This window comes from Legionella sp. 27cVA30 (assembly GCF_024160945.1).
Lineage (GTDB): Bacteria > Pseudomonadota > Gammaproteobacteria > Legionellales > Legionellaceae > Legionella_A > Legionella_A septentrionalis.
Genome location: NZ_JAMYXK010000001.1, coordinates 807,400 through 1,038,085 on the forward strand (window position 1 = coordinate 807,400; position 230,686 = coordinate 1,038,085).

Here is a 230,686-nt window from a genome sequence, read left to right on the forward strand (position 1 = left end):
GACTCGCGCATGCCAGCATTAGTCACACGCACAAATTCCACTTTTTCATGCATTTCCTTAATGGTTTTGCACCCGGTATATCCCATACAGGAACGTAATCCTCCAAGCATTTGATGGATGATGGTTTGCACTGGTCCTTTATACGGCACGCGGCCTTCTATGCCTTCCGGCACTAATTTTTCAGCTCCTTGCGCAGCATCTTGAAAATAACGATCGCTTGAACCTTGCGCTTGTGCCATTGCACCGATGGAACCCATACCACGATACCCTTTATAAGTGCGGCCTTGGTACAATTCAATTTCCCCAGGCGACTCTTCCGTACCAGCAAACATCCCCCCTAGCATGACCGTATTTGCACCGACTGCCAATGCTTTACATATATCGCCGGAAAAACGGATGCCGCCATCGGCAATGACTGGAACCTGTCCCTTGAGGCCCGCAGCAACATTTGCAATGGCTGTGATTTGCGGCACCCCAACGCCGGTTACGATGCGGGTGGTGCAAATAGAGCCAGGGCCAATGCCAACTTTTACTGCATCAGCACCTGCAGCGACCAAGTCCATGCCTGCCGTTGCCGTGGCAATGTTTCCACCGATAATTTGCACATCAGGAAAGTTCTTTTTAATCCATTTCACCCTGTCCAATACGCCTTGAGAATGGCCATGTGCCGTATCGACTACGATAACGTCTACGCCAGCATCTACTAATGCCGCCACGCGTTCATCTGTTCCTTCGCCTACGCCTACTGCTGCCCCAACTCGCAATTGCTCCGAGCTGTCCTTACAAGCGAAGGGATTTTCTTTAGCCTTCTGGATATCTTTAACCGTGATCAAACCGCGCAGACAAAATGCATCATTCACCACCAGTAACTTTTCCAGCCGATGTTTGTGCAAGAGGCTGCGGATTTCCTCACGACTTGCCCCTTCTTTTACGGTAACCAGGCGCTCTTTTGGCGTCATCACCGCAGATACCGGCAAAGATAAATTCGTCTCAAAACGAATGTCCCGGCTGGTGACAATACCGACCAATCGTTCTCCTTCAACGACAGGTACACCGGAAAAATTATGTTTTGCCATGACATCCAATAATTCCTGCACAGTAAGCGAGGGCGGCACCGAAATGGGATCTTTTACCATGCCACTTTCAAATTTCTTAACACGCCTTACTTCTTCCGCCTGCGCGTGAATATTCATGTTTTTATGGATGATACCAATCCCCCCTTCTTGCGCCATGGCAATTGCCAACCTGGATTCTGTAACGGTATCCATTGCAGCAGAGATTAAAGGCATGTTTAATTCAATTTCTCTTGTTAGACGTGTTTTTAAAGAAACTTCTTTAGGAAGAATGGTGGAATGAGCAGGAACTAATAAAACGTCATCAAAAGTCAACGCTTGTTGAATAATGGAAAGTGGCATACCACCTCCTGTTAATTAAAATTAACCAGACATTATACAATCTTTGTCGCGGGCAATAAATATAAGACGAGTAAAAAGATAATTATATTTCGTGAGTTTCGCTGATCATACGGCATCCTGCATTGCCGCAAACAGCACGCATAGCCGAGGAATATTTTAAGAAGAATATCCAGTCACAAAAGCTAATCGTCCCTTAGCCAATACAGGAATGAGCTTTGGAATAATTTAATACAATAAACAGTTGAATAAAACAAACAAGTATGTGTAAACTGGAGGCATATTTTTTGTACCATTTTGTCAACTAACAGGAAGGGTTCAGCGTTGGCTAAAATTATCGTTATTACATCAGGCAAAGGCGGCGTAGGTAAAACTACTTCTTCTGCGGCAATTTCATCCGGTCTTGCACTGCGCGGACATAAAACGGTCGTGATTGACTTTGACATTGGGCTGCGCAATCTTGATCTCATCATGGGTTGTGAGCGTCGCGTGGTTTATGATTTCGTAAACGTCATTAACGGTGATGCTACCTTGAAACAAGCGCTCATAAAAGACAAGCGCATTCCTGAACTCTACATTTTACCCGCTTCACAAACACGGGATAAAGACGCCTTGACGCTTGAAGGTGTGGAAAAAGTTTTGACTGAATTAGCCAAGGATTTTGATTATATTGTGTGCGATTCTCCGGCCGGCATTGAAACAGGCGCATTAATGGCAATGTATTATGCCGATCACGCCATTGTGGTCACCAACCCCGAAGTTTCCTCGGTGCGCGACTCCGATCGAATTTTGGGCATTCTTGCCAGCAAAACCAAGCGGGCGAAAGAAGGGCAAGGCGTCCAAGAGCATCTCTTACTCACCCGCTATGACGCCGAGCGGGTTGAAAAAGGCGATATGTTGTCGGTTCAGGACGTAAAGGAAATTTTAGCTATCCCTTTAATTGGTATTATCCCGGAATCCAAAGCCGTATTAAAAGCTTCCAACACAGGTACACCAGTTATTTTGGATGAAAATAGCGATGCCGGGCTTGCTTACAAAGATGCAATTGCCCGATTTCTTGGTGAAGAAAGACCCATGCGCTTTATCAGCAACGAACGTAAAGGATTATTACGGCGCTTGTTTGGCAAACACAAGGAGGATGTTCCAGCATGAGTATTTTTAATTATTTACGTAAACGCACCAGTACGGCAAAAGTTGCGAAAGAACGATTACAAATCATCATTTCTCATGAGCGCTCCCAGCGTAATACGCCCGATTATTTACCCAAACTGCAGGAGGAAATCCTCGCAGTCATTGCGAAATACATTCCAATAAGCCGTGACAAAGTGAGTGTCAATTTGGAGCGCATGGGCGATAGCGCCGTTTTGGAACTTAATGTAACGATGCCGGATGAAGCTTTATCGGAATAATCTTCATTTTGTCTTAATATTGTTCTTTAGGGCTTTTTAGTGACCTCGGCTTATCCTTTTTTATCATAAAAATCACACTCAGTAAAAATATACATCATATTGCCTTAATAATTATTTTTTATAATGGATAGTAAGAAATAATTTGAGGTGAAGCACATGTCCAAAGCCATTTCCATCGAGCGTAAAGTCGAATTATTAAAATCGGCTTGTGATGATTATAAAGCACACTTGGAAGCAAGCATCGAGAAACTTGCCAAGGAATTGCCAGAAGACGTGCTGGCAGCGTATAAACAACCATCTACATCCTTGACTGCTGCATTACTAAAGGGACCATTCAGTAACGGCCATTCCATTTACTGGGCTGATACACCCACTACGAAAAAATACGGCATAACTGGAGAGGATGTTAACGCTGCCGTTGTGCAAGAAAAGCATCCAGCCCTTTATGAAGGTCTGCGAAAATACAGAATAGTAACGGAGATGGAGCAAGCATTAAATTCCAGCAAAGGCGCAGAGGAAAAAATCAATGATATGCTGGCGCTTCGTTCTAAACGATATGGGAGTGGTGAGACTTACGCAGATATTTTGAAAAAACATCGCGGCTTACCAGCTGAAGATCGCTTTTTAGAAACGATACTTAATATTGTCACCCTGGGAATTTATTCAAAAGTCACGAAAGGTACATTTGCTTTCTGGAAGTCTCATGGCCAAGCCATGCTGGAGCAAGTTCAGGAAATTGGCGATAAACCTGTGGAAAAAACAGCCGCCAAAGATGAACTGGTAATTAGAGAATCGTCTCCTACGCCTACCTTAAAACACTAAAAGGATTTTAGCAGTGAGGATATAGGCTCAACGTCTGCTTCAGGTTACCGTTTTACCGGTAACCTGAAACTTATACCGGCTCAAAGGTTAAATCATCTTTATCGCGTATTTTCTTTTTCTTTACCTCTTCCTTTTTCGGTTCATGCCTCAACTCGCTGTTATCGAAATCATCCACGGCAATGATTTGTTGACGCGCCAATTCAGCATTTTTTAATTCTTTGACTTCATCAGGAGAAAGGATGCCCAATGCTTTTGCTTCTTCAATTTGCTCAAGCAATGTTAAAGAATGGAGCTTGCCTTCGCGGATGGCTGAGGAAATTTTCTTTTCCAAGCCCGCGACGGCACCTATTTTGTGGAATGCTTCTTCCAGTCTTCCTAAAGGGCAATTTTCAATCGGTTCGGAAAATACAGTGCGGGTAAGCCGCGTGCGAGCTGGATTAGAGGTGGTTAGTAAATGAGCTAACTGCTTCTCAAGTGCATCAGCAGGCTTGCTACGTCTGCCACCGAAAGGCTGCACCATGCATTTTAAGAAGATACGACTCCAGCGTGCGGGAAAGTTTGCTATGACCCCATTAATGGCTTGCTCGCATTCGTAAAACAAATGCTGACAGCACCAATCCACTAAAACCAAGTCTTCTTTTGGCTCACCATCCAAATAAAAACGCTGTAAAACCCCGGATGCCAAATACAAATAGCTGAGCACATCTCCCAATCGCGCTGAAACTCTTTCCTTGCGCTTGAGCGCTCCCCCCAAAACCAATAAGGAAAAATCAGCCAAAAATGCCAGGTTGCTACTGTAGCGGTGGATTAATTGATAATAGCGTTTTGTTGTACCGGTGGGTGCCCGTGTAAAATGGCCATCGGTAAAATTGAATAATAGGGATTTACTGAAATTCGCAAAAATAAAGCCTGCATGCCCCCAAATGGCATCATCAAATGCACTTAAATCCTTAGTGCGGATGCTTTCCATTTCTTTGAACACATAAGGATGGCAACGTACAGCGCCCTGACCAAATATAATCAAACTGCGCGTTAAAATATTTGCCCCTTCAACAGTAATGCTAATCGGTGCGCCCTGATAACCACGGCCCAAATAGTTATTAGGCCCCAGGCAGATACCCTTGCCACCATGAATATCCATGGCATCGCAGCCAATTTGCCGAGCCCGCTCTGTGGTATGGTATTTTAAAATAGCACCGGCAACCCCTGATTTTGCGCCATGATCAATGGCGGCAACCGTCATACTCAATGCGGCATCAATCAAATAAGTATTGCCGGCAATCCTCGCCAACACTTCTTCTATCCCCTCGAACTTGGAAATAGGTTGATTAAATTGTTTGCGTATTCTCGCATAAGCACCACAAGCCAGAGCTGCTGCTTGCGTAGCGCCGGCAGCGCTTGATGGCAAGGAGATAGCACGTCCTGCACTCAGACATTCCATTAACATCCGCCAGCCTTGCCCTGCCATTTTTGCACCGCCAATTAAATAATCGACCGGGATAAATACATTTTTCCCTTGTGTAGGTCCATTTTGAAAAACGATGTTCAACGGAAAATGCCGTCTGCCTTTCGTAACTCCCGGCGTGTTTTCGGGAATTAAAGCACAGCTGATGCCCACATCATACCCTTTGCCCAACAAGTTATCGGGATCAAACAAACGAAAAGCTAAACCAATCAGGGTAGCAACCGGACATAAAGTTATGTAGCGCTTGTCCCAATTTAAGCGTATTCCCAAAACTTCTTTACCGTTTATTGTTTCCTTGCATACCACGCCTTTATCCGGGATGGAAGCAGCATCCGAGCCAGCATTCGGACCGGTCAATGCAAAACAGGGAATTTCCCGACCATCAGCAAGGCGTGGTAAATAATATTCTTTTTGCTCTTCTGTCCCGTATTTTAGCAACAACTCACCAGGCCCTAATGAATTGGGTACCGCAATAGTGGAAGCAACGGTGATCGAGCGCCCATAAAGCTTGCTCAATACCGCCGTTTGCGCTGTGGCGGAAAAACCCAATCCGCCATAACGTTTGGGAATAATCATCCCTAAAAAGCCTTGTTTTTTAATAAATTCCCACATTTCAGGCGGCAAATCGGCACGGTTATGCGTTATATCCCAATCATCTATCATACGGCACAATGCGTTTACCGGCCCATTCATAAAAACCTGCTCTTCTTCACTAAGAGATACTCCTAATGAAGAGCGTAATTTTTCAAAATCAGGAGAGCCGCTGAATAAGTCACCCTCCCAGCCAACTGTTCCAGCTTCCAGAGCTTCCCGTTCGGTTTTAGACATGGAAGGAATGACTCGGCTTACGGCACGAAATAAGAAACTGGATAATAAGTTTTTACGCAAGGGCTTTATAGAACCGATTAAAAAGAGAGCAAATAACAGACAAATCCCGGTCTTGGCAATAATTCCTAAAGAAGCATACTTAAGAAGTAGAAGGGCAAATACAGTAAAACTTATTGTCCAAACCGCAATGGAAGCCTGCTGGATAAATAAGGTAAAACACAAACTTAAAACAATAAGAACCATCAGAGCAGTCATCACGGTCTTTCTCCTTTTGCAAATATTCCAATTAATACGATGCAGATTTTAACTAACAAAAATTTTAAACGACTTCCTTTTTATTTAACTATAGTATCTATTGCACGCAAGACTAAGTCCGCAGCTTCCTTGGGATGCTCCATGGGAAACATGTGGGTGCCGGAGATCTCAAAATTGATTATGCCATAATGTTTTTTCATATAACGCAAATCAAACTTATCGATAACATTACTTTTACTGCCATAAATTAAAGCTGCAGGTAATTTTAACTTTCCTTCATGTTCATGCAATATATGCGGAATGGTGCGATAAATTTGATATTCGATGTGACGATTAAAACGCAGCGAATAACCATGTTCATCTTTTTGCATGCCATAATCAATATAATCCTGCAGGCATGCATCGTGAAATGTTTTAAAAAGTTTCCGGCTTTTTAAATAATGCAAAGCTTGTTCACGAGTGGGCCAATATTGCCGCCTGCCGCGGGTGCGAAATGCAGGGGTGATATGATCAATAATGCCCAGTTTTTTGGAAAATCTTAAAATATTGGATTTTAATCGCCCGATAATCGGTGAATCGAGTAAAATAACAGCTTTAAATAAGTCAGGTTGCTCAATAGCTGCAAGAAAACTCAGCACGCCGCCTAAAGAATGTCCGATAGCAATAACCGGCGAGGACGCTTGCTGTTTGATGCTCGCAACCACTTCATCAACCAAATAATGCCAGTTTTCTGTGACAGGAAAATCTGGAGAATGGCCAATTCTGTCGATAAAAAAGCAAGTGAATCGCTCCTGTAAGTGGAGGAGAAATTGACGGTAGCAAGGCGAAGGGAACCCGTTGCCATGGGCAAAATGCACTTGTTCTTTCATGAGAGAACCATTTTCGTATGCTCACGTTTTACGGATGCCACTGCATAACTGTAATAAACTGCCACTAATATCATATTAACCAAGCCTGAAGCAGCAAAACTAATTTTAGCGATTAATAACAGAGTGGAAAAAATAACCTGGGGCGTCACGGACACAGCAAATAAACGTGTAGAATCTTTAAAGCGAAGCTTCAATCCGAATAGGGTAGAGGCAAAAACTTGTCCTAAAAAACCCAAAATGAGCATGAGGACTAAGTAAAGTGAAATAAAAAAACCCAGCAACATTGGATAAATTAAAGCATCCGCCAATAACTTCATGTTTAAAATCCCACTTGCTTGCACCCATTTTTTGGCAACGAAAATTTCATTGGTATTGTTGGTTAATGTTTGAGTATATACGGAGTCTTCTTTTAATGTCCCAGGAATTTGCTGGCTAAAAAATAATTGCGGCACGGGCGGGCGGAAGTGAATTTGATTGCTGGTGATGAGCATCGTTAAGTGAGGATACTGTTTATTTTTTATCGAGGTGATGGAGCCTGTAGTATCAACAATGGCTACCACCTCACCCCCCTTATTTTTAATGAAGTATGGCGTAGGTTTATCCAGCGAAATTTTTCCATCCTGCACATAAAGAGGTGGCAATTCTTGTAATGGAAAAAGCACTTGCTCGTTAAAAAAGGTATTAAATTCAACGATCATTCGCAATGCCAAAGGAATCGTCGTCAAGGTAAGCAAAAATAGCAAATATAAAATCCCATAACCACGCCACCGCTTAAATACATCAACATACAGGCGATATGAATAAAAAGATAAATAAACAGCTTGCCAATATCGGTAAACAGGAGCATCCAGCGCGCGCAGCTTTCCCTTTCCCTTAATCATTCCATCCTCCTAACCGAATCCCGGTCTCCTGACAAAAAATATTTGCTTTGGCTAGATCAAGTTGAAAATTTAATTTTTCATATGCTAAATGCGTATCTGCAAATACGCGAACTAAAAACTTTATATTCCCGGTTACACTGAATAAATGCAGAATCTTATCAGAGCCCATATCATCAATAAAATCCACTGTGGCTTCTATGCTATTGGAAGCTGGCTCTACCGCTGGCAAAATATGTTCTGGCCTGATGCCAACTACCACCTTATCCCCTGAAGATCTGGCTTTAAGACAATTCGGCAGCGGTAGCTCAATACCAAGAGCCGTCTTAATCTTATTGCTTGTAAGCTCAATACTACCCGACAAAAAATTCATTGGATAATGGCCGATAAAGCTTGCCACAAATTCAGTTGCCGGGCGCAGATAAAGTTCCATAGGCGTGCCAACTTGTTCGATGCAACCCTTATTTAACATCACAATGCGGTTGGCCAGCGTCATTGCTTCCGTTTGATCATGAGTTACATACAAACAAGTCGTGTTAAGTTTGTTATGGAGTTTTTTTATTTCATGTCGCATTTCCGTGCGTAATTTTGCATCAAGATTTGATAAAGGTTCATCAAATAAAAACACTGCCGGTGAACGCACAATCGCCCGGCCCATGGCCACACGTTGCCGCTGTCCACCCGAAAGCGAAGCAGGTTTACGCTGTAGATAATCATCTAACTGCAGCAAATTACTGACTTCTTCCACGCGTTCTTTGATAACTTGCTTTTTTATGCCGCGCATTTTTAAACCATATGCCATATTATCAAACACAGTCATATGCGGGTAAAGAGCATAATTTTGAAAAACCATGGCCATATTTCGTTGCGCCGGAGGAATTTTATTCACACATTGATCATCAATGAGAATACTACCTTGGCTTACCGAATCAAGGCCGGCCACTAATCTTAACAGAGTCGATTTCCCACTACCCGATGGGCCCACCACTGCTACGAATTCACCTTTTTCTATATTCAAATTAATATTGTTTAAAATTTTGTGACCATCACAAAATTTATTAACCGCTATCATATTTACTGCAGCCATTATTGTCTTAATCCTTTTTCAAACCAACGTTGTAGTATAATGACAACGAGACAGGGAGGTAATAATGCAATTAATGCTACCGTCATAATGTAATGCCATTGAGGCACTTGATCGGCAACTCCAGCTAAATAATGAATCCCCATGACAATGGTGGCCATCTTCGGCTCTGTGGTAATGATAAGAGGCCATAAATACTGGTTCCATCCATACACAAACATGATAATAAACATGGCTGCGATATGAGAGCGTGATAACGGCAATAAAACGTCAATAAAAAAACGCACGGGCCCTGCACCATCTATCTTTGCTGCATCCACTAATTCTTTGGGTACTGTTTTGAAGAATTGTTGAAAAAGAAAGGTAGCAGTTGCAGATGCAATAAGCGGCAAGGTAAGGCCGGCAAACGAATTTAACCACCCCATTGAAGCAACCACTTGAAACGTGGGTACAATTCTTACTTCAACCGGCAACATCATCGTCAATAATATCAAAGAGAAACACATTTTTTTGTAGGGAAAATCAAAATAAACCAGGGCAAAAGCAGAAAACAATGCAAGTGTTATTTTGCCAACGGCAATTAATACAGCCATAAAAAAACTATTCCATAGCATATTGGCTATTGGCTCTCCTCCCGTGGCGGTTATTCCATGCATGCAGACCACTTTCATGTTCTGCCACAGCATTTTCCCGGGGAAACTTGGCAGTGGCGCCTGCATCAGCGCAGATGCATCATGGCTTGCGGCGATGAGAGCCAAATAAAGCGGTAAAAACAAAAATAGGATGAATAGCCAAAGTAAACCATGGGGGATGGCGCGTAAACACCACGTGCGCAACTGCTGAATCATGATGCCTTTTTTGTACGCAGCTTTTTCGTGGAAAACAGCCTTAGCCTCAGAGCTTACGTTTAGCATCTCGTTCATGATGTTTTCCATTGTTTCATTTGCTGAGTAATAATCGTTGTTTGAGTCATTGATAGTAAATTTTTTTTTCAAGATAGCGAAATTGCAGGAGGGTAAGTCCCAAAACAATCAGCATGAGCACTACGGATTGGGCAGAAGAACTGCCGGGATCCATGCCAATAAATCCATCTTCATACACTTTATAAATTAATGTCGTGGTACTGGATTGCGGACCGCCATTCGTAATGACTTGAATCATGCCAAAAGTATCAAAAAAGGCGTATGCCAGGTTCATGACAAATAGGAAAAAAGTCGTAGGTGCCAGTAAAGGGAAAATAATTTGCCAGAATCGCCGCCAGGAAGAGGCGCCATCAATAATTGCAGCTTCTATCAAAGAATTCGGAACAAGCTTTAGGGCTGCAAAAAAAAATAAAAAATTATAACTAAATTGCTGCCAGGAAGCGGCAATAATAATTACAATTAACGCTTGGGATGGATGAATCATGTAATTAAAATCAATACCCCACCGGCCCGCCAGGCCAGGCAGCCAGCCAAGAGCCGGATGAAACAAAAAACGCCATAAAATAGCCGCAACGGCAGGAGCAACCGCGTATGGCCATAGCAACAGGGACTTATAAAGGGATTGGCTCCTGCGTCTGCCATTTACCAACACGGCAAGACCTAATCCAAAGCACATCGTCAAAGCAGTAATGGCGATGGCTAAAACCGCTGTAACCCCTATCGCTTTTCCATAATCTGGATTTAGGAATAAATCAATATAATTTTCCAATCCGGCAAATTGCGTATGCAAATCAAAGGGGTCACTTAAAAACAAGGATTGCACAATAGCGCCGAATGCTGGCCATATAAAAAATAACAAGGTGACCAGTAACTGGGGTGCAATGAATAGAAATGCAATTTTAGAATGGTGAGTAAATTTGGCCATTAAAACGTCAGGATTACTAATCTCTCGTGAGTATAACGAGTATCCACGCGAAATAGAACAAGCGTATCAAAGTCTGATCGTATTTAGCTTCCGCACCGAGTATTTACCTAACTCAACCCGGCTATTTTCGTTTACCAGGCTCGATATTATGTAAATAAGAATTCATGCATGTCATTAGCCGGAAACGCTGGATACAAAAGCAATTCGTTAAGCAGTGGGTTGAAATATGCATGACCTTGCAAAATCAGAGGAAGTCACCCAAGATGAAATTAGGAGCGGTGTGGTCGAATCGACCAAATCCGGATAGCAGTTATTTCGATGGAGTGGAGTCATAAAGGGGACATAATGAAATCCATGCAGCAAACTCCAGAACTGTACCGTTGCAGTATTTCAGCGTAATGGTTGGTATTACAAAGTGGGATAATGATAGCAATTCAAAAAACTTATCATTTATCCACTAACCCTCGCGCTGCAAATGGGAGATGCTAAAGGCAAACGTCCGTCCTGAAACTCCCTGCTTAGCGTGGGAAGCCGCATTTTAAACTGATAAATTAGGTTTAAAAAAATGAAAGCCTGGTTTAGCAAGTTAATTCCCAAAGTTCTTTTAGGAGACAGGGATTTACAAAAAAATTTTTTCCTGTCCTTGATATTAAGCACTTTTCCTGCTGCTTTTTCTCTTGGTGCTACGGTATTTAGTTATTCGGTTTTTCTCTCCACTTATCCTACATCCTGGATTCCTTACTGGATGCTTGGCGAAGCCATCACCATTTTCCTGCTTGGGAATCTTTTTTCTCTATACACTCCAAAAAATCTAAAAAAATACGTGCAAGCCAGTTTCTTGGCCATTGGCTTCATTTTAATTTTAGTCCTATTTTTAAACCAGGCGTCTTGGTATTGGGCGCCATTTACAAGCATCCTACTCTTTAGAGCTTGTGCGAGTATCCTTGCCGCGATCATGTGGAGTTTTATTTCAACGTTATTCTATTACCGGCAGTTTAAAGCCATTTTTAATCGTTTTACGGTCACTGCATCATTATCATCCATTATGACGCCTCTTTTATATGCAGGCATTACTTCTTTTTTGCCAATCTCTTTGCTGCCTCTTGTGTTCATTTTATTTTTAGTCATGGCTTTTTTTATTTCTGACTTTACGGTAAGAATCGTCGCATCAGATGCAAGCGAGCAGGATAAAAATAAGATTAGCTCTCGCTCCCCTTTGCATTACCCATTGTTTAGGACATTAGTCCTCTTGATAGTGCTCTTTACGACGATATTCCAAATAGCTGAGTTTTTATTCAGAACGCAACTGGATCTTAATTTTAATAAAGAGGAAATTGGCACGTTCGTTGCTCTCTTTTTATCCGTATGCAATACCATATCATTAGGCACACAATTACTTGCGTCAATGGTATTTGCAAGGATTAAATTTTCTAACGTTCTGCAATTTATATTGTCATTAATTTTAGTTATGGGCACCATTTATTGGCTTTACCCTTCACTTTGGCTAATTGCAGTATTAAATGGCTTGGGAGTTATTTTTTCCTATGGTTGGCTTACCATGATTTTTAAAAATATAGTCAATGTTTTTCCTCCGGTTATCATCATAAAAGGCGAAATCTTTGTTAAATCTTATTGTGGTCCTATTTCTGTTATTATTGCAGCATTTTTTGCTCTAATCTCAACGCATTCGACCCTTTTTATAAACTATCTTCCGCTTCTTTTTATTGTATTTTCACTCCTTGGAATTTTACTTTCTATTGAACTTTTTAAACGGTACTCAATGACATTAAAAGAAATGGTCATGACCAGCGGTTTTTCAGTTATCACACGTGATGAAAAAGAGCGGGAGTACATCCAAAATTTAGTATTGACAACCTTAGACAAACCTTCAGTAGGTCCCCTTGAAATAGCCTTAATCACTCCTAAATTGTTTGCAACACCCCCTTCTTTGCTCTATCAGATCTTGAGTGATAATAGAAAAAAAGAGATACAAGATGTAGTCATTCATGTGTTAGATCAATATCCATCTGATAGTTTAAATGCCAATAAATTAATCGATCTTTACCGGCATGCTGAACTAAACCTAAAGGCACGGGAATTATTATATAAACTTTTAAGTGACGTTCATTCGGATATTCTTATTAAAGATGCTAAAGCAAGGCTTAAAGAAAATCCCACTGCAAAAAATGCCTTACTGATGTTGTTAAAAAATGGCGATGTCAAAGACTATCTGTTCGCAATTGACTTAATGATAGACTTGGTTAAATCACCGCAAACAAAACATCGGGTGATTGCTGCTAAATTGCTGCATGCATTGGGACCTGGACGACTTTATGATTTAAAGGGAAAATTATTAACGGATAAGGAACCATTGGTACGCCTTACTGCTTTTCATAATTTGCCGGCACAAGACGTATTGGATATGTTGCCTGCTTTAGGGAAATTTCTAAACCGCAATACAATTAAAATTTTACATCAGCGTTTTGAGATGAAAAAATTGCTTCCTCTGGCGAAGCAATTAATGACACTTTATTATAAAAATCCCCATGAATACAGGGAATCGGCACAAGCATTCATTGTTCCCTTACCTCATCAAAGTGTCGAACCCTTCATTATTGAATTCTTAAAAGAAAAAAATATTTATTTAAGAACAATCATTGCCATGCAATTGTTAGAACGAAAATTGAAAGTTACTTTTTCCAAACCACTCGTTAACTCCTTGCTCGATGCTTTACATTTTGAGACGTCTCTCATTCAGCAATACAAATTATTGCTCAGTTTGGATAGTTTGCAATCCGTTAAGCCTTTATTACACAATCGCATTTACTATGCCAAACAACGTTTTTTATACTGGTATGCTTCTTATCATGAAAACACAGTAAACATTTCGGCAAGTATTGCCAAAATAAATCCTTATTATGTCACGCGAGCCAACAAAAATATTCAGGATAAGGCAATTGAATACCTCATTGCCAATGAAAATAAATTAATTCTGCGTAAACTTATAGAAGCTGCTTTTACCGATGCCAGCCATTTAAAGCAAGAACCAAAAACAGAGGATTGGGAAGCGATATTCATCGATGATCCCTGGCTTATGCAGTGCTTGTCGAAATACTTAATTGGAGTAGCGACGGAAATGAATCCTTTACAACGTACTATTGCGTTACAGCAAACAGACTTTTTCGAGTCCTTACCCGACGAAGTATTGTTTGAACTAGGACAATCCTGTGAGCTTTTGGACTGTGCTCCCGAACAAGTCATCATCACAGAAGGTGAAGAAGGAGACAGCCTTTATGTGCTCGTCCAAGGCGAGGTACTGATTTATAAAAATAATGAATTGCTTGCAAGCCTCAAGCCGTTTAAATGTTTTGGCGAAATGGCTTTTTTTGGAGGAAACAAGCGCACCTCTACGGTGATAGCAAAAGATCGTGCTTTATTGCTGGTGCTTGATAAAGAGCATTTTTTTACTATTACCAATGAATTTCCGCAAATTCTCCACAATATTACCCAAATTATTTCCCAACGTTTTCAGGCACAGATTGCCATGCTAGAAAACAAAATAAAAACACTTGATGAAAATGAGTTGCCCAAACTTGATTAATTAACATGTCTTTTTAGACTGCGCTTCAATAATTGTGTATAAATTGGTGGATTCTTTGCCAACTGCACGATGGTAGTGGAAGTCAGGCAACAAACCATTAACGGCAAGATCAGCAGATAATTTTGGGTAAGTTCGACAATCAACACAATGCCTGTGACAGGGGCCCGTACTGCTGCTGAAAATAAAGCTCCCATTCCAGCCACAGCAAACATTCCTGCATGCACCGTGGCATCGCTTATCAGCGATTGAACAATATAAAATACGGCTAATCCTAATAAAGTCCCCAAAGCAAGCATAGGCGCGAAAATTCCGCCAGGTACTCCAGTGCCATAACAAAAGACAGTGAGAATAAAACGTACCGCCAAGAGCAAAAGCAACACCCCAAATGCCGGTTCCATCGTTAAGGAGCGCTCAATGATTTCATACCCTCCCCCGACGATGTCCGGATAAATATAAGCTAAATAGCCCACCAATAAACCGGTGAGAAGAACATAAGCTTCGCGTACGCGCATGCTTAAGCGGTCGATGAGCCCCAAACTTTTCATTAAAATTAGATTGAAAAAAAGCCCTGCGAAACCAACGACAACCCCTAAAATAAAAAAAAGCCATAAGGAACTTAAACTGGGGAGCTGGAAAACGTCCATGGGAATAACAGGGGCAGCACCGATTATCATATGTAAAACAATCGTAGCGCTCACGCAACTGATGGCTACTGTTTTAAAATTGGTAAACGAGAAATTAAATTCATTACGCATTTCTTCTATTACAAATAAAACCCCGGCCAGAGGAGCATTGAACGCGGCGGCTAAACCTGCAGCGGCCCCTGCAGCAATTAAGGTATCGCGTCTGCGGCGAGAAATCTTGAACCATTCGCCTAACATCTCACCAAGATTTCCCCCCATCTGGATCATAGGCCCTTCGCGTCCAAGCACCATTTTGGCAGAAATAGCCAAGACACCACCTATAAATTTTACAGGCAGCAAACGCCGCCAAAAAATGGCGCGCTCATGCAGCAAAGCCCCTTCAATTTCCTGCACACCGCTGCCAGCAGCTTCAGCCGCCACCCATTTCACTAAAAGCCAGGCACCAAACACCATGCACATGGAAATCAATGCGGAAATCAACCCTGCCGGCCACTGCTGTTCATGGGCATAATAAAACCCAAAGGCTAATATTTGATTGACTTTTATAATAGTCAGCTGCAAACACGAACCAAGCAACCCGGTAAATGCTCCCAAGAGAATTGCAACTCCATAAAGGAGAAGAATTTTAGTGCGCATTTTTGCAAATCATCTGCATTAAATTATTGATAATCCGCAATCCCGCTTGCTCATGCATAGACAAAATGGTTTCCGGATGAAATTGCACAGCCTGGATTGGCAACTCACGGTGAGCAATCGCCATCACCACGTCATCTTCACTGACTGCCGTAATTTCCAACTCATCAGGCATATGATCTTTTTGCGCATACAGGGAATGGTATCGCCCAGCTGTAAATTCCTTACCCAGCCCTGCGAACAATCCCTCCTCGTTCAGCACTTTGATAAGGGATGCTTTACCATGCATGGGATAAGCCAATACTCCCAATTTACCACCGAAATATTCAACAATGCCTTGCAAACCTAAACACACGCCAAACAAGGGTATATTTCGCTCAAGGACGGCCTTAATAGTTTGCTGTAAATTGAAATCTTGAGGCTTTCCAGGACCAGGCGACAATAAAACCAAGTCGTATTGGTTGCTGTTAAGATAATTAAGCGCATGCTCAGAACGCACAGTAACGACCAGAGCTCCAGTTTGGCGAATGTAATTGGCCAAAGTGTGTACGAAAGAATCTTGATGATCCACTAAAAGAACTTTTTTACCGGCCGCATGCAACGAAGAGCACCAGTCTTGCGGTCTAGACGCAGCGGTATTTTCCAGCAAATCCATAAAAGCCGATGCTTTAAGCCTTGTTTCCTCTTCTTCCGCCTCCGGTTGAGAATCATACAATAAAGTCGCGCCAACTCTGATTTCAGCAATACCTTCTTCAATGCGCATGGTACGTAATACCAAACCAGTATTCATATCACCATTGAAATTCAACCAGCCCACCGCTCCGCCATACCATCTACGTGGTGATTTTTCATGTTGTTCAATAAAATTCATTGCCCACAATTTGGGAGCGCCCGTCACCGTGACTACCCACATATGGGTTAAAAAAGCGTCTATGGCATCAAAACCTTCACGCAATTTCCCCTCGATATGATCAACCGTATGGATTAGGCGCGAATACATTTCAATTTGTCTGCGCCCGATGACTTTCACACTACCTGCTTCACAAATGCGTGATTTATCATTGCGATCCACGTCCGTACACATGGTTAGTTCAGACGCTTCTTTTTCGGAATCCAGGAGTAACTGAATGTTATATGCATCTTCGATTGCATCCTGACCTCGCTTAATCGTACCGGAAATCGGACAGGTTTCTACTCGTTTGCCCTGTACACGCACGTACATTTCCGGCGACGCACCTACTAAATATTCAGCTTGCCCAAGATTGATAAAAAAACCATACGGTGAAGGATTTTTTACCCGCATGCGTTTAAAAATTTCAGAAGGTTTGGCAGGACAATGCATGTAAAAAGTCTGGCTGGGCACGACTTCGAACAAATCACCGCATGCAAATCTATCTTTAGCCTGATTGACTAAGGCAGCATATTCCCCAGGTTCATGATCACATGGTTTACCAGGTGTCCTATTTGCCTCATAAGCAAAAAAGTCGCCCTCACGTGGCAAGCCTTGCGTCGATTTACCTTGAAACTGAAAATCGTAACGTCTGACGAAAGCTTCTTCTTTCCTATGATTCACAACAAAAATTTCATCTGGCAAATAAAGTATCATGTCGCGTTGTTTCTCAGAGCGGGTTTGCTGCACAAGCACTTCTTCAAACTGGAAAATAAGGTCATAACCAAATGCCCCATACAAACCTAAATATTCTTCGTCATCTTCTTTAAAGAATGCCAGCAATGCTCTCAGCACACTAAAAACCGAAGGTTTATGGCTGCGCTCTTCCTCACTGAAAATTTTTAAACTGGGTGTCACCTCAAACTGATGCAGCTTTTTTTCTCGCGTCGTGATTTTTATATTTTCCATTTTCTCCATGATCTCGGTGAACATGGAAAGCAAAACTTCTCCGCGCTGATTTAATGCCTGGAATTGAATCGCCTGGCCCGTACAAACAATGGCCAGTGGCGGATTATAAAACCCTATATCCCAACAAGTGTAACGGCCAGGATATTCAAAACTTGAAGCAAATAATGCACCGCGTTGTGAATCCAAACGCTCTAAAAGGGGTTCGATGGCCTTTGCATAGATTAATTTTTGCTGTTCATATTCAATATGAACACCACTTGCTGTCTTCACCTGTAGCAACATAGGAATCTCACTTTTTTCGTTTACCCATTGTAAACACTGGGACTTTAAAATTGTACCTTTTATCTGCAACAAAAAGCCCAAGCACCTCGCACTTTTGTTTATCCGGCCTAATTGCTGCAAAAAACTTAAGATTACTGCGTTTTACCCGCAATAGCAGCAGGATACGTTAATTTTCCTGTCGTGCGTTTGGCTTATTCGCGCGGTATAATCTTTGCATTCTTTATTTGTATCTGCACCTTGCACTGGAGTCATCATGCCTTCATCTCAAGATTTAAAAAAAATTGCAGCCTTGGCTTGCATCGACTTAAACACTGCAAGCGCCGCCTCACTTGCGAAGGATGTGGATGCTATCTTAAAGTTTGTAGAACAACTGCATCAGGTGAATACTGAAGGTATATCCCCATTGTTCCATCCTTTAAATTTAAAGCAACGTTTACGTTTAGATGAAGTTAATGAGCCAGATCGAAGCCAAGAATTGGCGAAAATAGCCCCTTTATTTACCGATAACTTATACCTAGTGCCGAAAGTCATTGAACCAGGAAAATAACGCATGCCTTTATCATCACTCCGTGCATTAAGCGAGTCTTTACACACAAGACGCATTTCCAGTAAAGAGCTAACAGAATATTATTTAAAGCGCATGCAAAAAATGCAGGAACTCAACGCCTTTATCAGTCTGGATGAGGAACATGCTTTTAAAGCAGCCACAGCAGCCGATCGCTTGCTTCAGCAAGGGAGAGCACATGCATTAACAGGCATCCCCATGGCGCATAAAGATATTTTTTGTACGCAAATCATGCCAACGACTTGCGGCTCTAGGATGCTTGCCAATTTCCATGCTCCATACAATGCAACTGTGGTTAACCGTATACAAGCACAGGGAGCAGTGCTGCTGGGCAAAACCAATATGGATGAATTTGCCATGGGCTCCACCAGTGAAACCAGTTATTTTGGACCAGTAAAAAACCCTTGGGATAAAACCTGCGTTGCAGGAGGATCTTCTGGCGGATCGGCAGCAGCTGTTGCAGCGGGTTTAGTACCGTATGCCACCGGTTCTGACACAGGCGGCTCAATCAGACAACCAGCCGCTTTTTGTGGTATCTCAGGGTTAAAACCCACGTATGGGCTTGTTTCACGTTTCGGTATGGTTGCTTTTGCCTCAAGTCTTGATCAGGCTGGGCCCATGGCTTATAGCGTCAGCGATATCGCCTTGATTTTACAAGTCATGGCAGGCTTTGATGAACAAGATTCAACTTCAGTCAAGCAAGCCATTCCGAATTATCTTAATCTTCTCGACACACCGCTTAAACCATTAAAAATTGGCTTACCTGCCTGTTTTTTTCAGTCCCAGGTAGATGCAGAAGTTCGGCAAGCTTTGCAAACTGCTATCAGCTTGCTCACTGAGGCCGGGCACGAGGTGATTGAACTTGACCTGCATTTGCAATCCTTATGGGTGCCCTGTTATTACGTCATTGCTTGTGCCGAAGCATCTTCCAATCTATCCCGATATGATGGCATACGGTTTGGCCATCAAGCTACCCAAGTAGAAACTCTCTTTGAGCTGATTACACGTTCGCGCGACGAGGGCTTTGGCCTTGAAGTAAAACGGCGTATTCTGACTGGAACCTACGTGCTCTCTTCAGGATATTTTGATGCCTATTATTTGCAAGCACAAAAAGTACGGCGCATGATTCAAGATGAATTACTGCAAACCCTGGAACACGTAGATGTTATTATTGGCCCGACAACACCTACTGCTGCATTTAAACTCGGTGAAAAAATAAGCGATCCCACTCAGCGTTATTTAGCGGATGTCTTCACAGTTGCCGCAAATCTTGCAGGGCTTCCCGCGCTCTCCATCCCAGTTGGATTCAGCCAAGGATTACCCATCGGCATGCAAATTATCGGCCCTCATTTTAGTGAAGCCCGATTATTGCATTTAGCCCATAACTATCAGCAATGCACCACTTGGCACCGGGCAAGGCCGACTACGGATGAGGACAGTTTATGAATTGGGAAACCGTCATAGGATTAGAAGTACATGTCCAGTTAAAAACAAAGTCAAAATTATTTTCCAATGCTTCGGTAAAATATGGCGCTGCGCCCAACTCACAAGCTAGTTTCATCGATGCCGGCCTGCCTGGCGTCTTGCCTGTATTGAATGAAGAAGCAGTGCGCATGGCCATTAAGTTTGGACTGGCTATTGCAGCGGAAATTAATGATTCATCCTATTTTGAACGCAAAAATTATTTTTATCCGGATTTGCCTAAAGGATATCAAATCAGCCAATTTCAACGCCCTATCATCAGTAACGGCCAGCTGGGGATTAAAACGCCCACCGGCTTAGCTAAATACGTCCACATTGTGCGTGCCCATTTGGAAGAAGATGCTGGAAAATCCTTACATGACATTCACCCGCATTATACCGGGATTGACTTAAATCGCGCCGGTACACCGCTATTGGAAATTGTCACGGCTCCCTGTCTTTTTTCGGCTGAGGAAGCAGTCGCTTATTTAAAAACGTTGCATCAACTCGTGCGTTTCCTGGGAATATGCGATGGCAATATGCAGGAAGGTTCTTTTCGCTGTGACGTAAATATTTCATTACGCCCGAGCGGTGAAAAAAACCTGGGGACAAGAACGGAATTAAAAAATCTCAATTCATTTCGATTTATTGAGAAAGCAATTCGCTATGAACAATGGAGACATCAGGATTTGCTGGAGACGGGACAGTGCATAAAGCAGGAAACCAGGTTATATTCTCCTACTACCGATACTACCCAGCCAATGCGGGAAAAAGAAAGCGAGCATGATTATCGTTATTTTCCAGATCCGGATTTACTGCCCATTCAAATCACTGAGGATGATTTGACCACAGTCAGAAAAAACATGCCGCCCTTGCCGCACGAGATTCGTTTGCAAATGCAGCAGGAGCAACAATTGTCCGACAGCGACATTGAGTTTTTATTATCCTCCCCCGCACTCTATAATTTTTTTTCTGAAGTCAAAAATCAAAGTAAATCCCCCATAAAATCCATTGTGAACTGGTTAAAAGGCCCCTATTCAGCCGCCTTGAATGATGCTGGATTGACTTTCGACAATCCCCCAGTACCGGCCGCCCAACTTGCCTTATTGCTGGATAAATTGCAGCAAGGCCTGTTATCAGCCCAAATTGCAAAAAACGTTTTCTCAAAACTAATCTCAGGTGCTAAAGACGTCGAAGCAATCATTGCTTTGGAAAACCAAGGCATGAATACCAATCAAGCAGCGCTTGCCGAATTAATTGAAACGATCGTTGACAATCATCCTCTGCAAGCTTGCGATTACCGGGCAGGAAAGGAAAAATTATTAGGCTTTTTTGTAGGCTTAGTTATGCGAGAAACGAAAGGCAAAGCCGATCCTGCACAGGTAAGTGATTTACTGAAAACTTATTTATCTAAAAGCAACTGATAAAGCCGCTTTCAGATAAACTGATAAGCATTGGCTTTATCTTCTTCTGCTTCAGCTGCTTGTGATTCCTGTTTTGCATTAAACATGCTGTGTTTAACCAACTCACATTCTTTGTGCTGATTCCTTAGCGCAATTAAATCAATTGTTTTAGTAAATGAAATGCGGATTGTATGAACTGAATTTGGGGCAGCAAGCAAGATTGTCTCCAATTCCAGGGTATCTTTCGTTTCAAATTTGTTATCCATTAAATCGATGTGCTGAATACCTTCCGGCAACGCAGCCATAACTTCTTGCATTTCTTCTGATGTTTTTTGGTAAAATTTATTATTGTTTAAGCTAAGCTCTTGAACCAAGGGCTTAAGCCCTTTTAATCCTGTGATGAGCTCCGGATTGTCCATATAACCCAATTCATTATCGGCAAGATAAACTTTTCTAATCTGCTCCCCGGAGTTGACCAGCGTATGATTGAGTTCTGTTCCCGAAAGTCTCGTCACCAAATCATTACTGCTCAAATCCAGTACATCATCCTGTGCGGGTATCAATTGAATTGTTGTAATAATTTCTTCAATGCTTAATTTATTTAATGCTAAGTGCATATTGACCTCTCTGCCTAGGCTGGAAAGGGATCATACTGCAAAATAAGATATAAAAACAGACAATATGATGAATTATTTTATTTTTTGAACAATTAATTTCTCAAAAAACCAGCGTAAAACACTAAAAAATTTCATCGCTTTTTAGCGCAAATAAAAAACAGTAAAGATAAAATTTGTCTATACTTATTACAAATCAGCCTTTATGAGTTGAGCCATGCCCCGTGAAGAAAACCTGCAGGAATCTCTTCAAAAAGATACAGTCAAACCCATTGAATATATTGGCGGAGTCATGGATGAAGAAACGCGCCCTCTTCTTAAAAGATACATTGAAAATTTAAATCCTGGTGAAGCGGCATTAGTGGTCTTTCGCCTGGAAAAAGGAGCTAACAGCAGCGTCTTACTTGAATCCAATATCCAGCAAATTTCTGGCCATGACTGGAATTATGTGTCCGGTGGGAACCAGGACGGTCCCATGCAAGAATTGGTAGACAATCTTTCTAAAAATGCAGAGGAAAATCGCGTAGCAAACAAGCTCTTTTCTCAAGGTAATGCCAAAATTAAAGCATTTGACAATCATGGGATTTGTTTTGGTCTGGTAACAAAAAACGCAAATGAGGAAATCACCAGTATCAAGGGCATTGTACATCAGCAGTTAAACATGGGTTTAAACGGTGATTTGGTTCTACACGAAAGCGATATCATCATGAATTCCTTAATTGATAATGGGATATTTCATGAACGTGGCAGACCCCGTCCCATTCATATCAAAACCTACGGAGCTGGCGGCTCTTCCCACAAAGATGTCGCACCGGGCACGATGACGACTACCGAAGGTGTTATTGATATCCGTACTCATGTGGATCCACTTTGCCTGATTGACTATCTGGAAAAATACTGCAAAACGCAACATGAGCGCACACGAATGGACACAACCAGTTTAAATAAAGAATTGGCTTACACAAAATTTTACAAATTGGCTGAAGAAATCAAAGCTCAGGCTCAAGATCCCAATTATACCGGCATTAATATGGTGCATGATGTAGCTAATCTTGCCAGATTAGCCGCAGATGCCACTGACCATAGCAGCGTTAAGGTTATGGAAAAAATGCGCCCCGAAGATAAGCGTTATTATGGGGAAATCACTTATGGTACGCCAAATTCCGGCATTTTTACTATTCATAGAATGAGCGATGATAAAGAAGGTCAGCCCTTTGAAGGAAACAGTGGTCAAAATCGGCTACAAAAAGAATTACAACTCTTCTTGCAGCAAATGAGCATTGGCTATAAAAAACATGCGGAAGAGCTGCATAAATTTATGGAAACCAATGATGTCTATTATGAAAATCAGCAAAAATTATCTGAAAAAATCAACCGCTTGTTAACTCACCCACTGAGTCAGGAAGTCCAAGTTTTAACTACAGAAGTACAGGAAGCCTACCAAAAATGTGCAGCTGAATTGAGCGAATGCTATGGAATGATGCAACACTTACTGAAAGTGTATGCACAAAGCCATCATGATGCGAGGATTCAACGTTACTGTCATGACAATATAAATGCTCTCAATACACAAATCCACCAGCTGCAAAGCCAAAGAAATGAGCTTTTGGAAACGCATATTAAAGATTTGGAAAACCATGATGAATTTAAGTTCAAAGCTCAGGCTTTATCCGGACACTTAAGGACTTTTTATACTGATTTAATTGATATTGAAAAAGAAATTGCCCGAAAAAACAAAAGTATCTATCAAAAAATAAATTATAAAGATGCCGACATTGCCCTACAGAACCACATTGTTTCAGATAAAAAAATGTATGAGGCATTCTTTAAAAAAGAAGCGTCTGATTATGAGTTCAGCATCACCGCCTCTGGAAATTTATTCTTTACAGAACATGATAAAAAAGCAGTTGGGCGATATGGTGCTAAAACAGTCGAAATGGAAAACCAGTTATTTTTACAAATTATTCACCATTCTATTGCCAATCACATCTATATAGCCGAAGAACACATCACAAAGATTGCAGCGGATCCTTTGGAAATTGACCCTTTTGTATCCAGGGAATTAAATGCATGGGCTAACGACCATACCATGACCGTTCAGGATTATGTTGATGCATTTATGTGGGCAAACAACGGTCAAAGTTTCGATGATTTTCCAGAAAGTGGACGTTGGACGACGGCTGAAAATTTATGTAAAGACGAACGCTATAGCAAGTTATTTTATAATTTTGGAGGGGAACAGAACCCCAAAGTCATCAACCCATTTTGGAAAGAAATCGGTACAGATTTAATTAAAGAAATTGCAGAAGGTAAAGCTTTTCTGGGAAAAGCTTTTGCACACATGGATTTTACTGGTGCGCTGAAAGAGCAAAAAGAGCAATTGCAACAACAAGCCAAAACGATTTTAAATGCACCCAATCATCCTGATATTGAAAAAGATGTCCGGCTGCTTTTTACTAATTTTTTAAATTTAATGGCACCCATGCACATGCCCACTCAGGGAGATGATGAGCCAAGATTTAAAGTGTATGCACGAACCATCCCTGTCCTTAACACGGGCTACGTTGAGGGAACAATTTCGGACTGGGACCAGCCAATTTACAAATCCACCAATACGGCAGTACTTGATCGGGAAGCCGCAAAATTTGTAACTGCATCCCAAGGTAAAAAAATTGGGGGCGGTGTAGCCATTGTCGCCGCAGAAGATGTCTCTCCATCTGAAACTATCTTCTCGGCTAATGTCGTTTTAGCAAAGATGTTGAAAGCACAAAAAAGTGGGAAAAATGCAGACATGTATGCGCTGGGCCGTGAATATTTGCACTCTTTAAATCATGATCCTCATTTAAACTTGGAACAAGATCCTGAATTAGCTCAACAAATCGCAAGAATCAGGACGATGGTCAAAGCTTATCAAATCAATCATGCATCCTCTCATGCCCATGGTTTTTTTGGCCGTACAGCGCCTCGATTCCCTGAAATTTTATCTTTGTACGATATTGATAAAAATTCGGCTAATTTAGGCCAGGAAGCCATTCCTGCATTAAGCCGGATTCATGAAGAAAAAGGTGCTGTCGTGGCTATTAAAACAACCGAAGAACTTTTGAAATGGGCGACACATAATAATATTACTGGTATGGAGGGCGTTGAGCGCATATCCATGGAATTGAAGGAGCATAAACCGCTTTTCAATAATCCAAATAAAAATTCCACCAATTAATCAAGCTTAGTAGCAAATAAAAAGCCAACTTAAGTTGGCTTTTTATTTTTGTATTTATTAGTGATAAGGCTTCACAATAACCGTAGTCCCGATATCCATAAAATTCTCATTTAACCATTTGGCAGCACTTGGTAAAACCCGAATGCATCCGTGGCTAGCATTGTAAGTGGGCACTTCATAGGCACCATGGATGGAATAACCGCCATTAAAGTGCATGCAATAGGGCATTTTAGCTCCACCATTCGTTTCAATAGGATAGATACTCGAAGTGCATTCTTCCCCTTTTTTCGAATAAACTTTAAACGTACCAGTCACTGTACGACAAGGCCGGCCTACATCCTCGCAGAAATCCTTCCCTCCTGATGCGCTACCTGTTCTAACCCGTTTGCCTTGCGCATCATATACTGCCCAAGCAGCAATCTTAGGATCGAATATAAATACTTTTCTGCCTGTAGCCTGGCGCTCTTCCGGGAAGTAATTGCTGCCGCGGCTATCCATGCTGTAATGCATTGTGTGATGCGCATTACCCGCGTCGTCAACTACAACGGTGGATGGATCAATAGGAGCACAAGCTACAGTTCCTAAACAGAAAGGCAAAATTATTAATTTATTTTTCATGTGTCAATCCTCCCTATTTTTCTATTTTATCGGGCAGACTGACAATTTATTTAGCATTTTTTAATAATTTTTTTAACTATCTGTTTTTTTTATAATCTTTTTGTCTTTAATCAGTAACTTGGCATCTTCCGGTGGAAGCATGGCCAAGACGGCTAAAAGGAGTTGTTCGTCGCTGCATTCAAAACATCCCCCACGCGGCGGCATGGCATTAATGCCTTCATTAGTATGATTTAACAAGGAGGCAATTCCTTGCTTTATACGCGGTTGCCAGTCATGAACATGGCCCATACGCGGGGCTCCCAGGGAAATCAGTGGCTTTTTTGCATGACAATTCGCACAGTAATGCTGCACTATTTGCTCCCCTTCGTCTTTAGCTCCAGCCACTTCTTTCAAAAAATCCTGAGGATGGTGGCTTGCGGCGCATACGGCAAACACTTGAAACAATAACCCCAGCATTAAACCCAATTTCAATTTTTGATACATTCTATTTTCCCATCGGACATCAAGGTGCAAGTTGAAATGAACACGACTTAACATTTATTCGTTAAAGATTATGATTATATAAAAAATATATGGTAAAATAACTACTTTTTGAACTTTAATTACCCATAAAGCCAATTTTATATTTGGAGTGATATTTACCGTGTCATCTGAATTTTATAACTTCTTAGAAGAAACCGATTCTCAGTACCGTCAGCAGCTGGTTAAATTACCATTGTTTGATATAACACACACTGCAACTTGGGAGGATTCTCAAAAAAAAGCTTTTGCAGCTGTGTTTTATCATATACGCGGACATTTTGTGAATTTTATGTGGTATGTAGCCAATTTTGCCGATGACCTGAGAATTAAAAAAATCATTTTTGAAAATATTCAGGAAGAATTGGGCATAGACAACAGAATTTCCCATGAAAAATTATACGTGCGATTTGCTGAGGTTTGCGGCGTTGATGTACAGCATGAAATAGCATATGAATCTAACTACCTGCCTTTTGCAAGAAAATTCAACCAGACTCATCTACAGTGGCTTACGGAACATAGCCTGCAAGAGCAGTTTGCAACTTTTGCCGCCTATGAAAAACTTGATAATACAGATTACCCATATTTAACTGCATTAGCTCAATCCCTGGCCATTCCTAACGATGCTCTGACTTTTTTCAAAGTCCATGAAAGGGTAAATCATTTTGATGTGACAACCGAAATATTAAAAGAAATTTGGATTGCTGATGCAGAAAAAGTTAAAAAAAGCTTCAATTTCATATATTCGCATCAATTAAACATGTGGCAGGAATTATCAAATATGCTCTGTTAATTATAAATATATACGCATTATTTACATATTGAACATAAATAAACGATATGTGATAATATTTGCGCAAATATAAGAGGTTTCTAAATGACCAACTCCATCCACTCTATAGTCCCCATCGTTGACAAAGGATTGAAGTATACCTTCTGGCGACCTTATCGTGGTGTGTTTGATGTTGCCTTTACGCTCATTTCCCCTGTGACTTACCCAGCTTTTTTTGCCGTAACTGCCCTAATAAACGGCATAGGCGCCCTTTTTTATTTGGCAAAGGCAGCTGTAGGTTTTATCGCATCCGGGTATTTATCCCTTGTTGAGCAATCCTGGGCAGCAGAACAATGCTATGAGTCGGCATTAAATTCCCTAAAAAAAGCACCGCCCCATATGGCACTTACACTAGCTTGTGCTGTAATAACCTTGTTGTCCCCGCTTATGACTGTGATCGGGGCAATAAGCCGAATTGGCGCAACAGTTGTAGAAGCTCAGGCTCCAGGAGAAGGTCGTACATTCGGTTGCTTATGAGTCATATTTCTGCCTGGCAACACAAATTACGTTTAAAATAACCAGACTTAATCAATCTTCGGGAACTTTAAAGTAAAATGTGCAAATTCATTGGATTTTCCCTGACAATAAATATCGCCGCCTGCGGCTTTCATCAGTAATTTGCAATAGGCTAAACCAACTCCAGTCCCACCCTTACGATCGGAATAAAATGAGTCAAATATTTTTGCAGCTTGCTTAGGATAGATACCTTTTGCAGTATCTTTAAAGTTTAAGTAATTGAAATCATCGTTTTTATCTCCTTGAGTCAGCCAAATCTCAACGTCGCCTTTTCCGGTTTCATCGATATAATCCATACTATTTTTTAATAAATTCCAGATAAGATTTTTAAATGCAACTTCTTCTATCCAGACGAGAAAATCACTTTGTAAATCGACTCGCAGCAATTTTCTTTGCTCTTTTCTGAAAGGGTATTCTTGCAAAGTTCTAACCATTAGATTGCTGATGGGTTGAATGGTGAAACGCGTCGTATCAAATTTTTCATGTTGAATGTTATTAAGTTGCATGCTGATCAATTGATTTCCCAATTCAATTCCGCGATTTATTTTACTCAAACTTCGCTTAAGATCTTTTTGAATAGCAGGGTTTTTTAATTTATTAATGATCATATCCTGCAACTCAGCCTGCAAATGAATACTGGCTAAGGAAGTACGTAAATCATGCGCCAGACTTCCAGCTAAAAGCCGCATCCCTGAAATCTTGTCGGCATGGCTAATTTCCCTGTCTCTGGCGAAAAGAGCGCCGATAATCACGGCTGCAGCGAAGGTCATGCTTAAACTGAATAAAGATATTTCCCCTGGAATATAAGATAACGTGTGCTCCCCTAAAAAATAACTCGTAAAAGCCAGGCCAAAACCTAGGAACATCAGGATAAGAGCATCCATGACGCGGGTAACTAATAAGAGCAAAAAGATTGCAGACACACAATTCATAAGCCAGATGGTTGAGCAATTGTGTAACAAGGTTAAATAAGAGAAAAAGAACGGCAAACAAAATAATAAAGTGACATACCACAGCAGAGGTAAACATTTTAGTAAGGAAGACGGCCAAAAACGGGTAGAAAAAAGCAAAGCGCATAAGCAAGTGGCAGTTACCCTGAGGATATATTCTTCTTTCAGGAGGATAGCCTCTACTCTCCATACCAAACCAAATACAGGAAAATTTATCAGCATCACGATGGCAAACAAATTAATCTGCTTGCTGGATTCAAGCGTTTGCTTGTTCATGTAGCTGAAAAGAATAGAGATATGGTTCCCAAGTCCCCGCATAATTTTTTCTTAAGCAATAATATAAACTTCAATAATATCATATTTATACACAATGTGAGCAATTACTACCAACGGGTTGTCCTGCGGTATACTAGACTAACTTGCGTGAATTTAGGAAAGATAAGCGTAATTTATCACTAAAAAGAGTAAGTAAAGCCCCACCAAGCACAATAACCACGCCCAGGATGTGGGCAGGCTTTAACGTTTCCCCCAATAAAACCACACCGCAAAGCACGACAAAAACCGGTTCAAGGACCGATAGAATGGACGCTTTTTCTGAACTGACATACCTTAAACTGTACAATAATAATAAAATGGGAAACGCCGTGGATAATATGCCAATGCCCAAAAGATTCAGCCAAACATCGCCTGCAACCGGTATGGAGAAACTCTGATTGAGTAAGCTTAGAAACAAGCAGCTTAGCATACACCCTAGGGAAACCATCAATGCGGATAAATTTGCAGAAATTATATTTTTTTTACTGAAAAAAATATAAAAGGCATAAAAAGCCGCCGAAATAACGGCAAGAATGATACCGATAAAATCAAGTTTCATTTCATGAAGGTCGACAAATAGCAACATACCCATAAAAATCAAAAACATTGCTACATAATAAGCTGGCGAAATTTTCTGTCCGTAAGCAAAAAAATTACATAAAATTACTATGCCAGGATAGGTAAAAAATATGACCATGGCCAAACCAGAGCCAATGTACGTGCAAGACCAAAAATAAAGAACCGTGGAAAAGCTATAAAAAGCAGCACCGTTTAGAAAAGCAAACCCAATGTCGCGCCATGAGTCTTGAATGCGTTTTAAAGAAGGCAATAAAATTAAAAAAATAACCACGCTTGAAATTAAAAATCGCCAAAATAACATGGTGCTGGCAGAAATTCCTGCCTGCATGACGCTTAAGCCAAAATAACCGAGAAACCCATATAAAAATCCGGATAAAATAGCGTAAATATTACCGCGGTGCTGCTGTATGGCCATGATGTTTTAACTTCTGGATGATTATAATTTTATGGCTTTATTCGTATTAGTTTCATCTACGTTAATACTTTAGCAAAAGCATACCTTGCAAAGCAATGTATGAGCAGGCACTCCGGCCTATGCGCCCTTTAAATTTCTGCATTGATCCGCTGTATTTCAAGCCAGGATAGTTACTGTGCCGGCTTACTTTCTAATCTGACCAACAGCATAATCTCTTAATTCACTATCAGCAGTTATGGATGATTATGGCTCTGATTTGCAAATAATATTTTTAAATCCTTATTTTTTGCAATATTTCCTGGGCATACTAGAATCTTTTAAAGGTAATTCATGCAAGATGAATCTTTACAAAAAATGGAGAAACTATGCAATCCTCACTCTGCAAACTAGTTATATTTTTCAGCTGGTTCATTTGGTTTTCCAATAGTTTTTCCGATACTCCTTCCAAAGATATTCCTATTCTTGGCAAAACTCTAACTCAAGCCAAACAACAACAAATGACGCCCAAGCAAGCCTTGCAGCGACTAAAAGAGGGAAATCAACGTTTTTTAACGAATACAACCATAGTTCGTGATTATCATGCGCAGGCAAAGCAGGCAGCTTATGGACAATATCCTTTTGCCGTGGTTCTTAATTGTATGGATTCGCGCAGTGTGCCCGAATTGTTTTTTGACCAAGGATTGGCTGATTTATTTACCCTAAGGGTTGCCGGGAATGTGCTTAATAATGATATTTTAGGAAGTGTTGAATTTGCCACCAAGGTAGTAGGCGCACGTCTTATTGTCGTTCTGGGGCATACTTCTTGTGGGGCGGTAGCAGGAGCTTGTCAGCAGGTCAAAATGGGGCACTTAACCGATGTTTTGAATAAAATTGCACCTACTGTTAAGCCAGTTATGGAAGTGACTGGGTTAAACAATTGTGATGATACAAAGCTGATCGATGAAATAGCTAAAGCCAATGCCCTGCAAGTAGTCCGAGATATGCAAGAAAAAAGTTTAATACTTAAAGAACTGGTTAAAAACAAGCAAGTAGGTATTATTGCAGGCTTACATGATATTAAAACGGGTCAAGTGTATTTTTTTGATGAAGAGCAATCCATACCCAATTAGCTATCCGCTTTTAATAACATGAGCAATTAAGAAAAACGGCATTAATCCCTTGCATAGTAGAATTGCGTTATAAATATTTAACCGGTGGAGATGAACCTTAAGCAAGCCCTCACCTCCACCAAAGCGTCTCTAGTGATTTTCCGGTTTAAACAGCAACCTGTTGGTAAAGGCAATGGTTAACGCAGAAACCAGTAAGGTTAGATGAATGATTACTTGCCACAAAACGGCTTCCGTGCTTTGTTTACTCGGATCGATAAACGTGCGCAAAAGATGAATGGATGAGATTCCAATTAAAGCCAATGCTAATTTTATTTTCATGGCCCCTGCATCCAAATGATCCAACCATTCAGGTTGATCTGGGTGTGCTTCCAAATTTAAGCGGGAAACGAACGTTTCATAACCGCCCAAAATCACCATAATAAGCAAGTTGGCAATCATAACCACATCAATTAAATCTAAAACTCCCAACATGATCTGCGTATTATCCGAAGAATTAACATGTTGCATGAGGTGCCAAAGCTCCATCAGGAAACGGTAGACATAAGCGGCCAAAATAAACAATAAACCTATGTATAAAGGCGCCTGCAGCCAACGGCCTGTAAAAATAACCCGGCTTATAATTTGCATGATGGCGTTTAATCTGGGATTTCTTTGGAAGTTAGCAGGCTCAAGTGGTTTGTTCATAATTATCCGTACTCATCAATCATATACTCTGGTGTAAGTAATATGGGCAAAATAGCAAAATTCAAGTCGTGCAAACAGCTCCACAGCAAAGGTTTTCTATTCTTATGTACAGATATCTTTTGATGTTTTACTTATCCGATTATCAATAAGGACTCTCTGCCTTTTTACTTTCCTTTTATTTTAGCAGTGCTCATTGTTGCAAGTTAACGTCTTAAAAGTTAAAGCTTTCTTCAATTCAGCAAAAACGCCTATAAAAACAAAAAGTAGATTAAGCATTAGAATTTGGAATATACCCAGTGGAACATACCCACCAAAAAAAGCCAAACTGCTAATAAAATCGCCGCCATGACAATACTATCCCAGGGCAAAAAACAGATTGCTGCTGCATTTAATGCAATTGCCAAACAAGGAATAAAAAAAGGTACACGGAAAACAGGAGTCCGGTGTTGTTGTTTTTTCTCCTTGAACTTGGTTTTTATTAACGCCGCGCTGCTGAAAGAAAAAACCGTGAGGACAATGGCACTGGTAGAACCGGCTAATCCTTTCAGTGTGCCGGTTAATCCCAAGCCGAATACAATGGGAAAAATGAATAAAATGGCAACGTACGGAGTATGATAACGCGGGTGCACCGTTTGCAAAAATGCAGGCAACAAACGGGCTTCGGCCATCCCGTAGAGTAGCCGTGAAGCCGTGATGTAATTTAATAACGTCGTATTGGTAACCGCAAAAATAGCGATCACTGAAAATATGAAAACAGGCATGGCAGGATAGGATTTGCTGACTACATCCACCAAGGGCGAATCGGACTGGCTCAGCTCAGCGCCAGGAACAATTGCAGTAGCCACGAAGCTTACTCCCAAATATAAAATGCCCGCGCTTCCAAGTGAATAAAGCATGGCACGCGGCAAATTTTTCTTAGGATCCTTTACTTCTTCTGCGATATTTGCCAAGTCTTCAAAGCCTGTGAATGCAAAGAAAGCTAAAGCAGCCCCCTGCAGCAATTCTTTTATTGAAGGGAAGCTGTCAACGACTACACGCTTATCCGGTTGGGAAGTCAGATACCAAAACCCGCAAATTAACACAATAAGTAAGCCACTGATTTCAATGAAGGTGCTGATAATGTTCGCTATAGAAGATTGCTGAATGCCGCGGATATTAATAAGAAATAAAATAGTTAAAAAAATAAAAATCCCAAGCCAAACAGGGATTGAAAAGCCAATTGCCCGAACATATCCCACGAATGCCTGCGATAAGGTGGACATGGATAAAATGGTTGCAGTAAACAACAATAACCCGACCAACAGGGACAACCACTTATGCGCAAAAGCTTCCTGCACATAAACGGAAACCCCGCCGCTTCTCGGAAAACGACTGACGAGTTCACCATAACTCAGGGCGGTGAATAGGACAATAGCCATCGCTACAGCAAAAGAAAGCCAAGTTAGTGCCCCGGCATGCCCGGCAACTTTTCCTACCAAAGCATAAATGCCAGCGCCAAGGATATCCCCCACTCCGTAAATAACCACTGCACCCAAGCCCAGTGCACGTATAAGTTTACCTTTCGCTTTTGTACTTGGAGTTATGTCCAATATTAAGTTGTTTGTTTGGGAAGAAAAAACCAGTTTAACACAAGTGAATGATAAGAATAGCTAGCCCACAACAAGCCGGACTGCTTCACAAAGAAGCCGTCTGATTTTCGGGCACTCCAGGCATAAATTTCATACTATGTATAAAATTTGTCATTAAAGTCGCGGCCAACTATAATTCCTTTACCTCAATGGTCTTAAATTATCATGGCTCAAAAAACAGGTTTGGCTAATTTACCCTTGCATTATGGCCGAGTGCCTTCATGGCTTGCCGAACGCATGACCAAATTGGGGACGATCATAAGCCGAGCCATAATCTATCATTACGGACGCGACGAATTTCTTCGGCGTTTAGCCAACCCTTTTTGGTTTCAATCCTTCGGTGCAGTAATGGGTATGGACTGGCATTCATCGGGCATCACCACCAGTGTTATCGGCGCCCTTAAACGCGGCTTGACCCCGCTATCGCGAGAACTTGGCATTCACGTGTGTGGGGGCAGAGGGAAATATTCGCGCCAAACCCCGCAGGAACTCGTCGCAATAGGATGCAAAACTGGCTTTGACGGCGCGCAACTTGCACAATACAGTCGCCTTGTGGCTAAAGTTGATAGCGCGGCTGTGCAGGACGGATTTGCTCTTTACTTGCACGGCTTTATTGTTACCGATGAGGGAAAATGGACCGTCATCCAGCAAGGCATGAATGCTGCCAACCAACAAGCACGGCGATATCATTGGTTATCCGAGGGGCTGCAAAGTTTCGTTGATGCACCACATGCTGCCATCGAAGGACATCATCAAGGCAATATTATCAACCTTACGGATCAACGCGCCCAACTGTCAAGAACCGCGCAAATTGAGCTGTTGAAAACCTTTTCTCCTGAACGCATTCTTGCAGAAATAGCGCAAGGTGGACAACCTCACTCCAAGCCAATAACCGTAACAACAGAACAGCTCTCCTTCCCTTGCCTTGCTATGCCAAAGCATCATGAGGTCAGAGCTGAGGATATTTCCTTGCGGCGTTTGCATGGCAACATCGCCGCTGCTATTGATCGTGGCCCGCAAGATTTCTCAGAATTGCTTTTAACGCCTAAAGTAGGTGCGAGGACTGTTCTCGCCCTAGCCATGGTGGCTGAAATCATGCATGGTGCCCCATACAGATTTTCCGATCCTGCTCGCTTTTCGATAGCCCATGGGGGCAAAGACCGCCACCCTTTCCCGGTGCCTACCAAAGTCTATGATGAAACCATCCGCGTCTTAAAGGCAGCGCTTGAAACAGCAAAGCTTGATCAAAGCGAAAAATTAGATGCCATTAAGCGGCTGGATAAACAAGCACGCGCGCTAGAACGTCACATTATTAGCGGCCCCAGCGTGGATGAAATTCTTGCTCATGAAAAAGACGTTTCATCTCAATACGGCGGCAGGAGCATCTTTGGGTTTGAATAATAAAAGTAAATTATGGAGTGTCACAAAATTTGCAGCTCAGTACCCTAGGGATTGGGGGGTCCATCAAAATTATAAATTAACCCAAATCCCACTTGGGCCGTATTCGGGGAAATTTTAGTGGTTTTTGCGACCATGCCAAATGGTTCAAATACGCTGCTTTTAAGACTTGTGTAATTAATTTGACTGTAATCAAGCATGAATGCCAGTTTTGCCGTCAATGCATGCCGAAGGCCCAGTCCATATCTAAACCCATTACGGTTTTTAGCCTGGCTATGTATTGTAGGATCCGCTTCCACAATTTTTATCCGCCCATTGGCATACCCTAAACGTCCATACAGCACGGTATTGGATGCGAGCATGTATCCAGGAAGTATGCTGACGCTTTCGCTACTTTTAACCTTAAAATAGGTTTTAGAAACAGTTTGATGAATGTATTCCTTATTGATTAAATCATATTGAACCGAGCTAAGATTAGCATTCACCTCCCCTGCCACATAGAAATGATTAATAATTAAGCTGTATCCACCAAACACTGAAGCAAACATACCTGTTCCAGCGAAATGATTTGTGTCGATTACGTCAAAGGTGCCAAGCCTGGTGACATGGGAGCGTTGTTTAAAGCTAGCTCCTTCGGGCCCCATGCTCGCCCCTGCATAGAAACCGGCAAAACAGGGCGTGGTGCTCAGAAAAAAAATGGCAGCGGGGCTTATTTTCCCTAACATGGCATATCCTTAAAACCAGGTTTTTGATTAGAACCCAAAATAAATCCGTGCACGAGCTCCTGAGTGGCCATCATCGTTGCAAGTATGGTTCGTAAGCCAATCACGCAGCACTATCAGGCAAAGGCTGGGGCTTCCACTGCTTGCAGACAAGACAAGACCAATTGCAACTTCGTGCGTCCCCCGTATTCGTTAATATCCAGCTTATAAGCCGCATGGATTTTTCGCGCACGATGATTTGGCCAGGTATTTAAATCTACATTGAAGGCAATGGCATCCAGTGGCTCATTGCCTTGTTCGTGCACCAGCGTTAATTTTAAATGATGCTGCCCGACTAAACGTTGTTCCAAGATTTCAAACACATTATCAAACACAGGTTCTGGAAATTGCTGTCCCCACGGCCCTGCTTCTTGTAACATGCAAGCCAGTTTGAGGCTTAAATCCTGCACCTCCAATGGGCCATCGCTTAATATTTCCCCATAGCAATGGGATAAATCAATATGCTTGCTGACTTCTTTAAGTACTGCTTGCTCAAATTTGGAAAAATTATTTGGATTTATGCTTAAACCCGCAGCCATGGCATGGCCGCCAAATTTAATAATAAGATCCGGGTAATCTTTATCCACAGCGGCTAATACGTCGCGTATATTCAAGCCGGGGATAGAGCGCGCGGAGCCTTTCATTTCTTGTTCACTAACGGCTGCAAAAGCAATAGCCGGCCTGTGGTAGCGTTCTTTCAAGCGGCCGGCTAAGATACCTATAACGCCCTGGTGCCAGGTTGGGTCAAACAAACATAAAGCAACGGGGAGTTGCCTTTCATTTCCCGTTACTTGTCCTGACAATTTATCCAAAGCAGCCAGGGCTTGATCTTTCATTTCAGCTTCAATTTTCCGACGCTCGACATTCAATTCGTCAAGATGCAAAGCCAACATGCGAGCTTTTTCAAAATCTTCACATAACAGGCATTCTATTCCCAACGACATGTCATCCAATCTGCCAGCCGCATTCAAGCGGGGAGCAATGGCAAAACCCAAGTCATTTTCACGCAACTGCCGGCACTTTCTTCCAGAAATTTCAATTAACGCTTGCATACCAGGACGGCATAATCCCTGCCGGATGCGCATGAGCCCTTGATTTACCATGATCCGGTTATTTTGATCAAGCGCGACCACATCGGCTACAGTCCCTAAGGCGACCAAATCTAAGAATTGCGCCATATTGGGCTCAGGCAATCCCATGGAGCCAAACCAATTGCTATTACTCAATTGACGCCGAAGTGCTAGCATTACATAAAAAATTACACCAACTCCTGCAATGGTTTTGCTGGGGAATCGATCACCGGCCTGATTAGGATTTACAATAGCGCATGCTTCTGGAAGCGACTCAGCCGGCAAATGATGATCGGTGATGAGCACATTTATACCAGCTGCATTCGCTGCTGCGACGCCATCGATGCTGGCAATACCATTATCTACTGTGATAATTAAGTCTGGGTGCCATTTTTTAGCTACCTCAACAATGGCAGCTGTTAAACCATAGCCAAATTCAAAACGATTGGGAACCAAAAAGTCGACATGTTGCGCCCCCATGGAACGTAGTGCGGATACTGCTAGTGCGCTTGAAGTTGCGCCATCAGCATCAAAATCTCCTATAATTAATATCCGCTGCTGCTGGCGCAAAGCTTGCTCTAAACGTGTCGCAGCCTTATCAATGTCTGTTAAAGTATGGAATGGCAACAATGCGTTTAAACGTTTATCCAAATGCTCCTCATTCATAATGCCGCGGGCAGCATAAACCCGTTGCAGAACAGGGTGGATGTTAACCAAAGATGAAGCATAAGAAGGCAATACGCGGCGCTTAATAAGCATGATTAACTCCACAAACGCGACCACCAGGATTTCGCTTGGGTGGTGTATGCAAGATTATTCCAATACCAATGGACAGTATCCTTTCTTAATTGCGATTGCAATTGTAAAAGTAGATTAGAATCAATGGTATCCAGTAATAGCAAATCATTTTTTCCAAACAGTTGAGAAGATTGATAAGGGGTTGCCTGCGTTGATAAATGCTTGGCTAAATTGCAAGTGAATTCACTGTTGTAATGAATAAAACGAGTTTGGGGGGCATCGAGCATGCCCCCGCCCCAAATCCATAATCCATTTACAGCTGGTCCAGGGTTTTTCTGGTGCAAAGGATGAGCACTGAAAAACATTTGGCTTTCCGTAATAAAACGTTGCCAAAAAAAACTTGCATCCAGATTGCGTAATTGCGGCATTAACGATTGATGCAATAACTGCTGCACGGGCTTAGCTTGTATCGAAGGCTTTCCTGGGGCTTGCAGCAGCCACGTAAATCGATCGCAGTAATAAACCGTCATGCCTTCTGGCGCAACAAAATCGCCTAAAACTGCAAACCATTGCTGTGATTCTGCCTCGGAAAGCTGCATCTCACGGCCGCTTGCCAGAATCATGGCGTCATTGTGGCTAGCTTGCCAATGCACCGGAGAAACCATAAGCCATTCTCCCGCAAGGCCATAAAGTCTTCTTAAAAGATCAGCAATGGGTGGAGAACTTTCTGGATAGCCCAGGCAAGTCAGCACGTGATGATAGAAATTTCCCCGACAGACAAGTTCTAAGCTTTCTCTTGGGATATCTTGAATTTCTGCATTGATCACGACATCCATGTTAAACAGCCTTTAAAAAGCCATCCTGTCTAAATAATAACTTTAAGCTTCGCAGTGCCTGCCGTATCCGTTGGGTATTTTCAATGAGGCCAAAGCGTACGAATTCATCCCCCATTTGGCCAAACCCAATTCCTGGAGAAACTGCTACGCAGGCTTCCTGCAAAAGATACTTGCTGAATTCAAGCGAGCCCATATGCCGATAAAATGGCGGGATTTTTGCCCAGACAAACATGGTGGCTCTGGGGCGCTCGACTTGCCAGCCGATATCTTCCAAGCCATCGCATAACACATTGCGCCGATTCTCATACATGCGCCTAATTTCATGCACGCACTCATCGCTTCCTTCAAGAGCAGTAATGGCCGCAACCTGAATTGGAGTAAATGTTCCATAATCCAAATAAGATTTAATTCTAGCCAAAGCGGATACCAACTCTTCATTCCCGCAGACAAACCCTACGCGCCATCCGGGCATATTATATGTTTTGGATAAAGAGTAAGTTTCCACGGCTACATCAAACGCGCCAGGAACTTGCAAAATGGAAGGTGCTTTATACCCGTCAAAAACGATATCAGCGTAGGCTAAATCATGAATTACCCAAATATGGTGCCGTTTGGCCAAAGCCACCACTTGCTCAAAAAACTCATAGTCGACGCAGTGAGCGCTTGGGTTGGAAGGGAAATTAATGACCAAAACTTTAGGCTTTGGCCAGGTTTGCGCAATGGTTTCCTCGACCGCTTGTAAAAACTGCGCCTCATTAAGCAAAGGGATTTGCTTGACGTTAGCTCCGGCAATGACAAATCCATACGTATGGATTGGATAAGCTGGATCGGGCACTATCACCGTATCACCCGGACCGGAAATAGCCAATGCCAAATGGGCCAACCCTTCTTTTGAACCAATGGTAGTCAGCACTTGCTTTTCACTATCCAGGGCAACGCCATAATTTCTTTGATACCAACCTGCCATTGCGCGGCGCAAACGCGGAATACCCTTGGACATGGAATAACGGTGGGTGTCTGGCCGTTTTGCAGTTTCGATTAATTTATCTACTATGTGCTGTGGTGTAGGTTGGTCAGGATTGCCCATGCCAAAATCAATAATGTCTTCACCCCGCGCCCGCGCCTCGGATTTAAGCTGTGTTAAGGTATTAAACACATAAGGAGGTAAGCGCTTAATTCGGGGGAATTGACTCATGATGATTGACCTCTGTGATATAATGTATACAGTGTTAACGCGGAAGCAGTATAAATTATTGAACGATTAAAAACCATGCAAATTACACGTGAACAAAGAGACAAACACAGTATTCAAGGCTATTCGGAAACAGAAATTAAAATTAATTCTGTGGTTTATACACAAAACCTTTGGGTAAGTCGGGAAACAATAAATGCTGACTGGCGGCCGCAAACCATTCGTGAACTAAATGTTGCCATTCTAGAGCCTTTACTAGTACTCCAGCCCGAAGTCATTGTAATTGGTCATAACACAGGCGGTGCTCAACCGCCTGTCGAAGTTTTGCAACATTTATCCAAATTAAAAATCGGCCTGGAATGCATGAATATTGGAGCAGCAAGCCGTACCTTTAATATTTTATTAAGCGAAGGACGAGCTGTTGCCTTGGGGATTATTTTTTAAACAATATTTTTGACTGGGAAAAATAATCCTCAACCTCGATTTCCAGATTTTGGAGTCCTTTGAAAAACTTTCTGTATTTTTCCAGCGGCAGAGAACCTAAAATTTCTGTAAATTTTTCTTGAATCAACGATTGTTCGCAATCGTCTGCTTCGAAATTGTCCTGAAAATAATCTGGGTAGAATTTTAACAAAACTAAAACTTTCTCGATTTCATGATTTGCCAGTGCGCGAGTCACTAAATCATGGTTGTCTTTATCAACATATTGAAACCAAGTCGTAGCTCCTGTTCTTTTGGCACAAGCGTTTAAAATAAATTCCAAATCCTTGGCTTCCAGGCTTTGTACTGCTCTATGGAAAAATGTTTCTTCATTTTTATCGTAAATGGCTAGATTCGCTTCTTTGCTAATTAACAAATTTAAAATTTTAAGATAATTATCTTTTTGCTTTGCAGTTTTATAGCCTTCTAAAGTAAAAAACAACGGATAATAACCTGAATGATTTTGCTGGGCATTCATATTGGCACCGTGCTCCAGCAACCAATTTACATTGTCTACCTGACCCAGGAAACTGGCCAACATCAGGGGATTTACCATATCTATTTCCCTGGCATCGATGATTTCATGGTTTTGATTTAAAGCAAGGTATGGGAAATTGACTTCATCTTTTGCCAAATTGGATTGAGCAGACAACAGTTTCTGTTGGGAAACGCATTGTCCAATGCGGGTTTCATACACATTTTGTTGTTTTTTAAGGGGCGTGCAGTGATAAGGGAACACACTGAGCGTATAACTTTTTATATGCTTTTGCAGAAATTCAGCAGTCGATAGATGGCCATCTTGCGGGTTAAGAAATTTATGATGCTGGGCAGCCTGTTCGTTATATACATTGTAAGCAACTAAAAGCTGCTCCCCTTTTTTAATGCCTTGACTAGTATAGATAAGCACCCGCTCATCCTTAAAATTTCTAAATTCAACGTTTGGTTGACATTCAGAACAATTGATATAACGGCCAAAGCCCCCGCTAACTTGTGCATCGATAATTTTCTTTCCAATTTCCATGGCATAATTGCTGTCCATTTTTTCGTTTTTATCAAGAAATTGCTGGAATTCTTCTGGAGTAAAAATCTTCCCGGTGTATTCCGCAATGCATTTTTCTGGGGAAAGATCTTCAACCGCAAAAAGTCCAAAGCTATCGATGACGTCCACGCGCTTTACTTTAAACAAATCTGGTTTATCGTAGGGCGAATGGATGTAGTCTTTGGCATCCATGTTGGTTATATCAAGCTGCTTCATCACTTTGTGTTCCGCCGAGATGGCAATCCTTTTTCTTTGCTTTTTAATACCCTCAGGTTGGGTTTCCTTGGCTTTGTCTGCAAACAATGATTGTTGAGCCAATCCTCTTACAGCTGCGGTTACTTTTAGTTCTATAGACTTGGTTTGTTCCTGTTCTGCTATTTTCTTTCCAGTTCTTCTCTGTTTTTTTAAGGTTTCTTGATATTCCTTATATTTCTCTGGAACTTTTTTGTTGCGCTTCGCTGGAAGGGTTTCTTGGCTGGTTTCAATCTTTTGTTTGCTGTGCATAATCAATTCATTAAGACAATAATTTAGATCGGCATCTTAACAAATGATTATATTTTGATCAAATGATTTTTTTATGAAGCAAAATGACCTAAGAGTTTGAATTAAGAATAAAAATGACTCAGACTTGGCGGCGTGCCTCCAAAACATTTGGAACTTGCTCAAGCCGGGTTAATAATCGAGATAAACTGTTTAAACCATCAATTTCTACCGTGAGCGTAATAAATGAAGTATTTTCTTGTTTGTTAATTTGTGTCTGCAAAGAATATACATGTGCTTTTTCATTCGCCAGTAAAGAAGTGATATCCCGCAGTAAACCGGTTCGATCAAACGCTCGTATTAAGATATCAACGACATAATGCTCGCGTGTGGTACTTCCCCAGTTCACTTGTAAAAAACGTTGCCGTTGCCTTTCGCCCGCATGGATGATGTTGGGGCAATCCTGTCTATGTACAGACACGCCTCTGCCCAAAGTAATGTAGCCAATTACCGCATCCCCTGGCACCGGTTGACAGCATCTTGCCATATGAGTTAATAAATTCCCCACGCCTTCTATACGTAAATCACTGCCGGATACCTCGGGTTTGAGCTGGGGTTTTACAATATTTTGGATGGCAACCTCTTGCGGCTCAGCGGGAGTAATGCGGTTTAATATTTGCCCAAGCCTTAGATCGCCACGTCCTAGGGCTGCGTATAAATCATCGAGGCTCTTAAAATTTAAGGAGACTACAACGTCTTGTAAACGCTCTGTTTTGATCCCTAATGCTTTTAATTCCTGATCTAAAATTTCGCGCCCTTCATCGCGGTTGCGATCATAATCCTGCATTTTAAACCAGTGCAACACTTTCGCTTTCGCGCGCGGAGTTTTCAGATAATTTAAATGTGGGTTGATCCAATCTCTGGATGGGCGTGCCTCTTTCCCCGTTAAAATTTCAACCCGGTCTCCTGTTTTCAATTTATAAGTCAAAGGGACAATATGCCCATTTACCTTGGCCCCGCGGCAACGGTGCCCTAACTCACTGTGCACGTGGTAAGCAAAATCAAGCGGGGTGACACCATGCGGTAAATCCAAAACATCGCCATCTGGTGTAAACACATACACCCTATCTTCAAGAAATTCGGTTTCAACGGCCGGTGAAATACCTTGGTTCGTTGCCATTTCCTGATGCCATGCCAAAACGTCGCGCAGCCATTCAATTTTACGTTCATGGCTTTCCTTACGTGCTACACCACCTTCCTTATATTTCCAATGAGCAGCAACTCCCATTTCAGCCTGTTCATGCATTTTAAAGGTACGGATTTGTACTTCGAACACCCGCCCTTCTTTACCCGTTACCGCAGTATGCAGGGATTGATAACCATTTGGCTTAGGATGAATAATATAATCATCAAATTCAGCAACCACCTGTGGCCATTTTGCATGCACCAAACCCAAAACTTCATAACATTGAGCTTCTGTTTCAACTAAGATACGCACGGCTGTTGCATCATAAATTTCTTCAAGCGATACATTTTTCCGTTGCATTTTGCGGTAAATACTGTGAATGTGTTTGGAGCGGCCATATACGGCAAAATGCTGAAAACCTAAATTTTTTATGTGTTGATTTAATTCTTCAATAATTTCATTAACAAAATGGTCGCGTTCCAAGCGCTTGGATTTGAGACCTTTGGCAATGGCCTTATAGTCTTCGGGATGGAGGTGGCGAAATGCCAAATCCTCCATTTCCCATTTAATTGCACCAATCCCCAAACGATTGGCCAGCGGGGCATAAATTTCCATAGCCTCAGTCGCCATTTGTATTCGTATGGCTTCCGACATGGGGGCAAGAGATCGCAAGACACAGAGACGCTCGGCAAGTTTAATCAAAACGACGCGGACATCGTCTACCATGGCCAACAGCATTTTTCGTATGTTATCGATTTGATGTTTGCTCTGCGGATACTTACCCAGCACACGAAGATTGGAAATGGCATTCATTTTTTCAATGCCTTTCACCAATTTTGCGATGTTGCTGCCAAGTTGCTCTTCTACCACATCCATCGACAGTTCGGCGTAATGAACCGTTTCATAAATGATAGCGGCTATTAACGTTTCGTGGTCGACTTCCAAATCAGCCAATACATCTGCCATCGCCAACCCTTGCTGAAAACAAGGCTCCCCCGTCTCCGTCGGGTGATCTTGGCCTGCCAGCTGGCTCAATGTACATGCGGTACGCAATCGTTCCAGATCTTGAAAATATCCTTTGCTGCCTAAATGATGCAGCCATTGCTCCACATCAATGCTGCCATCAGCTAACAAAAGGGTATTTTCTTTCACACGTACCATACGCCATTATCCTTTTTCAAATAATGCAATCGACTCCACATGAGCAGTATGCGGGAACATATCCATCACTCCGGCTGCTGTCATTTGATATCCTTGTTGCTTAACCAAAATACCTGCATCACGAGCCAAAGTTGCTGGATTACAGGATATGTAAACTATACGCTGAGGCGCAATTTTATTGATATTTTGCACAATGGTTAGGGCACCCGTGCGCGGTGGGTCTAACAATACTTTATTAAACTGGTAGGGCCGCAGCAAAGCCAGTGCTTCTTCGTCTTCCAGATTGGCACAAAAAAACTCAGTATTATCAATCGCGTTGCACTTTGCATTCATAGAAGCCCGCTGCACCATAGTCTGGCTTCCCTCCACACCCACAACTCGATGGCATAGTTTAGCCATAGGCAGGGAAAAATTTCCTAAACCACAAAAAAGGTCCAACACTTTGTCATCGCAGCATAAATCCAATAAGGTTAATGCCTGTTTAACCATTATTTGGTTTAACGAACTATTCACTTGGGTAAAATCAGTGGGGTGAAACTTAAAACGAATACCTTGCTCAGGTAACGCATACGTTAAAAATTCCCCCGCTTCTTTTGGATAAAACAAAAATACGCTCTCTGGTCCCCCAGGCTGCAAGAAAATCTTAAATCCTGTGTCCTTGGCAAATTGTTGCAATTTTACTTCATCATCTATGCTTAAAGGGGATAGGTTGCGGAAAATTAAAGCAACATCTTCGTCCCCGGCAGCCACCTCCACTTGAGCAATGGAGTGCGGATCAGAAAAGGCAGCCAATAATGTGCGCAAAACGCTGATATTGGCATCCACCTTGGCATTTAAAACCGGACAATGATGAATTTCTGTAATGAAGCGCGGATTGTTTCTTTCACGAAACCCCACCAGCGTGGCTTGTTTTTTTTCTACGAAGCGCACACTCAAGCGGGCTTTATTACGATAATTCCATGCTTGCGCAGTTAATGGTAGCAGCCAATACTTAGGCTCAACATGCCCCATACGACTCAACAAGTCAGCAAGCTGCATTTGTTTTTCAACAATTTGCTTTTCTTCATGCAAGTGCTGCAAAGAACAGCCGCCACATAAATCGTAGTGCGAGCAAGCAGGTTCGCTGCGATCTTGGGAGCGCTCCATAATGGAGAGTAATTTGCCTTCATCAAAATCTTTTTTTTGCCGCAAATATTCAAAAGTAACTGTTTCTCCTGAAAGCGCACCTTGTACAAAAGTAGTCTTACCTTCAATGCGGGCAATGCCTCTCCCATCGTGACTTAATTTTTCAATAACAGCCTGTACGGGGATTTTGGTTACTTGATTCCGTCTTTTACTCATTTTAAATCTCAAACTGCTTACTACGGCGACAAACTTTATAAGCTTGCCAGAAACGAATCCACCTCACGCGGGGACAATTCGGTAAACTGTCCCCGTGCAAGTGAACGAGGCATGTACAATTTTCCATAGCGTATGCGAATTAAACGGCTCACTTCAACACCTTGCGATTCCCATAGCCGCCTCACTTCACGATTCCTTCCTTCACTTAATACAACATGATACCAAGTGTTGGAACCTTCTCCGCCGCGGAATTCAATTTTTTTGAATTTGGCAAACCCATCCTCCAATTGTACGCCTTTTTGTAAATTCCTAATCGCTTCGGCGCTGACTTCTCCACGGACCCTGACCGCATATTCCCGCTCCAGCTCGTATTTAGGATGCATTAAGCGATTGGCCAATTCACCGTTATTCGTAAAAATTAATAAACCGGATGTATTAATGTCCAAGCGCCCCACTTGCACCCAACGTCCTTGCTTTAACACGGGCAAATTATCAAATACGGTTTTGCTATGTTTCGGATCATGCCTGCTTGAAATTTCACCAACAGGCTTGTGATAAAGCAATATGCGTGTTTTCTGTGCCAATTTCAAGGGATTTGCAATCAAGCGGCCGCGTACGCTGATTTTATCTTCGGCCGAAGCCACATCGCCCAGTTTGGCTGGTACGCCATTAACTTCAATCAACCCTTGTTCAATCCAGCGTTCCATTTCACGTCTGGAACCCAAACCGGCCTGGCTTAAAATTTTTTGTAATCGTTCATTACTCATGATGGATCATTTGCTCTAAAGTTGGTAAGTCATTAAGACTTTGTAAATTAAAATAATCAAGAAATCCCTTGGTTGTTACATAAACAGCCGGCTTGCCAGGAACGTCGCGATGACCTGCTATGCGAATCCACTCCCTCTCCAATAGCGTTTTTAAAATTGAAGTACTTACTGCAACCCCGCGCACATCTTCGATATCCGCACGCGTAACCGGCTGCCGATAAGCAATAATGGCTAAGGTTTCCAATAAAGCACGCGAATATTTAGCCGGCCTTTCCACAAGCAATCTTGCTATCCACGGACTGAAACGCATCCGGGTTTGCAGGCAATACCCCCCTGGCAGATGCTTTAATTCTATGGCCCTGTGTTTATAATCTTCACTAAGCGCATGAATGGCCGCTTGGATTTGCTCAACATTCGGTTTATTTTCCTCTTCAAAAGCTTCTAACATTTTATTCAGTGTAAGCGGGCCATTGCTCATCAATAAAGCTTCGATAATTAATTTTAGTTCAGCTTTATCCATGGTGTGGTGCCTTGAGATAAATAGGCGCAAATGCATCGGCTTGCATGATAATCACCAAGGATTGCCTGGATAATTCCAAGGTAGCCAGTAAAGTAACCACTAAACCGGCACGCCCTTCATCATGGCTTAGGAAAGTGCAAATTTCTACTAAAGCTCTATCCTGCAAACCTGCTAAAATTTTATTCATGCGATCGCGTACTGATAAAGGCTCTTTAATTATTTGATGTTGTAACAAATGCGATTGCTGCTCTAAAAGCTGTGTCATCACTGCAGCCAACTGAGCCAGTTCAATGCTTGGGTAAGCTGTTATCGCTTCGACTTCAGCAGCAAGATGCACCTGAAAGACATCGCGCTCATAACGAGGCAAGGCATCAATATAAGCTGCTGCTTTTTTAAACTGCTCATAAGCTTGCAAACGCCTGACTAACGTCATGCGTGGATCTTCATCGGCTTCTTCATCTTGTGTACCCACAACCGGCGGCAATAGCATCCTTGATTTTATTTCTGCCAACAAGGCGGCCATTACCAAATAATCCGCTGCCAATTCCAGGCGTCTTTCCTTCATGAGCTGTATGTATTGCATGTACTGTTGCGTAATGAGCGTGATGGGAATATTCAATATATCGATGTTTTGCCGCCTGATTAGATACAATAAGAGATCCAAAGGCCCACTGAAAGAATCCAGTAATACTTCCAAAGCATCCGGAGGAATAAACAAATCACCGGGGAGTTCAGTGAGCGGTTTACCCTCCACGATGGCAACAACATGAGTAGAGCTTTCCCTGCATTCACTCATCAGTAATCCAAACCCATCGCTTCCCGAATGTCTTCCATGGTTTTATTCGCTTCATCCCGAGCTTGCTCACTGCCTTCAGCAATAATTCGTTTTACTGAACCCAAATCAGATTCATATTCGCCGATTGCTGCCTGAATAGGTGCAAGCTCCCGATTAATGGCATCGATCACAGGGCGTTTACAATCGATGCAACCAATGCCGGCCGTACGACACCCCGTCTGTGCCCAGTCTTTTACCTCTTCATTTGAATAAACTTTATGAAATTGCCATAAAGGACAGCGTTCCGGCTCGCCTGGATCCGTGCGTTTCACCCGTGCTGGATCAGTAGGCATGGTAAGAATTTTCTTTTCAACCTGTTCGGGCGTATCGCGCAAGGTAATCGTATTGTTATACGATTTTGACATTTTGTTGCCGTCAAGACCTGGCATTTTCGCATGCTCGGTAAGCAGCAGTTGCGGTTCGGGTAAAATAATTTTTCCTGAGCCATCCAGATAACCCAATAAGCGTTCCTTGTCTCCCAAAGATAAATTCAGTTGGTTGGCAAGCAAAGCTTGTGCCGTATTTAATGATTCATGGCAACCTTCTTGCTGGAATTTTTTACGCAATTCAATATAAAGATTACCATTCTTTTTACCCATTTTTTTTATGGCATCATTGACTAAAGCTTCAAAATTGGGCTCACGACCATAAATATAGTTAAAGCGCCTTGCTACTTCTCGAATAAGCTCCACATGCGGCGCTTGATCTTCACCTACGGGTACAAAATTAGCCTTGTACAACAAAACATCCGCGCTTTGCAGCAAAGGATACCCCAAAAACCCATAGGTGGATAAATCCTTATCACGTAATTTTTCCTGTTGTTCCTTATAGCTGGGAACCCGCTCTAACCAACCTAGCGGCGTTATCATGGAAAGCAGTAAATGCAATTCGGCATGTTCTGGGACCCATGACTGGATAAATACGCGAGACAAGCTTGGATTAATGCCGCAAGCTAGCCAGTCCACAATCATATCCCAGATGTATTTCTCCATGCGCCCCGGTTCATCATAATGAGTGGTCAATCCGTGCCAATCGGCGACAAAAAAGAAGCAATCGTATTGGTGCTGTAGTTTTAACCAATTTTCCAGCACACCGTGATAATGACCCAAGTGCAAGGGGCCGCTGGCCCGCATCCCGGAAACAACTCGTTTATTGGCACTGAATAAAGCTGACATCAAAATCCTCGAAATAAAAGCAAAATAAACTTATACACGCCGCAGGCAATATGACGATTTTTAGTAACATGCGCGGCTAGTTTACCACGTCTTCGCAGCAATTATTTAAATGGGGTCGGATCTCCTCTGCCTTCGCGAAGGATTGCCGGGAAATCACCGGTCAAATCGACTACCGTAGTCGGTTGCTGGTCGCAATTTCCCCCATCAATGATTAAATCAATTTGGTTACCCAAGACATCCCGAATAGACTCAGGCTCGCTTAATGGAGCTTTGGCGCCGGGCAATATCAATGTAGTGCTCATCAAAGGCGCATCCAAACTTTCCAGTAACGCTAGGGTAATCGTATTTTCCGGTATGCGCAGGCCCAACGTTTTACGTTTTGGATGCAACATACGTCGCGGCACTTCTCGAGTTGCATTTAAAATAAAGGTATAAGGGCCCGGGGTGAACGCTTTCAACAATCGGAAAATGGGATTGCTTACCCGCGCATAAGTACCAATCTGCGATAAATCCCGGCAAACCAAAGTCATGTTGTGGTTCTTATCCAATTGCCGCAAATCCCGAATGCGATCGAGCGCTGATTTATTACCCAATGCGCAGCCGAGTGCATAGCCTGAATCTGTGGGGTAAACAATCAAGCCCCCCTCTTCAATAACCCCTACTGCTTGGCGGATTAACCTTGATTGTGGATTATCAGGATGTATTGCAAAAAACTGACTCATAATATCCCCTGTTAACCTTAAAGAAACATTAGAAATGAATTCGGTGAAAAGCTTAACAGAAGCTTAAAACATCGGAAATTATCTCTACTGTTTACAAAAAAGTTGTATTCCATTTATGCCAGATAGGCGTACAGTTTAACGGTAATTGTTGCTGTTGGCCAAGATTTGTGTTCGATATGGCATCTCCATGGTAATCCGACCCGGTGGAAGCGTATAATTTAAATCGCTCGCATAATGAAGCCAACTCATTAATTTGCACTGAAGTCATCCCGCCGGATATTACTTCCATCCCCTCACCGCCTGCACTTTTAAAAACACTGATCAAGTCATGCAACTTGGAGCGGGTTAATTTATATTTCAGCGGATGGGCAATCACTGCTTGTCCGCCTGCATGGGTGATCGCTGCTACTGCCGTTTCAACGCTGCACCAAGGCGTGGGCACATAAGCCCCCTTTCCGCGCCCTAAAAATCGCTTAAAGGCAGTTTGGATGTCTTTAACAATTCCCTCATTTACTAAAACCTGCGCAAAATGCGGCCTGCCCACTGCACCATGTCCTGCTATGTCGCAGGCTTTCTGGTAAGCATTTTGTATCCCTAAATGCGACAAACACTCAGAAATCTGCAGAGCACGAACTTGCCGGCTGTCGTGCTGCTTCGCAATTAATGCAGTCAAGACTGTGTCTTTCGGATTAATATTTAACCCCAGGATATGGATGTCATGTTTCTTCCAACGCACACTAAGCTCAATGCCATTGACGATTTGAATATCCTTAGCAAAAGCAGCTTCATTTAATAAATTAAGTCCTGCCACGCTGTCATGGTCAGTAAGAGCCAATAGCCTTACCTTCGCGTGAATTGCTTTCGCAAGCAAGTCTGCAGGGCTTAACAATCCATCGGAAAAACAACTGTGGCAATGCAGGTCAATCATAATTAGTACACATTAGAAAAAAAGAGTATAGCTTTATAATTAACGATTATACTTGATGAAAATAAAAATATCAGATTATTCCTTAAATCAGCAATTCACTTGCGAAACAGCAAATCCATGCACTATCCTATAAGTAGATTCATTAACTTTTAAATAAACATTGAGTAGTACACTTTTTAAGGATTTACTGGAAACACCTGCCTTCAATGCATTGGAACTCGCCAACCTATGCGGTTCATTGCATCAGAATATAACAACACTTGAGCGGATTTTTAAAATCATCATCAAGCCTAAGGGCAATGCGATTGAATTGAGAGGCGACTCGGAAGCAAATATACAATCCGCGAAGAGAACTTTGATCAGGTTGCATGCATTGGCAAAACATCCAATCACCACATCAATCATTATGTCTCAATTGGACCATGAGGAATACAGCACCAAAATGACCAACCAAATTTACTTGAATCGTAAAAGTATTTTGCCACGCAATGCCAAACAAGCTGAGTATCTGGGAGGCATTGATCACTATGATCTGACATTTGCCGTAGGCCCTGCCGGCACAGGCAAAACTTACTTGGCTGTGGCGAAGGCTATTCAAAGCTTTGAAAAAGGCGAAGTTCAACGTTTAGTATTTGTACGGCCAGCCGTTGAGGCTGGCGAAAAATTGGGATTTTTGCCTGGGGATTTGGTTGAAAAAGTTTTACCTTATCTTCGCCCAATTTATGATGCGCTTTATGAAATGCTGGGCTTTAAGGAAGCACAAAAATTAATACAAAGCGATGTAATCGAAGTACTGCCGCTTGCGTTCATGCGCGGCCGCACATTAAATGAAGCGTTCATCATTCTGGATGAGGCACAAAATACAACCATTATGCAAATGAAAATGTTCTTAACCCGTATCGGTTTCGGTTCCAAAGCTGTAGTAACCGGCGATACCACGCAAGTGGATTTGCCAAAAGGTACTGATTCTGGCCTTCCACACGCCATTCAATTGCTGAAAGCAATTGAAGGAATAGGTATCTATCAATTTTCCAGCCGCGAAGTGGTCAGGCATCCTTTGGTTGCAAAAATTATCGACAGTTACGAGGAAGGGAGCAAGGATACTAAGAAATGAATTACCATGTTGATATTCAAGATGCGTGCGCCACTCCTCTTCCTGTTCCCGAACACGTATTATTGCAGTGGGTTGAGTTGGCGCTCTCGGAAAAAACGACTGCGGAATTGACGTTAAGATTCGTGGATATTGATGAAATGACTCATCTTAACCACACTTACCGCAGTAAAAATGCCCCAACCAATGTTCTTGCTTTCCCGGCCACTCTGCCGCAAACTATTGAACTGGAGCTGCCTTTACTTGGCGACGTCATTATTTGTCCTGCTGTTCTTGCACAAGAAAGCCAAACATTAAATAAACCATTAATTGCACATTGGGCACATATTGTAATTCATGGCACATTGCATTTGCTTGGGTATGATCATATACAGGAAGAAGATGCTTGTCTCATGCAGGCTATTGAAACTAAATTACTGGCCCAGCTTGGTTTTGAAGATCCCTATCATGCAGAGGAAAATAAAAATTGAATAAGGATGATGAGACGAGTTGGTTCATGCGCTTAAAACAATTTTTACAGCTTGAGCCTCAAAACAAAGAAGAATTAATAAGCTTGTTGCGCGATGCGCAAATTCGCTCTTTGATCGATGCCGAAACGCTTGCGATGATAGAAGGCGTTATTTTATTTTCCCAAATGAAAGTCCGGGACATTATGCTTCCTAAAAAGCAAATGACTTGCGTACCGCAAGATGCTGAATTAAACGAGGTGATTGATATTGTCACGCAATCAGGACATTCACGCTTTCCGGTAACCGGAGATAGCAAGGATGATGTAGTCGGCATTTTGCATGCTAAAGATTTACTGCGCTTTCATGGGCAAAGTGAAACTTTCGATGTTTTAGATATTGCCCGGCAGGTAACCTTTGTTCCGGAAAGCAAGCGGCTGGATTTATTGCTGGGTGAATTTAAAAATAACCGCAATCATATGGCCATTGTCGTGGATGAATATGGTGCCGTAGCCGGGTTTGTTACACTGGAAGACATCATCGAACAAATCATCGGCGACATCGAAGATGAATTTGACATCGATGAAGAAGCCTATATCAAATCCCATGGCGATGCACACTATATTATTAAAGCCCATACGCCCATTGAGGAATTTAATGAGCAATTGGGTACAAATTTCAGCGATGAATCCTATGACACAATTGGCGGTATCGTCATGGCTAATTTTGGTTATCTGCCCAAACGAGGCGAAATTGTCGCCATTGATGACTTTGAATTTAAAATCCTCAATGCCGATGCCAGACGAATCAAACTGTTGGAATGTCATGATCGTCGCGAAAAAACCGCAGCATCCTCTTTTATTGCTAATAATGAATCTTAATTGTCCATAGGCTAAGAGATAGGAAAAACGCAATGAATAGCAAAATCCTAATAGTCGATGATGATACAGAGTTAACTACGCTATTAACACACTACCTTGAGCCGGAAGGATTCATCACGACCTGTGTGCATGATGGTGAATCCGGCATTAAAAAAGCACTGAATCAGCCTTACGATGCCATTATTTTAGATGTCATGTTGCCTAAACTGAATGGTTTTGAAGTCTTGCGGACGATTCGCGAACATATAGAAACGCCGGTATTAATGCTGACCGCGCGCGGAGATGATATTGACCGTATCGTTGGGCTTGAAATAGGCGCAGATGATTATTTGTCAAAGCCTTGTAACCCGCGTGAGTTAATAGCAAGGTTGCGTGCTATTTTACGAAGGACCCAAAAAGCTCCGGCCAACAGGCCTATTATTGAGCATGGAAATATCATGGTGGATTGTGCGAAAAGGCAGGTTACCATTGGCGGTAATTTACTGGAATTAACCAACGCTGAATTTAATATTTTGGAAATGCTTATAAAATCCCCAGGGCAAGCTTATTCCAAGGAAGAGTTAACGGAGTATGCCTTAGGGCGAAAATACACCGCCTATGACCGCAGTATTGATGTACATATCAGTAATTTGCGAAATAAACTCGGTCATAATCCGCAAGGGGAAGACTGGGTAAAAACCGTGCGTGGATTCGGTTATTTGTTTAACACCTGACATAATTCCTTTCCCCCCAAGAAGTGCTCAAATTATTTTCAAATTAATCAATTGCTTGATTTGGCATTTGAATTTACTAAAATCAAGCAAAAAATCCTTCAGGGGCATCATTTGGAGAAACAGGTAGCATTACTGGATAAATTAAGCGGTTTCTTTTTTCTAAGCGGCCTTCTTATTTCCAAATTGGGTTTCATGACATCCAGATTTAAAACCGCACCCTTCGTCATTTTGAGTTTGGTTCTTAATTTAATTTCATTGACGGCTTATTTAATTGGTTATATAGCCTGGTTTTTAGCAGCCCTTTTTTATCCCGACCATCCCAAAAAACAGGATTCTTGGTATGGTTTTGCTCAATTTAAAGAACAATACCAAGGCGCAGCTTTTCTCGGTGCTGTAGCCACGGTAATTTGTATGGCTTTCCCCACCATCCTGATATTGGCATCTTGGCTTTACACTGCCAGCAATGTGATGTGGCTTATCACTGAATATCATAAATATCAAAATCCGGTTCATGAAAAAAATTCCAGTTATTCAAGCGAAAAACAAGCAACTTATTTGCGTTATGCTGTGTTAACGACTTGTAGCAGCGTCATCACCACCCTGATTGCTACTATAGGATTTTTGTTTCCACAAATTACTTTTTTAACGCTCCTTATCTCGGTCTTTTTAGGCAATTTACTTACTTTACCGGCACTCTATTTTTGGGGGCAATATTCTTTCTTGGACTTTAAGCCTGATGAGGGAATCAACCAAAGTTACACAACCTTATGCGAAAACTTGTTATTAAAAGAAGTACAACATACAGCTCGCCTTCCTGTCATTTCTGAGGAGGAAATCACTTGCCCGCTTAATCTGACGCCAGAATCTTCCCATGCGGAAGTTTTAGATGAAGAGGCTTCTTTAATCAGCCCTCGTACTTGTTTGTAAAAGACAATGTTAGTATAGTTTCCTCCCTCACAAGGAATCCTTATGAATGACATCATTAAAGCCATGATCAAAGCTGCATCACATGCATTGCAACATGCCTATGCGCCATACTCTAAATTTGCAGTGGGCAGCAGTTTGCAAAGCGAAGACGGCAGTATTTTCACCGGGGTAAATGTGGAAAACGGTTCTTATGGGCTCACGGTATGCGCTGAGACATCTGCCATATGTCAAATGATTGCGGCCGGGCAGAGAAAAATCAAGAATATGGTCATTCTGGCTAAGAATAATAAATTATGTCCACCGTGCGGAGCTTGCCGCCAGCGAATTTATGAATTCTGCGAACCTGAAACCCGTGTTTATTTATGTGATCAACAAACGGTCTTGAAAGCTCTGACCGTAAATGAATTATTACCTTTGGCATTTAGCTTAAATCCTCCTGATCGGAAAAAATTATGACGAGCAAAAATGTAACTCACGCCCATTTAGCGGCAGAACAAATTAGAAAGCTTGCCCCCGAATTCAAGCCAACTATTGGCATCGTACTGGGTTCAGGCCTTGGCAGCTTAGTTGAACAATTAGAAAACCCGGTTTATATAAGTTATGAACAACTTCCAGGCTTTCCTAAGGTAACCGTACAAGGACATGGAGGAAATTTGGTATTGGGTTATCTAGGAGGTATAGGGGTCGTTTGCCTGCAAGGAAGAGCCCATACCTATGAAGGCACAGGTTATGAGGCTGTAAAAACTTATGTGCGCACATTAAAATTGCTGGGATGTACTTATTTTCTCGCCACCAATGCCTCTGGCTCCCTGCGTGAAGACGTGGGACCTGGCGAATTAATGTTAATTACCGATCACATCAATTTGCAACCCAGTAACCCTTTGGTAGGCCCCAATGAGGATGAATTTGGCCCCCGCTTTTACCCGTTGGACAATGCTTACGATGCTGATTTTCGGGAAAAGCTGTTGCGGTTGGCGCATAAAGAAAATATTTCGTTACATCAAGGCATATATCTTTCGGTATTAGGACCCAATTATGAAACTGCTGCGGAAATACGTGCTTTTCGTATTTTAGGAGCAGATGCAGTGGGCATGTCAACAGTCCCGGAAGTATTGGTGGCGAATCACTGCGGGATGAAAGTAGCTGTCATTGCTACCATCACCAATTACGCCACAGGCCTTGCCAATACCAGCCACAGCCATGAAGCAGTAGTCTTAATGGCTTCGCAAGCTGCGGAAAAATTAAATATATTGCTCAAGCGTTTAATTAAAGATTTGGCATGAAGCTGGAACAAGAATTAACCCAGTATTTAGAGAAAATACTTAAAAATCCGATGCGCTCCATATCGGCGCGCGAGATCATTTCTGTGCTTGATCTCACTCTGCTCGAAGAAAAAGCACAACCGCACGCCATAGAAAATCTGGCGCAAATTGCAGTAACACATGAGGTTGCTGCAATTTGTGTTTTACCGCAACACTTGCACCATATCCCCGCGACAACGGGAATTACACGTGCAACAGTAGCTAATTTCCCTGCAGGCGATGAAGTGCAAGAAGATGTGTTAAAGACCATTATACAAAGCATTAAGCTTCATGCCGATGAAATTGATTATGTCTTCCCTTACCAAAATTATTTGCATGGTAATCAAAAGCTTGCGCTACAAGCCGTCAAAGAAAATTATGAATTGTGTAAGCGCCATCAAGTCATTTTCAAGGTCATTCTGGAAACCGGAGCTTTTCCGTCCATGGCCCTGATTTATGAAGCTTGTTTAGATATCCTCGCCCAAGGTTGCGATTTTTTAAAAACGTCTACTGGAAAAACCGCACAAGGCGCTACTTTGTCGGCAGCATTTACCATTCTTTCTGCAATTAAGGAAAGTGGAAAACCATGCGGCATCAAGCTTTCCGGTGGGGTAAAAACCAAAGAACAAGCGCTGCAGTATGCAGCTTTGGCAGAATTCATGATCGGTTTGCCTGTAAATAAAACGTGGTTTCGTCTAGGGGCAAGCCGGCTACTGGATGAATTGCTTGCTGCACCTACAAGCAGCTAGCAGCCCGATTATTGCCGTTATCTCGCACTAAATAATTCCTGCCTAAATAATGGCCGCCCACATTCACTGGACAAATAGAGTGTTCTGCATTCTTCATGCGGATTTTAGCCAATATTCTGCCTTGTTGATTTAAGCCCACAAGGCAGAATAAAGGGTAATTACTCTACACGAAAGTTAAACTACATCCCCGCTGTTGGGTTTGCCTGGGATTGCGGTCTGCTTGGAGATTGAGTCGGAGTTGCAAAAAAACTGTATGGGGACAGAGGAACAGGGCTAAAGATAGGCTGAGCACTTGGCTCTACAAAATCCGATGCGCTGCTGCTCGATGCATTGGCTGAGCTACTTAAGGCAAATTGTTCTTTATTTTGCAAACCCATAGGCACTTGCCGAGCTTTATCCTCATTCATCAATCCGGAATTGGAAGAACTGCTGGCTTGAGCTGGAACATGCTCCTCTCTAAGAGCCGAAACACTTGCTCTAGGCTGCCAATTAATAAATTTAATCGGCCCTTTTCTAGTCTTTAACGAACTAAGCTTATACGCATCGACCTGCGATGTTCCCCAACCTTTCTCCTGCATTTCCTCATTTGAAAGCGGCTCTATTTCTTTCTCTGCAACCTTTTTTCCCAGTGTCCTTGCTTCATGCAACAAACGTTGCTCCGCAGATGAATAAAACCGATAGGCTTTTTCATAAGCATCAGCGTACACCTGACCTCCTCTTTGCAAGAGTTGCTCACGGTTACGCATCGGCTTGTATGGTGGATTTAATGCGGCATAGCGTCCGGCATCATGACCTCTTTTACGCTTGCGCCCCTCATCGCTATCATTTCTTTTTTTCCTCTGCACAGGTTCTATTCTGGCAGATTCGAAAGAATGTTCTGTTACATCACTTCCTCCCCCTGCACTTTGCACTGCAAGTGGTGGATTCCTGTCCTGTTGATCCCGTTCCATATTCTTAAGAATTTCATCACATAAACTGGGAGGTAGCCAAGCTTTTCTTTTTTTCCCAACCTTGCCACTCCTCTTTGCAGATGCATTTTCTACCTCATCATCGGAAATTTCAATTACCTCTGCTTCATCATCGGAAATTTCTATGCTTTCATTGGTAACAGTAGTGGTTGCAAGTATTGGCAAACTTACTGGTGCGGCTTGCGGCATGGACAAGGCAGGTGTTGAACAAGTAAATATCCGTTGCTGAGAGGGCATCGGTGCAGGCTGTGCTAAAAACGGAGTGTAATAAAAATTCTGAACAGGTTCCTGGTAAAATGGCCCTAATATTTCTTTTGCATCCGGTTTGGGTACAGGCTTCTCCCATTCCGCCAGAACCAGGGAAGAGATTCCTTGTGGAAAGTAATTACTCAATGGTGTTATTGATTGCGGGTCAAATTGCCCTTCATATCCTGAATTGGTTCTTCGTCTTTTAGAGTTATTATACATACGAATTGGCTAAATAATTAATTGAGTGAGCGATTATACTCCATTTGCAACAAAATAATACAGCAAAATATGAGCTTGGTGGCTTTTTTTTGATCTCATGCAGTTAAGTGATTGTATTTTTTGTATTTTCAAAATTTTAACTGAATAAATGGTTGTTGTTGCCGCAAAGATATGACCCAACTTGCAAACACTCCCTGTACTTCGCTTCAAATTCAAGCTTTACCTTGTATAGGATTACAAGGTAAAGCCAGACAACAACACCTCATTATTCTAGGCAAATATTAGAATTTAACCCTGCTGCATCATCATCCAGCGATATCAGGCTACTTTCAAACTGGGCGGGCAACCTTACAAAAAAACTGTATGGGGACACAGAACCAGGTCTAAAGTCAGGCTGGGGACTTTGCTTTACAAAATCAGATGTCGTACTGTCTGATCTACCTGGAGCAGAACCCTGTAAATTCTTTGATAGTGGGTCAATTTCTTGCAGCGTTCGTTTTGCCAACAACGGAGGTTTTTCGCTGATGGGACGTATCCCTAAATAACCCGCATAGGCATCTGCGTATGCTTTTCCTTGTTCTTGCAAAAGTACTTCATAGTTAACTGGCGTTGAATTCTTTAGCCTATCGGCACGTGCGCGTTTTTTACCTCTTTGAGCCTGTACTTGATCATAGCCCGCCTGATATGCATCTGCATATTCCTGGCCTTTTTGCATTAGCATAGCTCTGGGAAGTGGGGGGATCTTTTTTACCGCATAATGTATTCCGGCTTTTCTTGCTTCATCGGAATCGATTTGCATGAAATTTTGATTTTTTGCAGCTTGCGCTAATGAATAGGCTTGTTCATAGGCATCAGCATACCCTTGGCCTTTGCCCATTAATTGGGCTCTGGGAAGTTTGGGAAGTTCTTTTATGGCATGAAGCGTTCCATCATTCTCCCCTTCTACTCTTAGTGATTGAGTATGTTTTTCTTGATTAATTTGCGAGATATTTTTCAAAGCTCTCTCAGCAATACTGTTGGCTCTCCACACTCTGTTTAGCCAATTATGGTTTGCCTTTGTGGTGGCATTTTTTATCTCATCGGCAATTGCAATATCGTATTCTTCATTGTCAAAGACGTTTATGCCCCCATTCAAAATGAATGCAGGTTCCGGCAAGGAAGCTGCTGCAGAAGCTTCCGAGAATGGGGTGGACGGTGAATAATCCAACGCCCCACCTGTTATCAGCGGTTGCTGCACTGATGATGTAGCAGCAGGGTAAAAAGGCGCCTGGTATAAAGGTCCCAATATCTCTGCAGCATTTAATTCAGCAGCAGGTTTCTGCCATTCAGATGCTAAAACAGATAAAAACCCAGCCGAAAAATATGAATCTAGTGGTGGTGTAGAAAAACTGCCTTGATACCCTGCATCAATTCTTCGTTTCTTATTAGGATTATACATAGGATTATTGGTGAAATAATTGCTTGAGTGGGCAATTCTACAGCAGATGACAGAAAAAAACACAGCAACAAATGATCTTTTTGGATATAGTTTACGCGAATGGTATGATGATTATCATATAACCTTTTGATTAATTATTATTTTCTAATTAAAATATACTTTTTAATAATAGAATTAATTTTCGAGATTAGCATAGAAAGAAACAGTTAGCCTGTACCCTTTAAATATGAGCAGCAATCCCTCTGGAAGTACATTAATATAGTTGTCAGCGTATTTGATTACTGCTCGTCAATGGGCGATTATTCCTAGCCACATGATGAGACCATACCAATTGTTACAAGAAAATGCTTTGAAACAGGCTTTTTCAATACGGCTGTTTACCAGTTGCTGCTGGTAAAGTAAAACCAGTGCAGCCAATCCCCACCCTGCATAAAACAATGAAGAAAGATGCATGAAATAAGCCAGAACAAGCCATGAGGAATGAAATGAAATCTGTAAAAATAAGATGGCCATGCGATCATAATCTGCAAAAAAAATTGCCGTGGATTTAACCCCAATACGCAAATCATCCGCTCTGTCAACCATGGCATACATGGTGTCATACGCTATTATCCAGGCAAAATTAATTGCTAAAAGAAGGACGAACCGGTAATCGAACAAGGCATGCGAAGCAGAGAAAGCCATGGGGATCCCCATGGAAAAGGCAAGCCCTAAGACCAATTGCGGCGCTTGTAAAAAACGCTTGCAAAATGGGTATAACACCGTGATGACCACAGCAAACAAAGCATAATAAAAGCAGGCAGCCGGCAACTGCATGACAATAAGCAAAGCTGCAAAAAGCAGAATTAATAACAAAATTAAAGCTTCTGCTAGATTAACTTCACCGCAAGTCAAAGGTCTTTCTTTAGTCCGTTTCACGTGCTTGTCGATATTCCTATCGGCGATGTCATTAACCACACATCCTGCCGCCCTCATAAACACCGTACCTAACAGGAAATAGGCAATGAGTTGTACGGGTGGATTATTGTTATTGGCAATCCATAAAGCCCATGCTGTCGGAAACCAAAGCAATAAAATACCCACGGGTTTATGAAAACGCATTAATCTGAAATAACTACCTAAGCGCATGTTTTTACTCAAGATATTGATTTAAGCCTGGCAATAAAATTTCCAGCAGATAAAAAGGAAAATGATCGCATACTATAAATTCCGCAAGCCTTCCCCACAAAGCCGGCGCGCCGTGATGCAAGGCTGCGTCCAGCCAATGATACTCAATGACTTTGGGGGTGATTGGATAATAAACTAAAGAAATCCGCTCAATGTTATTTGCCCCAAAAATCAATTGCCCTAATGATTCATTTTGCAAACGTTTGAATAAGGCCGCGTTATGTTGATAAGTCTTTTCGGGGAGGATGGTGCGACCGTACCAGCAAGCTTCCTCCCCAACTTTCATTACAATCTCGCGGTGTAAAACCCGGCCGCTATTTAAATGCAGTATGTAATTATCCCACCAACCACGCCAACCCCATTGCTGCATTAAAACTTGCAGGCGGACCCCTGAAGTTATGGCTTTTAATTTTTCCGTTAAGGATTGCCGGTGCGTAAGCCAAGGTAAAAGTTTTGCAGGCGGTTCAACAGCTGAGGATGGAAATCCGAAAGGCGTGATTAACATGCGTTATTCGTGAAACAAAGTTTGCCTAGATGATAACTAATTACAAGCAGCAGTAGCAACACTTAAACGCCCACTCGTCGCGATACTGATAACACGTGCATTATTCCCTGTGCATCCGCTTGCCCTAAGCGTTAACGACGTGGATCCCGTGGTTAAAAATCCAGTACTATCAAAACTGATGATGCGGGCAGATGTAGAAATTTGCGTGCCACCTGGCAAGGCTTCGGCAACTTTTACTAAATCATTACTGGATTCAATGGCATTATTATTATCTGCATCTATGAAAACAATCCATCCCTGTGACCATTGAGCATTGCTACCGCAAGCACTAAATGCCGCATTGGCAGCAGGACATACCGACACCCGCACACCCCTTTTGACTGCTTCCATGCGGGCCAAGCCAAGACTTGCTGATAATTTATTGGCTACACTAACTACTTTATTGTTTTGAATTAGACCATAGTAACCAGGAACGGCGAGCGCTATGAAAATGGCAGCCATGGCCAAAACAGTAAGAAACTCAACCAAAGTAAATGCTTTTTGCGGAATATTACTTAAACCCGCTTGGCCAAGTTCTATCATAACGTAAGACTCTTGCATCTCATCTTTAAAGTATAGAGTATTAGGAAATTAACGTTCTACGGACACGGCCCAAACGGTTAACAATTAACTTGTACTGCTGTGTTTTATTTTTTATTAAAAAATAGCCATTCATTGCGCTTTCACAAAGGTTATCTGCAAAAATCAGGTAATGTTTTGCATAAAAACCATGCCAGGTTATTTGTAGATCAGAAGCACGCCAGCGCCATTCATGAAAAATTTTGCTATCAGGTTGGTAAGTATGCTTGGCATTGTCAGTGAATAAAATCATGCCTTTTGCCCAATCATTTGCAGCAGGCAGAGGAGTTAAAGCCAGAGGTTGATTTTGTATTAAAGATTGACTTCGGGCAAAGCGCAGGATGGTTTCAATTTCCCCAAGCCTTGTTTCCATATGGTTTCTCTCATAACTTGCCTGCAGGGAAGGTAAGGCAAGCAAAAATCCTGTTGCCATAATGACAAGTGCCATCAGCAATTCTATCCAGGTAAAGCCACCATAAATTATTGGCTTGCGATTAGATGGTTGCGCTAACTCCATGTATGTCCTTACAAAACAATTTTCTTCCTTAATGAAGGTTTATAGCATTATTGCTCTAATAATTGTTTGATCCGCAATAAATCCTGGTAAGCTTTTCCTTTGTCTATTGGTCTTCGCAACAAATATGCAGGGTGGTAACTGACAATAAACGGTTTGCCTTCATATGAATGAAGCGTGTTGCGCATCTTATTTAGGGGCCGGGCTTCATTTAGTAAGAATTGACCGGCAAAACGTCCTACAGCCATGATAAGTTTAGGGTTTACCAATTGGATTTGTTGCGTTAAATGACTAGAACAGGCGGCAATTTCTTCAATTTTCGGATCGCGGTTATCCGGCGGGCGGCATTTAAGCACGTTGGCAATATAAACATCATTTTCTGTTAAACCAATGCTGTTTAGCATCTTGTTTAATAAAATACCGGCTTTACCTACAAAGGGCAGCCCCTGTTTATCCTCAAAGAAACCAGGTGCCTCTCCGACAATCATTAATTGAGCTTGTGGATTGCCGCGGGCAAAAACTGTTTGAGTACGTGTTTGATGTAATACACAACGTTTGCACGCAGAAACTTCTTTTGCAAGCGAAGACAGCGAGCAAGATGAAGTCATAGGGAGTTGTTGGCGCGATTCCCAAACTTCAATGCCCATGGCTTGCAGATAATAGGGATGCAGAGGCTTATCCATGACTATACGTACAAGTTAGCAGCAGCTCATCGATTACCTTCCGAGGGTTCGGTGCACGCGTAACGGGGCGGCCTATTACTAAATAATCACTGCCCAATTGCCAAGCATTTTCCGGTGTGACAATTCGAGTTTGATCATCTTTTGCATGGGATGGTAAGCGGATCCCTGGTGTGACCGTTAAAAATTTATGGCCACAATTTTTTTTGATTGTCGGAACTTCAAGGGCCGAAGAAACTACTCCATCCAGACCTGCTTTTTGAGCCAGCAATGCAAGCTTTTGCACATGCTCCTGAAGAGGTGCAGTCAAACCGGTCTGCGCGGCCTCATTTTCGCTCATGCTGGTCAGTAAGGTAACTGCTATGAGTAATGGCCGACTATCATATGCATGCAAAGCCTCCCGCGCTGCCTGCAACATAGCCAAACCGCCTGCAGCGTGAACATTTGTCATCCAAACGCCTAATTCAGCTGCAGCCTTGCACGCATGCGCCACTGTGTTTGGAATATCGTGAAATTTTAAATCAAGAAAGACTTTAAATTTCTTGGCAACCAAAGCCTTAATCAACTCAGGTCCAAATAAAGTAAACATTTCATTGCCTACTTTAAGAGCACATTCATTGGGGTTTAATTGGTCAACAAGTTTAAAGGCCTCGTGCAGATTATCAAAATCAAGAGCAATGATGAGTTTTACCGACATTTTCTACCACAATTGATTACTTTTCGGACGTGGAAGTACTAATCACCTTCCAAACCATGAATAGGTTTCATTCTACCCCATTGCTTGCAACTGGGACAATGCCAGTGCAACAGCTTGCCTGAGAAACCACACTGGCCGCAACGATAAACCGGTTTATTATCTAAAAATTTACTGGTGATATCGTATAGCATTTGCAATTTTTCGCGTACTTTGCCATTTGCAGATTCCAAATGCCAGCAAATCAGGCGGTTTAATCCACGAATGGAGGGATGTCGGCTTAATTGTGAAGAGACAAAATCAATGGCAAAATCTATATTTTTCTCCTGCCGTAAATATTCGCCAATTACAAAAATTACGGAAGCACGGGGATGTTCAGATAAAGTTTGCTCGAAGTAATCAATGCATTCTTCCATAACATCCAATTCTTTATGAGCATGCACCAAGGGCTCAATAATTTCCGTAAGAAATTCAGGATCTTGTTCCGGAACCCGTTTTAATGCACGAATGGCTTGTCTATAACGGTTATTTTTGATTTCCAAATCAGCTTGCATGAGGCTGGCACGCACAGATTGTTTATCGATGGCAAGCGCTTGTTTAATTGCATAATAAGCTTTATCGTACGTTTTTTCCTTGATGGCTTGATTGGCCATTTCACAATAATAATGCGCCGCCTGCGCATGCATGCTGGTACCCGTTGAATCCTCAATCTTGCGGGTGATTTCCAAAGCTTTTTCCCAAGCTTTTTCTTGCTGATAAATTGCCAGTAAACCGTGCAAGCTGCTAACTTCACGATTTCCACCCAGATCAACGACTTCAGTAAAAATACGCTCGGCTCGATCAAACACACCCGCACTCATATAATCTTGGCCAAGAGCCATGAGCGCTTCTTTACGCTGTAACATGCTTAACTGGGGTCTTGCGATTAAATTTTGGTGAATGCGGATGGCACGATCTACTTCACCGCGCCTGCGGAATAAACTGCCCAATGCAAGATGAGTTTCCACTGTATCGCTATCAACTTCTAACAATTTTATGAATACATCCACCGCTTTATCAGGTTGTTCATTTAATAAATAATTCAATCCCACAACGTATTCATGAGATAAATGATTATCAGTTCGTCTTCCTCTGGTAGTGTAATTGCGTTTAGCAACCCACCAACCTGACCATGCAGCGGCAGGTAATAATAGTGGCCATAAATTAATCATCAAAGATCCCCCATGAAACTTTAACAGCACATCCATTACAAAAGAACATGCGAGATTTAAGTCTAAAACCCTGTATCTTCAATTCGTAATCTATTAGGACAACATTTACGAAACTAGTGTTGATCTTGCAAAGGTATGGCGCGTAAATTTTTAATTTCCCTTTCCGTGAGCTTTAATTGACTTTTAATTTTATGGTTCTCAATCTTGAGCCGCCAATATTTATATAGAAACAAACCATATCCAAAAATCACACCTACCCCAAGCACCAAGATAATGAGCACTGAAATGGGCATGGTTAAGGTATTAAAATAAAAATTGACCTGGACTGAAGCAGCATTCAGAACCGCAAAGCTCACGCCGGCTAAAATCAGTAATAAATAAAAAATTATGATCACTATCCGCATCAAATCATCCTTATTTTAGTTGCAGTTTAGTTTCCACAAGTACTGACAACAAACAAAGAAACCAATTGCGATATTTTAAACTTCAACAAAGCTTAGAGATAGGCGCTGCAATAAAAAAATTATAAAAAAAAAGCGTAGATATCTACGCTTTTTTTAAATTGAAGCAGTTACTCACCTTCTTTCGAAGCCATTTTTTCTTTTAATAAATCACCCAACGTGGTAGTAGCTTCCCCAGTGCGTGAATATTTTTTGATGGCTTCTGCCTGATCCTGAGCATCTTTTGCTTTCACAGAAAGCGTAATTGAGCGATTTTTCCGATCAATATTGGTAATTTTCGCTTCAAGCTCATCACCTTCTTTTACAAGAGTAGAAGCATCATCTACCTTATCATCTGAAAGCTCATTGGCGCGAATGGTGCCAAACACGTCTTCAGCCAATTCGACTACAACTGCTTTGGCATCGACCGAAGTCACTTTGCCTTTGACAATAGTGCCTTTGCTGTGTTCTTCAACATAGCTGGTGAAATTGTCGCTTTCCAGTTGCTTTAAGCCTAAGGAAATCCGCTCACGTTCTGCATCAATGGCCAGAATTACAGCTTCCAGTTCTTGACCTTTCTTATATTGCTTCACCGCTTCTTCTCCTGGGATGTCCCAAGAAATATCAGACAAGTGAACCAAACCGTCGATTTCACCTTCCAGACCGATGAATATGCCAAAATCAGTAATAGAACGGATCTTACCGCGGACTTTTTCGCCTTTGTTATGGGTTTGAGCAAATTTTTGCCATGGGTTACCCACGCATTGCTTCATACCTAATGAAATGCGACGGCGATCTTCATCAATTTCAAGAACCATGACTTCTACTAGATCACCCAAAGAAACGACTTTGCTTGGATGAATATTTTTGTTGGTCCAATCCATTTCAGACATATGCACCAAACCTTCCACACCTTCTTCGATTTCAACGAAGCAGCCATAGTCAGTGATGTTAGTGACTTTACCTTGCATGCGTCTGCCTATCGGGTAACGCTCGACCAAGTCAACCCAAGGATCATTGCCCAATTGCTTCATGCCTAGGGATACGCGGTTGCGTTCGCTGTCAAAACTTAAAACTTTAACTTTAACGTCTTGGCCTACAGTCAGTACTTCGCTTGGATGCTTGACGCGTTTCCAGGAAATGTCAGTGATGTGCAGCAAGCCGTCTATGCCGCCCAAATCAATAAATGCACCATAATCGGTAAGATTTTTAACGATTCCCTGCAGCACTTGTCCTTCATGCAATGAATCCAATAAGGCTTGTCGATCGGCACTGCTTTCTTCTTCCACCACAGCACGGCGAGAAACAACGATGTTATTGCGCTTGAGATCCATTTTAATCACTTTAAACTCAAGCTCTTTGCCTTCCAGGTAGGAAGGATCGCGTACAGGTCTTACATCAACCAAAGAACCCGGCAAAAATGCACGGATTGAACCGATTTCAACAGTGAAACCGCCTTTGACTTTGCCTGAGATCAATCCAGTTACTGTTTCATTGTTCTCATACGATTTAGATAGCTTACGCCAAGCTTCCTGGCGTTTGGCTTTTTCCCTGGACAGGATAGTTTCGCCGTGGCCATCTTCTACGGAGTCTAAAGCTACTTCGACCGTATCGCCGACATTAACTTCTAAATCGCCATTTTTATCTTGAAATTCTTCAATGGCAACAATGCCTTCTGATTTTAATCCCGCATTTAATGTGACGTAATCGTCGTCAATATTAATTACTTTGGCAGAAATAATTGCACCGGGATAAAATTGGGCGCCAGCAATACTTTTCTCGAATAACTCTTTAAAACTTTCGGACATGTTAATAAACTCTTTAGTATAAAAATAGAAGTGAAGATCCTCTCAACTTCCCCCAAAAACAAAAGAATACTGCTCCTGAACCTTCCTGCTTTTATGCAAGAATAGAAAGTTTAGAATAAGTGTTCCAAATTACAACTTTTTAGCGACTGTTAATCGCTCATTAACCAATTGTAATACACAATCAAATACTTGTACAATTGTTAACCTGGTTGTATCTATCTGCACAGCATCAGGTGCTGGCTTTAATGGCGAATGCGTGCGTGCGGTATCCCTTGCATCACGTTTAGCCAATTCATCTACAACCTGCGCGAGGCTAACATCATTTTGCTTTTCTTTCAACTGTAAATATCGCCTGCGTGCCCTTTCTTCCGCTGTCGCGTATAAATAAAATTTTAAATCAGCATGCGGAAAAACCACGGTACCCATGTCCCGGCCATCAGTAACCAAACCTGGAGGTTGTGCGAAAGAACGCTGCCGGGCTAGCAAAGCCTCTCGTATTTCAGGGGCTGCTGCAATTTGAGAAGCGCTTTGACCACATTGTTCGGTTCTGATGTCTCGACTCACATCTGCACCATCCAAAACGACACGGCAATCGTTTTTTTCATGCACCTTAAAGCAAAAATCAAGCTCATGCGCCAACTTGACTAAAACAGCAATATCCGTTAAATCAATATTTTTTTTCATGGCAGCGTAGGCGAGTACCCGGTAAAGTGCACCGCTGTCTAAAAAGTGCCAACCCAAATGTTTGGCCAGCATCAAACTGATTGTGCCCTTTCCGGTGCCGCTTGGGCCATCCAGTGTAATAACAGGCACATGGCTCACTGACATATAAATCCCCTATATAGTCGTTTCTTCTATTTGCATGTTTGTTTTATTGGCAATCGATACGAAAGTTGGGAAAGAAGTAGCTACATTTGCACAATTTAAAATCTTAACCGGGGCATTGGCTATTGCGCCAGCAATGGCAAATGCCATGGCAATACGATGATCATGGCAGCTGTCGACTTCGCCACCTTGTAAATGACCACCTTTAATAAATATGCCATCCTCCAGAGGTTGCGCTTCAATTCCTAGCTGTTGCAAACCATTGGCCATTGCAGCAATGCGATCGCTTTCCTTGCACCGCAACTCACGGGCACCGTGCAACAAAGTCTGCCCTTTTGCACAAGCCGCGGCTATGAAAATAACTGGGAATTCATCAATTGCTATGGGAACCATGGCGGCAGGAATATCAATTCCTTCCAAAGGCGCGTGCCTTACATAAAGATCTGCGACCAATTCTTCACCGCATAAACGTTTATTACTGAGGCTGATGTCAGCGCCCATTAATTGTAAGATTTGCATAATACCTGTCCTGGTCGGGTTAATGCCCACATTGCGGATGAATAATTCAGCCCCAGGAATAAGCGTGGCAGCAACAATGAAAAAAGCAGCCGATGAAATATCTCCAGGCACCATGACGTCAGTGCCCTGGCACTCACTGGCTGAATTAATGATGATTGCATTATCTTGTTTTTGAATAGGATAAGAAAAAGCCGTCAGCATACGCTCCGTATGATCACGGGTTAACCCAGGTTCTATCACTTGCGTTTCGCCCTGTGCATACATTCCTGCTAATAGTAGGCATGATTTAACTTGCGCACTTGCCTCAGGCATTTCATAGTTGATACCTTGCAGGGTTTGTCCCCCCTGAATTGAGATGGGCGGGCGACCACTCGTAGTATTGATGACAGCCCCCATTTTAATCAATGGGCGGGCAATTCGCTCCATCGGGCGTTTTAGTAAACTTTCATCGCCGGTTAATTCGCTGTCAAATGGCTGTGCGGCGAGTATTCCTGCTAAAAGCCGCATCGTCGTCCCTGAATTTCCGCAATCGATCACGGCTGCCGGTTTGCGCAAGCCATACTTTCCTACACCATGGATCACCACGCGTTGGGATACTGGGCCTTCTATCCTCACGCCCATCGCTTGAAACGCGCGGAGCGTTGCCAGGCAATCTCCACTTTCCAGAAAACCACTTATGGTAGTAATGCCTTTGGCAATAGCGCCCAACATGATGGCGCGATGGGAAATGGATTTATCCCCCGGAATCGTGATATCACCTTTCAGGGATGAGACCGGATGACTAATAAAATGATACCCATTCATGAATGATATTCCTCTGCGAAATCTTGCATAAAACCAATCAGCGCCTCCACCCCATCCATCGGCATTGCATTATACAAACTAGCGCGTAAGCCGCCGACCGCCCGATGTCCCCGCAGTGCAAGCAAACCTTGCTCGGCCGCACGCATAATGAATTTTTCTTCCAATTCCTGTGTGGGCAATGAAAAGCAAACATTCATCAGCGAACGGGCTTCCTTGGCCACTGGACAATTATAAAATTCAGAGTGATCGATGTAAGTGTATAGTTTTGCAGCTTTTTGGCAATTTTGTTGATAAAGCGTACTAACCCCACCTTGCTTTTTAACCCACGCAAACATTTTTGCTGCAATATAACAATTAAACACAGGCGGGGTAGCATATAAGGATTTATACTGTGCATGTGTGCGATAATCCAACATGGTGGGAATGGACGCATGACTTATTAAATTCAATAAATCATGGCGCACTATCACTACCGTTAATCCTGCAATGGAGATATTTTTCTGCGCCCCTGCAAAAATTAAGCCAAAATCAGTTACATTAATCGGTTCGCTTAATAAGCAGGAAGTCATATCCGCAATTAGCGGCACCGACACTTGCGGCACTTGCGGATAACGCACACCATTGATGGTTTCATTGGGTGTGTAATATATATAGCGGGTATTGGCATCTACCGGGTAATCCACTGCATTCGGCACCGTTTTATATTCCTGGTCTTTGGAGCTCGCAAGGCAGTAAACATCCGCCAGTTTTTGCGCTTCTTTAAATGCCAATTCAGACCAAATACCGGAAACCAGGTAACCCGCGCGCTCCCCTTTTGCCAAAAAATTCATAGGAATCATGGCAAATTGGGTACGGGCAGCCCCGCTTAAAAATAAAACATGATAATGTTTCGGTATTGCCAGCAACAAGCGCAAGTCCGCTTCCGCCTGCTCCAGCAGTGAGATAAATTCAGGTGTCCGGTGTCCAATCTCCAGAATGGACAAACCCAAATCTTGCCAATTTAAAAGCTCAGCCTGAGCCTCGGCAAGAATGGATTCCGGGAGTGTGGCAGGACCTGCCCCAAAATTATAGGCTCTCGTTTTCATGTCCTTCATCTAGAGCCTCGTCAATTTCTTCTATTTCTTCTATGCGCTGCATGCCTACGACGCGCTCACCTGCGGAGAGATTAATTAAGCGAACGCCCTGAGTATTACGACCGATAATAGAAAGCTCATTCACTTTAAATCGTACCAAAGTACCTTTATCGGTGATTAACATGGCTTCATCATTTTCAGCAACTTGTAGGGCACGCACGACCTTGCCATTTCGCTCATTCACTTGAATGGAAATAACTCCTTGTCCACCGCGGCCGGTTATCCGATATTCCACTATTTCGGTACGTTTACCGTAACCAAATTCCGTTGCCGTTAGAATGGTGCCACCCTCAGGATTTACTACGACCAGGGAAATTAAAGATTGCTCCTCTCCCATGCGGATACCGCGAACGCCACGTGCTGTTCTCCCCATTGGCCGTACCAGATTTTCATCAAAACGGATGACCTTACCTGCATCGCTAAACAACATGATTTCTTTATGACCATCGGTAATATCAACGCCTATCAAACGGTCGTCTTCATCCAAATCAACTGCAATGATTCCATTGGTACGCGGACGGCTAAATGCGTTTAACGGCACTTTTTTCACCGTTCCATTTTTAGTCGCCATGAAGACATAATATTCTTCTTTATATTCACGTACTGGCAGAATGGCGTTAATGGCTTCATTTTCAGCCAAAGGCAAAATGTTAATAATAGGTTTGCCACGCGAAATACGGCTGGCTAAAGGTAGTTCATAAGCTTTTAACCAATACAATTTCCCATGATTGGAAAAACATAATAAGGTGTCATGCGTATTGGCAATGACTAAACGTTCAACAAAATCTTCTTCTTTCACGTTGGTAGCTGATTTGCCTTTGCCGCCGCGCCGTTGCGCTTGATATGCGGAAAGAGGCTGATATTTGACGTATCCCTGGTGAGAAAGAGTCACGACTACATCTTCTTCCGTAATCAAATCTTCTATGGTGATATCTTCCTGAGAAGCAATAATTTCCGTACGCCTTGCATCACCAAATTGAGCTTTCATTTCGAGTAATTCATCGCGAATGACCTGCATCAAGCGTTCCGGCGAAGAAAGGATTTCCAGCAATTCTCTAATGACTTCTAATAATTCTTCAAATTCCTTTAGAATTTTGTCTTGTTCAAGAGCAGTCAGGCGATGTAACCTAAGTTCCAAAATAGCTTGTGCTTGTTGTGGTGATAGGTAATATCCCTCTTGCGTAAGGCCAAAATGCGCCGGTAAATCGTCAGGACGCGAACCAAAGGTTCCTGTTTTTTCAAGCATCGCGGTTACCATGCCAGGCTGCCATGCTCTGCCCAACAAGGCTTCTTTGGCATCTTGCGGGGTGGGTGATTTTTTAATTAAATCAATCATCTCGTCAATATTCGCTAAAGCAATCCCCAATCCTTCCAATAAATGCGCCCGGTTGCGTGCTTTCTTTAATTCAAATAATGAACGGCGCGTGACTACTTCACGGCGATGTTTGATAAAATACTCAAGGATTTGTTTAAGATTAAGCGTCTTAGGTTGTCCATCAACCAGTGCCACCATGTTAATGCCATACACATTCTGCATTTGAGTATGCGCATATAAATTGTTGATCATGACTTCTGCAATTTCGCCGCGCTTGAGCTCAATCACTACCCGCATGCCTTGCTTATCAGACTCATCACGCAGACCTGAAATGCCTTCCAATCGTTTTTCCCGTACCAGTTCGGCAATACGCTCAACCAGCCGTGCCTTATTCACTTGATAAGGCAATTCCGTGATGATGATGGCTTGCCGTCCCGTCTGCGCATCCGTTTCAATTTCGGTACGAGCGCGGATTAAGATGCGGCCCCGCCCTGTACGATAAGCTTGCACAATGCCTGCCCGGCCATTGATGATGGCAGCCGTTGGGAAATCCGGCCCTGGGACGATTGTCATTAATTCATCGATGTCGGTTTCAGGTCTATCCACCAAGGCCACACACGCATCCAAAATTTCAGTGAGGTTATGGGGGGGGATATTGGTCGCCATTCCTACCGCAATCCCGGATGAACCATTTACCAATAAATTAGGGATACGGGCCGGCAATACTACCGGCGCAAATTCAGTTTCGTCATAGTTGGGACTAAAATCAACGGTTTCTTTATCAAGATCAGCCAAAAGAGCATGAGCCAGCTTAGACATCCTGACTTCGGTATATCGCATGGCTGCTGGTGCATCACCATCCACCGAGCCGAAGTTACCCTGACCATCCACTAACATGTAGCGCATGGAAAAAGGCTGCGCCATACGCACGATGGTGTCGTAGACTGCTGTGTCGCCATGCGGGTGGTATTTACCGATCACATCCCCTACTACCCTTGCGGATTTTTTGTAAGGCTTATTCCAATCATTCCCCAATTCGCTCATGGCAAAGAGCACACGCCGATGTACCGGCTTTAACCCATCACGCACATCAGGCAGAGCACGCCCAACAATAACACTCATTGCATAATCAAGATAAGATTGCTTTAATTCATCTTCAATATTGACCGGTGTGACTTCTTTGGCGGAAACCATAATTAAGACTTATCCTCATACAATCAATTTAATTGATATAGCGGAATAGAATATCACGATAGTATACGAGAGGACAGTGAATTGCCTAAAGATGACCCTCACCGGCTACTCCCAAAGTCTTCTTTCTCCTAGTTAACAGTCTTCTTAATTATTTCTTAATATTTCTGTAATATAATAAACAAATGATCAAGATGTCCTTTTTATTGTCATGACAAAGCTATTTATTCCAGTAAATCCTATCGAACAGCATGGCCACACGTGCAAGCCCACAGCCATTGCCACAGTGGACAAATATTATGGCGATTTATTCGGCTATACGCCTGTGCCTGTATTTGGGATAAAAAAATACAACCATTCTGTACGAAAGCTTGCAAAAACTGTGGGCTCAGTACAAGGCGAATTACTGGAAATCAAGCAACTGCAGAAAATTTGTGGCCATTATTTGGGATATGATGCCGAAGTAATTAATTTTAAAAATAATATTAATTTATTCAAGGAACGCATCGCTGCAAACTTAAGCAGCGGCAATCTTGTCATTGCGTTTTTTGACGTGAATCGGTACACCAGTAAACCGGGTCAATTTGGCGGAGAATATGAACATGCAGCGGTGATTAATGGAATTAATCTTGATAAGCAAGAACTTTACTTTATTCACTGGGGAAAACAGCACACTTGCAAGATAGAAGAATTTTATGCCTCCACCATGCAATTGCTACCGGAAAGAGAGCCTGAATACTATGTTTCGGTTAAAAAAAACCCGCAGCTAAAGCAGATAAAATATGAAAAAATTTACACAAATCCCCAAAATGCTTCGGGCCAAATTAAAAAATCCCTGCATCCAGAAGCTGGCAGTGGCTTTCAAGGAAAACTTCTGGTTGTGAAAAAACCATCCCTGGTTCAACAGCAAAATCGAAGGCCCAGAGACATTGAAAAAGAATTCAATGAGTTGTTTTTGCAGTTAAATGAGTATAAAAATCTTTTAATTCAGGATGGGAACCAACATGGTGCGCAAATCGTAGAGAATTTTACGAAGCAGCTATCTACGGCAGCTGATGATTTTTTTAAAAAACGCACTATATCGGTTGTTGAATTCGTGAACCAATGTAAACTAACCGCCCGATCATTTAAAGAAAAGCATAGCGGTTGGTTTGCACTGAATCCAATCCTAAGAGGCATTCTTGGAATTTTAGCGGCCATCCTTGTTCTTCCTGCCATTGTAATCGAGGTAGGCAGCCAACGTGGATTTACTGGTACCTTCTTCAGTACGCCCAAGCTTAAGCTCAATGACTTTAAACAAGACCTTGCGCCTAAAGTGGCTGAATTAGCTCAGCCGCAGTTGGCAAACAACTCCCTCAAAGGCTCCTCTACCAATGGTTAAATTTATAGTACCTCTTGCCGGACGCCTAAAACTTCATTGCGAGATAGACCTTCGAAATGGCTCAAAGCCTTTTCAATAAATTCTTCTACGGTTGCTTTAATGTCACTCGCAAATACACCGGTCACACGATTGGCAATAATTACACTGATGGATAAACAATGATGTCCCAGCAAACGTCCCAAACCTAAAATTCCAGCCGTTTCCATCTCAAAATTAAGTACTTGATAATTAGAATAAGCAAATGCTGCGAGCTTATCTAAAAAAGCCGGGTAAAATAAGGGAATACGCAGCCTTCGCCCTTGTGGCCCATAAAATCCGCCGCAGGTCGCTGTAATGCCTACACTTCCCATATTCTTAAAATGGTGTAGCAAAGACGTGTCTGCTTCAACCAAATAAAAAGGCCCGCTTTCTCCCTCCATATGAAGCTTCAACGCTTTTTCAATTTTGGAATGTTCGCTCAATTCGCCCTGATAATAATTAAGCAACGTATCAAAGCCGATGGCAAACCGGCTTAAAATTACATCACCAGGCTTGCAGGTTTCTTGCAAGCCCCCAGTAGTACCCAAGCGGATGATGGTTAATGATTTTGCTTCCGCGCATGGCATGCGATTTGTTAAATCCACATTGACAAGCGCATCGAGCTCATTCATGACAATGTCGATGTTAGGAATGCCGATTCCTGTAGAAATAACACTCAACCGCTGCGGGCCGATGGTGCCCGTATGCGTGACAAATTCTCGATGAGCGCGCTTCACCTCCACGCGGTCAAAATGGCGGCTGATTTCTTCTACCCGAGCAGGGTCGCCTACAGTAATGATCAAGTCGCCAATTTCTTCCGGCAACAAATCCAAATGGTAAACAGCGCCGCGCTTGTTTAACGGTAATTCAGCAGCTTTAATCATAAAATCCCTATCTATCCGGCAAGAAATGTAAAGGTTGTAGTTTTTTTGAAACCTTAAATTTGACTGAGGCTTGTCATTTTTATATAGTTCTGCGCACAAACGCAAGAGACCGTATACGCTATTATAAAAATGTATTCTTGCCAAGGTGATTTCAAAGCATGCATGCTCATGCTGAACGCTCCGAACTTGCCGTAGAACACATTGAGCCTATAGCACTTGTTAACTACTTTTTGCGTACAGTGGCTACACTTGTTAACAAGCTCTTAACCAACAGGAGTCCATATGACAAAAAAAACTGCCCAATTAACGTTACCAGGGCAAGAACCAATCGAGTTGCCCATTTATAGCCCTACATTAGGCAACGATGTGATTGACATTAACACGCTTGGCTCCCACGGTGTTTTTACTTATGACCAGGGCTTTATGTCCACGGCATCTTGTGAATCAAAAATTACCTACATTGATGGTGACAAGGGTGTTCTTTTATACCGTGGTTATCCGATTGAACAATTAGCCGAGAAAAAAGATTTTCTGGATGTTTGTTATTTATTGTTAAATGGTGAGCTTCCTGGCGCTGAAGAAAAAACAAAATTTAATAATCTGGTGAATAATCACACCATGGTGCATCAGCAAATGTACCAATTTTTAAACGGCTTCCGCCGCGATGCCCACCCCATGGCAATCATGGTAGGTATGGTTGGCGCTTTGTCTGCTTTTTACCATGAATCAATGGATTTGAATAATCAAAACGATCGCTATATCGCCGCTGTACGTTTAATCGCAAAAGTTCCTACGATGGCCGCCATGAGTTACAAATACTCAATTGGCCAGCCTTATATGTACCCGCAGAACAAGATGTCTTATGCAGAGAATTTTTTACATATGATGTTCGGTGTCCCCAGCGAGGAAATTATCCCTAATCCTGTCCTGGTTAAAGCGATGGACACCATTTTCACTTTACATGCTGACCATGAACAAAATGCGTCCACGTCTACCGTGCGCTTGGCCGGCTCTACCGGTGCCAACCCATTTGCCTGTATCTCTGCTGGCATTGGGGCATTGTGGGGGCCTGCGCATGGCGGAGCCAATGAAGCTTGCCTTAACATGCTAAAGGAAATTGGTGATGTAAAACGCATTAATGAATACATTAAGCGCGCCAAAGACAAAGATGATCCATTCCGCTTGATGGGCTTTGGACATCGCGTGTACAAGAGTTATGATCCGCGCGCTAAGGTAATGCGTGAAACCTGCCATAAAGTGTTGGAAGCAGTAGACGCGCATAATGAACCATTATTCAAACTGGCTATGGAATTGGAACGCATCGCTCTTGAAGACGATTATTTTATCGAGAAAAAACTCTACCCCAATGTGGATTTTTATTCAGGCATTACCTTAAGTGCCATCGGCATCCCCACCAATATGTTCACGGTAATTTTTGCATTAGCCCGTACCGTGGGCTGGATGTCTCATTGGATGGAAATGGCTGCAAATAAATCTAAAATTGGCAGACCTCGTCAGCTTTATACCGGGCAGAAAAAACGAGACGTGGCTGAATGAATCTAACGTTTAGAGAGGCACTCACGAATGTGAGCGCCTCTTCCATCAACTACAAATTAGCTCCTGCCGAAATGTCTGCTTTTTAATTTAGTACTGATTAGAGACGTGACCTAAATTGCTACTAAACCCCACATCTTTTGGCTGTTGTTTTTGAGAAAAAAACCCCATGCTGGAGACATTTGCAGCAGCAAATAAATCATCTTCATTCGAAATGTTTTCTTCGTCCGACTCTTCAGGCGCAAAATTTGTAGTTTCGAGGGCTTCTGGCTGATCGTCATTCTCAAAAAATTCATCCGTTTCAAAAATATCAATTATTCCATCTTCCAAGTTTAAGGAAGCAACGCTACTCTCCTCTATTTCCAAAAAGATAGCGCTGTCATTATTCGCGGCTTCGACATTATCCTCCATCAAGGCAGCAATGGGCTCTTTTATTATTTGTCTGTAATATGCCATATCTTCTGCGGGTAAATCTGCTAACTGTTCCAAAGAGATAAATCCTAATTCCTCTTCAAGCACTTGATAATTGTCGATGACAAGCAAAGCCCCTCGCACCCGCATTTGCAACTCATCAGCTTCTTCCTTGAGAATGGTTTTTTCATAAAGTTTTTTTAAATTTTTATGGAGAAACTCTGCCTTTTTGCAGGCAAGTTTTTTTTCCTCACTGTCTTGCTCTAATTGAGAACTATAAAATGAAACGACTACACAATCTTCCACCCGGTAATAAGTAAGAGTTTTATGATCGACAACCCCAAAACGTTTTATTGCCTCATCATAACTTTCTAAATAATGCTTTTGATAATCGGCATCTTTCTTTTGGGCTTTAAAATGAGCTTCATTCGGGCGTTTAAATCCTGCTAATGCGGCGCGTACGCCATTATATTTTGCCAAATTAACAGATTGCTGTCCGGCAAAATTTTGCTCACCCAATTTATATCCCTCTTTGTATCCTTCGCCATACTTAGCATCTCGTTTGGCCAATCGCTTTTCAGAAATTCCACACCCCAGACGGCTTGCAATATAACCTGATTTAAAGCCTCGGTTATATTCCCTGCTTTCACTAGATAAGGGCAACTTTGCCGCATAGCTGGCACGAAAACCATCAAAAAAATCCCGGCCATATTTATCAACCAAATTTTTTTCCGAAAACGCCCATTCATAATTGGCTGCCAAAGCCCCTGATCTTTTGCCCCGGTTGTAGTGGGCCTCTTTAGAAGTCGTCTTGCTACTCGTTTCTTTATAACCTTCAAGATAGCCTTTTAACCAGTACTCCTTATGCTTTTCCAGCAACTTTTCTCTATCAAATTTAGTGTGGACCAAGCCAGCACCTCTACCAGCTTTCTTCCCTCGCCTGTAGTCAGCATCTTTCTTTGCCAATTTTATGCTGTTCCAACCGTCAATATATCCTAAAACCCAGTCCTCACCTTTTGTCTTTTTTAATGTTTCTAACTGTGCTGCAGTCTTCTCCTTTACCCCCCTGTTTTTTCCATCTCTTCCTGAACGATAACCCTTTTGACGAAGGGCACTATTTTTATTAACTTTTTGGGGCACGTCTGCAAAGCTTCCAGTGTGATTAGAAATTAGCTTGCGATAGGAAGCTTCCCACTCTTTTGCAAATAAAGGACTGGTAAGTTGCTTTGTAAAAGCTTCAATTTCTTGTTCAGTGAAAAAATTCCCTTTCCTTCTTCGAAAGATAAGTCTGGCGGAGTGTTTAGCCCTCTTTTTTTCAGCTTCTATTGCCAAAGTCTCATCCATCCGTTGTGGAGGGTGAGGTGTAGTATTGGCAACTAACTGAGGTGGTGTAGAACATGCTGCAGGATAAGTTGCATGTTCCATCTCTAAATCCGTGTCAACAAACAAATCTCTTTCAGCGCGCCCTCTTTTATGGCCACGAGGCTCATGCTCAGAACCAGGAGTTGCGTTTGATGCAGGAACGGATTCGGAATCAAAAATAAAATCTGGTACTTGTGGCGAAGCCCATATCTCTTGTGGAGATACTTGGATTTGAGGCGCCTCTCTGCGTTGTTTTTTTGCAGGCGGCATATGCATAATAAAGACTCACAATTATAATTTTTTAACCTGCATTATAATTGATCGATTGACTATTTAAAGTCTTTTGTGATCTTTATATGATCTTTTTGATCATTTAAATTTTATACCTTGCAAGTATTTAGCTGCTTTTTTATTCAATTTTTCTTTTTTTTAAAAAAATACAAAATAATTCAGTGGCTTAAATATGAGCATAAAATTTTTAAGTTAACAGCAACCGGCTGCTGCAATTTTGTCCGCATTCTTCACAAAAACAGCAAGAAAAAATTGGTCTATGCTAAAAAAGAAGTTAATTTTATTGACTCGCTTATGGAAAAAAATAACCATGCCATCGCCGCTTTGCTTTATGAGCAAGCAGAAAAATTGCGAGCTTATGGTGACAATCCCTACCGCGCTCGTGCCTTTTCCCGTGCGGCGCGTGTAATTGAGAATCTAGATAGGAATATTTATTTGTTACTTGAGGAAAATTTTGATTTAACCACCCTTCCTTCTATTGGCAAAAGTATTGCTGCAGCCATCGAAGAAATTGTAAAAACCAATAAACTTCCTGCTTGGATGCAAACTCCCCAAAGGAAAATCAATGAATTAGCAAACATCCAGGGACTAGGCACGAACAAAATAAAGCTGCTCACCGAAAAATATGGCATTCATACTAGAAAAACATTATTGGAAGCTCTCAAGTCTCATGTCATTACTGAATTTACACCGGCTTTCACAGAACAAATTAAAGAAGCCATTTTGGCATGCAAACCTAAGGGTAAGTTCATTCGCTTATATCATGCACTGCCAATTGTTAAAGAACTCATTAACAAACTGCAACAGGCGGATGGCATACAACGCGTAGAATGCAGCGGAGAATTTCGCCGAAAACGTGAATTAATTGAGCATTTAATTGTTTTGGTACAAACAGAAAACGAAGCTCTGGCAAGCACACTCTGTCATGAATTACCCATGCTTAATTCTGTATTTTCCATGGACGAAAACCATGTGCGGGCAAGCTTGTGGAATGGCGTCCCGGTTGATATTTATTTTATCCATCACTCATGCTTTGCTGCTTCCCTTCTCTGGCATACCGGCACTGAAAAACATCTAAAGCAATTACAAAAAATTGCCTGTGAAAAAAATGAGGAAATTAAGGAGGCGGGATTATATCGGAATGAGGAATTTATCCCCCTATCATCCGAACATGAACTGTATGCCAGGCTCGGGTTGGCATTCATTGAACCAGAGTTACGTGAAGACAGGGGCGAGATTAAAGCGGCGCAACAAAACCGCTTGCCTGAATTAATTGAATTACAGGATATTAAAGGCGATTTACATTCCCATACCACTGAAACAGACGGTCGGAATACCTTGGAAACCATGGTAAATGCCGCTTTAGCGCAGGGATATGAATACCTGGCTATCACTGATCACTCCAAACGATTAGCCATTACCAATGGCATGGATGAAAAACGTTTGCTAGAACAAATAAAGCAAATTGATAAATTAAACGCAAAATTAAATGGTTTTTTGGTTTTAAAATCCATTGAGGTGGATATTCTGGAAGATGGCACCCTGGACTTATCCAATGATATTTTAAAAGAATTGGATATCATTGTCTGTTCCATTCATTCCAAATTCAGAATTGATGAAAAAAAACAAACTGAGCGCATTTTACGAGCTATGGAAAATCCTTATTTTAATATTTTGGGGCATGCAACGGGAAGGCTAATCCGCTCACGCCCGCCTTATGCCATAGATATGGATCGCATATTACAGGCAGCCCTTGATAACCATTGTTTTATCGAGTTAAATGCACAGCCTTTTCGTTTGGATATTCATGATGAATATTGTAAAAAAGCAAAAGAAAAAGGAGTGAAACTAGCTATTTCCAGTGATGCGCACAGTACGCGGGAACTTAATTTTATGCAGCTTGGAATTGATCAAGCACGGCGAGGCTGGTTAGAAAAGGAAAATGTACTCAACACCCGCTCCTGGCCGGAACTCAAGAAACTGTTGAAACAACATCGCTAGGCCATCTAAAGCCCAATGTCTTTAATGCATGCATTCGTCCTGTTTAAATAGGCAAACGCTATGGCAATCATGCAGTAACCGCTGTGCAACTACATCGTATTTATTTGAGAGCAAAATAAAGAAACAAAATGATCTAAAATTAAATAATAGGATTATTTTGTGAGATGATAATGTTTTCATTGCATGACATACAATTAAGATATGCTCAAAAACAACAAGAAATAAAATTAATCAGAAATGAAATCAAAAGCGCAGTAAATGCCATATTAGAGCTGGAGGGGAAAAGTCATTTTCCAGAAACGCTAAATCCGTTAATGAGTCAGGCAGAAAAAGTTTCGCATCATAAAGCGGAAAATGATGACGACATCAGTCAGCTTATGGCAGCCGCAGGGGAAGCACTGGCAATTATCCCCGAAGAAATAGAGAAAATTAACAACGCTATTCCTGAAAATGAAAACAATAAACGTCAGCTAGAACTTAAAAAAAATAAAAAACAACAATCGTTCACGGCAATTGAGAAAGAAATATCATTAGTAAAGAGCGAACTAAAGAACCTGGTGTCTCCTGCTGTACCCACTTCTTTTGAAAAATTTATAGCCGATAAAAATCCAGATTTTCTAAAGTCGCTTGTACTTTTCTTTATTCCGCAAAAATTTATTACTGCCGCACAGGCAAAATGTGTTGCTGAGGAAGTCTATGAGTCAACCAAAATTTCCTTTGAACACTCGATAAAATCACTGCAGGAAAAATTGGTAACCCAAAAAAAACAATTCGACCATCTTTCGCAGGCAATGGGCACTGCTGAAAAGCAGATAAAAGCAGCTCCAGTACAAATCAAAAAATTAAAGCGTCTAGAGGAACAAATAAAGGCCCTTAAAACCGCTTGCGAGAAGCTGCCTCTTCCTGAAAGGAGTTTGGATAATGCGGCAGAAAAAGATAATGAGCTATTTTCAAATTTCCAACCTTTTTAGGGCTGAGTTTTATGCACCTCCTGCCCCTTGGAATTTCCCTGAGCACTGCAACAAATAGATAAACTTACTTTGATTCGCGTAAGTGCCATTGACTGGCACAAATTTGCAATAAATGGAAAGAACTCCAAATAAATCAGGGCGACAGTATTAAACACCTGCGCTACCCTGTGAATTAAAAGCCCTTAGGGATCAATTGGCTGTAGGTAGAAGATTTTTCTTCATCCAAGGAAATTTTGCCTTTTTTTCGATAGCCAAAGAAAAACTTGATATCCGTGTATGAAGAACTTTGTTTAACACCTGCTAATTGGTTTAATTTCTGTTGTTTATCATAAACATATTGCTGAATCATAGTTTCTTTTAAGTCATGAAGTTGTTGGCTCGTAAAGTCTGCAATTTTTCCACGGCATTCAATGGAAAATGGATTGTTTTCCAATTTAATGAAGCAGGCTTGTGGTGAATTCTCAGTTAAAATCAAGGATAGATCCGCCACACAAAAGATAGCAGCCACCGAATTACATATGAGTTTAGGTGAGAGGAATTCTTTCGTTGCACTATTATCAATCTGATGCAAACCATTGTATCCCCAGCCAAAAAGTTCTCCATGACGAGTTAAAGCCAATACATGGGAATCACCGGTCACAATCGCTTTAATATTTTTTAAACCCGCAACCGGCATAAATTTACCCGGTTCTCCTGGGCGTCCTAATTGCCCGGAACTATTATCACCACAGGTATAAACGTTACCTGCGTTGGTGAGTATGACGCTAAAGGAAAGTCCGGCAGCCATGGAAACAATTTCTTCGCCAGCAAAATTTTCTGCTGATATTTTTTTAGGAGTGGTAATTGTTTGTTCATTCCCCAATCCTAATTGGCCACGACTATTGTTGCCCCAAACATATAATTCATTATGAATGGTTAAAGCAAGATTGTGGAAAACTCCTGCTGCAATCAATTTGACGCCTGGATTTTTGCCTGCTAAAAATTTTATTTCCTTAAAAATACCAGTTTTATCAATTCCAGCTATCCCAAGCTGATGAAAATGATTGCTTCCTGCAGCGTATAATTTACCCTTGCAGGATAAAATAATCGTGTGGTGAGCGCCTAGGGCAACATTGCATATTGCAGCAGTTGTTTTGATTTCTTGCAGTCCATTTATCCTACCTTGACTACCTGCTCCCAATTGTCCAAATAAGTTATATCCTGATGCGAAAATTTCTCCCCGAGAAGTTATATGAAACTCAGAATGCTTTTCCTTTCTTATAATCCTGTAAAAAGGTAAAGGCGCTAGTGGAAGGCCCATCGAGGCATCAGGATTTATCTCATCTTTTGTTATTGATTTCATGTAATTTCTAATATGTAAAGCGGCAATAATGCCATAAAATACATAGCCTTAATATTTAGCTTATCTATTAAATTATCATGGATTGGAAAAGCGAAACTTCGCCTGATGATTTTTGATGTCATCGTCTTCCAGTTGATGTTTGTTAAAAAAAAGTGATTTGCATTTTGCAAATTCTTTTTTTCCTGAAGAACCAAAGATACCGGCATCATCCGTGCCAGGAATAATGGGAGCGCTGATGTCATTATAAATCTCGGTTACCGGATGCACTGATTTTTCAAGATGCCAATTTAATTTGCTGTGGCACGTTGGGCAAACCTCTATTGGTGCTTGCAATTCCCTGATTTTCTCTTTCTGTTCTTTTGAAAGAAAAATGCAGTGACCTAAGCGCACTTTGCCATGCAAGGGATTACCTTGTTTAAAGCGCGCTTCGCTTATGGCAAATTGCTCAATGGCAGCCAAAACAATGTCTGTATCCTGACGTTCAATACCGCTATCACACTCCCCCATATGGATTGCAATGGGAAGTTGATTGGCAAAAGCCAATTGAATCACTTTTTCCAAGTCTTTACCGCTTAACGTACGCTTGGCAATTGGGTTACCGGAAATATCGAGGCCGACCAGGACGCCATGCGGGCTTTTCTTTATATAATGAATGTAGCGCCTGGCATCTTCCACCGTGTGTATCGTTCTATCCAAACTTAATAAACCCACGGCTTTTTTATTTTTATGGACTTGGTTCGCCTCAATTAACCCTTGTTCAAATGATTCAATGTACTGCTCAATGGTTCCATTGCCCATTTCCTTAGGAGTCGTGCGAATTTCCAGATACTTAACTGAATGCGAAACCACATCGACGACGCCGTTTTTTATGTCTTCCAAATCCCGCACAATTTTGTGAACCAGGGCAAATTGTTTCCAAATTAAATTAATGGAGTCGAGAGAAAAACCCTCTTGCGGCTGTTGCTTGGTAAGTTGAAAATATTTTTCCTTCACTTCCATTAACTCCGCAAATACTTGCAAACATCCGTTTTTAACCGCTGTTTTCTCTAAGAATTCATCGCTAAAACTTCCATTCAAATGACAATGGAGATCACTTTTATGTTCCTGTTGCATATTTTTCCCTAAATTCATTTGTCGTCAGAGCGCCTGCAGATGCTAACATATCTTTTAAAACAGAAAATAGCTGCCCATTGCTGCATTAGAGCAGCGCTGGTTTTTGCCTGGAAATATGAGTATTCTATGGCGACGTGTAGCTTAAAGGAGATAAGCCTTGACAACAATTGTTGCCCGCTTTGAAATACCCTATACGCAAATTCTCGATGCCAAAGGAGAAATTTGCGGCACCCTGCCCTCTTTTGCGCAAGATAAATCAACCTTGCTTGCTCTCTATCGTCATATGGTTTTAACGCGTACTTTTGATAGGAAAGCCATTGCTTTGCAACGTACCGGCAAGATGGGTACTTATGCCCCGATCAATGGGCAAGAAGCCATTTCCACAGCTATTGGCAACGCCATGCAACCAGAAGATGTATTAGTTCCTTATTATCGTGATTATGCCGCTCAATTTCAGCGTGGCGTAAAAATGTCCGAAATTTTAGCCTATTGGGGAGGAGACGAGCGCGGCAGCCAATTTTCGTGCAATTCTGAAGACTTGCCTATCTGTGTCCCCATCGCATCACAATGCTTGCATGCCTGTGGAATCGCTTTCGCATTTAAATACCGTAAGCAGCCTCGGGTTGCTGTCGTTTGCATTGGCGAGGGCGGGACTTCTGAAGGGGATTTTTACGAAGCCATTAACGTAGCCGGGGTATGGAACTTACCGGTGGTATTTGTAGTCAATAACAATCGTTGGGCCATTTCTGTTCCTATTGAAAAACAAACTCATACGCAGACCATTGCCCAAAAAGCTATTGCCGGAGGATTTGCAGGAAAACAAGTGGATGGCAACGATGTGCTCGCCGTGCGCACTGCCGTGGGCGATGCCATTGAACAAGCACGCCGCGGCGGGGGACCAACCTTAATTGAAGCCATCACGTATCGCCTTTGCGATCACACCACAGCTGATGATGCAACCCGCTATCAACCACAGACCCAGGTCAAAGAAGCTGAGTTGAATGAGCCAATACGCCGCTTTAAACAATTTTTGCTGGCGCAAAATTTATGGGATGAAAAGCAGGAAGAAGAATTATTAAACCAATGCGCTCAAGATGTGCAACAGGCGGTTGAAGAGTATTTGCATCGCCCCCCTCAACCTATAACCAGTATTTTTGATTATCATTATGCCGAATTGCCTGATTATTTGATTGAGCAAAGAGCAATTGCAATGGAGGAATTCGCTCATGGCTGATATTACCTTGGTCGAAGCTGTCACTCAGGCTTTAGCCTATGAACTGGCACATGATGAAAATGTTGTGGTATTTGGTGAAGATGTTGGCAAAAACGGTGGTGTTTTTAGAGCAACCGTTGGTTTGCAAGAACGCTTTGGCGAGAAACGCGTGTTTGACTCCCCTCTGGCAGAATCCATGATTGCGGGTTTGGCAGTTGGCATGTCTGTGCAAGGCTTAAAACCCGTAGCTGAATTTCAATTCATGGGTTTTATTTATCCTGCCATGAATCAAATTATTTCTCATGCGGCGCGGATGCGCAACCGCACGCGCGGCCGCTTGCATTGTCCTATTGTATTCCGTGCACCTTTTGGCGGCGGAATTCGTGCGCCTGAACATCACTCAGAAAGCACAGAAGCTTTGTTTGCCCATATTCCTGGCTTGCAAGTAGTCATCCCTTCCTCGCCCAAGCGCGCTTATGGTTTGCTGCTTGCAGCAATCCGCAATCCTGATCCCGTCATTTTTCTTGAGCCTAAACGTATTTACCGCCTGGTAAAACAACCCGTAGCTGATGATGGGCAAGCTTTACCCTTGGGTAAATGTTTTACTTTACAGGAAGGGGAAGATGTCACTCTCATCAGTTGGGGTGCCAGCATGCATGAAACATTGCAAGCCGCCAAGCAATTGGGCGAAGAAGGGATCTCTTGTGAAGTGATTGATGTGGCTTCTCTCAAACCTTTGGATATTGAAACCATTTTACTTTCCGTAGAAAAAACCGGTCGTTGCGTTATTGTGCATGAAGGGGCAAAAACAGGTGGCGTAGGTGCAGAAATTTCTGCGCAGATTATGGAAAATTGCCTGGCTGATTTACTGGTACCGGTGCAACGGGTTACCGGGTATGATGTCGTCATGCCCTACTTTCAATTGGAAAAACACTATATTCCAAGCGTCAACCGCATCAAGGATAGTGTTTTAAGCATAATGGAGTCATCATGAAAATTTTTAACTTGCCTGATTTGGGTGAAGGTTTACCGGATGCTGAAATTCATGAGTGGTTTGTAAAAGAAGGCGATACTGTAAAAGCTGATCAACCCTTGGTTTCAATGGAAACCGCTAAAGCGGTGGTTGATGTGCCCTGCCCCCAGGATGGAACCATTGTCAAATTTTTTGGTAAACCGGGTGATGTCATTAAAACAGGTGAACCGTTAGTCGCTTTCGCTTCTGCGGAAGATCATGTCGTTAAAGATAAAGGTACTGTCGTCGGTAATCTTGAAGAGAGCCATGAAATCAGTGAAGATCACTTCACCATAGGCACTTCCCAGACTGCCAGGCAACGCATCAAAACCACGCCAGCTGTACGCATGCTGGCCAAGAAACTTGGCATTGATTTAAGCACTTTAACGGCAACGGGTGAACATGGGGTGATCACCAGGGAAGATGTACAACGCGCTGCCGAGCAAAAATCCAAACCCAAGGATGGCTATGAACCATTGCGCGGCGTACGGCGTGCCATGCTCAATAGCATGGTGCAATCCCATCAGGAAGTGGTGCCGGTCAGTATTTTTGATGAAGCTGACATCGAGTGCTGGAAAACGCAAACTGACATTACGGCGCGCTTGATTAAGGCTATTATCGATGCAAGCGAACAAGAGCCTGCTTTAAATGCCTGGTTTGACAAAGAACAGGGTGCGCGCCGTTGTTTTAAAGAAGTGCATTTGGGCTTGGCTATGGATACAGAAGATGGGCTTTTTGTACCCGTTATTCATGACGCCGGTAAACATTCTGCAGAAGAATTACGTCAAATCATTAATGATTTCAAAACATCCGTACGTGAACGCAGTGTACCCGCAGATAAATTAAAGGGTGCAACCATCACCTTGTCAAATTTCGGTAAATTTGCCGGACGTTTTGCAAGTCCTATCATTGTACCGCCAATGGTGGCTATTCTTGCCGTGGGACGATTATATCAGGGCGCCGTATGCGTAGATGGAAAAATTACCGCCCACCGCCTGCTGCCGCTGTCGTTAAGCTTTGATCACCGTGCTGTAACGGGTGGTGAAGCCACACGGTTTTTAGGTGCGGTCATTGAATCATTACAAAAACCCTAATTAATTACACTTAAAACCTGATTAATGCAGCGCAGTTAATCAGGTTTCAACCGCTTGATAGTGAAAATTAAACTGCATAAGCATAGATAAACCAGTGCAGATGATACAAAATTTAAGGTATCTTTTACTCTACCTGATGCAGTCAAAATGGATACAGTGGTTATTGGAGCTGGGATAAGCGGCTTGTACACGTCCATATTATTAGCACAAGAAGGGATTGCAGTGCTTGTCTTTGATCCTCGCGCCGGAATTTATACGCGGCCAGGACTTATTGATCGTAGAATTTTAACCCTCATAAAAGAACGTTTAAATTTGGAAGTTTTACCTAATGCTGAAAAAAATGTTCATTTGAAAGATGTGGAACGGGCATTATATGCTTATGCACTCAAGCTTAATATTCGTTTCGAAAATAAAGAATTTGTGGATTTTGCAACCGGAAATAACAAAGGAATTTGTGTTGTAAACGAGGAAAAAACCCAAGAATTTTTACCTTGTAGCCATGTCTTTGATTGTACAGGCTATAAAAGAATTCTGGCCCATAAAATTAATAGTCTGGTGCACCCCTCCCCTTTCCAAATCACTATCATTACCGATGTAACCATCAAACAACATTTCCTTGCCTATGTAAGAATGAGTGAAGAAGATGCTTTGCGAATCAAGGAATTTGATCCCATGGCAATTGCACCGAAAAAATACGTGCTGGCTATGCAACGCTTGCAGCAGGAAGGCTGGAGAGAATTTATTTACCCGCAACTACGCGTCCATACTTTTGGTAAAAATAAATTTGCAATGTATGTGGAGTGCCCAAATGATTTATTCAGAGAAAAAGCACAAAAATGGCTACAAACTGTTCTTTTCTGCATAGGAGATAAGGATATTTTTTATGAGGAACTACCGCCGCCCCAAAAATATCTAAAAAAACCACGCTTATGCTTATTCAAAGTCGAGCCTGATGAGTTAAACAAATTTGTTTTTCAAGATATGAATTTCCCCACTGTATTGATTGCCGGTACTGGGCAAATGGGAGCGGATTATCGCCATGGCAATGCATTAAAACTGGCATTTAAATCGATTGATTTAATGATCCATAACCTGGAAAAACGACATGGGGAAATTATCAATTTCTATGAAAAAACGTATCTACTGCAGCTTAATCCGTTTCTGGAATCACACCGCTCTTCCCTGATTAATTTTTATAAAAAATTAAATGAACAAGCTTTTCACGGACAATTATATGCAAAAGCAATTTATCAAAAACTATTTGAGCAAGGAAATGACGAGATGGCATGGCAAAGCATGATGCACAAGCTAGACGCTTTAATCACTTATAATCAAACCTTGCGAAAATATAATACGGTTATTGTAAACGGGTGTATTCAGCTAAGCTCCTACAAACCAAAGGGATTGATAGCAGAACTCATAGAAATACAACAAGCTTTTACAATGGCTTACTTGCATCTTTCTGAAGATTTTAAAAAAGAGCGGCAAGACATTAAAATAAAAACTTTTACCCTAGCTGTTGCCTTGAATCGGATTGGTGATTTATTGCAGCAAAACAATAAATTTTACATTGCACACAGAGCGTACATGGGTTCATTATCTTCATACACTTCCTTTCCTATTGCATCGCATTACCCTAAAGATGAAACCGAGCTTTATCTTAAAATCATCATGAGCTGCCGAAAAACCGCACAACAAGATAAAATTTTTTCATTGGCCGATGAGATTCTGGCAAAATATCCGCAGCAAGCAGCACTGCATGAGCTCCTGAAAAAAATTCTGTTTCATACCATTCGAGGTGGTATTGAATATCTAGAAAAAAATACAGTGATTGATAAAGTTTCCTTGGCAAAAAAAATCCGGGGTTATTGCAGTAACTACGCTGCTATTTATGATGACATTAGAAGAAATCTCACCTGTAAGATAGCGACCATTGATGCTATTTTGCAAGATTCTGAACAACAGGAAAACAATTTTGTGATATAGCAATTTAGTCGACTAGCTTCATCACTTTGTCTAAAAAAACTGGCCCCGGATCTTTCTTATCGGTATGGTAATCCGGATCAAGCTCCAGCCAGAAAGGAGTATCCTTAAATTTCAAATAATCCCTATGGCCAATAATGTAGTTGATTCTTGGGTATTTCTTTTTTAAATAACATACCAAAAATGCGTTCGCTCTCACCTGCGCGTCCGTTAAATCATCCTGGTCATTCATCCCCCCTACATTCTCAATACCGATAGCAAAATAATTAAGACCAATGACGTGCCTCGCCATCCAGTTATCCGGCATTAATTGATAGATGGTACCGTCTTGATCCACCAAAAAATGGCTGGATACATTTAAACTGCCAGGAAGTTCTTTAATACGAGGGGAATTTTTCGGAAAGGTAGGTGAATTAAACACGCGAAACGTAGCTGCAGCCGTGGGGATCCCTGTCCAATGCAATACAATGATCCTGGGTTCAATTTCAATGGATTTGGAATCAATCCCATAATGAGTTAATTGATATTGGCGGGTCAATTCAATCCGCTCTTGATCAAATTGTATGGGCTTTTGCTGAATGATCTGCGCATCGTGGCATGAGAATGCATGTATGCAGGAACTGAAAAACCATAGGAGATGGATTAAAATTTTCATGTTATTGTTTCAATATCATAAAATAAGCCGCAACATAATTAGGCAAATGCTGGGTAGCACGATAAAAAGCTTCTTTCCCGGCATAACTGCCTGCCAAAAAATCTACTTGGTATTGATTATTTTGGAAAGCGCCTCCGGTATCCGCCAATACACCAATCCTGGTTATCACTTCCCCAGCTTTGTCTGCATATTGCACCATGAGGAGCTTGCCCAAACCAAATTGCTCAAGATCGGCTGCAAACGTTACTTCGCTGTTGACGGTAATTTTCTCTTTGGCATCTTTACCATAACCTTTAATACCATCTACTTTTTTAAAATACCAGTAACGCTCCTGTGCGAATGGATTTTTAGCGTTATCATAAGCAATATTATTGCTGCGGTTAACATTGAAAATTTTTTCCTGCGCTTTTGTCCCGACAAAATCTGCAACTATAGTGCCTTGCATTAATGCAGCTTCGAGATCATCCCGTTTTAAATAGGCAAGCACGGGAACAGGTTTGTTGCGTAAAGCCCCTTTTAATATAGCTTGTTTACCATATTGAAAACGGAGCAATTCTTTCCTTGCATTGGCTTCATCGATTGTCAACAAGGCTTCATCCTCTGGAAGGGCATACAAAGGGAAAGGATACTGCGGCGTTCGTTTATCAGATGCTTTGGCACGGTGAATATAATACTTGGTCATTAAAATTTTATCGCTTGGTAAATTAGCTACCAGCGTTTTTTTAGATTGCAATGGTTTGCATTGCTCCATATCTGGATACCAACGGATAAATTCAAAATGCTTTTCAATAAAAGCTGGATCATGCAGCTTATTTTGATGCCGGCAAATAAACATTAGCGTTTCTTTTACGCGCTGCAATGGTAATCGCAACACTTTGCCTGCATGGATGACCTTTGGATCATAAGCTTCTCCCCGATTTAAATAGGCTAATGTTTCTTTTGCCGTCGCACATAAATCAGCAGCATTGCTTGCATAATGAGTTTTGAACGAAGGCTTGGCGGGCATGAAATGAGGTGCTGCCACTGCAGAAAAACTGAATAATAAACTGAGGAAAAAAAACTTAATTTTCATTAGCGAAAAAGAATATAAAAAATGTGATGATATCACATTAATCAGCCAGGGTAGTAAATAGGCAAGAATAAAAGGCTTGATATTCACCTGCAGACTTAATCAAATTATCATTATTAAGCCCTTTTGGTTTTATAGCGCTTTGTTTTACGGCTGACTATTGTTTGCTGGCTCAAGTCTTCATCAATTTGATTCAACACGGCTGCTAACCTGCAACCTGCTAAAGCAAGTCTTTGCCGGGTTATTTTTTGCGTTGTCTGTTGATACTCGCTGGAAGGAACTTGCTGATCCATAATGACATAAGCATAATGCGTGGCATCATGGTAGGATTCCTTTGCCCAGTGCTTGGGATTTTTATCGATCGCATCCAAACGGCATGGCCATTCTTTTTCTAATGCTGCTGCCAGTTTCTTTACTTCTGCTTGCGTATAGCGAGGTTTGATTAAAAATCCGCCGCCTTTATCCCAATAAGCGTGGAGATTATCGGCAACTGGATTTTTCCCTAAAAGTGCCAAATTTCCGCCCCGATCGCCTTTGGGAAAACGAGTATTAACGCGCGTGGCTACATGTAAAGGTTGGTGTATATCACCCACTACGTGCAATAAAATACGTAAACTAAGCCCTTTATCAATAGGTCTAGCCTTGGAACTCAATAAAGTACGTTTTGCCTGCCGCACGGCCCATAATGCATTAATCCCTTGATTTCTAAGCGGTTTATTTACTCTTTCTTCGGAGAAAAACCAATTAAGATAATGCAATTTATCATACCAGTGGACTTCATAAAAACGCATCTTATCGAGCCATACCGAAGCTTCAATCAAATCACGTTGAGGATAAATTTTGTTTAGCGCAAGATTATAAGCATTGAACGTTTCTTTAGCGTGCGAAGTGAGGTGTTGATACGCCATTTCAGTGATTAAACGGTGCCCTAAAGCATTCCAGCTATAACTCTGGAACGGGAAAAATATTAAAAGAAAAACTGTTTTATACAACCACTTTCTTGTCATTTCTAAAGCCAAAAGCATTATTTTACTATAGGTTATGGGCAGTAGATATTATCAATCAGGAAAATGTGGAAAATTTGTCTGGGTTAGAGAGTTTTAAGCCAGGGTGCCATCTATGCTGTGCCTTTATTTATTTCCAACAGCCAAATTCCTTGCATGGTCAGTTGAATTAAGATAACGCTTGCAAAAGGCAGCAATTGCTGCCTTTAAAAATTATCTCGCCAAAGCATCCGTAGCAGCGACATATTCATATCCTAAATCGCGCGCAACAGCTTCATAGGTAACCATGCCTTGGTGCACATTTAAACCGTTTAACAAATGGCCATCACTTAATAATGCGAGTTTTATGCCTTTGGTAACTAAACTTAAGACAAAAGGTAATGTCGCATTATTAAGGGCAAACGTGGACGTTTTAGGGACAGCACCTGGCATATTCGCCACACAGTAATGCACCACCCCTTCTTCCATATAAGTAGGTTCATGATGAGTAGTCGGACGGCTTGTTTCAAAACATCCGCCCTGATCGATGGCAACATCCACCACGACTGAACCTGGTTTCATGGCGCGCAGCATCGAACGCGTTACCAACTTCGGCGCAGCAGCGCCAGGAACCAGTACCGCGCCAACCACCAAATCCGCTGCCGTTACATATTGTTCCAAGGATTCCGCGGTCGCATAAATGGTATTTAATTTTGAGCCAAACTGGAAATCCAATTCCCGCAAGCGTGATAAAGACTTATCCAGAACAGTTACGTGCGCTTCCATACCCATAGCCATGCGTACCGCATTCGTGCCAACAACTCCGCCTCCAATTACTACGACATTAGCTGGGGATACACCAGGAACGCCCCCCAACAGCACGCCGCTGCCGCCTTGCGCCATTTCCAAACAATGCGCCCCAGCCTGGATGGACATACGCCCGGCAACCTGGGACATAGGCGTTAGCAAAGGCAAACCACCATCATTTTGAGTCACGGTTTCATAGGCAATAGCCGTGACGCCTGATTCTTTAAGCAAGCGTGTTTGTTGTGGGTCAGGAGCCAAGTGCAGATAAGTAAAAATAGCCTGTCCTTCCCGCAAACGTTTACATTCAATGGGTTGCGGTTCTTTTACTTTTACAATCAGTTCGGCACGAGCAAATACTTCATCGGCAGTTGCAACAATTTCTGCCCCTGCTGCGCGATAATGTTCATCGCTGATACCAATCCCAAGCCCTGCGTTTGTTTCTACTAAAACTTCTCCGCCGGCGCGCACTACTTCGCGCACACTTGCCGGAACAAGGCCGACCCGATTTTCTTGTGATTTAATTTCTTTAGGTACACCCACTAACATGCGTTATTACTCCATTCTTCTTTGTTTTATTGCATCAATAAGCTGTGGTATCAATTCAAACAGATCGCCCACCAAGCCATAATTGGCAATTTGGAATATGGGGGCGTCGGCATCTTTATTGATGGCCACAATTATTTTTGAATCCTTCATCCCTGCCAAGTGTTGCACCGCACCTGAAATCCCAACTGCGATATACAAAGTGGGGGCAACCACCTTGCCTGTCTGGCCAACTTGATAATCATTGGAAACAAAGCCTGCATCTACAGCAGCGCGTGAAGCCCCAACTGCAGCACCCAAAGCATCAGCCAATTCTTCAACCAACTTAAACTTTTCTGCACTCTGTAATCCTCTGCCTCCGGAAACTACAATTTTAGCACTTGCCAAATCAGGGCGGGTCGATTGGCTGAGTTCGCGGCTGATAAACTTTGTATTTTCTTGCGGAAATATTTTTTCAATATGTTCAATACAACATGGAGATTGGGTTGTAACCACTGCATCAAAAGCGGTAGGACGTATGGTTAATACTTTTTTGCTATCCATGACGCGGACTGTTTCGATCGCATTCCCTGCATAAATGGGGTGTTCAAATGTATTTTGATCCAAAATTTTCGTCACGTCCGATACTTGCGCCACATCGAGCAAAGCAGCCACCCGTGGCAATATATTTTTACCAAATGAAGTTGAAGCCGCCAAAATGAAATTAAATGAGGCAGCCACATCAGCAAGCAAAAGACTGACATTTTCAGCCAGTTGGTGTTCGTAATCAGCATGATCCACATACCAAACGGCATGAACGCCCGCCAAGGCTGCTGCCTGTGCGGCTACCGCACTTGCCTGATATCCTGCAACAAGCAGTATTGGTTTATCGTCTAGCTGTAATGCGGCCGTTAATACATTACGTATTGAAGGATGAAGATTGGCATTATCATGTTCAACAAGGATTAAAGCGCTCACTGTTTCTCCCTATCAAAGCACTTTGGCTTCGTGTTGTAATTTATCCATCAACTCTTGTACAGAATCCACTTTTATTCCCGCATTGCGTGTCTGAGGCGCTTTTACACTCAATACTTCGATGTGTTTGTTAAGCGTTAAGCTTAAACTGTCAAGCTCGATCACTTCCAACGGTTTCTGCTTGGCTTTCATGATATTGGGCAAACTGGCATAACGCGGTTCATTCAAGCGAAGATCAGTGCTAACTAATGCCGGCAATCCCAATTCCAAAGTTTCCAGACCGCCATCAATTTCGCGCGTGACATGAAGGCAGCCGTCATTTAAATCAATTTTTGACGCATAGGTAGCTTGCGGCCAATTTAACAAAGCAGACAGCATTTGCGGGGTTTGATTGTTATCGCCATCTATTGATTGCTTGCCCATGATAATCAGGGCAGGTTGGATTTTATCAGCTATTTTTTGCAGAATTTTTGCTGTATTCAAGCTGCAAAACGTTTGGTTTGTACGCACTAATATAGCCTTATCCGCTCCCAATGCTAAACCGTGCCTTAAAGTTTCCTGACAAGCATCGCTGCCTAGGCTGACTATAATAACTTCCGCAGCTTGATTTTTTTCCCGTAATCGAATTGCTTCTTCCACAGCAATTTCGTCAAAAGGGTTCATGGACATTTTAACGTTTAACGTTTCCACACCACTCTGGTCTGCCTTAACCCGAATTTTTACATAAGGATCAATCACGCGCTTCACTGCAACCAAAACTTTCATAGTCCCTCACTGGAGTAATCAAATCAGTTGGATCTTGCCAGAGATCGACCGGTACGCCAAGTACAAATTACCATAAGATCAATCGGATAAAGCACATGCATGCTCCCTATTAAATTCTTGCAAATAAGCAGCAAAGGCGTCTCCAATCTCTGCATGGCGTAAACCAAATTCTACAGTAGCTTGTAAATAGCCTAATTTTGAACCACAGTCATAACGTTTGCCACGGAAAAGGTAAGCATGTACTTTTTTTTGAAGCAATAATCGTTGTATGCCGTCTGTTAGTTGAATTTCGCCGCGGTGATCAACTTGCGTTTGCTTTAAACATGAAAAAATTGCAGGAGTGAAAATATAACGCCCAACCGCCGCTAAATTAGAAGGAGCCTGGGCTTTGCTCGGTTTCTCAATAATCGATTGGATGGCAGAGTAATGGATTGAATGATCGCATAGGCTGACTACCCCATATTGATGAATGTCTTCCCAGGGCACCGGTTGCACCGCGATAACAGAATCACCATCCTGCATAAAATATTCGCCCATAGCAGCAAGGCATGGCGATTGCAAATCATCAATCAAGTCGTCTGCCAGTAAAACAGCAAATGGTTCGTTGCCGACAACATGCTCGGCACAAAGGATAGCATGGCCTAACCCTAAAGGCTGGTTTTGCCTGACGTAGGTAAACTGGATCCCGGGGGGGGAGATATTCTTAACCAAAGCCAGTAATTGTTCCTTGCCTTGCTCTTCTAAACGAGTCTCCAATTCAAAATGATTGTCAAAATGATCTTCGATGGAACGTTTGCTGGAGCTGGTAATAAAAATCATATGCGTCATGCCAGCGCGTACTGCTTCTTCAACAGCATACTGGATAAGAGGCTTATCCACGATGGGAAGCATTTCTTTCGGATTGGCTTTGGTTGCCGGCAGAAAGCGCGAACCTAAACCTGCGACAGGAAAAACAGCTTTTTTAACTTGCATTGTTGATATCCTTGCCTAATAGGTGGGGTCTACCCACAGAATAATAAGAAGATATTCCGGCCATTTGCACTTTTATCGGCTCAAAACAATTACGCCCATCAAATAATGGTGCAGTCTTTAACAATCGAGCAAGAACCGATAAGGGAAATTCCCTGAAAACCGGCCATTCAGTCGCAATCACCAAGGCATCGACGCCACCTTCAAGTACATGCTCGGCAGAATTGCACCAAGCCACTGACGGAGAGTATTCAGCTTGTTTTTGCAATGATCGCATCGCGGCTGGATCATATAAGCGTAATTTAGCACCCGCTGCCAATAAAGATTCAATAATTACCAAACTGCTGGCTTCACGTAAATCATCCGTTCCAGGCTTGAACGCCAGGCCCCAAATACCGATTGTAAGGTTTTGCAATTCATCATGAAAATGGGCTTTCAATTGCTGAACCACCCAGCCTTTCTGTAATTGGTTGATTTCTTCTATGGCTGCCAGCAAACTTCGATTCATCCCAAGCTGGCGGGCGGTTTGGATAAGCGCGCGCGTATCTTTCGGAAAACATGAGCCGCCATACCCTATACCGGCTTGCAAAAAATGAGGGCCAATCCGGTGATCAAGGCTGATACCCTCGCGAATTTCATCAATATCAGCACCTACTGCAGCTGCAATATTGCTTATTTGATTCATAAAACTAATCCGACAGGCGAGCATGGTATTGGCAGTATATTTTGTCAGTTCTGCGGAAACCCGACTCATCTGCACCAGGGGAATCCCTTGGGAAGTGAGCGGTTGATACAATTTTTGTAATTTTTTCAGTGCAGCTTCATTACCACCGACTACGATGCGATCGGCATTTAAAAAATCGTATACGGCACTTCCTTCACGCAAAAACTCAGGATTTGATGCTACATCAATGCGATGTAGTTTTCCGCGGCGAGCCAATTCTTCTTGCACCAGCTTTTCAATGGCAGTGCCAGTACCTACTGGTACTGTAGATTTAGTAACCAGTAAAGCATCCGCTTCCGTTTCACGGGCAACCTGTACTGCCACAGCGAACACTTGCGATAAATCGGCGCTGCCGTCTGGCAAGCTTGGGGTGCCGGTGGCGATAATATGGACATTGGCTTTGGAAATTGCCAGCGCGGGCTCAGAAGTAAAATGTAAGCGCCGGGAAGACAATTGCTCTTTTAATAATTCCGGTAATTGCTCTTCATAGATAGGACACTCACCTGCATTTAATTGCTTGATCCGGTCGCTATTGATATCCGCGCAAATCACTTGATGCCCAAGTTTGGCAAAGCAAACAGCAGACACCAAACCAACATAACCTGCCCCATAAACTGCAATCATCATGTTTTATCTCAGTACAAATGCTTGCATTATCGATAAAATGAATAGAAATGACAAATTCCTCCCAGAAATTGATGCTGACTCTGCAAAAAAAGGCTTGGCTGCAAGCATGTTAACCGTGAGCAAATGGCTCAGTTTTCACTGCATAAAATGAGTATCTCATTCTGCCTGCGAGTATTAACCCGGCATCCATTAGTGTGCTAAGATTCATCTTATACCGTTGGCAAAAACTACCCTGTTGAGTTAATTCATGAACATCAGCTTATTTGATTTATTTTCCATTGGCATTGGGCCATCCAGCTCACACACCGTAGGCCCGATGTTGGCGGCTAATGAATTTTTAAAGCGGCTAGAAAAAAATTCCCTTTTTGACCAAACCAATCGCGTGCGCATTGAATTATATGGTTCTTTAGCATTAACCGGTAAAGGGCATGGCACCGACAAAGCCATCTTAAATGGATTGGAAGCCAAATTACCTGAAACGGTAGTTCCCGAGAGCATGATTCCTCGCATGCAAGAAATTTTAGCAACGCAGACCCTTTATCTCGGTGGCAAGAAGCATATTTTCTTCCGTGAACAGGAAGATTTTATTTTCCTGCAGAAAGAAGTTTTACCAAAACACAGCAATGGCATATGTTTTTTTGCATTGGATGCTGATGGCAAAGTTTTGTTAAGGCAAGTTTATTATTCCATTGGCGGCGGTTTTATAACCACCGAAGAAGATTTTGAGCAAACCAGTACAGCAAGCGTTCGCATACCCTATCCTTTCGATACTGCAGCACAATTACTCTCATTATGTAAGCAACATCAATTATCCATTGCGGAGCTCATGCTGGCTAATGAATTAAGCTGGCGTAATTTAAATGCAATTCAAACGGGCATTCTTGCTATCGCCAAGGTCATGGATAATTGCATCGAAAGCGGCTGCCATCACCCAGGGACACTGCCGGGCGGCTTAAATTTGAAAAGACGCGCCCCTGATTTATATAAAAAATTAAATGAAAAAAAAGGCGTAACCAGTATTTACGAACAATCCGACATCATGAACCGCCTGAATTTATACGCAATGGCTGTTAATGAAGAAAATGCTGCTGGTGGCCGCATCGTTACCGCACCTACAAATGGCGCTGCCGGCATTATTCCTGCGGTCTTAAAATACTGTCAAGAAGCCCATGAGAAAATGAGTAAGGAAGATATTATGATTTATTTCTTGACGGCCGCAGCCATTGGCATTCTTTACAAAAAAGGCGCTTCGATTTCCGGGGCTGAGGTAGGATGCCAGGGAGAAGTTGGTGTTGCCTCCTCCATGGCCGCAGCAGGATTGACTGCTGTTTTGGGTGGCACTGTAGAGCAAATTGAAAATGCTGCCGAGATCGCTATGGAACACCATTTGGGCATGACTTGCGATCCTGTCTTAGGATTAGTGCAAATCCCCTGCATTGAACGAAACGCCATGGGATCAGTCAAAGCGGTTAATGCATCGCGTATGGCTTTAATCGGAGATGGACAGCATCAAATTTCTCTGGATAAAGTCATAAAAACAATGAAACAAACCGGCATGGACATGCAAAGCATTTATAAAGAAACGTCTATGGGCGGTTTAGCCGTCAATTTACCTGAATGTTGATTAAGCCTGCATTATTACTACGCAGAGTTTTTGGGTTTCTAGTCGCGGCGTATTTTTTTTTCTTTGCGGCAAATGATGCTTATCCAATGCCTTACCTCGTTCTGGACAATGATGGCGCACAAGCATTTCCCAAGCGCTTTCGCATATTAAAGAATAATGGATTACGAGCTATTGGCAGCGGCCAGTTTACGCATGCACAACTTTTGCGCATCAAAAATCAAATTAACGCGCCTATTATTGTGGTGGATTTACGAAAAGAATCGCATGGATTTGTGGCTGGCATGCCGATAAGCTGGTTTGGTTTTAGGAATTGGGCTAATAAAAACAAACTCCCAGATGCAGTAGAGGAAGTACAGCGAAAGCTGCTCCTCGATATAAAAAATAAAGCAACCATTAGAGTGCACACAAAACTTCACAAAGAATTCTCAGGTGCAATCAAACCGCTGGAAACCGTATGGCTGCAACCTCGTGAAGTGGCTTCTGAAGAAGAATTGGTGCGTGCATTGGGACTTCGGTATAAGCGATTTTATGTAACGGATCACATGGCACCTGACAAATTACAAGTCCAGGCGTTTGAAGACTTCATAAAAACTGTGCCAGCTGATACCTGGCTTTATTTCCACTGCCGCGGCGGCTCTGGCCGTACCAGCACGTTTATGGTGTTATATGAAATTCTGAGAAATGGGCGCAAGAAAACACTTGAGCAAATACTAAAGCGCCAGATGCAACGGGGCGGTAAAGACTTAAGTCAATTCCCTGCGGCCAATCATTACAAATACGTACCAGCAATAGAGCGTTTTAAGCTAATTAAAGAATTTTATCTGCATCACAGCTAATGCAAAGATTCAAGCTTTGAGTCTTTGCATTAGCGTCTTGTTAATTATGCCCTGCATAAAACCCAATTGTTCGCCTGCTCAATTTCCAAGGCCAAACGTTGGCTGCGAGTTTCTGCAAAAAAACAAGCCTTGTTCAATGAAAAATCGGTTTTATTAAGATGACTCGTAACCGCGTGGGTAATTATTTTGGCAAGGAGTGCTACAAAGCCAATACCAGTTAGTGCAATCAAGACGTTATTAACAATGGGCTTCCATGCTTCTCTATGTTCCCCCATTTCTTTATCTTTGCTTTTTAAACATTGAATAAACTTTGCTTTAAAAAGCTGCTCTTCTTCACCACTCGGTACTGTGTCATTTTTATAATAGGTAAGAATAAATGCATTCAACATGGATTCAAGCTCTTGAGCATGCACTTGCACCATCTCCCCCTTCCTGGAACCAATTGTTTTTCCATGCTGCGACAGCTTATCTATTTGCGCGTATAAATTGTCAAGTTTTTTGTTGGTTTCTCTAAATTCGCTAATTATTTTTTTACGACAATCCTGCAAGCCATCTGCTTCTTCTCCCGTTTCCTCTTCATATTTTTCATAAAGGGAAAGAGCCTCTCTGTAATTCCTGGCGCCTCCCAAACCTTCCTGATGCATAAAAGCGCGTCTAAGTATGGCAGGAACATCCCCATGTTCGATAGCGGCTTCATAAAGACGGATAGCTTCAGCATAATTTATCTCATCACCCAATCCATTCTGGTGCATGTGGGCACGATTACACATGGCAGAAGCATGCCCAAGCTTGATGGCTGCATCAAAATGCTGGATTGCAGCTTTATAATCCCGTACTCCCCCCTTGGCCAATGCATGCATTAAGGCACGGTTATTCATGGCAGCCGCATTGCCGAGCTCGATGGCCATTTCATAAAGACGGATCGCTTCAGCATAGTTTACATCACCACCCAGTCCATTCTCATGCATATTGGCACGGTTATTCATCGCATCAGCATTTCCGCGTTCAATAGCTCTATCATAAAGGCGGAGCGCTTCAGCATAGTTTACATCACCACCCAGTCCATTCTCATGCATATTGGCACGGTTATTCATCGCATCAGCATTTCCGCGTTCAATAGCTCTATCATAAAGGCGGAGCGCTTCAGCATAATTTACATCGCCACCCATCCCTTCCTGGTTCATGTAGGCGCGACGAACCATGGCAGCCGTATTATCAAATTCAATGGCTGCCGCATAAAGGGAAATTGTTTCGCTATAATCCTCATCTTCTAGCAAGCCATTTTCGCACCATAAGCCTTTTAAAAATAAGGCATAGCTTTTTTTGGAATCCGTCGCTGCAACTGCCGCAAATGCTTTAAGCGCCTGGCTTATTTCTTCTTCTGTGAAATCATGAGCGATGGTGTGTGTATTCCATTGATTTAAAGCTTCCTCTTTACCGTTTAAGGCATCATTCAATAAACATTGAAAGTTTAAAATAGTCATAGTCATCTTTTAAAAAACAAAATAGGCAATAATTATACAACAAAACTCGCATTTAATCCATAAAAAACAAGATCTTCGGCTTAAAGTAGGAAATTTTTAAGGATAAAGAGGTAAAGACTTAAGTCGCTTTCCTGCAACGGAGATACAAATACAGCAATAGAGCGTTTAAATTAATTCAAGAATTTTATTTACATCATTTCCTAATCAAGGGTTCAAAGCTTTCGGCCATTTCATTGACGTATTATTTATTTATGCCTTACATAAAGTCCAATTATTCGCCTGCTCGATTTCCAGAGCCAAGCATTGGGTGCGAGTTTCTGCGAAAAAACAAGCCTTGTTTAGTGAAAAATCCGTCTTATTGATATGACTTGTAAGCGCATGGGCAATTATTTTGGCAAGAAGCGCCACAAAACCAATGCCAGTTAATGCGATCAGGATATTGGCAATAATGGGTTTCCACACGGCTCTATGCTCTCCCATGTCTTTGTCTTTGCTATGCAGATATTGAGTAAATTCAGCCTTAAACGCTTGTTCTTTCTCACCGGTTAGACTGTTGCCTTCATAATGCTTAAGGAGAAACGCATCCAGCTTGGCTTCAAGATTTTTGGCATGTGCTTTTACCCTCTCTCCTTTTGCAGAACCAATCGCCTCTCCATGCTGAAACATCTGGTCTATTTTGGCATATAAATTGCCAAGCTCATGGTTTCCCTTTAATTCAGTAATTATTTTTTTATGAAGATCACTTATATCAAGCTTTACATGGGTTTTGCTTTCGTATTCTCTATAAAGTGCAAGGGCTTCTCTATAATTTTTGTCACCGCCCAAACCATGCGCATGCATATAGGCACGATTATAAATTGCCATGGCATTGCCTAATTCGATAGCCGCTTCATAAAGCCGGCATGCCTCAGCAGAATTTATCTCGCCCCCCTCGCCCCGTACATGCATAGCGGCGCGATTATTCATAGCCGCACTCTCGCCTAATTTAATGGCTGCCTCGTAAAGCCGGATCGCCTCAGTATAATTTACCTCGCCACCGATTCCATGTTGATGCATATAGGCGCGATTATTCATAGCCGCACTCTCACCTAATTCGATGGCTGCCTCGTAAAGGCGAATCGCCTCAGCATAATTTACCTCGCCACCGATTCCATGCTGATGCATACAGGCGCGATCATACATGGCATCAGCATCATCCAATTCGATGGCTGTCTCGTAAAGCCGGATCGCCTCAGCATAATTTACCTCGCCACCGATTCCATGCTGATGCATGTAGGCGCGATTATTCATGGCAGCCGCATTACCTAATTTAATAGCCGCCTCATAAAGCCGGATCGCTTCAACATAATTTACCTCGCCACCGCTTCCATGCTGATGCATATAGGCGCGATTATTCATAGCTGTGCTATGACCTAATTTGATAGACGCTTCATAATAAAGGATTGTTTTGCTATGGCCGGAATCGTCTAGCAAACCATAGTGGTACCATACTGCTTCTAGAAAAAGAGCATTGCTTTTTCTGAAAAGACAGGACCCGTCGCACGCTCGGAACACACCCAAAGCTTGTTTTATTTGTTCCGTGGTGAAAAGATGAGCCTCTGCATGTTCTTCCCATTTATTTAAAGCTTCAACCTTCCCATTTAAAGCATCATCTAATAAAATTTTAAAAGCTAATTCTAATATAGGCATAGGAACCACAGATTAAATTACACAATGTAAAATGTATCAATTATACAAAAAATATAATATTTGAGCAAATTTAAACCAATAATTAATGTAACAATACGTATTAAAATTTTGCTCTTCATCAAACATATCTAAACAAATTAAACATGTTTGTATCGAATTAAATTGCCACTGCAAGTTCCATCCTGTTTAACAGGTCCAAAGCTTTTGCAAATTGCTGCAAGTCTTTCGTTCTTTGAATGTTTATCATCATTTCTTTCCAAAATTTAGCACCCGGCAAACCATGAGCAAGATTCAATGCCGGTTTAATTAACATGCTTAAGGGAGCTTCTTTTGCAAAAGCCTCGTATAAATAATCCATGTATTTTTCAAAAATAACGACACGGCTTGGCACTACCACTTGCGGGAAAAGGGTCTGATGAATACTGGAAATTGCATAAGGATGCTGACACGCCAACCGTCCGATCATAACTCCATCGACCTGGTTCAGGTGTGCATGAACGGCCGCTATATCATTAATATGGCCATTAATAACAATTGGAATATCTGGCAATTCTTGTTTAATTCGATACACATAATCGTAATGCAGCGGCGGGATGGTGCGGTTTTGCTTTGGATTTAAACCATGCAACCAAGCTTTACGCGCATGTACAATTAATTTATCACATCCTGCCTGAACTAACCTACGTGCAAAAGTCGCAAAAAACTCATAACTGTCTTGATGATCAATGCCTATGCGGGTTTTAGCAGTCACCGGAATATGAACTGCTTTTTTCATTGCCGCAAGACATTCAGCAACTTGCTCTGGTTCGTTCATAAGACAAGCGCCAAAACGTCCCGCTTGCACCCTATCACTGGGGCATCCCAAATTTAGGTTAACTTCATCGAACCCCTGCTCTTCGGCTATTTGTGCGCATTTCACCAAAGAGTTTTTGTCTGAACCACCTAACTGCAAAGCAATGGGTTTTTCTATTGGGCTAAACCTTAAAGCCCGTGCAGGATTATTAAAGATGGCCCCAGGAGTTTGCATTTCCGTATAAACCAGCGCTTGCGGCGCTAGTAGCCGCATGAGCACGCGAAAATGAGTGTAACTCCAATCAATCATTGGAGCGATTGCAAGCTTGGATAGTAAAGCAGGAAGCGAAGAAGAATGCACCGAACTCTCGACTACAAGAAATATCAAAACTGATTTGTATTATACCATTTTATAGGCGAGAAAAGAGAAAAAGATAACGCAAAAAATGTAAATCCATTCGTTAAAATGCACAAAATTTGGTATATTATTCACACCAAAAATCACCGGTAATATCATCATGAACAGTACAATATCCGCACTCCCTGCTAATGCGATTGATATGGTTGAAGCTTACTTATTGGAACTGCAAAATAATATTTGCTCTGCCCTGGAAACCTTGGATGATAAGCGGTTTACCGAAGACAAGTGGGTGCGTGAGCAAGGTGGAGGCGGTATTACCCGTACTCTTAAAGGTTCAACTTTTGAAAAAGCAGGGGTTAATTTTTCGCACGTAAAAGGTGGTGAACTTCCCGCCGCAGCGAGTGCCCTGCGACCTGAGCTTGCTGGTTGCCGTTTTACCGCATTGGGCGTATCGTTAGTCATTCATCCGGAAAACCCCTATGTCCCCACTTCGCATGCAAACGTGCGTCTTTTTGTAGCGGAACGCGATGATGCTGCTCCTGTGTGGTGGTTTGGCGGCGGTTTCGATTTAACGCCATATTATGGCTTTGAAGAAGATTGCCAGCATTGGCATGACACTGCGAAACAAGCTTGCCAACCATTTGGTGAAGCCATTTATCCGCGTTTTAAGAGCTGGTGTGATCGTTATTTTTATTTAAAACACCGCCAGGAAGCCCGCGGTATTGGCGGCCTTTTCTTTGACGATTATAATGAACACGGTTTTGAACACAGCTTTGGCTTAATGAAAAGCATTGGTGATCATTACATCAAAGCTTATGCACCGATTGTTGCCCGCCGAAAATCTTTACCTTTTGGCCCACGGGAAAAAAACTTTCAATTGTATCGACGCGGTCGCTATGCGGAATTTAATTTAATTTATGATCGCGGCACCCTATTTGGCCTGCAGTCAGGGGGGCGTACGGAATCCATATTGATGTCCCTCCCTCCCACTGTACACTGGGAATATAACTGGCAGCCCGCAGCAAATAGTGCAGAGGCTAAGCTGTATACCGATTTTCTCCCGGCACGTGATTGGGTATAAATAAAATAAAGCTGAGGCTATGCCTTGGCTTTATCTCTTGTTTAAGAAATGAAACAAAATTGCAGCCACAATATTCAATATCCCTATAATTAGAAAAACTTCGGGAATAACAATGTGAAAATAAAGCAGCACCATCACTAAAATGGTCCCTAATACCATGAATAAGGCATTAAAAATGTTGTTCGCTGCAATGGTTCGCGCCCGGAAGGGCCCATCGCAGGCAACTTGTAAATAAGTATACAAGGGCACCACAAATAAACCTCCAGCAAAAGCTAACAAAAATAAATCTACTGTAATTCGCAAATTTGCAATTTGGCTAAAAAATTCATATACGGATTGCAAATGCAAATGCGTGGGTATAGGAGGCGTTGCCCAATATAAATCGCAAGTAAAGACGGAAAGCAATAACATGGCATGCGCCACATAGCGCAACGTTATCTCTCCAGCTAAAAGCCTGTTAATAACTAAAGAACCTATCGCAATACCAATTGAAAACAAGGCAAGAAAAACGGCAAATACAGAAGTTTGAGCCCGCAGTATGTAATTTGTATAATCAGGTAACTTGGTCAAAATTACGGCTCCAATCAACCAAAACCAGGAAATGGCAAAAACAGCCGGTAAAATGCGTTTATTAAGAATTACGCCACGAAGCATGCGATAAGTTACCCGCCAAAGACACCAGTCTACTTTTATTTTTTCAGTGCCGACGGGGGGAGCTGCAGGGATAAAAAAACAGGCAGTTAATCCGCATAGGGCAGCCATAATCGTTAAGAAAATGGCATAATAAGCCCCCATTCGGGCACCCCCGACACTCAATGCGCCGAGTGTGGTACCTAAAAGAATGGCTAAAAATGTACTTCCCTCAATGAGTGCTGTAGCTCCTAATAATTCTTTTTCTGGCAAATGATCCGGTAAAATAGCGTATTTAACCGGACCAAAAAAAGTTGAATGGATACCCATTCCGGTAAGGGTAGTGAGCATTAAAAAAATGTGACCATAGAAAAGGCCAAAGGCGCCGATTATCATGAGGACGAGTTCAAACAATTTGATAAGGCGGGTAATACGCGCTTTGTCAAACTTGTCTGCTATTTGGCCCGCAGTGGCTGAAAAAAGAAAAAATGGAGCAATAAATAATGTACCGGCAATAGCTTGATATTTTTCTGACTGCATTTGTGAAGTGCTTAGAAAATAACTAATAACCGTCAAAGTAGCCAGCTTAAAGGCATTATCATTGAAAGCACCAAAAAACTGGGTCAGGAACAATGGCAGGAAAGTTTTCTTCCTCAATAAATAAAATGCTCCCGAACCCATGAAATACTCCGCAGGAAAAAACCGGCTCAGAGTAATGCAAAAATATAGAAGTTTGCAACAAAAATCATCTTTGTTCAGGAAAATACATAAGTAATTAATTTTAAATAAAAGAAATCAGTAAAAGCCTTAAAAACTCTACCTTGCCTTTGCTTAACACTCATTTTCTACCATGCTTATAGAAACCAATTTGCCAATGCCGTCATGCCAAAATTATACACTATCGGACACTCAACTCATCCGCTTGAAGATTTCATAGAAATATTGCACATCTATCGCATCACGCACTTGGTGGATGTGCGTACTGTCCCTAAATCGCGTCATGTTCCCTGGTTTAACCAATCCGCTTTAACCCGCTCCCTTTGCCAAGAACGGATTGCCTATTCACATATTATTAAACTCGGGGGATTACGCAAAAGCAAACCTGATTCGATTAATACAGGGTGGCGTAACAAGAGCTTCCGCGGTTATGCGGACTACATGCAAACACGCCAATTTTATGAAGGCTTAAAAGAACTTCATAGCATCATAAAACATAGCGAACAAGCAGCCATTATGTGCGCCGAAGCCGTACCTTGGCGCTGTCATCGTTCTCTTATCGGCGATGCAGAAAGCATAAGGCATGTAGAAGTAATCGACATCCTGGGTAAAAATTCAATCCGTAAGCATGAATTAACATCATTCGCGGTCGTGGATAAAAGCACGCGGCCGTATCAAATCCATTATCCTAAATGAATTTAGAGATTAACCCTCATACCGCGAAAAGCATCATTACACTGCTCAAATTCCTGGTGCGGGAAAAAGGAAGCTCGAAGTAACCTGAAAAATCCTGCTTCGATTCAGCCTGGGAAAACTATAAAAAACTTTGAGGACGTTGCCTAACATTTATTTTTTTGTGCACGCTTGCTAAGCGCCACCATAACTTTCTCAAGACTATGCGGATACGGATCTGTTTGTTGTATCACCGCTTGCGCACATTGCTCATAATCATTTTTAATTTCTTTATCAGGTAAGATATAAAAGGTTTTATTTTTAATTTCGCGTAAAATGTGCCGCGCTACATCTTCAGCAGGCCGACTGCGCTCGATAAGAGCCGACATCATTTGATGAAGCGTATTATGTGCAGCTGGGGCTGAATTAGCAAGCAATTGCGTACTGACAAACGAGGGGCAAACTACAGAAACGTCCACATTTTTTTCAAGGCGGCATAAATCAAAATGCAAAGATTCAGTTAATGCTACGACAGCATGTTTCGACATGGAATAAGCAGCCATTTGCGAACCGCTGCATAATCCATAAAAACTGGCCATATTGACTACATGCGAACGATGGTTCTGTTTGAACAGGAGCGGTAAAAAAACTTGCAAGCCATGAATTATGCCGTATAAGTTTACGTCCAAAACACGCTGTATTTGGTGATCACTTAATTCCCAAACAGGAGCAAACTCACCGCATATTCCTGCGTTATTAATTAATAAATCAATACGCGCAAAGTCTGACAAAATTTGCTCGGACAATCGCAAAACATCTTTCGATTGCGTTACGTCGCAAACGACGGCAATAAATTCATTGGCTTCTTGCTCATACAATTTTCTGCAAGCGCAAGCCAGGGCTTTTTCATCGTGATCAGCGAGAACCACTCTCATACCCTCACGCAGGCAATTTTGCGCCAGCGCAAACCCAATACCGCTTGCAGCACCAGTTATTACAGCAACTTGTTTAGCTTTCGTCATGTATATAAAAAGAGAACCTGATCCTAATAACGAGCATTATAGAAGGTTTTAGGATAAACGGAACTCTTGCGGGTAGAAGAATAAGCTTAGGGTTGTTCGCTTATCACAATTACATCCTGTGCTTTTAAACCCTTAGGCCCTTTATCGAGTAAGAAACTCACGGTATCATTTTCATGCAGCGTTTTAAACCCGGCTCCTTGAATGTCTTTATAATGCACAAAAATATCATCGCCTTGTTGGTTAACAATAAAACCAAATCCTTTTTTTTCATTAAACCACTTAACCTGCCCTGTTTCTCTCTGCGACATTTCGCTGTCCCCTTTTTTAGACTATTAGTTCCATTTAAGTTATCCATAACCAACAGGTTGCCATGATTGCAGCACGTCATTGTGCAAATTCTGCCATTACAGATTATTTGATTATTAAGGTTTTTTTTAAAAAGTCAATAATAGACAAAATTAGTATAGAATATTATCGCATTTTCACCCCATAGGAGTTCAAATGAGTGAGCACATGAAAGAATGCTTTATCAAATTGGCAATTGAATGTCAGGTGTTACGCTTCGGGGAATTTACTTTAAAATCGGGTCGCATTAGTCCGTATTTTTTTAATGCGGGTCTTTTTTATGAGGGTAAAGCATTGCAGCAAATCGGGCAATTTTATGCCGATACCTTGATAAATAGCCAACTTAAATTTAAACATCTTTTTGGACCGGCTTATAAAGGGTTGCCGCTTGCTACTACCACAGCAGTGGCTTTGGCAGCAAAAAACATAGACGTAACCGTGACTTTCAATCGGAAGGAAGTCAAGAACCATGGCGAAGGCGGTGCACTTATCGGTGCTCCTTTACAAGGACAAACCATTATCATTGATGATGTCATTACCGCCGGTACCGCCTTTCGCGAAGCACAACAATTAATTACTCAAAACGGTGGGCAATTAGCAGGGGTGATTATCGCGTTGGATCGTTGCGAGCGTGGTATTTCAGATCAATCTGCATTGCAAGAGATAGTCAATCAAGGTATCCCCATTTTCTCCCTAATCACTTTTTTTGATTTATTGAATTACCTGAAAAGACAAGGCCAAACCGAACAAGTTGAGCGACTCCTGGCTTATCATGAGCAATTTGGCTGCAAACCTGCAGAAACCTGATATGAGGTGTGGCAGTTAATGCCCGCCACACCTCATTGTTAATATGCGGCAATGTCGATGGTTTTCATTTTTAAGTTCATTTGCTTGCCGTTGCGTAAAATAGTCACCGTTACTGGCTCACCAATTTGCACCTCGGTAAGCAAATTATATAACACATCATAATTTTCCACGGGATGGCCATTTAAGGAAATAATAATATCTCCCAAGCTGATACGCCCCCAATGATCTCGATAGGTCCCGCGCAACCCGGCTCGTGCCGCAGGAGTATGCGGAAGCACATCGGCGATTAAAATACCTTTTTTCACTCCTAGACGTTGCGCAATATTGGGTTCTACCCGCTGGATGCCAATACCCGCCAAAACGACGCGGCCGTGTTTGATGATTTGTGTGACAATCCGCGAAATTTCATCGGCAGGAACCACAAAACCAACGCCTGCTGAGTTGCCAGATTGCGAATAAATGGCAGTATTTAAGCCAATCAAACGGCCTGCACTATCCAGAAGAGGCCCTCCCGAATTACCAGGATTAATGGAGGCATCGGTTTGAATCATATCGCGTATTGCTACCCCACCCGCTCCAGGCACTTGCCGTCCAAGCGCCGAGATCACCCCAACGGTTAAGCTATGATCCAAACCGAAAGGATTCCCGATAGCCAATGCTTTTTGCCCTACCAACAATTCATTGGTATGGGCGATTTCAAATGGAGTGAATGTTTTCAGCAATTCCAGGGCCTTGGGGGATGTGATAGCCAAAACGGCAATATCTTTCCTGGGTTCTGCACCAATAATTTTTGCAGGAAAAGTCAGCTTTCCAATGCTCACCGCTAAATTATCAGCGCCATTTATGACATGAAAATTGGTAACAATATGCCCTTGTTTGTCCCAAATAATGCCCGATCCGGCCCCTGACGGCACATGTAAACGCTCATACGAATCATTAATAACCGTCGTTAAGCGATGTACATAAATGACTTTGGGGGAAGCTTTTTGAAAGACTTCAATCGTATTTCTTTCATTGGGTAAAAGCTCGTCCAGTTTGGCTGCAAAACCAGAAGCTGAAACCCAACAGGTTAATAAAAAGCAAAAAACACGTAACCCATTGTTTCTCATTTGATTATCTCCAAGTTTATTTTATCCAGCGAGCAGAGGTTGGACTTTTGCTAAAAAAATTATAATTATGCCCTAATAATATCCAGGATGACAATAAAATTTGAATTAAAAATATACAGCATTGCTTATGCATGCATAACACAGCATGAAAATGATGCAACATACCATCTGCTGCAAACTGTTAATATTATTTCCAGGGTGTTATGAATGCCTTGCTCAAGAAGTTACTGCATATACGGCATATAGGGACGGCTAACGTAATTTCAAGGTAACAAATTGATGGTTGTAGACTGCCAACCCTAAAGGCCGGCAGTCTTTGTTTTTCATTGCTATACAAGCTCAGGCATTCTAAAGTTTCCTTCTGCCCGATGTTCATAATCTATCTCGTTAATCTCTCGCTCGACCTCAGATACTTTCTTTCTGGCTGCAATTTCTTCTTGTGCTTGCTCAGAAAAAATACCATCCGATAATTTGAATAACTTAAGTAAAAAATGAAACGGGGCTAACAGAATTTTTAATGCTTCGGTACCGGCATCGATGCTTTTCTTAGTTACAGCTTCCAAATGCTCGTCATGACGAAGATAGACTTTCTCCAGAACACCTGAATGGTGCGTATAAAGCCCATCCAATCTTTCATTACGTGCCTTTTCTTGTGCCAGCAAGCTTGTCTGCAATTCATTATGTGCATCCCACAGACTGGCGCGACGTTTTTGTAATTGCTGTAACTCACTTTCATAGTACTTAATTTCTTCATCGATTTCAGCTCTCAGCAAATCACAGGTAGCCTTTCGCTCCGCTAAGGACGATCCTTCCAAAACCGCCTTGCCTGCAACGATTGCCTCAGATTCTTTTAACGTCATTTGCGCATAACGCTGCACCAGAATTAATTTTTTATTAAGTATTTCTTCTATCTTCTGATCCAGATAGCGGATTGCATCTTTATTGGCACCTAATACTTGATAGTGAGAATCAAATCGTCTACTCGTTTCCATTTGCACGCGTATTTTTTCAAGCTCTTTTGTTTCTTGCGCTAAAGCTCTTTGTTGTGCCTCTTCGTTTAACTGCTTGTCACGGCTTAATAAAAGCTCACGGACAAACACAGCAAAAGCCGAAGCAACGCCAAATACAACTGCGCCAATGATAGCTACAGTAATAGGGTCCATAGCCATGCCTCCTAATGCAAATGGATCAATTGAGTGTGGATTTCAACCGAGAAATAACGACTGAATGCTTCAAATGAATCCACATAAGGCCATTGTTCAGCACGGTCGCACATACGTAACATTTCCGCCTTGAAAATTGGGCGGTAATAATGCTTAATAAAAGGCTTTACCTCGGCTAAATCTTTAAAATTCTTCACAATAACCGTAGCATTTTCTGCTAAATGCGAAAGATTTACTTTCTCCAAAACCATCGTCAAATCGCTTTGATCCTCAGCAGAAGACTTCATCCATTTCAGCAGCACAGAGCGCGGTTTAACACAAAGCAATTGCTGCCCTGCATGGATTGAGGGTTCCATCAAAACGATTTGCGAATGGAGTTCAAATTTAAAGCAACAAAGAAAATCTAAAAAACTCCCCTCAATTTCATTGCGCGCATCCTTCCCTAACCAGCGACATATTTCATGGCGAAACATGGTCGTAAAATGACGCTCAATTTCATCAAGGGTATCTTCTTCGTTATCATGCCGCGGTATTGTATAAGCCGTGGTATCAGTTTGTAACAAATTTAAATCAGGTAAATCTACCTCTGGAAGCTGTGAAGCCAGAAACGAAAGAAATACAGACGTGGGTTTTAATATAACTATTTCCCATTGACTTTGGTGCATGATTCTCTCCTTAGTTATAAAACTCATCCTGAGTACAACTAAAAGCTTTAAATCAATGTTACTTCTTACATCAAAACTTTAAATCCGGTACCTCTCTTTTTTGTAGGGAAGGCTATCAGATTAACATTAGAAAAATATAAATTGCAATATCATCCGCAAATTGATTTATAAGATTTAGATCGATATGCTAGGAACGTTTATTTATGCATATAACCGGTTGTTTACTTTCTGCGAACTGCACTCACCACTTAATCAATAGCTGTGAAAATGAAACTTATAAAAAAAACCCTTATTTCATTGTTTTTCCTGACTACCATAACCGCTTGCGCCTTATGGGCCTTAACGTACACCATCACCCCTGAGGAATTTAAAGACTTATTAAACCAGAAACTTGCTGAATTCACAGAACAGCCTAGCCACATAGAAGGTAATATAAGTTGGCAATTATTTCCTCGCCCTGGCCTTAAAATCAGCACGGTTAAAATTGGCGGCAAGCAGATAGAAAACAATTATTCACTAGCCATCGATAACATGCTTTTTAATTTGCAAATTACACCCTTGTTGCGGGGGAAGTTGGTTTTTAATGAACTGCTCATGGATGGTGTAACGCTTAACATCAATCCAGAAACCAAACACACCCGCGTGCTTAATCGCGCGGCTACAAGCAAGGCGCCAAATAAAACACTTCCCGCTAGCTTTTCCATTGAAAACTTCTTGCTGACCCGCGGCCAAGTGGTTGTCTCGCACCCGCAAAACAATCTGGCCGTAACGGATCTTCAAATTGGTGCTAATCAATTGAATTTCCAAAACAAGCAATTTCCTGTGCAGCTTAAAGGCAATCTTTTACTTCTCTCAAACACCAAGGAATCTCTTAAAGCAAATATTAATTTCAAGGGCAGAACGCAACTCACCCCAGCCTTTTTTATCGAGCCTTTAAACACAATACAAAATACGGCAACCCATGGCCAAATACTTATTCAAGATGCGCAATATAAGCGGTTGAAAATTGCCAAAATTAATGCCAATGCCATTTTAAAAACCGGAACATTACGGCTAAATCCGCTAAATCTCACGCTATACAATGGCGAATCAGTGGGCGATTTAAGTTTTCACATAGCCTCTAAAAAATTTGCCGTTAACCAAACAGCGACTGGCATTAAATCCACCCCGCTGTCTAAAGCCCTTTGGGGAGAGCAGTTAATAAAAGGAACGATGGACTTCTCCATCCATGCCACAGGCACGTTGCCAGTGCAAAATATTTTGGATCATGTACAAGCCAGTGGCCATATTATGATTCGAGATGGCGCATTATGCTTTGTCGATATCCATCAAATGGTTAAAGATATTCCTAATACAATCCATTCAATGCTGACCGCACCCAAATCGAATGAAACTCTCCAAAAAACTTATGAAGGACGCACGAAGTTTAAATTACTCAGTATGCATTACGACGTGAAAAATAATCCCCTGTTTAATGATTCTTTTCTGTTGCAGACTGAGGAAATGCAAATCAATGGCAAAGGCAGGATGAACCTTAAAGACCGCTCCATTGATAATGAGTTATCGGCAAAATTAATCCAGCCAGAGCCAATGATGGATAAAATTCAGCAAATTTTAAATGGCAACTTGCCGCTAAAACTTACAGGCCCAATCATGCAACCATTAATTGTGCCGAATATGCAAAAAATTAGTCCATTATTAACACAATTTTTTTTAAAGCAATCCATCGACAAACCATTGAAGCAATTAAAGGCAGAAATTATGAGCCTGTTTACATAATTAATATCCATTTGCCTGGATTATGCAGTGAATTCATCAAATAAAAAGTACTCTATTTTTTTAGTGGTTGTCTCTACTTTAATAATTGGTATTGCTTCAGGCTTGTGCGGAGCTTTTTTAGCTCTATTACTACGTTTTATACAACATACATCCTATGGTTATGCTCCATGGCAGTTACTAAGCAATGAAAGTTTCTTGCAAGGCGTACGTTCCTCCTCACCATTACGGCGTATCGCAGTACTTTGCCTATGCGGGGTTATTGCAGGAATAGGGTGGTGGCTTTTATACCGTTATGGCCGCCCTTTATATAGCATCAAGGAAAGATTACAAAAAAGCATCCATTTCCCTGCTCTTGAAACCATTATCCATGCATTGTTACAAATTATTACCGTTGCCCTGGGTTCCCCACTCGGACGAGAAACAGCGCCGAGAGAACTGGCTGCTGTGTTTGCCGATTGGTATACCAGCAAAACAAAGCTCACTGCAGAAGAAACAAAAATCATGATAGCATGCAGCGCGGGAGCCGGGTTAGCAGCTGTTTACAATGTTCCTTTGGGAGGAGCTTTATTCGTCCTGGAAGCTTTATTATTCACCTTCCGCTGGCCTGTTTTGCTACCTGCTTTTGCAAGCTCAGGAATCGCAGTACTCATTTCACGCTTAATCATTGGGGATCAGCCGCAATACAATCTTGCTAATTATGAAGTCAATACGGCATTAATTGCCTGGTCAATTTTTATTGGTCCCATCATCGGGGCCGCCGCTTATTGGTTTATGCGCATGACGCGCAAAGCTCAACAACAGGCAAAACGTAACTGGCAGCTTCCTGTTTTGTGTTTTTTTAATTTTTTAATCATAGGGATCTTGGCGGGATACTTTCCTGCCATTTTAGGAAATGGCAAAAGTCCGGCACAGCTGGAATTCGGCAATCAGATCGGTATCGGCATAAGCCTTGTGCTATTAATTTTGCGAGTCGCTATCATATGGTCCAGTTTGCGAGCCGGAGCCCGCGGGGGAATGCTAACGCCGGCTCTGGCCAATGGCGCTTTATTAGGAGTAATGCTCGGGGGGATTTGGAATTTATTTCTACCGGATGTCCCTTCCTTAAATGCTTACGCTGTTGTTGGCGCCGCCGCTTTTCTCGCTGCAGCTCAAAAAATGCCTTTAACAGCCATTATACTGATTTTTGAATTTACTAATTTTAAATTTAGTTTTCTTATTCCGATTTTATTTGCCATCACCGGTGCATTAAGCTTATGGAGTTTCTGTGAAACGAGATTTACCAAATCATGAATGCTGATATCGATTGCATTCAGCAACAATTTACCTGGCCTCTTTTACAATGGTATGAGGTTTACGGCAGGAAAAATTTACCCTGGCAAATACCGCGGGAAGCATACAGAGTATGGATCTCTGAAATCATGCTGCAACAAACACAGGTAAAAACTGTGATACCCTTTTTCTTACGGTTTATGGACAGCTTTCCAAATATTGAAACCCTGGCTCAAGCCGCAGAAGATGAAGTGCTGGCGCATTGGTCTGGTCTTGGCTACTATAGCCGCGCCCGCAATTTGCATAAAACAGCGCAAATTATTTGCCAAGAATTGCAGGGAAAATTCCCGCAAACCCTGGAGGAACTCATCAAATTACCAGGGATTGGCGCCTCCACCGCTGCAGCCATCGCCTCATTGGCTTTTAACCATCCTACGGCAATTTTGGATGGAAATGTAAAACGAGTCCTTAGTCGCTATTTCTTGGTGGAAGGAGCAGCGGAGCAAGCTGCGGTAAAAAACAAGCTATGGCAACTTGCGAACCTTTGCATGCCATCCCGACATTGTGCTAAGTACACGCAAGCCATTATGGATTTGGGAGCAACCTGTTGTACCGTAAAAAATCCTGATTGCAGCCACTGTCCTTTAGCTGCCACCTGTGCAGCATATGCACATGATGTGGTAGCGGATTACCCCACGAAAAAAGTAAAAAAAATAAAGCCTGTTAAACATCAACAATTCTTGCTGCTGCATACAAAAACCGGCTTAATTTATTTGGAAAAGTTACCGCCTGTAGGGATTTGGGGTGGATTATGGAGTACGCTTGGCATCGATACCACTCATTGCCCAATGGATTATGTGCGCAAAAACTACCCGTGGGAACTTAAAAATGTACAGGAAATTACGCAGATTAAACATTCGTTTAGCCATTTCCATTTACATATTAGTGCGCTAGCCGTACAGGTAGAATTGCATAATAAAACTATTCTTGCCGAAACCTCCGGCGCATGGTTTACCGCCGCTCAACTTACGCAAATAGGACTGCCAAAACCGGTGAGCAAAATTATCGAGCAATTTTTTCTCTTGCCTGAATCATTTAAGTAGCCAGTTATCCTTAGTATTAACTGGCTACTGCAAAGCTTCCGACACAACTATTGGTTTTGGCAAAAAACCATTGCGTTAATCTCAAGGCCAATGGCCACTACACACCAGTGATTATTGGATCGTGTATCGCTTCAAGCCAGCAATTCCTCAGTACTCATCATTGCTATTAAATACCGCCGGGAAGCCTGTGACGTAAAGCAGAATGAATAAATCAGAAATTGATGTTGTAGATGGTTATTTTTGCCACCCGTGTCCTTTCTGCCACTATAAATCTGCGTGGTCTTTGCAATCACACCAGTGATTTTTAATGTTTTGCTTAATCTAGTGGGGAAATCTCTTGGGCAAAATCATGCCATTAAAGGCGGGCTATTTCAATTCTTTCACTGAAATCATCCCTTAATACAGCAGCAGTAAATATCATAAGTTTTAAAACTTAAAAACTCTATTGAGAAATTAAATACATAGTGATATTTTTCGCTCATATTTTATGGACAATAAGGATTTTTTCTATGCCCTTACCCCTTCTCCTAGCGCCTGTCGCAGTGATCGGTGCAAAAGCCACCGTGTCTGTGGGCACTCTAATCGCGAGTGTCGTGGTAAGCGGACTTGCCGGTGGCAGTATTGTTGGAATAAGTGGACTGGCTCTCTGGTATTTAAAGCTGGATTCAAAAACGCTAACAAGCCTTGAGCACATGAAAGCCCTCGATGAGCAACACCAAATCACCCAAACCCGCATCCGTACAGCGTCTGAAGGTATTCAAAAAATTGATGCCGAGCTTACTTCTCTAAGCGATGAAATTGACGAAGTAATTGACATCATATCATTGGAACAGCTGCAATTATTATCTGAAAAAATCGCTGAAACCAGCAATTACCTGCAATCCACAGTAACGCTTACGCAAAAAACCGGCGAAGAGTTAAATAAATCATTATTGGGATTAAAAGAGATCGGAGCCCAAATCAAGGAAGCAGGTATCAAATCAACCCGAAGAATTTCCATGCTGAATCAATTGCTCGATGAGAAAGAAGAAAAACTCACCCAAGCAACCAAAGAAATTGCAGCCTTAAATAAAACCGCCACCGAGCAAACCTCGACTCTTGAAGAACTCCAAAAAATCTCTCCAAGGCGCACCCGTCCTGATTATCCAACAAACTGCCTCAATAAATAATCGATCATTTTCCCCATGGCGACCTTTAGGAGATGGCAGTAATTGTTCTAATTTGTTCCACATTTTGTCATCAATAACAAATCTTGACATCCATTTGCTCCATTTTCACTATGGAGGCTTTTTATCAGATTTTTAATAGTTTGAAAAACTTTAAAAACACGCCCTAGTTTAACCTGCTTTGAATGAGCTTGATTTTTATCTGATAAAGTCCAGGCAATTAGCGCAAGAAGTGCGTATAAGAAAGTCCAAACAATCGAAAAAACAAATCCAGGTGGAGTTAATGCAGATTTATTGAGTTGTTCATACCAGGGGTAAATATTGGCTTGAGTGAGCATCCCCATTAAAAATCCGATGCTTTGAAAGAGCACAATCCATAAAAGTAGTTTCAAGTACTTATTTATCAGCAAAATCAGTTCTCCATATTTGGTTTAATCCTTCTTTATAGGTTGGGTAGCTTAAAACCACACCCAACTCTTTCTTAATTTTTAAATTAGAAACGCGCCGGCTATTGGCGTAGAACTCTTGTTCCATTGGAGATAAATGAGCCTCTGAGAAAGCGATTAAAGGTAAGGGCTTTCGATTAAGGAGCTTGCAGGCGTATTGGTCAACCACATGAGTAGGTGTTGGTTCATCGTCAGAGACATTATAAATCGATAAAGGCTTTGGCGATTGAATTGAGGCAAGTAGAGTGGTCACAATGTCGTCTACATGAACGCGACAAAAGAACTGATTTTCTTTAAAAACACTTTGTTTTTTGCCGTGCATCAAGCGTTCAAGCACGTTTCGTCCAGGCCCATAGATACCTGATAATCTAAAAAAATGCAGTGGTAATTGCTGTTGTTGGGCAAAGGAACGCCAAGCTTGCTCCGCTTTTAAGCGCGCGATTCCGGTGGGTGTATGGGGAGTACATTCACTATGTTCATCGACCCAATTGCCCTCATGATTTCCATAAACCCCGGTCGAGGAAAGATAGCCAATCCATTTTAAGTAGGGCGCCTGTTTTTTGATTAATTCGCCGTATTTAATCAATACACTATCACCCATCGTACTGGTAGGAGGAATACATATTAATAAGTGTGTGGCTAAGCTTAAGTAATTCTCCATATCAGTGGAATCAAACTCAATTAACTTGATATCTAAATTATCTTGCTCTTGCTTATTGGTTGTGCGAGACGTACCCATCACCGTAAAGCCTTGTGCTATCAGTTTGGGAGTAAGTGCTTTGGCGGTATAACCGAAGCCAAAAATAAAAAAACAAGGATTCATGGATGAGCCCTTTTCTTTAATTGACTGTAATAGGCTAAGGCTTTAGCTCTTGATTCGCTGTGGTTGATGATGGGCTTAGGGTAATTGATAGTGCTGTAAATGGATAGTGCATTAGCCGATTCCCAGGGCGCGTGAATTTCATCGTTATTGAGATACGAAAGCTCAGGAACCCAATGACGTATATAAACGCCATTGGGGTCAAATTTCTGACTTTGAAGTACTGGATTAAAAATACGAAAATAGGGAGCAGCATCAGCCCCGCAACCAGCAACCCATTGCCAACTGGCACTATTATTCGCTAAATCCGCATCAACTAAGGTATCTAAAAACCAATCTGCTCCCCGTCGCCAATCAATAAATAAACCTTTAGTAAGAAAGGAGGCAACTATCATTCTCACTCGATTATGCATGTATCCGGTAGCCCATAATTCCCTCATGCCTGCATCCACGATCGGATAACCCGTCATTCCTTTTTGCCAACTTTTTAATAATGATTCATCGTTATGCCAGGGAAAGGCATCAAACTCATTTTTAAAGTTTTGATGAGGTAAGGATGGCACATGATAGAGCAGGTAATAAGAAAACTCTCGCCATCCCAGCTCTGATAAAAAGTGCTCGGCACCTCTTAAATCACAGTGTGGTTCGAGTTTGGCGTATTCAACGGCTCTTAAAATAGTCCAAGGACTGATTTCACCAAAGTGTAAATGAGGGGATAGGTGTGATGTGGCATTTTGTTCGGGGATGTTTCGATTTATTTTATAACCATGAAGATAGTCTTGAATGAATTCTTGCAGCCGCTGCCTTGCCCCTTCTTCTCCTGGTGTCCAAAAATGAGGAAATTGTGAGGCCCAGTCGAGAGATGGTACTAACGCCCAGTCATTAATTTCATCACTTTTTAAAGCTACAGAACCGGGATGGTGCGTTATTAATTGTTCTGATGGAGCCCTAATCACTTGTCGGCAGGTTTTCCAATAAGGAGTAAAGACCTTAAAAAAATCACCGCTTTTATTGCTGATAGTCCAGGGTTCATTGAATAAATTGCCATTAAAACTAAAGACATCGACTCCAGACTCCTGCAGCGTTGCTTTGATTTTTTTATCGCGCTCGATACTTTTTGGCTCATAGCACCTATTCCAATAAATCGCATCAACTCCTGCTGTTTTCACCAGGTCTAAAATAACGTTTAATGAGGCTCCCTTGCGCAGAGTCAGCGTTAATTTGAGTTGTGTGGTTAGTGAGTGATTTAGTGCATTAAGGCTGTGATGAAGCCACCAGGCTTGCGCTTCGCCAAGTACACTTTGTTCATCCAAGATATAGATTGGAATCACGGTGTCGTGATTTGTGCATGCCTCAAAAAATGCAGGGTTATCAGCTAATCGCAAATCCTGTCTAAACCAAACTAATGCGCTACTCATGCCGTCCTTATTTATTGTGTTGTGAAGAGCCTTTTGCTCTCTGGGTTGATGCGAAATAGCGAGCTCTAGCCTTTAATTCCTCTAATTGGACTTGAGCATGCAAGGTGTTGAGTTGTACTTGGGTGGTCATTTGCTCCCGTTGATTCACTAGAAATAAAGTGCTGTCACCCTGATAAAATTTTTTTGTTTCCCCTTGTTGCACCTTTTGTGCCAAAGTTAATTCTTTTTTTAGAAGTCTGACTTGTTGTCTGCTTCTGTTGATGCCAATGAGCATGTTGGTAAATTCATTGTTCAGTTGCTCGTAGAGAAATCTCTTTTCAACGCAAACTTGGTGTAACTCGCTTTCTGCTTGGATTAGGTTCCCTTTAGCTTGCCTTTGTAACAAAGGAAATTTAAACGATACACCAATCATTGCTGCTTGTGGAATTAATAAGGGGTAGCCACCTGTTCCATTTTGTTTAAAAGTGTAGGCGGTTGCATCTAACTGAGGCAATAGCTCGTTTCGCGCCTGATTGCGTTTGAGCTTCATTATAGTAGCGTAATGGTTTAGTTTTTTTATTCCTGGGTGTTCTGTTAGTGAAGCCTGTATGGGGTATGAAGTGCTGGTTAATGCAGGTAAGGTTCGTGCTTCAGGAACTCGCGGATGTCCCTTTGCGTCACGAAAATAAAGAGATAAGTTAATCCCTGCTTGTTCAAATATCATTTGACCTTGATTAAGTAGTTGTTCTCGTTGAATGATTTGCTGTAAATTTTCACTGATCGCAAGTTTTGGCAAATCTCCAAGTCTGGCCTGTTGTTCAATGGCGTGTTGCCGTTTTTTGGCTAGATGCAACAGCTCTTTAAATGTTTTTAATTGAAGGCCTGCTTCTACCCATTGCCAGTATGCTTTAATCGCTTCTTGATAAATTTTTATTTTGATTGCCTCTGCATCTTGTTCCTTCATGAGCATCAATTGAGCAGAAGACAATAATCCGGTTCGCTCTTTATCAATTAAGCGGTCGCGAAGCAGGGGAAGCGATAATCCTGCTCTATATTCTCCACCGGAGTTCGTTAAATAGTTTTGATAGTAAATGGGCCAGTTTCCTTCGCCATTACGATAGCCTGCAAAAAGCTTCACACCATTATAAAGCGTTGGAATGGTAAGTTGCGTATCGCCGTAATTATTAATATAACCACCGGCCGGTTGTGAGCGAGTGCTGGCTTCCAATGAGGGGTCAAATTGTCCCTTTGCATTAACAAAAGCGCCACTGGCTTTAATTACTTCAATGCGTGCTATTTTTACTTGAGGGTAATGAGTATCGATGCTTTGTAGTACATTCAATAAGCTCAGTTTTTGTGTTTCCCGATGGGCATAAGATTCTGAATGCTCGAACAAAGCGCTCAGTCCCATAAGCATAATGATCAGTTTAGGTAACTTAGAAGCCATCATGCTGCCGCCTTTTCTGCTGAACTTTCAGGTGGAAAGCCATTAAACTGACGCCATAACTCATACCATAAGGGTACTTCTCCTAATTGCACCCAACCATGTACACGCACGCCTTGCCTCAAAAAAGCAGGCTCTGGCCAGGGTTCATCAGGCACGATCACCGCGCGAAATAACCCCATGCCATTGTCAGTAGGATCGATGAAAGCCACTTTCCCACCAAAGGTACCCACAGCGATTTGCGGCCACCCTCTAAATTGAATAGCGGGCCACCCTTCAAATTGAAGGCGTGCTTTTTGATTTAGATGAACGAATGGAATGTCATTGCCATCAATCCAGAGTGCTACGGCTCTAGATTCGGTTTCGGGTATAATCTCTGCTACTATTTCCCCTTCTTTTACGACAACGCTTTCTTGTCCGGCCAGGCGCTTAAAGATGACTCCAGGGACATGCGCTTTGATGAGTTGGGTTTGTTGCCGTGCGATACGAACATCAATACCAACTTTATCAATATTGGCCTGTGCTAATTCATTTTGGTATTTGGCGTATTCAATTTGAGCTAGTTCGTATTGGCGTTTTGAGTTAATGCCTTGTTGGTATAAGTTCTTTTGGCGAACCACATTGGCTTTTCCCGCGACCAATGATTGTTGAGCCGCTTCGATGCGAAGCAAAATGGCCTTTTTTTCCAGCTCCAATCGTTTGAGTAATTCGGGATCATTGTCAGTAATCTCTACTATAGGATCGCCTGCTTTGACAATTACCCCTTCGTCAACATACCACTTTTTAATTCTGCCATAAATGGGCGAATTGACGGTATGCAATCGCTCAGAGGGTGAAAACGCAATCACTTTTCCACTGCCTAAGGCAAATTGTTGCCAAGGGGTAAAACACAAAAATAAAATTAACATCAAAAGTACTAAAAAAATAATCTTAGCTATTTTGCGAGGATTGGGTAATTTGCCAATCATTTGATAGGCGTGTAGCTTCATGAGAGCACCAAGCGGTTAGACAATGGAATAAGATTTGGATATTGAGTAATTATAATCAAAAGAGTTTCGTTGAGTGTTGCTAAATAGCCGTTGAACAACTCAATGTCTTTTGTAGTCAGCCTATCAAAGAGGCCATCAATGATGATCAGCTGGGGTTTAGCAACCAAGGCACGAATCACCATGAGTTGAATAAGTTCGCGTTCAGTAAAAGCAAGTTCCCAATCATAAATGATACTTTTTAAGCCACGAGGTTGGCTCATGATTTTATCCATCAACCCAAAGGATTTTAAAAGTTCTTTTAATTGCTGTATCGAAAAAGACGGTTGATTAAGCCGTAGATTGTCATAAATGCTGCCCGCAAACCATTCTTTATCTCTAAGTAATAGGGTGTGGTCACGTAGACAGCGCCTGTATTCTTGATGACAGAGGATTTCATTTATATATACTGTGAGGTCAGTATTATTTTTAAAACCCAAAATAAAATCGGTAAATGATTCTTGTTTATGTGTTTGATTCACGCAAATAACAAGGGGATTGTCAGGAGTGCTGGAGGCTTTTTCTTGGTTTTCAGTGACTAGCGTGATACTTTTTATGGGAATAATAAGTTCGCTTAACTCGCTGTTAATCGCTTCAGTTGGGAGATTTAATACCACGTCAATTTTACGCTCGGAAGCCACTAAATCGTAATAATTTTCCAAAAGAACACCAAAACGTTTAAAAGCATAGATTAACGCACCAAGCACAATCTCTGCTGCAACGAGCTGGCCTAAACTTAATTGGTTGTTAATCACAAGATAACCGCCTAAGCCGAGTAAAAGACTGCTGGCAATTGCTGAGAGGAGATAAAAACCAATCTGATGTTTGATCAGTTGTTTAAAATGCATGTTGCGTGCTTTTAAAAAAGAAACCAAGCGCTTATCCGTTTGCTGAGTTGCATAGTGATGATAACGATTAAAGCGAAATAAAAAGCGATTGATCAGTAACTCTTCTAGCCATGCACCTATTTGGTGTTTTTCAGCGCATTCTTTTTCGGCACTCGCCAATCCCTTTTGGTAAGGCAGAAAAACAATCAAAAGTATACTTAGTACAATAAATCCATCAAATACCAGAAAGAGTGGATGATAAAAAAGAAGCAAGAGTAAACCAAAAAAGAGCTGCAAACTTAAGTTGACGCCATAAAGTAGAAGACTTGATAGCGCTTTATTGATGGTCACCACTTCAAAAAAACGATTAACGAGCTCTGGGCCATGGTGGGAGGAGAAATTATCGAGTGACAAATGAGTAAATTGACGGGTTAGGTTAAGACTTATTTTAACCATGAGTTTTTGTTGAATGACTTCGATGATAATAGCTTGCCAGACATTTAAAGCGCCTAGGGCAATCATTAATACAAGCACCATCACGCTTAGTGTAAGAACGGGTTGAAGCAATTTACCAAAGGCAATCAGATTGACTAGTGTTTGAGCTGCAATAGGAATGCTTAAGGTAAGTAGACTCACAATAACGCTTATCATGATTATTGATGCGATGGTCGCTTTATCTAAGGCCTCAACAATTGAATTCATTTCTTGTTTCATTAAACGCCCCATATCTTTTGCTTACTGTTTTAATTTATCCATGATAAAAAACTCCAGGGACTCAATTGCTTTATTTGCACCTTCCTTTTTAATCAAGGACACATGGATGTCCTTTAAGGAGGGGAGGAAATAATGATCCAGCCTATCTAGATAATTAGGGATCATACTACGCTGTATGGCGGTAATTCCAAGGCCTGCCCGAACGGCAGCCATTTTACCCGCGTAGCTTGGGCTACTAAATGCCAAGCGCCATTTTAAGTGATGCTGATTGAGTGACTCAATGACGTCGCCGCGATAGACACACGGAGTCGGTGAAAGAATCAATGGAATAATTGCTTTTTCATTAAGGGTTGGTAGTAATTCCTTTTTACCTACCCATTCTACAGGCTCATTCCATACATTCACCCCTTCGGAAATTTGATTTTTCTCATTCGTTTTTATCAAAATTAAATCAAATTCATTGTGATGAAAGCGCTCGATTAAATTTAGGGTTAAATCACACTCCACATTCAGCATGACTCTGGGATGGAGTCTTGAAAATTCAACTAAGACATCAGAGAGCATCATCGCTGCAAAATCTTCGGGAAGCCCAAAACGAAGTTCTCCTTGGAGCTCCGGTGTTTTAAATCGATCAAGCGATTCGCGATGCAATTCATAAATTCGCTTGGCGTAGCTTAAAAAAAGCTCTCCATCTGGCGTTAAGGCTAAATCCCGCCCACGAGTAATTAATTGTTTTTCAACTAAATTCTCCAGTTTAGCAATTTGCTGACTGATGGCCGATTGAGTTCGACCGACACGAGAGGCGGCTTTAGTGAAGCTTTGCGTTTCAGCGACTGCTAAAAAGCATTGTAACGTTACTGTGTCTAGTGACATTAGAATTCCTAATGGAAAATATAAATATTTTTAATTTCACTTATATCAGTATATCTAATATATTTTCATTGTAGCAAAACAATTTCTAATGGGGAATGATGTGAATACAATAGTTCTGATTTTTTTATGTCTCATGTTGGCCTGTCCAATAAGCGCGCTTGTCTTTAACTGCGTTTTAATTTCGCGACCAATTGTTGCGGCGAGATTGGCAGGTTACTGTATTGGGGTAGGATTTTTGACTGGGGTAGGGCTACTTTCTTATTTATCCTTATCACAAAACTCAACGGTTTACTGGTTCATTAACTTTAATACACTGAGCCTGTTGTTAAGCAGCTTGGTATTATTGGTGAGTTTTATCGTGCACCGTTTTTCATTAAGGTACATGCATGGAGACAGGCTCTACAGACGCTTTTTTCTTCTTTTATCAACCCTAACACAAACAGCCATGCTAATGGTTCTTGCCGATAATTTATTTTTATTCTGGGGCGCTTGGTCGTTTTCTAATTTATTGCTCGTGCTGTTGATGATGCATAAGAAAGAATGGGTGGCTTCCAAAAACTCTGGTCTTTTGGCCTTGTATACGTTGTCGATAGGAAGTCTGTGTTTACTAATCGCTTTTATTATTTTAACTGTCACCTACTCAACACATTCTATTTCGACTCTGACTCAGCTAGCCAATCCTGGCCACTTATCATTACTTGCATTTTCAATGGGCCTTATTTTGGTCGGCGCACTTGCCCAGTCTGGTTTATTTCCTTTTCATCGATGGCTCATCAGCTCTTTAAATTCGCCGACCCCAGTCTCTGCCTTTATGCACGCAGGCCTAGTTAATGGAGGAGGAATTCTAATCGTTAAATTTGCACCACTGATGATGTTTTGTCCAGAATTGTTAACTGTACTGTTCGTAGTCGGATCTATATCCGCATTACTGGGTACCGCCTGGAAGTTGATTCAGCATGATGTAAAAAAAATGCTAGCTTGCTCCACTATGGCGCAAATGGGCTTCATGATGATGCAATGTGGGGTGGGCTTATTTGCTGCGGCCATCGCTCATCTGTGTTGGCATGGGTTATTTAAAGCCTACCTGTTTTTAAGTTCAGGCTCTGCGGTGAAACAAAAAAAACCAGAGTCTCCTTCTTCTAAAATATCTCCCATGATGGTGCTCATTTCTCTTATCGGTGGTGTGGTTGCAATGACTTCGTTTGCTGTCGTAACGAATAAATCCATCTCAGTTCATGAGGCAAGTAGCTTTGTTTTGTTCTTTGCCTTCATTGCTGGTGCACAGCTCATGCTCACTTGGATTCGCGCACACCAAACGGTGTTAAGTCTAGTTTCAGGCCTTGTTCTTGCTCTGCTTTCAGGGCTTATGTATGGCGCGAGTATCCAGCTGATTCAGTGGTTGATTCCAAGTATATCAATAATGCAAGCCCCCGAGTTATCGATAATTCATTGGACCATCATGGCTTTATTTGGCGCCTTGTGGGCTGTATTTAATCTTGGAGTACATAAAACAATGGGGCAATCAAAACTGGGCTGTTGGCTTTATATGAGCTTGTTTAACTCAAGTCAGCCCTCTAAAAAAACCGTGACTGCGTTACGAAGCGATTACAACTACTAAAGGTATTAAGGAGTATTTATGACAACTGCAAAAGTATTATCGAAACAAGATGTTGTAATGAAAGAAACTAAAAAAGCAGGCATGACCTTCCATCCTGGAAAAAAGAAAGGTCTTGAGTTACATGCTTTGGTGCACAATGCCGCAAAATGTATCGCGCCTGTCTGGCCACTTGAAACTTTTATTGCGTGTAATCCATTGCAAGGGTTTGAGGCGCAAACCTTTGAAGAGGCATTGACCAAAGGTGGTTTTAGGCGTCAAAGAGCTGAACGCAACTTACCATTGGAAGAGGTGAATCTGCAAATGATTAAATGGTGTGGTGGCTTTTTTGATGCAGGGCAAGGAAGTATTGATATGCCTTATCGTGAGCAGGGATTTTATTATGGGTTCTTGAAATTGGCTATTTTTGACAAGCAAGTGCACCATAATAAAAAAGAATCAAAAGAATTTCTGCAGCAATTGCCTGAATCGGCAGAAAAGGCAATTAAAATCTGCATGCAAAGACTTCATGTTTCAGAAGGAGGAGAGGAAGCGTTTCTTTCAAAGACACTTTCCTATCTACCAGGTTGGGCAGGGTTTGTGAAATGGAAGACGGATTGGCAGAACTCAAAGAAACCAAAAGAAACGCGAGTTACTCTCATTGATTTTCTCGCAGTGCGCCTAGTGCTGACTTGTTTGCTCTGGCCTGATGCGGTGAAAGAAAAAAAAAGCGTCGACGATGGTTCTTTGGTTAAGAAAGTGCTGGAACAATTAACACACAATGAGGATTCCTATCAGCAAAAGCTATTGAGTCTGCTTTTGCCAGAGGTAAAAAAGGAAGCCGCAGAGCTTCCTCGAAGAAATGCGCAATTAGTTTTTTGCATAGATGTTCGTTCAGAACCTTTTCGACGTGCTATAGAGTCTTTAGGACAGTATGAAACCTATGGTTTTGCTGGGTTTTTTGGACTTCCTGTGCGTATCGATGAGTTTGATAGCAATAAAAATAAAGAGTGCTGTCCTGTCTTGTTAAAACCCAAATATGTTATTAAAGAAATGCCGGCTGCTGCCAATAAAGGCGATTTTGAGCGTTATCAGCGAGGAAAAACACTCATTAACGGTTGTAAAAGCCTTTATACGCAACTGAAACACAATGTCTCCACACCCTTTGCCCTAGTCGAATCCTTAGGGCTTTGGTGTGGTCTGAGTATGACCTTAAAATCATTGTCCCCTGAATTAAGTAGCCATTTAGTATCTACTATCAAGGGTTGGTTAAAACCTGTGCTTCCGACCAAAGTGGTTTATGAGTTGAGTGAAACCGATGCACAACTTGGCTTGTCCTTGCAAGAGCAGATTAGTTATGCTGAAACGGTATTGCGACTTATGGGACTCACTTCCGGTTTTGCTAAACTCATTATTCTTTGTGGGCATGGTAGTACTACTGAAAATAATCCTTATGCATCGGCTTTGGATTGTGGTGCCTGCGGTGGGAATCATGGGGGTATCAATGCGCGCTTATTAGCATCCATTCTTAATAAACGTGAAGTTCGTCAAGGCTTAGAAAATTGCGGCATGCACATCCCGTTAGATACGGTATTTTACGGAGCATTGCATAATACCACGACCGACTGCGTCGAACTGTATACACAGGAGGTAGCAAAATCTATTTATCCTGAGCTTTTAAATCAACTTCAAAACGATTTAAAAGAGGCACGGCTTAAAACCAATCAAGAGCGGGGAGTCAAATTACAGAGTGGCACGCCTCATAAAGACATCATGCGACGAAGCCTAGATTGGTCTGAAACACGACCTGAATGGGGCTTGGCTCGAAATGCTGCCTTTATTGTGGCACCTAGGCATCTAACAAAAAATATTCCTCTTGATGGTCGTTGTTTCTTACATTCATATCGCTTTGAGCAAGACCATGACGGGGCACTGCTCGAGACGATTTTGACAGCACCCATGGTGGTGGCTGAATGGATAAATACCCAATATTTATTTTCTACCTTAGATAATGTTGCCTTTGGAAGTGGGAGCAAAGTCACTCACAATGTGGTTGGAACCATTGGGGTGATGCAGGGCAATGGAAGCGATTTAATGCATGGACTTCCCCTGCAGTCGGTCATGAGTTCTGATGAGCATGTTTATCATCAGCCACAGCGTTTATTAACGGTTGTTTATGCACCCAAAGAGAGGGTCTCTCAAGTAATTGAAAAACATTCTATTTTAAAAACCTTATTTTTTAATCAATGGGTTCACTTGGTCGTTATCGATCCCATCAATCAGCGCCCTTATCAGTTAAGCCAATCTGGTGAGTGGAATTTTGTAGAATAATATCGAGGAGACAAAAATGAATGTGGTTAAAGTTCAAGAGCGAAAAGATGTTGGAATTAATTTACATCCAATGAAAAAAATTGAGCTTATTGTTGCAGGAGAACATGAGCACCTGATTACGTCCATGATGGACGAAGCATCAGTGACAGGATATACCCTGATACGAAACGTTTCTGGAAAAGGACATCATGGCTTTCATGAAGGGAAAATGATGTTTAATGATAAATCCTCATTAGTCTTATTTATCGCAGTGGCACCTGAGGAGGTGATTGTAACCTTAGCATTAGGCATGAAAACTCTGTTTCAAAACGAGTCTGGGGTCATGTTTGTTTCTGATGTTTCGGTGGCACGGCTTGATTATTTTCACATTATGAATACTTAATCATGTACTATAAAAATCAAAATGTTTTATTAGCCTCAAAACATGAAAAGGAGCAAGTGATTGCTCTGCCTTTTATGACTAAGTTATCGTGCACCTTGCGGGTGCACGAATTTGATACCGATCAGTTTGGTACGTTTACTGGGGAGATTGCCAGAACACTTACCCCTTATGAAACTTGTGTTTTAAAGGCCAAAACCGCAGCAAAACGCTATAACTATGCACTTGCTGTTGCCTCTGAGGGAAGTTTTGGGCCTCATCCTGCCTTTCCTTTTGTACCCAGTGCGCATGAGCTGATGGTTTTTATTGATAGAACGCGAGATTGGATTATTGCAGAGCAATTAGTAAGCCAAAAAACAAATTACTCGATGATAACGATTAACAAAAATACAGATCTGGACGCTTTTCTTAAACGAGTTCAATTCCCATCTCATGCACTCATTGTGCAAGTGGCCTCCAATAACCATGTGTTGGCGAAGGGCGTTAATGATTTAGAATCCTTGACTTATCACCTGGACATTGGTTTTAAAACCGAAAAAGAGCTTCTTTTAGCAACCGACATGCGGGCTATGATGAATCCTACTCGAATGGCGGTGATTGGTGAGTTGGCGGATAAATTAACGCTACGAATTGCTAGTCCTTGTACTCAATGTGAGCGACCAGGATTTGGATTCAAAACCACTAAAGGCGCATTACCTTGTGAGCTTTGTGGTGCGCCAACATCGTTTTATGAGAAAGAAGTTTGGGGATGTATTGGATGTGAATATCAAGAATATAAAGATCGACGAGATGGACGGCTTAATGCCGACCCTACCTATTGTGATTACTGTAACCCTTAATAGAACTATTTTCACATCGCTCGGCCTAAAAGCATTAGATCTTTTTTTTAATAATTCACAAAATGAATTTGATAACAGCTAGTTACTGAAAGAATTGGCTTGAAAATCTGGATTGATTTTGCATTGGAGATAAAATGAACCGAATAACAAGCAACATTAATTTAATTGTAAATGAGCTTCGAAATGGCAATGTTGTTGGATTACCAACAGAAACTGTCTATGGACTAGCCGCTGATGCAACTAACAATCTTGGTGTGGAAAAAATTTTCAAAATTAAAAATCGCCCCTTCAATCACCCACTTATCATACATGTTTTATCAGATTGGGACTTGACTCGCTGGGTAGAGCGAACTCCCGCATATGTTAAAAAACTTATCAAAATATTTTGGCCTGGCCCATTGACATTGGTTTTAAAGTCAAACGAAGTCAGTAATATTAGTCCTTTAGCGACAGCTACCCAAGCCACTATCGCGGTTCGTTCTCCTGATCATCCTTTGGCGATAGACGTATTAGATAGATTAAATAGACCCGTAGTAGCACCTTCAGCGAACCCTTTTGGAAAAATAAGCCCTACGGAAGCACAGCATGTTATGCAAGATTTCTCTGAGTACTCATTTCCAATTTTGGAAGGTGGAAACTGTAATATTGGTATAGAGTCAACGATTCTTTACTGCATAGAAGAAAATGAGTGTAGTATTTTAAGGCATGGCAGCATTACTCAATCTGAAATACAAAAGTATTGTAATGTCTCGGAACCCGAAAAGATTAGCTCCATTAGAGTATCAGGTAATTTAAAATCCCATTATCAGCCTCAAAAAAAACTATTTTATTTTTATCCCAAAGATGTGCCACTGATTAAGTCAATAATACATAATTTTGAAAAATACTATGTACTCTGCTTTTCGTTATTATTTGAAAAAAAGAATATCAACTATCTTTTTTCTTCTGATCCTAAAAAAGCAACTACGGATTTTTATGGTCAATTAAGAAAAGCTGATCAATCTGACAAAAATATAATTTTGATTGAACTACCACCAGAAACACCAGAATGGAATGGCTTATCTGATAAAATCATAAAGGCTGGCATCAGCCTTTATCCTCAATCAAGGTAAAGATGCAATTTTTCAGTTACAAAAATTATCTAAACAGGTGTGCGTTTAATTAACCCCATCTGCCGGGTGCATAAGACGGCGAATATTCTAAATAAATTACCAAAGTCTGTGCAGCCCATGGTGAAAGCAGCGCCGCATGAGAATGGGTGGCGTCAACACGTAAAGAAGCTCATAAATTTTTTGATAATTTCAAAAATCTATGCAAAGATCTAAGTCAAAAGGCTATTCAATATTACTCAGTAATTTCTTTCCATTTTCACGCAGATCACCTTTGGGCGATACGTGTCGATATAATGTTTGCTTTGTAATTCCAAGCTCTTCACACAAGCTGCCAATTTTAGTTTCAGCGTTTCCCATGGCAGCCATGGCCAGGCGGAGTTTTGCAGCAGTCATTTTATAGGGACGCCCGCCTTTTCGTCCACGTGCTCTTGCAGCTTGTATGCCTGCGATCGTTCGCTCTTTAATCATTTCTCGTTCAAATTCGGCAAGGGCTGCAAAAATACCGAATACCAATTTTCCAGCAGGTGTTGTTGTATCAATAGCAGCACCATGACCAGTCAGTACCTTGAGGCCAATGCTTCTTGAGGTGAGATCATGGACAATATTAATAAGATGGCGCAGATCTCGTCCAAGTCGATCGAGTTTCCAGACAATAAGGGTATCGCCTTCGCGAAGCGCTTTAAGACAATTTTGTAATCCAGGCCTATCGTCCCGTTTTCCTGATGCATAATCTTGATAAATATATTCTTGTTTAACACCAGCAGTTAACAAAGCATCAGTTTGTAAATCAGTTGTTTGTGAGCCATCTGATTTTGAGACGCGCGCGTATCCAATGAGCATTTTTTGTTCCGTAGTATATTAGTCACATAAACGTTCGATTATGTGACTAATAGGGTTAATGACTAATAACATCCTAAAATAGTAACTTAACTCGTAACTTAAATAAAGTTAATTAAAATCTATAAAAATTAGATTATGTTACTGTTGATTTGAGTCATAGGCTAAATTGCACCTATTTAAAGTTGAGGTGTAAACCTCCCCTTATTAGTGCCAACCTAAACTAGAGTTTTCCGACTTATTGATCCTCTCCCAAAAATTGATCCAGCCTTACCTAGAAAAACTGGCGCTTAACACCTTCTGTTTGAACTGATTTGGAGTCAAATTGTTCAATGAAGAATGAGGGCGGAAATCATTGTAATCCTGGCGCCATAAAGCTGTTGCGGTCATACCGCCAAAATCTCATCGAAAGGTGCTCAGGGAGTATGACAAAGATATTTATAAAGAACGCAACCTTATCGAACGCATGTTTAATAAACTCAAACATTTTAGAAGAGTGGCAACACGATATGATAAACTTGCTCAATCTTTTTTATCGTTCATTTATATTGCTGCAACCGCCCTTTGGTTAAGATAAATGTCGACAGAACCTAGACTGTTTCCCAAAGAATTTTTAAAAAAACCCTGTTTAAAAATATCGACAAAAGATAAAAATATTATACAATTCGCTACTTTCATTTAAGGAACTAAACAGCTAGTGGCTAATAGCAAAGTAATGACTCCCCGTCCCATTGATGACGGTGAATTTAGGCGCGCCTTAAAAACCCGACACGTGCAATTGATTGCTTTGGGAGGAATTATTGGCTCTGGTTATTTTTTAGGTACAGGAGCCGTAGTCAATCAGGTTGGCCCTGCTGTGTTTTTAGCTTATATTTTAGGCGGATTGATTATTTATTTAACCATGCTGTGCATGGGCGAACTGGCTGTAGCCATCCCTATTTCTGGTTCTTTCATCACTTACACAGCTGATTTCATTTCTCCTTCTTTGGCTTGCGGTGTGGGATGGTCCTACTGGATAAGCTGGGTGGCTTATATTCCCGCGGAATGCGTTGCCGGCGGCATTATCATGGAGCATTTCACCGGCGTCAATGGGTATGTGTGGGCTGTCTGCTTCGGTTTATTGATTACCTATATCAACATTGCCAAAGTTGGTACTTTCGGCGAAATTGAGTTCTGGCTGGCTATTATTAAAATTTTGGCGCTTTTCGGTTTTGTAGCGCTTTCCATCTTGATTTTCTTCGGGTTAATCCATGGCCCGCAACCTCCAGGGATTATTGGCAGCAAATACCTCTTGGGGCAAGGAGGGCTTTTCCCTAATGGAGGCATGGCTTTGCTAACAGCCATGGTACTATTGCTGGTGAATTACCAGGGCTCAGAAATCATCGGGCTGGCAGCAGGTGAATCAATCGATCCGGCACGCATGATTCCAAGTGCCATTCGCAATGTTACCTTTCGCATCTTATTTATCTACATCATCCCCGTATTTTGTCTGGTCTTGATTTTCCCCTGGCAAAAAGCCAATATCAATAATTCGGTTTTTGCTGAAGCCTTGAACTTTTACGGCTTAAAATGGGCTGGAGCCGTAACCAGCTTTGTTACATTAACCGCCACTTTATCTTGTTCCAATTCGGGTGTGTACGGGATCGTGCGTTCATTACATGCTTTGGCACGCAATGGCATGGCCCCGCGTCCTCTTGCCAAATTAAACCGTAATGCGGTCCCACAAAATGCCGGCATTGTAACACTTTTTGCCATCTGGGTACTTCTTCTGACTGGCTATTTTTTTGGTCAATCCATGTTATACATTGCTTTATTACTGGTATCTGGCTTTACAGGCGCAATCGCCTGGATTTCTTTATGCTGGGCACAAATCAATTTTCGTCGTCGCCTGTACAAAGCAGGTTATACTGCAGATGACTTACGTTATAAAACCCCTGGCTCTCCTTATACCGGCATTCTGGCCATTATCTTAATGGTGGCTTGCTTAATTTTCCTGGTAATGAATGAAGATCCAAGCTACAAAATCGCATTTGTCATCGGATTTATCAGTTTGATTGCCCCCATTATTATTTATAAAATGTTCGGCTTACATAAACATTGGGAAGCAGGTTATTTAGGCCAGGATAAAGTGCAGTTTAAGGATATTTTTCCTCCACGCACTCATGCTTCTGAAAACTCCTAGGAATAATCTTGGATAACGGGTTTATACAAAACGCATTTGTCTAAACCCGAAGTCAAAACCCAGCATCCTATTCGCTAATAGCAACGTGAGAGCAGCTTAAACTTCTATACTCAACGCATAAGAATTGCTTTCATAAGAGAATTCAGGCACCAGACTTTTTAGCAGGATTAACAATTCTTCATCTTGATACTTAGCACACGCCTGACTCAACAGCCGCATGCTTTTTGTTAATTCATCCCAATTGATAGGACGGAATTGAGCTTTAAAAAGTTTTTCATGCTCCGTCTTGTCCAATTGTTCGGATTCATGAAATAATTCCTCGAATAGTTTTTCACCCGGGCGCAACCCTGTGTAGCGAATTTGAATGTCTTTACCTGGCTCTTTACCTGCGAGGCGAATCATTTGTTCCGCCAAGTAGCTGATTTTAATAGGCTCCCCCATATCCAGCACAAAAATTTCACCACCATGCCCGTTCACCATGGCTTGTAAAATCAATTGGCAGGCTTCAGAAATCGTCATAAAGTAACGCTGAATGTCGGGGTGAGTAACAGTAAGAGGGCCGCCATTTTGCAATTGTTTTTGGAACAATGGGACAACACTGCCTACCGAACCTAACACATTCCCGAAACGCACCGTAATAAATTGAGTTTTTGCCCGAGCATTCAAATTCTGGCAATAAATCTCAGCGACCCGTTTGGTAGTCCCCATCACATTGGTTGGATTTACTGCTTTATCGGTAGAAATAAGAACGAATTTTTCAACATTATGAATTACGCTGGCTTCGGCAATAATTTGTGTACCCAGTACATTATTGCGTACCGCCACTCGAATTTGATCTTCCAGCATGGGCACGTGTTTATAAGAAGCGGCATGAAAAACGAGCTCGGGTTGAAATTGCTTGAAAACATGCTCAACACCGATTTTATCGGTAACACTTACCAAAGCCAGTGATAAAGGAATATGTGGGTAGCGCTCCTTTAATTCCAATTCAATTTTATACAGATTAAATTCACTGTTATCGACTATCAGCAATTGTTTTGGCGCTAACGACATGATTTGCCGCGACAATTCTGAGCCGATTGAGCCACCACCCCCAGTGACTAAAACCCGCTTACCTTGGATGCTAAGAGCAATTTTTTCCCAGTCCAGCTCCACCTGATCACGGCCTAATAAATCGTCAATATTCACTTCCCGCAACGCATTGACTTCAACGCGCCCGGAAGCTAAGGCATGCAAGCTTGGCAATGTGCGAAAAGGAATGCCGCACCCCTCGCAATGGCTGACTATTCTACGCATAGCTGCTGAACGGGCCGAAGGTATGGCAATAAAAATTAAATTAACCCGATGCTCTATAACCAAATCTCTTAATTCGCGTAAAGGCCCTAAAACTCGCACCCCGTGTACCTCAAGACCACGTTTACTCAAATTATCGTCTATCAATCCAATGGGCAAATAAGAGCGCGTGCGCTTCAAATCCCTAATTAAACCCTCCCCTGCCTGTCCTGCCCCGATGATTAATACCCGCTTACAGTCGTAAGCTTCCTCTTGCTGACTGTGTTGGTCTGAATAGTGCCTCAACAGCAAACGTGCCCCGCACAGCAAGGTCACCAAGATGATACTGTATAAAGGCAAAACAGAGCGAGGAATGTGCTGTAAAATAGAAGTCAAATATAGCGCAGGGATGACTAAGACCGTTGCGGCAATTACAGCCTTAAGGATGCGCATCACATCGTTTAATGAAGAAAAACGCCATAAACCTCGATAAACTTTGAAATGGTAATAACAGCCAATTTGTATAGAGGCAAGAATGAGCAACGCCTCCAGGGAATAAGTGGTCGTTAAGCGGCTTGGAAAAGGTTGCATGTTGTAGCGTAACCAAAAAGCTACGTACCAAGCCACCGGGATAGAGATAATATCAAACGCTAATACTGGTAATTTAGCATAAATTTTTTGCCAATATGCGGCTATTTTTTTCATAAATCTGTCCTTGTGTGTACAAAGCGGCTTTCCTTTCGAATAGCAAAAAATACATTTAAGGGAGGGTGAGTATACGATAGTTTCACTTTTGTATCCATTCAGCGCAATCAGCTGAATGTTTATCACTCACTTAACAATCCTGCCACAGTTAACATGAAAAAGAATAATAAATTCAAACGGGACAGCGTATCGTGAAAAAAAATGAAAACCGGATCATCCACATTTTTTTCCACAGTTATCAGCATCAAAAAACGCCATAAACCAAAAGCTGCGAAAGGAATCGTCAGCAAGAAATAAAAAGAATGATGATGGGTATACAAGACATACGACAAGTACGCCAGGAACGTGCCCATAGCAGTTATGTTAATTAAAAAGTCCAGTAAAGGGGGATGATATCGGGCGAGTACGGCTCTGCTCACCTCAGCCAATCCCAGCTGCATTTCAAGACGTCTTTTACACAAGGCAATTAAAAAGCTTAAAAGCGTTGCTGTAATGGCCAGCCACCAGGTGATGGGCAAACCAATACCAACAGTTCCTGCCAAAATACGCAGAATAAAACCCAAAGTTATACAAATTACATCAATGATGGGAATATTGCGGAACCAATGGTTATAAAGCAAATTAATGAGCAGATAAATGCCCAGCAAAGCCGTCAACGTGGTTGAGACAGTAAATGCAAGAATCAAACCGGTCAGCAACAAGACAACAAGTACGGTAATGGCAAATCCAGCAGAAACTTCCATACTGGCCAGAGGACGGTTTTGCTTGTGCGGATGCAATCGATCTTCTTCAATATCTTGCAAGTCATTATAGATGTAGACTGCGCTGGCAATTAGACAAAAACAAAATGCTGCAAGCAATGCTTCTAGCCAATAGCCAGGCGTATCAGCATACAATACGCCAAGCAATACAAAAATTGACTTGCTCCAATGATTTACACGCAACAAAGAAAATAATTTTTTTAACCAAGCCATTGCCTGCATCCAGAGGCTATAACCCTAATTTTGCACATTAATCATGATGCGCATTTACCATTAGGATCAAACTAAATAGAGCCAATCATTGATAAATAAGAATAAATAATAGCATTTGTTTTGCATAAAACATACGCTAATCCATCTCACTGACGTTCTTATACCGGATTCTCGCTATCAATAAAAGAATGGCGCAAATCAAAATGAGCAGCAAGATGTTGTCCCAGCGCCTGTATGCCAAAACGCTCGCTTGCATGATGGCCACAGGCAAAATAATGAATCCCGAATTCCTGGGCTTGATAATAAGTCCTTTCTGCAATTTCCCCACTCAAATAAGCATCGACCTGCAAACGCTGGGCATCTTCGATAAAATCTTGCGCAGCACCCGTGCACCAGGCAATGCGTTGGATGGGCTTATCGTTTGGTGAAATCCGTTGAGGTTCTCGTTTTAATTTATCATGTAAAAAATCAGCTAGCGTTGCCGCAGGGGTTGGCTTGTTTAATGTACCGGACCATAACAAATTTGGAGTTTTTGCTACCGTGTGCATTTTAACATCCTTGATTTCCAAAAGCTCAGCTAAACAAGCGTTATTTCCCAAATCTGGGTGGCAATCTAGAGGTAAATGATAGGCAAACAAATTGATATTATGAGTGAGCAGCTGGCCTAAACGGCGGCGCTTTAGCCCGGTTATCACCGGTGCCTCGCCTTTCCAGAAAAAACCATGATGCACGAGCAAAGCATCGGCTTGCATCGCTACTGCTTTTTTTATACTGTCTTCTGAAGCCGAAACTGCCGTGCAAATTTGACTGATGGTGTCCTTGCCTTCTACTTGCATCCCATTGGGTGCATAATCATTAAAATTTTTGCACCCCAGGTATTCATCCAAGTAATTGAGCAATTCTTCTCGTGCAATCACTGCGAACACCGTTTGATGTCTGCGCCGAGCGCGGATAATTTTTCTTCAATACGCTCATAGCCCCTATCCACATGGTACACACGCTCCACTGTGGTTTCGCCTTCAGCCACAAGCCCCGCCAAAATGAGGCTCGCTGAAGCACGGAGATCGGTTGCCATCACCGGTGCGCCGGTTAATTTTTCACTCCCTGCAATCATGGCCGTATTCCCATGTAAGCGAATATGTGCCCCCATTCTTTGTAATTCTTGAACATGCATGAAGCGGTTTTCAAAAATATTTTCAACTACAGTAGATGAACCTTCTGCAATACAATTTAAAACCATAAACTGAGCTTGCATATCCGTTGGGAAAGCAGGATAAGGTGCCGTAGTGATATTTACAGCTTGTGGACGAGCACCATGCATATCCAGGTTTACCCAATCTTCACCTATTGTAATTGCTGCACCGGCTTCTTCAAATTTGCACAACAAGGATAACAGATTATCAGGCTTTACTTTTCTTATAGTGACTTGACCACGCGTGATCGCACCCGCTGCAAGATAAGTCCCTGCTTCGATGCGATCAGGCATTACCGAATAAATTCCACCACCCAATGAATCCACACCCTCAACTTCAATTGTTGAAGTGCCTGCACCGTGAATTTTTGCACCCAATTGCATAAGGAAATTGGCCAAATCAACTACTTCAGGTTCACGCGCAGCATTTTTAATAATCGTCGTACCTTCAGCAAGCACTGCGGCCATTAATAAATTTTCAGTGCCACCTACAGTTACTGTATCAAAGACCAGACTTCTGCCCTGCAAACGGCCGTGTTTACAACGTGCTTTAATAAATCCGTTTTTAACGGTAATTTCCGCCCCCATGGATTTCAATGCTTTTAGATGCAAATCCACAGGTCTGCTGCCGATAGCACAACCACCGGGCAAAGAAACATCAGCCTGACCAAAACGGGCAAGTAAAGGCCCAAGTACCAGAATAGAGGCACGCATGGTTTTTACTAATTCATAGGGGGCTACCAACTCGTTAATATGGCTGGCATCAATTTGTACATTCATTTTTTCATCAATGACAAGCTGTGCGCCCAGCTGGCCTAACAACTCCATCATTGTCGTTACATCTTTTAGGTGCGGAACATTGGCAATGGTTACATTATCACTGGCCAAAATCGTGGCCGCCATAATTGGTAAGGCCGCATTTTTAGCCCCTGAAATAATGACATCACCGCGTAATGGTTTACTCCCATTGATGATTAACTTATCCATGCTGTTTCTCCCACTCTTCCTTAGTCCAGGTTTTCATACTGAGGGCATGTAAACGGCCGCTGGCAATATGTTCTTTAAGTTGTGCATACACCCATTGTTGTCTGGCCACCTTGGACTTATTCAGGAAGGCATCCGAAACAATGGTCAAGTGATAATGGTAGCCATCTCCGCTGACCTGGACATAATCCACGTCGGGAATACCTCTAAGCTGTTGTTCAAGTTGTTCATTACTTATCATGATTAAATCCACATATATCGGAGTATCACATCAATGCACCACAAGGTTTAAGCTAAAATAGCCTCCACCCCGCAAAATTCTGCCAGGGCATAAATTTCCTTTGGCACATGTTCTATCTTTAATTTTTTATTGCATTGCCTGGCCAAACGGGTGGCTTCGATTAATAAAGCCAATCCTGCGCTATCACAGTGGGTAACATGATGTAAATCCAGACATAAATCCATGGTTTTATCATCATGCAAGGCTTTAACAAGCCGTTTGTAATCCAGCGACACCGTATTAAATGTAAGCTCATTAGAGAGCTTCAATGACTTTTGTACCATTAAGCCGCCTTTTGCTGGCGCATTTGCGCGATTAAATCTTTCATATTCGAGTTTTGCAGTACTTGGCCGAACTGAGAACGGAAGCTTTGCAATAAACTCACTCCTTCAACACTTAAATCATAAATTTTCCATTGGCCATTTTTTGAAATCAAACTGTAGCTTAATGGAATATTTTGCCCGCTGGAACGAATGATAACGCTGTTCACACGCACGAATCGGCCATCCAAGCTACCCCGGATAGGCAGAAATTTGACATGTTCATCAGAATACTCAGCCAGAGGGCTTGCATAAGTACGAATAACCAATTGGGTAAATTCTTTGGCAAATTGTTTCTTTTCAGCGGGAGTTGCCTTATTCCATGCTTGGCGGCCCAGCACAGAACGTGCCATACCCCTCACATCCACAATAGGCAATAAATGCCGCTCTACCGCCTGATAAATTATCTGATGGTTATTTTTCAAGTTGGATTTGTTTTGCTGCAAAGTAGCGATAATTTGAGTTGCAGCATTCTCCAACATGGGAATAGGAGAAGACTGGGCTGCCCAGAGCATGGGAGCCAGCACCAAAGAAACCATAACTAAAAGAATTTTTGTTATTTTCATAGTTCACCTTGCTATCCATTAATCTTATGGAAAAAAATCAGCCTTTAAGCCGGCATCCTTTGAGCTTTATTTTTTAATATTAAACAAAAGTTGCCCAATCAAATTTTCAAGTATAATGGCCTCCTGTGTTTTTGCAATGACATCGCCATCACGCAAATAAGCATGATCGCGCGCATCATCGTCCTCAAACCCCGGCACAATACTGATATAATTTGAACCCAGCAAACCCTCCGTTAAAATACGGGCCGATGTGTCCTCATAAGGGATAGGCTTATCGCGGCGCAACATCATCGTTACCTTGGCATTAAGCTGTTCAGGTTGCAGCTCGATGCCAGTCACTTCCCCAATTTTAACGCCCGCCACCGTCACAGGTGCACGCACTTTCAAGCCCCCAATATCTGTAAATTCTGCAGTTACACGATATACCTTTGAAGATGAAAAATCGGAAATGCCGCTTACTTTCATTACCATAAGCAATAAGGCTGACAAGCCTAGCAGCATAAAAATTCCAACACTTATATCAACATAACGCTGCTTGTTCATTACCAATCTCCAATCATCATTGCAGTCAATAAAAAGTCAAAGCCCAATACGGCCAAAGAGGAAAAGACTACAGTACGGGTAGTTGCCTGGCTTATGCCTTCTGCTGTGGGTACACAGGTAAATCCCTGGAATACAGCTATCCAGATAACGACTACAGCAAAAACAATGCTTTTAATAATTCCACTCAACACATCGGCATGAAAATTTACAGAAGCTTGCATGTTAGACCAAAAACTGCCTGAATCTACTCCCAACCACTCTACGCCTATGAAATAACCGCCATAAATGGCAACCGCCGAAAAAATTAAAGTTAACAGAGGTAACGCAATAATCCCTGCCAAAAACCTGGGATAGACAATACGGCTTAAGGGGTCTATCCCCATCATATCCATGCTGGCCAGTTGCTCGGTTGCTTTCATTAATCCAATTTCCGCCGTCAATGCAGACCCCGCCCTTCCTGCAAAAAGCAAAGCACCAATCACAGGCCCCAATTCCCGAACCACGCTTAATGCCAACAGTTGTCCAAGCTGGGAACTTGCACCAAATTTTTCCAGCGTATTATAGCCCTGCAATCCAACCACCATGCCAATGAACAAAGCTGAAACTACAATGATCAAACAGGACAAAACCCCTACAAAATAAAGCTGGGTACGCAAGTCTGGCCAAAGGCGGGCAAAATCAGGCTTTCTATATAACACTCTTAACAAAAAAAGACCAGAATTACCCATTTTTTGCATGGTGTTTAAACCGCTTTGTCCAAAACGGGCAATGAAATCAAGCATCAAACAATTCCTCCGCGTAAGCTTTCGCAGGATAATGAAACGGTACGACACCGTCTGCTTCTCCATGCATGAATTGGCGTACCAGGGGATTTACAGACTCTTGCAATGCTTGCGGCGTGCCTTCGCCAATGACTCGTCCACCTGCGATTAAATAAACATAATCGGCAATCGAGCAGGTTTCTCCCACATCGTGCGAAACAATAACAGTAGTGGTATTAAGGAGTTGATTCAGGCGCTTAATCAAGCGCACCAAAACCCCCATGGAAATAGGATCCTGCCCTGTGAACGGCTCATCGTACATCATAAGTTCAGGATCAAGTGCAATGGTTCTTGCCAGAGCCACGCGGCGCGCCATACCGCCTGAAAGTTCGGCTGGCATTAACTGCGCTGCACCGCGCAAACCGACCGCCTCAAGCTTCATGAGCACAATATCACGCAGCATGCGCTCATTAAGATCAGTATGCTCGCGTAACGGAAAAGCAACGTTTTCAAAAACTGAAAGATGAGTAAACAAAGCGCTGCTTTGAAACAATAAACCCATTTTCCGACGTGCTACATACAATCCCTTGCGGGGCAAGCGATGGATATTTCTGCCATTTACGAGGATCTCTCCAGAAGCAGGCGTAAGCAGGGCACCAATTAAACGAAGCAATGTAGTTTTTCCACTACCGCTAGGCCCCATAATCGCGGTGATTTTACCGCGCTGCACGGCAATATCGATGCCATTGAAAATTATTTTCTTGTCGTGGGAAAACTTAACTTTTTGAATTTCTACCAAGTTCTCTTGCATTTATTCTTTGTTCCCATTTTTCTTAGCGCACATTATACCTAGTATGAGGGATATTGCGAGATTTCTTGCAGACAGTCTCCGAAATAATATGTTAAAATTTTCCCCTGTTTATACAGGCTAGATGGACAAATGAATTTTTGCAAACTGGGCCTTGCGGTCATTGAAGCAGAAGCACAAGCCGTATCTGAATTAACGCAGCGCATCGACGAACGTTTCGAACAGGCATGCCGGCTTTTACTGGCATGCAAAGGCCGGATCGTAGTAACCGGTATGGGGAAATCAGGGCATATAGGCAATAAAATTGCCGCCACTTTTGCAAGCACCGGCAGCCCTGCATTTTTTATGCATCCCGGCGAAGCAAGCCACGGTGATTTGGGCATGATCACTACCCAAGATACCGTCGTAGCCATTTCCAACTCAGGTTATACCAATGAACTTTTGGTATTGCTGCCCATATTGAAGCGCCTGGCAGTTCCATTGATTACATTAACCGGCAATCCGGATTCAGCCCTGGCTAGAGCGGCTGATGTTAATCTGGATCTGAGCATCAAGCAAGAAGCCTGTCCGCTTGGCCTTGCTCCCACCACAAGTACTACAGTCGCTTTGGTCATGGGGGATGCTTTAGCCATTGCCTTATTGCAAGCCCGCGGGTTTAGCGCTGAGGATTTTGCTTTATCCCACCCTGGCGGTATCTTGGGCCGGCGGCTATTATTACGCATTGATGATATATGTCACCAGGGCGCAGAACTTCCAATTGTTCCTGAACATGCCACCATCAGTGAAGCGTTAATTGAAGTCACTGAAAAAAAATTGGGTATGACTTGCGTAGTAGATAAGCATGGCCAATTAGTGGGTATTTATACCGATGGCGACATACGCCGCACATTAACCAGGCAATGCGATATCAATCATACCCCACTTTCCGAGGTTATGACGCGCAATTGCCGGACTATTGGGCGGGGGGCATTGGCAGCCGAAGCATTAGCATTAATGCAGCAACACCGTATTACATCCTTAGTCATTGTAGATGCGACGAATAAGCCTTCTGCTGTTGTGCATCTACATGATTTATTACGTGCAGGCGTTTTTTAAGCTGCCGCAAAATTACATGGAAAGAACTTACTGAGATAAAATATGAAAGAATTATTAGAAAAAGCAAAAAAAATAAAATGCCTGATTTGCGACGTGGATGGCGTGTTAACCGATGGCTCGCTTTATCTTGACAATTTTGGCAATGAATTAAAGGCATTCAATGTACAAGACGGCATGGGATTAAAATTGTTAATGTCAGCCGGCATCGAGGTGGCGGTCATCACCACTTCGCAAAATGCAGTCATTGAGCATCGCATGCAGCAGCTTGGTATTCACTACTATTTTAAAGGCCAGGTGGAAAAACAAACGGCCTATGTTCAACTGAAGAACAAATTAGGCTTAGAAGATGAAAATTTTGCCTACGTTGGCGATGATTTGCCTGATCTGCCCATCATCCAACGAGTGGGTCTCGGCGTCGCTGTTGCCAATGCCGTCAGTCAAGTCAAGGAATTTGCGGTTTTCCACACCCAAGCCAGCGGTGGACGGGGTGCAGTGCGTGAAGTTTGTGATTTTATCTTAAACGCCCAAAAGAAATTTGAGGTGGCTTTAACTGGATATTTTGCCGTATGAATGCAGCGAAACAAGCAGCTTGGTTGTTTATGGTGCTAATAGCCCTGGCATGTTCCGGCTGGTATTTCGCAAGCTCCAAGCCTGCTTTGCGACTGGATGATAACACACTGTCCACCACTCCAGATGCCATCATCCAACGATTGACCGTGCGCCAATTTGATGCTCAGGGTAAGTTAATTAATTATCTAAAAACACCATTGGTGCACCATATACCCGCAGAAGATACCCACTGGTTTAAAAATCCATACATCATCATCACCCAGGAAGATCAATCCGCATGGGAAATTCATTCGCGACAAGCCACTTCAATCCATGGCGGAGAGGAAGTCACTTTCAAACAACAAGTGGTTATCCACCAAGGCCAAAGCGAGCGTCCGGATAGTACGTTAAAAACCGAAGAAGTTACTTATTTCCCCAAACGAAAATACGCCACCACCCAACATGAAGTACTGTTCCAACAAGCAGGCAATGTGGTGCAATCAACGGGGATGAATGCTTATCTTGATGAGAAACGAGTGCAATTATTAAGCAAAGCACGAGGTACTTATGATCCGAAACAGGGTTAAAACACTTGCACTTTTGTTTACTTTCCTATTTCCAGCCTTATGTTTCAGCTTGCCTGAAGATCGGGAGCAAATAATTAAGCTGCACGCGGATACAGCCGATCTCAATCAAAGCACGCATCGCGGTGTATATAAAGGTAATGTATGCCTTGATCAAGGCACAACGCATGTACGCGCAGCCGAAGCGATTACAGAAGGCAATGCGGAAAACAAATTAGTTATGGCCCTTGCCAAGGGAGATAAAAAAAATCAAGCGCATTATTGGGCGACTCCTGAGAAAGATAAACCTGAGCTACATGCTTTTGCCGATGAAATTTATTATTATCCCGAACGCCATGTCATTGAGCTCGTGGGAAACGCTCGTATCCAGCAAGGAGAGAATTCATTCTCTGCTGCCAAAATTATTTATGATACAGAACGCCAACATGTTTTAACCGAGAATAATGGCAAAGGCAGAACGACCATCATCATTCACCCAGAGAAAAAATCATGAGTGAATTGACTGCCCTGCATTTAAAAAAATCATTCAAGGGACGGACCGTTGTCAATGATGTCAGCATGAACATCAGGCGTGGAGAGTGCGTTGGCTTGTTAGGCCCTAATGGTGCTGGAAAAACTACGTGTTTTTACATGATCGTTGGCTTACAAACCTGCGATGAAGGGCAAATTCTTTTAGATGGAAAAGATATTACCAAAACTGCCATGCATCAGCGTGCCCGCTTAGGCATTGGCTATCTACCACAAGAAGCATCCATTTTTCGTAAAATGACGGTAGCGGAAAACATTTACTCCATTTTACAGCTGCGTGCGGATCTGAATGAAGAACAGCGTCAGGCAAAACTTGCGCAATTGATGAGCGAATTTCACATTACCCATATAGAAAAAAGTTTAGGCATGAGTCTTTCCGGCGGCGAGCGCCGGCGTGTGGAAATCGCCAGAGCTCTAGCTATTGAGCCATCCTTTATTTTGCTCGATGAGCCTTTTGCCGGAGTGGATCCGATTTCAGTACTGGACATCAAAAAAATTATTTTACACCTTTGTGATAAAAACATTGGCGTATTAATCACTGATCATAATGTACGTGAAACCCTGGATATTTGCGGGCGAGCTTACATTGTTAACCAAGGCAATATCTTGTGTGAAGGTACCCCACAGGATATTCTTGCTAATCAACAGGTGCGCTCTGTTTATCTCGGAGAAGATTTTTCACTCTGATGGCAGTATTTTATGTTGCTGATTATTGATAACTACGATTCATTCACTTACAACCTGGTGCAATATTTTCAAACTTTAGGCCAGGAAGTTTTAGTGTATACAAATGATCAAATCACCATTCCTGCAATTGCAGCACTCACTCCACAATATTTGGTTATTTCCCCTGGACCCAATGCTCCCGAACAAGCTGGCATATCCTTGGCTGCAATTGAATATTTTTATTCACGCATTCCAATTTTAGGCGTTTGCCTGGGACATCAATGTTTGGCACATGCTTTTGGGGCGAAAATTACATCAGCTCCACAAATTTTCCATGGTAAAACATCGAGAATTACCCACAACAAACGTGGCCTTTTCAACAATATTCCCGGTAATTTTTCAGCAACCCGCTATCACTCTCTCACCATCGCACCTGAAACCTTACCTCCTTGTTTCGCTATCGATGCATGGGCTGAGGATACCATAATGGCAATTTCTCATCGTCAATATCCACTTTATGGGCTACAATTTCACCCGGAAGCCATTTTGACCGAGCATGGTCATCAACTTTTAGCCAATTTTTTGCAATATGATCAGTGAAATATTTGAACAACTCATTGCGCGTCAAGATTTATCCAGCGCACAAATCAAACGCATCATCGCTTGTTGCATGGATGGTAAGCTAAACGATACGCAAATTGGTACCTTTCTGGCCTTGATGCGTGCAAAAGGCGAAACAATCCACGAATTAACGGCAGCGGCAGAAGTCATGCAAGGATTTGCTCATTTCATAGACTTAGGAGCAGACTTGATAGACATTGTAGGAACCGGAGGGGATGGAAAAAACACGTTCAATGTCTCAACCGTTTGCAGTTTTGTCGTCGCTGCCGCCGGGGCGCAAGTGGCAAAGCATGGCAATCGCTCTGTTTCCGGCCGCAGCGGCAGCGCTGATTTGCTTATTGAAGCTGGATTTGAACTGAACTTGCCGGACATACAATTACAAAATTGCCTGCATGAATGTGGGATGGTATTTTTATTTGCACCTCACTTTCATCAAGCCATGCAATACGTACGCCAGGCGAGACAATATTTAGGGATCCGCACCCTGTTTAATTTGTTAGGGCCTTTACTGAATCCTGCCAAGGCAAAAAAGCAAGTAGTCGGCGTGTGCACTGCACAATTAGTTGAACCCATCGCTAACGTTCTGGTTAACTTAGGAGGCGAACGCATCCTTGTTTTGCATTCGCAAGATGGTTTGGATGAAATCAGCATTGCCGCCCCGACGCAAGTCATGGAATATAAACAGGGGAAATTTATATCTTGGTCTATTAACCCGAAAGATTACGATTGCTATCATGAAAACCTGAACGCGATTGTGGTTTCTGCTCCGCAACAAAGCCTGCAACTAGCACGCTCTGTGTTTTCGGGGATAAAAGGGCCAGCACGGGATATCGTACTGTTGAATAGCGCTGCTGCAATTTATTGTGCCGATCTCTGTCCTTCATTTGACGAAGCGCTAGCTAAAGCTTCAGCAGTAATCGATAGCGGGCAAGCTTTAGAAAAATTTATGAAATTAAAAGATTTAATGCAAGGCGATAGAAAATAATGAGTATTTTGAGCAAAATTTATGAATATAAAAAAGAAGAAGTAGCCCAGGCTAAAAAACTTCGCCCGTTAAATGCGCTTGCCACTGTTCCCCCATTCCCTATTCGTGATTTTGTAAAAGCAATTGCTGATAATCGACCTGCCATTATTGCAGAAATTAAAAAAGCTTCACCCAGCAAGGGAGTGATCTGCCCTGACTTTAATGTGGAAGCTATTGCAAAAACCTATACGCAACATGGTGCGGCTTGTCTCTCTGTGCTGACTGATGTTCATTTTTTTCAAGGCAATCCAAGTTTTTTACACGTTGCGAAAACGCATAGTTCATTGCCAATATTGCGCAAAGATTTTATCATTGATTCTTACCAAATACATGAAAGTCTGGCATTGGGGGCCGATTGCATTTTATTGATTGCAGCCATGCTTGATGATCGACAAATGCTAGATTATTGTCGGCTCGCACAGGAATTGGGCATGTCGGTCCTGGTAGAAAGCCATGATCGTACTGAGCTGGAACGGGCGTTGCAATTACCCACTCCCTTAATAGGCATTAACAATCGCAGCCTGCATACTTTCCAAACCACCTTGCAACAAAGTATTGACTTAAAAAAACACATCCCCTCCAATAAACTTATCGTCAGTGAAAGTGGCATTCACTCTGCCGTAGATATAAAAAAATTAGAAGCAAGCGGCATTCATGCATTTTTAATTGGGGAAAGCCTTATGAAAGCTACAGATGCAGGGGCTTTATTACAATCTTTCCTTCACTAAACTACACTTTCATTATCTCCCCCTACAGGCACGTTTTTATTTGTTTTGCTATGATAAATTATGCATAATGTTTCTTTTTTTATCATCGAGAGCTTATGACCAACAAACTCACCATAAACTTGATTAAAAAAATTGTCAGCCATGCTGCAAAAAATCAAGAGGGAGACGTAGCTAACTATATTCCTGAATTGGCCAATGTAAATAAAGACATTGCCGCCATGGCCGTTACTCTTCTCAGTGGGGAAACTTTTTCTTACAGTAATGAACCCTTATCTGCGGTTACCCTGCAAAGTACTGCCAAACTTATTCCTTTAATTGGATTACTCGAAGAAGCTGGCTTGGAACAAGTATTCCAGTGGGTGAAGGTGGAACCTTCGGGAGATGATTTTGCCTCCATCACCCGTTTGGAACAATTTGGGCCTATGCCCTCTAATCCCATGCTGAATGCTGGTGCCATCACGTTATGTTCACATATCCCAGGAACGGGGGAGTTACAATTTGCCTGGATGGAGAATTGGGTAAAGAAATTGTTCAATACACCATTGCGCATTAATCCGTTGGTATTCGCATCAGAGAAGCGCACAGGCGATCGCAACCGCTCCCTGGCGTATCTATTGCATAGCCGAAATAACTTGGGGAGCAATGTCAGCGATACTCTGGATTTGTATTTTTCCTTATGTTCCTACGAAGCTACTATCGAGCAAATGCTTTATTTACCCGTTTTGCTTGCGAACTTGGGCAAAGATCCAACCACTGGCCAACAAATCCTTTCCGTTGACACTTGTAAAATCACACTTGCTATTATGGCTACTTGCGGTTTATACGATGAAACCGGAACCCATATGGTGCGTACAGGAATGCCTGCAAAAAGTGGTGTCTCCGGCTACACAGTCGCTGTGGTAGCTGGGAAAGCAGGGATCGTGGTACTTGGTCCACGCGTTAATAAAAAAGGAAACAGCATCCGCGGCGAAATTATGCTGGAAGAATTGTCAAAAACCATGAATTGGCATTTCGCAATACCCTAGCATTATTGCTTCCCATTGAGAAATGGCTGGCAGCAATAAAATATTATACCCTATTCTATCTCTTGGGAAGCAATGCCCATTATGAATTTATATCGTATTTGCGGGAGAGGGAGATAAATACTCCGTCTGTAGGGGTGCAAGCTCTATCATCTCGTCTCTCGCAGAGCTGGGTGATGGTTCCGGCGTATTTTGTTCACGTAAAGACGCTTCAAAATCCCAGAGCTCTTCCAGATTGTTAAAACGTTTTATGGCAATTCTGCTTTTATTTTTTTCAGCCATTATTTTATTGTCTATCTCTCGGATTAAGGTATCTAGATTATGGTTTTCTGCCTCATAATCTTTGTTAATTGCCTGGATAGCTTCTATCAATTCGTGCTTTTTCTTGTTAATTTCTTGCTTGAGCGCACTCTGAGCTTTTTGATTTAATTTTTGCTTTACTTCTATTTTTAATTCTTCAAATTGTTGCAAGCGGTTCTTATTAAACCACTGTTTTAGCCGGTTCAGTCCATGTTCTTTCTCTTTTTTCTGCTCTTTTAAAGAAGTTAATGATTCACTGAAAGCCGACTGTAATTTTTCCCCTATCTGTGCAAAAGCCCCTTGCACTTTTTTGAACACGTTTGACGTTACCCGTGTAGCAGGAGTGTGGTTTACAGTTGCAATGGATTGGTTTTTTTTGCTTTCTTTTAGTTTAATTTTTTTCTCCAGTACCTCTATTTCATCTTTTAGCTTTTCTTTGGTTTTAATAAGTTCTTCATAAGCATTGAACCGTTTATCAAACCCGCTTAACATACTGAGAGTATGTGTATTAATATCTGCAAAATCACACTGCAAAATATTATGTTGTTGCAACAAGGATCTCAAATATTCAGATAAGGAATCCATCTGTTTGCCAAGTGAGTCCAAAGTATTTTTATGCTCAGAATAATCGATCAAACTATTAATGCTGTTTACTGTGGATTGTAAATTTGCGGGCCATAAATTTTCTAGTAAAAGCTTGTTGCCATCCGACGCTTGCGTATGCTCAATAGATGTTTGCAGTCCCGTTTGTATATTTAAATTAATTAATTTCTTGGCGCGTAATCCGCTTTGTTTCTGTTCTAATTCTTCTGTTTGTTGCCCATACTGTTCAAAACCTTTTATCGGCTCCTGAGATTGCTTTTTTATCGTTAAATCCAAATATTCACAAAACCCGGTATGGCCTTTTCTTAAGGTTAATTCTTGTACATTGTTTCCTGCAATAACGGGAATTTTCTCAAGAAGCTGTTTTTCTTTAATTTCTAAATAAGAGCTGCTTGCAAATAAATCACTGTAATTGTTTTCAGCCTGGATAGCTTCTTTTCGAATGCCATTTAATATTTTTTGTATGGGTTCGCGCAGTTTTGAAGCCTGCAACTGTTCATTATTTTTTTCATTAAATCTGGTTATAAAATTTCTTATTTCCCTAAAAACGTAAATGCTGGGATTATTTTCTTTAACCAAACGAATTTCCCGAACAAGTTCATGCCACAAATCCAGAGATTCTGCATGCTTAGCGAAATTCTTTTCCACTTCTTGATTGCAATAACCCAATAATTTCTCAAAATTTTCCAGACCTAACGCGCGCATCGCATGTTCACGGTTATCTTTTTTAAAAGAAGCGTCTATGTCATCAGAAACTTTCGTTAAAATGTCTAAGGATTTTAAGGTCGTATTTATTAAATAGCGTGTACTTTTATGACCAAAGGAAAAAAGCCATAAATCTTTAAGCTTATGTTCATGAATATACAGTATTTTGTGCAATTCTTTAATTTGCAAAAGCCGCTTTTCCCTATCTTGGGAGTCGATTTGTTTGTATGCTGCAACGATGGCAAGTAGGTCTTGGGCCGCTTGTTTAACCGCACTTCTTTCCAACCGGTAACCAATACCCCGCTCCTCGGGCTTAGCCCAAGATAGTGTTTTATCCAAATCCTCGATGATTTGATCAGCTACCGAATCGATAAATGATTCCTTCAACTCCTCCACTTCGGGAAGTTCTCGCACGCCTAACCAGTTTTTTGCCTGATTGAAGAGTTCTATAAAATCAAGCACTACAGGCTGCATCTGGAATTTTATCAGTAAGCTGCCTGCTCTTTTTTCGTAAGATTGAAACGCTGTTGCAAACCCTTTAAAAATTTCGTTAATGGATGCGACAGTACCCTCTGTACTAAAAATACCCATAAAAGCTGGCAAGGTATCTTTTTTCTTATTGTAGGCATTGAATTTAAAAGCCAACTCCGGCAACTGCTTTAGTAAATCATGAATTTTTGGAGCTTTAAACGGTAATTTTTGCGCAACTCTTTCAAAATCCTGTTTTAGTAACTTAAATTGCGTATGGAGGGATTTTATCTGCCTGGCTTCTTTGTCCTCGATAGCTGGCTCAAATCGCAGCACGGCTGCATCTACATCCATTGCATAATGCGCTCGCCTTGCCGAATTTAATTGTTCTGATTTTGCTTCTTTTCTTTCTTTCCGAGCGGTATGCTTATTCAATTTATATTGTTCAGCTATATCTACCTGCGACATGTAGAGTGCACGTATTTCATCCACGGAATTTTCTTTAAGATTTTTCTGAGCCTTACCTTTTAATTCCAGAACTGTTTTTTTCCAAAATTCACTCGCCTTACCTAACAGTTGTTGCAACGCTTCTTCCAAAACATTCTTCTCAAGATTGCCAGCATCATTTCTACGGACAAAAGGATTAACGTATTTTTTTTCTTTGTCTGTTTCTTCAAGACAAGTTTCCCAGAAATCATCAATATTGGTAATAATTTCTTCTCTGTACGGCAAAAGATCCTTAGCCAAAGACTTAAATTCATTTTCAGGGGTTATTTTTTTAAAAAAGCCGACCCAATCGTCAAACTGCTCCAATAGGAGCTGTTGAATGGCATCTACTTCCTGTGTGTAATGCCGTTCAACGGCAATTTCCTCATTAATCTGCTTTTGGATAAAACGCAAAGCCTTTTTTCTTTCAGGCAAGGATAATTCTAACAATTTCTTGCTGTCATAGCGGTGTGCAATTCCCTCGACATTGATAATGGATAAAAATTTTCCTTTTTTACTGTTACGGGCTGAACGACCTTTTACCTGCCTGGTAGTTCTCTCTGTATCCAAATAACACTGTATGGTGTATAAGCCCTCTTCATGCTCAACTTCAATATCCGTACCGCGGCCTTTAGCTGAAGTTGCCACCGTGATGCGATTTGCTTGAGCCGCTTCCGCAATAAGGCTTTGGCCGTTGTCTAAGGTTTCCTTTCCTGTAATTAAATTAACAACAAAACCACGCCCGGTTAGCGAAGTAATTAATTTTAATTGGCGGGCAGCAGCATCTTTCGGATTATCCTGAAATTCTTCTTTTAATGCTGTAAATTCACGTTTTTTATCATCTGAAATATAGACATGTTCAATGCATTGGCTTTCATGATCAACAAAATACAATTCTTCGCCAAATAAAATCACTGCGGGTTTATTACCTAACCCCAAAAAATTTACCACGTCCTCAAATGAGTGGGTGAGAGGATTGCTTGACATTTTTGCCAGAACGCAAGACTCTAATGCAAAATATGAATGCAACTCTTTATGCAATAACTCCGCGTGATTCATGTCTTTGCAAACCAGTAAAATAGGCTGGGTATTCTTTTCCTTGCGGTTTGGAATCACCTGATTGATTGCTTCTTTAATTTGGGTAATCTGATCGGTAAAATCCTTTGCCAATTGCACATTTAGAGTTTCTCTTTTATTTGTTTGGTGCGGCGGTATGCTAAAAGCATCCATACCAAATTTGGATTTTTGAAAAAGCAATTCAGCTTCAGTGCCAAGAGTTGCCGATATTCCCAGAACCACCGAACCAGGCACTTTTTGGTGACGCTTTACAAAACCGCTGCTGGATTCCGAGGCGACAATACGCATTTCAGGATCAATCACCCATACTCTGTCCTCAGTATCATGCTGGCGCAGCCTGGCATGTAAAAACTGGTGTACACTGCCCTTAAACATGCCTTTTTGCGGTTCATTGTTAATAAGAGGCACGGCAGCAGCCAATTTTTTCTGGATATTTTCCGCTACAATTTGCTCATCTTTGATAAGAAATGGAACTTTAATTTCATCATTCTTTATCCCTGGTGTCGCTGTATGCTCTTGAGTTTTTTCCCACTTCATATAAATGGACTTGGCCTTGCAGGCAGCATTGATCCACCGGTTCAATTTTTTTTCTGATATATGTTCCAATTGTTCAGCTTGCGATCTCGTGAGATTTTTGGATAAAAGATGAATGTTTAATTTCACGAGGTCAAAATTGTTGTCCCAAACATCACCATTTGAGAAATCCACATTTAAAAATTCATCTGCATCGATAAAATCATTAATTAATGGATAAATCCACGCATAAGCATTGCCTAAGCCTTCATCCTGGCCTTCTGCATCAATGGCATAATTAAATAAAGTGCGATTATCCAAAATCAGATCCGATTCATCCAAATGTAAATGTGCAGGTACGCTCGTCCCATCCTCGAGCTCGAATAACTTTTCCCCTTCCTGATGTGCCCGGGCTTCGTATAATGAAGCATCGGCAATGGTGGTGTAATTGATACCGCCAACTATGAACGTATTTTTGGGCGAATCAGCATAAACAACTGTCGAAGGAATTCCCAAAGCCTGGTAGAAATTTTTGATGCCCTTTTCATAATAATCCTGTTGTATCAATCCATGGTTGGCCGTACATACTATAACGCTTCCACCGCGAACCCAACGCAAGACATTTAGCATGGCCATAATAAGTGCTTTTCCTTCTCCTGTTTCCAGCTGCATAAGCAAATGCCCGGGATTTTCAATGGATAAAAGTAAAGCCAATAATTGCGTATCCGTATAGGGAAATTTCCCGGTAGTTCGGAAAAAGGTTTCCCGCATGACGGCAATTAATTGCAGCATGGATTTCCTCATTTCCTGAGGGTTTAAATGCTGAGATTTGATATTACCAATCAAACGTTCTGATAATGTTTTTAATTCTGCGCGTGAAGCTTTTGTTAAGTTTTTGCAAGACAAACCGTCTATGGTTAAAGGAACGTCACAGCCAATCGCGTTAATATAATTAATCTGCTGCTCTAAATCGTACTGTTCATCGTTCGCAAGATTCGTACCATTTAACAAACGCTTGACTTCGCTTACGACCTGATGCACTCGCTGCGTTGAAAATTGTTCTTTTAATGCATTTTTAGTAACGCGGCCCTGCTTGGGATCCCAATCAAAAAGACGAATATTGTCTTTAAGTTGTTGAGCATCGAGTTCAAGTTGCCTTAAAAACCATGAGAGATTGGGATATGGAAGGGAGGCAAATAAAGTTTTTATTATATCCAAACTTTCTTCATGACGTCTTAAGCCATCCTGTACTGCAAGCAAATCTTGCAGGCGGATTGCGTGATGATTGGTTTCAATAATACCACGAAAAATTTGCAGCCAAATGTTAAATTGTTCGGCATTATTCCCAGGAAAATTATGCAATAACTTTAAGTAAATATTTAATTGCGAAAGCGTGCCGTCACATTGCTTTAGGAGTAATGCAATGACAGAAACCAGTTCTGGATTAGAAGCGTTGCATTCTTTGATTAAGGCAATGGTATTTTTAATGAAAGAAATAATAAGTTCTTCAGTACCCTCTTCGGTGCTTCCCAAAACTTCAACCAGACTTGCAAATACTAATTCCGCTTCAGTTTTTTCAATTTCTTTAGAAGAATGAAGCTCAAGTAATTCAGCTAGCGGAAAGAAATTTTCTTTTGTTAAGTTGTGCACAAAAGAAACCCCTAACAAGCGTAGATAAGTCTCACTGGATAAATTGGGATATTTGGCTAGAATACCAATCTGACTTATTGCCGACGTCCAATTTTTATTGCTGTAATTAGGGTGTTTTTTTAGCACATTTAAAATAATGGCCAATTGTACCGATACTGAAGTGTTGGTTTTAACTGACTGCTCCGTTAATTGCTCCAGCAACTGAGCCATATCATTTAAATCGAAATTTTCAAGATTAATTTCTGAAATTAGTTTTACTACAGCGGCATAATCCGGCCCGGAACATTGATTATTAATCCGTACCAAGGTATTTATGAACTTAACGATTACTTTGAAACGATCATCATAATTTTTTAAGGCGTCGACAAAACCCAAATTTAAGTCGATGTCCCCTAAAATTTTTACAAGAATATTTTGTAATGTATCATTTCCTGTTTGTAGCCTGGCGACGGAACTCGTTAATTCTGCAACAAAGGATTCCTTAATAGGGTATTTCAGGAACGTTAATAAAGACGGCCTTTCTTCAACAAACTCGTTAAACATACGATCCAGTTTTTGTTTAGAAGCTTGTTCATTAAAACCAATATCAGTTCGCTCACTCTCCAGTACAGATTCCTTTATTTTGGGGATGAAGCCTTTAAACACATCGATAGGTGTTGTAAAGGGTAGCTTAATACGCAGGATTTCGGCAAAACCTTCGTCAATAGCCTTAAATTTAGCGGCCATCCCCTCCATAGTCGGGGCTTCATCCCCATTATTATTCAAATACTCCTGTAACTCTTTGAGTGGTGTCAAAATCTTATTGATTTGTGGGTTAATTAACTTTAACAATAATTGGGGTGTTTTGTTTAAATATTTATCAATTTGATCAGTTAAATTTACTTTTTCAAAAAAATGTTTAATAACACCAACTAGATCAAGAGTAGATTCGAGCAACGGCCCCGCACCAAAACTTACATTGGGCAAGCTTTTAGTGATAAACTCAACCATCTCTTCCTTACAATTCATTTCACTTTTCTGCAAGAAAATGGCTTGCTGGGATTTAATTTGCACAAGGACGTTGTTCAATTCCCCGAATGTAGGCAAGGAAGTGGATTTCTTAACATTAATATCTTTCACAAAATCTAAAAAAATATTTTGTAAACTTTCCGGAAGAAGCAGCAGATTTTTTTTAAATTGTTGTATACTTTCAATATTTGATTCATTATCGACTGGATCAATATCTTTTATACAAGAAACCAGGATAACAAATGATGAAAAATCCTTAATTTCTTTGGCTATATCATTGAGGGAAAGAAACAAGCTGCCTAGTTTTTTATATGAAATGACCTGATTTTCTTCCTTAACCACTCGTTCTTTATAGTTATTAATTAAAATGTGATTAAATTCATTAAATTTTATAAAACATTGTTGAAAAACTTCAAAGCTTTCCAGCTTTTCTCCGGAATGAGCCGTAGAGTGGATAAATTCGAACACCTTGCCCCACTCATAGGGGGTAAGCATTTTTTCAGTGGGTAAAACCACAGAAAACTTCAATGCGGAATATAAAAGAGCATCCAATTCTTGCGCGTTAAACTGAAAAGAATTTACTAAATGAAGCAGCTCTTGCATCTCACGTATGGGATTATTAATTTCTCTATAAGCTCTCTCCCCGGTAGTTATTCTCGCTGCAAAAGCCTGGAGCTTAATTTTAGCTTGCGCTGGAAATTCCGTACTCTCAATTAATTTAAAAATGGACTCATAATTTACGAATGAAAAAGCATAATCTGCGGCGCCTACATAACGATAAAATATTTTTTTACGCTTGGCCGCATCACCACTTTGTGTACTTTGCAGTAAATCTTGAGACGTGGGTGCTGCATAATTTAAATTTTCTTCGGAAGAGAGGAACTGCATTTCCTCTGAAACACATTTATAATGCGCAAAACAACTTGCCAAATGTGCACCATTCACACTGAAATCCAGATTATTTAAAAGCCGCAATTGTTCACGTTTATCTTCAATACCATCCCCAGCATTGTGTATAATATCCAGGACACGGATTAGTGTGGTCTTTAAATGTTTTACCTTCTGCAAAGGACATACTATAGGTAAAGAAAGACCCATTAATTTCAATTGAGCACGGAAATAATCAAAAGCGGTGATTAATTCATTAAAATCAAGGCGCGCCCCAGATTTAGCATGCTGCGTGGTTAATGTTTCCCACCAAGATTGTGCAGCAGGATCAAAATTTATCAGTTTATCCAAATTGGAAAGACTTTCTTCCGATAGAAACGCCTCAAAATTGGCACCATTATCAAGGAATATTTCATGGAAGTGTTTGTACAAACCTTTTTTGTTTAAAAGAGTCAACTTTCCAAGAAAACAAAAAACACCATTCTCGCCATTATGAAGAAGCATTTTGGCAAGACCATGGTACTGCTCTGCCGTAAAATTAAATGCATCAAGTTTTTGGCTGATGTCTTTAAAACCGGCAGGCGTTGCTAACTCTTTTAAGAAAAAAAGAAAAGCGTTTTTGATGCCATCAATCTCATTACCATTTGTTAATTGCTCGAAATATTTTTGATATTCCTCGCTATGTGGAAATTCTTTTTTAAACGCTTCACCTTCTCCATTTAATGCTGCTTTGACAAAAGTCCCTTGCGCTTTTTCTTCAAAAGTGGACCGCGATAATAAGGTTAATATAAATTGCTTGGCCGTCCCATTTGCATAAGTCGGTTTATTACTGAGTGACAAGGACAAAGGATCAGTGTTTTCTAACTCAGAATTCTTATAGCAAAGGACATGCTCCCCGTCGGAAGTTTTTTGCATATAAAAACCCAATGGCGGCTTTTGCAGCACAATGCCATCCACAAATTCAGAATGATGGAGAATAATTTTCTCCATAGCGCCGCGTTGTACACTGGTGATTTTCTGCGAGAAATCGCCAATTTTATCGGCGCCCTCCCCGACCAAGTCTTTCCATATTTTTTTTAAATCAATATTGGGATATAAATTGTTTGCATATTCAGCAAGTTTTTCTGCAATATTGTTTAAATCAATGCATTCGCCTAATTCGGATGAATGAATTGAAATCTGCGGCGAACTTTGTATTTCCTCATTACGCTTTACCTGGCGCTTGGCCGCTTTTTTGTGTTGCTCGTTTTTTAAATGTTGCTGCTGTTGCTGTTGGATTTGCAGGGCAATTCCGTGCGCTTGTCGCGACAAATCCATTTTGGTTTTGCGAATTTTTTCTTCGGGTATGGTGTTACCTTCCGCAAGGATTATCATGGGGTGATTTGTGGCAAATTGCCGTCTTTTCGCCGCGAGATAAGCATCAAACAATAACTCATTATATTCGGCGTACTGTCCATCGAATGAAATAAGATAAGCTGTTTTAATTTCAGGTTGGTTTAAACATGCAAGTAAATTATAAAACTCTTCTGGATTAACATTTGCATCTTCAATTTTTAAACAAAGCTCGGCAGAAAAATCTTTTGTCTCATTTTCCTGTATAAAATTGATTAATTGGCTAATTGAATCCATCTCAAGTCTTTGTCGATCCAAAATTATTCTCATATACACAACCTGAACAAGATATGGTCGCTAAGGTTTTTTATTGGTACGGTACTATACCATGAAAACCTTAAAGGAAAATTAAAACAGTCCAAAAACTGTATAATTTTTTTTAAAAAACAATGGGGATATATTTAATCTATAACTTTTCTGGAGTATGAACAGGCTCAGGTTCAGGTATATGAGTGGGGCCAGGTTCCGGAATATGGACAGGATCAGGTTCGGGAGAATCTGCTGGTTCTGGTTCAGGCGTATTGGGAGGCGCAATAGGCTCAGGTGTTTCAGGATAAGGGGGAGATTCCAAGGGAACATCAGGTAGCCCTTGTATTACAGAAATAGCTGCCATGCTTGCTTTCGTAAAAGGCATTTCCACTCCTTTGTCCACCTGGTTGATCAAATTTTAGCACATTTTAAAATATAATTCTTATTGCAATGAAAAAGCCACATGTTGTGGCTTTTTCATTGGTGTATTAGCTGACTACACGCCAGGCTCCATCAGCTTGACGGCAAGCTTTGCCATAAATTTGCTGTCTTTTTCCACCAATAATGGCATCGGTCACATACTCACGGCAAGGCTGTTGTCTGTTGTAATACGTGCGTGTTGTTTTAACCGTGTACTGATTGCCTGAATCAGGATTCTTCCATGTAACCGCACGACCTGTTGGCGCTGTTTCTAAAGCACGTTGCATTTCCATCCGATCCTGCCGATCCATGTATTGACCAATTTTACCGCCTAAAAATGCTCCGATTAATGCACCACCAGCTGCAGCAGCAACTTTTCCAGAACCGCCACCGAATTGGCTACCCAGCAACCCTCCAATTACACCACCGGATACAGTGCCTACACCTTCATTCGTTACTTGCGAACAACCAGCTAGAAAAACCGATAGAGACAATGAGGCTGCCATGAGTTTTTTCATTTTTATTCACCTGTGTAATTGTTTACAAAATCGACGGACATTTTAGCATCAAGGAATAGAGATGATCCATCGCCAAAGACAAAAGATATTATAGCCTTTAACCTCGTACTCGTGGTGAAATTTGGCAAAGCAATTCATAAGCGAACGTGCCTGCTAAATTTGCAATGGCTTCAACCGGTATGTTTTTTCCCCACAATTCAACTAAATCTCCTTCTTTGACGCCTGGGCAAGCGGTTAAATCAATGGTCAACATATCCATGGAAATTCGGCCTACTACCGGCGCAATAAAACCATTTACCCAAGTTGGTGCTGAGACCATATGGCGAGGATAGCCATCACCATATCCTATAGGAACGATGCCAATGATACTCGGTTTATCGCTTTTCCACCTGCCGCCATAACCGATAGGCGAAGCGGATGGGTAATGGTGGATAACACTGATTCTTGAGACGAGGTTCATCACAGGAATTAGTCCCAGCTCAACACCCGTTTGCCCTAAAAAAGGAGAAACGCCATAAAGCATAATGCCTGGGCGCACGACATCAGCATGGGTTTCCGGCAAAGCTAATATGGCTGCCGAATTGGCAATGCTGCGCACTATTTTTCCTGGAGGTAACGCAAGCGCTTGAAAATGTGCTAATTGTTGCTGATTTCTTAAATTTTCAGGCTCATCGGCACAAGCCAAATGCGTCATTACACCTATTTCTTCATCTATCCAGGCAGAGTTTCTTAGTGCAGTGATTATTTCCCCTACCCGCTCAGGCGGGAAACCAAGGCGGTGCATGCCCGTATTCACTTTCACCCAAACCTTTATTTTTGCGGCTAATGGAGTATTAAGAATCCAGTTTAATTGCTGGCTGCTATGAATCACGCACTGAAAACCCTGTTCTACCACTACAGATAATTCATCTGGAGAAAAAATCCCTTGAAATAAAATGCACTCGCTGCGGCTGCCCAATGTACGCAAGGTCATCGCTTCTTCCAGCGACGCTACGCCAAATGCATGAACCTCCCCCTCCAAAACAGGTATTACGGAAGCCAAGCCACACCCATAAGCATTGGCTTTGACCATGGCAATAATTTTTTTGCCGGGAGCACATTGTCTGATGCGTTTTATGTTATGCAACAGTGCAGTTGCATCAATGTAAAGACGAGTAGGTCTGGTCATGATTATTCTACGCTCTGATAGCCTTGGAAAGCTAAATCCTCGAAACGGGTATATTGACCCAAAAATGCCACTCGCACTTTGCCAATCGGACCATTACGTTGTTTTGCAATGATGATTTCTGCTGTGCCCTTGTCAGGACTATCCTCGTTATACACTTCATCACGATAAATAAAACAAATTAAGTCTGCATCCTGCTCAATTGCTCCGGATTCGCGCAAGTCAGACATGATTGGACGCTTGTCATGACGCTGCTCAAGACTGCGGTTAAGCTGGGATAGGGCTATAACCGGCACATCCAATTCTTTTGCCAATGATTTTAAGCTGCGGGAAATTTCCGAAATTTCTGCCGTCCGGTTATCTGCTTTAAACCCCGGAACTTTCATAAGCTGCAAATAATCCACTACAATAAGACCTAATTGACCGTGCTCTTTAAATAATCGCCTTGCGCGCGCGCGCATCTCCGACGGGTTTAAAGCAGGCGTGTCATCAATATATAAAGGTGCTTCCGATAACATATGCACGGCAGAAGTAACGCGCGGCCAATCATCATCATGCAGTTTGCCCGTACGAATTCGGTGCTGATCAATACGGCCTAGCGAAGACATCATACGCATTGCCAAGGAATCAGCCGGCATTTCCATGGAGAAAACCAGTACGGGCTTGCCCGATTTAATGGCAACATGCTCAGCCATATTCATCACTAAAGTCGTTTTACCCATAGAAGGACGGCCTGCCACAATGATTAAATCAGACTGCTGCAATCCGGAAGTCATTTTATCCAAATCCGTCAAGCCAGTAGCCAGGCCTGTAATTGCATCGCCGCTATGATAAAGCTCGTCGATTTTCTCAACAGCCCGCACCAGAATGGATTTAATAGTTTCTGGGCCTCCATCACTTGCAGTTTGTTCTGCTATGGCAAAAACTTTGGTTTCTGCAAAATCCAGCAATTCAGCTACTTCTCTACCCAACGGATTATAAGCCGAATCTGCAATTTCACCGGCAACCGAAATCAACTGCCGCTGCACCGATTTTTCCCGAACAATATCTGCATAGGCAGAAACATTGGCGACACTTGGGGTATTATTCGCTAATTCAAACAAGTACGCTTCACCGCCCGCGTCATCCAGACTATTTCTGGATTTCAATGCGTCTAAAAGCGTGACCACATCAAACGGCTGGCTTTTGTTGGAAAGTTCGAGGATCGCTCGAAATAAGACGCGATGTTCAGTACGGTAAAAATCCGTCTCACATAATTTCGTACTTACTTTATCCCAGGCTTGATTGTCCAACATGAGGCCGCCAAGGATGGATTGCTCAGCCTCCAATGAATGAGGAGGCCGCTTTAAAGGATCAGTTGCTTTTTTTCGTGATTGTACTTCTAACATAAAATTAATCAGTAATGGGCTTTAAGCCATTAGTCACTATGCGCGCACCCAAATTTGTGTTCTTCCCAACATGGAGAGCCCGACGTATCCACGTACGTACAATTTTTTACCCTTGACCGTTAATTTGGCTCGATAAATTTTTCCGGATTTCGGGTCAAGGATGTAACCGTCAGACCATACGCCTTTGCCTTGCTCTTTCAATCCCCATAAGAAACGCAAGCCTTCAATTGGCTTATCTTTAAATTTACCGGAACACTTGGAGCAAATTCCTGTATCGCCAGGCTGCGGGTAAACACGGACGATCGTACCGCTTAAACTACCTTGGTTTATTTCCAGATTGACAACGGCCCTTTTCTTACCGGTTTTATCATCGGTAGTCGTCCAAGTTCCCACCGGGGACTGAGATGCCATCACCATAGGCAGATATAATGAGGCAAACACTGAAAGAACAAATAATTTCCACCGTTTCATCATTAATCCTCCAAAGTTTAATGTTCCACAGGATAGGCGATGGCCTAAGGATTTGCAACTTGTTTAACAGAGCAAATATGGATTAAGCGCAAGAAAATCTTAATTTGGCAACGGCTTAAAAAATCGTTCCAGATCTGACTCTGTAAAAACAGTTTTTCCAGGTGAATGCGAGACTAAGACGTCTTCAATTAAAGCTCTTTTTTTCGCTTGCATTTGCTGGATCACCTCTTCAACAGTCCCGGCGGTCAATAACTTATAAACAAATACAGGGTTTTCCTGCCCGATGCGATGACTTCTGCCGGTCGCCTGATCTTCAATAGCAGGGTTCCACCATGGATCATAATGAATCACGGTATCAGCCTGCGTTAAATTTAATCCTACTCCTCCTGCTTTTAGACTAATGAGAAAAATCGGCACGCTACCTTGTTGGAAATTATCTATCAAAGCCTGCCGATTTTGTGTTTTTCCAGTAAGCTTTAAATAAGGATAATTTCTGTTTATTAATTGCTCTTCAATTAATTGCAGCATGGAAGTAAATTGGGAAAATACCAAAACTTTACGCTTTTCCTCCATTAAGCTATCCAATAATTGCAGCAAGGAATCCAATTTGGCTGATTCCCCATGTGCCATTGCAGCTTCTGGCAAAGACACCAAGCGCGGATCGCAACATACTTGCCGTAATTTCAACAAGGCATCCAACAAAACAATATGACTTTTCCCTAATCCTTGCCTTGCTATTGCATCACGTACTTTTTTCTCCATGCTCAAACGGATCGCTTCATATAAATCACGTTGCTGGCCGCTCAACTCAATGAGCTGTATTGTTTCTGTTTTAGCGGGTAATTCTTTTAATACTTCATCCTTGGTCCTGCGCAATATAAAAGGCTGAACCCGTCGTGCCAATAATTCCTTTTTCTCACTGTCCGCATGCTTCTCGATTGGTATTTTAAAATATTTACGAAATTGTCTACCCTGGCCTAAAAATCCGGGCATTAAAAAATGAAATAGCGACCATAATTCACCCAAATGGTTTTCAAGTGGTGTGCCGGTTAAACAAAGACGATGCGCTGCTTGCAGCTGATACACAACCTGGGTGGTTTTGGTACGCACGTTCTTGATAAATTGCGCTTCATCAAGGATTAGATAATAAAACGAATAATCTAAAAAGCGTTTCTTATCGCGCTGAATTAAACCATACGTCGAAATGATTAAATCATATTCATCGAAATGATTGCGGTGGCGCTCCTGACCATGAAAAACCAATACGTTTAATTCGGGTGTAAATCGCTTCGCTTCTTCAAACCAATTCCATACCAAACTGGTGGGAGTCAGGATTAAGCTGGATTTTTTAAGCCGCCCCTGCTCTTTTTCATATTGCAAGTGAGCCAGCGTTTGCACTGTTTTACCCAAGCCCATATCGTCTGCGAGTATGCCGCCAAATTGATTGGTGCGCATAAATTGCAGCCAATTCACCCCTACGTGCTGATAATCGCGTAACCGTGTTTTTAAACCTTGCGCCACAGGTATGTAAGGAAGAGCAGTAAAGCTCAATAACTGTTCTAATTTTTTCCTTATTTTTTCTGTCCCTTGCCAGCGGGCGGCAGCAGCCGACAATGCTTCTTCCGCTTCAACCATTAACAGCAATTGATAGCGCTTTACACGTAGACTTTGCTCTGCATGTTTTTGCTGAAAGCTATACTGCAGCAGTAAACGCAGCAAAGGCTTAATGCGGCCTAATTCAATTTTTAAAACTTTGCCCTCTCCAATAGGCAATTTCAAGAGTAGATTATCGGGCAATGTCTCTAACGCACCTTCATCCCAGCGCTGAATCAATTCTGTAACTAACGGCACAATGCTGACAGGCTCGCCATGCACAAGAATACCTAATTGATAAGAAAAAAAATCATGTGCCGCACTTTCCTGGAATTCGGAATACCAATGCAGTTCATCTGCGCTTAATTCCTGCTGTGGTGAATAACTGGGGAAATTAGTACTCGGCGCTGGCAGCGGTTGGTTACCCTGGGCTTTAAAAGCATATAAACAAGCTACGGCATGTTCGCAATTTTTACCCAAGGCGCAACTGCATTGTGCCGGGGTAGAAGGCCAGTGCTTTAAGTCCAGATGAACGTTATAAATTCTGCCCGATTCATCTTTAACACGCGCTTTCACAAGTCCGTCGCTGAAACGTATCGTTAAAACATGGCCTGCTTCTTGGTATGCTTGGCCGCGTCTTAGCAAAGTCGGAGAAAATACTTCGCTCATGCGCGACAGCGCTGTTTGCCACATGGAAGCCTTAGATTTTTAGTGAAACCAATTATTTTAACAAAAATTTTGAACCCAGTATTTAAGTTAAGATAAAATAAACTATTCATATCTGGTTTTAATCAAACACCATGCCGCAAGCCTTAACTTTACTCATGGCGCAAATCAATCCCACCGTCGGGGCAATTGAAGCAAATGCCGACAAAATAATGAAAATCATCCAAATACATCAGGAGCAGCATGATGTCATTATCTTCCCGGAACTAGCCTTGACCGGTTATCCCCCTGAAGACCTTTTGTTCCGTACCGAGTTATTCACGCACGTTAATAAAGCCTTGCAGAAAATCCAGGCAATTACGGCTGATTGCCATGTCATCGTAGGCCATCCCAGTCTTGAAGAAGCAGGCTGTTACAATTCGGCAAGTGTATTCTACAAAGGTCGACGCCTTGAACTTTACCATAAACAGTTATTACCAAATTATGGCGTGTTTGATGAAAAACGGTATTTTACCCCCGGAAAACCTGCCACAACCTTATTCTCTATTAAAGGCACTGTGTTTGGCCTTTGTATCTGTGAAGATTTATGGGGCTTAGGGCCAGTGGATGATCTAATTGCCGCAGGCGTTGAAATTTTACTTTGTATCAATGCTTCTCCTTTTGATAAAAACAAATATGCTAAACGCGAGGAAATATTACGCCAGTATGCCCAGCGTGGTTTGGCCACCATTTATGTAAATCAAGTGGGGGCTCAGGATGAATTGGTCTTCGATGGGCAATCCATGGCGATGGATGCGCAAAGTGAAATATGTGCACGTGCCCCCGCTTTTCAAGAGCATTACCAAACCGTCACCATAAAAAATAAAAAACTTCAGAGCGTTGTTGCCCCTTTATTAGCAAAGGAAGCCTTGCTATATCAGGCATTGATGTGCGGCTTGCGCGATTATGTGGAAAAAAATCACTTTCCCGGCATCATTCTTGGATTATCCGGCGGCATCGATTCTGCATTGACATTGGCAATTGCCGTCGATGCTCTAGGGCCTCAAAGAGTAAAAGCCGTTATGATGCCCTCTCGTTACACGGCTGCCATGAGCAACGAAGATGCCTTGCAACAATTGCAAACCATGCAAGTGCTTCATCATTACACTTTGCCCATAGAACCTGCTTTCCATGCATTACTTAACACGCTGGAGCCGGCATTTACGGGTTATGCACCTGACATCACCGAAGAAAATCTCCAGGCACGCATACGCGGCTTATTATTAATGGCTCTTTCCAATAAGACAGGTTTTATGGTTCTCACGACCAGCAACAAAAGCGAAACTGCCGTTGGCTATGCCACATTATACGGCGACATGGCAGGCGGTTTCTCGGTATTAAAAGATGTGTTAAAAACCGAAGTATATGCTCTAGCCCGTTATCGAAATACGCTCTCCCGCGTAATCCCAGAGCGGGTAATTCAACGGGCGCCTTCCGCAGAATTAGCGTTGAATCAAACTGATCAAGATTCACTGCCTGACTATGCCATTCTGGATGCTATTATTGCTTTATATATGGAGCAAAACCTCGACGCCGAGCAAATCATACAACAGGGATACAGCAAAGATATCGTGCATAAAGTAATAAAACTTATTGTCCGTAATGAGTATAAACGCCGTCAAGCGCCACCTGGCATAAAAATTAGTGCTTGCGCATTTGGACCTGACTGGCGCTATCCAATCACATCCGGCTTTTTAACTAGGCAACGTCCCTAAAGTTTTTTAGCCAAGATTTCATCTTAAATTGAGCACAAATTTTTCTATTTCACTTCGATCTACCCCCTCTCCCACGATAGGAGCTTTGATAGTATGATGATGCCCTTCGCGGGAGAGGGTTGGGGAGAGGGAATGTCACGGATGGTCATTGATGACGAGATGTGGTCTCGTTTAGAAAAATTACTTCCAAAGCCTAAAGGCCGACAGAATTTAAATCCGAGTCTGCCTGCTCGAAGATGATACCAAAGATATCTTTCAGCATCGGTGCTGTTTTTTCGTAAACTACGGGCTCGTTGTCTTAGCGCAGATTTGTCCATTTCCCTCTCCCCAACCCTCCCCGCGAAGGGCATCATCATACTACCAAAGCTCCTATCGCGGGAGAGGGGGTAGATCGAAGTGAAATAGAAAAATTTGTGCTCAATTTAAGATGAAATCTTGTCTAAAAAACTTTAGGGACGTTGCCTAACTGATTATTTTATTGTTTTATTGGAAATCCTATACTCTAAGAAGCATCGGCAGGCTGGCTCATACACGAAAAATACTGTCTTCTTTTTTTGAAAAATTATTGTAAACATGAGCTATGCTAAGTGCTCATGGCGTGCTTCTAATACTAACCGCTGATGAATAGAATCACCCACTATTTGGTTGCAATATAATCAGTCGCTCTGTATATTATTTTCCCTTTCATATGAATAAGCTAGGGAATTGCAATGAACGAGCATCGCAAACAAAATGAGTCGGAAGATAAACCAGGTGAATTCTCCAACTCAAACACCGTTCAAATCCTGCACGCAGCAACAAGAACCCATACTCACTATCCACAGACGCCCTTTTCCGCAAAAAAATGCCTAACCTTGGCGGAGGAAGCATTTAGCCGCAAGAATTTTAGCGTTGCCGTGCGATGGTATGCGCTTGTGCTCTTTACCGAGCCACTTAATAAGTTTGTTCTTTCCCGCTCAACAGAATGTTTCCTACACCTTAATCAAGCTCATTTGGCGGTAACATCTTATTTAACACTTATCCGGCTGGCTTTTCTTCAAAATGAGTTCGAGCAAGTCAAACAATACATGCTGCAAATTTTGACCATCGACCCGAACTATCAATTCCACGCGGAAATATCTGAACCGCTCATCGAGCATTTTCTTGAATTGGCCAGCGAAAAATTTACAGCACAAGATTATGATCAAGCGATTCATTATTATGATTTCATTCTTAAACTGGACTCGATTCATTTTGACGCTTTGCTGGGAAGGGCTTATTGCAATTATGAAAAACAGAATTTCGCTGCAATTATAGATTCCTGTTTAATCCTCCTTAAATTGATCAGTGAAGGAATGATTTTAACCGAGGAGGAAAATATAGATGAAGATGAAGATCAGCTTTCTAATGTTTTAGAACTTCTCTCGGATTCTTATTTGAAATTAAAACAATTCACAAATGCGCTAACCTATTGCAAAAAAGCCATCGAATCCGATCCGCAAGAAATAGAATATAAAGAACGCTTAGCAGAATGTTATTTTGAGTTAAAAGAATACCAAAATTGCATTGCGCAATGTAATTTAATATTGCAAGAGCAAAATACAAATCGAAGAGCCTTGATGTATCGAACCTTTTCTTTCCTTAAAACTTATGAAGAAATATTAAAAAAAGCTGAGCCGAAAAAAAGTAAAGCGCAAACTGCCGAAATATTTGAAAAAGCTCGGGAGGATTTTACCCACTTACTGTCGCTTTCCATCAGCAAAGATGTATTAATGATATCTTCCCGCTTTTTCCTGCAAGAAAAATATTTTGATTGGGCCCACAAAATGGCAGAAAAGCTGCTCCAGGTGGATTTTCAAAATTCTGTGGGCCAAGTCGTTTCTTCTATTACCACGAGCCATCTTAAAAAAATAAATACAATTAAAACCTTGGAAGCCATAGCAGCAAACCCTGCCACCAATTTGCGGGAAATCTTATCCATTTTGACTTTTTTCATTGACCAAGGCTGCCGTATTGAAGCTAAAGCCATTATCAATAACTTGGAAATAAATGCGCGCGAATTGCAGATCTTCAATACACCAGAAGGCAGGCTCGAGCTTGACTGCTTTTTGCGAGCGAAAAAAGAATACCAGAGCTTACAAACCAAGCAATTGGCTTTTTTTGCAAGCAAAGCATTATCGCAAACGGATGTTGTGGTCATGACAGAAAATAATAACGCTGGTAAATCTCTAACATGATTTCCAGCTGCTATCATTAATGCATTTAAAAGAAATTGCCATGCCAGAAAAAAATAAAAATATTACAATGGTTTCACCTGCAAAAAAACTGGAAGAATACTTAGAAAAAGGAAATACTGCATATGATGAGGGAGAGTATACAAGCGCCGAAACCTATTATAGGGAAATCGTGAGTCTGGATCCCAATCATGCTGAAGCTTACTACAAATTATGCTTATCCTTTTTTTGGCAAAGAAAAGAACACGATGCATTTACTACCTGCTTAACCCTACAGGAACTGGCTCCTAAAATGGCAGCAGAATTGCAACAGATATTTCTAGCTGCTAAACATGCTACAGCTGCTTTTAAAAATAAAAACTTACAAACCGCACAAGAAAAATTAAAACTTATTACCCAGTTCGATCCTAAAAATATCGCCGTGTTGCACAACCTGGCTTTGTGTTGCTTGCAGCTTAACGATTTAAAAAGCTTTCAAGAAACAACTGAAACGCTATTAACTCATAAGCCTCATACAACCCCATACATCCAAGCGTTAAAATCCTTACAAAGCCATTGTTATAGTAATGGATTATATGAAACGGCCATAAAAATCAGTACCCACATCATTTCGATTCAACCCAATAACGTCGAAGAAATGGTTTATCGAGCCAAGTGCTATTGGAAGAAAAAAAACCATATACAAAGCCTTCGAGACTGCGAAACAGTGCTGCAAAAAGACCCGGTAAATATTGCTGCTTGTTTCATTCTTTCTATATGGATTTGGCAACCACAACACCCACAAGCATCTGTAAATTTTCATGGCACGCTTCTTCCGATTTGCGGCCAAGATAAGAGTAAACTTTTATTTATTATTAATGCTTGCCTAGAAGAATGTATTTTGTCTTGGGCGGAAATAGCTCTGGCAAAGCTTTTTGAGGTGGATCCAGAAAATTTACAAGGGATGAAGTTTAAAATTTTACTGGATGCCAAGCAAAATAAAATTACAAAAACTGAGATAGTCAGCTCACTCTATGCCGTTGCAAATCGGCAAGGTCTTCCCGAAGCCGATGTATTAGAAATTATTAATTTTTTTATAGACAACAATTATTTCCAGGAAGCAGGCGATACGTTAAAAACCATTGCACTTTCGTGTGCAAAAAAAAGCCAAGAAGCGCTGAGTCTTTTTATGGGGCTTAGAAACATTTATAACCAGCATGTGTTTAAGCATACACTGTTCAAACAGACAAATTATCAGGATTGCACAATCTTTACAGATGCCCCTCAACCCTCATTTACCAAGAGATAACCCTAATGTTCAAGCGCTCACGTCCATGGGACAATGATAAAAACGATGGGAAAAAGCAAAAAACAGTTTCCTGTGTACAACCACCTGAAAAAGATATTGCTGCCTTTTTAAAAGCCGGCATCGATGCATTAAATGGAAAAGATTACCAAGGTGCGATCCGGAATTTAACTTATGTTCTGAATGATAAATTAGATAACCAAACGGCTTTATTAAAACGAGCTGAAGCATATCTTTTCTTAAAGAATTATAAACAAGCGGAAAACGACATTACTGCTTTGTTAAAATTGGCATCTTTTCCGGACAGCAATCATCTTAGAGGACTTGCAATTCTAAATTTATGTATTGATGCCAAACAAAACATCGATGAGTTAACCCAAAAAGCATATGAATATTACCAACAAAAAAATTATCAAGCGACTATTGAGCAATGCACTCGCGTAATGGAACTTGATCCGCAAAATAAAAAAATCATCGTGGTTAGGGCAGATTGTTATTACCATCTAAAAAACTACGAAGCGGCTGAACAAGATTGCGATAACATATCTCCCATTGTTCTGACTGCATTATCACCCCTGACGGTTATGATTAAAATGGCAAATACCGGCCCTACCGCCCATAACTTTTCACTGGACTTACAGGAAGTATTTCGCATTAAGAAACAGTGCTTACAAGCCAAACAGCTCATAGAGCAAAATTTATCAGCAGCAAGTGCCTTATTAGCTAGGGCACAATATAAAGAAGCAGCGGAAAAATACGCTGTCGTTCTGGATTTGGATCCGGTGCATAAGAAAGCCCTGTTAGAGCAAGCGATATGCTGCTTTGAATTACGCGATTTAAAAACAGCCGAAGAAAACTGTAAACAGGCATTAACTCTTTCCCTTACTCCTAAACAAAATGAGGATGCCTTAATCCTGCTGGGATTTATCTATCAAAAACAGGGAGATTACAAGCAGGCGGAAGAATGCTGGAATATGCTGTTTTCGCACATACCTACCCCTTCCTTTCGAGCTTTTTATGGGCGTGGCATTTCTTATTTTTATGCCCAGAAATACCAAGAGAGTATCGCTGATTTTGATGCGGCCTTACAAATAGTCCCCACAGAAAAAATCATTCATTTCAAACGCAGTAAAAGCTTGGTTAGACTTGCCGAACAAAAGAATAAGCAAATCCAAACTTTGCAAAATGAGTGCCAACGTATGGATTATTATCTGCAAAACTTTCTTGTATCGGGTAAAAAACAACAAATTAAAGAACTGCAGGCGCAAGTGCGTGCCTTACGGCAAGAAGCCAAACAAATCCGCTTTCACTTCATGAATGCAGCCATGGCGGGTAATACAAGCCAGCAAGAGAAAGAAGATCAACTTTATGAAATCATTGATTTATTTAATGACGAAGGCAATTATAAAGATTCAGAAACCGTCATTTTAAATTTAAAACAAGTGAATGAATTAAGGGGGGCGCTCTGTTTAAACACAGTGCATTTCAAACAAAATAAACACCCGGAGACTGCTGTTAAAAATTTGCTGCAATGCTTGGAAAATAAAAATATGAATGCCGAAGAATATTTATTCACTCTCAAATTCTTCTTTGAACATCAGCTGCTTAAGGAAGCCAAATCGGCTTGCCTCGTTATTGATAGTAAAAAAGATACTTTATTCGAAAACACTTCGCCTAATTTGCTCAAAATGTACCATGGGTATAAGCAACGGATTTTAACGACTCTTCTTAGCTCGCCTTTATATCATAGTGCGGTAAAGCAACGTTTGGTTGATGTGGAAATAATAACCGAAGCACCTGTACGTGCCAATGTGGGTTTTAGTTCAGTTTAGATAATTAAATCAAAGCATTACACCTTGCAAACTAATTCCAATACGCTAACATGGAGGAACTTTTTATGGACAAGGAGTGTTATGAGAATTATCACTGCTTCTGCTGCCTTGTTTGCGGCTACCCTTGCAACGGCGGCAACTCCCATTGATGGCTGGTATAGTTCAGTATTTGCCGGTTACGCTTATTTACCAGATAACGTCAGTAATTCATTTTCGGGCCTGGTACGCAATAATACCATTTACCAGTCGGGATATGATGTGGGGGGCAGCTTTGGTTATAAAGGCAGCCCGTTGCGTTACGAAGGCGAGCTTACCTACGTTAATGCCGAGCTTAAAAAATTTAATGTGAATGGTGTGCGGCAAGTCGGTGTCCGCGGCTACAATAATGTAATTTTGGGCATGGCAAACGTATTTTATGACTTTCCAGGCATTGTCTATGATGTACAACCTTTTCTAGGAATTGGTATCGGCTATGCGTGGATCAATGCCCAATTAAACAGTTCCGGGCCTACTTCCCCGACACGCTTCACCGCCTCAAATAGTGCGTTTGCCTATCAGGCGGCAGGAGGTTTAACTTACAACTTTGCGGAAAACTACGCGCTTAATATCGGTTATCGTTATGTGGCGACAGAGCGCGTGGATGATTTAGGCAAAATCTTTCAAGCTCATTTAGCCAATGTGGGTGTGATTTACCGCTTCGATGAAGCCCGTTATAAGTAAGGATGTAAGTCATGAAGCCGTCATTGAAAATATGCGCCGCCAGCTTGTTGCTGTTTAATACTTCCCTGTTCGCCGCCAACCCTATACCCGGAATTTATTTAGGCATTTTTATTGGCGGCAGCTACGCACCAAGCACAGATATTACGTTTTTGGCCCCTACTAACTTGACTTCTTCCTGTTTGCCGCCAACAAGCACATCCAGCGGTTGCGGCACAACCACAACGGGAGAGTTAACCTATTCTGGCTTTGGCGCGATAGGTGGGCAAATCGGTTATCGAATCGATCAATTCCGCATTGAAGTTGAACCGATGGTGAATTATAACCCGTATCAAAAAATAACCGTAGGTACGACCCGCTACAACAGCCCCAAGAGCAGTACTGGCTTGCGCTTAAAGGGCAGTACCACCACTGGGGCTATCATGCTGAATGGCTATTATGACTTTTATACGCCAGGCAGTTCATCCGATTTCGCCCCTTATCTGGGAGCTGGCATCGGATATGCCCGCGTAAACAACAGCATGCGTTTTTATTATAATAATGAAACACTGCAATACACAAAAATCGTTGAAAATAACAGTTCGCCTGCCGCGCAAGGGATAATCGGGGCTGCTTATTTCCTGGATGATTATACGTGGTTTGGGCTTGACTACCGCTATCTGACTACGAAAACAATCGATATTTTAAATTCACGTGTACAAATACACTCAATTAATTTATCGTTTAATGGTTCAATATGTCTTTAATTGAGATCATTTGATGCCGCACCAAATTTTACCTTCATTACTCTCGGCCAACATGATGCGTCTCGGCGAGGAAATTGCAGCCGTCCTAGCAGGCGGTGCAGATTTTTTGCATTTGGATATCATGGATAACCATTATGTACCGAACTTAACCTTTGGGCCATCTCTTTGCGAACAAATCCATCAATCTTTTCCCCAAGCTTTGCTCGATGTGCATCTAATGACTATTCCTGTTGACGAGCTAATCGTGCAATTCGCAAAAGCCGGCGCTAGACGAATCAGCATCCACCCTGATGCCACCCTTCATTTGGACCGCAGTCTGCAGTTGACTCAAGATTCAGGGTGCGAGGCAGGACTTGTATTAAATCCGGCCACTTCGATTGATTGCCTGCGCTGGTGTGCGCATCGTCTGGATTTTGTGTTGGTTATGACGGTAAATCCTGGGTTTGGGGGACAAACCCTTATTCCTGAAATAATCGAAAAAATAAAACACCTTCATGCAGAATATCCACACTTGCCTATTTGTGTGGACGGAGGAGTCTCAGTGCACAATATCGCCCAACTTGCAGCAGCAGGGGCGCAACAGTTTGTTGCCGGCTCTGCTATATTCAAAAGTACTGATTATGCAAAAACCATTGCTGCCATGAAACAACCTCCTTCGCAATCATGAATAAAATTGGTTTATTTTTATCCGGTTTTTTTTTAATCGCCACAGCTTGTGCTTCCTCTGGCGATGAGTATATGAAAAAATTTCAAGCTTACCAGCAATGGAGCCAAAACCTGCCAACCTATCCTGATCAAGAATTTATTGCTTTTATTGAGAGCAACACGCCTCTTGCGCAAAAATTGCGGGAAAAATGGTTATACCAATTGGCACGTGATAAAAATTGGGGCGCTTATGCACTTTATTATCGGCCTTCCAAAGATGTAAGTTTGCAATGCTACTCTCTCATTGCTCTTTATCAGGCAAACAAGATACAAGAGGTTTTGCATGCCGTTCAGCCTGTATGGTTAACAGGTGATTCCCAACCTCCGGCCTGTGATGCTTTGTTTACCCTTTTATTAAAAGATAACTTGCTTGCTGAGAATCTAATCACGCAACGAATTGTTCTTGCCCTGGAAAATAGGAATGTTTCCCTAGCCCGTTATTTGATTAAACAATACAAAAGCGTAAACCCGCAAACATTGCAGCTTCTGGATGAAGTTCAACGGAATCCGGCAAATATTAAGCGATTGGAAGCAGGCAAGTTACACGATGATTTCTATTTATACGGACTTAAGCGTTTAGTATCCAGCAATATGGATTTGGCAATTTCATATTGGCACGAGGAAAAAACACAACGGTTGCTTAGCGAGCAGAAAAAGCAAAGTTTTTTAACCCATATAGCTATTTATAAAGCGATGCGCAACCATGAAGATGCTCCACAATGGTTTGCCATGATAAAGCCTCAGTATTATTCCGATGCGTTGCTTGATTGGCAAATTCGCTTTGCTTTAAAGCAACAAAAATGGCAAGAGGTAGAACGGCTTATTTATCTTTCTCCCAACAAAACCAATCCAGCCTGGCAATATTGGCTGGCCCGCTCCCTGGAAGCACAGGGTGAACAAGAGTATGCTCATCCTATTTACAACGAAGTAGCCAAAACCAGAAATTATTATGGCTTTCTGGCAAGTTTGCGGCTTAGAAAAAACTTTACCTTCTTAAATGAACCTGCGAGCATGGATACCCGCGTTTTAGTGCCGTACCAACCCTTCCTTGAACAAATCAAGGCTCTTTACGCAGCCAATCAAACCGCACAAGCATCTAGACTCTTAAACGATTTTGTCAGTGAGTTACCACGGGCAGACAAAAGTGCTCTGATATATTGGTTATCCAATGAGTTACGTTGGCATGCCAAAGCGTTATATTTAAGTAACAACGAAGAATTAAATAATCAGTTATCCTTAAGATTTCCCCTGGCATATCAACATACGATTTCATACCACGCAAAAAGTTACCGCATTCCACCTGAATTTATTTATGCCATTATTCGTCAGGAAAGCACCTTTCATGAAGACGTCATTTCTCCGGCTGGTGCTTATGGGTTAATGCAAATCCTGCCTTCTACTGCCAAAATGATGGCGAAAGATCGAAAAATTGCCTATCAAGATAAACAGCAATTATTTTCTCCCCAGCAAAATATCAATATCGGTACTGCTTATCTAAAACACTTGGCAGAACGATTTAAACATCCTTTGCTGATGGCCGCAGCTTATAATGCCGGCCCGAGGCAAGTAGTACACTGGTTAAATACTCATCCCCCTAAACAAATTGATATTTGGATAGAAACACTTCCCTGGCAAGAAACACGTAACTATTTAAAAAACGTCATTTCTTTTTATGCTGTTTACCAATATCGTATGAATGCGAAACCAAATATAAACGAATTTTTCAAGCCATTTAATTAATAATAAGAAACGTCTGTGAACCTGATGATCCATGCGGGCAAACTTTAAGCTTCAGGAATAGTGCACAATAAAAATTGAAAGCCTGCAGCGTCTTTTTTGCTATTATCATAAGCCTCCATTCACAAACTGGATGCCTTTTCCGAATAAAAATTTTAAAAAATCGAACAGGTATTGGTAAACAACTGATGTATTCATTTAAATTCTTGCTTATCCTTTTGGAAAATTCCCTTGAGAATTTATATAGGAACTTTTGAATTTTCTCGCCCAATTCATGTTTGGATTAACGATGGATTAGCCAGTGGCAGTATTTTAACCGGGAGCAGAATTTACAATGGCTATTTTTATCGCTAACTTAGCCTTCGATCATCACTTCATTAACACTGCTCGTTTGGAAATCTTCTCAGCAAGTATTTTTTGCGCCCTAGCAGGAATTCTTATGCTGGCACTATATAAAAGGTATTTTCAAATTTTTTAGTTATGTAATCGTCAGTCGATGTCTTAATATGCCTATGACACATCTTTTCCCCGATTAATGCATACCACAATAACCGGGGAGGTAACTTAGTTCATATCTATATAATCAAAATGTACAGCGCTCCTGCACCTCTGAGCACCTGGACTAAAAGCTGCTTATTTTTCTGTTGAGCGATTTTTTGCAAATCGCGGGTCGTCACGGTAGGTTGCTTGTTCGCTGCGACGATGATGTCACCCGGGCGCAAGCCTGCTCGCCAACCTGCACTATTTTCAGAAGCACCGACTACTTGCACCCCTTGTACATGACCATGCATTGGAGAATCTTGCTCGAAATCCCTGAGAGCCAAACCATAGAGGAAAGGATTCTTAGATTGCAACTGCTGCTCATGTTTTTTGACGTCCGTTACCATGACATCAAACGTCATATCCTTACCACCGCGTTTGATTTTAATTTTAGCCTGGCTACCAACGCGTAAAAGGCTAATTGTGGTTTTAACCTGCGTGGCTTGGGTAATGTGGGTATCATTGATTTGCACAATGATGTCCCCCGGCTGCAAACCGGCTATTTCTGCAGGTGAATTTTCATTGACTTGAGAAATCAATGCTCCTTGAAAATCTTCCGGATAATCCAATGCTTGTGCCAATTCCGGGGTAAGGTGCTGCACAAAAATTCCCATCAAACCACGATGCACTGAACCATACTTAATGATTTGTTGTGCTACGTCTTTTGCCATATTGATAGGAATGGCAAAGCCTATACCAACGTTGCCGCCGTACAGTGAAATAATGGCCGTGTTAATACCGATTAATTCTCCTTTTGCATTCACTAATGCACCGCCTGAGTTGCCAGGATTTATTGCTGCATCCGTTTGAATAAAATTCTCAATTCCCTCGATGTTTAAATCACTGCGCTTCATGGCACTTACGATACCGAAAGTAGCAGATTGACTGTTACCGAAACTGTTAAGACCAAATGGATTGCCGATAGCAACCACAAAATCACCTACTTCAATTTTGTCTGAATCGCCGATTGGCAAACTTTTTAAATTTTTTGCATCAATTTTTAATACGGCCACGTCGGTTTCACTGTCCCCGCCAATCAGTTTTGCCTTTAATCTGCGACCATCATTGAGCGTCACAGTAATAAGGGTTGCATTACGTATCACATGATCATTGGTGATGATGATTCCATTAGTCGGATCAATGATAACTCCCGAGCCGATGCTTTGAAATTTCCGCGGTTTTTCAGGCCCGGCTTGCCTCTCTTGGTTATTATCATCTTCATCGTCTTGATCTTGCGGCTGTAAATTTCCTGGAATAATACCTTGTACAGCCACGTTCACGATGGCCGGCATAGCATTCTTAAGAACAGGAGCCAGGGTGGGCAATTGATTTACTTCTACTGCAGCTTGCGCCCATGAATTGGCAAGCATACATGCCAAAGCAATGGCATAACGAAATTTTTGTAACATATTAAGTATCCTGTTTAAACCAAATTAAAGTTGCCATTCTACCAGTTTGTGTTTGCCGTCGGTAAGAATAGAAATGTCGTTCAAGCTCAAACGTACAGGCATTGGATGAATAAACCGCTTTGACGCCTTGAGCATTTAGAATTAATTCCGCCATTTTAGCTAAATTGGCCAACCATTTTTCACCCTTTTGCACAAACGTATTTTGAGTATAGGGGTAACGATCGGCATAAACTTCCAACACCTCCCGTCCCACTTCAAAGCATTGGCAGCAAATCGCAGGGCCAAGCCACGCCAGTATATCTTCAGCGCGGCTGTGCATTTTTCCAAGGGTATTTTCGAGAATTCCCCCAACCAAACCACGCCAGCCACAATGAACCGCAGCAATTTCCGTTCCCTCACGATTGCATAAAATAACGGGCAAACAATCGGCTGTCATGATTGCCAGCGGATAATTTTTGTTGCGCGTGACTGCTGCATCTGCATTTCGTGTGGCCTCATCCTCAACAACCACACAACGCGTACTATGCGTCTGCTCAAGCCACACAGGAGTAGCAGGAAGCCGTAATCTCTGCTGCAATGCCTGGCGATTGCACTGCACGTGCATAGAATTGTCTCCTACATGCAAGGCAATATTATTACCGGCGTACGGTAATTGGCTCTCACCTTCATGTCGCGTCGTTGTCACAGCACCAATATGATGCGGCGCTGGCCAATCAGCAATTAAATAAAACAATTCACCCACCTAAAAAAACAAGAACTTGACATATTAACAATGAGAGAAACTCTGTCAATAGCATTATCGTTGAGACTTATCACCTGCGTTTTTATATTAAAAGAAACATAGATTGTATATTTATTTACGCAACTGCGTATAATATGGTTAATTAATAAAATAATCTACGACTTCAGGAAACTTTAAGGTCAATATAGTAATATATGCATCAATACATGCAATTTTTTTTCTTAATGACAACAAATATATCATTATTGTGAGGGCACGATGAAGGGAGTAATGCGTTTTTTATTGCTGTTTCCTGTAACAAGCCTGGTTGGGCTAGCTATAGGGGCAATTGCTTTTTTAGTATTTACCCTCCTTTACATTCCTTTGGTTTTAGTAGCCACTTTAAGCCTGGCATCCAAAATAACTGAAAAAATAATGCATCATTATTTTCCTGAACGCGTTGAATATTACAACGTGCCAAGAGAACAAATCCAAAGAGACGAAAGAAAACAAACTGCAATAAGATTTACCTTGCTACCGATAATCAGCTTACTGATTGCTCCTCCCATAGCCTTTCTAATGCCCATACTCATCGTGGCGCTCCCTGTTTTCCTCGCGGGAGCAGTCGCTATTACTTTGGCTTACAAACCTTTCAAGCAAGAAAGTCCTGCAGAGCTACAGCACATTCCACGTCCTCGCAACGAAACCAATCTGGGCGCATCCTATCATGCGATGAATAATAGCTTTGGCAGCAGCACTTCGTCTTCTTTAATAATGGATGAGGAAGATACTCCCCATTTTTCTTCACCATTACAAAGGCGAGTGTCATCTAATAACGACACTCAACAAGATGAATTAAATTCATATAACAATAACAACAGCATTTAGGCAGTAGAAATTAACCATAATAATGCTCTAAAGTCTGCAGCAATTTTTGAAAATCTTCTGGTAAGGAAGCTTCAAAGTTCATATATTCCTGCGTCTTGGGATGCAGCAAAGACAAAGAATAAGCATGCAAAGCTTGCCTTTTAAAGGTCTGTAAAAGCTGGCGCATCTCATCTGTAGCATCCGCTGGGAAACGCACCCGCCCGCCATATAGCTGATCGCCAACCACCGGATGATTCATATAAGCCATATGGACGCGGATCTGATGCGTCCTGCCCGTCAACAAACTTACTTCAAGCAAGGTAAATTGATGGTAATGTTTTTTAACGGTATATTCCGTGATGGCTTCCTTCCCCTGATTACACACCGCCATTTTTAAACGGTTGCGTGGGTGTCTTCCGTAAAAGGTTTCTAATACTCCACCGCTGATGACATGACCATACACCAAGGTCAAATAGCGTCTTTGGATTTCCCTGGCTTGCATTTGCCTAATCAGCGATGTATGGGCAGGCAAGTTTTTTGCTACCATTAATAATCCAGTAGTGTCTTTATCCAGCCTATGAATAATTCCAGCCCTTGGCAGCTGCTGCAAAATGGGATCATGATGCAATAAGGCATTAACCAAAGTATGCAAAGGATTGCCGGCTCCAGGATGAACCACTAGCCCGGCGGGTTTATTAATGATTAAAATATCGTCATCTTCGAATACAATTTCTAATGGTATGGCTTCTGCGGCGTCTTCTTCGTAATGATTAACCACAGCGTTTAGCTGTAAAAGCACCTTTTCCCCGCCATAGATTTTTTCTTTTGGTTTGTACAAACGCCCATTAATGGTGATTTTACCTGCCTTCAACCACAAGGTAAGCTGCGAACGGGAAAATTCGGTAAATAGTTTGGCTAAGGCTGCATCGACACGCTCACCGTAGCATGCTACGGGAATAATAGCTTCTTTGCTCAATGATTCATTCATAATGGGAAGACTCGATATTGAACATACAATAAGAGGGCAGCCCCGCTAATCTTAAAGCGGGGCGCAAAGACTTAATCTTGCATCAGGCGGCCACGCAATGAATTAGGTTGGGCTTCTGTTATACATACATCTACAAACTGTCCAACTGCAGTCACTGGGCCATCAAAATTCACCACACGATTGCATTCAGTACGCCCGGCCAACTGATTTTCCCGCTTTTTGGAAATACCGGTTACCAGGATACGCTGCGTGCTGCCCACCATGGATTGACTGTAGCGGGAAGCTTGCAGAACGAGGCGATCTTGCAGGATTTTAAGACGTTGTTTTTTAATTTCCATAGGAATATCATCTGGCAAATTCGCTGCAGGAGTTCCTGGCCTTGCACTGTAAATAAAGCTGAAGGACGTATCAAAACCAATCTCATGCACCAAATCCATAGTGTCCTGAAAGTCCTGATCTGTTTCGCCGGGAAAACCCACAATAATGTCGGTAGACAAGCGGATATCCGGGCGGACTTTACGCAACTTGCGGATTTTTGATTTATATTCCAAAGCAGTGTAGCCACGCTTCATCAAAGAAAGGATTCGATCCGAACCGCTTTGTACCGGCAAATGCAAATGATTCGCCAATTCGGGGACTTCGGCATACGCATTGATTAAATTATCGGAAAATGCCAACGGATGTGACGTTGTAAAACGGATTCTGTCAACGCCATCAATGGCAGCAATATAGTGAATCAGCAATGCCAGGTCAGCTATTTCCCCATTATGCATGGAGCCACGGTAGTCGTTGACGTTCTGCCCTAGCAAATTGATTTCACGTACTCCCTGAGTAGCCAATTGGTAACACTCGGCCAACACGTCATCAAAAGGCCTGCTAATTTCTTCGCCGCGGGTATAAGGCACCACGCAATAGCTGCAATACTTGCTACAGCCTTCCATAATTGAAACAAAAGCCATTGGTCCTTCTGCACGCGGGGCAGGCAGATGATCAAATTTTTCGATTTCTGGAAAACTGATATCTACCACGGGCTTACGGCTTTCAAGCCTTTCATTTAAAAGCTGAGGAAGACGATGCAGCGTTTGCGGACCAAACACCAAATCCACAAATGGCGCACGTTTAAGAATAGCAGCGCCTTCCTGACTTGCGACGCACCCACCGACACCAATAACCACGTGTGGATGCATTTCTTTATGCTTACGCCACTCACCTAATTGCGAAAATACTTTTTCCTGAGCTTTTTCGCGAATAGAACAAGTATTTAATAAAATAACATCGGCTTCTTCAACGTGATCTGTTTTTTGTAATCCGTGTGACTGCAGCAATACTTCAGCCATTTTAGATGAATCGTATTCATTCATCTGACAACCGTTGGTTTTAATGTAAAGCTTTTTAAACATAATAATCCACTTACTTACAGCATTTAATTAATCACTCATGCACGCTTTTGCAATAAGTTTCCCGCAAAAGCGGCATAATCAGCAAAGCAATGAACATACCTGCAGGCAACAAGGCCAAAGCAATATGGTACGCCTCTAATGGATAAATGCGAACAGCATTTACTGTCTCCCCTTGCCATAATTTATCCAGAATATAGCCAATGATTGGCTGCGCCAGCGCTATGCCAATCATATTCATCATATTCATGAAACTTAAGCCGGTAGCGACATAACGCTTGCTGCATAATTCTTTCGCTACGGCGAATGCAGGTAAAAAACCAGCAGAAAAAATACCGAACAGGAATAATGATAATTCCATCAGCCAACCGCTTTGTATAGGGACATAAATAAAACATAAGCTGGTAAGCAAAGCCCCTATACAACCTATGTACATGGGTGGCTTGCGACGCCCGATGCGGGTGGAAAAAATTCCCCACAAAGGACTGGCAATCGCCCAACCTACAAATACCAGGGATATATAATTAGCGGCAGTGGCTTTGGCAATTTGCATTTTCAGCATTAAAAAAGGCACACCCCATAAACCACAAAATACCGGGGTAGCCATATACATCAAACCGCCATAAGTAGCCACTAACCATAATTGTTTGTTTTTTAACAATGCCAAAAGGCTTTTTAATAAACCTTCCTCATCCGTCGCATGATGAACCAATTTGGCTTGGCTGGGCGTGTCTTTGGCCACCAGAAAAATCAGAAAAGCAAGAACAATACCCACACTCCCCATGATGATCATGCTTTCGCGCCAGCCATATCGATCAATGAGCAGAGCTAAAGGAGCTTCACCCCCGATTGCTCCCAACATCCCAATGGTAACCATAACACCCGTCAACAAGGCAAAGCGTTCGGAAGGAAACCAATTGGCTGCCAATTTCATGGCACCCACAGCGGCAAAGGCAGAGCCAAAACCAATCATCAAGCGTGCCAAACAAGCCATATAAAAGCTGCTGGTCAACCCAAAAGCAATTGTGCTTACCGCACAAATTGCCGTGGCGATAGTCAACAATCGGCGCGGGCCGAAATAATCCATCAGAACGCCGCCGGGAAGCTGCATGGACGCATAGGAATAAAAATAAATGCCAGATAAAATACCAAGAGTTTGTCCTGTCACCGCGAAATCGCGCATAAGCTCAGAACTCATTACACTGGGCGAAACTTGCAATAAGCATTCGTAAAAATAAAACAGGCAACCTAATCCCCATACGATCCAAGGCATCAGCAATTTAAAAGACCAACTATGAGAAGCAGCCGCGCGCGGGTTACTAAAAGCCATTTATGTCCATCTCCCGTCCGGTACGAAATCGAACTATTTTTTCAAAAGCACACTGCAAAGGTTTTACTTTTTTAAGGCACGAAAGTAAAATATTATCAGCTTGACCACTAATTGTCTATTCTGTATTGAATGACCAATACTGATGTTATCAGGTCTTCAATCAGCCAAGCAATGCCATTTTAATTAAAAGCTCAATAACTTAACCGTGTTATTCAAAATGCCTGTACCGCACGTTTTACTCACACTATTGGTAGTCTTTATTTGGGGCTTAAATTTTCTTTTTGTTAAGATTTGCCTTGAGGAAATTTCACCACTGCTTCTTTGCGCCCTACGCTTTTTCCTGGCAAGCGTGCCTGCGATTTTTTTCATTAAACCACCCAAAATGCCATTTAGAACGGTGGCTCTTTATGGATTAATCATGTTTGCCCTGCAATTCGCATTATTGTTTCTGGGCATTTATGCGGGTATGACGGCGGGCATGGCGGCATTAATCATGCAGGTACAAATTTTTTTCAGCATGTTTTTTGCGGCTATTTTTCTTGATGAACAACCTACTTTCCTGCAAGTAGCCGGCGCTTTTACTTCCTTCATTGGAATTGGCGTTGTAGCCTGGCATTTCGACAATCATCTCTCTTTATTAGGATTTATCTTAATATTGGCAGCAGCTGCCACTTGGGGTTTTGGCAATTTGATAACTAAAAAAAGTCCGAGCGTGAATGCCATCGCATTGATTGTCTGGGGAAGTTTTATTGCCTTCCCACCTTTGTTTTTATGTTCCTTGCTTTATGAAGGTTTTGCCAGTGCAGTTCTAAGCTATCAACACATTAGCTTAAAAGGAATTGGGACTTTATTGTATATTGTGTATGCCTCCACATGGATAGGTTATGGTGCATGGAACTGGTTGCTGGCCCGTTATCCCATCGGGATGATTGTCCCTTTTACTTTATTAATACCCATCATTGGAGTATTGGGTTCTGTCGCTTTTTTGGGAGAACCTTTGCAGACTTGGAAAATTATTGCTGGGTTATTTGTTGTTACCGGGCTTTGCATTAATCTGCTAAACTCTTATGCTCCCATTAAGTTCAATAAAAAAGCGGTAAACGCATAACAGGCAAGGTTATTAAAATTGCAAATTTGGATCGATGGCGACGCTTGTCCCAACAAAATTAAAACCATTCTTTTTCGGGCGGCGATAAGAACGAAAACTCCATTGGTTATTGTGGCTAACCATTTTGTCTCAATACCCCCCTCCCCTTATATTAAACGCCTGCAAGTAGAAACAGGCTTTGACTCGGCAGACAAGAAAATAGCAGCCAGTATCAAAGCGCATGATCTCGTTATTACTGCAGATATTCCTCTGGCAAATATCGTCATAGAACAAAAAGGCATCGCATTAAACCCAAGAGGCGAGCTATATTCTGCCAATAACATTAAACAAGTATTGGCCATGCGCAATCTTAACGAATCACTGCGCAACACTGGTATGATATCAGGCGGCCCCGCTTCGCTTAGCTCCAGTGATGTACAACGCTTTTCCAATCATTTGGATAAAATTCTTGCTGCAAAACCTCATTAGAATAAAGTTTCAGCGAAGCCCAATACCACTATTAAGCCCATCTAAACACCCAAATACCAATTTAAAAAAATTAATACAATAGCAAGCGCGGCTATAAGAATGCTATCAAGTCCAGCAAAAGTTCATCACGCCAGTAATTTTGGCGATGGTTTAGAAATACTTCTGCGCCACATTCATTATGCTCATGCTCCAAAACACTATTGACTATTTCAAACAACCGCATGCACTTTGTATGGGCAGCAAAAAATATCCTACACTTTATGATAATTAATACCAGAATTAATGCTCCAACCCCGAACTGGAGGGGCAATCCGATGGATGCAACCTTGGATTTACTACGGCAAATCATACTAAACGTCCCCAACTATATTTTCTGGAAAGATAGAAATTTAATTTATCGTGGCTGCAATAAAAATTTTGCACGCAGCCTCGGATTTAACAATATTCAAGAGATAATCGGCAAATCCGATTACCAAATGCCCTGGGCTGTTTCCTCCACTTTGAATTATATTGATGAAGACAATCAAATTTTGGCAACGGGCCACCCCATCCTTGATAAAGAAATCCCCATGGTCTTTCCGAATGGCAAAGAGCGCATTTTATCTACAAGCAAGGTACCTTTATATGACAATCAAGGCATGATCAATGGAATTCTCGGGATTTATGTAGACATCACTCATCTTAAAGAAGACGAAAAAATCCTTTCACTTGCTAAAGAAGCGGCTGAAAGTGCAAATCAAGCTAAAACTCAATTCATAGCCAACATGAGCCATGATTTACGCACGCCATTAAGCGGCGTAGTCGGCATGTCGGAACTTCTGCGGGATAAAGCGGATAATCCAGAACAGCGCCAATATGCTGAGTGGATCCATGATTGCAGCCAACAATTGCTGCAGCTGCTCAATGGCATTTTGGATATTGTTTCTCTGGGGAAGGTTAAGGAAGACGAGCTTAAAATAACCACATTTGATATACGGGAATGTATCGCAGAATTAGTGGCGCTTGAAATTCCAACCATAAAAATTCGCGGTTTGAATTTATTGGTTAATATTGATAATGATGTGCCTAAATACATCGACTCCGATCGCATCAAACTGCATCGCATCATGCTTAATCTTTTAGGTAATGCCATCAAATTTACAGACAAGGGGCATGTGGCCATTGATGTTAAATTAAAAAATTTGCAAGAAAATGAAGCCTTGATTTATTTTGCTGTAGCGGATACCGGCATCGGTATCCCAGAAGAGCAATTAGCCCAAATTTTTGATCGCTTTCACCGCATTAATCCTTCCTATAAAGGTATCTATGAAGGACATGGCGTCGGCTTACACATCGCCCAATCGTATATTGCCTTGTTAGGAGGCGATATTGAAGTCAAAAGCAAACCGGGGGCAGGTACAACTTTTTCTTTCGAACTTCCTTTAAAAATAGGGCGTGCGGAAGACGCGGTGGATGAATCTTCTTTGCAATTACTGGAGAAAGCTGTACATGCAACCAAGCATCATAAGCCAAAAAAAATAGTATCAGCTATTCCCCACTTACTGCTCGTTGAAGATAATTTAGTGGCCCGCCATCTTATTGAGAATCTGGCGGCGCAATGTGGTTGTCAATTTATGTCTGCAGAAAGCGGTGAAGCCGCACTTGAATTAATAAATAATAATGAATTTGATTTAATCATTACCGATATTGGTTTGCCTGGCATGTCCGGGCATGAATTGACGCAACATGTCCGGGAAAAAGAAGCCAATCATAAAAACCATGTTCCTATCGTGGGCTTAACAGCCTTGGCTCGCAATCAAATCAGAGATGAATCGCTCAAATTGGGCATGGATGATGTGTTTAATAAACCTATAAGCCTTGCCCTCATGGAAACCATTATTAATCAATTTTTAGACTTATCACCCAAAGCTAAAGCTTCGCAAAAGAAAAAAGAGCAGATTAAGGCCGGGCTTGGAGCCGACTTGCCTGAAACCGAATCTGAACTTTTTAATTTAAACGATTATAAAATTTTTGACTTGGACGAGGCGAAAAAAAACCTTGGGGATGAAAATGCCGTAAAAGATTTGCTGCGCCTTATGCTTTCACAAGAAATGCAAACGGATTTGGATGCCATCAAGCAAGCCCACCGGAAACATGATTGGGAAAAAGTAGAGAAATTAGCGCATAAAATGAAAGGCGGCGCGCTTTATCTTGGCACTATAAAAATGAAATACGCCTGCCAATATCTGGAACGCTACCAAAAGGCAGGACATACCAAGCTGCTCGAACCACTTTACCAGCAACTTATAAAAATTGTGATGGAAACGCAAAACTACATTACCAAGTGGTTACAGCAGGAGACATAAATTTTTTTGCACCCAATTTTATTTTTTAAGCTTCCTATCTTGACATCCATCTTCGAAAAAGACAAAATCACGGCCTCTGTGGCTATGTAGCTCAGCCGGTTAGAGCGCGGCACTCATAATGCTGAGGTCGGTGGTTCGAGTCCACCCATAGCCACCATCCTCTCATCCTGTCTCATTTATAACTTTTGCTTAGCAAGATTTTCTTTAATAATTTCTAACATAACCAACAGGTTTCTGATTTTGTTAAATTCCGTGGTGATAACAAGTGGTAAAAAAAATAGAATGTTGGTTAATATCAAAACGAAGAAAATTAACAATTCATCATTAACAGGTGCGAGTTTGGCTATGAAAAACGCAACCACAAAAGAAATTGCTGCCCTCATGGGTACAGCATCCAACAAAGTGGAATGCTCCCCACTAAAACCGGACCAGCTAGTTGTTAACTAACGACTAGTAATAGGACTAGTATTATGACTATATCTAAAGAAGCGGAAGTAATAGAAGTAATTCATTCAAGTAGCTCAAGACGTCGCTGGGTTTTATATGAGAAGCAACAGATAGTACAAGAGACTTATCAACCTGGGATGACTTTTATGACCCAATGAATGCTATTGCTTTGATGGACAATTTGGATAGTTGGTTTGAGGACTATAATAATATTGCCCCTCACAAGGGATTAAAAATGATGGCTCCCAGAGAATATCGAAGAGCTATTATAGGTAACTAGATGGTTCGGTTTAACGGGGGCAACTCCACAAAGGATGCCCTTTGCTATTTTCTAATTCCAGGTAAATTCGGCATTGTTTTATTGTTTTATTTAAAAAATCGTGTGTAAGTCGATTATCTTTTTTTAAACTTTCCCGAATTTCATAAAGAGTGTGCGCAAAGTATTTTTTTTGAAATAAAGGTTTGTCATAACCTAGCTCTTGCAACGGTTTTTTGTAATCAGCATTTATTAATTTGATTGGAATATAAGAAAAGAGAAAAAAGGGAGGAACCAACACAGATACACAAATTAAATAATCAAATTCTGCATGAAAACAAAACGCAATACACAATCCTATAATTATTAATTGACAAACCAAGTATATTTTTCGTGCATAATTTTTACATAACGCCTGTTTATTAAAATAAAACCAGTTGTATTTTTTCCATAAACCAAACAAATAGTTTAAGTTTTCCATATATTTCCCCTGAATTAATTATTTCATTCATAAAGCCAAGCCTTGGCTTTGATCGGCTAAATTTTTATTTCCTAAAGACGCCATCTGTCAAGCATTGCCGGAGTAGATATATCCTATATGCGTTCCCCGTTAACCTAAGGATAATTCCAAAAAGTCTATTACATCCTTTTAAATTTAGTTATTATGCTATGACTATGATTTAATGGTTGTTTGATGCGAGCCTCGTTTTATTTTTTAATTCTGTTTTGGGCCTCGATAGTCCATGCGGATGTAGATATTAAAACAACGATTAAAAACGACAAGACAGTTTATCTTCTTCAGGTCGGCGCTTTCCCACATCAAAAAAATGCCGAAGAATTGCAAAAAAATTTAACCGAATCCTTAAAACAGCCGGTTTTGATTTATCGTCCCGATATCAAAAGCCCTTACATTGTCCAGGTAGGTCCCATCGAAGAGCTTGCACTGGCAAGAGAATTGAAAACTAAAATAGAACAAATGACGGCAAACCCTGCGCCGGACACACCTGCCTCTTTTAACCCACCTGATGCGCCCTTGCTCGTGGATAAACCTGCCGAAAAAATCTGGAATTTAAGAAATGCGGATATTCGTGCAGTCATTGCAGAAGTCTCCCGCGTAACCGGCAAAAATTTTCTTATCGATCCGCGGGTGCAAGGTAAAATTTCCATTGTTTCCAGCACGCCCATGTCGGATAAAGAATTGTATCAAGTTTTTCTTTCCATGCTGCAAATTTCAGGTTATGCCGCCATCCCCAGCGGCGAAGTAATTAAAATTATTCCGAATATCGATGCAAAAACATTATCTCCCGATCTACTCAGCTCCTTGAAATCACCGCCACACGGCGATGATATGATGGTAGAAGTTATTCCGGTGCATTATGTTCCGGCAGAACAACTCGTTCCAGTGTTACGCCCGCTTATGCCGCAATGGAGTAGCGTGTCTGCTTATGCGCCCTCAAATATGCTGATTTTGTCTGGACGTGCCGGCAACATCCGCCAAATGGCTAGTATCATCAAACAAGTGGATAGTTCCTCCTCAAGCGGAATTGACATGGTGCCGCTGCGGCATGCGTTAGCAATGGACATCGCCAACACGTTAAAGGATTTGGTGAAAGCACAGCCTTCCTCGCCTCTGCATGGCCAGACTACACTGGCTGCAGATGATCGCAATAACGCCATCCTTATCAGTGGCAGTAAAACCGATCGCATACGCCTTAGGTTGTTAATTTCTCAGTTGGATCGTTCCGGCCCTTATGGAAGCAACAGTAATACCCAAGTGGTGTATCTGAATTATTTACGCGCGGAAGATTTGGTGCCCATTTTGGCCGGCATTGCCCAGGCAAGCTTTAGCGGTACCGTAGGAACTACTATTGGCACCATTACTCGCCCAGCCTTGGATAGCACCAACCCTGCTGCCAGTTTAGCTACAGGCAGTTCAAGCGGCGGCCAAACCATGCCACCCGCCAGCGTAAGCGCTACCACCGTTAACCCGGCTGCCACACCCAATACTACGGGTGCTGCCACGCAAGTGGAGGGCAGCACTAAACCTACGGTACAAATTATCGCAGAGCCAAACACCAATTCTGTCATTATCAATGCCCCGGTTACCTTGATTCGTACTTTAAAATCCGTGATAAGCCAACTGGATATTAAACCCGCACAAATATTGATTGAAGCTTTAGTTGCTGAAATTAACGAGAGCGATGTGAATGATTTAGGTATTGAATGGGGAAGCATCGATCAAGACACATTATCCAGCACCACATTCAGACCTGGTTTTGCTATTATTAATTCCCGGACATCTTTGGATCAGTTTCAGGCACAAATTTACGCCCTGGCAAGACAACGAAAAGCCAATATTTTATCCACCCCGTCTGTAGTAGTATTGGATAATCGGCAAGCAAAAATTCTTATCGGTAAACAAGTTTCTGTCGCTTCGACTACTTATCCTAATAATGCAGGTGGCACCACCACTGCAAGCCCTTTTACCACCTTTGATCGTGTGAACGTGGCCTTACATTTGTATGTGCGACCACAAATCACCCGCGGCAAAGGAATTCAGATGCAAATTGATCAGGGTAACGATACCCTCGATCCTGCCAGCACTTTGGACCCCACCACAAATCCTGTTTTCAATATCAGCGCCATTGTTACCTCGGTGCATGTAGAAAGCGGCGACATCATTGTATTAGGAGGTTTGAAACAAGACAGCCTCGGTAATGATGACAATCGCCTGCCCATTGTCGGTGATCTGCCAGGCTTCGGCCGTTTATTTCAGCGAAATATTACCAATCGTGAGAAAAAAGTCCTCATGGTATTCATAAGACCCCTTATCCTTAAGACCGAACTGGATGCCTTGCGTGTAACCGGCGGTAAATACACAGACGTGCGTCAATATCAACTGCAATCTTTACGTGAAGAAGATTATGATCCGCGTAATGATGAAATTGTCTTACCTCCTTTAACACAAGCGCCTCTCCCCAAACCTTTCTGCCGGCCTGCAGCGCCCATGCTGCCGCCTAAGGCTCCGCCGCCATCTATTCCATCGTTCACGGTAACGAAATAATGCAACCGAAACAGCAAGTCCAACTCCCTTATTTATTTGCCAAAAAACATGGGGTGGTGGCTGCAGGCATGGAACAGGATGGTCGCATGCTCGTTTATCATCTTCCCAATACGCCTTTGCAGGTATTTGCCGAAATACGCCGGACTCTGCAGGCTGAATTACTGTTAAAGGAAGTCGATGCAGCTGAATTCCAACAACACTTGGCTGCCTCCTACCAATCGCAATCGTCGGTGCTGGATGCAGCGGAAGGCATGGAAGAAGAACTCGATCTCGATTTATTGGCAGGTCAACTGCCTGTTAGCGAAGATTTGTTGGACAATCAAGATGATGCGCCTATCATTCGTTTATTAAATGCTTTGTTTACGCAAGCCATTAAACAAAAAGCTTCCGATATTCACATTGAAACTTATGAAGATCGAGTACTGGTACGTAACCGTATTGATGGCGTATTGCAGGAAGTACTGGAAATACAACGTGGCATTGCACCCTTTGTCATTTCCCGCGTTAAGGTAATGGCAAAACTTGATATTGCCGAGAAAAGGATCCCGCAAGATGGGCGGATTGCTTTACGCATCGGTGGACATAACATTGATGTGCGTGTCTCCACTCTCCCTTCTAACCATGGAGAAAGAGTCGTCATGCGGATTTTGGATAAACAGGCAGCGCAATTGAACTTAAGTTTATTGGGCATGGCAGACAGTACGCTTGCTATTATTCGCCATATGATTGCTGAACCGCATGGAATTCTGCTTGTAACAGGACCCACTGGCTCTGGAAAAACCACATCTTTGTATGCCATGCTGACTGAGTTGAATCAGGTGAGTCGCAATATCCTAACTATTGAGGATCCCATCGAATACGATCTTCCTGGCATTGGACAAACTCAGGTTAATCCTAAAGTACAAATGACGTTTGCAAAGGGCTTGCGTGCCATTTTACGGCAAGATCCAGATGTAGTGATGATAGGTGAGATTCGCGATCTGGAAACAGCGGAAATTGCCGTACAAGCAAGTCTCACTGGCCATTTGGTTTTATCCACCTTACATACTAATAGTGCGCTTGGAGCCCTCACGCGCCTGCATGATATGGGTGTCGAATCGTTTTTACTATCCTCCAGCATCATCGGCTTAATTGCTCAGCGCCTGGTTAGAAAACTTTGCCCACACTGCAAGAGTCCCCACCATTTACGCGAAGATGAACGTGAATTAATGGGGGTGACCGAATCTACCGATATTTCCAGAGTATCTGAACCTAAGGGTTGCGATGAATGCAGTCAAACAGGCTACCGCGGCCGTACTGGTATTTATGAACTGCTCAGCATTGATGAAACTTTGCGTGGCATGATTCATAGGAACGAAAGCATTCATACCATTGAGCAGTATATACGCCCTTCTATGCCCAGCATTCGGGAAGATGGTTTTAAACGCGTGCTCGCCGGAGATACTTCTTTGGCTGAAATTCTTCGAGTTACGAGTACTTAATACTACATGCCGGAAAATGGAAGAAAAATATTCCCCTCGTCAAGACTGTTTTTTTAATTTTTATTTAGCTACCATATATTGCTGTTGAACGATCTTATCTCCTCTGTGGATATCTTTTTTAATTCCTCCTCAACATGATTAATTCCTCCTTGCGGTAAAACTTGTTGTTCCAGTAACTATAAGGCGTTTAGCTTTGCTGCAAAATTTTTTACGAGCAGAGTTATCCCCAAAAACTGTGTATAACTCTGTGAATAGACGCTTAAAAACCTTTAAAAATGAGCCACATCATCGCTGCTGATAATTTAACCTAAGCCATCATTCACTATGGCATAGGGTTTTCTTTTTTCACGGGCTCGACGATTTTTTCCCCTGTTGTGGTGGGCCTTGAGGCTGAGAAGAAGCGGCTGTAGAGGAGGATACCTGGGACGATGCCAAGGACGAGTCCGACGAAGACTAAGAGGCCTTTGCCGATATCTTTGGGGATGCTGCTGTGTGGTTTGACCAGTTCTTTCTGATTGGTTTTGATGTGGGTATAAAAATTGTCCAGTTTCTCTTGGGCCGTGCCAAACTCGGCCTCGAGTAAATTCTTGCCTTCTTCAAGCAAGCTGATTTTTCTATCGACAATGTCATGGCCTGCATAAGTCTTCAAGCGTTTAATTTGTTCCTCACATTCACTCAGGTAATGCGCTAATTTTTTATTTATCTCTGCTTCTTCTTTTTCCCGAGATTCTTTTTCCTGGCTTAGCGGGTCATGCACTGCTTGCCCAGGGTTTATATTTTCTTCCACAGGGGGTGTTTTGAGCGCTTCGAACGGCAGGTTTTCCTCGGCGGCTGCAGAAGACGCCGAGGGCTTTTGTTCTTCTTTTTCCCGGGATTCTTTTTCCTGGCTTGCAGGGTCATGCCCAGCTTGCCCAGGGTTTATATTTTCTTCCACAGGGGGTGTTTTGAGCGCTTCGGACGGCAGGTTTTCCTCGGCGGCGGCAGAAGAAGGCGCGGGTTTCTGTTCTTCTTTAGGCGGCAATGGAGTTTCTCCCATTGCTTCGGCTGCTCTTACTCCCTGTTGTTGTGTGGGTGTTTGAGCTTTGCTGTGGGCATTGATTTCCTCCTCGGCGACGCGGATTAAATCCCTGAATGTTGGGGGTGGCTCGAGGCGTTTCTCGCGGGCTTCGTTGAGCTTGGCAAGATAAGCATCGACCATGAGGGTGGCGTTTGCCGGATTGATTTGTTTATGCTGCAAGACGTCAATCATTTCCTCGCGGCTGTACTCCACCTGTCTTTTGCGCATAAATCGCCTGCGCATACTCCTCGCCACGCAACTTGCCAACACCCGACTTAAACTCTAACCCCTTCCTGCCAAAACCCTGGAATTCCTGCACCAACTCCTTAATCTCTCGCGGCAAAACCGCTTCTTTTTGCAGAACTTCAACCACATAATGAAGCGCCAACGCCTTCCCAGAACGATGCCTCGCATAATACTGGTTATCGCGCTTTGAATACTGAAACTCAACCTCCGCATCCGCCTGGTAATGCGCCAAAACCTCGCGTGCACTCAACGACGCCAAGGCCTGCCAGTCACCACCCGATGCCAGCATCTGCGTCCCACGGTAATGCTTGTAACTACGACGTTTAGCATGCAACGCCTTACCCGACGACTCGGCGTCTGCAACACGCTGCACAACACAAGGCGCCCATTGCAAAGACCCGCCATTCTCTAAAGAAAAAGCAGCAGATGCCTCACAAGGCTCAGGGTTTAATCGAAGCTCATGATACATGGACAAACGGTACCCACTCACCTCAGGAGGCGACTCAGGCAACTCCGATAAAGGATAAAATACCCGCGTCACAGAAAATTGCTTCCCTTCGTTATACACCGTATTCGCATCAACCAACGCCTTGCCTTGACCAAGCGATGCCTGCAGCCCAGATGAGGAAGCAAGAAAATCCAGAAGATTCCCAGGCATTTCTCCACCCATCTGAGCCAGTGATGATTGCGAAACAACAGGAGATTTTAATTTGGGCGCCTTAATTTCGGGGGAAAAGTAAGGAATACGTCTAAGACGCTCTTGTACCCGCGGATCCTTCACCAGGTGCTCCACATCCTCTCTGGCTTTACAAAAATCCAATCGTTGCAAATTAGGGGCGCTATTTAGCAAAGTTAGAAAATCGTTAACACTCAGCCGCGAAGCATTAAGTTCCAGCTCGGTGAGAGAACTTAAGTCAATCGGCTTAAGATTAGGTAAGTGCAGAAATGACTCCAATTTAAGGGAGGCAAGTTTTGGGGCTTTTTCACGTAATTGAGCAAGACTAGCTGCGGTGACAGAATAGGCATCGATTGTCAAAGCAGTTAAATTCTTGCAAGGAATAGCATCGAGTAATTCTCCCAATGGTTCCATGAGAGAAGGGAGCTCCAGGCGTTTAAGCTTATGGGAAGCATGCAGCACATGGCGCAGCGTTTGTGTAGAGAAGTTGGCGTTATCATTAGAAAATTCCACCAGATGGGGAAGATGAATCGGTTCCTCAAGCTCAAAATTGGCATTAATATCTATGCTTACCAGGCTATGTGCTTTCAATAAAAAAGATTGTAAATGCTTTAATTTTGCAGAAGGAATTTTAGATAACTGCAGTCGTTTTAAATGCTGCGGGTGGCTTAACAAAGATAGCAGTGCCGCATCATCGCTTTCAAAATTTTCAAGGCAGGGTAAATTAAAACCCTGAGTTAAGTTAAATTTCGGCAACCTGTAGAGAATTAAAGATTTTAAATTGGGCGCTGCAGCAAGCAAGTTTTCAAAAACACTGCCAGATAAGATGCTCTGCTTAACACTAAGAACGGTAACATGAGGCAGTGCCATCTGTACTGCTAATTCTCCATCCAGCTTCAACTTATCTAGATAATACGCAGTGCATTGCGGAAGTTTTGCAAATAATTTCTCCAGTAACGATGCCTGCATGGATATATTAAAGCATTCAAACGATTCAAGACTCTCGGGAAGGTAATCTACTTTACTAATTGGTATTGTTTGCAAATTTAGATGTTTTACATTAGTGGAACGCTGCAAGATGGATCCCAGGTTGCTCTCGCTAATATCAACAAAATCAAATGCTTCTATCCCAGTTAAATCGCCAAGCTGCTTTATGTACTCTTCGAATGTCTTCTTAACAGCCCCCTCGTACGACACCAGAGCAGATTTGTATTTTTCCAATCCCGGTACAGAAAAAAAGTTACTTTCTGCTGCCAGCCGGCGAGTATGGTCCCTACATAATATGAATTGATCATCAATTACACGCGTCAATGCGGGTTTGGCGACTTTTAGAATTTTGATGAGTCGAGTTTTTAATTCTTTTGAAAGGTATTTTACAGAACCTACAGAGATTTCACGTTCGTTTGGATTAAAACGCCTCGGGTCTATCAGTTCAGTGAGCGTATGATCATCGAGTATATGCACTTGTTCTGGCAAAACCCCCAAATGCTTATAAGCGCTTTTTTTTATATCCTGCGGAAATTGCGGAATAATCTTAGGCTGATCTTCCTGGAAGATAAATTCTTCCAGAGGCAGCATTTCGTTTTCAACAGAAATATAGACATTAAACCCATCCGCGGCCAACTGGGCAAGCTTTTGCTGCACCTGCCATTGCTTCCATATCGACGCTGTGTTAAAGCTCCAATCGGCTAAAATGATGGTTTTCTTTTCCAAACTGCCAGCATTTGCCATTTGCCAGTAAGCTTTCTGCTGCAACAGACGCTCGACATTTAATTCTCCCTGCGGCGTATGGCTATAGCTTAAGCCGCCTGTTTGCAGGTAATAAAAGCTTGCAGGGTACATAGATAATCTTTTTAATATAAATATCTTAAATTATATTAAATGTTGCAATTTTAAGCAAAATAGATTATTTAAATTCATCCGCCAAGCAGCATATGAATTAGCGATGAGGCATTTGCAGATTGCCTGAATAAGCTTTGGCTAATTCAGGCCTTAATAGGAGTAATAAGAGTAAACAAGAATTAATCCGTTAAGCGTCGCCACGTGGTTCCCTGCGGGTTATCCTCCAACTCAACGCCCAATTCGAGAAGTTCTTTTCTGATTGCGTCCGCTCTTGCCCATTCTTTTTGGATCCGGGCCCTGCCGCGCTCGGCAACTAATTTTTCTATGGTTTCTCTGGCAGCTCCTATCGCCCCTCCTCCCTGTAAAAATACAGCGGGTGTTTCCTGCAAGAGTCCAAGTATGGCAGCCAATTTTTTGAGAGTGCATGCCAACTTCGGAGCTTTGCTTTTATTCAACTCATGACTGAGTTGAAATAAAATGGACAGAGCAACAGGTGTATTAAAATCATCATTCATGGCTTGATTGAATTGCTGCAGCCATGTTTCATCCAATTCGCCATCTTGCGTTACAGGCATATCTTTTAAAGATTGATACAGCCTAATTAACCCTTTGTTTGCATTCAGTAAATTTTCTTCAGAATAATTCAATGGACTGCGGTAATGGCTGCTTAACAAGAAATAACGGATCACTTCCGGATGATGCTTTTTTAATACATCGGCTATAGTGAAAAAATTACCAGTGGATTTAGCCATTTTTTCGTTATTCACTTGCAGCATACCCACATGCAGCCAATAATTTGCAAATGGCTTGCCGCTGGCACCCTCGCTTTGAGCTATTTCATTTTCATGATGAGGAAATTGCAAATCCACACCACCGCCATGAATATCAAACTGCTCGCCCAACTCCCCCATGGCCATCGCCGAACATTCAATATGCCAACCAGGACGGCCCTCTCCCCATGGAGAACTCCAGCTGGGCTCGCCGGGCTTTGCCATTTTCCATAAAACAAAATCCAGTGGCGAACGTTTTTCCCGTACCACGTCCACCCTTGCTCCCACCATGAGGCCTTGCAAATCCTTGTGCGACAACTTCCCATACCCGGCAAAACGTTCTACCTGATAACAAACATCACCATTTTCGCTAACATAAGCATGCCCTGTGGCTAGCAAGCGCTCAATAAGCGCAATAATTTCAGCCATATGTCCTGTGGCGTACGGCTCAACATCGGGAGGTAAAATTTTCAATGCTTGCGTATCCGCATGCATGGCCTCGATGTATTGGGCAGTTAACTCATTGATTGCCATGCCGCGCTCGCTCGCACGCGCAATGATTTTGTCATCAATATCGGTAATATTGCGCACGTAAGTTACATCATAATTTTGGGAGCGAAGAAAACGCACGATGACGTCGAAGCACACCATGGAGCGCGCATGCCCGAGGTGGCATAAGTCATACACGGTGACGCCGCACACATACATGCCGACTTTTCCAGGGCGTAATGGTTTAAATGGTTCTTTTGTACGTGTTAAGGAATTATAAATCTGCAGCATGCTTCTCTTTTCCCCAAGTATCTTTTAAATCAACCACTCTATGAAAGGCGCTTACCTGGTTATATTCAATTTTATTCACTGCATAATAACCAAGCCGCTCAAATTGAAACACTTCATGTTCTGGTTGAAGCCGCAATGAAGGTTCGCACCAACCTTGCAATGTTTGCAAGGAATCAGGATTAATAAATTGCAGAAAATTTTCTTCTCGCGCCGGATTTTCATCCAGAAATAAACGATCGTATTGATAAATTGCCACAGGATGAGCATGCGCCGCTGCCACCCAGTGAATGACTCCCTTTACTTTACGTCCCTCAGGATTTTTACCCAAGGTTGCAGGATCGTAGGAACAACGCAATTCAATGACTTCACCTTTGGCGTTACGGATTACTTCATTGCACTGTATTACATAGGCATGACGCAAGCGCACTTCTGCTCCTGGCGATAAACGAAAATATTTTTTCGGCGGATTTTCCATAAAATCGCTATTTTCAATATACAGCTCACGTGCAAAAGGCAATTTACGGCTACCATATCCAGGATCTTGTGGATGATAAGGCGCCTGCAATTCTTCCACCTGGTCTTCCGGATAGTTTTCAATCACAATTTTTAATGGATTAAACACACACATTGCACGTTTGGCAGTTTGGTTTAGCTCACTGCGTACGCATTCCTCTAAAAGCGACATGTCAATGATTGAATCGCTTCTGGAAATTCCGACCATTTCACAAAATTGCCGTAAGGCTTGCGGCGGATAGCCACGTTTACGCATGCCACGAATCGTTGGCAAACGCGGATCATCCCAGCCGCTGACAATTTTTTCCTCAACCAGCTGCCGCAGCTTGCGCTTGCTGGTGACCGTATGGGAAAGATTTAAACGCGCAAATTCTGTTTGCACTGGACGCGCCGGCACAGGCAAGTTTTCAATCAGCCAATCGTATAAAGGGCGATGGTCCTGAAATTCCAATGTACAAAGGGAATGGGTAATCTTTTCCAAAGCATCCGAAATGGGATGGGCATAATCATACATAGGGTAAATGCACCATTCATTACCTGTACGTTGGTGTAATGCATGGCGAATACGATATAAAACCGGATCGCGCATGTTGATATTACCCGAAGCCATATCAATACGTGCGCGCAAAACATGAGTTCCATCTTGAAATTCACCTGCTTTCATGCGTGTAAATAAATCCAGATTTTCTTCAACTGAACGATTGCGGTAGGGGCTTTCTTTTCCTGGCTCTTGCAGGGTGCCGCGATATCGGCGGATTTCTTCCATACTTAAACTATCGACATAAGCCAAGCCTTTTTTAATCAGCAGCACGGCATAATCATATAATTCATGATAATAATCAGATGAATGCGTCATGGCATACCACTCAAACCCAAGCCAGCGTACATCATCGATGATGGCATGCACGTATTCTTCTTCTTCCTTGATGGGGTTGGTATCATCAAATCTTAAATAACAGCGTCCCTTAAATTCTTCAGCCAAACCAAAATTTAGACAAATCGATTTAGCATGGCCAATATGCAGATAACCATTGGGTTCCGGCGGAAAACGGGTCACTACTTCTGTATGTTTACCACTGGCCAAATCATCTGTAATCAATTGCCTGATAAAATGAGGGCGTTTTTCACTATCGTTCATCATGTATCCATTGCTTCACGTAATTTATTTATAAAAGCAGCTGCGGCGCCGGTGGGATTTTTGCCTGCCGTATGCGCTGCCAACACTTGTGAAATCAAGGCAGCCCCTACAATCACGCCATCAGCAAATTGGGCGACTTGCGCTGCTATTTCTGGCGTTTTTATACCAAAACCAACCATCACCGGCAATTCAGTCTGCGTTTTACGTTCTTTATAATTCTTTTTGACTGAATTTAAATCAAATGTATCCGCTCCTGTTACGCCTTTTAAAGAAACATAATATAAATAACCTCGTCCCAAATGATTGATCAAGCGCATGCGCTCATCGCTGGTAGTCGGAGAGCAAAGATAAATATTGTATAATCCCGCATTAGGCCAAAAAGGAGTAAGTATACCGCTTTCTTCAGGAGGAAGATCAACAATAATAGTTGCATCAATGCCGGATAGCTGTGCTTGTTTTGCAAATCGCTCATATCCATATTGCTCAATGGGATTCACATATCCCATGAGAACAATAGGAGTTTTATTATCTTTTTTGCGAAACTGTTGCACCATGGCAAAAACATCATCGCAAGTAACATGGTGCGCCAGAGCACGCTCCATGGCAGCTTGAATCACCGGACCTTCGGCCATAGGATCGGAAAAGGGCAAGCCAATTTCCAGTATATCAGCCCCGGCTGCAACCAATGCATGCATTAAATCAACCGTTACAGACGGTTCCGGATCGCCTGCGGTGATGTAGGGGCTTAATATTTTTTTATTTGCTGTCTTTAATTGCTCGACAACGTGGTCAATTCGGTTCATAAATAACCTTCTTTAGCCAATTTATTATAGAGTGATACCTTCCAGCTGAGCTACCGTATGAATATCTTTATCACCGCGACCCGATAAATTCACGATAATTTGCTGCTCGCTATCCATTTCTTTTGCCAATTTAATTGCATAAGCAACCGCATGGCTGGATTCCAGTGCCGGGATAATTCCCTCTATGCGAGCCAAGGTATGGAATGCGGCTAATGCTTCCTCATCATTGATGGCAACATAGTGGACGCGCCCCGTATCTTTTAGATAGGCATGTTCTGGTCCTACTCCCGGATAATCAAGCCCTGCGGAAATGGAATAAGTATCTTTAATCTGGCCATATTCATCACAAAGCAGATAAGTACGGTTCCCATGCAAAACTCCGGGTTTTCCCCCGAGCAAAGAAGCTGCATGAGCTCCTGTTTCAAGGCCTTTGCCGCCTGCTTCTACGCCATAAATTTTAACTTGCTCATCTTGTAAAAAGGGGAAGAATAATCCGATTGCATTCGACCCTCCCCCGACGCAAGCAACTAAGGCATCAGGCAGCCTGCCTGTTTTTTCAAATAATTGCTTACGTGCTTCTTGGCCGATTACCGCCTGGAAATCCCGTACCATTTGCGGATAAGGGTGCGGGCCCGCTGCCGTACCAATAATATAAAAGGTATCATCTACATGACTTACCCAATCGCGCATGGCTTCATTTAACGCATCTTTTAAGGTTTTGGACCCGGCGGTAACTGGCACCACCGTTGCCCCCAATAATTTCATACGAAATACATTCGCAGACTGACGTGCTATGTCTTCAGATCCCATGTACACAACGCATTCAAGGCCGAATTTCGCAGCAACCGTCGCGGATGCTACGCCGTGTTGGCCTGCACCTGTTTCGGCAATAATCCGTTTTTTCCCCATGCGTTTAGCTAGCAGTGCTTGCCCGATGGCATTATTAATCTTATGGGCGCCGGTGTGATTCAAATCTTCGCGTTTTAAATAAATTTGCGCGCCACCTGCATATGCGCTCAATTGTTTGGCATGGTAAAGGGGCGATGCCCGGCCAACATAATCATGTAATTCTTTGGTGAATTCGGCTAAAAAAAACGGATCAGTACGAGCTTCCCGGTAAGCTTGCTGTAATTGTTGCAAAGCATGCATTAACGTGTCTGCTACGAACACACCCCCATAAGGACCAAAGTGACCGTGCTCATCTGGAAGCTCATGTTGGCTCATTTCTTACCCCATAATGCGTTAACAAATTCTCTCATTTTATTATGATCTTTGATCCCGGGCTTTAGCTCAATCCCGCTGCATACATCCACGCCATACAAAGGATATTGGGCGGCGGCAGCATGCACGTTCGTTGCATTCAACCCTCCGGCTAATATGACGGGTTTGCCCAATGCCTTGGGAATAATTTGCCAATCAAATACCTGGCCACTACCGCCACGGCATGTCGCAGGGGTATCCAATAAAATGGCAGAAGCCTGACTGTGTTGCCTGACCTGCTGCACAATTTCTGCGGAAGATGTAGCCGCAATCGCTTTCAGGTAAGGCTTGTTAAACTGCGTGCAAAAGTCAGCAGATTCCTCACCATGAAATTGTAAATGCGTAACCGGAGTTTCTTGCAATACTTGTCTTACCTGTGCTGCCGCAGGGTTAACAAAAACACCTACCACGCTGACGAAAGCCGGTACCTTTCCAAGAGCTTTCACCTGGGCGAAATCAATTGCGCGGCTGCTTTTTTCATAAAAAATAAAACCAACGGCATCCACCCCTAGCGAAACTGCATACGCAACATCTTCTTCCCGCATCATGCCACACATTTTAATGCGTATGCGTGTACTCAAACTAAGACTCCATTAAAAATAACGGCCCTGGGGCACCGCGGATAATGCCATAATGTTCAGGGTATAAAACTTCTACAAGGTAAAGGCCATAAGGGGGGGCGGTTTCAGCACCTAATTTTCTATCCTTAGCTTGTAAGACTTCTTTTACCCACGCTACCGGTCTGCGGCCGGATCCTACTGCAATCAAAACACCTGCGATGTTCCTCACCATATGATGTAGGAAAGCATTGGCAGAAATATCAATGACCACGATATCACCCTTGCGCAAAACCTGGATATTATGCACATTGCGCATTGGTGTTTTGGATTGGCATTCGATGGAACGAAACGAGGTAAAATCTTGTTCGCCTAATAAATGCTGGCTGGCTTCATGCATTAAGCGATGATCCAATTGACGGTACTGCCAGGTGACATTGGAGCGCATTAAAGCCGGACGAATTGCAGAATTGTAAATGACGTAACGATAACGCCTGGACAAAGCAGAATAACGGGCATGGAAATCTTCCGGCATTTCTTTTCCCCAGCGCACACATACATCTTTGGGTAAAAAAGAATTGGCGCCGTGGATCCAGGAACGAATGGAGCGCTCTTTTTGCGAATCAAAATGAATAATCTGGTGTGTTGCATGCACGCCGGTGTCAGTTCGGCCGGCACAGGCTACCGCGATCTCTTGATCAGCTACATTGCTAAGCGCATACTCCAATGCTTGCTGCACGGTCCGCAGGCCCGCCTGCGCTTGCCAGCCATGATACTGGCTCCCGTCGTATTCAACCATCAAGGCAATACGCATATACGCAAATTTCCGCTAAAAACGGCCAATTTATAATACTGGGGTGTGTTTGTCTAGGGTATACCTCTCAAATAGAGATCTTATTTTCTTGGGGTTAAAGTGCCGCTATTGGGTGCATTCCAAAAATCATCATCAAATGCAGACTCTTTGGCCACCTTCTCGGCTCTCGTCATTTGGACCTCGTTTTTAATTCCCTCGACTTTGCTTTTTATGCTTTCAACTTTTGTTTCTTTTTGACTTCCGCCATTATTTAATGTCGAGCTTTGCCAAGGTTCTTGCTTCCGCCATGCCGAATCTTTAGATTTTACCGGTGGCTTCGTGTTAAATTCCTCAACTTGTGGCTCTTTTTTGATCTCCTCAACTTTGCTTTGAATGCTTTGAACGTTTGTTTCTCTCAGGCTTACGCCATTATTTAATGGCGAGCTTTGCCAAGGCTCTTGCTTTGGCCATGCTGAATCATTAGATTTTACCGGTGGTTTATCAATTTTTTTGCTTACTTTTCCTTCAATAGCTAAATTCTCCTGGGCTTCAACCGGTAGTTTATTCTCTTTTACTCTATCTTCTATCCCTGCTTCTTTAAACCAACCATCAAATGATTTCGTGCTGTTATGAGAGAATTTGCCATTATCGTGAACGCTATCGATTAATTGGTCAAAGCTTTGTTTTTCATTCTCTTGGTGTTCCTGTGATGTAATTTTCTGTTCTATTGATGTAGCATGAGCATCTTCCAACACCAGATCCTTGGATTCCTTCAATAATTGCTCATTGGCATTTTTTGTTTCACTGGCTTTGCTTGCATTTAAAATAGGTGTAGCAATAGCAAAGATGAGCAAAGGCACCACAGTAAGAATCCCCAGGATCATGCCCACTTTTCCCAGAGTGTTTTTCATCCTATCCAAAGTGGATGAAGGGTTACCTTCCCAGGCTTTTTGCATATAGTCAGTAAGCCCTTTATGCGCCTGCATTTTACTGGCCTTGGATTGGTACAAATTCGTCATCGTTTCTGCATTTTCCTCTGCAGAATTTCTGGATTGAAACTCTTTAAAAACCCCAGGCACATTGGATTTGGCTTCCACTTTCGCAGGCCCGCCCTGGTCAATCAGACTGACCACGGACATCCCTCCTTGCAAACCTTCCCTGTTATAAATACTATCTAAGGAAGATTTAAATTCATTCGCTTTTTGTCTTATTTCTCCACTGTTTGCCTGAGCTATTGCCTGAATTGGTGTTGATAATTCGTCAAATTTTGCATCAAGCATGGCTACACGACCATTAATAGCCTGGGCGCGCTCATTACCGCTTTTGCAACCACCAATCGATGCCGCCTCTAAAAATACACTCAACGCTTGCATGGTTTTGGAATAATCATGTTCAAAATGCAAGTCATTCGCCATCATGCGTTTTAAGCATTCCTGCGCATCCGCAGTCTGCGTGGGTTGTTTCCATTGCTCCTTGATGGCTTGAATTGCAATGATGGCTTGCTTACCTTCTTCCGATTGTGAAAAATAAGGTTTCCTAGGTTCGGAGTGTAAATATTGTTCATAAAGTGCCATGACCTTTCGAATGGATTCCTCATTTTTATACAAGGTATGCAACATGGCCATTTCAGCCATCAACGTGGCTTCTTCCTGTAATGCATTGCCGCTGCCATAACCAAGCGAGCTGCCAAAACCGTTGACCGGAATATTTTGTACAAAACAAAAAACGGAAGGTTCCTTTTGCAATTGTTCTAAATTGTAGTGGTGGGCACCTTTTAAAATGATTTCAGCCCCTTGGCTTTGCAAGTTGCCGCGCACATCTCCTAACGTATCATTTAATGAAGTATACAAATTATATACAAATGCTTTGGGTTTATCGTTATCTCCACCACCCGACAAATTTTCAAAATGGTATTTTTTGGCAAGCGTGCCTAATTTAGTTTGGATATCTTTTTCTGCCCTTTCTACAAAATCCTGGTAGGATTCTTTCTGGCCCTTGTCATCCACATTTCTTTTTTTGATATCCAAAGAAGGCGTGCGTATCTGGATGCGCTCATTACTGACCTCTACTCGACCCTGTAAATATTTTTGCGTAATGAGTTGCCTGTCTGCATATTTTTCCGCGCCGCGCTCATGCGCCGTGCCTTCAGAAGCCCCAATCCATGTGACGATGCCAAGTCGAGCATCCACATGCAAGACATCATTTGCCGTAGCGGCAGTTTTTTCTGCCAAATGTTTAGCGCCTGCAAAATCTTCTTTGTTCAGCACAACACCTGTGTTCTTTATGATTTCCTGCATCAATATCTGATGGGCTTGTGGGGCAATTTCTTTACGGGCTTTATCAAGCTCTTGATTCACCTTGCCAAGGTCCACTACGCCATCTTTTGTACCTTTTTCCAAAGCCCTGGCGTAAGCTTGCAAAACTAACTCATTAACGCGCAGCAAGGCAGCTTCCTTGGCTTTACTTATATTATTCCCAAGATGTTCAAAAGCTTCTTCCCCGCTCTTTTTTTGAATCACATCTTGATAGACACGAGCAGCTAAACTTAAATGGAAATGAAATTCCTGCTGCAGGGGAATCATGCTGCCTTTTGCTCCTTCGGGTTGTTTTTCAATGCCTGCTGCCTGCAAGCGTGCGTTAAATTTCTTTTGCAGCTCCTTATCGCCGCTGAAATCCAAACTGACTGTAACCGGGTGCGTGATTTTTCTACCTAAAGCTTCTTCTAACTCCTTTTGAACTGGTCGCAACCGCATCCCAGTCGCATCATTAATGCTCTTTACAACAGGCTGAAAATCTGCAAATTTTTGCAAAGGTACATCAATTAAAACACGCCCCTGCGGATCAAAAGCTAACTCTTCAGGCTTTTTATTGGCAATTTGCGCCTTTGCCTTCTCCAGTAAATATTGCATGAATATGGCTTGAGGTTGGGCATATTGAGTTGATTTATCGTTATTAGGCATTTTATCACCGGAATGAATAAATATTTATCTCTTTTGAGTATAGACAATTTATCCAAAGACGAGCTCTTGGCAGCGTAAATTTCCGGTAAATATCAATGGATAAAGCATGTCGCTGAATAGGCAGATTGAAATCACTATGAATTAGCCGGATACGAATGTATTTTTGATAAAAAACTGAACGTTATTTGGAATTTAATTCAGCAAGCAACTTCTTTGCTGCCGTTTTTTGCGCGGGATCCCCATACTCTAGAACTTCTTGCAGAGATTGTCTGGCGGCTGCAAAATCTTCCATACTGATGTATGTCCTGGCAAGATCCAGCAGGGTTTGCAGTGCACGAGCGCTTTTCATCGGCTTAGCCGCCTCAACCTCAGATGTGCTTTCCGATTGAGGGGCCAAAACCGCAGCTGGTGTAGGCTTGCTGTTGTTTTTTTCCTCAACTTCTATTTCCAAGGTAGGCACTGCACTCTCTTCCTTTGCCTCTATCTCAGGTTCTTCCAGAGGCATCAGTTCCAACTCGGTCATTGGAATTTCTTTAAATTTTTCTTGGTCATTTTTTATCGAAGTTATTTCCTCTGGTAAAGGAGTCTCTGCCATTGGCCGAAGACCTGCTTCAAACTCTACTAGAAGACCTGCTTCAAACTCTACTATATGATCATCCTCAACCTGATGATCATCCTCAACTTGCTCACCTGCAGATTCGAATAAAGATTTGGCAGCAGAAAACCCTGTTGCACCAGCAGTACCTGCTGTCTCTTCCTGTACATCAACTTCTTTCTCTACGGCAGGCTCTGGCTCTATTGCCAGCCTAGCAACACTTACAGATTCCTCCGCAGTAGTTTTTTCCGCAGCAACAGGTTCTTCTGGTATTACGGATTCTTCTGTAAATGAAGTCGCTAAAGTTTCGTCCTTGGGATGAGTTTCAGCCTTTGTGGTCGTTGTGGCTGCAGATTTTTCCATCACCGGCGGGGGCGGCATAATGGGGGCAGGATGGTGCATGGCTTCTCCTTCATCCGCTTCAGGGTTTTCCTTTATCCTCAGCCAATACCACCAATAGGCGCCCCCGCCTCCCATCACGACTAAGCATGCTAACAAGATCCAAGGCCATAAAGGATTATCTGATTCATATTCATCTATTCGGGTACTGGCTTGCCCAGCAATACCCTGACGGGTTTTAATGACTTGCACTTGTGCCTGCAATTGCTTAATCAATTTTTCCTTCTGTGCCAATTGCTGCTGTAAACGTTGATTATCCGCTTGTGCTAAGCGTAATTGCTCACTCAACAAGGCATTGGTTTCGCGCACGGATTCGATTGCTGTTAAAGCTACATCCATTTGCGCCTTGAGTTTTACCTGCTGAGGATCAATTTTATCATCACTACGCGGCCTTACTGCGTCAGTTTGCGCGGCTAAAAATGATTGGGCTTTTGGCAAAACAGAATGTTGTTTTTTATTGTGGTCAGGATCTGATTTAACTGTGGGTGAGGAGAAGAGCTGCGGTATAGAAGGCAACTGAACGATTGCATTCCTTTCTCCCCCACTTATTTTTTCAGGGGCACGCCTGGCATCAACATACGGGGGCAATAACACATGATTAATAGATTGCTTGTTTTGCCAGGCGCTGTCATGCTCATATACTTCTAGTTTTGCTAAAGAGTCCGGGATTTTCTTTGCTGTTTCATTCGAAGGTATGCTTAATTTCATACCGGCCTGCAAACCATTTAAATTACCCTCGGTAAATGCTTCCGGATTTGTGCCAACAATTGCCAGGATCATTTGCTGGAGGATGATATCTGGGGTTTTATAGCGTTGCGCAATTTGCCAAATGGATTCATTAGCTAAAGTAGGTCCATAAGTCTCGGTACCGCGATTGGAGCTCATCGATGCAGAGGCATGATCGACGTGGCTTATCACTGGTTTTTGAATGACTCCACGTTCATCAGCAAGATTGGGTTTTAAACCTGATTTTACCGGCATGCCAGTTTGCCTGACTGTGATCAGTTCGTATTGTGGTGGATCCAGCAACACGGTATAGGCACGATAAACTTGCCCTTGTGCCCATGCGAGATCAACCAGGATCTCCATGTAAGGTTCAGATATGCGTTCTACTGAACGTATCTTTAGAACCGGCTTGCCAGCTGTATTTTTTCCTACCTGAAAAGCCAGTAAATCCAGCACGTAAGCCCGCTCCAAGCCAACGCGCTCAAAATCTTCAACGGATGCAATGCTGGCTTGAATGCCTGTCAAAGGGATACTGTCTATATCAATTAATTCAATTTCAGCGTTAAAGGGTTGATTTAAAGAAGAATGTACAGTCATTTCACCCAAACCTAATGCATGAGCGAAAAATGGGGCAATCAGGGAGACAAGAGCCAGATGTAGATTGAATTTTTTCAAGCAGCGCTCCCTGCATGCAAATAACTTGCTAATTATTAATAAAAATATCATTACAATGATTAGAATTCAATCACACTTACCGGAAATCCATATCCAGCCGCCATGCTAAACCAGCAAAAAAAAGATTATTTTTAAAAAGCCGCTAACCTTTTGCTTTTTAAAGCAATAACTGAAAAAAGAATAGTACAGGGTTTTATATTTCTCCAGGGATGGTATAAAAATTGCTTTATTAAATTTCCATAATTGCATAGTGTCGCTGGATATTTCATAATCCAGCTCTTATTTCTTTTGTGAAACCCCTATGACTGCCTTTTTACTGGACGGTAAACAAGTCGCACTAACGATTAGAAACGAGTTAAAAGAAAACGTTAGCGCGCGTATCCGAAAAGGCTATCGACCTCCGGGTTTGGCCGTAATTTTGATAGGAGATGATCCGGCTTCCATCATTTACGTCAATAACAAGCGCAAAGCATGTGCCGAGGCAGGATTATCTTCTTTTGCCTATGATCTGCCTGCCAGCACAAAAGAAGACGATTTACTCTCTTTAATTGATGAGTTAAATCATACACAGGAAATCGACGGCATTTTAGTGCAATTGCCCCTGCCCGAACACATCAATACAGTCAAAGTCATCGAGCGTATTGATCCTGCTAAAGATGTCGATGGATTCCACCCTTATAATCTTGGCCGCCTGGCGCAAGGCAACCCGTTATTAAGGCCATGCACTCCTTATGGAATTATGCAATTATTAAAACATTATCAACTGAATCCTGCAGGTAAACATAGCGTAGTGATTGGCGCATCCAATATTGTAGGACGCCCAATGGCATTGGAATTACTTTTGGCCAAAGCCACAGTCACCGTATGCCATCGTTTTACCAGCCACCTCGAATCCCACGTGCGGCACGCAGACTTGGTGGTTGTGGCAACTGGGCGTGCTGATGTCATTAATACGGAATGGCTGCATGATCAACAAATCTTAATTGATGTAGGAATTCACCGCCTGGCGGATGGCACATTGCGCGGTGACGTCGATTTTAACAAGGCTAAGGAAAAAACCGCCTGGATCACCCCTGTTCCGGGCGGAGTTGGCCCCATGACTATCAGCACGCTGTTAACGAATACTTTATACGCACAGAAACTAGGAGAAAATTAACGCTCCCACTCAGTCCAATCAAACTCATCATCAAACTCATCTTGCAACTCTTTCTGCAAACGTTTGCGCTCAAGTCGTTCCTCTATCATGCGGCGGATGCGCTTTTTCTTGTCTGATTCATCGAGTGGTTCCAAATCCTCTATATTTTCTTCTTCATAGCCAAATTCAGAGAAGGAGTGACCATCGTCATAATTTTTATGCAAGCCCATCACGACCCCCCATTTTTATTGATTCACAATCAAAGTATAGTGCAATAAATTATGGATGCGCACCGAGTGCAAGTATGTCTGAAAAAGGGTAAATGTAATATTCTACAACTGAGAAAAAAATAAGGAATGATCATGACGATTGCAGCACTGCCGGCCCGCAAAGACAATTACATTTGGGCTATTGTCAATGAGGCAAAACATACTTTGACCTGCATTGATCCGGGAGAGTCTGCGCCAGTCATTCGTTATGCGCACACCAATCAACTCATCCTGACTAACATTTTAGTCACTCATCATCATGCTGATCACACGGATGGTATAGCTGAATTATTGCAAAGTTTCCCTGAAGCTAAAGTTTATGGGCCTGCCGATGAACGCATTCCCCTCGTTAACTATGTGGTAAGAGGCGAGGATATCATCCATATTGATCATTATGCCTTTCGCGTCCTTAATACCCCCGGACATACCTCTACCCATGTGTGTTATCAGGAACCCATGAAAAGTTGGTTATTTTGCGGTGATACTTTATTTTCCGCAGGCTGCGGCCGGGTTTTTGATGGAACGTTTGCACAACTTCACCATTCGCTTTTGCTGCTGCAACAACTTCCCGACGATACGCAACTATTTTGCGGGCATGAATACACACGGCAAAACTTGCGCTTTGCAGCGTCAATAGAACCAGCAAATGAAACCATTAAAAATTACGCTGCTTATTTGCAAGAAAGATCCGAATTATGTTCATTGCCTTCAAGCATAGCCCTTGAGAAAAAAATTAATCCTTTTTTCAGAATTGAGACACCTAATTTAAAACAATTTGCAGAAAAAGAAGGCATTGATCCCTCTAATCCCTTGGCTATTTTTTCTCATTTACGGCGAAAAAAAGATAGTTTTATTTAAAAAAACAAACCATAAGGAATAAATTTAGTTCTATATGAGTTAATTAAATACACAAAAGGTTTATCCTGCGAGAATTTTTTAGTAGACTGCAAGACCCATAATTTAGACTAGGTCGTTATTTTGAAGTTTAAGCCTCTAATAATAAGCTACTTATGTCTTGTTCTTGCCTTTTTTTCCCCAGTCAGTACTGCTGTGGCAGACTCATCGCCGAGTGTCTGGGATGTATTACGCAGACAATTTACTTTAAACCACGAGGTAACCCGACCTGAGGTGCAAAATCAATTGCGCTGGTTAATTTCTCATCCGAGCTATCTGCAAAAATTAGCGCAATCGGAACCCTACATTTATCACATTATTACTGAAATTAAGAAACGCAATCTTCCCGGAGAAATTGCTTTAATTCCCATGATTGAAAGCGCCTACGATCCTTTTGCTTATTCCGGCGCAGGTGCTGCCGGATTATGGCAGCTTATGCCCGGTACAGGCACGGATTTGGGATTAAAGCGGGATTGGTGGTTTGATGCGCGCCGAAGCATTGGCCATTCCACTGATGCTGCCTTGAACTATTTGTCGCGATTAAACAAGTTTTTTAATGGCAATTGGCTGTTGGCTTTTGCAGCTTATGATTCGGGGGAGGGTACCGTTGCCCGTTGCATAAAAAAGAGCAACCAAAGCCGCAGGATTGATTTCTGGGCCCTTCCCGTGCCACAGGAAACCCGTGCCTACATTCCACGCTTGCTGGCCCTGGCGGAAGTCATCCAAAACCCGCAACGTTATCACGTACAGTTGCCGGATATTCCACACGTGCCATACTTCGAAGAAGTCAATATTGGCAGCCAAATTGATTTGGATCATGCAGCCAAACTGGCCGGCATTTCCTATCATGATCTTATTAAATTAAACCCGGGGTATAACCGCTGGGCTACTGCACCTTATCGCCCCTATAAGTTATTGATTCCGGCTGATAAAGTAGAAGATTTCAGCCGAAATCTTGCCAATTTGCCTGAAAGCAAACGGGTCAGCTGGGCGCGCCATCAAGTGAGTGCTGGGGATAATTTGGTTTTGATAGCTAAAAAATACCATACCTCGGTAAACCTGATTAAGGAACTCAACCAGCTTAAATCCAATGCCGTAAAAAAAGGACAGGTGGTCTTGGTACCCAATAGCAAGCAAACGCCGCCAGCCGCAATTAACCCCCCTGTTCCCGCTAAGGCGCCTGTTCAGCATTTCACTGCGGCCAAGCAATTGAAAGTCATTCACATTGTGCAAGCACGGGATAGCTTACAACAAATAGGGAATCGGTACGGCGTCGCACCAAGCCAAATTCGGCAATGGAACCGGTTAAACCTTAAGTCAGGTTTGCGTCGCGGACAACAATTGGTCATTTGGAAACCAAGCAGGCCTACAGGAGTTTATATGATTAAAAAAGGAGATAATTTAAGTACTATTGCCAAATCGCAACACACTACTGTACGGACTTTATTGCAATTAAACCCGCACTTACAAAAGAATGTATTACGCCCGGGACAAAAGATTCGCTTAGGCTAGCCGTCTGGCATGATGGGGCGTGTCCATTAGAATAATGGGCATATGAATATTATGCTTGCAATAACGATGCACAAAGATGATGGATGTTGACTTGCAAGAAGACATCGTGTGTTATACTTACTATACCTTTAAGTATGCTTAACATCATGAAACTACTATTTGATTTTTTCCCGATTCTCGTTTTTTTTCTTTGCTATAAACTCTTCGATATTTACACCGCAACCGCAGTAGCGATGGCGGCATCTTTGCTTCAAGTCATCTTTCATCGAATCAAGCATCAATCTTACGAACGCATGCATCTTATCAGCTTAGGCTTGATCATGGTGTTGGGCGGCGCCACCCTCTTTTTTCATAACCCCTGGTTTATTAAATGGAAACCCACCGGCATATACTGGTTATCTTCGCTAGTATTTCTCGGCTCATCTTTCATTGGCAAAAAACCGCTTATTCAAAAAATGATGGATGGAAACATAAGCTTGCCTGCAAAAATATGGCAGCATTTGAATTGGGCCTGGGCCATATTTTTCTTAATCATGGGCAGCTTAAATTTATATGTTGCCTATTATTTTGATACAAACGTTTGGGTGAATTTTAAATTGTTCGGCGGCGCCGGTTTGACTTTACTTTTTATCTTTATCCAAGCCGTATACCTAACCAGACACGTGTCGGATAAAGAAGCAGAGCAACAACCTGCTGATACCTCAGGTCAGGGTTCCGGGACCCGTTAATACTACTGAGAGCTTTCAATAGCTCTAAAGGAGCAAGAATGAGATTACTGCTGATTGAGGACGATGAGTTGCTCGGTGATGCCGTTAAGACCGGATTGACTCAGTTTGGCTACATCGTCGATTGGTTAAAAGACGGAGAGGCCGCGCGTGCTGCCTTAAAGTCTGAATCTTTTGAACTCATCATTCTTGATCTGGGACTGCCTAAACTTTCCGGGATAAGCCTGCTGCAAACCATTCGCCATGAGGGCAATACGACACCGGTGATAATCCTGACTGCACGTGAATCCATTGAAAGCCGGGTTAAGGGTTTGGACAGTGGTGCAGATGATTACATCATCAAGCCTTTTGATTTAAATGAATTAAGCGCTCGGGTCAGGGCTTTAATCCGCCGCTCGCAAGGTCGTGCCGATACCGTTTTACAATATCGTAATGTGACATTAGATCCGGCGGCGCATTCCGTCATGGTCGATGATGTCGTAGTAAACGTGCCCAGGCGCGAATTTGCCTTGTTGCAAAAATTGCTTGAAAACAGCGGGCATGTTTTATCGAGAGAACAATTGATGCAAAGTATTTATGGCTGGGATGAGGATGTGGATAGTAATGCGCTTGAAGTGCACATCCATAATTTGCGCAAGAAATTAAATGCCAATTACATTCGTACTATACGCGGTGTGGGATACATGGCGGAGAAAAATGAAAATAATTAAACATCCGCATCGTTTAACGGTAAAAATGCGTGCATGAATAAGGCCGATTGTGAAATCCTCCATCCGAAAATTTTTGTTAATTAACCTTTTATTGGCAATAACCATCACCACCACCCTAACAGCCATTGGTAACTATTATCTGGATCAAAAAGACATCCAAGAGCATCTGGATACCCTAATGGCTATTTCCGCCCTCTCCTACCAAGCGCTTTTGGGGGACGACGTTCATGACCGCCCACTGGCAAAAATACAAAATACGTTAAATTTAATCCCACATAAAGTGGAAACTTATTATCAACATCCCTTGATGCGCGATCATGCACCCGAACATTATCTGGATAAATTTAATTTCCAGGTTTGGACTGATGGCGGGAAATTAATCCTGCATTCCTCAAGCGCACCCAAAATCCCCTTAACTTCCGATAATGATGGTTTTAACGATAAAATCATCGACAAACAAAGGTGGCGGGTATTCACTACTTACAATGAAAAAGCCGGCATCCGCACCGTATTGGCAGAACGGTATGATACGCGCAATGAATTGGGCCAACGCATTGCACAAGATGATTTATACATTATGCTGCTGACCTTCCCCCTCTCCGGCCTGTTAATCTGGATTATTATCGGGCGGGGATTGGACAGTCTTGATCGCGTTGCTCAAGAAGTGGCAAACCGCGCCCCAACGCATTTGGAGCCGGTGAACATTAAGGAAATGCCAGAAGAAATAAAACCGGTTATTGATGAATTGAACAAGCTTTTTTATCGTTTGAAAGAAGGTTTTGAACGTGAAAAAAGATTTGCCGCCGATGCGGCACACGAATTACGCACCCCCTTGGCTGCTCTCAAAGCTCAAGCACAAGTTGCATTAAATACAAATAATATAGAAGAAAAGAATATTGCCCTGCAAAAACTAATCGCCAGCGTAAACCGCAGTACTCACATCGTGCAGCAGCTGCTTACCATGAGCAAATTAGTGCCAGAAGCAGTAGGCATTAACGATCTGGATGAAGTGAACCTTGGCAAAATCACTCGCGAAATTTTGGCCATGCTAGCCCCAACGGCTGTGGAAAAACAAATTGAACTGGAATTTGAAGACAATGAAAAAACTCCCATTTTTGCTGGCAACCCGACCGCTATTAGCATTTTAATCCGTAATTTGGTGGATAATGCCATACGCTACTGCAAAGAAGGCGGCCGTGTCGTGGTGCGCGTGTACCCACAAGAAAATGAGGCAGTACTCGAAGTGTGCGATAATGGTCCCGGCATTCCTGCTGAATTACAATCGCGGGTATTCGAACGATTTTTCAGAGTCTTAGGCAATAAAAGCCCGGGCAGTGGTTTGGGCCTTGCCATAGTGCAGCAGATCAGCGCCTTGCATAATGGGCGCGTTAAATTGGAATCGCCCCGTGAAGGCACCGGGTTGATTGTAAAAGTGTATTTTCCGGTAATGAAAACTAATGAATAGGATGATGAAAAGTTTCTGCACAAGCCATGCATGAAATCTTTTCAGCTGTTATTCAATTCAATATTTGTGTGCAATTAATGGCCAGACAATACTTGCAAAGCTTGGCGGATCATTTGCTCGCAACTCATTTTTCCATCATTTACTTTATGTACAGCTTTTGTTGCTTCCTGTTCCTTATACCCTAAAGCTTCCAAGGCTTTGATGGCTTCTCCTTGCTCAAGCCGGATGCCGGGGCTTTGTTCTAATTTAACCGAGGTAGGAAATAAATGCGGCAAGTTATCCTTCATTTCTATCAATAAACGCTCTGCCGTTTTTTTGCCTATGCCGGGCAAACGGGTTAAGCATAATGCATCTTGCTGGCGGATGCATTGGATGAATTCAGCAGGTGAAATGCTGGAGAGGATGTTAATCGCCAATTTTGGGCCTATGCCATTTACCTTGATCAAGGCTCGAAATAAGGCGCGCTCCTCTTTATCCAAAAAACCATACAGTAATAATGCATCCTCACGCACTATGGTATGAATATGCAAGCCTATCGTTCCCTGATGTGTTTCCAGCTGCAAAGCAGTCTGCAGGGAAGTTTCAACATCGTAACCCACCCCATTTACATCAACCACCAACTTACCCGGTTGATGTTTGTCAATAATACGGCCGCTTAACCATCCTATCATCGTCTTCGCCTCCCACGGGCTGTTACTATATTCATATTTAATAATCCATGGCGCATGTGGCTATGGCAAATTGCAATCGCCAGTGCATCTGCCGCATCACTTTGCGGCGGACGGTTTAATTTCAGTAAATTAACCACCATATGCTTAACTTGCTCTTTTTGTGCGGCGCCATACCCAACAAGAGATTGTTTAACTGCACGGGCCGAATATTCATTTACCTTAATGCGGTGGGAAGCGCAAGCCACCATAGCGACACCGCGTGCATGCCCTAATTTTAAGGCAGCATCGGCGTTTTGATGTAAGAATACTTGCTCAATTGCCACTTCATCAGGGTTGAAATTTTCCATGAGGTGGCAAATGCCATTAAAAATGCTCAATAGCTTTTCACTGAGTTCTCCTTGGGGAGTACGGATGCAGCCACTGTCCAGATAGTGAAGCTGCTTGCCCTGTTCTTTAATGATTCCATATCCCGTGACCCGCGAGCCTGGATCAATCCCCAAAATAATGGTCATGACGCAATGGTTTCAAGGTACTCAGCATTACTATGGACTGTTTGCACATCATCCAGATCTTCGAGCATATCAATCAGTTTTTCCAAGCTCTCAGCAGTTTCCTTGTCCACAGCAACAGAAGTTTGCGCCCGCATGGTAATTTCTGAATGTTCTATTTCAAAATTTCTAGCCTGCAGCTCGGACAGTAAAGCATGATAAGTTTCCGGGGTAGTGATGATTTCAATTTGCCCTTCTTCGTGAATCACATCTTCAGCACCCGCTTCAATTGCAATTTCCATTGCCTCTTCCTCACGCGGGGTGGGTGCTAAAAGAATTTCGCCTTGTTTCGTGAATAAATAAGATACGGAACCATCCGTCCCCAAATTACCACCATGTTTGCTAAATGCATGGCGAACTTCGGAAACTGTGCGATTTTTATTGTCAGACAAACAGTCGACCAGGATGGCAACACCACCAGGCCCGTATCCTTCATAACGCATTTCCATCATATTGTCGCCTTCCAAGCCACCAACACCGCGCTTGATGGCATTGTCAATGGTATCGCGTTTCATATTGGCTTTCAGTGCCTTGGTGATAACATCGCGAAGGCGGGCATTGGCTGCTTCATCACCTCCTCCCATCCGTGCTGCTACGGTAATTTCCCGTATTAATTTCGTAAAAATCTTACCGCGCTTGGCATCTTGCAGCCCTTTGCGAAAACGAATGTTTGCCCATTTACTATGACCCGCCATTTGCACCCCTCTAAAGCAAAATTAAATTGGTATGGATTATACAATGCCCGGGATGCAAAAAAAAATCTGCCGGCAATATATGCAATGCTTTATCTTAAAGTTCAATCTGATTTATGATTTCAAGCTATGCTCTAAGCATTTACCCAGGGAGAATATTGTGTATTTAGAAGGATTTGGGAATTATCACAGCAGTGAAGCCATACGCGGTGCACTGCCAAAACGTCAAAATTCACCGCAGCAATGCAATTTGGGGTTGTATGCTGAACAATTAAGTGGCAGCGCATTTACCAGACCCCGCCACACCAATTTATACAGTTGGCTGTATCGGATTCTGCCATCTGTAGTACAACACGAATATCGACCGTACGGACAACCCCTGCAAGATAAATTTGTTGCATTGCTTCCACCTAATCCCCTGCGCTGGTCGCCGTTACCTACACCCGCCACTGCACAAGATTTTGTAGATGGTTTATTCCATCTGGCAGGAAATCATTTATTGAATGCTTATCTATACCAGTGTAATCAATCCATGAACAGGCGTTATGTCAGCGACAGCGATGGGGAATTATTAATCGTGCCCTACATGGGGGATATTACCCTGCATACGGAATTTGGCACACTTAAACTTACCCCTGGCATGATTGCTGTAGTACCGAGAGGAGTAAAATTTAAAGTTTCCCTTAAAAGCGAGTTAGCATGTGGTTATGTGTGTGAAAATGGGGCAAAACCGCTGTCATTGCCCCAGCTTGGCGTAATTGGTGCTAACGGACTTGCTCATCCACGTCATTTTCTTTATCCGCAAGCAGCTTTTGAGGATTCCAATGAAGAAGCGGAATTAATTTGCAAATACCAGCAACATTGGTGGGTAGCGACTTGCCCGCATTCGCCTTTAAATGTTGTAGCTTGGCATGGTAATTATGCTCCCTACTGTTATGATTTATCCTTATTTAATACGATTAATACGGTCAGTTTTGATCATCCAGACCCATCTATCTTCACCGTATTGACTTCTGAAAGCGATACGCCGGGAGTAGCCAATTTAGATTTCGTTATATTTCCTGAGCGCTGGATGGTCGCAGAAAATACCTTCCGCCCCCCTTATTATCATCGCAACATCATGAGCGAGCTCATGGGGCTTATTATGGGTGAATACGATGCCAAACAAGAAGGCTTTGCAATAGGCGGGGTCAGTATTCACAACTGCATGACAGCGCACGGGCCAGATGCGGCCAGTTACCAAAAAGCAAGTACGCAAGAATTAACTCCGGAATACTATGCCAATACCTTGGCATTCATGTTTGAATCCTGTTTATCTTGGCAGGTTACGGAAAAAGCCATGGCAAGCAGCATCAGACAAAAAGATTACATGGCATGCTGGCAAGGGATTACGCAAAATTTTAACGGGAATTAATTGGGAGGGTGTAGAACATCCTCCCAATTAATCTAAAATAAATCTTCTTGAGTCAGTCCGACTTGCTCTAAAAGACCGCGCAAGGTTTTCAGAGCTTCCACTTGAATTTGTCGCACCCGCTCTCGCGTCAAATTAATTTCCTTGCCAACCTCTTCCAGGGTGGCTTTCTCAAAACCGCGCAAACCAAAACGCCTGGCAATCACTTGTTGCTGATTTTCAGTCAATTCATCCAACAGCGACTCAATGTGAGCACGTAAATTTTCATTGGTAAGTAATTCCGCCGGATTCACGCTATTTTCATCCGGAATAGTATCCAATAAGGATTTATTTTCTTCATGACCAATTGGCGTATCAACTGAAGTCACCTTGTCGTTTAAACCTAAAAGTTTTTCAACGTCTTCCAAAGGCTTATCCACCATTTCGGCTATTTCTTCAGGCGATGGTTCGTGATCCAGCTTTTGCGTTAATTGCCGCGCCGCTCGTAGATAAACATTCAATTCTTTTACCACATGAATGGGTAACCGGATGGTGCGGGTTTGATTCATGATTGCTCTTTCGATGGTTTGCCGAATCCACCAAGTTGCATAAGTTGAAAAACGAAAACCGCGATCAGGATCAAATTTTTCCACTGCTTTCATCAATCCCAAATTACCTTCTTCAATCAAATCCAGCAAGGGAAGCCCGCGGTTTAAATAACGACGCGCTATTTTAACTACCAACCGTAAATTGGATTCAATCATCTTCTTGCGTGCAGCTACATCACCTTTCAACGCCAGCCTGGAATAATGCACTTCTTCTTCGGCACTTAGTAAAGGGGAAAATCCGATCTCGCTTAAGTAAATTTGCGTGGCATCCATAGCTTTGGCTACATTTTTGCCGCGCTGATAACTTGGGAAAGCCAGCTCATCGCTAAAATCCGGTTCGCTATCGTCTTCATCCTCAAGCAGGCTATCCTCTTCTTCTAAAAGCAAACTTTCTTCATCAGGAAGTAAAGTATCCTCATCAGGACTTAGCGCTTCTTCTTGTGGCACTACTTTTTTTTCTGAAGGCTCATCATTTGGGCACATTGTCTCACCTATCTAGTTAACCAGCGGCTTTTTTGATTTTAACTTCTAAAGGTTTATAGTATAGCTTTTTCAAAGACCTGCAACATTAAATTCGATTGTTTCTTAATTAAATTTCGATAAATCTTACTTATACGCTTTCGGCTGAAAATTAATTTTCTTAACCTAAAGTTTTGCAATTGAAGACGTTCGGACATGGATTCATTTCAGCAATGACAGCAGTAACAGGAACTTGTTGCAATGGCAGAATTAATTTACCCACACTGCAAGTTTCAGTAAGAATACTCAATGCATAGCCAATGATTGCCGGGGCTGCTACTTCACTTAGCCGCTTTAATAGGGTCTAGAAGCCAATTTTACACTACAGGGCAGAATTTCTTCATTTCTCAGGGTAAGTACTTCAAATCCCGATGCGGTAACGAGAACGGTATGCTCCCATTGTGCGGATAACTTCCTATCCTTGGTTATAACCGTCCAACCGTCTTTTTTTTGTTTTACTTTATAAGTTCCTTGATTAATCATTGGTTCAACAGTGAATACCATCCCTTCTTTTAAGGTAATGCCGGTTGCAGGTTTGCCAAAATGGGGTATTGGGGGCTCTTCATGCATTGCACGGCCAATTCCATGGCCGCAATAATCACGAACTACACTAAAACCGTTTTTTTCTGCATAATGCTGGATGGCATAACCAATGTCTCCTGTTGTAGAACCTGGTTTAACGTGACAGATGCCTTCCCACATTGCTTCGTAACTGACAGCCATTATTTTCTTGGCAATTGGTAAAATTTTTCCGATTGAATACATTTTACTGCTGTCTGCTATAAAACCATCTTTTTCCAAAGTAATATCCATGTTGACAATATCGCCCTCCCTTAATTTTTTGCCTTTCGATGGTACGCCATGGCAAACAACTTCGTTAATTGAGGAGTTTAAGACATATTGATATCCATATTGCCCTTTGCTAGCAGGCCTTGCTCTTAACGTGTGCACGATATAGTCTTCAACAAAGTCATTGATTTCTAAAGTTGAAATTCCTATTTTGATAAAATCATCCAGTGCAGCAAAAACTTTTGCAAGAAGTCTCCCAGCATTGCGCATCAATACAATTTCATCTTGAGACTTGATGTGGATCTTATTCATTGACAAGTCTCACCGAGGCTACGTTTTGCAGGCGCATTTCACGCTTAAGAATTTCCTCATAGGTTAATGTAGGGTTCTGTTCAGCTAACCGGCCAATTTTTAACCAAAATTCAGCCTGAGAGTTTATAGAACGCTCCATCACCGTACTCGTTTTTCTCACTTCTTCGTGAAGCTCATCTGAAATTTTTACAATACCCACCATTATCTCCATTATACAAAATACTACATTATATAGCATATCATATATTGTTCAATTGCGAATTTTTGCCACTCGTGCCATATCGATCGTTTGGATAATAGGTAGAAATTACTTCAATGCGCTTTTTGCGGAGAGTATTGACGGCATACACTTTATTTATTAATTCAGTCAACCAGTTCTAACAGACGGTTTATTGCTATGAGATAACGCTAGCAAACCAGCATCTACTGATCAGGGTAGTTTGAAAAAGTTTTTCACTCACCCCAAAAGATCACACGCATAAATATCGCAACGATCTAGGTTCTGTCGACATTTATCTTAACCAAAGGGCGGTTGCAGCAATATAAATGAACGATAAAAAAGATTGAGCAAGTTTATCATATCGTGTTGCCACTCTTCTAAAATGTTTGAGTTTATTAAACATGCGTTCGATAAGGTTGCGTTCTTTATAAATATCTTTGTCATTCCGAGCCATCCACATTATACCTTCTACAAAAAGCCGGTTGTCTGATCCCCTCCGACCAGGATCCCCCGACTTACCTGGTAAGCAATCTTTAATCCTGTTCCATTCATCATCTGTAAGCATAAAACCACCATGTCATTTCTATCGCAGATTATACACAATCATCAATGTCGACAGAACCTAAAGCGTCACCGAGTAAAGAGCAATTTTATTTACATCTATGACCTTAATGTATTGCTAAAGTATTAATATTGGCATTAAACACTTGAATTTAAAAATGGCAGCTTTGCGGTGAAGCCCCCAGCAAGGTTGGGGGAAGATTAGGTAAAATGAAGTATTGAAAGAAGTCCCATCCCACGATTTAACCGTGGAATGGAAAGGCGTCACCGCTTATTTTTTCAAATATTGCAATGGGTTAACTGGCTGTCCAGCTTTGCGGATTTCGAAATGCAAGCCCCAGAAGCGGTTGTCTATTAATCCCATTTCTGCAATCACTTGCCCTGCCTTTACTTGTTGCCCTTCACGTACCAAATTACGCCAGTTGTTGCCGTAGGCAGTGAGGAATTGGTTGTTGTGTTTGATGATAATCAAATTACCGTATCCAGCGAGCCCACTACCAGCATAGGCAACTACCCCGCTTGCAGCAGCATGAATTTTTTCTCCTTTCTTGCCAGCGATATCTATCCCTTTTTTACCTTGCTGTGGAACAAATCCAGTCATTATTTTTCCATAAACAGGCCATTGCCACTGACTGTTAGAAGCGACATTTTGATGCGTAGCAGCAGGTTCCTGTTTTTTTATCACCGCTTTTGGCTGAGGCATTGGCAAATATTTTATCGGCGCACTTCTTGCTGGCAGCGGCCTTCTTGCCACTGGGGGAGGCGCAGGAATAAAGCGTTGCGTTTCCTGGAGCGGTCTTATGGGTTGGTTTATCGATGGTTGTACACGCAGCACTTGACCTACACGCAGAGTATAAGGACTGGATAAATTATTGATGGCAGCCAGCTGCCGGTAGTCTTGATCATAGCGAAAAGCGATGGCATAAAGCGTCTCGCCGCGAACAACCACATGCCTTAGAGGATGGCTGCTATTTCTGTTCCTGGCAGTTTCCCAATTTAACTCTACAACGGGCGCCAATCCAACTCTCTGCTCACATGCGGAAAGGAAAAGCGGGAGGAATAAAAAAATGATTCCCTTTCTTACTGTGCACATCTCAATATATCCATTTCATAAAAAAATAAACGATAACAAAGATTACAAGCAGCGACCAGCCGATTACATCAACATAATGCCGCAAACGCGCTTCGATACGGTTACCGGTAAAAAATAAAATTGCGGATACCAAGAAAAAACGCATCCCCCGCCCGATTACAGAGCCTATTACAAATGGCAAAAAAGCTAATTGCATAGCCCCGGCTGCAATAGTAAATACTTTATAGGGGAAAGGGGTGAAGGCTCCTAAAATTACTACCCATATCCCATAGCTTTTAAGCCATTGGCTCACATGTTGAAAATTGGCGAGCGTCGATGCACTCAGGTGCGGCTGGATCAATTCCATGCCAAACACCCCAATCAAATAACCTAAAATACCACCTAAAACGGAAAACAGCGTTGCAATAAAAGCGAAACGCCATGAACGATGGGGGGCCGCCAATCCCATGCTAATCAGCATGACATCGGGGGGTATTGGGAAAAATGAGGATTCAGCAAAGGATATGCCTGCCAGGTAATAGGGCGCATGGCGGTGTCCCGACCAAAAAATGGTTTTATCATATAAGTAGGAAAAAAGTTTCAAGATTCCCATGTTACCCCATCCATCCAAGTTGATACTTGACTAAAAATTTTGTAATTGGTCATATCCAAATGCAAAGGAGTAATGGAAACATACCCATTGCTAACCGCATAAAAATCAGTTCCTGGACCTGCTTCTGCTTCTAAACCGGGCGGACCTATCCAATAAATTGGCCGTCCACGCGGATCATACTCCTTTACGGTAGGCTCAGCACCATGACGCGTTCCCAGCCGGGTAACTTGCATGCCTTTAATTTGGTCTATAGGTAAATCCGGTACATTGATGTTAAAGATAGTTTGCGAGGGCAAGCGATGATGGTGCAGCTTTAAGATTAATTGTCGAATGATGATCGCTGCACTATCATAGTGTTGAATGTTGTCACCCACCATAGAAACAGCAATCGCCGGAAACCCCAAATGGCGCCCTTCCATGGCAGCAGCCACCGTTCCCGAATATAAAATATCATCTCCCAGATTAGCGCCTTCATTAATTCCGGAAACTACCATTTCTGCTACCGGGTCAAAAAAACCGGTTAAAGCCAGATGCACGCAGTCGGTAGGTGTTCCCTCGACGCTGTAGTAGCCATTATCCAATTCTTTTACCCGCAAAGGCCGCGATAAGGTAAGGGAGTTGCTCGCCCCGCTGCGATTTCTGTCCGGAGCCATAACTTTTAATTCAGCTATAGTCGATAATTCATGGGCTAACGCGCGCAAACCCGGGGCATATACTCCGTCATCGTTACTGACTAATATTCGCATTTCAGCCCTCTGGCGACTCTAACCATTTAACCACAGCCAAACGTTCTTTCAGTTGATACTTATTACTTTCAAGTTCCTTTTGCAATTGGGGCTGATTTTTATTTTGTTGCAAAGCCATTTCCTGTTCGGCTATGGTTTCTTGCAAACTTAAAATTTGTTTCCCATACCCTTGCGGATCACTTCTTAATTGCAAAGCCAGATTGTTCGTGCGCAAGGCGATTTTTTGTAAATGCTTGCAACTTAATTGACCGGAAGCTTGTTCAGGACATTTTTTAATTGCTTCCTGGAGTGCTTTTGGATGCATGGTATAATAGTGTTCATCTCGTGCTGCACAAGCAGCCATCCAAAATGACATCATCATGAGAATAATCCATCTAGCCATTGTCTAACTTCACCTATCATCACATTTGCAGGAAGGCTATGTTAACATTCAGAGGCTTATAAGGCTATGCAGTAGACAGGTGATTACATATTGGCTATGGTAACTGCAATTTTTACAATGGTAAGAATAAAACATGTTAGATTTTAAAACCTTGCGCAATGAAGAAACTGGAGAATGGTATATTGAAACATCCATTTGTGGAAAACATTTGCTTACCACTCCGCAATTAAACAAGGGAACAGCTTTTACACAAGAAGAGCGCCGTGCCTTTGGCTTGCTTGGAAAATTACCCAACCAGGTGGAAACTCTGGATGAGCAAGTAAAGCGCGCTTACCTGCAATTTTCCAGTTATACATCGCGATTACAGCAAAATATTTATCTCAATAATTTACATGATAAAAACCATATTCTTTTCTATAAGCTATTAAGCCGCCATACAGGCGAAATGCTTCCGGTTATTTATACGCCCATCGTGGGCACAGCCGTTAAATATTTCAGTCGTGAATACCGTCAGCCCCGCGGTTTGTACATTACCCATTCTGATCAGAACCAAATTGATGAGATTATTAATAATCGCTCCAATCCTGAAATTGATCTCATCGTAGTGACGGATGGGGAAGGTGTATTAGGAATTGGCGATCAAGGCATTGGCGGCATGGATATACCAGTCGCAAAATTAATGGTGTATAGCTTATGCGGAGGAATAGATCCCAATCGTACCTTACCGGTTTTTTTGGATGTGGGGACGAATAATCAGGAATTATTGGCCGATCCCATGTACCTGGGCTGTCGTCACCCACGCATTAGTTCAGAAAAATACGATGCTTTTGTCCGCGCGTTTGTGGAAAGTATCCATAAACAGTTTCCAAATGCTTTCCTTCACTGGGAAGACTTAGGGCGAGGCAATGCAAGGCGTATCCTTGATCAATTTCAAGACGAATTATGTACGTTTAATGATGATATTCAGGGCACAGGCGCGGTAACTTTGGCTGCCTTGCTTGCTGCGTGTGATATCACGGGAATCAGTTTGAATAATCACCGCATTGTGGTATTTGGCGCAGGATCTGCCGGCACAGGAATCAGCGATCAAATCATCGATGCATTGATGCGCGGCGGGTTAAGTGCTGAGGAAGCTCATCAACGTTTCTGGCTCGTTGACCGCCAAGGCTTGCTGATTGAGGGAGATATCGATCTCACTGAAGCACAAAAACCTTATGCCAGAAGACAAGAAGAAATCTTAAGCTGGCCGATTAATGATAAAAAATATGCATCGCTTACGGACACTATCCGTCAAGTGAAGCCCACAATATTGATTGGCTGCTCCGCGCAGCCGGGTGCATTTTCTCAAGATATTATCGAATTAATGGCACAACATTGTGAGCGGCCAATTATATTTCCCCTGTCCAATCCGGACGAAAAATGCGAGGCCCATCCCAGCAATGTATTACACTGGAGTAAAGGTACCGCCTTGATTGCGACGGGTACGGCATTTCCAGCCATCGAATATCAAAATCGTCTCTTGCATATTGCTCAGTGCAATAATGCTTTGGTTTTCCCTGGAATAGGATTAGGCATACTTTCAGTCCGTGCTTCGCGCCTTACTAAAGAAATGATTTTAGCGGCAGCGCTGGCGTTGAGTGAACTGTCACCAAGCAAGAAAGACAGCTTCCTACCTTTACTGCCTTCTTTGGATGATGCACAAACGGTGGCAAAACACATAGCCGTTGCAGTAGCACGTACAGCCATAGAATCAGGCGTAGCCCAGTGCAACCAAGATAAAAATTTGGATAAATTAATCCAGGATAGCTTCTGGGAGCCCCGCTACTTACCCTTCAGGCGAATAATACAGCCCGAAGACTAGGTTTCGTTTTGGCAGGAAAGTTGTAATTAACTTTTAAAATTAATTACAACTTTTTTCAGGATAGCGGACTTTGGCTCCCAAGGACGGGCATATTTAAAAAGCATATGGGTTTTTTCAGGATAGGATTTGCCTGCTTTTAATTTAAAAACATACACCATTTCGCCTCCAGCCCCAATCAGTTGAGTCTTCGGGGAAACGTATTGACTGCTGGTTAATTGAAAGAAATTCTTATTGTATTTCTTTATTGTCCACTGATAGCCAGTAGTAGGGTTAGCCGGCAGTTTTACCACAAATTCCCGGCTGCTGGCGCTTAAGTTAAGTGTCAATGTCTCCGCTCCTATAGCATACAAGGCTAGTGAACAGATCCACAAAAGACTACCAATGACTGTGCGCATCTTTTATATCCCGTATAACCAGACAATCATTATAACTTATGTAGTGTCGATTAAAAATCGTCATCGCCCGCCTCACATTTTGGGAGTACGCCGCACGGTGGGCTCTTTTTTTATCGTTTTGTCAATTGGAGGCGTCAGGCTATCTTCTGACAGCACTTCCACATCATCGTGCAAATTATTTTCCGGGTGGCATACCGCACAGGAATGACAGAAAAAATACCGATGCCCGCATAATACCATGCCCACCAAAAACATGGCTGCGATACCAAAACTGTTAAAGGTGATGATAGTGAGAATGGTTGCAATAAAGATTAGAACCAAGCCTAACAACTCGTGACGGTGAGACCACCAGCATCCATATGGATTATTTGTATCGTTCATAACTCCTCCCTGATTATTTTCCATAAATTACATGTATATATTAGACCATGCCTCTTAAATAAGGCAAAAATGTGGGTATGCAACATTCATTTATCTAACCTTTTTCACGAAGTTATGCAATTTGCATAATCCTTGCTAAGCTTTTTATAAAAACAACAATAATTCAGATGGATAAGACCATGATTAAAAAAATATATTCCAGCGTTCTCTTGGTTTTATTTTTGAATTTCTTAAGTTTTTCTTCTTTGGCACAGGAGCAGGTGCGTGAAATTGCCATAACAATTGACGACTTGCCTTTTGTCGGAACCACTCACAACAAACCAGGCAACTTGCAGCGCGAGCATGACCGCTTCATAAAAATAATGCAAAGCTTGATTGATCATCAAGTCCCTGCAACTGGTTTCGTGATTGCCGGCAGTATTGAACAAAACCAGTGGGCATTATTACAACAGTTCCAGGAAGCCGGGTTCACCATCGGCAACCATACTTACTCTCATGCCAACTTAAATCGCAGTGATGCTGAAAAATACATGCAGGATATTGCCAAAGCCGATGAGATTTTAACCCCTTTATTTTCCCAAGAGAAATTTTTCCGTTACCCTTATTTGGCTGAAGGCAGGGGTGATACAAAACAAAAAGTTCACGATTTTTTAAGTTCCAATCAATACAAAGTTGCGCCCGTGACTATTGATAGTAAAGATTTTCAATTTAATGAGCAATTAATGTCAATCCATTGGCGCAGCCGTGAAAAAAATCTGGAACCGATTAAGCGTCGTTATCTTAGTTATATTTGGAATCAAACGCTACGCGCTGAAAAAAAAGCCAATGGCAAACCGGTTAAACAAATACTATTGATCCATGCCAATCTGTTAAATAGCTTTTGCATGAGCGACATCATTCAAATGTATAAGGATAACGGTTATAAATTCATCACCTTAAGCGAAGCGCTTACCCCCTCCCCATCTGAGTTTAAATCCACAATTCCTTCCATCTCGGCAGCAAATAAACAGCCAATACAAAAAGAAGAGATTGCTCAAAAAGCACCCCTCAAACCATAACTTAAAAGTTGGGAGTTGCTCGTGCTGTTGTCTTGCTTCATAATCGAGCAATTCCATTTTTAAATGAGGTATGCTGATGTCCAGGCAAATATTTTGTATTAAGTTAGGTAGAGAAGCAGAGGGAATGACAGCCACACCTTTCCCCGGTCCTTTAGGGGAAAAAATCTATAATCAAATTTCCAAACAAGCTTGGAAAATGTGGCTTGATCATCAAACTATGCTGATTAATGAGTACCGTTTAAGCCTCCTTGATCCCAAAGCCCGTGAATTCCTGCGTGAAGAGATGCAAAAATATTTTTTCGGCGAAGGCTCAGAAAAACCTGCCGGGTATTCTCCTGATGGTTTGGAAGGTAAAAAGTAAAAAAATATAAAAAAAATAAAAACTCCGCTTGACTCAAAAGCATTCTCGGAGTTTAATAGCAACCTCTTGGGGCCAGATAGCTCAGTCGGTAGAGCAGAGGACTGAAAATCCTCGTGTCGGCAGTTCGATTCTGCCTCTGGCCACCATGAAAATCAAAGACTTACGTTAAATCCCACAAAATTTCCAAAATTCCATGTAGACGCAATGTAGACGACTAAATAAGGGTCTTCCCCAAATCCGGGGGCACTTCACTTATCCGCACAGCACTCTAACTCTCAACCTATAATTTTCAAAATTTCTAAATCCGTAAGCTCTTCTCTGAATCAATTTCATCTTCCGATGAAACCCTTCAGTTATTCCATTGTTCTTCGTAAAGCGAAGCATTCTAACGACTTCTTCTCTCCATTTAAATAATTTCCCATGGCGACCTTTAGGAGATGGCAGTAATTGTTCTAATTTGTTCCACATTTTGTCATCAATAACAAATCTTGACATCCATTTGCTCCATTTTCACTATGGAGGCTTTTTATCAGATTTTTAATAGTTTGAAAAACTTTAAAAACACGCCCTAATATAAATCTGTCTATTATTTGCTGTGCGTATCGGCATAATAGGCTCCTTGATTTTTGGAGTAAACCCGCATCTTGCTGCGGGTTATGGTGGAATTAATTTTGCATTGATGCAAAGAATTCTTCTGCGTTTTTTTTAATTTCTTCCTGGGATAAGTCTTTAATATGAGTCGCAATCATCCATGCATAACCGAACGGGTCGCGAACTTGTCCTGCCCGATCACCCCAGAATGTGTCTGATAGCGGCATGGTAACTTGAGCGCCGGCAGAAACAGCCTGCTCGAATACTTTGTCGGCGTCGGCTACATAAATGTATAAACTAATAGGTGATGCTCCAAGGGTTTCCGCGCTCTGCGAGCAATTACTGTTTCCTGGCATTTCATCGCCCAGCATAAGAATTGAATTTCCAATTTTTATACTGGCATGCATGATACCGTTACCATTGGGGTTGTGGAATGCATCCAATAATTCAGCGTCAAAAGCTTTTGCATAAAATTCAATGGCTTTTTGTGTATTTTTATACATGATAGTTGGGGTGATGGTGTGATATCCAGCAGGTATGCCATGCGTCATAATTTTCCTCGTGTTAGTTATTGAGTGAAAATTATAGCTTAGGTTCCAGTGATTATTGCAAATTCAAAGGAATTCTTGCCTATATGGATAAAGTCACGGAGTTTGGTGCATCGACACGCGCCTGCACATCTTCCTTGGAATAATGTCTTTTTTCATTGCATGCCAATCCAAACCAGCAACTGTTTTCAAACTGCGTTAACTCATCTAGAAGAAAGGAAGCAAAAGAGTGCACGTGATAACGTGTTTTGTCATCCGTCAGAAAATCATTCACCAGTTTTACGGCAGCGGGTAAGGAGGTTTGTTCCAGTACTTGATTTAACAAAGCAGTGGCACGTTGTTGGCCATAAGCGCCGTGACGTACCCGGGTAAAAAAACCATTAGAACCGCGGTGTGTTGCATGGCCACTATACCATTCTGCATATTTTTCCTGGGCGCTGATGATGGCGTCCTGGAATGAAATCAAAGTTAAAAATTTTGCAGAAGGGCTTTCGGCATTGGGTGCTGGTTCAAATTGCCTTTGGATAAAATGAAAAATTGCCTTTAACACGTCCAAAAAAAATTGTTTTTTTAATTGCCAGTTAGTTTTTAGCTCAGTATTTTCCAGAGTCGAATAATCTATTGTTCTTGCAGCTTGCTCTGTTAAACTGCGATGATGGATATGATTTTCGTTGCGGATAATGTTACGAAGCGCGAGCAAGTATTCTTCATAAGTGGCAAATTCCTTTATATTAAAATTAACTAAAGCAGCTGGTAAAGAACTTGCCAAATCATACTGTTGATTCTCAGCAAATACGGTGTTTTGGTTAAAGTAATGCTGTAAATATAAATTTTCTGATTGCAGCTTTTTCCATCTCTCGGCTTGTTCTTCCGGGGTTAATGGCAGCGGTAGTTCCGGTTCTTTTGTGGAAAAAGCATAAGTTGCAAAGGGAGTCTCAGCTGTGCGTTGGAACGAACCATTGTGGAGTCTGGCCGTTTCAGCGCGTTGCGTCAACTTGCTCATTTGTGCCTTGTATAAAGTTTGACTGTTTAGGTAAAAATATTGGTGAATTTTGCTTTCTGGATCATATACATGCCAAAAACTTTCAGGCGCTGGTTTCCAGGCTGTAGTTAAAAAAGAATTATTGGGATCTATATTGGCCATTTCAGCAACAGTTTGGTTGTTTTGTATGTTAAAACGTAACCACGTATTTGCTTCAACACACCAATAAGGGCCTTCAATGCATACGGTATTTGGGCTTAGATTATCCTTTAAATTTTCCGTTTGCTGGTTTTTCCCTATGTCCGCTTGTTCTTCCGGAGTTAATGGCAGCGGTAGGGGAGGTTTTTCCATAGAAAAAACATAATTTGCAAATGGAGTTTCGGCTGTACGTTGGAAGGAGTTGTTGTGAAATTTTGCCGTTTCAGTACGTTGCGACAATTTATTCGTTTGTGCTCGGTATAAGGTT

201 protein-coding genes, 2 tRNA genes and 7 pseudogenes (2 of these 210 running past the window's edge) are annotated in these 230,686 nt (G+C 42.1%); 82 read left to right on the forward strand and 128 right to left on the reverse strand.

Translation table 11 applies throughout. The features are described from left to right. Positions 1-1,415, reverse strand: partial view of an IMP dehydrogenase gene (gene guaB / locus NKV53_RS03635; protein ID WP_126953564.1) — the 5' portion only. The gene continues 58 nt to the left of window position 1, outside the view; 1,415 of the gene's 1,473 nt are visible here — the first part of the coding sequence; it begins with the start codon at positions 1,413-1,415; the stop codon falls past the left edge of the window. Positions 1,416-1,736: 321 nt separating this feature from the next. On the opposite strand from guaB, the gene minD reads away from it, so the two are divergent. From minD to NKV53_RS11935, 3 genes are all read left to right on the forward strand, one after another. Next, positions 1,737-2,564, forward strand: coding sequence for a septum site-determining protein MinD (gene minD, locus NKV53_RS03640; RefSeq protein ID WP_126953563.1), 828 nt, complete (start codon positions 1,737-1,739; stop codon positions 2,562-2,564). Further along, on the forward strand, positions 2,561-2,821 hold the full coding sequence (minE, locus tag NKV53_RS03645) for a cell division topological specificity factor MinE (protein WP_126953562.1): 261 nt from the start codon (positions 2,561-2,563) through the stop codon (positions 2,819-2,821). The genes minD and minE overlap by 4 nt, the downstream gene beginning before the upstream one ends. 156 nt (positions 2,822-2,977) lie before the next feature. Continuing rightward, on the forward strand, positions 2,978-3,643 hold the full coding sequence (locus tag NKV53_RS11935; protein WP_305884781.1) for a hypothetical protein: 666 nt from the start codon (positions 2,978-2,980) through the stop codon (positions 3,641-3,643). A gap of 70 nt (positions 3,644-3,713) precedes the next feature. Here the strand turns inward: NKV53_RS11935 and NKV53_RS03655 are convergent, their stop codons facing one another. The 6 genes from NKV53_RS03655 to NKV53_RS03680 all read right to left on the reverse strand — a co-directional run bounded on the left by NKV53_RS03655 (position 3,714) and on the right by NKV53_RS03680 (position 10,870). Then, complete coding sequence (locus NKV53_RS03655) at positions 3,714-6,194, reverse strand: acyl-CoA dehydrogenase (RefSeq protein WP_371923156.1); 2,481 nt, start codon at positions 6,192-6,194, stop codon at positions 3,714-3,716. Positions 6,195-6,271: 77 nt separating this feature from the next. Continuing rightward, entirely contained in the window at positions 6,272-7,060 is a 789-nt protein-coding gene (locus tag NKV53_RS03660; protein WP_126953559.1) for an alpha/beta fold hydrolase, read from the reverse strand. Beyond that, positions 7,057-7,941 carry a DUF1189 family protein gene (locus tag NKV53_RS03665; RefSeq protein WP_126953558.1) on the reverse strand — a complete coding sequence of 295 codons (885 nt, stop codon included), beginning with the start codon at positions 7,939-7,941 and terminating at the stop codon, positions 7,057-7,059. Before NKV53_RS03665 ends, NKV53_RS03660 begins: the two co-directional genes overlap by 4 nt. Further along, positions 7,934-9,025 (reverse strand): ABC transporter ATP-binding protein, encoded by a 1,092-nt coding sequence (locus NKV53_RS03670; protein ID WP_126953557.1) that lies wholly within the window; start codon positions 9,023-9,025, stop codon positions 7,934-7,936. Before NKV53_RS03670 ends, NKV53_RS03665 begins: the two co-directional genes overlap by 8 nt. Beyond that, positions 9,025-9,870 carry a sn-glycerol-3-phosphate ABC transporter permease UgpE gene (gene ugpE / locus NKV53_RS03675; RefSeq protein WP_126953575.1) on the reverse strand — a complete coding sequence of 282 codons (846 nt, stop codon included), beginning with the start codon at positions 9,868-9,870 and terminating at the stop codon, positions 9,025-9,027. Before ugpE ends, NKV53_RS03670 begins: the two co-directional genes overlap by 1 nt. 121 nt (positions 9,871-9,991) lie before the next feature. Continuing rightward, positions 9,992-10,870: an ABC transporter permease subunit gene (locus NKV53_RS03680; protein ID WP_126953556.1), complete on the reverse strand. Its 879-nt coding sequence runs from the start codon at positions 10,868-10,870 to the stop codon at positions 9,992-9,994. Positions 10,871-11,435: 565 nt separating this feature from the next. Here NKV53_RS03680 and NKV53_RS03685 point away from each other — a divergent pair. Further along, a complete protein-coding gene (locus tag NKV53_RS03685; protein WP_253350702.1) occupies positions 11,436-14,471 on the forward strand; it encodes a cyclic nucleotide-binding domain-containing protein in 3,036 nt (1,011 codons plus the stop codon). Here NKV53_RS03685 and clcA read toward each other — a convergent pair. Beyond that, complete coding sequence (gene clcA / locus NKV53_RS03690) at positions 14,468-15,751, reverse strand: H(+)/Cl(-) exchange transporter ClcA (RefSeq protein ID WP_126953554.1); 1,284 nt, start codon at positions 15,749-15,751, stop codon at positions 14,468-14,470. The genes NKV53_RS03685 and clcA overlap by 4 nt on opposite strands. Next, positions 15,741-17,888: an anthranilate synthase component I gene (locus tag NKV53_RS03695; RefSeq protein WP_253350703.1), complete on the reverse strand. Its 2,148-nt coding sequence runs from the start codon at positions 17,886-17,888 to the stop codon at positions 15,741-15,743. The genes clcA and NKV53_RS03695 overlap by 11 nt, the downstream gene beginning before the upstream one ends. Positions 17,889-18,141: 253 nt before the next feature. Here NKV53_RS03695 and gatC point away from each other — a divergent pair, with 253 nt between their 5' ends. From gatC to gatB, 3 genes are read left to right on the forward strand one after another with little or no spacing between them, the layout of a single operon-like run. After that, positions 18,142-18,435, forward strand: coding sequence for an Asp-tRNA(Asn)/Glu-tRNA(Gln) amidotransferase subunit GatC (gene gatC / locus NKV53_RS03700; protein ID WP_256478742.1), 294 nt, complete (start codon positions 18,142-18,144; stop codon positions 18,433-18,435). Between the two features lie 3 nt (positions 18,436-18,438). Next, positions 18,439-19,899 carry an Asp-tRNA(Asn)/Glu-tRNA(Gln) amidotransferase subunit GatA gene (gatA, locus tag NKV53_RS03705; protein ID WP_126953552.1) on the forward strand — a complete coding sequence of 487 codons (1,461 nt, stop codon included), beginning with the start codon at positions 18,439-18,441 and terminating at the stop codon, positions 19,897-19,899. Beyond that, positions 19,896-21,338, forward strand: a complete 1,443-nt coding sequence (gatB, locus tag NKV53_RS03710) for an Asp-tRNA(Asn)/Glu-tRNA(Gln) amidotransferase subunit GatB (protein WP_127111106.1) — start codon at positions 19,896-19,898, stop codon at positions 21,336-21,338. Before gatA ends, gatB begins: the two co-directional genes overlap by 4 nt. An 11-nt stretch (positions 21,339-21,349) precedes the next feature. Here the strand turns inward: gatB and NKV53_RS03715 are convergent, their stop codons facing one another. Next, positions 21,350-21,934: a hypothetical protein gene (locus NKV53_RS03715; protein WP_126953550.1), complete on the reverse strand. Its 585-nt coding sequence runs from the start codon at positions 21,932-21,934 to the stop codon at positions 21,350-21,352. Between the two features lie 214 nt (positions 21,935-22,148). Between NKV53_RS03715 and NKV53_RS03720 the strand changes: the two genes are divergently transcribed. Continuing rightward, positions 22,149-25,148 carry a hypothetical protein gene (locus NKV53_RS03720; protein ID WP_127111105.1) on the forward strand — a complete coding sequence of 1,000 codons (3,000 nt, stop codon included), beginning with the start codon at positions 22,149-22,151 and terminating at the stop codon, positions 25,146-25,148. Between the two features lie 57 nt (positions 25,149-25,205). Here NKV53_RS03720 and NKV53_RS03725 read toward each other — a convergent pair whose 3' ends face one another. Together NKV53_RS03725 and NKV53_RS03730 are read right to left on the reverse strand one after the other, a co-directional pair. Beyond that, a complete protein-coding gene (locus NKV53_RS03725) occupies positions 25,206-25,766 on the reverse strand; it encodes a L,D-transpeptidase (protein ID WP_126953548.1) in 561 nt (186 codons plus the stop codon). 72 nt (positions 25,767-25,838) lie between these two features. Continuing rightward, positions 25,839-26,249 (reverse strand): cytochrome c5 family protein, encoded by a 411-nt coding sequence (locus NKV53_RS03730; protein ID WP_126953547.1) that lies wholly within the window; start codon positions 26,247-26,249, stop codon positions 25,839-25,841. Between the two features lie 160 nt (positions 26,250-26,409). On the opposite strand from NKV53_RS03730, the gene NKV53_RS03735 reads away from it, so the two are divergent. Then, complete coding sequence (locus tag NKV53_RS03735) at positions 26,410-27,078, forward strand: iron-containing redox enzyme family protein (RefSeq protein WP_233579642.1); 669 nt, start codon at positions 26,410-26,412, stop codon at positions 27,076-27,078. Positions 27,079-27,162: 84 nt separating this feature from the next. Beyond that, positions 27,163-27,594: a hypothetical protein gene (locus NKV53_RS03740; RefSeq protein ID WP_126953545.1), complete on the forward strand. Its 432-nt coding sequence runs from the start codon at positions 27,163-27,165 to the stop codon at positions 27,592-27,594. A gap of 47 nt (positions 27,595-27,641) precedes the next feature. Here NKV53_RS03740 and NKV53_RS03745 read toward each other — a convergent pair whose 3' ends face one another. Further along, on the reverse strand, positions 27,642-28,901 hold the full coding sequence (locus NKV53_RS03745) for a HAMP domain-containing sensor histidine kinase (protein WP_126953544.1): 1,260 nt from the start codon (positions 28,899-28,901) through the stop codon (positions 27,642-27,644). 91 nt (positions 28,902-28,992) lie between these two features. Then, entirely contained in the window at positions 28,993-29,892 is a 900-nt protein-coding gene (locus NKV53_RS03750; protein ID WP_126953543.1) for a DMT family transporter, read from the reverse strand. Positions 29,893-30,257: 365 nt separating this feature from the next. Between NKV53_RS03750 and NKV53_RS03755 the strand changes: the two genes are divergently transcribed. Continuing rightward, entirely contained in the window at positions 30,258-31,001 is a 744-nt protein-coding gene (locus NKV53_RS03755) for a carbonic anhydrase (RefSeq protein WP_126953542.1), read from the forward strand. Positions 31,002-31,130: 129 nt separating this feature from the next. Here NKV53_RS03755 and NKV53_RS03760 read toward each other — a convergent pair whose 3' ends face one another. After that, positions 31,131-31,628, reverse strand: a complete 498-nt coding sequence (locus NKV53_RS03760; protein ID WP_126953573.1) for a TIGR00645 family protein — start codon at positions 31,626-31,628, stop codon at positions 31,131-31,133. Between the two features lie 332 nt (positions 31,629-31,960). After that, a complete protein-coding gene (locus NKV53_RS03765; protein ID WP_158616414.1) occupies positions 31,961-33,274 on the reverse strand; it encodes an APC family permease in 1,314 nt (437 codons plus the stop codon). A 204-nt stretch (positions 33,275-33,478) separates the two neighbouring features. Here NKV53_RS03765 and NKV53_RS03770 point away from each other — a divergent pair, with 204 nt between their 5' ends. After that, positions 33,479-34,714: a DUF763 domain-containing protein gene (locus NKV53_RS03770; RefSeq protein ID WP_253350705.1), complete on the forward strand. Its 1,236-nt coding sequence runs from the start codon at positions 33,479-33,481 to the stop codon at positions 34,712-34,714. Between the two features lie 44 nt (positions 34,715-34,758). Here NKV53_RS03770 and NKV53_RS03775 read toward each other — a convergent pair whose 3' ends face one another. The 4 genes from NKV53_RS03775 to alaC all read right to left on the reverse strand — a co-directional run bounded on the left by NKV53_RS03775 (position 34,759) and on the right by alaC (position 39,311). After that, the gene (locus NKV53_RS03775) at positions 34,759-35,436 is read right to left on the reverse strand and encodes an outer membrane protein (RefSeq protein ID WP_127032561.1); all 678 of its coding nucleotides are present in this window, start codon (positions 35,434-35,436) and stop codon (positions 34,759-34,761) included. A gap of 113 nt (positions 35,437-35,549) precedes the next feature. Then, positions 35,550-37,301 (reverse strand): single-stranded-DNA-specific exonuclease RecJ, encoded by a 1,752-nt coding sequence (gene recJ / locus NKV53_RS03780; RefSeq protein WP_126953538.1) that lies wholly within the window; start codon positions 37,299-37,301, stop codon positions 35,550-35,552. A gap of 2 nt (positions 37,302-37,303) precedes the next feature. After that, complete coding sequence (locus NKV53_RS03785; RefSeq protein WP_126953537.1) at positions 37,304-38,116, reverse strand: hypothetical protein; 813 nt, start codon at positions 38,114-38,116, stop codon at positions 37,304-37,306. 1 nt (position 38,117) lies between these two features. After that, a complete protein-coding gene (gene alaC / locus NKV53_RS03790; RefSeq protein ID WP_126953536.1) occupies positions 38,118-39,311 on the reverse strand; it encodes an alanine transaminase in 1,194 nt (397 codons plus the stop codon). A gap of 75 nt (positions 39,312-39,386) precedes the next feature. On the opposite strand from alaC, the gene NKV53_RS03795 reads away from it, so the two are divergent. Continuing rightward, positions 39,387-39,752, forward strand: a complete 366-nt coding sequence (locus NKV53_RS03795; RefSeq protein WP_126953535.1) for an Mth938-like domain-containing protein — start codon at positions 39,387-39,389, stop codon at positions 39,750-39,752. On the opposite strand, the gene NKV53_RS03800 is transcribed toward NKV53_RS03795, so the two are convergent. From NKV53_RS03800 to NKV53_RS03840, 9 genes are all read right to left on the reverse strand, one after another. Then, entirely contained in the window at positions 39,742-41,331 is a 1,590-nt protein-coding gene (locus NKV53_RS03800) for an SET domain-containing protein-lysine N-methyltransferase (protein ID WP_126953534.1), read from the reverse strand. The two genes, NKV53_RS03795 and NKV53_RS03800, sit on opposite strands and share 11 nt — an antisense overlap. 118 nt (positions 41,332-41,449) lie before the next feature. Next, positions 41,450-43,654 (reverse strand): GTP diphosphokinase, encoded by a 2,205-nt coding sequence (gene relA, locus NKV53_RS03805; protein WP_126953533.1) that lies wholly within the window; start codon positions 43,652-43,654, stop codon positions 41,450-41,452. Positions 43,655-43,660: 6 nt separating this feature from the next. Then, positions 43,661-44,995 carry a 23S rRNA (uracil(1939)-C(5))-methyltransferase RlmD gene (gene rlmD / locus NKV53_RS03810; RefSeq protein WP_127032563.1) on the reverse strand — a complete coding sequence of 445 codons (1,335 nt, stop codon included), beginning with the start codon at positions 44,993-44,995 and terminating at the stop codon, positions 43,661-43,663. Between the two features lie 35 nt (positions 44,996-45,030). After that, positions 45,031-45,762, reverse strand: a complete 732-nt coding sequence (gene rluB / locus NKV53_RS03815) for a 23S rRNA pseudouridine(2605) synthase RluB (RefSeq protein WP_126953531.1) — start codon at positions 45,760-45,762, stop codon at positions 45,031-45,033. Next, entirely contained in the window at positions 45,755-46,282 is a 528-nt protein-coding gene (scpB, locus tag NKV53_RS03820) for an SMC-Scp complex subunit ScpB (RefSeq protein ID WP_126953530.1), read from the reverse strand. Before scpB ends, rluB begins: the two co-directional genes overlap by 8 nt. Further along, positions 46,275-47,078 (reverse strand): ScpA family protein, encoded by an 804-nt coding sequence (locus NKV53_RS03825; protein ID WP_126953529.1) that lies wholly within the window; start codon positions 47,076-47,078, stop codon positions 46,275-46,277. Before NKV53_RS03825 ends, scpB begins: the two co-directional genes overlap by 8 nt. Continuing rightward, the gene (locus tag NKV53_RS03830; RefSeq protein WP_126953528.1) at positions 47,078-48,292 is read right to left on the reverse strand and encodes a tryptophan--tRNA ligase; all 1,215 of its coding nucleotides are present in this window, start codon (positions 48,290-48,292) and stop codon (positions 47,078-47,080) included. Before NKV53_RS03830 ends, NKV53_RS03825 begins: the two co-directional genes overlap by 1 nt. A 101-nt stretch (positions 48,293-48,393) precedes the next feature. After that, positions 48,394-49,014 carry an L-threonylcarbamoyladenylate synthase gene (locus NKV53_RS03835; protein ID WP_126953527.1) on the reverse strand — a complete coding sequence of 207 codons (621 nt, stop codon included), beginning with the start codon at positions 49,012-49,014 and terminating at the stop codon, positions 48,394-48,396. Between the two features lie 91 nt (positions 49,015-49,105). Next, on the reverse strand, positions 49,106-49,942 hold the full coding sequence (locus tag NKV53_RS03840) for a PHP domain-containing protein (protein ID WP_127032564.1): 837 nt from the start codon (positions 49,940-49,942) through the stop codon (positions 49,106-49,108). A 160-nt stretch (positions 49,943-50,102) separates the two neighbouring features. On the opposite strand from NKV53_RS03840, the gene NKV53_RS03845 reads away from it, so the two are divergent. The 8 genes from NKV53_RS03845 to deoC all read left to right on the forward strand — a co-directional run bounded on the left by NKV53_RS03845 (position 50,103) and on the right by deoC (position 56,070). Then, complete coding sequence (locus NKV53_RS03845) at positions 50,103-51,056, forward strand: PhoH family protein (protein ID WP_199737744.1); 954 nt, start codon at positions 50,103-50,105, stop codon at positions 51,054-51,056. Beyond that, entirely contained in the window at positions 51,053-51,523 is a 471-nt protein-coding gene (ybeY, locus tag NKV53_RS03850) for an rRNA maturation RNase YbeY (protein ID WP_126953525.1), read from the forward strand. Before NKV53_RS03845 ends, ybeY begins: the two co-directional genes overlap by 4 nt. Further along, positions 51,520-52,380 (forward strand): HlyC/CorC family transporter, encoded by an 861-nt coding sequence (locus NKV53_RS03855; RefSeq protein ID WP_199737742.1) that lies wholly within the window; start codon positions 51,520-51,522, stop codon positions 52,378-52,380. The genes ybeY and NKV53_RS03855 overlap by 4 nt, the downstream gene beginning before the upstream one ends. A gap of 32 nt (positions 52,381-52,412) precedes the next feature. Next, positions 52,413-53,093: a two-component system response regulator CpxR gene (cpxR, locus tag NKV53_RS03860; protein ID WP_126953523.1), complete on the forward strand. Its 681-nt coding sequence runs from the start codon at positions 52,413-52,415 to the stop codon at positions 53,091-53,093. Positions 53,094-53,204: 111 nt separating this feature from the next. Further along, on the forward strand, positions 53,205-54,020 hold the full coding sequence (locus tag NKV53_RS03865) for a hypothetical protein (protein ID WP_127111101.1): 816 nt from the start codon (positions 53,205-53,207) through the stop codon (positions 54,018-54,020). A 42-nt stretch (positions 54,021-54,062) separates the two neighbouring features. Then, on the forward strand, positions 54,063-54,476 hold the full coding sequence (gene cdd / locus NKV53_RS03870; RefSeq protein ID WP_126953521.1) for a cytidine deaminase: 414 nt from the start codon (positions 54,063-54,065) through the stop codon (positions 54,474-54,476). Next, positions 54,473-55,303, forward strand: coding sequence for a purine-nucleoside phosphorylase (locus tag NKV53_RS03875; RefSeq protein ID WP_126953520.1), 831 nt, complete (start codon positions 54,473-54,475; stop codon positions 55,301-55,303). Before cdd ends, NKV53_RS03875 begins: the two co-directional genes overlap by 4 nt. Beyond that, positions 55,300-56,070 (forward strand): deoxyribose-phosphate aldolase, encoded by a 771-nt coding sequence (gene deoC, locus NKV53_RS03880; RefSeq protein ID WP_233579628.1) that lies wholly within the window; start codon positions 55,300-55,302, stop codon positions 56,068-56,070. The genes NKV53_RS03875 and deoC overlap by 4 nt, the downstream gene beginning before the upstream one ends. A 179-nt stretch (positions 56,071-56,249) precedes the next feature. Here the strand turns inward: deoC and NKV53_RS03885 are convergent, their stop codons facing one another. The 15 genes from NKV53_RS03885 to gyrA form a co-directional block, all read right to left on the reverse strand. Then, the gene (locus NKV53_RS03885; RefSeq protein ID WP_126953519.1) at positions 56,250-57,506 is read right to left on the reverse strand and encodes a hypothetical protein; all 1,257 of its coding nucleotides are present in this window, start codon (positions 57,504-57,506) and stop codon (positions 56,250-56,252) included. 265 nt (positions 57,507-57,771) lie between these two features. Continuing rightward, on the reverse strand, positions 57,772-58,944 hold the full coding sequence (locus NKV53_RS03890) for a hypothetical protein (protein ID WP_126953518.1): 1,173 nt from the start codon (positions 58,942-58,944) through the stop codon (positions 57,772-57,774). Between the two features lie 288 nt (positions 58,945-59,232). Further along, positions 59,233-60,072 (reverse strand): 4-hydroxybenzoate octaprenyltransferase, encoded by an 840-nt coding sequence (ubiA, locus tag NKV53_RS03895; RefSeq protein ID WP_126953517.1) that lies wholly within the window; start codon positions 60,070-60,072, stop codon positions 59,233-59,235. A 4-nt stretch (positions 60,073-60,076) separates the two neighbouring features. After that, positions 60,077-60,616: a chorismate lyase gene (locus NKV53_RS03900; protein WP_126953516.1), complete on the reverse strand. Its 540-nt coding sequence runs from the start codon at positions 60,614-60,616 to the stop codon at positions 60,077-60,079. Positions 60,617-60,652: 36 nt separating this feature from the next. Next, positions 60,653-61,216 (reverse strand): GspH/FimT family pseudopilin, encoded by a 564-nt coding sequence (locus tag NKV53_RS03905; protein WP_126953515.1) that lies wholly within the window; start codon positions 61,214-61,216, stop codon positions 60,653-60,655. 22 nt (positions 61,217-61,238) lie between these two features. Next, positions 61,239-61,751 carry a GspH/FimT family pseudopilin gene (locus NKV53_RS03910; RefSeq protein WP_126953514.1) on the reverse strand — a complete coding sequence of 171 codons (513 nt, stop codon included), beginning with the start codon at positions 61,749-61,751 and terminating at the stop codon, positions 61,239-61,241. Between the two features lie 47 nt (positions 61,752-61,798). Further along, positions 61,799-62,431 (reverse strand): uracil-DNA glycosylase family protein, encoded by a 633-nt coding sequence (locus NKV53_RS03915; RefSeq protein WP_126953513.1) that lies wholly within the window; start codon positions 62,429-62,431, stop codon positions 61,799-61,801. Further along, entirely contained in the window at positions 62,424-63,125 is a 702-nt protein-coding gene (pyrF, locus tag NKV53_RS03920) for an orotidine-5'-phosphate decarboxylase (RefSeq protein WP_127032566.1), read from the reverse strand. Before pyrF ends, NKV53_RS03915 begins: the two co-directional genes overlap by 8 nt. Positions 63,126-63,163: 38 nt before the next feature. Then, positions 63,164-64,333, reverse strand: coding sequence for a lipopolysaccharide assembly protein LapB (lapB, locus tag NKV53_RS03925; RefSeq protein WP_126953511.1), 1,170 nt, complete (start codon positions 64,331-64,333; stop codon positions 63,164-63,166). Between the two features lie 113 nt (positions 64,334-64,446). Then, positions 64,447-64,737, reverse strand: a complete 291-nt coding sequence (locus NKV53_RS03930; RefSeq protein ID WP_126953510.1) for a lipopolysaccharide assembly LapA domain-containing protein — start codon at positions 64,735-64,737, stop codon at positions 64,447-64,449. Positions 64,738-64,904: 167 nt separating this feature from the next. Beyond that, complete coding sequence (gene rpsA / locus NKV53_RS03935) at positions 64,905-66,581, reverse strand: 30S ribosomal protein S1 (RefSeq protein WP_126953509.1); 1,677 nt, start codon at positions 66,579-66,581, stop codon at positions 64,905-64,907. 129 nt (positions 66,582-66,710) lie between these two features. Beyond that, a complete protein-coding gene (gene cmk / locus NKV53_RS03940) occupies positions 66,711-67,409 on the reverse strand; it encodes a (d)CMP kinase (protein ID WP_199737729.1) in 699 nt (232 codons plus the stop codon). 9 nt (positions 67,410-67,418) lie between these two features. Then, positions 67,419-68,729 (reverse strand): 3-phosphoshikimate 1-carboxyvinyltransferase, encoded by a 1,311-nt coding sequence (gene aroA, locus NKV53_RS03945; RefSeq protein WP_126953507.1) that lies wholly within the window; start codon positions 68,727-68,729, stop codon positions 67,419-67,421. Further along, positions 68,726-69,814: a 3-phosphoserine/phosphohydroxythreonine transaminase gene (gene serC / locus NKV53_RS03950; protein ID WP_126953506.1), complete on the reverse strand. Its 1,089-nt coding sequence runs from the start codon at positions 69,812-69,814 to the stop codon at positions 68,726-68,728. Before serC ends, aroA begins: the two co-directional genes overlap by 4 nt. Then, positions 69,795-72,374, reverse strand: coding sequence for a DNA gyrase subunit A (gyrA, locus tag NKV53_RS03955; RefSeq protein ID WP_199737747.1), 2,580 nt, complete (start codon positions 72,372-72,374; stop codon positions 69,795-69,797). Before gyrA ends, serC begins: the two co-directional genes overlap by 20 nt. Positions 72,375-72,579: 205 nt before the next feature. Between gyrA and NKV53_RS03960 the strand changes: the two genes are divergently transcribed. Next, positions 72,580-73,749 carry a hypothetical protein gene (locus NKV53_RS03960; protein ID WP_127057307.1) on the forward strand — a complete coding sequence of 390 codons (1,170 nt, stop codon included), beginning with the start codon at positions 72,580-72,582 and terminating at the stop codon, positions 73,747-73,749. A 2-nt stretch (positions 73,750-73,751) separates the two neighbouring features. On the opposite strand, the gene NKV53_RS03965 is transcribed toward NKV53_RS03960, so the two are convergent. Then, positions 73,752-74,651: a nucleoside phosphorylase gene (locus NKV53_RS03965; protein ID WP_126953503.1), complete on the reverse strand. Its 900-nt coding sequence runs from the start codon at positions 74,649-74,651 to the stop codon at positions 73,752-73,754. Between the two features lie 282 nt (positions 74,652-74,933). Between NKV53_RS03965 and gltA the strand changes: the two genes are divergently transcribed. After that, positions 74,934-76,208 (forward strand): citrate synthase, encoded by a 1,275-nt coding sequence (gltA, locus tag NKV53_RS03970; protein WP_126953502.1) that lies wholly within the window; start codon positions 74,934-74,936, stop codon positions 76,206-76,208. Between the two features lie 87 nt (positions 76,209-76,295). Here gltA and NKV53_RS03975 read toward each other — a convergent pair whose 3' ends face one another. Beyond that, positions 76,296-78,248, reverse strand: coding sequence for a hypothetical protein (locus tag NKV53_RS03975; RefSeq protein ID WP_233588846.1), 1,953 nt, complete (start codon positions 78,246-78,248; stop codon positions 76,296-76,298). 315 nt (positions 78,249-78,563) lie between these two features. Here NKV53_RS03975 and polX point away from each other — a divergent pair, with 315 nt between their 5' ends. Both polX and NKV53_RS03985 read left to right on the forward strand, forming a co-directional pair. Further along, entirely contained in the window at positions 78,564-80,270 is a 1,707-nt protein-coding gene (gene polX / locus NKV53_RS03980; protein ID WP_127032569.1) for a DNA polymerase/3'-5' exonuclease PolX, read from the forward strand. A 170-nt stretch (positions 80,271-80,440) separates the two neighbouring features. Beyond that, the gene (locus NKV53_RS03985; protein WP_253350707.1) at positions 80,441-81,241 is read left to right on the forward strand and encodes a hypothetical protein; all 801 of its coding nucleotides are present in this window, start codon (positions 80,441-80,443) and stop codon (positions 81,239-81,241) included. Between the two features lie 172 nt (positions 81,242-81,413). Here the strand turns inward: NKV53_RS03985 and NKV53_RS03990 are convergent, their stop codons facing one another. Both NKV53_RS03990 and NKV53_RS03995 read right to left on the reverse strand, forming a co-directional pair. Then, the gene (locus NKV53_RS03990; protein WP_127057304.1) at positions 81,414-82,583 is read right to left on the reverse strand and encodes a hypothetical protein; all 1,170 of its coding nucleotides are present in this window, start codon (positions 82,581-82,583) and stop codon (positions 81,414-81,416) included. A gap of 75 nt (positions 82,584-82,658) precedes the next feature. After that, complete coding sequence (locus NKV53_RS03995; protein ID WP_158615169.1) at positions 82,659-83,696, reverse strand: hypothetical protein; 1,038 nt, start codon at positions 83,694-83,696, stop codon at positions 82,659-82,661. 157 nt (positions 83,697-83,853) lie between these two features. Here NKV53_RS03995 and pdhA point away from each other — a divergent pair, with 157 nt between their 5' ends. From pdhA to NKV53_RS04015, 4 genes are all read left to right on the forward strand, one after another. Continuing rightward, positions 83,854-84,930, forward strand: a complete 1,077-nt coding sequence (gene pdhA, locus NKV53_RS04000; protein ID WP_126953496.1) for a pyruvate dehydrogenase (acetyl-transferring) E1 component subunit alpha — start codon at positions 83,854-83,856, stop codon at positions 84,928-84,930. Next, complete coding sequence (locus NKV53_RS04005; protein WP_126953495.1) at positions 84,923-85,903, forward strand: alpha-ketoacid dehydrogenase subunit beta; 981 nt, start codon at positions 84,923-84,925, stop codon at positions 85,901-85,903. The genes pdhA and NKV53_RS04005 overlap by 8 nt, the downstream gene beginning before the upstream one ends. Further along, entirely contained in the window at positions 85,900-87,015 is a 1,116-nt protein-coding gene (locus NKV53_RS04010) for a dihydrolipoamide acetyltransferase family protein (RefSeq protein ID WP_253350709.1), read from the forward strand. Before NKV53_RS04005 ends, NKV53_RS04010 begins: the two co-directional genes overlap by 4 nt. A gap of 147 nt (positions 87,016-87,162) precedes the next feature. Continuing rightward, complete coding sequence (locus tag NKV53_RS04015) at positions 87,163-89,001, forward strand: NAD(P)/FAD-dependent oxidoreductase (protein WP_253350711.1); 1,839 nt, start codon at positions 87,163-87,165, stop codon at positions 88,999-89,001. A 4-nt stretch (positions 89,002-89,005) separates the two neighbouring features. On the opposite strand, the gene NKV53_RS04020 is transcribed toward NKV53_RS04015, so the two are convergent. The 8 genes from NKV53_RS04020 to NKV53_RS04055 all read right to left on the reverse strand — a co-directional run bounded on the left by NKV53_RS04020 (position 89,006) and on the right by NKV53_RS04055 (position 97,094). Next, a complete protein-coding gene (locus NKV53_RS04020) occupies positions 89,006-89,653 on the reverse strand; it encodes a peptidoglycan recognition family protein (RefSeq protein WP_126953492.1) in 648 nt (215 codons plus the stop codon). Position 89,654: 1 nt separating this feature from the next. Further along, positions 89,655-90,725, reverse strand: a complete 1,071-nt coding sequence (locus NKV53_RS04025) for an MltA domain-containing protein (RefSeq protein WP_126953491.1) — start codon at positions 90,723-90,725, stop codon at positions 89,655-89,657. Positions 90,726-90,838: 113 nt separating this feature from the next. Then, positions 90,839-91,729, reverse strand: coding sequence for a S1/P1 nuclease (locus NKV53_RS04030; RefSeq protein ID WP_158614965.1), 891 nt, complete (start codon positions 91,727-91,729; stop codon positions 90,839-90,841). Positions 91,730-91,939: 210 nt separating this feature from the next. After that, positions 91,940-93,058, reverse strand: a complete 1,119-nt coding sequence (gene ald, locus NKV53_RS04035; RefSeq protein ID WP_126953489.1) for an alanine dehydrogenase — start codon at positions 93,056-93,058, stop codon at positions 91,940-91,942. 6 nt (positions 93,059-93,064) lie between these two features. Continuing rightward, a complete protein-coding gene (locus NKV53_RS04040; protein ID WP_127057301.1) occupies positions 93,065-94,012 on the reverse strand; it encodes an electron transfer flavoprotein subunit alpha/FixB family protein in 948 nt (315 codons plus the stop codon). 12 nt (positions 94,013-94,024) lie between these two features. Beyond that, positions 94,025-94,774: an electron transfer flavoprotein subunit beta/FixA family protein gene (locus NKV53_RS04045; protein WP_126953487.1), complete on the reverse strand. Its 750-nt coding sequence runs from the start codon at positions 94,772-94,774 to the stop codon at positions 94,025-94,027. 78 nt (positions 94,775-94,852) lie between these two features. Next, positions 94,853-95,746, reverse strand: a complete 894-nt coding sequence (gene galU / locus NKV53_RS04050; RefSeq protein ID WP_126953486.1) for a UTP--glucose-1-phosphate uridylyltransferase GalU — start codon at positions 95,744-95,746, stop codon at positions 94,853-94,855. Further along, positions 95,736-97,094, reverse strand: coding sequence for a UDP-glucose/GDP-mannose dehydrogenase family protein (locus NKV53_RS04055; RefSeq protein WP_126953485.1), 1,359 nt, complete (start codon positions 97,092-97,094; stop codon positions 95,736-95,738). Before NKV53_RS04055 ends, galU begins: the two co-directional genes overlap by 11 nt. A gap of 247 nt (positions 97,095-97,341) precedes the next feature. Between NKV53_RS04055 and NKV53_RS04060 the strand changes: the two genes are divergently transcribed. Both NKV53_RS04060 and NKV53_RS04065 read left to right on the forward strand, forming a co-directional pair. Continuing rightward, the gene (locus tag NKV53_RS04060) at positions 97,342-98,718 is read left to right on the forward strand and encodes an L-serine ammonia-lyase (protein WP_127057300.1); all 1,377 of its coding nucleotides are present in this window, start codon (positions 97,342-97,344) and stop codon (positions 98,716-98,718) included. Positions 98,719-98,804: 86 nt separating this feature from the next. Further along, a complete protein-coding gene (locus NKV53_RS04065) occupies positions 98,805-99,554 on the forward strand; it encodes a hypothetical protein (protein WP_253350714.1) in 750 nt (249 codons plus the stop codon). Between the two features lie 44 nt (positions 99,555-99,598). Here NKV53_RS04065 and NKV53_RS04070 read toward each other — a convergent pair whose 3' ends face one another. The 3 genes from NKV53_RS04070 to dusA form a co-directional block, all read right to left on the reverse strand. Next, positions 99,599-101,038 (reverse strand): tetratricopeptide repeat protein, encoded by a 1,440-nt coding sequence (locus NKV53_RS04070; protein WP_253350716.1) that lies wholly within the window; start codon positions 101,036-101,038, stop codon positions 99,599-99,601. 249 nt (positions 101,039-101,287) lie between these two features. Beyond that, positions 101,288-102,727 carry a tetratricopeptide repeat protein gene (locus NKV53_RS04075; protein ID WP_253350718.1) on the reverse strand — a complete coding sequence of 480 codons (1,440 nt, stop codon included), beginning with the start codon at positions 102,725-102,727 and terminating at the stop codon, positions 101,288-101,290. Positions 102,728-102,884: 157 nt separating this feature from the next. Continuing rightward, complete coding sequence (gene dusA / locus NKV53_RS04080) at positions 102,885-103,880, reverse strand: tRNA dihydrouridine(20/20a) synthase DusA (protein ID WP_267899674.1); 996 nt, start codon at positions 103,878-103,880, stop codon at positions 102,885-102,887. A 157-nt stretch (positions 103,881-104,037) separates the two neighbouring features. Between dusA and hemF the strand changes: the two genes are divergently transcribed. After that, positions 104,038-104,961: an oxygen-dependent coproporphyrinogen oxidase gene (gene hemF, locus NKV53_RS04085; RefSeq protein WP_127057613.1), complete on the forward strand. Its 924-nt coding sequence runs from the start codon at positions 104,038-104,040 to the stop codon at positions 104,959-104,961. A gap of 30 nt (positions 104,962-104,991) precedes the next feature. Here the strand turns inward: hemF and NKV53_RS04090 are convergent, their stop codons facing one another. Further along, on the reverse strand, positions 104,992-106,272 hold the full coding sequence (locus tag NKV53_RS04090) for an MFS transporter (protein ID WP_127057612.1): 1,281 nt from the start codon (positions 106,270-106,272) through the stop codon (positions 104,992-104,994). A gap of 201 nt (positions 106,273-106,473) precedes the next feature. On the opposite strand from NKV53_RS04090, the gene NKV53_RS04095 reads away from it, so the two are divergent. Further along, positions 106,474-107,004, forward strand: coding sequence for a DUF488 family protein (locus NKV53_RS04095; protein WP_126953478.1), 531 nt, complete (start codon positions 106,474-106,476; stop codon positions 107,002-107,004). Positions 107,005-107,147: 143 nt separating this feature from the next. Here NKV53_RS04095 and NKV53_RS04100 read toward each other — a convergent pair whose 3' ends face one another. Both NKV53_RS04100 and NKV53_RS04105 read right to left on the reverse strand, forming a co-directional pair. Continuing rightward, positions 107,148-108,002 (reverse strand): SDR family NAD(P)-dependent oxidoreductase, encoded by an 855-nt coding sequence (locus tag NKV53_RS04100; RefSeq protein ID WP_126953477.1) that lies wholly within the window; start codon positions 108,000-108,002, stop codon positions 107,148-107,150. 86 nt (positions 108,003-108,088) lie between these two features. Beyond that, positions 108,089-108,310: a cold-shock protein gene (locus tag NKV53_RS04105; protein ID WP_126953476.1), complete on the reverse strand. Its 222-nt coding sequence runs from the start codon at positions 108,308-108,310 to the stop codon at positions 108,089-108,091. Between the two features lie 193 nt (positions 108,311-108,503). On the opposite strand from NKV53_RS04105, the gene pyrE reads away from it, so the two are divergent. Next, positions 108,504-109,154 carry an orotate phosphoribosyltransferase gene (pyrE, locus tag NKV53_RS04110; protein ID WP_126953475.1) on the forward strand — a complete coding sequence of 217 codons (651 nt, stop codon included), beginning with the start codon at positions 108,504-108,506 and terminating at the stop codon, positions 109,152-109,154. A 38-nt stretch (positions 109,155-109,192) separates the two neighbouring features. On the opposite strand, the gene NKV53_RS04115 is transcribed toward pyrE, so the two are convergent. From NKV53_RS04115 to NKV53_RS04125, 3 genes are all read right to left on the reverse strand, one after another. After that, positions 109,193-110,263 (reverse strand): S1C family serine protease, encoded by a 1,071-nt coding sequence (locus NKV53_RS04115; RefSeq protein ID WP_253350720.1) that lies wholly within the window; start codon positions 110,261-110,263, stop codon positions 109,193-109,195. Between the two features lie 329 nt (positions 110,264-110,592). Then, positions 110,593-111,426: a hypothetical protein gene (locus tag NKV53_RS04120; RefSeq protein ID WP_127032578.1), complete on the reverse strand. Its 834-nt coding sequence runs from the start codon at positions 111,424-111,426 to the stop codon at positions 110,593-110,595. Between the two features lie 11 nt (positions 111,427-111,437). Then, a complete protein-coding gene (locus tag NKV53_RS04125) occupies positions 111,438-112,091 on the reverse strand; it encodes a hypothetical protein (RefSeq protein WP_126953472.1) in 654 nt (217 codons plus the stop codon). 267 nt (positions 112,092-112,358) lie between these two features. Between NKV53_RS04125 and NKV53_RS04130 the strand changes: the two genes are divergently transcribed. The 3 genes from NKV53_RS04130 to mutY are packed head-to-tail and all read left to right on the forward strand — an operon-like array spanning position 112,359 to position 116,242. Beyond that, the gene (locus NKV53_RS04130) at positions 112,359-113,870 is read left to right on the forward strand and encodes an AsmA family protein (protein WP_253350722.1); all 1,512 of its coding nucleotides are present in this window, start codon (positions 112,359-112,361) and stop codon (positions 113,868-113,870) included. A 27-nt stretch (positions 113,871-113,897) separates the two neighbouring features. Continuing rightward, positions 113,898-115,160, forward strand: coding sequence for a chloride channel protein (locus tag NKV53_RS04135; RefSeq protein ID WP_233579633.1), 1,263 nt, complete (start codon positions 113,898-113,900; stop codon positions 115,158-115,160). Further along, the gene (gene mutY, locus NKV53_RS04140; RefSeq protein ID WP_126953470.1) at positions 115,157-116,242 is read left to right on the forward strand and encodes an A/G-specific adenine glycosylase; all 1,086 of its coding nucleotides are present in this window, start codon (positions 115,157-115,159) and stop codon (positions 116,240-116,242) included. Before NKV53_RS04135 ends, mutY begins: the two co-directional genes overlap by 4 nt. Positions 116,243-117,306: 1,064 nt before the next feature. On the opposite strand, the gene NKV53_RS12005 is transcribed toward mutY, so the two are convergent. Genes NKV53_RS12005 through NKV53_RS04180 form a run of 8 tightly spaced genes read right to left on the reverse strand, consistent with a single transcriptional unit; the run spans position 117,307 to position 124,954 of the window. Then, positions 117,307-117,501 (reverse strand): transposase, encoded by a 195-nt coding sequence (locus NKV53_RS12005; RefSeq protein WP_371923159.1) that lies wholly within the window; start codon positions 117,499-117,501, stop codon positions 117,307-117,309. Next, positions 117,459-117,779, reverse strand: a complete 321-nt coding sequence (locus tag NKV53_RS04150) for a TspO/MBR family protein (protein WP_371923170.1) — start codon at positions 117,777-117,779, stop codon at positions 117,459-117,461. Before NKV53_RS04150 ends, NKV53_RS12005 begins: the two co-directional genes overlap by 43 nt. A 25-nt stretch (positions 117,780-117,804) precedes the next feature. Then, positions 117,805-118,677: an SDR family oxidoreductase gene (locus tag NKV53_RS04155; protein WP_253350726.1), complete on the reverse strand. Its 873-nt coding sequence runs from the start codon at positions 118,675-118,677 to the stop codon at positions 117,805-117,807. Beyond that, on the reverse strand, positions 118,674-120,092 hold the full coding sequence (locus tag NKV53_RS04160; RefSeq protein ID WP_253350727.1) for a deoxyribodipyrimidine photo-lyase: 1,419 nt from the start codon (positions 120,090-120,092) through the stop codon (positions 118,674-118,676). The genes NKV53_RS04155 and NKV53_RS04160 overlap by 4 nt, the downstream gene beginning before the upstream one ends. 7 nt (positions 120,093-120,099) lie before the next feature. Further along, the gene (locus NKV53_RS04165; RefSeq protein ID WP_253350728.1) at positions 120,100-121,521 is read right to left on the reverse strand and encodes a TolC family protein; all 1,422 of its coding nucleotides are present in this window, start codon (positions 121,519-121,521) and stop codon (positions 120,100-120,102) included. Continuing rightward, on the reverse strand, positions 121,518-122,504 hold the full coding sequence (locus NKV53_RS04170) for an HlyD family secretion protein (RefSeq protein WP_253350729.1): 987 nt from the start codon (positions 122,502-122,504) through the stop codon (positions 121,518-121,520). The genes NKV53_RS04165 and NKV53_RS04170 overlap by 4 nt, the downstream gene beginning before the upstream one ends. Beyond that, complete coding sequence (locus NKV53_RS04175; RefSeq protein ID WP_253350730.1) at positions 122,501-124,093, reverse strand: ABC transporter transmembrane domain-containing protein; 1,593 nt, start codon at positions 124,091-124,093, stop codon at positions 122,501-122,503. Before NKV53_RS04175 ends, NKV53_RS04170 begins: the two co-directional genes overlap by 4 nt. Positions 124,094-124,102: 9 nt before the next feature. Then, positions 124,103-124,954, reverse strand: coding sequence for a LysR substrate-binding domain-containing protein (locus NKV53_RS04180; RefSeq protein WP_253350732.1), 852 nt, complete (start codon positions 124,952-124,954; stop codon positions 124,103-124,105). A gap of 88 nt (positions 124,955-125,042) precedes the next feature. Here NKV53_RS04180 and NKV53_RS04185 point away from each other — a divergent pair, with 88 nt between their 5' ends. The 6 genes and pseudogenes from NKV53_RS04185 to NKV53_RS04210 all read left to right on the forward strand — a co-directional run. After that, the gene (locus tag NKV53_RS04185; protein WP_253350734.1) at positions 125,043-126,572 is read left to right on the forward strand and encodes a proton-conducting transporter membrane subunit; all 1,530 of its coding nucleotides are present in this window, start codon (positions 125,043-125,045) and stop codon (positions 126,570-126,572) included. 18 nt (positions 126,573-126,590) lie between these two features. Beyond that, the gene (locus NKV53_RS04190; protein WP_253350736.1) at positions 126,591-128,879 is read left to right on the forward strand and encodes a DUF2309 domain-containing protein; all 2,289 of its coding nucleotides are present in this window, start codon (positions 126,591-126,593) and stop codon (positions 128,877-128,879) included. 16 nt (positions 128,880-128,895) lie between these two features. Further along, on the forward strand, positions 128,896-129,261 hold the full coding sequence (locus NKV53_RS04195; RefSeq protein ID WP_253350738.1) for a P-II family nitrogen regulator: 366 nt from the start codon (positions 128,896-128,898) through the stop codon (positions 129,259-129,261). A gap of 2 nt (positions 129,262-129,263) precedes the next feature. Beyond that, positions 129,264-130,097, forward strand: coding sequence for a DUF6671 family protein (locus NKV53_RS04200; protein WP_253350740.1), 834 nt, complete (start codon positions 129,264-129,266; stop codon positions 130,095-130,097). A 134-nt stretch (positions 130,098-130,231) separates the two neighbouring features. Further along, the gene (locus tag NKV53_RS04205) at positions 130,232-131,209 is read left to right on the forward strand and encodes an L-threonylcarbamoyladenylate synthase (protein ID WP_253350742.1); all 978 of its coding nucleotides are present in this window, start codon (positions 130,232-130,234) and stop codon (positions 131,207-131,209) included. Positions 131,210-131,269: 60 nt separating this feature from the next. Next, positions 131,270-131,394 (forward strand): annotated as a pseudogene (locus NKV53_RS04210) (IS256 family transposase); the annotation flags it as partial. Positions 131,395-131,431: 37 nt separating this feature from the next. On the opposite strand, the gene NKV53_RS04215 reads toward NKV53_RS04210, so the two are convergent. After that, on the reverse strand, positions 131,432-132,049 hold the full coding sequence (locus tag NKV53_RS04215) for a recombinase family protein (protein WP_253350743.1): 618 nt from the start codon (positions 132,047-132,049) through the stop codon (positions 131,432-131,434). A 267-nt stretch (positions 132,050-132,316) separates the two neighbouring features. After that, positions 132,317-132,436: an integrase core domain-containing protein gene (locus tag NKV53_RS12010; RefSeq protein WP_371923160.1), complete on the reverse strand. Its 120-nt coding sequence runs from the start codon at positions 132,434-132,436 to the stop codon at positions 132,317-132,319. Here NKV53_RS12010 and NKV53_RS04220 point away from each other — a divergent pair. Next, a pseudogene (locus NKV53_RS04220) lies at positions 132,423-132,623 on the forward strand (transposase); the annotation flags it as partial. The gene NKV53_RS12010 and the pseudogene NKV53_RS04220 sit on opposite strands and share 14 nt — an antisense overlap. A 138-nt stretch (positions 132,624-132,761) precedes the next feature. Continuing rightward, positions 132,762-134,228 carry an amino acid permease gene (locus NKV53_RS04225; RefSeq protein WP_126954401.1) on the forward strand — a complete coding sequence of 489 codons (1,467 nt, stop codon included), beginning with the start codon at positions 132,762-132,764 and terminating at the stop codon, positions 134,226-134,228. 96 nt (positions 134,229-134,324) lie between these two features. Here NKV53_RS04225 and NKV53_RS04230 read toward each other — a convergent pair whose 3' ends face one another. From NKV53_RS04230 to NKV53_RS04275, 10 genes are all read right to left on the reverse strand, one after another. Continuing rightward, positions 134,325-136,205, reverse strand: a complete 1,881-nt coding sequence (locus NKV53_RS04230; RefSeq protein WP_126954381.1) for a nucleoside-diphosphate sugar epimerase/dehydratase — start codon at positions 136,203-136,205, stop codon at positions 134,325-134,327. A 122-nt stretch (positions 136,206-136,327) separates the two neighbouring features. Next, on the reverse strand, positions 136,328-137,179 hold the full coding sequence (locus NKV53_RS04235) for a decaprenyl-phosphate phosphoribosyltransferase (protein ID WP_126954380.1): 852 nt from the start codon (positions 137,177-137,179) through the stop codon (positions 136,328-136,330). A gap of 158 nt (positions 137,180-137,337) precedes the next feature. Next, entirely contained in the window at positions 137,338-138,096 is a 759-nt protein-coding gene (locus NKV53_RS04240; RefSeq protein WP_126954379.1) for a Nif3-like dinuclear metal center hexameric protein, read from the reverse strand. Beyond that, entirely contained in the window at positions 138,093-139,358 is a 1,266-nt protein-coding gene (gene murA, locus NKV53_RS04245) for a UDP-N-acetylglucosamine 1-carboxyvinyltransferase (protein ID WP_126954378.1), read from the reverse strand. Before murA ends, NKV53_RS04240 begins: the two co-directional genes overlap by 4 nt. Then, positions 139,351-139,596 (reverse strand): BolA family protein, encoded by a 246-nt coding sequence (locus NKV53_RS04250; RefSeq protein ID WP_126954377.1) that lies wholly within the window; start codon positions 139,594-139,596, stop codon positions 139,351-139,353. Before NKV53_RS04250 ends, murA begins: the two co-directional genes overlap by 8 nt. A 47-nt stretch (positions 139,597-139,643) precedes the next feature. Next, positions 139,644-139,919 carry a lipid asymmetry maintenance protein MlaB gene (locus NKV53_RS04255; RefSeq protein ID WP_126954376.1) on the reverse strand — a complete coding sequence of 92 codons (276 nt, stop codon included), beginning with the start codon at positions 139,917-139,919 and terminating at the stop codon, positions 139,644-139,646. After that, entirely contained in the window at positions 139,919-140,494 is a 576-nt protein-coding gene (locus NKV53_RS04260; protein ID WP_371923171.1) for a phospholipid-binding protein MlaC, read from the reverse strand. The genes NKV53_RS04255 and NKV53_RS04260 overlap by 1 nt, the downstream gene beginning before the upstream one ends. A 93-nt stretch (positions 140,495-140,587) precedes the next feature. Then, complete coding sequence (mlaD, locus tag NKV53_RS04265) at positions 140,588-141,064, reverse strand: outer membrane lipid asymmetry maintenance protein MlaD (RefSeq protein ID WP_126954374.1); 477 nt, start codon at positions 141,062-141,064, stop codon at positions 140,588-140,590. Further along, positions 141,064-141,846, reverse strand: coding sequence for a lipid asymmetry maintenance ABC transporter permease subunit MlaE (gene mlaE, locus NKV53_RS04270; protein ID WP_126954373.1), 783 nt, complete (start codon positions 141,844-141,846; stop codon positions 141,064-141,066). Before mlaE ends, mlaD begins: the two co-directional genes overlap by 1 nt. After that, positions 141,839-142,636: an ABC transporter ATP-binding protein gene (locus NKV53_RS04275; RefSeq protein ID WP_126954372.1), complete on the reverse strand. Its 798-nt coding sequence runs from the start codon at positions 142,634-142,636 to the stop codon at positions 141,839-141,841. Before NKV53_RS04275 ends, mlaE begins: the two co-directional genes overlap by 8 nt. Before the next feature lie 129 nt (positions 142,637-142,765). Between NKV53_RS04275 and NKV53_RS04280 the strand changes: the two genes are divergently transcribed. The 9 genes from NKV53_RS04280 (at position 142,766) to glsA (ending at position 149,453) form a co-directional block, all read left to right on the forward strand. Next, positions 142,766-143,728 (forward strand): KpsF/GutQ family sugar-phosphate isomerase, encoded by a 963-nt coding sequence (locus NKV53_RS04280; RefSeq protein WP_126954371.1) that lies wholly within the window; start codon positions 142,766-142,768, stop codon positions 143,726-143,728. A 42-nt stretch (positions 143,729-143,770) separates the two neighbouring features. After that, positions 143,771-144,298: an HAD family hydrolase gene (locus NKV53_RS04285; protein ID WP_126954370.1), complete on the forward strand. Its 528-nt coding sequence runs from the start codon at positions 143,771-143,773 to the stop codon at positions 144,296-144,298. Beyond that, positions 144,295-144,864, forward strand: coding sequence for an LPS export ABC transporter periplasmic protein LptC (lptC, locus tag NKV53_RS04290; RefSeq protein ID WP_126954369.1), 570 nt, complete (start codon positions 144,295-144,297; stop codon positions 144,862-144,864). Before NKV53_RS04285 ends, lptC begins: the two co-directional genes overlap by 4 nt. Beyond that, the gene (gene lptA / locus NKV53_RS04295) at positions 144,845-145,354 is read left to right on the forward strand and encodes a lipopolysaccharide transport periplasmic protein LptA (protein WP_126954368.1); all 510 of its coding nucleotides are present in this window, start codon (positions 144,845-144,847) and stop codon (positions 145,352-145,354) included. Before lptC ends, lptA begins: the two co-directional genes overlap by 20 nt. Then, on the forward strand, positions 145,351-146,076 hold the full coding sequence (gene lptB / locus NKV53_RS04300) for an LPS export ABC transporter ATP-binding protein (RefSeq protein WP_126954367.1): 726 nt from the start codon (positions 145,351-145,353) through the stop codon (positions 146,074-146,076). The genes lptA and lptB overlap by 4 nt, the downstream gene beginning before the upstream one ends. A gap of 12 nt (positions 146,077-146,088) precedes the next feature. Beyond that, the gene (locus NKV53_RS04305) at positions 146,089-146,655 is read left to right on the forward strand and encodes an aminodeoxychorismate/anthranilate synthase component II (protein WP_126954366.1); all 567 of its coding nucleotides are present in this window, start codon (positions 146,089-146,091) and stop codon (positions 146,653-146,655) included. After that, positions 146,645-147,661: an anthranilate phosphoribosyltransferase gene (gene trpD / locus NKV53_RS04310; RefSeq protein WP_126954365.1), complete on the forward strand. Its 1,017-nt coding sequence runs from the start codon at positions 146,645-146,647 to the stop codon at positions 147,659-147,661. The genes NKV53_RS04305 and trpD overlap by 11 nt, the downstream gene beginning before the upstream one ends. Next, a complete protein-coding gene (trpC, locus tag NKV53_RS04315; protein WP_126954364.1) occupies positions 147,658-148,428 on the forward strand; it encodes an indole-3-glycerol phosphate synthase TrpC in 771 nt (256 codons plus the stop codon). The genes trpD and trpC overlap by 4 nt, the downstream gene beginning before the upstream one ends. A 95-nt stretch (positions 148,429-148,523) precedes the next feature. Further along, entirely contained in the window at positions 148,524-149,453 is a 930-nt protein-coding gene (glsA, locus tag NKV53_RS04320) for a glutaminase A (protein ID WP_126954363.1), read from the forward strand. A gap of 87 nt (positions 149,454-149,540) precedes the next feature. On the opposite strand, the gene NKV53_RS04325 is transcribed toward glsA, so the two are convergent. The 7 genes and pseudogenes from NKV53_RS04325 to NKV53_RS04355 all read right to left on the reverse strand — a co-directional run. Then, complete coding sequence (locus NKV53_RS04325; protein WP_253350744.1) at positions 149,541-158,810, reverse strand: hypothetical protein; 9,270 nt, start codon at positions 158,808-158,810, stop codon at positions 149,541-149,543. Between the two features lie 136 nt (positions 158,811-158,946). Then, a complete protein-coding gene (locus NKV53_RS04330; RefSeq protein ID WP_126954361.1) occupies positions 158,947-159,174 on the reverse strand; it encodes a hypothetical protein in 228 nt (75 codons plus the stop codon). A 103-nt stretch (positions 159,175-159,277) separates the two neighbouring features. After that, the gene (locus tag NKV53_RS04335; RefSeq protein ID WP_126954360.1) at positions 159,278-159,727 is read right to left on the reverse strand and encodes an RT0821/Lpp0805 family surface protein; all 450 of its coding nucleotides are present in this window, start codon (positions 159,725-159,727) and stop codon (positions 159,278-159,280) included. A 97-nt stretch (positions 159,728-159,824) separates the two neighbouring features. Next, positions 159,825-160,895, reverse strand: a complete 1,071-nt coding sequence (alr, locus tag NKV53_RS04340) for an alanine racemase (protein WP_126954359.1) — start codon at positions 160,893-160,895, stop codon at positions 159,825-159,827. Between the two features lie 2 nt (positions 160,896-160,897). Next, the gene (gene dnaB / locus NKV53_RS04345) at positions 160,898-162,280 is read right to left on the reverse strand and encodes a replicative DNA helicase (RefSeq protein ID WP_126954358.1); all 1,383 of its coding nucleotides are present in this window, start codon (positions 162,278-162,280) and stop codon (positions 160,898-160,900) included. Between the two features lie 36 nt (positions 162,281-162,316). Continuing rightward, positions 162,317-162,751: a DUF2147 domain-containing protein gene (locus NKV53_RS04350; protein WP_126954400.1), complete on the reverse strand. Its 435-nt coding sequence runs from the start codon at positions 162,749-162,751 to the stop codon at positions 162,317-162,319. Positions 162,752-162,850: 99 nt separating this feature from the next. Beyond that, positions 162,851-164,737, reverse strand: a pseudogene (locus tag NKV53_RS04355) (DEAD/DEAH box helicase); the annotation flags it as partial. Between the two features lie 407 nt (positions 164,738-165,144). Here NKV53_RS04355 and NKV53_RS04360 point away from each other — a divergent pair. Together NKV53_RS04360 and NKV53_RS04365 are read left to right on the forward strand one after the other, a co-directional pair. After that, positions 165,145-166,764: an NAD+ synthase gene (locus NKV53_RS04360; RefSeq protein WP_126954356.1), complete on the forward strand. Its 1,620-nt coding sequence runs from the start codon at positions 165,145-165,147 to the stop codon at positions 166,762-166,764. A gap of 93 nt (positions 166,765-166,857) precedes the next feature. Beyond that, on the forward strand, positions 166,858-167,004 hold the full coding sequence (locus NKV53_RS04365; protein ID WP_253350818.1) for a hypothetical protein: 147 nt from the start codon (positions 166,858-166,860) through the stop codon (positions 167,002-167,004). A gap of 5 nt (positions 167,005-167,009) precedes the next feature. Here NKV53_RS04365 and NKV53_RS12015 read toward each other — a convergent pair. Next, a pseudogene (locus NKV53_RS12015) lies at positions 167,010-167,120 on the reverse strand (ATP-dependent helicase HrpA); the annotation flags it as partial. A gap of 354 nt (positions 167,121-167,474) precedes the next feature. On the opposite strand from NKV53_RS12015, the gene NKV53_RS04375 reads away from it, so the two are divergent. The 8 genes from NKV53_RS04375 to NKV53_RS12020 all read left to right on the forward strand — a co-directional run bounded on the left by NKV53_RS04375 (position 167,475) and on the right by NKV53_RS12020 (position 176,477). After that, positions 167,475-168,980, forward strand: coding sequence for a lipopolysaccharide assembly protein LapB (locus NKV53_RS04375; protein ID WP_253350745.1), 1,506 nt, complete (start codon positions 167,475-167,477; stop codon positions 168,978-168,980). A gap of 40 nt (positions 168,981-169,020) precedes the next feature. Beyond that, positions 169,021-170,265, forward strand: coding sequence for a lipopolysaccharide assembly protein LapB (locus tag NKV53_RS04380; RefSeq protein WP_158616463.1), 1,245 nt, complete (start codon positions 169,021-169,023; stop codon positions 170,263-170,265). 5 nt (positions 170,266-170,270) lie between these two features. Further along, complete coding sequence (locus NKV53_RS04385; protein WP_127057209.1) at positions 170,271-172,094, forward strand: tetratricopeptide repeat protein; 1,824 nt, start codon at positions 170,271-170,273, stop codon at positions 172,092-172,094. A gap of 81 nt (positions 172,095-172,175) precedes the next feature. Continuing rightward, the gene (locus NKV53_RS04390) at positions 172,176-172,814 is read left to right on the forward strand and encodes an outer membrane protein (RefSeq protein WP_126954950.1); all 639 of its coding nucleotides are present in this window, start codon (positions 172,176-172,178) and stop codon (positions 172,812-172,814) included. An 11-nt stretch (positions 172,815-172,825) separates the two neighbouring features. Continuing rightward, positions 172,826-173,557: an outer membrane protein gene (locus NKV53_RS04395; RefSeq protein ID WP_126954949.1), complete on the forward strand. Its 732-nt coding sequence runs from the start codon at positions 172,826-172,828 to the stop codon at positions 173,555-173,557. A gap of 13 nt (positions 173,558-173,570) precedes the next feature. Beyond that, the gene (rpe, locus tag NKV53_RS04400) at positions 173,571-174,224 is read left to right on the forward strand and encodes a ribulose-phosphate 3-epimerase (protein ID WP_371923161.1); all 654 of its coding nucleotides are present in this window, start codon (positions 173,571-173,573) and stop codon (positions 174,222-174,224) included. Next, positions 174,221-176,002, forward strand: coding sequence for a transglycosylase SLT domain-containing protein (locus NKV53_RS04405; protein ID WP_127033374.1), 1,782 nt, complete (start codon positions 174,221-174,223; stop codon positions 176,000-176,002). The genes rpe and NKV53_RS04405 overlap by 4 nt, the downstream gene beginning before the upstream one ends. 331 nt (positions 176,003-176,333) lie before the next feature. Next, positions 176,334-176,477 (forward strand): Na+/H+ antiporter NhaA, encoded by a 144-nt coding sequence (locus NKV53_RS12020; RefSeq protein WP_126954946.1) that lies wholly within the window; start codon positions 176,334-176,336, stop codon positions 176,475-176,477. A 97-nt stretch (positions 176,478-176,574) separates the two neighbouring features. Here NKV53_RS12020 and NKV53_RS04410 read toward each other — a convergent pair whose 3' ends face one another. After that, positions 176,575-177,909: a Do family serine endopeptidase gene (locus NKV53_RS04410; protein WP_371923172.1), complete on the reverse strand. Its 1,335-nt coding sequence runs from the start codon at positions 177,907-177,909 to the stop codon at positions 176,575-176,577. 40 nt (positions 177,910-177,949) lie between these two features. Beyond that, complete coding sequence (gene pgeF, locus NKV53_RS04415; RefSeq protein WP_126954944.1) at positions 177,950-178,681, reverse strand: peptidoglycan editing factor PgeF; 732 nt, start codon at positions 178,679-178,681, stop codon at positions 177,950-177,952. A gap of 267 nt (positions 178,682-178,948) precedes the next feature. On the opposite strand from pgeF, the gene NKV53_RS04420 reads away from it, so the two are divergent. Then, complete coding sequence (locus NKV53_RS04420; protein ID WP_126954943.1) at positions 178,949-179,557, forward strand: hypothetical protein; 609 nt, start codon at positions 178,949-178,951, stop codon at positions 179,555-179,557. Positions 179,558-179,567: 10 nt separating this feature from the next. On the opposite strand, the gene rluD is transcribed toward NKV53_RS04420, so the two are convergent. The 3 genes from rluD to NKV53_RS04435 form a co-directional block, all read right to left on the reverse strand. Next, entirely contained in the window at positions 179,568-180,524 is a 957-nt protein-coding gene (rluD, locus tag NKV53_RS04425) for a 23S rRNA pseudouridine(1911/1915/1917) synthase RluD (RefSeq protein ID WP_253350747.1), read from the reverse strand. 71 nt (positions 180,525-180,595) lie between these two features. Then, positions 180,596-181,924: a tRNA (N6-isopentenyl adenosine(37)-C2)-methylthiotransferase MiaB gene (gene miaB, locus NKV53_RS04430; RefSeq protein ID WP_253350748.1), complete on the reverse strand. Its 1,329-nt coding sequence runs from the start codon at positions 181,922-181,924 to the stop codon at positions 180,596-180,598. A 31-nt stretch (positions 181,925-181,955) separates the two neighbouring features. Then, on the reverse strand, positions 181,956-183,251 hold the full coding sequence (locus NKV53_RS04435; protein ID WP_253350750.1) for an MFS transporter: 1,296 nt from the start codon (positions 183,249-183,251) through the stop codon (positions 181,956-181,958). A gap of 217 nt (positions 183,252-183,468) precedes the next feature. Between NKV53_RS04435 and NKV53_RS04440 the strand changes: the two genes are divergently transcribed. Together NKV53_RS04440 and NKV53_RS04445 are read left to right on the forward strand one after the other, a co-directional pair. Continuing rightward, positions 183,469-184,359, forward strand: coding sequence for an EamA family transporter (locus tag NKV53_RS04440; protein ID WP_126954939.1), 891 nt, complete (start codon positions 183,469-183,471; stop codon positions 184,357-184,359). Between the two features lie 18 nt (positions 184,360-184,377). Then, positions 184,378-184,827, forward strand: coding sequence for a YaiI/YqxD family protein (locus NKV53_RS04445; RefSeq protein WP_126954938.1), 450 nt, complete (start codon positions 184,378-184,380; stop codon positions 184,825-184,827). Between the two features lie 91 nt (positions 184,828-184,918). Here the strand turns inward: NKV53_RS04445 and NKV53_RS11895 are convergent, their stop codons facing one another. After that, positions 184,919-185,050 carry a hypothetical protein gene (locus tag NKV53_RS11895; RefSeq protein WP_256478755.1) on the reverse strand — a complete coding sequence of 44 codons (132 nt, stop codon included), beginning with the start codon at positions 185,048-185,050 and terminating at the stop codon, positions 184,919-184,921. Between the two features lie 91 nt (positions 185,051-185,141). Between NKV53_RS11895 and NKV53_RS04450 the strand changes: the two genes are divergently transcribed. Beyond that, on the forward strand, positions 185,142-187,172 hold the full coding sequence (locus NKV53_RS04450) for an ATP-binding protein (RefSeq protein ID WP_158615196.1): 2,031 nt from the start codon (positions 185,142-185,144) through the stop codon (positions 187,170-187,172). 80 nt (positions 187,173-187,252) lie between these two features. Continuing rightward, positions 187,253-187,329 (forward strand) — tRNA-Met (locus NKV53_RS04455). A gap of 580 nt (positions 187,330-187,909) precedes the next feature. Here the strand turns inward: NKV53_RS04455 and NKV53_RS04460 are convergent. Further along, complete coding sequence (locus NKV53_RS04460) at positions 187,910-188,356, reverse strand: hypothetical protein (protein WP_127057606.1); 447 nt, start codon at positions 188,354-188,356, stop codon at positions 187,910-187,912. Between the two features lie 213 nt (positions 188,357-188,569). Here NKV53_RS04460 and lspD point away from each other — a divergent pair, with 213 nt between their 5' ends. After that, on the forward strand, positions 188,570-190,939 hold the full coding sequence (gene lspD, locus NKV53_RS04465; RefSeq protein WP_127057605.1) for a GspD family T2SS secretin variant LspD: 2,370 nt from the start codon (positions 188,570-188,572) through the stop codon (positions 190,937-190,939). Continuing rightward, on the forward strand, positions 190,939-192,420 hold the full coding sequence (gene lspE, locus NKV53_RS04470) for a GspE family T2SS ATPase variant LspE (protein WP_256478756.1): 1,482 nt from the start codon (positions 190,939-190,941) through the stop codon (positions 192,418-192,420). The genes lspD and lspE overlap by 1 nt, the downstream gene beginning before the upstream one ends. Positions 192,421-192,742: 322 nt before the next feature. Here lspE and NKV53_RS04475 read toward each other — a convergent pair whose 3' ends face one another. The 10 genes from NKV53_RS04475 to NKV53_RS04520 form a co-directional block, all read right to left on the reverse strand. Then, the gene (locus tag NKV53_RS04475) at positions 192,743-193,705 is read right to left on the reverse strand and encodes a hypothetical protein (RefSeq protein ID WP_253350752.1); all 963 of its coding nucleotides are present in this window, start codon (positions 193,703-193,705) and stop codon (positions 192,743-192,745) included. After that, a complete protein-coding gene (locus NKV53_RS04480) occupies positions 193,662-196,241 on the reverse strand; it encodes a hypothetical protein (protein ID WP_253350754.1) in 2,580 nt (859 codons plus the stop codon). Before NKV53_RS04480 ends, NKV53_RS04475 begins: the two co-directional genes overlap by 44 nt. A 179-nt stretch (positions 196,242-196,420) precedes the next feature. Continuing rightward, a complete protein-coding gene (gene cysS / locus NKV53_RS04485) occupies positions 196,421-197,791 on the reverse strand; it encodes a cysteine--tRNA ligase (protein ID WP_253350756.1) in 1,371 nt (456 codons plus the stop codon). Next, entirely contained in the window at positions 197,775-199,445 is a 1,671-nt protein-coding gene (locus NKV53_RS04490; protein WP_127033032.1) for a glutamine--tRNA ligase/YqeY domain fusion protein, read from the reverse strand. Before NKV53_RS04490 ends, cysS begins: the two co-directional genes overlap by 17 nt. Then, positions 199,442-200,245 (reverse strand): tryptophan synthase subunit alpha, encoded by an 804-nt coding sequence (trpA, locus tag NKV53_RS04495; RefSeq protein WP_126954780.1) that lies wholly within the window; start codon positions 200,243-200,245, stop codon positions 199,442-199,444. Before trpA ends, NKV53_RS04490 begins: the two co-directional genes overlap by 4 nt. A gap of 24 nt (positions 200,246-200,269) precedes the next feature. Then, positions 200,270-201,469, reverse strand: a complete 1,200-nt coding sequence (gene trpB, locus NKV53_RS04500) for a tryptophan synthase subunit beta (protein WP_127033030.1) — start codon at positions 201,467-201,469, stop codon at positions 200,270-200,272. Next, the gene (locus tag NKV53_RS04505; protein WP_256478758.1) at positions 201,466-202,086 is read right to left on the reverse strand and encodes a phosphoribosylanthranilate isomerase; all 621 of its coding nucleotides are present in this window, start codon (positions 202,084-202,086) and stop codon (positions 201,466-201,468) included. Before NKV53_RS04505 ends, trpB begins: the two co-directional genes overlap by 4 nt. Position 202,087: 1 nt before the next feature. Next, the gene (gene truA, locus NKV53_RS04510; RefSeq protein ID WP_126954782.1) at positions 202,088-202,876 is read right to left on the reverse strand and encodes a tRNA pseudouridine(38-40) synthase TruA; all 789 of its coding nucleotides are present in this window, start codon (positions 202,874-202,876) and stop codon (positions 202,088-202,090) included. A gap of 80 nt (positions 202,877-202,956) precedes the next feature. Further along, positions 202,957-205,815: a hypothetical protein gene (locus NKV53_RS04515; protein ID WP_253350759.1), complete on the reverse strand. Its 2,859-nt coding sequence runs from the start codon at positions 205,813-205,815 to the stop codon at positions 202,957-202,959. A gap of 181 nt (positions 205,816-205,996) precedes the next feature. Then, complete coding sequence (locus tag NKV53_RS04520; protein WP_253350761.1) at positions 205,997-208,210, reverse strand: FimV/HubP family polar landmark protein; 2,214 nt, start codon at positions 208,208-208,210, stop codon at positions 205,997-205,999. A gap of 301 nt (positions 208,211-208,511) precedes the next feature. On the opposite strand from NKV53_RS04520, the gene folD reads away from it, so the two are divergent. After that, entirely contained in the window at positions 208,512-209,366 is an 855-nt protein-coding gene (gene folD / locus NKV53_RS04525; protein WP_126954785.1) for a bifunctional methylenetetrahydrofolate dehydrogenase/methenyltetrahydrofolate cyclohydrolase FolD, read from the forward strand. Here the strand turns inward: folD and NKV53_RS04530 are convergent. Continuing rightward, positions 209,363-209,575: a PA3496 family putative envelope integrity protein gene (locus NKV53_RS04530; RefSeq protein ID WP_126954786.1), complete on the reverse strand. Its 213-nt coding sequence runs from the start codon at positions 209,573-209,575 to the stop codon at positions 209,363-209,365. The genes folD and NKV53_RS04530 overlap by 4 nt on opposite strands. Positions 209,576-209,707: 132 nt before the next feature. Here NKV53_RS04530 and gloB point away from each other — a divergent pair, with 132 nt between their 5' ends. From gloB to NKV53_RS04555, 5 genes are all read left to right on the forward strand, one after another. Continuing rightward, positions 209,708-210,472 carry a hydroxyacylglutathione hydrolase gene (gloB, locus tag NKV53_RS04535; protein WP_126954787.1) on the forward strand — a complete coding sequence of 255 codons (765 nt, stop codon included), beginning with the start codon at positions 209,708-209,710 and terminating at the stop codon, positions 210,470-210,472. A gap of 120 nt (positions 210,473-210,592) precedes the next feature. After that, complete coding sequence (locus NKV53_RS04540; protein WP_126954788.1) at positions 210,593-212,020, forward strand: LysM peptidoglycan-binding domain-containing protein; 1,428 nt, start codon at positions 210,593-210,595, stop codon at positions 212,018-212,020. Positions 212,021-212,166: 146 nt separating this feature from the next. Continuing rightward, positions 212,167-212,748 (forward strand): septation protein A, encoded by a 582-nt coding sequence (locus tag NKV53_RS04545; RefSeq protein ID WP_126954789.1) that lies wholly within the window; start codon positions 212,167-212,169, stop codon positions 212,746-212,748. A 38-nt stretch (positions 212,749-212,786) separates the two neighbouring features. Beyond that, the gene (locus tag NKV53_RS04550) at positions 212,787-213,455 is read left to right on the forward strand and encodes a response regulator (protein WP_126954790.1); all 669 of its coding nucleotides are present in this window, start codon (positions 212,787-212,789) and stop codon (positions 213,453-213,455) included. 49 nt (positions 213,456-213,504) lie between these two features. Beyond that, complete coding sequence (locus NKV53_RS04555) at positions 213,505-214,920, forward strand: ATP-binding protein (protein ID WP_126954791.1); 1,416 nt, start codon at positions 213,505-213,507, stop codon at positions 214,918-214,920. Positions 214,921-214,994: 74 nt separating this feature from the next. Here NKV53_RS04555 and ruvA read toward each other — a convergent pair whose 3' ends face one another. Genes ruvA through NKV53_RS04570 form a run of 3 tightly spaced genes read right to left on the reverse strand, consistent with a single transcriptional unit; the run spans position 214,995 to position 216,834 of the window. After that, positions 214,995-215,591 carry a Holliday junction branch migration protein RuvA gene (gene ruvA, locus NKV53_RS04560; protein WP_126954792.1) on the reverse strand — a complete coding sequence of 199 codons (597 nt, stop codon included), beginning with the start codon at positions 215,589-215,591 and terminating at the stop codon, positions 214,995-214,997. Continuing rightward, positions 215,588-216,103 carry a crossover junction endodeoxyribonuclease RuvC gene (gene ruvC / locus NKV53_RS04565; RefSeq protein ID WP_126954793.1) on the reverse strand — a complete coding sequence of 172 codons (516 nt, stop codon included), beginning with the start codon at positions 216,101-216,103 and terminating at the stop codon, positions 215,588-215,590. The genes ruvA and ruvC overlap by 4 nt, the downstream gene beginning before the upstream one ends. Continuing rightward, entirely contained in the window at positions 216,100-216,834 is a 735-nt protein-coding gene (locus NKV53_RS04570; RefSeq protein WP_126954794.1) for a YebC/PmpR family DNA-binding transcriptional regulator, read from the reverse strand. The genes ruvC and NKV53_RS04570 overlap by 4 nt, the downstream gene beginning before the upstream one ends. Positions 216,835-216,991: 157 nt before the next feature. Here NKV53_RS04570 and hmgA point away from each other — a divergent pair, with 157 nt between their 5' ends. After that, the gene (hmgA, locus tag NKV53_RS04575; protein WP_253350764.1) at positions 216,992-218,245 is read left to right on the forward strand and encodes a homogentisate 1,2-dioxygenase; all 1,254 of its coding nucleotides are present in this window, start codon (positions 216,992-216,994) and stop codon (positions 218,243-218,245) included. Between the two features lie 32 nt (positions 218,246-218,277). Here the strand turns inward: hmgA and rpoS are convergent, their stop codons facing one another. The 9 genes and pseudogenes from rpoS to NKV53_RS04620 all read right to left on the reverse strand — a co-directional run bounded on the left by rpoS (position 218,278) and on the right by NKV53_RS04620 (position 224,043). After that, positions 218,278-219,312 (reverse strand): RNA polymerase sigma factor RpoS, encoded by a 1,035-nt coding sequence (rpoS, locus tag NKV53_RS04580; RefSeq protein ID WP_126954796.1) that lies wholly within the window; start codon positions 219,310-219,312, stop codon positions 218,278-218,280. Between the two features lie 330 nt (positions 219,313-219,642). After that, entirely contained in the window at positions 219,643-220,449 is an 807-nt protein-coding gene (gene map / locus NKV53_RS04585) for a type I methionyl aminopeptidase (protein ID WP_126954797.1), read from the reverse strand. Further along, on the reverse strand, positions 220,442-220,651 hold the full coding sequence (locus tag NKV53_RS04590; protein WP_256478761.1) for a ParD-like family protein: 210 nt from the start codon (positions 220,649-220,651) through the stop codon (positions 220,442-220,444). Before NKV53_RS04590 ends, map begins: the two co-directional genes overlap by 8 nt. 310 nt (positions 220,652-220,961) lie before the next feature. Beyond that, positions 220,962-221,111 (reverse strand): annotated as a pseudogene (locus NKV53_RS04595) (transposase); the annotation flags it as partial. Positions 221,112-221,114: 3 nt separating this feature from the next. After that, positions 221,115-221,234, reverse strand: a pseudogene (locus NKV53_RS04600) (transposase); the annotation flags it as partial. Between the two features lie 267 nt (positions 221,235-221,501). Next, positions 221,502-222,323, reverse strand: a complete 822-nt coding sequence (locus NKV53_RS04605) for a peptidoglycan DD-metalloendopeptidase family protein (protein WP_126954798.1) — start codon at positions 222,321-222,323, stop codon at positions 221,502-221,504. Position 222,324: 1 nt separating this feature from the next. Beyond that, positions 222,325-222,915, reverse strand: a complete 591-nt coding sequence (locus tag NKV53_RS04610) for a YqaA family protein (protein ID WP_199737832.1) — start codon at positions 222,913-222,915, stop codon at positions 222,325-222,327. Beyond that, positions 222,903-223,661, reverse strand: a complete 759-nt coding sequence (surE, locus tag NKV53_RS04615) for a 5'/3'-nucleotidase SurE (protein ID WP_126954799.1) — start codon at positions 223,659-223,661, stop codon at positions 222,903-222,905. The genes NKV53_RS04610 and surE overlap by 13 nt, the downstream gene beginning before the upstream one ends. Before the next feature lies 1 nt (position 223,662). Next, the gene (locus tag NKV53_RS04620) at positions 223,663-224,043 is read right to left on the reverse strand and encodes a hypothetical protein (RefSeq protein WP_127033014.1); all 381 of its coding nucleotides are present in this window, start codon (positions 224,041-224,043) and stop codon (positions 223,663-223,665) included. A gap of 133 nt (positions 224,044-224,176) precedes the next feature. Between NKV53_RS04620 and NKV53_RS04625 the strand changes: the two genes are divergently transcribed. Then, complete coding sequence (locus tag NKV53_RS04625) at positions 224,177-225,904, forward strand: NAD-dependent malic enzyme (protein ID WP_127033012.1); 1,728 nt, start codon at positions 224,177-224,179, stop codon at positions 225,902-225,904. Positions 225,905-225,930: 26 nt separating this feature from the next. Here NKV53_RS04625 and NKV53_RS04630 read toward each other — a convergent pair whose 3' ends face one another. After that, positions 225,931-226,299 (reverse strand): protease inhibitor I42 family protein, encoded by a 369-nt coding sequence (locus tag NKV53_RS04630; RefSeq protein WP_126954802.1) that lies wholly within the window; start codon positions 226,297-226,299, stop codon positions 225,931-225,933. Positions 226,300-226,371: 72 nt separating this feature from the next. Continuing rightward, positions 226,372-226,680: a hypothetical protein gene (locus NKV53_RS04635; protein WP_127033010.1), complete on the reverse strand. Its 309-nt coding sequence runs from the start codon at positions 226,678-226,680 to the stop codon at positions 226,372-226,374. A 179-nt stretch (positions 226,681-226,859) separates the two neighbouring features. Here NKV53_RS04635 and NKV53_RS04640 point away from each other — a divergent pair, with 179 nt between their 5' ends. The 3 genes from NKV53_RS04640 (at position 226,860) to NKV53_RS04650 (ending at position 228,245) form a co-directional block, all read left to right on the forward strand. Continuing rightward, positions 226,860-227,738, forward strand: a complete 879-nt coding sequence (locus NKV53_RS04640) for a polysaccharide deacetylase family protein (protein WP_126954804.1) — start codon at positions 226,860-226,862, stop codon at positions 227,736-227,738. A 76-nt stretch (positions 227,739-227,814) separates the two neighbouring features. Then, positions 227,815-228,099 (forward strand): oxidative damage protection protein, encoded by a 285-nt coding sequence (locus NKV53_RS04645; protein WP_126954805.1) that lies wholly within the window; start codon positions 227,815-227,817, stop codon positions 228,097-228,099. Positions 228,100-228,169: 70 nt separating this feature from the next. After that, a tRNA-Phe gene (locus NKV53_RS04650) sits at positions 228,170-228,245 on the forward strand. 106 nt (positions 228,246-228,351) lie between these two features. Here the strand turns inward: NKV53_RS04650 and NKV53_RS04655 are convergent. The 3 genes and pseudogenes from NKV53_RS04655 to NKV53_RS04665 form a co-directional block, all read right to left on the reverse strand. Next, positions 228,352-228,513 (reverse strand): annotated as a pseudogene (locus NKV53_RS04655) (transposase); the annotation flags it as partial. 251 nt (positions 228,514-228,764) lie between these two features. Further along, positions 228,765-229,241, reverse strand: coding sequence for a glyoxalase/bleomycin resistance/extradiol dioxygenase family protein (locus NKV53_RS04660; RefSeq protein WP_253350766.1), 477 nt, complete (start codon positions 229,239-229,241; stop codon positions 228,765-228,767). Between the two features lie 79 nt (positions 229,242-229,320). After that, positions 229,321-230,686: the 3' portion of a hypothetical protein gene (locus tag NKV53_RS04665; protein ID WP_126954682.1), read on the reverse strand. It continues 203 nt past the right edge of the window; the window shows 1,366 of its 1,569 coding nt (coding positions 204-1,569); the start codon falls outside the window, past its right edge; its stop codon occupies positions 229,321-229,323.

What these genes read in the sequence shown, in the direction of transcription:
- minE (WP_126953562.1), top strand. Translation starts at nt 2,561, where the DNA reads ATGAGTATTTTTAATTATTTACGTAAACGCACCAGTACGGCAAAAGTT.
- NKV53_RS11935 (WP_305884781.1), top strand. Translation starts at nt 2,978, where the DNA reads ATGTCCAAAGCCATTTCCATCGAGCGTAAAGTCGAATTATTAAAATCG.
- NKV53_RS03660 (WP_126953559.1), bottom strand. Translation starts at nt 7,060, where the DNA reads ATGAAAGAACAAGTGCATTTTGCCCATGGCAACGGGTTCCCTTCGCCT.
- NKV53_RS03665 (WP_126953558.1), bottom strand. Translation starts at nt 7,941, where the DNA reads ATGATTAAGGGAAAGGGAAAGCTGCGCGCGCTGGATGCTCCTGTTTAC.
- NKV53_RS03670 (WP_126953557.1), bottom strand. Translation starts at nt 9,025, where the DNA reads ATGGCTGCAGTAAATATGATAGCGGTTAATAAATTTTGTGATGGTCAC.
- ugpE (WP_126953575.1), bottom strand. Translation starts at nt 9,870, where the DNA reads ATGATTCAGCAGTTGCGCACGTGGTGTTTACGCGCCATCCCCCATGGT.
- NKV53_RS03680 (WP_126953556.1), bottom strand. Translation starts at nt 10,870, where the DNA reads ATGGCCAAATTTACTCACCATTCTAAAATTGCATTTCTATTCATTGCA.
- NKV53_RS03685 (WP_253350702.1), top strand. Translation starts at nt 11,436, where the DNA reads ATGAAAGCCTGGTTTAGCAAGTTAATTCCCAAAGTTCTTTTAGGAGAC.
- clcA (WP_126953554.1), bottom strand. Translation starts at nt 15,751, where the DNA reads ATGCGCACTAAAATTCTTCTCCTTTATGGAGTTGCAATTCTCTTGGGA.
- NKV53_RS03695 (WP_253350703.1), bottom strand. Translation starts at nt 17,888, where the DNA reads ATGTTGCTACAGGTGAAGACAGCAAGTGGTGTTCATATTGAATATGAA.
- gatC (WP_256478742.1), top strand. Translation starts at nt 18,142, where the DNA reads ATGCCTTCATCTCAAGATTTAAAAAAAATTGCAGCCTTGGCTTGCATC.
- gatA (WP_126953552.1), top strand. Translation starts at nt 18,439, where the DNA reads ATGCCTTTATCATCACTCCGTGCATTAAGCGAGTCTTTACACACAAGA.
- gatB (WP_127111106.1), top strand. Translation starts at nt 19,896, where the DNA reads ATGAATTGGGAAACCGTCATAGGATTAGAAGTACATGTCCAGTTAAAA.
- NKV53_RS03715 (WP_126953550.1), bottom strand. Translation starts at nt 21,934, where the DNA reads ATGCACTTAGCATTAAATAAATTAAGCATTGAAGAAATTATTACAACA.
- NKV53_RS03720 (WP_127111105.1), top strand. Translation starts at nt 22,149, where the DNA reads ATGCCCCGTGAAGAAAACCTGCAGGAATCTCTTCAAAAAGATACAGTC.
- NKV53_RS03725 (WP_126953548.1), bottom strand. Translation starts at nt 25,766, where the DNA reads ATGAAAAATAAATTAATAATTTTGCCTTTCTGTTTAGGAACTGTAGCT.
- NKV53_RS03730 (WP_126953547.1), bottom strand. Translation starts at nt 26,249, where the DNA reads ATGTATCAAAAATTGAAATTGGGTTTAATGCTGGGGTTATTGTTTCAA.
- NKV53_RS03740 (WP_126953545.1), top strand. Translation starts at nt 27,163, where the DNA reads ATGACCAACTCCATCCACTCTATAGTCCCCATCGTTGACAAAGGATTG.
- NKV53_RS03745 (WP_126953544.1), bottom strand. Translation starts at nt 28,901, where the DNA reads ATGCGGGGACTTGGGAACCATATCTCTATTCTTTTCAGCTACATGAAC.
- NKV53_RS03750 (WP_126953543.1), bottom strand. Translation starts at nt 29,892, where the DNA reads ATGGCCATACAGCAGCACCGCGGTAATATTTACGCTATTTTATCCGGA.
- NKV53_RS03755 (WP_126953542.1), top strand. Translation starts at nt 30,258, where the DNA reads ATGCAATCCTCACTCTGCAAACTAGTTATATTTTTCAGCTGGTTCATT.
- NKV53_RS03760 (WP_126953573.1), bottom strand. Translation starts at nt 31,628, where the DNA reads ATGCAAATTATAAGCCGGGTTATTTTTACAGGCCGTTGGCTGCAGGCG.
- NKV53_RS03770 (WP_253350705.1), top strand. Translation starts at nt 33,479, where the DNA reads ATGGCTCAAAAAACAGGTTTGGCTAATTTACCCTTGCATTATGGCCGA.
- NKV53_RS03775 (WP_127032561.1), bottom strand. Translation starts at nt 35,436, where the DNA reads ATGTTAGGGAAAATAAGCCCCGCTGCCATTTTTTTTCTGAGCACCACG.
- recJ (WP_126953538.1), bottom strand. Translation starts at nt 37,301, where the DNA reads ATGCTTATTAAGCGCCGCGTATTGCCTTCTTATGCTTCATCTTTGGTT.
- NKV53_RS03785 (WP_126953537.1), bottom strand. Translation starts at nt 38,116, where the DNA reads ATGGATGTCGTGATCAATGCAGAAATTCAAGATATCCCAAGAGAAAGC.
- alaC (WP_126953536.1), bottom strand. Translation starts at nt 39,311, where the DNA reads ATGAGTCAATTCCCCCGAATTAAGCGCTTACCTCCTTATGTGTTTAAT.
- NKV53_RS03795 (WP_126953535.1), top strand. Translation starts at nt 39,387, where the DNA reads ATGCAAATTACACGTGAACAAAGAGACAAACACAGTATTCAAGGCTAT.
- NKV53_RS03800 (WP_126953534.1), bottom strand. Translation starts at nt 41,331, where the DNA reads ATGCACAGCAAACAAAAGATTGAAACCAGCCAAGAAACCCTTCCAGCG.
- relA (WP_126953533.1), bottom strand. Translation starts at nt 43,654, where the DNA reads ATGGTACGTGTGAAAGAAAATACCCTTTTGTTAGCTGATGGCAGCATT.
- rlmD (WP_127032563.1), bottom strand. Translation starts at nt 44,995, where the DNA reads ATGAGTAAAAGACGGAATCAAGTAACCAAAATCCCCGTACAGGCTGTT.
- rluB (WP_126953531.1), bottom strand. Translation starts at nt 45,762, where the DNA reads ATGAGTAATGAACGATTACAAAAAATTTTAAGCCAGGCCGGTTTGGGT.
- scpB (WP_126953530.1), bottom strand. Translation starts at nt 46,282, where the DNA reads ATGGATAAAGCTGAACTAAAATTAATTATCGAAGCTTTATTGATGAGC.
- NKV53_RS03825 (WP_126953529.1), bottom strand. Translation starts at nt 47,078, where the DNA reads ATGAGTGAATGCAGGGAAAGCTCTACTCATGTTGTTGCCATCGTGGAG.
- NKV53_RS03830 (WP_126953528.1), bottom strand. Translation starts at nt 48,292, where the DNA reads ATGTCAGCTTTATTCAGTGCCAATAAACGAGTTGTTTCCGGGATGCGG.
- NKV53_RS03835 (WP_126953527.1), bottom strand. Translation starts at nt 49,014, where the DNA reads ATGAGTCAGTTTTTTGCAATACATCCTGATAATCCACAATCAAGGTTA.
- NKV53_RS03840 (WP_127032564.1), bottom strand. Translation starts at nt 49,942, where the DNA reads ATGATTGACCTGCATTGCCACAGTTGTTTTTCCGATGGATTGTTAAGC.
- ybeY (WP_126953525.1), top strand. Translation starts at nt 51,053, where the DNA reads ATGAATTACCATGTTGATATTCAAGATGCGTGCGCCACTCCTCTTCCT.
- cpxR (WP_126953523.1), top strand. Translation starts at nt 52,413, where the DNA reads ATGAATAGCAAAATCCTAATAGTCGATGATGATACAGAGTTAACTACG.
- cdd (WP_126953521.1), top strand. Translation starts at nt 54,063, where the DNA reads ATGAATGACATCATTAAAGCCATGATCAAAGCTGCATCACATGCATTG.
- NKV53_RS03875 (WP_126953520.1), top strand. Translation starts at nt 54,473, where the DNA reads ATGACGAGCAAAAATGTAACTCACGCCCATTTAGCGGCAGAACAAATT.
- deoC (WP_233579628.1), top strand. Translation starts at nt 55,300, where the DNA reads ATGAAGCTGGAACAAGAATTAACCCAGTATTTAGAGAAAATACTTAAA.
- NKV53_RS03885 (WP_126953519.1), bottom strand. Translation starts at nt 57,506, where the DNA reads ATGTATAATAACTCTAAAAGACGAAGAACCAATTCAGGATATGAAGGG.
- NKV53_RS03890 (WP_126953518.1), bottom strand. Translation starts at nt 58,944, where the DNA reads ATGTATAATCCTAATAAGAAACGAAGAATTGATGCAGGGTATCAAGGC.
- ubiA (WP_126953517.1), bottom strand. Translation starts at nt 60,072, where the DNA reads ATGCGCTTAGGTAGTTATTTCAGATTAATGCGTTTTCATAAACCCGTG.
- NKV53_RS03900 (WP_126953516.1), bottom strand. Translation starts at nt 60,616, where the DNA reads ATGTTAATCACGCCTTTCGGATTTCCATCCTCAGCTGTTGAACCGCCT.
- NKV53_RS03905 (WP_126953515.1), bottom strand. Translation starts at nt 61,216, where the DNA reads ATGCAAGAGTCTTACGTTATGATAGAACTTGGCCAAGCGGGTTTAAGT.
- NKV53_RS03910 (WP_126953514.1), bottom strand. Translation starts at nt 61,751, where the DNA reads ATGGAGTTAGCGCAACCATCTAATCGCAAGCCAATAATTTATGGTGGC.
- NKV53_RS03915 (WP_126953513.1), bottom strand. Translation starts at nt 62,431, where the DNA reads ATGGATAAGCCTCTGCATCCCTATTATCTGCAAGCCATGGGCATTGAA.
- pyrF (WP_127032566.1), bottom strand. Translation starts at nt 63,125, where the DNA reads ATGTCGGTAAAACTCATCATTGCTCTTGATTTTGATAATCTGCACGAG.
- lapB (WP_126953511.1), bottom strand. Translation starts at nt 64,333, where the DNA reads ATGATTAATTTATGGCCACTATTATTACCTGCCGCTGCATGGTCAGGT.
- NKV53_RS03930 (WP_126953510.1), bottom strand. Translation starts at nt 64,737, where the DNA reads ATGCGGATAGTGATCATAATTTTTTATTTATTACTGATTTTAGCCGGC.
- rpsA (WP_126953509.1), bottom strand. Translation starts at nt 66,581, where the DNA reads ATGTCCGAAAGTTTTAAAGAGTTATTCGAGAAAAGTATTGCTGGCGCC.
- cmk (WP_199737729.1), bottom strand. Translation starts at nt 67,409, where the DNA reads ATGTCAGTGAGCCATGTGCCTGTTATTACACTGGATGGCCCAAGCGGC.
- aroA (WP_126953507.1), bottom strand. Translation starts at nt 68,729, where the DNA reads ATGAATGGGTATCATTTTATTAGTCATCCGGTCTCATCCCTGAAAGGT.
- serC (WP_126953506.1), bottom strand. Translation starts at nt 69,814, where the DNA reads ATGAAAACGAGAGCCTATAATTTTGGGGCAGGTCCTGCCACACTCCCG.
- NKV53_RS03960 (WP_127057307.1), top strand. Translation starts at nt 72,580, where the DNA reads ATGACAAAGCTATTTATTCCAGTAAATCCTATCGAACAGCATGGCCAC.
- NKV53_RS03965 (WP_126953503.1), bottom strand. Translation starts at nt 74,651, where the DNA reads ATGATTAAAGCTGCTGAATTACCGTTAAACAAGCGCGGCGCTGTTTAC.
- gltA (WP_126953502.1), top strand. Translation starts at nt 74,934, where the DNA reads ATGACAAAAAAAACTGCCCAATTAACGTTACCAGGGCAAGAACCAATC.
- NKV53_RS03975 (WP_233588846.1), bottom strand. Translation starts at nt 78,248, where the DNA reads ATGCCGCCTGCAAAAAAACAACGCAGAGAGGCGCCTCAAATCCAAGTA.
- polX (WP_127032569.1), top strand. Translation starts at nt 78,564, where the DNA reads ATGGAAAAAAATAACCATGCCATCGCCGCTTTGCTTTATGAGCAAGCA.
- NKV53_RS03985 (WP_253350707.1), top strand. Translation starts at nt 80,441, where the DNA reads ATGTTTTCATTGCATGACATACAATTAAGATATGCTCAAAAACAACAA.
- NKV53_RS03990 (WP_127057304.1), bottom strand. Translation starts at nt 82,583, where the DNA reads ATGAAATCAATAACAAAAGATGAGATAAATCCTGATGCCTCGATGGGC.
- NKV53_RS03995 (WP_158615169.1), bottom strand. Translation starts at nt 83,696, where the DNA reads ATGCAACAGGAACATAAAAGTGATCTCCATTGTCATTTGAATGGAAGT.
- NKV53_RS04005 (WP_126953495.1), top strand. Translation starts at nt 84,923, where the DNA reads ATGGCTGATATTACCTTGGTCGAAGCTGTCACTCAGGCTTTAGCCTAT.
- NKV53_RS04010 (WP_253350709.1), top strand. Translation starts at nt 85,900, where the DNA reads ATGAAAATTTTTAACTTGCCTGATTTGGGTGAAGGTTTACCGGATGCT.
- NKV53_RS04015 (WP_253350711.1), top strand. Translation starts at nt 87,163, where the DNA reads ATGGATACAGTGGTTATTGGAGCTGGGATAAGCGGCTTGTACACGTCC.
- NKV53_RS04020 (WP_126953492.1), bottom strand. Translation starts at nt 89,653, where the DNA reads ATGAAAATTTTAATCCATCTCCTATGGTTTTTCAGTTCCTGCATACAT.
- NKV53_RS04025 (WP_126953491.1), bottom strand. Translation starts at nt 90,725, where the DNA reads ATGAAAATTAAGTTTTTTTTCCTCAGTTTATTATTCAGTTTTTCTGCA.
- NKV53_RS04030 (WP_158614965.1), bottom strand. Translation starts at nt 91,729, where the DNA reads ATGACAAGAAAGTGGTTGTATAAAACAGTTTTTCTTTTAATATTTTTC.
- ald (WP_126953489.1), bottom strand. Translation starts at nt 93,058, where the DNA reads ATGTTAGTGGGTGTACCTAAAGAAATTAAATCACAAGAAAATCGGGTC.
- NKV53_RS04045 (WP_126953487.1), bottom strand. Translation starts at nt 94,774, where the DNA reads ATGAAAGTTTTGGTTGCAGTGAAGCGCGTGATTGATCCTTATGTAAAA.
- galU (WP_126953486.1), bottom strand. Translation starts at nt 95,746, where the DNA reads ATGCAAGTTAAAAAAGCTGTTTTTCCTGTCGCAGGTTTAGGTTCGCGC.
- NKV53_RS04055 (WP_126953485.1), bottom strand. Translation starts at nt 97,094, where the DNA reads ATGATGATTGCAGTTTATGGGGCAGGTTATGTTGGTTTGGTGTCTGCT.
- NKV53_RS04060 (WP_127057300.1), top strand. Translation starts at nt 97,342, where the DNA reads ATGAACATCAGCTTATTTGATTTATTTTCCATTGGCATTGGGCCATCC.
- NKV53_RS04065 (WP_253350714.1), top strand. Translation starts at nt 98,805, where the DNA reads ATGCCTTACCTCGTTCTGGACAATGATGGCGCACAAGCATTTCCCAAG.
- NKV53_RS04070 (WP_253350716.1), bottom strand. Translation starts at nt 101,038, where the DNA reads ATGACTATTTTAAACTTTCAATGTTTATTGAATGATGCCTTAAACGGT.
- NKV53_RS04075 (WP_253350718.1), bottom strand. Translation starts at nt 102,727, where the DNA reads ATGCCTATATTAGAATTAGCTTTTAAAATTTTATTAGATGATGCTTTA.
- hemF (WP_127057613.1), top strand. Translation starts at nt 104,038, where the DNA reads ATGAACAGTACAATATCCGCACTCCCTGCTAATGCGATTGATATGGTT.
- NKV53_RS04090 (WP_127057612.1), bottom strand. Translation starts at nt 106,272, where the DNA reads ATGGGTTCGGGAGCATTTTATTTATTGAGGAAGAAAACTTTCCTGCCA.
- NKV53_RS04095 (WP_126953478.1), top strand. Translation starts at nt 106,474, where the DNA reads ATGCCAAAATTATACACTATCGGACACTCAACTCATCCGCTTGAAGAT.
- NKV53_RS04100 (WP_126953477.1), bottom strand. Translation starts at nt 108,002, where the DNA reads ATGACGAAAGCTAAACAAGTTGCTGTAATAACTGGTGCTGCAAGCGGT.
- NKV53_RS04105 (WP_126953476.1), bottom strand. Translation starts at nt 108,310, where the DNA reads ATGTCGCAGAGAGAAACAGGGCAGGTTAAGTGGTTTAATGAAAAAAAA.
- pyrE (WP_126953475.1), top strand. Translation starts at nt 108,504, where the DNA reads ATGAGTGAGCACATGAAAGAATGCTTTATCAAATTGGCAATTGAATGT.
- NKV53_RS04115 (WP_253350720.1), bottom strand. Translation starts at nt 110,263, where the DNA reads ATGAGAAACAATGGGTTACGTGTTTTTTGCTTTTTATTAACCTGTTGG.
- NKV53_RS04120 (WP_127032578.1), bottom strand. Translation starts at nt 111,426, where the DNA reads ATGGACCCTATTACTGTAGCTATCATTGGCGCAGTTGTATTTGGCGTT.
- NKV53_RS04125 (WP_126953472.1), bottom strand. Translation starts at nt 112,091, where the DNA reads ATGCACCAAAGTCAATGGGAAATAGTTATATTAAAACCCACGTCTGTA.
- NKV53_RS04130 (WP_253350722.1), top strand. Translation starts at nt 112,359, where the DNA reads ATGAAACTTATAAAAAAAACCCTTATTTCATTGTTTTTCCTGACTACC.
- mutY (WP_126953470.1), top strand. Translation starts at nt 115,157, where the DNA reads ATGAATGCTGATATCGATTGCATTCAGCAACAATTTACCTGGCCTCTT.
- NKV53_RS12005 (WP_371923159.1), bottom strand. Translation starts at nt 117,501, where the DNA reads ATGTCAAGATTTGTTATTGATGACAAAATGTGGAACAAATTAGAACAA.
- NKV53_RS04155 (WP_253350726.1), bottom strand. Translation starts at nt 118,677, where the DNA reads ATGAATCCTTGTTTTTTTATTTTTGGCTTCGGTTATACCGCCAAAGCA.
- NKV53_RS04160 (WP_253350727.1), bottom strand. Translation starts at nt 120,092, where the DNA reads ATGAGTAGCGCATTAGTTTGGTTTAGACAGGATTTGCGATTAGCTGAT.
- NKV53_RS04165 (WP_253350728.1), bottom strand. Translation starts at nt 121,521, where the DNA reads ATGATGGCTTCTAAGTTACCTAAACTGATCATTATGCTTATGGGACTG.
- NKV53_RS04170 (WP_253350729.1), bottom strand. Translation starts at nt 122,504, where the DNA reads ATGAAGCTACACGCCTATCAAATGATTGGCAAATTACCCAATCCTCGC.
- NKV53_RS04175 (WP_253350730.1), bottom strand. Translation starts at nt 124,093, where the DNA reads ATGGGGCGTTTAATGAAACAAGAAATGAATTCAATTGTTGAGGCCTTA.
- NKV53_RS04180 (WP_253350732.1), bottom strand. Translation starts at nt 124,954, where the DNA reads ATGTCACTAGACACAGTAACGTTACAATGCTTTTTAGCAGTCGCTGAA.
- NKV53_RS04185 (WP_253350734.1), top strand. Translation starts at nt 125,043, where the DNA reads ATGGGGAATGATGTGAATACAATAGTTCTGATTTTTTTATGTCTCATG.
- NKV53_RS04190 (WP_253350736.1), top strand. Translation starts at nt 126,591, where the DNA reads ATGACAACTGCAAAAGTATTATCGAAACAAGATGTTGTAATGAAAGAA.
- NKV53_RS04195 (WP_253350738.1), top strand. Translation starts at nt 128,896, where the DNA reads ATGAATGTGGTTAAAGTTCAAGAGCGAAAAGATGTTGGAATTAATTTA.
- NKV53_RS04200 (WP_253350740.1), top strand. Translation starts at nt 129,264, where the DNA reads ATGTACTATAAAAATCAAAATGTTTTATTAGCCTCAAAACATGAAAAG.
- NKV53_RS04205 (WP_253350742.1), top strand. Translation starts at nt 130,232, where the DNA reads ATGAACCGAATAACAAGCAACATTAATTTAATTGTAAATGAGCTTCGA.
- NKV53_RS04215 (WP_253350743.1), bottom strand. Translation starts at nt 132,049, where the DNA reads ATGCTCATTGGATACGCGCGCGTCTCAAAATCAGATGGCTCACAAACA.
- NKV53_RS12010 (WP_371923160.1), bottom strand. Translation starts at nt 132,436, where the DNA reads ATGACCGCAACAGCTTTATGGCGCCAGGATTACAATGATTTCCGCCCT.
- NKV53_RS04225 (WP_126954401.1), top strand. Translation starts at nt 132,762, where the DNA reads ATGACTCCCCGTCCCATTGATGACGGTGAATTTAGGCGCGCCTTAAAA.
- NKV53_RS04230 (WP_126954381.1), bottom strand. Translation starts at nt 136,205, where the DNA reads ATGAAAAAAATAGCCGCATATTGGCAAAAAATTTATGCTAAATTACCA.
- NKV53_RS04235 (WP_126954380.1), bottom strand. Translation starts at nt 137,179, where the DNA reads ATGGCTTGGTTAAAAAAATTATTTTCTTTGTTGCGTGTAAATCATTGG.
- murA (WP_126954378.1), bottom strand. Translation starts at nt 139,358, where the DNA reads ATGGATAAGTTAATCATCAATGGGAGTAAACCATTACGCGGTGATGTC.
- NKV53_RS04250 (WP_126954377.1), bottom strand. Translation starts at nt 139,596, where the DNA reads ATGATAAGTAATGAACAACTTGAACAACAGCTTAGAGGTATTCCCGAC.
- NKV53_RS04255 (WP_126954376.1), bottom strand. Translation starts at nt 139,919, where the DNA reads ATGGTACAAAAGTCATTGAAGCTCTCTAATGAGCTTACATTTAATACG.
- NKV53_RS04260 (WP_371923171.1), bottom strand. Translation starts at nt 140,494, where the DNA reads ATGGTTTCTTTGGTGCTGGCTCCCATGCTCTGGGCAGCCCAGTCTTCT.
- mlaD (WP_126954374.1), bottom strand. Translation starts at nt 141,064, where the DNA reads ATGAACAAGCAGCGTTATGTTGATATAAGTGTTGGAATTTTTATGCTG.
- mlaE (WP_126954373.1), bottom strand. Translation starts at nt 141,846, where the DNA reads ATGCTTGATTTCATTGCCCGTTTTGGACAAAGCGGTTTAAACACCATG.
- NKV53_RS04275 (WP_126954372.1), bottom strand. Translation starts at nt 142,636, where the DNA reads ATGCAAGAGAACTTGGTAGAAATTCAAAAAGTTAAGTTTTCCCACGAC.
- NKV53_RS04280 (WP_126954371.1), top strand. Translation starts at nt 142,766, where the DNA reads ATGAATTTTTGCAAACTGGGCCTTGCGGTCATTGAAGCAGAAGCACAA.
- NKV53_RS04285 (WP_126954370.1), top strand. Translation starts at nt 143,771, where the DNA reads ATGAAAGAATTATTAGAAAAAGCAAAAAAAATAAAATGCCTGATTTGC.
- lptC (WP_126954369.1), top strand. Translation starts at nt 144,295, where the DNA reads ATGAATGCAGCGAAACAAGCAGCTTGGTTGTTTATGGTGCTAATAGCC.
- lptA (WP_126954368.1), top strand. Translation starts at nt 144,845, where the DNA reads ATGATCCGAAACAGGGTTAAAACACTTGCACTTTTGTTTACTTTCCTA.
- lptB (WP_126954367.1), top strand. Translation starts at nt 145,351, where the DNA reads ATGAGTGAATTGACTGCCCTGCATTTAAAAAAATCATTCAAGGGACGG.
- NKV53_RS04305 (WP_126954366.1), top strand. Translation starts at nt 146,089, where the DNA reads ATGTTGCTGATTATTGATAACTACGATTCATTCACTTACAACCTGGTG.
- trpD (WP_126954365.1), top strand. Translation starts at nt 146,645, where the DNA reads ATGATCAGTGAAATATTTGAACAACTCATTGCGCGTCAAGATTTATCC.
- glsA (WP_126954363.1), top strand. Translation starts at nt 148,524, where the DNA reads ATGACCAACAAACTCACCATAAACTTGATTAAAAAAATTGTCAGCCAT.
- NKV53_RS04325 (WP_253350744.1), bottom strand. Translation starts at nt 158,810, where the DNA reads ATGAGAATAATTTTGGATCGACAAAGACTTGAGATGGATTCAATTAGC.
- NKV53_RS04330 (WP_126954361.1), bottom strand. Translation starts at nt 159,174, where the DNA reads ATGCCTTTTACGAAAGCAAGCATGGCAGCTATTTCTGTAATACAAGGG.
- NKV53_RS04335 (WP_126954360.1), bottom strand. Translation starts at nt 159,727, where the DNA reads ATGAAAAAACTCATGGCAGCCTCATTGTCTCTATCGGTTTTTCTAGCT.
- alr (WP_126954359.1), bottom strand. Translation starts at nt 160,895, where the DNA reads ATGACCAGACCTACTCGTCTTTACATTGATGCAACTGCACTGTTGCAT.
- dnaB (WP_126954358.1), bottom strand. Translation starts at nt 162,280, where the DNA reads ATGTTAGAAGTACAATCACGAAAAAAAGCAACTGATCCTTTAAAGCGG.
- NKV53_RS04350 (WP_126954400.1), bottom strand. Translation starts at nt 162,751, where the DNA reads ATGAAACGGTGGAAATTATTTGTTCTTTCAGTGTTTGCCTCATTATAT.
- NKV53_RS04360 (WP_126954356.1), top strand. Translation starts at nt 165,145, where the DNA reads ATGCCGCAAGCCTTAACTTTACTCATGGCGCAAATCAATCCCACCGTC.
- NKV53_RS04365 (WP_253350818.1), top strand. Translation starts at nt 166,858, where the DNA reads ATGATGATGCCCTTCGCGGGAGAGGGTTGGGGAGAGGGAATGTCACGG.
- NKV53_RS04375 (WP_253350745.1), top strand. Translation starts at nt 167,475, where the DNA reads ATGAACGAGCATCGCAAACAAAATGAGTCGGAAGATAAACCAGGTGAA.
- NKV53_RS04380 (WP_158616463.1), top strand. Translation starts at nt 169,021, where the DNA reads ATGCCAGAAAAAAATAAAAATATTACAATGGTTTCACCTGCAAAAAAA.
- NKV53_RS04385 (WP_127057209.1), top strand. Translation starts at nt 170,271, where the DNA reads ATGTTCAAGCGCTCACGTCCATGGGACAATGATAAAAACGATGGGAAA.
- NKV53_RS04390 (WP_126954950.1), top strand. Translation starts at nt 172,176, where the DNA reads ATGAGAATTATCACTGCTTCTGCTGCCTTGTTTGCGGCTACCCTTGCA.
- NKV53_RS04395 (WP_126954949.1), top strand. Translation starts at nt 172,826, where the DNA reads ATGAAGCCGTCATTGAAAATATGCGCCGCCAGCTTGTTGCTGTTTAAT.
- rpe (WP_371923161.1), top strand. Translation starts at nt 173,571, where the DNA reads ATGCCGCACCAAATTTTACCTTCATTACTCTCGGCCAACATGATGCGT.
- NKV53_RS04405 (WP_127033374.1), top strand. Translation starts at nt 174,221, where the DNA reads ATGAATAAAATTGGTTTATTTTTATCCGGTTTTTTTTTAATCGCCACA.
- NKV53_RS12020 (WP_126954946.1), top strand. Translation starts at nt 176,334, where the DNA reads ATGGCTATTTTTATCGCTAACTTAGCCTTCGATCATCACTTCATTAAC.
- NKV53_RS04410 (WP_371923172.1), bottom strand. Translation starts at nt 177,909, where the DNA reads ATGCTTGCCAATTCATGGGCGCAAGCTGCAGTAGAAGTAAATCAATTG.
- NKV53_RS04420 (WP_126954943.1), top strand. Translation starts at nt 178,949, where the DNA reads ATGAAGGGAGTAATGCGTTTTTTATTGCTGTTTCCTGTAACAAGCCTG.
- rluD (WP_253350747.1), bottom strand. Translation starts at nt 180,524, where the DNA reads ATGAATGAATCATTGAGCAAAGAAGCTATTATTCCCGTAGCATGCTAC.
- miaB (WP_253350748.1), bottom strand. Translation starts at nt 181,924, where the DNA reads ATGTTTAAAAAGCTTTACATTAAAACCAACGGTTGTCAGATGAATGAA.
- NKV53_RS04435 (WP_253350750.1), bottom strand. Translation starts at nt 183,251, where the DNA reads ATGGCTTTTAGTAACCCGCGCGCGGCTGCTTCTCATAGTTGGTCTTTT.
- NKV53_RS04440 (WP_126954939.1), top strand. Translation starts at nt 183,469, where the DNA reads ATGCCTGTACCGCACGTTTTACTCACACTATTGGTAGTCTTTATTTGG.
- NKV53_RS11895 (WP_256478755.1), bottom strand. Translation starts at nt 185,050, where the DNA reads ATGCGGTTGTTTGAAATAGTCAATAGTGTTTTGGAGCATGAGCATAAT.
- NKV53_RS04450 (WP_158615196.1), top strand. Translation starts at nt 185,142, where the DNA reads ATGGATGCAACCTTGGATTTACTACGGCAAATCATACTAAACGTCCCC.
- NKV53_RS04460 (WP_127057606.1), bottom strand. Translation starts at nt 188,356, where the DNA reads ATGGAAAACTTAAACTATTTGTTTGGTTTATGGAAAAAATACAACTGG.
- lspD (WP_127057605.1), top strand. Translation starts at nt 188,570, where the DNA reads ATGCGAGCCTCGTTTTATTTTTTAATTCTGTTTTGGGCCTCGATAGTC.
- lspE (WP_256478756.1), top strand. Translation starts at nt 190,939, where the DNA reads ATGCAACCGAAACAGCAAGTCCAACTCCCTTATTTATTTGCCAAAAAA.
- NKV53_RS04475 (WP_253350752.1), bottom strand. Translation starts at nt 193,705, where the DNA reads ATGCGCAAAAGACAGGTGGAGTACAGCCGCGAGGAAATGATTGACGTC.
- NKV53_RS04480 (WP_253350754.1), bottom strand. Translation starts at nt 196,241, where the DNA reads ATGTACCCTGCAAGCTTTTATTACCTGCAAACAGGCGGCTTAAGCTAT.
- cysS (WP_253350756.1), bottom strand. Translation starts at nt 197,791, where the DNA reads ATGCTGCAGATTTATAATTCCTTAACACGTACAAAAGAACCATTTAAA.
- NKV53_RS04490 (WP_127033032.1), bottom strand. Translation starts at nt 199,445, where the DNA reads ATGATGAACGATAGTGAAAAACGCCCTCATTTTATCAGGCAATTGATT.
- trpA (WP_126954780.1), bottom strand. Translation starts at nt 200,245, where the DNA reads ATGAACCGAATTGACCACGTTGTCGAGCAATTAAAGACAGCAAATAAA.
- trpB (WP_127033030.1), bottom strand. Translation starts at nt 201,469, where the DNA reads ATGAGCCAACATGAGCTTCCAGATGAGCACGGTCACTTTGGTCCTTAT.
- truA (WP_126954782.1), bottom strand. Translation starts at nt 202,876, where the DNA reads ATGCGTATTGCCTTGATGGTTGAATACGACGGGAGCCAGTATCATGGC.
- NKV53_RS04515 (WP_253350759.1), bottom strand. Translation starts at nt 205,815, where the DNA reads ATGCCTAATAACGATAAATCAACTCAATATGCCCAACCTCAAGCCATA.
- folD (WP_126954785.1), top strand. Translation starts at nt 208,512, where the DNA reads ATGACTGCCTTTTTACTGGACGGTAAACAAGTCGCACTAACGATTAGA.
- NKV53_RS04530 (WP_126954786.1), bottom strand. Translation starts at nt 209,575, where the DNA reads ATGGGCTTGCATAAAAATTATGACGATGGTCACTCCTTCTCTGAATTT.
- gloB (WP_126954787.1), top strand. Translation starts at nt 209,708, where the DNA reads ATGACGATTGCAGCACTGCCGGCCCGCAAAGACAATTACATTTGGGCT.
- NKV53_RS04545 (WP_126954789.1), top strand. Translation starts at nt 212,167, where the DNA reads ATGAAACTACTATTTGATTTTTTCCCGATTCTCGTTTTTTTTCTTTGC.
- NKV53_RS04550 (WP_126954790.1), top strand. Translation starts at nt 212,787, where the DNA reads ATGAGATTACTGCTGATTGAGGACGATGAGTTGCTCGGTGATGCCGTT.
- ruvA (WP_126954792.1), bottom strand. Translation starts at nt 215,591, where the DNA reads ATGATAGGATGGTTAAGCGGCCGTATTATTGACAAACATCAACCGGGT.
- ruvC (WP_126954793.1), bottom strand. Translation starts at nt 216,103, where the DNA reads ATGACCATTATTTTGGGGATTGATCCAGGCTCGCGGGTCACGGGATAT.
- NKV53_RS04570 (WP_126954794.1), bottom strand. Translation starts at nt 216,834, where the DNA reads ATGGCGGGTCATAGTAAATGGGCAAACATTCGTTTTCGCAAAGGGCTG.
- rpoS (WP_126954796.1), bottom strand. Translation starts at nt 219,312, where the DNA reads ATGTGCCCAAATGATGAGCCTTCAGAAAAAAAAGTAGTGCCACAAGAA.
- map (WP_126954797.1), bottom strand. Translation starts at nt 220,449, where the DNA reads ATGAATAAGATCCACATCAAGTCTCAAGATGAAATTGTATTGATGCGC.
- NKV53_RS04590 (WP_256478761.1), bottom strand. Translation starts at nt 220,651, where the DNA reads ATGGTGGGTATTGTAAAAATTTCAGATGAGCTTCACGAAGAAGTGAGA.
- NKV53_RS04605 (WP_126954798.1), bottom strand. Translation starts at nt 222,323, where the DNA reads ATGTGCACAGTAAGAAAGGGAATCATTTTTTTATTCCTCCCGCTTTTC.
- NKV53_RS04610 (WP_199737832.1), bottom strand. Translation starts at nt 222,915, where the DNA reads ATGGGAATCTTGAAACTTTTTTCCTACTTATATGATAAAACCATTTTT.
- surE (WP_126954799.1), bottom strand. Translation starts at nt 223,661, where the DNA reads ATGCGAATATTAGTCAGTAACGATGACGGAGTATATGCCCCGGGTTTG.
- NKV53_RS04620 (WP_127033014.1), bottom strand. Translation starts at nt 224,043, where the DNA reads ATGGCTAGATGGATTATTCTCATGATGATGTCATTTTGGATGGCTGCT.
- NKV53_RS04625 (WP_127033012.1), top strand. Translation starts at nt 224,177, where the DNA reads ATGTTAGATTTTAAAACCTTGCGCAATGAAGAAACTGGAGAATGGTAT.
- NKV53_RS04630 (WP_126954802.1), bottom strand. Translation starts at nt 226,299, where the DNA reads ATGCGCACAGTCATTGGTAGTCTTTTGTGGATCTGTTCACTAGCCTTG.
- NKV53_RS04635 (WP_127033010.1), bottom strand. Translation starts at nt 226,680, where the DNA reads ATGAACGATACAAATAATCCATATGGATGCTGGTGGTCTCACCGTCAC.
- NKV53_RS04640 (WP_126954804.1), top strand. Translation starts at nt 226,860, where the DNA reads ATGATTAAAAAAATATATTCCAGCGTTCTCTTGGTTTTATTTTTGAAT.
- NKV53_RS04645 (WP_126954805.1), top strand. Translation starts at nt 227,815, where the DNA reads ATGTCCAGGCAAATATTTTGTATTAAGTTAGGTAGAGAAGCAGAGGGA.
- NKV53_RS04660 (WP_253350766.1), bottom strand. Translation starts at nt 229,241, where the DNA reads ATGACGCATGGCATACCTGCTGGATATCACACCATCACCCCAACTATC.